The following is a 230,686-nucleotide window of genomic DNA, read 5'->3' as shown; positions in this document are numbered from 1 at the left end:
CGCTACACGTGCATCTCCACTTGTAGAAACATGCATCACTTTTAAAGTTCCTGTAAGTTTGCCTCCTGTTTCTGGAGTCCAATGCGCTTTCTGACCTAATTCGGTTCTTGTGTTACTTGAGGTTCTAGATGTTACACCAGAGTTAGGTGTTTTATAAACTACCCAATTTGCTTTTTCGTCATTTGCTACGTAAAAAAAATCTTTATGTTTAAAACGAACAAGTTCATCAGTATGCACACCATTACCTAAAAGAATTTTCCATTGATCCATGAAAGGGATAACATCATTAGGATAAATGATGGGAGTTCTTTTTTTAGAGGTTTCTTTACTTATTGTTTTATTAGTTGTATTTGCACAACCAATAAGTATAAATACTACAGTACCAAGTAACAGAGAAAAAGAAGAAAAAGTTTTAATTGCTGTTGTATTATAGTTTGATAGAAACTACGCGGAAACCAGTAAGGTTGTATCCGTGTCTGTATTTAGGTTCGTTGCTACTACGGTTAGCAACGTGACAATAAGAAGCATCGTTATACCAGCTTCCTCCACGTAATACTTTGTAGTCAGCACTTATTATGTTTAAAGGATCTATGGTTGTACTTTTTGCATAATATTCTTTTTTATACCAATCTAAGCACCATTCCCATACGTTTCCACTCATGTCATATATTCCTAATTCATTAGGCTTTTTTGTAGCTACAGGTTGTGTTTTATCGTTACTGTTTTCAATAAACCATCCTACGTTTTTCATTTTATTACCACCAGAGTAATTATATCCTTTGCTCTTATTACCACCACGAGCAGCATATTCCCATTGAGCTTCTGTAGGTAATGTTATTTTGCCTTTTAATTTTTCGCTAAGCCAATCACAGTAATTTACAGCTTCATCCCAAGATACATTTATTATTGGAGAATTATCGTTCCATCCCCAGTTTGGTTCTTTAGGCATTTCTACTCCTGTTTCATTACAATAGTAGCGGTATTGTGCTACAGTTATTTCTGTTTTTCCAATACTAAAATCAGATAAAGTTATTTTATGAGTTGGAACTTCATCACTTCCTTTAGCTCCGTCTTTATTCCCCATAGTAAATGTTCCTCCAGTAACTTCTATAAATTCTGGAATGTTTTGAGCTGTTGAATGTAAGAAAGTTATGGTTAAGATTAGAGTTGAAATTATTGTCTTCATTATGTTTGTTTTCAAATGATTTTTTAACAGTCTTTAGTAAATATCTTACATATAGCTATCTTAGAATTACCAAATATAATATTTAAATGTTAATAATTCCAAAATCTGTTTTTAATATTATATACGTTATGTAAGAATTTTAATTATTTTTTTCACTCCAATTGTAGCTTTTTCAGGTATTACAATCAAATTTTTATGATTTTTAACATGAGGCTTAGGGTCTATAAAATAGACAGGGGTGTTTTCAGGAATATAATCTTTTAGCCCTGCAGCAGGGTAAACTTGCATGGACGTACCAATAATCATTAAAATATCGGCGGTTTCACAAATGTCAATGGCTTTGTCCATCATAGGAACGGCTTCTCCGAACCACACGATATGCGGACGTAATTGATGGCCTTTTTTGCAAAGATCACCTAAAAGAATATCTTTTTCCCATGTCATGATATCGTTTTCATCAAAGCAGCTTTTTGCTTTTCGTAACTCGCCATGTAGGTGAATCACGTTGCTGCTGCCAGCACGTTCGTGTAAATCGTCTACATTCTGAGTGATAATGCTCACTTTGAAATCTTTCTCTAACTCAGCCAAATCAAAATGTGCTTGGTTGGGTTCAACCTCAAACAATTGTTTGCGTCGCTGATTGTAAAAATTGAGCACCAATTCAGGGTTGGCAGCAAAACCTTCTGGGGTGGCAACTTCCATAACATCATGGCCTTCCCATAAACCATTGGCATCCCTAAAAGTGTTTATACCGCTTTCGGCGCTAACGCCAGCTCCTGTAAGTACTACTAAATGTTTCATGTTATAAAGGTATTATTTTTTATGGCATCGTGAAAAAATGAGGCGGGCTTAATGTTAGAATTAAGAAAACATCAGTGTTGGATAGTTCCTTTAATTTTTAAGAAGTTTATTAATTTTGCATCATGATAGACTTAAAACTCTTAGAACACCTAGAAGCTTACCTCACCGAAAACCGAAAACAACGTTTTGATACCGTACTGCCACAGCGCACAAAACATTTCACTGTAGCCACAGAAGATGTGTATCAACTGCACAATACAAGTGCTGTGATACGAAGTTGCGATGTTTTTGGCATTCAAGAGGTGAATATTGTTGAAGAGCGCAATTCAAAACGCATTGATCGAGAAATCGCTATGGGTGCCCAAAAATGGGTGGATTTAAATCGGTATCACCATGTGAAAAGTTGTATTAGTGATTTGAAACAAAAAGGCTATCAAATTGTTGCCACAACACCACATACCAACGATTGTGAATTGCATGATTTCGATGTGACTAAAAAATCTTGTTTTTTCTTCGGAAGAGAAACAGAAGGCTTATCTCAAGAAGTTTTAGATGAAGCCGATTGTTTTCTAAAAATCCCTATGGTGGGCTTTACCGAAAGTTTGAATATTTCGGTGTCGGCAGCTATTATTTTACAGCATGTCACCACAAAATTAAGACGTAGTGATATCCATTGGCAACTCGCTGAAGATGAGATTAATGAGAAGCGTTTGGATTGGTGTAAGAAGACTTTGAAGAGTTATGATGATATTGTGGCTCGGTTTTATGAAAAGTTGTAAAGTTTCAAAGTAGCAAAGTTAAAAGGGAACAATGACACTTCGACGAGCTCAGTATGACAATGTTAGTTTTTAAGCTTATAATCGCTGAAAGTAACTTGCATAGAGCTTAAAGCCTTAGGCGAAAACGCACAAGCGCCTAGTATTTAACCGCTTACACAGTTAAACACATCAGCAATTAAACAATAAAAATCCTAGATTTTACGATTTCTACCACGGCTAAGCACCTTGTACTCTTCGTAGCATTCGCTAATGGCATCAAGAATTTGTAGGTCGTTTGCGGTTTGAATAAACCCTTTGGAGTAGTTACACTGACTCACAATTTCGTCTAAATCGACACGATCTACTTGTAGTAAAACAGTAAGCATTTCTCTGTCGAAACGTGAAGCTAAGAGGTTTCTAATTTCATCATCCTCTTTCATTTTCTTTAATTTCTTAAGCTCATTTGGTTTTTTACCAAACATACGGTGTAAGAAATCGGCAGGATTAAATAAGGATCCTACCATTTTGGTTAGACCAGATTCTTTACTGGCTTCGTAGCCTGTGCCTTCAAGTCCAGATATACTGTATCGGTAATTGTCGTTAACAGCAGGAACTTGAGCAATGTCAACTTCTAAATAACCAGTAAGTTTTAATTGGTTTACAACCACTTCCTCTAAAGCTAGGGCCAATTCGGTTAATTCGATATTTGAACTTCCAAATTTTAACCAGTCATTGGTAACACGTACTTTAATAGATTTAAAACCTAGATATGAAAAATGAAGCGTGTCATTTACTTTTGCAGAAATAGAGAATTCCCCTTTACTATTGGTTGTGGTTCCAATCACCTGATTAAGGTTAACAATATTTACGCTTTCTAAAGGCTTGTCGGTTGAAGCGTTTATAACCACACCCAAAACCCTGTCTGCTTCTTCTTGTGAGAAACCCACGGTAGAAATAAGTAATACAGTTAATAAGATGAGGTAACGTTTCATAAATCCTTTTAGTTGATTAGGGGATAAAAGTAATAAACAATAAGCATGAAAGATAAGTATCTTTTTTATTTTGACTAAAAATTAACAAAATAGTTTAATCACAATTTGGTTTTCTTGATGTCAAGCTGAGCTTGTCGAAGCTTAATTTAAAATGGTTGAAATAATACATTTCGACAAGCTCAATGTGACATGGTATGGTGTTTTGCCTACATCTTAAAGCCTATAGCCTACAGCATAATACTATCTTCTAGAACGTCTTGGTCTATCGAAGTTCCCTCCGCCAGAATCCGAGCGTCTTGGTTTTGAACTTCCTTCGCTACGACGTCTTTCACTTCGGTTACCAGAACCACCTTTACGATCGTCACGTCTTCCTCCAGCGCGTTTTCCGTCATCACGACGTCCGCCGCCACCACCACGTCTGTCATTACGTCTTCCACCACCACGGTTTTCAGACACTTCAACGTTTACAAATCGACCTTCATGTTTAAAATCGGTGAAAAAGGCTAATACCTTTTCTTTTGCTTCATTTTCAGTATTAAAGAAAGAAAAACTGTCTTTTACTTCAACTTTAAAAACATCATCTCTACCAAGTTCTAATTTCTCTTTTAAGAAGTCTTTCAACTGCATCCAATCGAAACCATCTTTACTACCTACGTTTATAAAGTAGCGTGTCGAATCAGATTTTCCACCTTTAAAATCTCTTCCGCCTTCACGACCACCATCTCTATCATAAGAACCTTCAGCAATATTTAGGTTTTTAGATTTGTTATAGTAATTGAAGAAACGTGTAAACTCAACCGAGAAGAATTTTTTAATTAATTCATCTTTAGAAGTATCAGCGAACTTTTCATTAATTTCCGTAAGGTACTTTTCAATTTCTGGGTTAACCTCAGTATTATGAATCTTATTGGCTAAGGACATCAACTGAACTTCGCAGATTTCCATACCATCTGGAATCTCTTTCTTATCAAACTGACGTTTAATAATACGCTCGATACTTTTAATTTTACGGACTTCACTTTTAGAAACAATAACCATAGAAACCCCTGTTTTACCAGCACGTCCGGTACGACCAGAACGGTGGGTGTAAGTTTCAATTTCGTCTGGTAATTGGTAGTTTATAACGTGGGTTACATCATCAACATCAATACCACGAGCCGCAACATCGGTTGCAACAAGCATTTGAATTTGATTTTTACGGAAGGCATTCATGACTAAATCACGTTGATTCTGACTCAAATCGCCGTGTAAAGCCCCTGCATTGTAGCCATCTTCAATAAGTTGTTCGGCTACTTTTTGCGTATCACGTTTTGTTCTACAGAACACCACAGAAAAAATATCTGGGTTAGCATCTGCTAAACGTTTTAAAGCTTGGTAACGGTCTCTAGCATTTACTAAATAGTATTCGTGAGAAACGTTACTGGTACTTTCATTTTTATTTCCAACGGTAATTTCTTGCGGGTTATGCATGAAGTTTTTTGCAATAGCAGCAACTTCTCTAGGCATGGTTGCAGAAAATAACCAAGTACTTTTGTCGGTTGGTGTGTGCGATAAAATATCAGTGATATCTTCCTTAAAGCCCATGTTTAACATCTCATCGGCTTCATCTAAAACGGCATATTGAATTTTAGAAATATCAACCATTCTTCGGCTAATCATATCTTTCATACGACCTGGAGTCGCTACAATAATTTGTGCGCCACGCTTAATATCTCTGGCTTGATCGGTAATACTAGATCCGCCGTAAACAGCAACTACATTTAGGCCTTTACAATATTTACCATACAATTTCATTTCGTTGGCAATTTGTAAACAAAGCTCACGTGTAGGTGATAAAATTAAACCTTGGGTGGTGCGGCTATCCACATCAATTTTTTCTAACATTGGGAAACCAAAAGCGGCTGTTTTTCCTGTTCCCGTTTGGGCTAGGGCCACTAAATCGCCTTCAGATCCTAATAAAATAGGGATGGCTTTGGCTTGAACCTCACTAGGTTCTGTAAATCCTAAATCTGTAATAGCTTGTAATAGGTCGTTATTAAGACCCAATTCTTGGAATGTGCTCATTCTATATGTAAGTATTCGATTGTTTTATGTGGTGTTACATAAGAAGCGAATCGACATACTTAACCTTAAACTTCTAGTAACACATCCTCACTCTGAGGAATTTAAACTCATTTTTCTGAGTTTCAAGCGGCAAAGATAGTCTTTTATTTTATAATGGCATTAATTTGTGATATCCTTATGAATTAAGGCTGACTAAGCAGGGCGTTTTCGTCAACCTCAACTTGTTTCAAGTTCTCAGAACAGCTGTAAATCAGTAGCCTGAAATTCTGAAACAAGTTCAGAATGACGTGATAAGGCCATTTAGGGACAGTTGCTATGAATTAAGTTGATTACTTTCGATAAAATCGGATTGTTATTATCTTTTTTCCAAACCGCTGAAAGTGAGGTGCGCTGCGGAATCATATCCAGATCAATAAACTTAAGGTTACTGTTTTCTGAAGATTTTAAAGATTTAGGCACGATGGAAATTCCGAAGCCGTTTTCTACTAATTTATATATAGAATCGGCATGTATGGTATTGTGCGAAGTAATGGGTGTGAAGCCGCTATCGTCAAAAATACCCATGACTTTCTCATAATAGGCAGCACTGTATTCAGGATCAAATAAAATAAAGGATTCGTTTTTTAACTGACTCACACTTTTGAAGGTGTCGTGAGAAATGCTGTGGTTTTTTGGAAGCACCAAACAAAAGGGTTCTTTTAATACCAGTTGACTGGATAAACCTCGCGGAATACGTTCCAAACGTACAAAACCTATATCTATATCTTGAGCCAACAAACCATCTATTTGTTTGATATTATCCATTTCCTTTAAACTGAATAAAACGTTTGGGTGGTTTTTTGTAAACTTGATAAGCAATTCGGGGATAATTCGTTGCATGGCCGAACCCACATAGCCGAAATTCAGTTCGCCATCTTTACCGTCTTCCAAAAGTTTCGCGTGATGTAAAATGTTATCTAGTTGCTTCAGATTTTTGGAGAGTTCGTCCTTTAAATATTGCCCAGCAAGAGTGAGTTGCACATTTCGGTTGTGTCGGTGAAAAAGCGTTATGCCTAAGGCGTCTTCCATTTCCTTAATCTGTCGGCTTAACCCAGGCTGCGATATGTAAAGCCTTTCGGCAGCTTTTCGGAAGTGTAATTCTTCGGCAACAGCCAAAAAATATTTGATATGTCTTAGTTCTATTTGATAACTCATAGTTATTAATTGGTTAAAATAATGATCTTATTTGGTATCAAAATTATCAATAATTTTGTAATTGTACCACTATTAATGCTTGAATACCCATGAAAAAGATATTTAAATACGGAATTAACACCTTAACGGTGAAAAAAGTACTAGCCATTGCTAACGGCAGCTTGGAAGCGGTCTTGTGTGAAGAAGCCATTGAACAAATTCAAATTTGTCGTGCTAAAGTTGAAAAAATGGCAAGCTCAAACAAAGCGGTTTATGGTATAAATACAGGATTCGGCCCGCTTTGCGATTTGCAAATTACACCAGAGGAAACCAATAAACTTCAGGAAAATTTACTCATCACACACGCGGTTGGCGTAGGGAACCCTATAGATAAAAACCTGTCTAAAATCATGATGATTTGTAAGGTTCATGCTTTAAGTCAGGGGTACTCGGGGGTACGTTTAGAGCTGGTAGAACGTATTTTATATTTCATTGAAAACGATTTGCTACCAACGGTTCCAGAGCAAGGTTCGGTAGGTGCTTCAGGTGATTTAGCGCCCTTGTCGCATTTGTTTTTACCGCTTCTGGGTGAAGGCGAATTTTGGATTGGAGATTCTATTAAATCCGCGAAAGCGATATTAAAAGAGCATAATTTAGAGCCTATAGAGCTCCAAGCCAAAGAAGGTTTGGGTTTAATAAATGGTACACAATTCATTCTGGCTCATGCGATTGTTGGGTTGAATAAAATGGAATACTTATTAGATTTGGCTGATGTTTGTGGTGCCATGAGTATTGAAGGCTATCAAGGCAGTTCGTCGCCTTTTAGAGATGAGTTGCATAGAATTCGTCCGTTTAAAGGCTGTATCGAAGTGGCCGAGCGCATGACAATGTTGTTGTATTCTTCACAAAATGTAAACTCTCATGAAAACTGCGAGCGTGTTCAAGATCCTTACTCTATGCGTTGTATTCCTCAGGTTCATGGGGCGTCGCGAAATGCTTACTACCACTTGTTAGAATTGGCAGAAATAGAAATGAATTCGGTAACCGATAATCCCATTGTTTTAAGTGATACCGAGGCGATTTCTGGTGGGAATTTCCACGGACAACCCTTAGCGATGGCTTTAGATTATGGATCTATCGCTGCCGCGGAATTGGGTAATATTTCAGATAGGCGTTGTTACCTTTTAATTGAAGGTAAATTTGGATTGCCACGTTTATTAACGACTGGTGGGGGACTGAATTCTGGGTTTATGATTCCGCAATACACTACGGCTGCCTTGGTTACCGAAAATAAATCGCTGTGTTTTCCGCCTTCAGCAGACAGTATTCCAACCTCATTAGGGCAGGAAGACCACGTATCTATGGGGAGTATTTCGGGGCGTAAATTCAATCAGATTTTAGGCAATTTAGAAAAAATATTGGCCATCGAATTAATGTACGGTGCTCAGGCCCTAGAGTTTAGGCGTCCGAACACGTTTTCAGATATTATTGAAGAAAACCACAGAATAATTAGAGAAAAAGTTCCGAAATTAGAGGATGATAGACTTTTAAAAGATGATATCAATAATATGATTGCCTTGGTGAGAACTCAAGCGTTTAATTTAAAATAGATGGCTTGTTGTCATTCCGACAGAAGGAGGTACGACTGACGAGGAATCTCTTAGCAAAAAGATTCTACCTCATGCTTCGTCAGAATGACATCCAAAAATGGAATGACCGAAGAATATTTCAAAAGGAAGAGATGCTTCACTGCGTTCTGCATGACAAAGCGTTTAGAGTGACAGGGGAGTATAAGCCTAATATTAATGGTCTTCGAGCGGAGTCGAGAAGCTAAGAGAAAAGTTGAGGGAATTATGTTCTCGACTCCGCTCGAACACCGTGATAAGGATGCATCACATTGTATTGTATGATAACGTGTGATGTTGCTGAAATGGAGGAGGAATAAAGAAGCTTTTAAAAGCCTAATATTAAGGTCTTCGAGCGGAGTCGAGAAGTGAAAAGTTAAGAGCATTATGTTCTCGACTCCGCTCGAACACCGTGATAAGGATGCATCACATTGTATTGTATGATAACGTGTGATGTTGCTGAAATGGAGGAGGAATAAAGAAGCTTTTAAAAGTCTAATATTAAGGTCTTCGAGCGGAGTCGAGAAGTGAAAAGTTAAGAGCATTATGTTCTCGACTCCGCTCGAACACCGTGATAAGGATGCATCACATTGTATTGTATGATAACGTGTGATGTTGCTGAAATGGAGGAGGAATAAAGAAGCTTTTAAAAGTCTAATATTAAGGTCTTCGAGCGGAGTCGAGAAGTGAAAAGTTAAGAGCATTATGTTCTCGACTCCGCTCGAACACCGTGATAAGGATGCATCACATTGTATTGTATGATAACGTGTGATGTTGCTGAAATGGAGGAGGAATAAAGAAGCTTTTAAAAGTCTAATATTAAGGTCTTCGAGCGGAGTCGAGAAGTGAAAAGTTAAGAGCATTATGTTCTCGACTCCGCTCGAACACCGTGATAAGGATGCATCATATCGTTTTGTATGATAACGTGTGATGTTGCTGAAATGGAGGAGGAATAAAGAAGCTTTTAAAAGTCTAATATTAAGGTCTTCGAGCGGAGTCGAGAAGTGAAAAGTTAAGAGCATTATGTTCTCGACTCCGCTCGAACACCGTGATAAGGATGCATCATATCGTTTTGTATGATAACGTGTGATGTTGCTGAAATGGAGGAGGAATAAAGAAGCTTTTAAAAGTCTAATATTAAGGTCTTCGAGCGGAGTCGAGAAGCTAAGAGAAAAGTTGAGGGAATTATGTTCTCGACTCCGCTCGAACACCGTGATAAGGATGCATCACATTGTATTGTATGATAACGTGTGATGTTGCTGAAATGGAGGAGGAATAAAGAAGCTTTTAAAAGCCTAATATTAAGGTCTTCGAGCGGAGTCGAGAAGCTCAAGTCGTCAACAGTCAAAAGTAAAAACAAAAAAAATGACATTCAAAGAACAAATTTTACAAGGCATTCCAACAAGAATGCCATCAAAATATAATTACCCTGAAGGGGCTAATCGTGCGCCAAAACGAAAAGACATTCTTTCTAAGGAAGAAAAACAATTAGCGATTCGAAATGCTTTGCGTTATTTTCCTAAAGATTGGCATGAGGAATTGGCTTCAGAGTTTGCTCAAGAACTTAGAGAATACGGTAGGATTTATATGTATAGATTCAAACCCGACTATAAAATATTTGCGCGAGGCATTTCCGAATATCCTGCAAAATCAACGCAGGCAGCGGCTATCATACTCATGATTCAGAATAATTTAGATCCTGCCGTGGCCCAGCATCCCGAAGAATTAATTACCTATGGTGGAAATGGTGCGGTGTTTCAAAATTGGGCGCAGTACCTGTTAACCATGCAATACTTGGCTCAAATGACCGACGAGCAAACCTTGCACCTGTATTCTGGTCATCCTATGGGATTGTTTCCATCGTCAAAAAATGCACCACGTGTGATAGTCACTAACGGTATGATGATTCCTAATTATTCTAAACCCGACGATTGGGAAAAATTTAATGCCTTGGGCGTGACTCAATACGGACAAATGACAGCAGGGTCGTTCATGTATATTGGTCCGCAAGGCATCGTGCACGGTACCACCATTACGGTTATGAATGCCTTTAGAAAAGTGTTAGAAAAAGGCGATACTTCCGAAGGGAAAATATTTTTAACAGCAGGATTAGGCGGTATGAGTGGGGCGCAACCTAAAGCAGGAAATATAGCAGGTTGCATTACTATTTGTGCTGAGTTGAATGCCAAAGCAGCTACAAAACGCCACGAACAAGGTTGGGTAGATGTGTTAATTGATAACATAGACGATTTAGTTACTAGAGTTAAACAAGCAAAAACATCAAAAGAAGTGGTTTCCATCGCGTTTATTGGTAATGTAGTTGAAGTTTGGGAGCGTTTCGATGAAGAAGATATTTTTATTCACGTGGGGTCCGATCAAACTTCATTGCATATTCCATGGACAGGCGGTTATTATCCTGCAGGATTAACTTATGAAGAATCGAATCGTTTAATCCGTGAAGAACCAGAAGTTTTTAAAGAAAAAGTACAAGAATCGTTACGCCGTCATGCCCATGCTATTAATAATCATGTGGCCAAAGGCACGTATTTCTTCGATTATGGAAATGCCTTTTTATTAGAAGCTTCTCGTGCGGGTGCCGATGTGATGGCCGAAAATAATATCGATTTTAAATACCCGTCTTACGTTCAAGATATTTTAGGTCCGATGTGTTTCGATTATGGATTCGGACCCTTCCGTTGGGTTTGTACTTCAGGAAAACCTGAAGATCTTTATAAAACTGATGATATTGCTGCTTCTGTTCTAGAAGAAATCATGAAGACGGCTCCAGAGGAAATTCAGCTGCAAATGCAAGATAATATCACATGGATTAAGGATGCCAAGAAAAATAAAATGGTTGTTGGTTCACAGGCGCGAATCTTGTATGCCGATGCCGAAGGTCGTGCTAAAATAGCCGAAGCTTTTAATAATGCTGTTGCTAGTGGCGAGATTGGACCTGTAGTTTTAGGGCGCGATCATCATGATGTGAGTGGTACCGATTCGCCTTATCGTGAAACTTCTAATATCTATGATGGTAGTAAATTCACTGCTGATATGGCCATTCATAACGTGATTGGTGATAGTTTTAGAGGCGCTACTTGGGTGTCCATTCATAATGGGGGCGGCGTAGGCTGGGGTGAAGTGATGAATGGCGGATTTGGTATGGTACTCGACGGTTCGGCAGAAGCTGAAGAACGCCTAAGAAGCATGTTGTTTTTTGATGTGAATAATGGTATCGCTCGTAGAAGTTGGGCCAGAAATGATGAAGCGCTTTTTGCGATTAGACGTGAAATGAATCGTACTCCAAACTTAAAAGTAACTTTGCCTAACTTAGTCGATAATCAATTACTAGAAAACCTGTTTTAATGAAATACCCATTATTAAGCTTACCCGCACAGCGAAATGATAATTTAGGTGTTCCATGTGACCACTAAAAAACAATAAATATTAACACATGAAAGTCCTATTTAAAAATATCAAGGAATTACTTCAAATTAGAGATGAAAATACCCGTTTTGTCTCTGGAAAGGCCATGAATGAGTTGCCAACGATTAAAGATGCTTTTCTTCTCGTAAAAAATGATGTGATTTATGATTTTGGTCCGATGAAAGACTGTCCCGATGAAGCGGTAGACCATGTGGTTGATGCTACAGGGAAAATGGTTTTACCAACTTGGTGCGATTCGCATACCCATTTGGTTTATGCTGGTCAGCGTGAAGGTGAGTTTGTAGATAAAATTAATGGTTTAAGCTATCAAGAGATTGCCGAAAAAGGTGGCGGAATTCTTAATTCGGCGAAGCAAGTACAAAATATCTCAGAAAGTGAATTGTATAAGCAAACTAAAACGCGATTGGATGAAGTTATCGCTTTAGGTACCGGAGCTGTTGAAATAAAATCTGGTTATGGCTTAACTTTAGAATCTGAGTTAAAAATGCTTAGTGTGATTAAGCGCTTAAAGGAAAATCATCAAATTCCTATTAAGGCTACTTTTTTAGGCGCACATGCTGTTCCTGAAGAATATAAGAATAATAAAGCCGGTTACGTCGACCATATTATTAAAGAAATGATTCCTTTAGTTGCCGAAGCTAAGCTTGCCGATTTTGTTGATGTATTTTGTGAAAAAGGCTACTTTACGGTTGAAGATACCAATCGTATTTTAGAAGCCGGAAAGTTACATGGTTTACAAGCCAAAATTCATGTGAATCAGTTTAATTCTATTGGAGGCGTACAAGCAGGAGTGAAACAAAAAGCATTATCTGTAGATCATTTGGAGGTGATGAAATATGAAGATATTGTCGTTTTAGAAAAATCTAAAACCATGCCTGTAGCCTTGCCAGGTTGTTCCTTCTTTTTAAGCATTCCATTTGCCCCAGGCAGAAAAATGATTGATGCCGGATTGCCACTAGCTCTAGCAACCGATTATAACCCAGGATCATCGCCTTCAGGAAACATGAATTTTGTGGTGTCTGCGGCCTGTGTAAAAATGAAATTAACGCCCGAAGAAGCCATTAATGCAGCAACAATAAACGGTGCCTACGCCATGGGCTTAGAGCATAAAGTAGGGTCAATTACCAAAGGAAAACAAGCCAACTTGATCTTAACAAAAGCTATTAGTTCTTATCATTTTATACCATATTCATTCGGAAATCATCAAATTGAACGTGTTTATTTGAATGGTGTTGAGGTGGTTTAGTTTGGTTGTTTAATGAAGACGCACATATGTTAAAATAAAAACACACTTCTCGACTCCGCTCGAAGACCGTTGAAAACATCAATCAAGCTGGTGTTCGAGCGGAGTTGAGAACATTTGACCAGCCTATAGGATTCTCAAATTTTTCAATTAATTGGTGTCATTTGTTTAATGAAAAAGCGCATACATTTAAAATAAAAACACACTTCTCGACTCCGCTCGAAGACCGTTGAAAACATCAATCAAGCTGGTGTTCGAGCGGAGTTGAGAACATTTGACCAGCCTATAGGATTCTCAAATTTTTCAATTAATTGGTGTCATTTGTTTAATGAAAAAGCGCATACATTTAAAATAAAAACACACTTCTCGACTCCGCTCGAAGACCGTTGAAAACATCAATCAGGCTGGTGTTCGAGCGGAGTTGAGAACATTTGACCAGCCTATAGGATTCTCAAATTTTTCAATTAATTGGTGTCATTTGTTTAATGAAAAAGCGCATACATTTAAAATAAAAACACACTTCTCGACTCCGCTCGAAGACCGTTGAAAACATCAATCAAGCTGGTGTTCGAGCGGAGTCGAGAACATTTGACCAGCCTATAGGATTCTCAAATTTTTCAATTAATTGGTGTCATTTGTTAAACGAAAAAGCGCATACATTTAAAATAAAAACACACTTCTCGACTCCGCTCGAAGACCGTTGAAAACATCAATCAAGCTGGTGTTCGAGCGGAGTCGAGAACATTTGACCAGCCTATAGGATTCTCAAATTTTTCAATTAATTGGTGTCATTTGTTAAACGAAAAAGCGCATACATTTAAAATAAAAACACACTTCTCGACTCCGCTCGAAGACCGTTGAAAACATCAATCAAGCTGGTGTTCGAGCGGAGTCGAGAACATTTGACCAGCCTATAGGATTCTCAAATTTTTCAATTAATTGGTGTCATTTGTTAAACGAAAAAGCGCATACATTTAAAATAAAATCACACTTCTCGACTCCGCTCGAAGACCATTGAAAACATCAATCTAACTGGTGTTCGAGCGGAGTCGAGAACATTTCATTGGTCAATATAGATTTCAAATTATAGAAATAAAAACATATATTAGTTATAGGGAAATGATTGCAAATGCTCAAATGGGTAAGGGAGTGATTAAGCAGTGTTGAGGTGGTCTAGTGTTGGAAATGTTTAATGAAAAAATACAAGTATCTAAAATAAAAACACACTTCTCGACTCCGCTCGAAGACCGTTGAAAACATCAATCAAGCTGGTGTTCGAGCGGAGTCGAGAACATTTCATTGGTCAATATAGATTTCAAATTATAGAAATAAAAACATATATTAGTTATAGGGAAATGATTGCAAATGCTCAAATGGGTAAGGGAGTGATTAAGCAGTGTTGAGGTGGTCTAGTGTTGGAAATGTTTAATGAAAAAATACAAGTATCTAAAATAAAAACACACTTCTCGACTCCGCTCGAAGACCGTTGAAAACATCAATCAAACTGGTGTTCGAGCGGAGTCGAGAACATTTCTCAACAAAAATACTATAACAAATGGCAGGATATTTATATATAGTTAGAATGCTCAGATGGTACTTTTTATACTGGAAGTACTAAAAACTTAGAAATTAGATTAGGGCAGCACCAGTTTGGAGTTGGGGCTAATTATACAAAAACTAGATTGCCTGTAAAATTGGTTTTTCATCAGTTCTTTATGAATATAGCTGATGCTTTTCTGTATGAAAAGAAGATTCAAAAATGGTCTCAAGCAAAGAAAAAAGCTATTGTTGAAAATCAATGGGAATTATTACCTGCGTTATCAGAGTGCAAGAATGATACTAATTTTAGGAATAAAGAGTAAGAATTCTCGACTTCGCTCGAACATCGGTTAAAAAAAATACACTTTATAGCGTGTGCTTTGTTGGGTTTTTGTGAAACCTAAGTGTATAATAGGGCACAGTAAGTCTCTAAAAATCAGAGGCAAAAAACGCATTAAAATAATTACACTACACTAACAACGTATCACAAAATCCTCCTTAAGCTGTTCCTTTCTAAAAAACACAAATCCCCAGAAAAAAGTATCGATACTCACGGTAACTTTAGGATGTTTTTTTATGATTTCCCAGGCTTCAGTCATGCCTTCAGACCAATAAATATCATCAAAAATAAAGGCAGAATCATTTGTAGCGGTGGGTAATAAGGCCTCAAAGTAAGCTAAAGTGGCGTCCTTTTGATGATTGCCATCAAAGAAAATCAGATCGTAAGTATTTGAATGAAGTTTTTGTATTTCCGAAGAAAAATCTCCTGTAATAGCGGTAATATTATTAAGGTTTTCATCTTTAAATGCTGCTTTCGAGAACGCTGAGATATTCGGGCACCCTTCAATGGTGGTAATGTTGGCATTCGGATTACCAAGACTTAAAGCTTGAGTAGCAATCCCTAGGGAAGTCCCTAATTCAAGAATGTTTTGTGGTTTGAAATAAGCGCTTAAGCGGAATAAAAGTTTGGCCCGTTTTGTGGTAGATCCAGCGTTTTTAGCCATGCTAGAAATCTTACGCTCTTGGTGACTCATCACCTGCGACCCCGCACCTAAATCGGTGACTTTAATAAGCTCACGATTATGAAGCAGTTTTTTTCTATAATCTGAAATACGATTATATGCCGCGTGCTGCTTACGGTCATAAAAACATTTCGTCACTAAATCATACACAAAAGGTGAGTGCACCCCATGTTGATTGGTAGATTTTAGTAGGAATTTAAAATATTGAATGATTTGGTAAGTCATTTTTTTAGTTATCAGTTATCAGTTATCAGTTATCAGTTATCAGTTATCAGTTGTCAGTCGCAGTATTCAGTCTTGAACGGTTCTACATTGTTGATACTATACCTAATAACTTTATAACTTCATATCTATATAACAATTTTATTTTTTTTTAATTACCAATTATCAATTAACTATTCCCCTTCCAACTTAGCAGATAACTCAAACCAACGCGCTTCTTTCTCATCCATGGTATCAATAATTTTCTGTAAATCTTCAGAGAGTTTGTTGATTTGATCCTGTGTGAGGTCTGGATTGTTGAATTTATTTTCCAGTTCTTTTTTATCGTAGGCTAGGGAATTTAGCTTGCTTTCAATGTTTTTTAACTCCTTTTCCTCGTTATACGAGAGTTTAGCAGCTTCGTTTTGTTGTTTTGATTTACTGTCTTTTTTGTCTTCTGTAGTGGTTGAAATTACAGGCTGGCTGTCTTCATAAACGCGGTAATCCGTATAGTTTCCTGGGAAATCTTCAATGACGCCTTCACCTCTAAAAACAAATAAATGATCGACAACCTTATCCATGAAATAACGGTCGTGCGACACTACAATAATACAGCCAGGGAAGTCTAGAAGAAAACTTTCAAGGACGTTTAGGGTGACAATATCAAGGTCGTTTGTAGGCTCATCAAGAATTAAAAAATTTGGATTCTGAATTAAAACCGTACATAAATATAGGCGTTTACGTTCGCCTCCACTAAGTTTTTCAACAAAATCATATTGCTTTTTTCTACTAAATAAAAAACGCTCTAGAAGTTGTTGGGCACTAATTTGACGTCCCTTTTTTAAGGGGATATAATCGCCAAATTCACGAATCACATCAATAACCTTTTGCTCTGGTTTAATGGTAATACCACTTTGTGTGTAGTATCCAAATTTCACCGTTTCGCCTTTAACCACTTTTCCGGCGTCTGGTTGCGCTGTTTGGGTAAGGATATTTAAAAAAGTGGTTTTTCCAGTGCCGTTTTTACCTATAATACCGACGCGTTCACCTTTCTTAAAGGTATAATCGAAACCGTTAAGAATCACTTTATCCTTAAAAGCTTTCCCCACTTTATGAAACTCCAGAATTTTACTTCCTAGACGTTCCATATTGAGTTCTAATTGTACTTGGTGGTCGTTTCTACGTTGGTGAGCACGGTGTTTAATATCGGCAAAATCGTCTATTCGAGATTTGGATTTGGTGGTTCTCGCTTTGGGTTGGCGACGCATCCAATCCAATTCCTTTTTAAACAGTTGTTTGGCTTTACCGGTTTCAACGGCTTCACGTTCAATGCGTGCTTCGCGTTTTTCCAGGTAATAGGAGTAGTTGCCTTTGTAGCTGTACATCTGGCCTTCATCCAACTCGATAATCTCGTTACACACACGTTCTAAAAAGTAACGGTCGTGCGTGACCATAAAAAGGGTGATGTTTTCCTTAGCAAAAAAAGCTTCAAGCCACTCAATCATCTCAAGATCCAAATGGTTGGTAGGCTCATCAAGAATTAATAAATCTGGTTTATTGATTAAAGCATTGGCAAGTGCTAGACGTTTTTTTTGTCCGCCCGAAAGTACACTAACCTTTTGATCTAAATTTTCAAGTTTAAGTTTGAAAAGAATTTGTTTATATAAGGTTTCAAAATCCCAGGCCTGATGGCGTTCCATAGCTTCAAAAGCCGCTTGGTAAGCATCGGTGTCATCGGGGTTTAAAAGTGATTTTTCATAATTAGAAATCACTTTTAAAATCGGATTGTCGCTGGCAAAAATGGTTTCTTCAACCGTAAGCGCCGAATCAAATTTAGGATCCTGAGATAAGAAGGACACTTTAATGTCTTTTCTGTAAATCACATTTCCCGAATCGGCTTGATCATCACCAGAAAGAATATTTAAAATGGAGGTTTTTCCTGTGCCATTTTTAGCTACAAAAGCTATTTTTTGATCTTTATGAACACTAAAAGAAATGTCTTCAAAAAGCACATGCTCCCCGTATGATTTTGATATGTTTTCAACCGTTAAATAATTCAAAGTCTATCTATTTTTTTGCAAATAACGGACAAAAAACTAAAAAGGCCTTATAAGGGTAGGTGGTTTTTGTTGAATCGTTTATTTGTTGAATCGTTTAACTGCATCAAACCATAATACTTAAAAGTTTCAATTTGCCATTCAGAAGGAGGTGTATCACTGTCATTCAGAAGGAGGGACGACAGAAGAATCTCCAGTTTCAGTTGAAGAAGATGCATCACTAAGATCTGAATGACAGTCCCGTCCAATATGGTACATTAGTTCAGTGTTGTCATTCAGAAGGAGGCACGACTGAAGAATCTCTGCAGGTCTGATGGGGAGGAGAGATGCTTCACTACGTTCTGCATGACAGTCCCGTTCAAAATGGTATATTAGTTCAGTGTTATCATTCAGAAGGAGGCACGACTGAAGAATCTAAATCTCCAGATAGAATAGAGATGCATCACTACAATCTGCATAACAAATCCTAATAGGTAACGCACGGTAAAATTTCACCCAAATCCCTCAACAATACAAAAATAACAGCATAAGTTTCATGGTTCATATCGAAAAGTTATATTTGTGATGAACAAAACGAGCCCTATATGAAGAAATGGTTTCTTGTGATTTTGGTCATAATAAACACTGTTTTCGTGTCCTGTATTACAAACAAAGATGTCGTGTATTTACAAGATCACGGCGATGGTACCGATGGTATCCCTGTATTACGAGAGTTGCCAAAACCTTATAAAGTTCAAGTTAACGACCTTTTAAGTATTAATGTTAAGGCTTTAGACGAAGAACTTACTAGAATTTTTAACCCCGTGCAAACCACTTCCACAGCAGGAGGGAATAATGGTCAAAGTCAGGCTTCCTTGTATTTTAATGGTTTTACGGTAGATGATCACGGTAAAATAAAGTTTCCTATTTTAGGAGAAATTACGGTTTTGGGGTATACCACCACCGAAATTGAAGAAATAGTTAAAAAGGAATTACTAAAGCAGTACTTTAAGGAAACCGCCGAATTATTTGTAACCGTGAGGCTACCTGGTGTTACCTATACCGTAACAGGAGAGGTTAACGGAACCGGTATTTATACCATTTTTGAAGACCGTGTAAATATTATTGATGCCCTTGCCAATGCAGGAGATATCAGTTTAACGGGTAACCGCAAAGATATACTTATTGTAAGGCAATATCCCGACGGGCAGCGCATTCATCATATCGATTTAACCGATATTAAAGCCATGAATTCCCCTTACTATTACATTCAGCCAAACGATATTATTTTAGTAAAACCTTTAAAGCGTAAAGTAATAGGTGCCGGACAAACAGTGATGCAAAATTTTGCAACAATTATGTCTATTTTAGCGGGGATGACATCCATTTACGTATTAACCAAAAGTTTATAAAAGCCAGACTATGACGGAAGAATTTGAAACTTCAGAATCATCAGCAGCGAGCTTTGATATAAAGAAATTTTTATTTAGAGCCCTAAGCTACTGGAAGTTATTTGTGTTGCTTCTGGCTATTGGGGTTTTCTTCGTATATCAAAAAAACATACGTGAAGAGTTTTCATACCGCTTAGGTACCAAAGTTTCTATTGAAGACGATAGTAACCCTTTGTTTACCTCTAACGCTAGTTTAACCTTTAATTGGGGTGGTGTTACGGCAAAGGTGCAAACCATGATTGTAACGCTAAAATCTAGGTCGCATCATGAAAAAGTGGTAGAGCGCCTGGAGTTTTATAAAACCTATTTAAAGGAAGGCCGTTTTAGAAAACAAGATATTTATAAGGCTGCACCGTTTCGTTTTTATCAAGATAACAGTTTTCCGCAGCTTATTAATAACCCTATAAAAATCACCTTTTTAGAACAGGATGCATTTGAGCTTGAAGTGGCCTTTACCGGTTCTACGGCTAGCGTTCAGAATTATATTACCAAAGAAATTACTCATGTAGATGTGCCTTTGGGGGTGTTTAAGCGGCAATTTAAGTTAGGCGAACCCATTCAGCTACCCTTTTTAAAAGGTGTTGTAAGGTTGGCTGAAAACCGCAATGCAGCCTTAGGAACCACGTTTTTTATTCAGTTTAATAATTTCGATGGGGTTGTTGCGAGTTATAATGCGCGCATGGCAATTTCAAACGAACGTACGTCTCCTATTCTAGATATCACGCTAATCGATAAAAATAAGGAAAAAATTGTTGACTATTTAAATACGGTTGTCGATGTTTTAAGTGAAGATGAGCTGAGTCGAAAAAATCAATATGTAACTAATGCCATTAAGTTTATAGATGAACAAATTGCACGAGTTAAGGTTGAAATGACCGATAATGTTGAAGAGCTGAACGATTACCGTAAAGAAAATAAAATCTACCAGTTAGATAGCGATGGTACGCTATTAAATGAAAAGTTGTCTAAATACGAGGAAGAAAAAGACGCTATTAACAAGCAATTGGATTATTATGCGAACCTTAAAAATTACTTGCTTACTAGCAACAGCTTTACCGACGTCCCAGCGCCTTCTATTGCTGGAGTAACTGATGCTAATATCTTATCTAACGTCTCTAAAATTAACGAACTTTCGGTTCAAAAATCGAAATTACAATACTCAGTAAAGGAAGATGCTTCTATTTTTAGTGATTTAAACCGACAAATAGAAGGTTTGAAAAATGTGCTTTTAGAAAATATCAGTTCGGTATCCAGTGTGTTACGTCGTGATTTGGAAAGTGTTTATGGAAACTTACATAAATTGGAATCCGAATTTAACAAACTACCCGAGGATCAGCAAAAATTACTAACCATGAAGCGCCAATACTCACTTAGCGAGCAAACATATAACGTATTTTTAGCCAAGCGCGGGGAAGCCGAAATTATTAAAGCTTCTAACGTTTCTGATATTTTGGTGGTCGATAAAGCAAAAAATACGGGAGCTACGGTTTTAGGTAGAAATTTAAATGTGCGTTATGTTTTTGCATTTTTTGCAGCCTTATTAGTGCCAATCGTTATAGCCTTTGTGCTCACGTTTTTAGATCGCAACATCCACAGTCCTGTAGATATCGAAAAACTATCTTCCATTCCCTTGTTGGGCGTAGTCGGGAAGAATCCTTTAGACGATAATTTAGTGGTACACAGAAAACCAAAATCGGCCGTAGCAGAATCCTTCCGTGCCATACGAAGCAATTTGCAATATTATTATCGCACGAAAGATTTTGATGGTACCAAAACCCTAATGATTACCTCGTCGGTTAGTGGTGAAGGAAAAACATTTTGCTCCATTAATATGGCTACGGTTTTCGCTTTAAGCGGAAAGAAAACGGTACTGTTAGGTTTAGACCTTAGGAAACCTAAAATATTTGGTGATTTTAGGATTAAAAATGATTTGGGCGTCGTAAATTATCTGATTGGGCAATCCTCTTTGGAAGAAGTCATTCAAAAAACAGCCGTCGAGAATTTAGATTTGATTGTTTCCGGACCTATACCACCTAATCCTTCGGAATTGTTACTGGGGGAACGTATGAAAACATTAATTTCTGATTTAAAAGCCAAATACGATTACATCGTTTTAGACACACCGCCTATTGGATTGGTTGCTGATGCCTTAGAGCTTCTCGATTTTGTGGATGCTTCTATTTATGTGGTACGTCAGGATTATACTAAAAAGGACATGCTTAATTTTGTTAATGAAAAGTATAGAAGCAAGCAAATTAAAAACATCAGCCTAGTGTATAACGGTTACGATCAAAAAGCTAAATACGGTTATGGCTACGGTTACGGTTATGGTTATGGCTATGGTTATGGAAATTATGCCAATGGGTATCATGAAGAGGGGAAAGCTAAGCGAGGAGTTTGGCATAAACTAAAATCGATGTTTAGCAAGAGGTGAAAAAATGTTCATTAAGTTAGTTTAATAAGATGATGAGAAGTAAATTAAAAAGAGCATAATTTTGAGTCAATATAAGGACAAGTGGCTTTATACCATATCACCCAAAAGGAAATTAATAGAGTTAAATTTTGAAGAAATTTGGCGCTATAAGGATTTGTTGTTTCTTTTTGTTAAACGTGATATTATTACCGTTTACAAGCAAACCATTTTGGGGCCTTTATGGTACATCATACAACCTTTGTTTACAACCCTTACTTTCACCCTAATATTTAACAATTTAGCCAATATTCCAACCGGAAATGGTATTCCTGCATTTTTATTTAATTTGGCAGGTTTAAGCTGCTGGGATTATTTTAGTACCTGTTTAACCAGTACGAGTAATACTTTCAAGTCTAACCAAGGTATTTTTGGTAAAGTATACTTTCCAAGAGTAATAACACCATTGTCAGCTGTGATTTCCAATTTGGTCCGTTTCGGAATTCGATTATTGGTGTTCACTGGGTTTTATGTTTATTTCGTGTTTTTTACAGATGCCGCGTCTAAGGCTTCACCAACATATGCCTTATTATTGCTGCCCGTATTAATAGCGCTCATGGCTTTATTAGGCTTAGGTATTGGGATGATCATATCTTCGTTAACCACAAAGTATAGGGATTTAACCTATTTGGTAGGTTTTGGAATGCAATTACTCATGTATGGCTCGGCAGTTATGTATCCTTTATCATACTTTAAAGAAAAATTACCAAAATACTCGTGGGTTATTGAGTATAATCCTGTTACCACATTTATCGAGTTGTTTAGATATATGACTTTGGGGGTAGGGCAATTTTCTATTTCTACTTTTTTATATGCCATAGGCGTGAGTGTATTTTGTTTTTTACTAGGGTTAATCGTGTTTAATAGAACAGAAAAAAGCTTTATAGATACGGTTTAGAAGGCGTGTGAAAAGGTTTAAAGTGAGAAGTGAACAAGTAGTGAGTAGTAAGTAGTGAGAAGTGAGAAGTGAAACTAAGAAATTAATTATGAATCATAAAGATTTAGATGTTTGGAAAAAGAGCATGGACGTGGTTGAGTTAACCTACCATCTAACTGCCACTTTTCCTAAGGAAGAAAAATATGGTTGGTTAGCCAGATGAGGCGAGCTGCAGTTTCAGTGCCATGAAATATTGCAGAAGGAGCTGCCAGAAAAGGAGACAAAGAATTAATTCAGTTTTTAATGATTGCTTTAGCTTCGCTTGCAGAGTTAGAAACACAGTATTTAATAACGGTAAGACTTAAGTTTATAGAAAGTAGAGAAGATATGGAAAAGATGATGCTAGAAGTAAAAAAAATGCTTCTAGGGTTTAGAAACTATGTGGCAAGTAAGAGCGGGTGAGTGAGAATTTAGGAGTGAGAAGTAATAAGTTGATAGTGAAAAAATGAACTATATTGGGTAAAACTATTCACTATTCACTATTCACTCCTCACTATTCACTAAAAATAAGCAATGAAAAAGAAAGACATAATTTTAAAAGCAGATAAAATTTCTAAGCAATATAAATTAGGCTTAGTTGGTACGGGTTCTATTAACGACGACTTAAAACGGTGGTGGTACAAAATTAGAGGTAAGGAAAATCCGTTTTTAAAAATAGGCGAGAGTAACGACCGAAGCACCAAAGGGAGTTCCGATTATGTTTGGGCACTTCAAGATATTAATTTTGAAGTAGAACGCGGTGAAGTCGTTGGTATTATTGGTAAAAACGGTGCCGGAAAATCAACCTTACTTAAAATCTTATCCAAAGTAACGAGTCCCACAACGGGAGAAATTAAAACAAAAGGGCGTATCGCATCGCTTTTAGAAGTGGGTACAGGTTTTCACGGCGAAATGACCGGGCGTGAAAATATTTACCTAAACGGTGCCATTTTAGGCATGACCAAAAAGGAGATTGCCTCTAAAATAGATGAAATTATAGAGTTTTCTGGTTGCGAGCGTTATATTGATACGCCTGTTAAACGTTATTCCTCAGGAATGACGGTTAGACTAGCTTTTGCTGTAGCAGCCTTTTTAGAACCTGAAATTTTAGTAATTGATGAGGTGCTTGCCGTTGGTGATGCTGAGTTTCAGAAGAAGGCTATTGGGAAAATGCAGGATATTGCGGAAGGAGAGGGTCGAACTGTATTGTTTGTGAGTCATAATATGGCAGCGGTGAAACAATTGTGTACTCGTGGAATTGTGTTAGAGCATGGCAAAACTGTTTTTGAAGGTGAGACAAATAAAGCTATTGATTTTTATTTAAATGATTCTGATGATAAATCAAACAACTTTTTTAGTACTAAAGTTGATACTGAATCAGCTTATATAAAATCTGTAAAAGTACTTACTAGTAAAAGTGGATTTCATGAGTTTAATAAAGAATTAATTATTGAGATCACTGTCTATTCTCCTATACAGATTCAATCACCAGCTGTATCTTATCAAATAATTAATACTGATAACATCCCATTAATTCATGAACTTATTTTAAATTCAGAACAAGAGTTTTGTCAAAATCAAGGGGTTTTTAAGTTGACTTCCACAATTCAAAATTTGAAATTATATGAAGGTGAATATAAATTGAATGTCTTTTTTGCAGATTATTTTACCAAAGTGACCTTTGAGCGTTTGTTAGAAATATGTCACTTTGAAATAATTAATGATGATAAAAGACCGTATTATTGGCAAAAAGGTTCGGCAATTTTTAAGGAAGATAATACACAATGGAATATTTTGAGGTTAAATGAATAAATTAAATAAGAATCCTTTAATAAGTAATGGTTCAATAAGATTAGTTGGAACTTTCGATACGAATAAAATTATTTCAAGTTATAAAGAATTAGGGATTGATGTAATTCGCTTTTTTAAAGGAGAACAAAATATAAGCCTATATAAATGTGAAAAAACGGGGTATAGGTTTTACTATCCTTTTGACTCTATTGGGGATGCGGAATTTTATAAAGATTTGTCCTTAAACAGAGAAAATTATTACTCAACACGATGGGAGCACCTTGAGATAATTGATACCTTTAAATCAGATGAAAAAGTTTTAGAGATTGGTTCTGGTTTTGGGGCGTTTTTAAATCTTTTAAAATCTAAAAACATTGAAGCCGAAGGATTAGAATTGAATCCGGAAGCAATAAAACAATGTAAGGATTTGGGTTTAAAAATTCATAATGAACTCATTGATACATTCTCGAAAAAAAATACAGAACAGTTCGATGTTGTTTGTTATTTTCAAGTTTTAGAACATGTTACGAATGTACATGAATTTATAAAGGCTTCTTTAAAAACATTAAAGGTTGGAGGTAAACTAGTTATAGGTGTGCCAAATAGTAATCCATATTTGTTTGTAAACGATAAATATCATACGCTTAATTTACCTCCACATCATGCAGGTTTATGGAATTCAAGTTCATTGAGGGCGTTAGAGGAAATTTTTGATGTAAAACTAGAATCTATTAATTATGAACCTTTATATAAAACTTATACAGAATTCTTAAATGCATATTGCCGAAATTCAAATATTATTATATCTACCAGTTTAAGTATTTTTAATAAAATAGTTCCAAAAATTTTAAAAAAGGTACTTTGTCGTTTTATTAAAGGAAGAAATATATTGGTAGTATTTAGAAAAGGTGCTATATGAAAGACTTCATAAATATAAAACTCAATTCTAAAAACTTAGACCGTTATTTTATTCGGACATCTATTTTTAAATCATTAAAAGAATGTTCTATTCATTTTAAAGGAGATTTATTAGACATTGGCTGCGGTAAAATGCCATATAAAAAATTTCTTTTAGAAAACTCTGAGATTAAACAATATATTGGTTTAGATATAGAAACAGCTCTAAATTACGATATCCAAGTAAAACCAGATTATTCATGGGATGGTAGGATCATGCCTTTTGGTGATGAAAGTTTTGATTGCGCTTTCGGAACCGAGGTTTTAGAACATTGCCCCGAACCAGAAGTTGTTTTAAAGGAGGTGTTTAGAGTGCTTAAGCCAGGAGGTGTTTTCTTTTTTACGGTGCCTTTTTTATGGAATTTACATGAGGTGCCTAATGATGAATATAGATATACACCATTTTCTTTGAAACGTCATATTAAAAATAGTGGTTTTCATAATATAGAAATAAAAGCTACAGGTGGCTGGCATGCATCTATGGCACAAATGTTAGGACTTTGGGTGCGTAGAAGTGCTATGTCAAATTTTAAACGAAACCTCCTTTCCAAGTTTTTAAAACCAGTTATAAAATATTTAATCAATATGGATAACTCTAAAAATGTAATTTTTAAAGAAGGTCAAATGATTACTGGATTATATGGTCTCGCTAAAAAATAAATAATATGAACATTGCTATATTTTCTCCTAACCAAAACCGATATTCCGAAACTTTTATTCAAGCCCATAAAAAGGGACTAAGTGGCCGTGTTTTTTACTATTACGGTCGGGGTTTACAAATTCATTTAGAAGATTCTAAAAGTCTAATGCCTGCAAGTTTGTTTAAATTACTTCTTGTGTTTACTAAGGTATTTAGAAAGGGAACAAAGTATTTATGGACTCAAAACGTATTATATAGCTTAAAAAGAAATAAAATTGACTCTGTTCTGGTTGAATATGGAACACATGCCTACCATTTATTACCTGTTTTACAAGCTTCTAAAATTCCTTTTGTTGTCCATTTTCATGGTTATGATGCAAGTGTAAATTCTGTAATTAAAAGTTGCGATTCCTATAAAAAAGTATTTGAATTGTCAAGAAACGTTGTAGCTGTTTCGACAGTTATGTGTAATAGGCTATTAGAATTAGGGTGTCCTAAAGAAAAGCTTATTTATAACGTTTATGGACCTCAAATTATGTTTGAAAATGTAACGCCTAACTTTAATAAAAAGCAATTTTTAGCAGTTGGTCGTTTTACAGATAAAAAAGCACCTTATTATACCATTTTAGCCTTTAAAGGAGTCTTAGGAGCACACCCAGATGCTAAGCTTGTAATAGGAGGGAATGGTGAGTTGTTTAATGCATGTGCAAACCTTATTAAGCATTTTAAACTTGAAAAAAATATAAGGCTTTTAGGTGTGATAAAACCAGAAGAATATATTTCATTATTAGAAGAGTCCTTGGGTTTTGTACAACATTCAATAACAACTTTGCGAGGAGATATGGAAGGGACTCCTTTAGCTGTTTTAGAGGCGAGTGTGGCTGGTTTACCTGTAATTTCTACTTTTCACGCAGGTATACCTGATGTTATTATTCATGAGAAGACAGGTTTATTAAGTGAAGAACATGATGTAGATGCGATGCGGTTAAATATGTTGGCACTGTTAAATGACGTGAGTCTAGCGAATCGATTAGGAGCGGCTGGTAAAATTAATATTTTAGAAAATTTTAATTTAAAAAAACATTTGTCGAAATTGGATGGAATTTTGAAAACACATTAGAGGAGGGTATTATAATAGTCAATAGTTTTTTATTAACACTCCTGATTCCAGGTCATTTTTGTTAGGTTTTAAAATGGTTAAGTACTCCTCTAAAATAATTTATATTTGTTGTTAGATTTTTATTTATGAATAGCCCCCTAGTATCCATTATAATTCCCACATTTAACCGTGCGCATTTAATAGGAGAAACCTTAGACTCGGTTTTGGCACAAACATATACTAATTGGGAATGTATTGTGGTTGATGATGGGAGTACGGATGATACCTATAAGGTATTAAATTCTTATTGTTTAAAGGATTCTAGATTTAAATACTTTAAGTGTCCAAAAAACAGATTAAAAGGAGCTAATTCAGCAAGAAACTATGGTTTGGAACAGAGTAAAGGGAAATATGTCAATTGGTTTGATAGTGATGATGTTATGGGGCAAGACTTTATTCTACGTAAAGTAACCGTTGTTGAAAAGGAAGCTTTAGATTTTGCTATTTCCTACTCACTCGATTTTGATTCTAAAGGTCAAAAAAAACCTATGTTTGAATTTGATAATATAGGAAAATCATTAACCTTAAAAAATTATATAAGCAGTCAAATTAATTGGGTTACCATGGATGTTATTGTTTTAAAGTCTTCTTTAAAAAACTTGCGCTTTAATGAGGTCTTAAAATCGAGTCAAGAGTATAATTTTTTCTCGAGGTATTTGATTCAATATCCGAAAGGAAAATTTATTAATGAGTGTTTAGCTTATAGAAGAGTTCATCCAAATTCCATCCAGGAAAAATTGAAAATAACCCCCCTTAACAGGAAAAGAGAATTGCTAATTAATGATTTGGTTTTATTGGATGATATCAAAGAAAAAGCACCAAAGAATATTATTAAAATTGTTTTAAAGCGTATTATTAAACTAAATTATGGATTTCAAGAAAAAGGTGTCATTAATAAATTGCAAATTCAAGTTTTTTTAACATTATTAAAATTTGGCTATTTTAGAAAAGCATTGAATTACTCATTTTGGGTGACTAGTAATTTTTTGTTGGGTAAAGGTTATTGTTTTATCCGTTCAAATTTCAGTTAATCATGTTAGAAAATTTTTCAATTTCGGTAGTTATTCCGGTGTATAATTGTGAACAGTTTATAGAAAAGGCGGTAAATTCCGCATTAAAGGAGGAGGAGGTTGTTGAAGTTTTAATTGTAAATGATGGAAGCACTGATTCGACAAATGAAATTTTAGAAAGACTCAAATTAGACAATAATAGAGTTAAAGTATTTTATCATAAAAATAAATCTAACCAAGGCAGATCAGCAAGTAGGAACTTAGGTTTACAAAATGCTAAAGGAAATTATATAGCATTTTTAGACGCCGATGATTATTTTCTACCAAACAGATTTAAAGCAGACAAAACCTTATTTGATAAGCAAAAGGATGCTGATGGTGTGTATAACGCAGTAGGTTTTCATTTTTACAGGGAAGCTACCGCTTATGAGTTAAAAACACACACCATTTACACGGTTACAAGAGAGGTATTACCGGAACAATTGTTTAAATTATTATTATACGGAAAATGTGGGCATTTTCATATTAATGGTTTAACTGTAAAACGCTCAATTTTTGATAAAACAGGCTTGTTTAATGAGGCTTTGGTTGTAGCAGAAGATACAGAACTATTCTGGAAAATGGCTATTACTAGTAAGTTGTATACCGGTATTATCACGAAACCACTAGCTATACGAGGAGTACATGATGCTAATGTTTTTGATCAAAATGCTATTTACAAAATTTATACTTTAAAAATGTATGAAGCTTTGGTTCTTTGGTGCTCAAAAAATAAAGTAGATTTTTGGGTTCTTGATGATTTGTATAAATGGATTTGGATTCTAAAGGAAAAGGAAGACAATTCATTATGGAAAGATATTGTGTATTGGATGCATTTGTTTATTCCACTTCCTAAAGTATTTTTTTCTAAATTGAGTATTAAATATTTTCCTGTTATTAGGTTTAGGCAAAAGCTTTTCCCATTTTTGTACAGAAGTTAATCATTTTAAATCCTTACAATACACAAGCTGTTTTTTTGGGAGTATTCATAATTTTGAAGCAAGTAATGTCTTATTATATATCAGTAATCATTCCGGCATATAATGTTGAGCACTTTATAGAGAAAGCAATTAGATCTGTATTGATACAGCCAGAAGTTAAAGAGGTTGTTGTTGTAAATGATGGAAGTACTGATAAAACATTGCAGGTTTTAGAAACATTACAGTCTTCAAACTCTAAAATTAAGATTTATCATCATCTCAATAAAGTAAATAGGGGGCGTTCTGCGAGTAGGAATTTAGGTATAATACATGCTAGAGAAAATTATATAGCATTTTTAGATGCCGATGATTTTTACTTAGAGAAGAGGTTTGAGAATGACCAGATTATTTTTGAAAATAATACTACCGTAGATGGTGTTTATAATGCTGTTGGATTTCATTATTATCGAGAAGCTACAGAAACAGAAAAAGGAATTCAGAAATTAAATTCTTTATCGCAAATAGTTCAACCCCAAGATCTGTTTGAAGCCTTAATTTCTAGTAAATATGGATACTTGCACCTTAATGGAATTACGGTTAAGAAATCAGTTTTTGATACGATCGGTTATTTTAATGAATCTCTTGTAGTTGCTGAAGATTCTGATATTATTTTTAAAATGGCTTTAAAATGCTCTTTGAAAGCTTGTATTATTAAAACACCTTTGGCCTTAAGAGGTGTTCACGAAGATAATATATTTAATAATGAGACTTTATATAAAAAATATAATATAAAACTTTATGAATCCCTTATTTCATGGAGTTTAAAAAATCATATTTCAAAGAAAAATATTGACTTGATATTTAACTGGTTATGGGTTGTAAGGTTTAGGTCTAACTACTTGTTACTCAATGATATATTGTATTGGGGTGTGTTGTTTTTAAAATTTCCAAAACTCTTGTTTTCTTATCTCAGTATAAAATACTTTCCTGTCATTAGGCTTAGAAAAAAACTTTTCTCATTTTTATATAAATAATTATTAGTCATCAAATCACTTGAAATTTAAAATATCAATCATAACAGTTAATTACAATAATCTTGAGGGTTTAAAAAAAACAATCAAAAGCATTATAACTCAAACTTGGCAAGCCTTTGAGTTAATTGTTATTGATGGCGGGTCTACAGATGGTAGTTTAGCATTTATTGAGGAAAATCATGCTTCAATAGATTATTGGGTAAGTGAAATAGATAAGGGTGTTTATCATGCTATGAATAAAGGTATTGCAAAGGCTAACGGAGAATATCTTTTGTTTTTAAATAGTGGAGATCATTTCTATAACGAAACAGTATTAGAGGATAACCATACTCAACTAAACGGAAAAGATATTATTTATTTTAATCTTAATGTTATAGAGGGTAATACCTCCTTTATAAAGTTATACCCTAATATACTTTCATTTTCATATTTTGTAGAAGATACCTTGCCGCATCCAGCTACATTTATAAAAAGAGAAGCCTTCTCAAAAACCAATCTGTATAATGAAGATTTTAGAATTTTATCAGATTGGAAATTTTTTATTGATGCTATTTGTCAGTTTAATTTATCCTACATGAAAATCGAAGAGACCTTATCGACATTTTACATAGGAGGAATGAGTTCAAACCCTGAAAATAGATCTTTAAAATATCAAGAAAGGCAACAAGTTTTAACAACAAGTTATCCTGCTTATTTGCAAGATATGGACGATGTTTTAAAATTAAAAAAAATAGTTGCAACTTTTAGAAAATCAAGAATCATTAAACTATTGGTGAAACTGAGATTTTTAAACAGGTTTTAAATATGAATACACTTGTTTCTATAATTGTACCCTGCTATAATCAAGCTCATTATTTAGAGGAGTCGCTTCAATCCGTATTAAATCAAACATATACAAATTGGGAATGCATTATTGTAAACGATGGTAGTCCCGATAATACAGATGAGGTTGTTTTGAAGTGGTTAGCTCTGGATAAAAGATTTAAATATTTAGAACAGAAAAATGGTGGATTGTCTAATGCCAGAAATGAAGGCATTAAAAAAGCACATGGCATTTATATTTTACCACTTGATGCCGATGATGTGATCGATGCCTCTTTTTTGTCTAATCTAGCCCCAGAACTAGAAACAAATGAATCGTTAGGAATTGTTTCCTGCTATAGTAAATTTTTCTACGGGAATTTAAATAATATCGTTAATGAGTTAAAGCCTATAGGTAGTACAAGTATTAATTTACTTTATGTTAATCAATTAATTGCAACATCGTTGTTTAGAAAAAAATGCTGGGAAGAAGTAGGAGGGTATGATGAAAACATGAAAACTGGTTTTGAGGACTGGGAGTTTTGGATAGCTATAACTAAACAAGGGTGGCATTATAAAATTATACCCGATTTTCTGTTTTATTATAGAAAATCAAAAAAATCAATGTTAGTTGATACCATTAATAATCATTTTGAAACTAATAAACATTATATAATAAATAAGCATAGAGAACTTTATATTAAAGATTTTGATAACTGTATGAAAGTTATGTTTTATCAATTAAAAACGTATCGTACTAGTGAGGTTGAAATAAAAAACTCTATGGCGTATAAAGTAGGTAAACTGGTTACGAAGCCTTTTAATTATTTTCAAAACATATTATCTAAATCGTAATGATGATTTCAGTTATAATTAGAAATAAAAACCAGGATCAAGCACTTACCTTTCTGCTAAAAAATTTAACAGAACGCTATTTAGAAGATCTTGGAGAAATTATTGTTATCGATAACTTATCTACAGATAAAAGTGAAGAAGTTGCGACACAGTATGGAGCTAAATTTGTAACTATTGAAAAATTCAGTTATGGTGGGAGTGCTAATTTTGCGGCTAAACAAGCTAACTTCCCTATTGTGGTTATGTTTAGCGCCCACTCTTACCCTGTAAGTCATGATTTTTTTAAACTTATAAAAAACAAGTTTAACGAAAATTCTAACCTAGCAGGAGTACGATGTTTACATAATCCTAACGATTATATAAATTATATAAATAAGGTTTCTGCAAATGAAGACCCTAATAAGTCGGGACTTATTTTTTCAGGGTCGGCATTTCGAAAATCTGTTTGGGAAAAGCACTCTTTTCGAGAAGATGTTGCTACTTTCGAGGATAAAGAATGGACCGTACGGATATTAAAATTAGGCTATGAGATTGATCTTGTGCCTTCCATTTTTTGCTATCAGATTACAAGAACTAAAAAACAACTCTTTTTTAGGTTTAAAAATGATATGGTCGGTAATTATCAATTATGGCATGATGAAGTTCGTTTTTTAAGTGTCACCAAGGGGTTTGTTATGTCAATTTTAAGACTGCTAAAAGGGCTTTTCGTAGATTTATGGTATACGGTTTTAAGGTATTTTTATGCTTTAAAGTTTATGTTTAATAGGCCTAAAAAATTTTAACGGTTAAAAAATTGTTCATCGACTGGAAGCATAATTATGACTAAGTATAACAATTTTGATTTTCTACGATTTTTATTTGCCGTATTTGTGGTCATAACCCATGCGTTTGCGATATCAGGTTATGGTGAAAATAAAGAGTGGGGTATGCAGCTTTCAAATAATCAAGTCGCACTGTCTCAAATAGGTTTAAGTGGCTTTTTTTTAATAAGTGGCTACTTTATGATTCAGAGTCTGCAACGTAGTAAAAGTATTTTAGATTATTTTAAGAAACGTTTTTTACGACTTTTCCCAGCTTTAATGGTACTCCTGATAATTACCGTGTTGTTATTGCCCATTGTTTATGAAGGAAAAATACCGTTTTATGAGAATAAACAAGTCTTTACATATATTCCTAATAATTTATCACTTTATTGTTTTCAACCCGTTATAAAGGGCGTATTTGATAATAATCCTTACCATTCCATTAATGGTTCCTTATGGACGCTCAGGTATGAATTCTCTATGTATATTGCCATTGGTTTGCTTTATTTTATTAAAAACAATTTAAAACTAGTGAGAGTCGTAATAGGTGCTGTTTTTATAGTAATGCTAATATGCTACAATTTTTTCTTGCAAAGGTTTGGTGGGGCTTCGGTTTTAGGAATGCAAGGAAGTCATATATTAAATTTAGGGCTGTTTTTTGTTTGCGGAAGTTTTTTAGCAACACTTAGACTTGAGCATATAAAAAATAAAAAGGCTGTGCTACTTATAGGAGCTATGGTTTTGCTAATTTCAGTTTACTTTAATTTTTACATGCATATAAAGCATATTATGCTACCTATAGTTGTTTTACTAATAGGTTTTATTCCGCTGCCTTTTTTTAGTTCATTTGGCAAGTTTGGAGATGCTTCATACGGAGTTTATATTTACAGTTTTCCTGTGCAACAAGGGTTGATGTATTTTTTTGAATTAAAACTATATCCACTAATGTTTTTGTCGGTTTTTATTTCTATTATTCTAGGTTATCTGTCTTGGTGGTTGGTAGAAAAGCAGGCGCTATGGTTGAAAACAGAGTTGATTTTGAATAAAAAATATCTAAATATTAATGAGTTTTAGATTTAAAAATAAAAAAATAATTTTTTTGCTAAATTCTCCTGATTTAGGAGGTGCAGAAAGGCAAGCATTAGCCTTAGCGGGTTACCTTCAAAATAGCCTTGGATGTGATATTTTTATATATACCTGTATAAAGAGAGAGCCTTCTTTTCCGTTTGAAGATTTTTTAAAAGAACAAAAACTAATGCGGATAGAATTGGTGAAAAATCCATTAGTAGCCAGTAAGTATTTTAAGTATTTTAAAATACGTTTTAAGTTACTTTGTTTTGCTTTGAAATTAAAAAAGCATAATCCAGATTTAATTATTCCTTATTTAAATAAACCGTCTTTGATAACAGGGTATTGTAAAAAAATTATAGGTACTAAATTATCATTTTGGAATAATAGAGGGCACGAAATATATAGAAATGATATTTTGGAAAAGAAAGCAGTTTTACATTCAGATTTTTTCTTGGTTAACTCTTTAGATTCGATAAGTGATGTATTAACCAATTTTAAAATATCAAAGGAAAATGTTTATTTTTTGCCAAATTTCTTGACTGTTTCTAATAAAATAGTGGATTTTCCAAGAAATAAAAATGACTTAGTCGTTGGTATGTTAGCTCATTTTAGAAAAGGAAAGTTACAAGAGTTATTATTAGAAACTTTTGTGGAATTATCTAAGAAATATAAGTTCATTAAATTGCATTTGGTAGGTAATGATTTTGATGAAAAAAAAACTGCATCATTAAAATTAAGTGTTCAAATTAACGGATTGATTGAAAAAGTTAGTTTTATTCATGGTGCTTCAGGAGAAAATGAGATACCAAAATTTGATATAGCTATTTTGGTTTCTGAGAAAGAAGGGATGTCAAATAGTGTTATGGAGTATATGTATTTTGAAAAACCAATAATAGCATCAAATCATTATGGTAACGAATTCCTTTTGGGTGAGCATAATCAGTTCCTAATTAACAACTCCAAAGCAGAGTTGTTTGAGAAAATAGAGTGTTTGATACTAGATGAGCAATTGAGAAAGTCTGCTGGTCAAAAAAACAAGAAAAGGATTTTAGAAAATTTCAGCGTAGTTAAATATGTTTCAGAATTAGAAAATATTATCAATAAATATATATGATATAAATGAATGAATAAGAAAGGTATAAATAATTTTGTGAAGCTATTGATTAAAAAAAGTATTGCATATGTTTATTTTTTAAGATTTATTTTTTTTGAAAATATAAAAATAAAACAATCAGATATTGTTTTTTTCTTTCCTTATTATCATACTGGAGGTGCAGAGCGTGTGCATTTAAATATTATTCAGGCATTAAAAGCACATAAATGTTGTGTTATTTTTACTCATTTGTCTGCAACCAATAATTTTTATAATGAATTTAAACAACATGCCAGTATTATAGAATTGAATGATATAAGAAACAAGAAAAATAATTTTATAAATAATTTATTAAAGAATAGTATTGTGGCTGCAATAAATAAAAGTGTCACAGTAAAAGGTGTTTTTGGGTGTAATACTAATTATTTTTATGAGATTCTTCCAGGAATAAACAGTTCTAAAAAACGTGTAGACTTAATTCATGCATTAGCACCTAGGGATGATCGTAAAATTATGCTTGTAAATAGTGCTAAATTTTTAGATTCGAGAATTGTTATTAATGAGAAATCTAAAAAGGACATAATTTCTTCTTACAAAACAGAGAAAATAGATACACAATTTGCTGATAGAATCCTATTAATAGAAAATGGAGTTGAGATTATGTCAAATGATTTTGATGTGCTGAAATCAAAGTGTTTTGACCAAATAAATATTGGTTTTTTAGGAAGATGGTCTGAAGAAAAACGACCACAAATATTTTTAAAAGTAGCAATAAAAATAAAAAAACGATTTCCAAATGTTTCATTTTTTATGGCGGGAACAGGGATGAAGTCTAATCTTAATCAAATTAATGATGCTGGAGTTGTTTTTTTAGGAGAAATAAAAGATCAAGAAAATTTAAGAATGTTATATAAAAAACTAAATTTTATTATGATAACATCAGTTTATGAAGGGTTTCCTATGGTTATCATGGAATCTATGCCTTATGGTGTTATACCTATTTGTACAAATGTGGGAGGTATACATGAGCATATTGAGGATATGAAAAACGGTGTTTTAATTAATAAAGAGTATGATGAAGATATTATAGAAGCATTTATAGAAAAATTAATTTATTTAATAGAAAATAAAGATATTACTTCTGAATTGTTAAATAATGCATTTTATTATTCGATTAATAATTTTAAAATTGAAAAATTTAATAAATCCTATCAAGATTTGTTTGTGAGTAACTTATGAAAATCCTAATGGTAGCCATTCCAAACCATCATTTTTTTCAGTGGGTAAACCAATTGAAAGACTCCGGTTTCGAAGTATGTTGGTTTGACATTACAGATGGTGGACCGCCTTCAAATAAAATATCTTGGGTTAAACAGATTAAGGGATGGAAATTACGTTGGGATTATCCTTTTCGAACACGAATAAAAAAAAACTACCCAAATTTATACCGTTTTTTGCAACGATTTAATGAAGAATCTGTATCTAAGTCTTTTGAGGCTACTTTAAAATCCTTTAAACCAGACGTAATACATTGTTTTGAAATGCAATTATCGGGCTTACCTATATTATCTGTTTTGCAGCGTTATAAGGTGCCTTTAATTTACTCGTCATGGGGAAGTGATATGTATCATTATTGTTATTTAGGAATGACTAATTTAGAGGTGTCATCTTTTTTAGAGCGTGTTAATTATTTAATTACCGACTGTAATCGTGATGTCTCCATTGCAAAAAATAATGGTTTTAAAGGGGAGTTTTTAGGTGTATACCCTGGAAATGGCGGACTTTCTATCCAACCGCAAGCCATTAAACCTCTGGACCAGCGTAAGATAATTATGGTAAAAGGTTATAACAATGGTGTAGGCCAAGCTATTGTAGTTCTAAAAGCTATGGCGTTATTGCCGCAATCTTATTTTAAGGATTATACCTTAACCATTTATAGTGCTGATAAAATAGTAGAAGACTTTATTGCCAAAACCCCATATTTTCACAAATTAAAAATAAAAATATATTCCCGATTTTCGTTTGTGGATAATCAAGTGCTATTAAATATCATGGGGGAAAGTGTTTTACATATTGCTAGTAGTATTTCCGACGGTATGCCTAATGCCTTATTAGAGGCTATGGCTATGGGAAGTTTTCCTATTCAGTCTAATCCAGGTCGAGTTACTGAAGAGGTTATTACTCATGGGAAAAATGGTTTTCTAATTTCAGACCCTTTGAATGCACAGGCACTTAGTTTACTGATTGAAATAGCTTTAAATGATGTGAAGCTTCGACAGAACGCTCAGGAATACAATGTGAAATATATGAAGGCATACTATAATCGCAGTGTATTGAAACCACAAATTGTAGAATTGTATCAATCTATTTTAGCTTAAGTTATGGAGTTGTCATTTTTAATTGTTACCAAAAACAGACCTGCCGAGTTAAGTAAAACCCTTGATAGATTGTACAAGATAATAGACATATCGCGACATGAAGTTTTGGTTTTTATTGATGGATGCTCAGATACGGAGTTGCTATTAAAAAAATATAATTGGGTAAATTGGACCATTTCAAAGCATAGTTTAAGCGCTTCACCAGCAAGGGCTGTATTGTATAAAAGGGCTAAAGGGGCTGTTTTTATTGGTTTAGATGATGATGCACACCCTATAGGGGATCGTTTTATTGATTCGATAAAAACAGAATTTGAGTCAAATAGAAATTTAGGAATTATTGCTTTTCAGGAAGTTCGAGGGATTTTTAAATCTGATGCAGAAGCGTTGTTAAAGGCAAAGCAAGTAGAATCTTATTTTACGAATGATTTTGTTGGCTGTGGTTTTGCTATAAAAAAGAAAGTTTATGATGCCACTAATGGATTTCCTGTTTGGATAGATATTTATGGTGAAGAACCAGCATTGGCATTAGAAGTTCTGAATTTGGGGTGTCAAATTTTATATCAACCAAATATTAAAGTTAACCACCGTATTGATGTTGAAAAACGGAAATTGCAAGGGCGGAATTATTTTAGATTTGAACATCAATTGAAAAATAGTTTGAGGTATTATTTGGTTTATTTTCCAAATCCCATTTATAAAATTGCAAAATTGCTTTTTCATAATTTTAAAAAATATGCGATCACCGATATTCGTTATTTTAAGTCTTTTGTTTCTGTATGTTTTAAAACGCTTTTTAGTTTACCTCAAATATTAAAATACAGAAAACCTGTAAAAACAAAGACACTTACCTTGAAATCAAAATTAAAACTTTTAAACTATTCCGGATAAATGCTTTTTAATTCATTAGATTTTGCTGTCTTTTTACCAATCGTATTTGTGCTATATTGGTTTGTTGTAAATAAAAATTTGAAGAGGCAAAATGCTTTGTTAGTTATTGCTAGTTATGTGTTTTATGGTTGGTGGGATTGGCGTTTTTTATTCTTAATACTTTGTAGCTCTTTAGTAGATTACACTATTGGACTCATGCTTGAAAAGGAACATGGTTTAATTAAACGTAAGGTTTTGTTATGGGTTAGCATAGGGGTAAACTTAGGTGTATTAGTTTTTTTTAAATATTATAATTTTTTTGTAGATAGTTTTACCGAAGTTTTTTCATTGTTTGGGTCTAAAATACAGCCCAATACCTTAGATGTTATTCTTCCAGTTGGCATTAGTTTTTATACTTTTCAAACACTAAGTTATACTATTGATGTTTATAAAAGAAAACTGAAGCCAACATCCAATCTTGTTGCTTTTTTAGCTTTTGTTAGTTTTTTTCCTCAATTAGTGGCCGGACCTATAGAGCGAGCTTCCAATTTATTGCCACAGTTTTACCGTATGCGTAAATTTCATTATTCAAAGGCTGTAGATGGTTGTCGGCAAATATTATGGGGACTTTTTAAGAAGATTGTTATTGCTGATCAGTGTGCTGAATACGCCAATGAGATTTTTAACCACTCTGATGATTATTCAGGAAGTACATTATTGATGGGTGCGCTCTTTTTTACATTTCAGATTTATGGAGATTTTTCAGGATATTCAGATATAGCCATTGGAACTTCAAGGCTATTTGGTTTTAATTTAAAACAAAATTTTGCCTTTCCTTATTTCTCTAGAGATATAGCTGAGTTTTGGAGACGGTGGCATATAAGCTTGTCTACTTGGTTTCGAGACTATTTATATATTCCTTTGGGTGGCAGCCATGGAGGTACTTGGATGAAGATAAGGAACACTTTTATTATTTTTTTAGTGAGTGGATTATGGCATGGAGCTAATTGGACTTTTATTATTTGGGGTTTTTTAAATGCACTTTATTTTCTGCCGTTATTACTTACAAATAGGAATAGGGTTAATTTAGATCAAGTGGCACTAGGTAGGAATTTTCCAGCGTTAAAAGAATTCGTTTCCATAGGTGCGACTTTTTGTTTAACGGTTTTTGCTTGGATTTTTTTTAGAGCAGAATCCTTATCCCATGCGATAAATTATATTATTGATATTTTTTCAATAACCTTATTCAAATTGCCTACGGTTAGACCAACTTATCTGTTACTATTTTTAATGGTGTTTGTTTTAATCGAATGGTTTGGGAGATCTAAAAAATACGCCATTGAAAGTTTGTTTTTAAATAGGAATAGATGGCTACGATGGATGTTTTATATGCTTTTAATAGCTTGTGTTTTTATTCTAGAAGGAGGTGAACAAGAATTTATTTATTTTCAGTTTTAAAATGAAGCAATTTTTAAAAAATGGTTTATTGTTTTTGATACTCTTTTTTATTTTGGAAAAAGGGACTTATTGTTTTCTGGAAAAAGCTCCTAAACGGGAATATGATAAGCGCTTGGAGCTTATAATTAATGGAAAAATGAATAAGGAGGTAGTCGTTTTGGGATCTTCTCGTGGAGGAGGAAATATTTTAGCAGAACAAATTGAAAAAGAAACAGGCTTTACTTCCTATAATCTATCCTACCAAGGTGCAAATATTACATTTCAAGAGTTTATATTAAGAACTTTACTAACATTTAATAAGGTTCCAAAAAAAGTTGTTTTGGCAATTGATAATCCTCACGAATTTACTATTGTGCCTAGTTTAAATTTTAGATTGGATCGTTTATATCCCCTTTCTAAATATAATTATATAAATAATGAACTTATAAGTCAAAAAGATAGGAGTATTCTATCAAAATTCTTCTATTTGGATAGGATTAATACTTCTAATTTTAAAATAGAAATTATCAATGCACCAAGTTTAAACCCTATGGAATCTCGTGGATCGAGACCTGTAATAAAAAGAAAGAAGACAAAGGATTTGATTTTTTCAAATAAATCTTCAGATTATTCCACTAAAGACGAATCCCCTAAATATGTAAATGCTTTTAAAAATATTCAGATTTTGTGTAAAGAAAATAACATTCAATTGATTTTTGTTTTTTCACCCAATTTTCATGTTTTTAATTATCAATTTAAGAACCGATTTGAGACTCTAATGCTTGAAGGTAATAAGGTAGTCGTTTATGATTCATTAAATCCTATTTATGAAAACAAGTCATATTTCTATGATGAATCCCATTTACTAAAAGAAGGTGCTGAGGTTTTTACTTCTGAAATAAGTGCATTTATAAATAATAATAAGTAAAACGCAAAGCCACTTCTTTTATATGAAAAACCGTATTTTAGTCGTTTAAAATTAAATAACTTCATGAAAAAAATTGGATTCATTCCGCTTAGAAAAAATTCCAAAGGCATACCAAATAAAAATAAACGTAAAATGGTGGGACGACCATTGTTTACCTGGGTATTGGGGGAAGCTATTTTTTCCAATTTAGACGAAGTTTATGTGTTTACAGATGACGAATGGGTGATCAACTTTATTAAAAAAGAATACCACTGGACATCCAAAGTAAAAGCGGTTTTAAGAAGTGACGAAAGTGCTACCGATACGGCGTCGACCGAGTACGCTATGCTGGAGTTTTGTGAGTCTATCAACTATCAATTCGATATCTTTTGTTTACTTCAAGCCACATCACCTTTTACAACACGAACCGATATAAATGCCTGCTTAGAATCATTAAATAAGGACTACGATTCGGCTTTAACCGTGGTTAATACCCATCGTTTTTTATGGAATGAAAACGGCACACCAATAAACTACGATCCGTTAAACAGACCACGAAGACAAGATTTTAACGGACTTTTAGTAGAGAATGGTGCGGTTTACACAGCTACAAAAGCGGTGTTGCAAAAGCACAAAAATAGATTGGGTGAACATACAGCGGTTGTAAGGATGCCTGAAGATTCTCTATTGGAAATTGATAGTGAATCCGATTGGATTGCTGTAGAGAGTTTGCTCATCGAGCGTCAGAAACGATCTAAAACATCAGCAAAAATCACTCATGTGGTTTTAGATGTCGATGGCGTTTTTACCGATGGAACCATTACATACACCAAAGATGGCGAGCATACCAAAAGTTTCGACATGCGTGACGGTATGGGACTTGAAATTTTAAGGCAGTTTGATATTCAGGTGATGATCATGACTTCAGAAAATTCCCAGCTTGTGGCAAAACGCATGGAAAAATTAAACATAGATCACGTGTTTTTAGGTGTGAAAGATAAATATACCCTGCTTCATAAATTGGTGTTAGAGCACGGGATAAGCATGAATAATGTGGCTTATGTTGGCGATGATGTAAACGATTTAACCAATATTTGTAGTGTGGGTTGGTCCTTAGCGCCTAATAATGCTACCGATATTGTTAAAAGTCATGCCGATGTGGTGCTTTCCAAACCTTCAGGTGCTGGCGCTATTCGAGAAGCTTGTCAGTTTATCATGAATTATAATAAAAGATTTTAAAGAAACATGTTAACCATCGACTCCTGACCAAAAACCATTAACAAATAATGATTAAAGCTGACTTAACTGAACCTGAATTTAATACCGAAGGCATTTTTACTGTAACAATTAGACGTTCTTTTGATTTTAATAAGTGGGTAGAAAGGTGGGGGGAAAATAGTTTGGTCTTAAATGCGCAAAGTTTACACTTAATATTTATGCATTTAAATAATCATCATCCAGAACATGTTCTGAATCCCAATAGTAATAAGCTGATTAACTATTGACCATTGACCAAAAACCATCAACTAATAACCAAAACAATGACCTCATATAAAAAACCATACATTATTGCAGAAATAGGCTGTAATCATAAAGGCGATATAACTATTGCCAAAGAACTTATTAAAGTAGCAAAAATATTTTGTGATGCCGATGCCGTAAAGTTTCAAAAACGAAATAATAGAGAGCTACTAACGGAAGACCAATACAATCAACCCCATCCAAATCCTGCAAATTCATATGGAGATACTTATGGGGCGCATCGTGAGTTTTTAGAGTTTGATGTTGCACAACATCAAGAATTAAAAAACTATTGTGAGGAAATTGGGATTACCTATTCTACATCGGTTTGGGATGTAACTTCAGCTAAAGAAATTACATCTTTAAATCCAGAATTTATTAAAATTCCGTCGGCTTGTAATAACAATGAAGCCATGTTGATATGGTTGTGTGAAAACTATAAGGGTGAACTGCATATTTCAACAGGAATGACGACTAAAGATGAGATAGAAAATTTAGTCACGCTTTTTAAAAAACACAAAAGAAATAAAGATTTAGTACTTTATAATTGTACCTCAGGCTACCCCGTACCATTTGAAGATGTTTGTCTGTTGGATATCAATTTACTAATTGAAAAATATAAAGATGAGGTTAAACATATTGGGTTTTCGGGGCATCATTTAGGTATCGCAGTAGATGTTGCTGCTTATACCTTAGGAGCGAATATTGTTGAACGCCATTATACCATAGACAGAACCTGGAAAGGCACCGATCATGCAGCCTCACTAGAACCCATGGGATTACGAAAATTAACGAGGGATTTAAAGGCTGTACATAATGCCTTAAGTTTTAAAAAACAAGATATACTGCCCATAGAACAAGTACAACGCGACAAGTTGAAAAATCAAAAAGGCTAGAAAATTAATGAATAAAAAGGTTTTTATATTTTTTCCCGATGGTGTTGGTTTAAGAAACTTTGCCTTTACCGATTTTAAGAAAATTGGAGAACAGATGGGGTTTGATATAACGTATTGGAATAACACCGTTTTTTCTTTAAAAGACAATTTAGGATTCAAGGAAGTAAAAATAGAAGACCATATAGCACACCCTTTACTACCTTTTTATTCTAGAGCACGAAAAAGAGTAGAGTTAAATATTTCTCGTGATAAATTTAACGATGAAGTTTATCCCACTTATAAATTCCCTTTTAATTACTCAGGTATTAAAAACAGTTTAAAAAGTTTGTATACTCAAGTGTTAATTGGTCTTTATAATTCGGAGAAAGGACTCGTTAAATTACGACATAAAATAAACAGGTTAGAACGCTCAACCTCAAAATACAGCTATTGCAAAGCGCAATTGGAAAAGCATAAACCCGATGTTGTATTTTGTACCACACAACGAGCTACCCAATCTATAAGTGCTTTATTGGCAGCCAAGGATTTAGGGATTCCAACAGTAGCTTTTGTGTACTCTTGGGATAACGTGCCTAAAGCCATGCAAGTCGTTGAAACCGATTATTACTGCGTGTGGAGTAATTTAATGAAGGAAGAGCTTTTAAAATATTATCCTTTTGTTAAAGAAAAGCAGGTGTTTGTTACCGGAACGCCACAGTTTGAACCGCATTTTGATACGCGTTTAAAACAAACTAAAGCAGAATTTTTTGATAAGTACGGCTTAGATCCTAACAAAAAATACATTTGTTACTCTGGCGATGATGAAACCACATCACCTTTAGATCAATATTATTTGGAAGATTTAGCGTATGCGGTAAGACGTTTAAATGATAAAGGATACAACTTGGGGATTATTTACAGAAAGTGTCCGGTCGATTTTACTACAAGATACGATGCCGTAATTAAAGCTAATAAAGATATTATAAACGTTCTAGACCCTTTATGGAAACAAGTGGGCGAACAATGGAACCAAATCCTGCCAACTCCTGAAGATTTTAAAATGTTGTATAACGTTTGTGAGCATAGTGAATTGGTAACCAATGTATGTTCTTCTACAGTATTCGATTTTGTGGCGCATAACAAACCGTGTATTTATTATAACTACGAGCAACCACAATTAAAAAAAGGCATTCGAGACATTGGTCAGAATTATAAATATGTGCACTTTAGAAGCATGCCAAGTGATCGTGCCGCTGTTTTCTGTAGAGATAAAACGGAACTGGAAGGGTTGCTAAAACAAATATTAGATGGGAAGCTTTCTAATGTTGAGGAAGGAAAGCAATGGTTTAATATAGTGGCGGGAGAGCGTCCTAATGGAGCTTCAAGATGCATTTGGGAAGTTATAAACACTATTTTAGAATAAAGTTAATGCTAAGATTTGCTAAAGTCATAATAAGTCTATTTGTAGCATGTATTTTGTTCGCTTTCGTCCTAGACGAAATTTATAATAGGATGTATCACAATGGAAAAAGAGTAAATAGAGTTAAATTTCTATTAGATCAAAAAGACAAGCACTACGATATAATTTTTATAGGTTCGTCAAGAGTTGTAAATACAATTATTCCTGAAGTTTTTGATGATGAATTGGGTTTAAATACCATAAACTTGGGGATTATGGATGCTCAACCTAAAGATGTTCTTTGTATAGCTAAGCTTTTAAAGGAGAATCGAATAACCTATAATACTTTATTTGTGCAGTTAGATTATTATTATAATTCATTAAATAAATCTCGTTTTTTAACTTACCAGCTATTGCCATATATTAAGAATTATAATGCTGTAAATGATTATTTTAAAGATGAAGCGGATTATTACCTCTTGAGATATTTACCTTTTTATAACTATGCTAACAATGATAGTAAGCTAGGGTTAAGGTCTCAATTATCTATGTTATTTAAAAAAGACAATTCTTTATTAAAAAATAAAGGGTTTGAGCCTTTGCATGGTTATGGTAATACATGGCAACGGGTTTTACCGGATAAAATTATTGATTCCAATGATTATATAAATAGACTAGAAGCCTTTAAACGAGCCAATAATTTAAATATTAAGTATTTTGTTACGCCTTTTAGAAGTGATACTAAAAAATTAAGTTTTATAGATTCTTTAGAAATTAAGGTTCCTGGGATAATAGATTTTTCAAAAGCAATACAAGACGATTTGAGTTTTAAAAATGGATACCATTTAAATGAAACTGGAGCCTTAAAATTCTCAAAAATATTTTCGAACTATTTAAAAAAAAATCAACCAAATAATGCTATTTAATTCATTTACATTTCTCTTATTTTTTGTGGTTGTATTTAGTGTCTATTGGACCTTAAATACAAATTTAAAAATTCAGAATGCTTTTATTCTAATTACAAGTTATGTGTTTTATGGATGTTGGGACTATAGATTTTTATCACTAATAATTTTTAGTACCTATGTTGATTTTTATGTAACAAAAAGAATTCAAGCTTCAAACTTGAAAAAACAAAAAAAAGATGGCTCATGTTAAGTCTTTTTTCAAATTTAGGAATGTTAATGATATTTAAATATTATAATTTTTTTGTTGATAATTGGGTGTTACTATGGGAGTCTTTAGGTGTTCAAACGTCTGTACACACTATGAATATTATTTTACCTGTAGGAATTTCATTTTACACTTTTCAAACTTTGAGTTATACCATTGATGTATATAGAGGAAAATTGAAACCAAGTAAAAACATAATTAATTTTGGGGCTTATGTTGCTTTTTTTCCTCAATTAGTAGCAGGACCTATCGAACGAGCCACTCATTTATTACCCCAGTTTAGTATAAAACGAAATTTTAACTATAATCAGGCTGTTTCAGGAGTAAACCTATTTATTTGGGGATTGTTTAAAAAAGTGGTAATAGCAGATTCTTGTGCGGTATATACAAATACTATTTTTGAGAATTATGAAAGTTTAAATTCATCTACTTTAGTTTTAGGTAGTATTTATTTTGCTTTTCAGATTTATGGAGATTTTTCAGGCTATTCAGATATGGCTATCGGTTTGGCTAGGATGTTAGGCTTCAATTTGAGAACAAATTTTAAATACCCATATTTTAGTAGGGATATAGCTGAATTCTGGAGGCGATGGCATATTTCACTGTCAACTTGGTTTAGAGACTATTTGTATATTCCCTTAGGGGGATCGAAGGGGCGTATTAGTAATCAAATTCGAAATGTGTTTATTATTTTTATTGTAAGTGGCTTTTGGCATGGGGCTAACTGGACTTTTATCGTATGGGGACTCTTAAATGCATGCTATTTTTTACCTTTACTTCTGTTAAAAAGAAATCGTAACAACCTAGATGAAATCGGAGAGGATAAAACTAAAAGTTTGTTTAGAGAATTACCAAAGATTTTAATCACCTTCAGTTTAACTTGTTTTGCTTGGATTTTTTTTAGAGCTTCAAATATAGCAGAGGCTTTTAGCTATATCAACAAACTTTTTGAATTTAAGTTTGGTATAGAATACTTATCTGTAGAACGTTATTCTGTAGAACTTTTACTTTTAATAGGAGGGTTTGTTATTATTGAGTGGTTTAGTCGATTAAGGGAAGAACCTATTTCGGGGAAATGGTCATTATTAAAGTTATGTATGGTATTAATTGGAATTATGGTATTTGGAAGTTATTCTAACCCTCAGGATTTTATTTATTTTCAATTTTAAATGGGTAAATTTTTAAAATACATACTTTTAATAGTTTTTATAAGCATAGTTTCTTTGTATTTGTTAGATACGCTATATACTAAAGTGTATTCGAATGCTGTACCACGAAATAAAACACAATTTATATTAAGCCTTGAAGAAGGAGAAACTATAGACTATGTGTTTTTAGGAAGCTCAAGAGTTGAGAATTTTATAATGAGTTCAGAAATTGAACGGATAACGGGAAAACGAGTATTAAACCTGGGAACTCAAGGAGCAAGACTAGATGATATAAATATTTTTTTAAGACTTTTGGTTTCTAAAAAGGTTAAAATAAAAAGGATGTTTGTTCAAGTTGATTATATATATAATTTTGACTGGAACTCAGAAATTGTTCGAACTCAAGTTTTACCTTTTATAACAGGTAATTCAGTCATTCAGGATTATTTTCATAAGGTAGATGAAGATTTTAACATTAACTATTACATTCCATTTTATAGGTATGCTACGAGTGATTTTCGGTTAGGGTTTAGGGAGCTAGTGGCAAGTGCCGTTGGTAAAAAACCTAAGATAAATTTGTATGACGGTTTTTCACCGCTTAGTGGACAAATGAATGCTGATGATATAAACGGTTTTGATTTACCTAAAACCATTCTTGAACGCAATAGAAACATTGAAGAAATGGTTGCGATTTGTAAGGATAGCGGTGTGGAATTAACTTTCTTTTGCGCACCATTTTGTTCTAATCTAAATTCAAATAATTATTTAGAAAAATTAAAAATGAAATTACCAAATTTTACAGATTTATCGAGGGTATTAACGAAGCCTTCAATGTTTAAGAATTGTGGACATGTAAATGAGAAAGGCGCTAAAGTTTTTACGGATACTATTATATCACGTTTTAATTTATGAAAATAGCCTTCCTAACCCCAGAATACCCACACCCTAAAGTAAATCATGCTGCAGGGTTAGGAACAAGTATAGGTAATTTAACAAAGGCCTTAGTCAGGCATGGGCATGCTGTTTATGTATTTGTATATGGTCAAAAACAAACTGAAGACTTTGTCGAAGAAGGGATTCATTTTTATTTAATAACTGATAAGGACTTTGCTTTTGCAAAATGGTATAACTATCGTAAATACATTCAAAATGAAGTTCAGAACATAATATCCCAGGAGCAAATCCAACTTTTAGAGGTTCCCGATTGGACAGGTATTTCTGCTTTTATGAAGTTTTCGGTACCTGTGGTGATGCGTTTTCATGGTAGTGATACCTATTTTTGCCATTTAGAACAACGCTCTCAAAAACTTAAAAATAAGTGGTTTGAAACTTTAGCTGTTCGCGGGGCTCAAGCCTACATAGCACCCACTAATTTTGCAGGAGAACTGTCTAAAATGCTGTTTAATATTAAAAACAAGCCCATTAAAACCATTCACTACGGCTTACAGTTAGAGGGGTTCACGAATACTCATCCAGAAATGTATACACCATACAGTATTTTGTATTTAGGGACACTTATACGCAAAAAAGGGGTTCTTGAACTGCCTGAAATTTTTAAAAAAGTTAGGCAGGAATACCCTCAAGCAACGCTAAAACTTATTGGTAGTGATGCATCCGATATTCAAACAGGGAACCATTCAACATGGAGCTTGCTAAAGGAAGGTTTTTCTGAAGAAGATTTAAATGATGTGCATTATTTAGGAAAATTACCCTATGATGCCATTCAAAACCATATTCAAGACGCTCAAGCTTGTGTGTTTCCTACCTATGCCGAAACTTTAGGCATGGTAACTATCGAGGCTATGGCCATGCAAAAACCTGTGGTAAACAGCAATATTGGCTGGGCGAAAGAACTTATGGAAGATGGACAAAGTGGTTATTTAGTCCATCCCAAAGATCATGGGGTGTATGCTGAAAAAATCAAAGCACTTTTCAATAGTAAATCGAAATGCTTGGAAATGGGAAAGGCAGCAAGAGCGTATGTTGAAGATCATTTTGATATGGAGAAACAGGTGACTAAGAATGTAGAATTTTATAAGAAACTTATAAAACCATGATAGTACTTACCCACAACAACCATCATGTGCTTCGTGTAGAAGATATTAGTACGAACACCGACATTGTTTTTCAAGCAACTGATACCATTTTAAATGTAATGTATAATTTGGCCGAGCAATTCCCGAACCACATTTTGGTATGGCAGCATGCATCAGCAGTTTCATATGTCGATTTCGATTATATTGCAAAGATCCCAGCTTTAGATAGAAAATGTCTATCCTACTGCTCACAATCTTTTTTTCCAGATGCTATTGGTTATGTAGAACAATCACCCTTTCTTAATATCAAGAAAGAGGTATGTTATCCAACATGGCAAATGTCTGGACTGGTTGGTGTCATCAAAACTAGTAATTTGTTACAGTTTAAAAATGAAGTGAATTCAACGAATTTTTCTTATGCCTTAAATGCAATAGCTAAGTTAGGAATGCCTCAGGGTTTGTGGTGCTATTCCGAACCTAGCTTACTAAAACAGGATCTGCCATCTCATGAGAAACAAGCAAGTACTAATTTACTTTTTAAGTTTGTTAAACAACATTATAAATGGGTTTGGGTGTGGTTACTATTTTTAAATAAATGGATATATGAAAGAACAATTTCTTTATATGCCTTGTGTCATACGTTTACAGCCAAACGGACTCAAGTGTCATTCAAACCACAATCAATTTCCATAAAAAAGAGGAATCAAGAAGGTGATGGTCCTTCGACCATAGACGTTATCATTCCAACCATAGGTCGTCCCGATTATTTATATGATGTGCTTTCTGATTTAAGGAATCAAAGCCATCTGCCAAAGCGGATTATTATTGTTGAACAGAATCCGGAACCTGAGAGTGTTTCCGATTTACATTATCTACGTTCTGAAATCTGGCCATTTGAAATAGATCATACCTTTACGCACCAAACTGGGGCGTGTTTTGCAAGAAATTTAGCTTTAAGTAAAGTACAAAGTGAATGGGTGTTTTTAAATGATGACGACAATAGGTTTGCTCCGAATCTTTTAGCTGAAGTTTTGCAATGTGCCAATCAGTACGGTGTAGAAGCTATTTTAACCAGCTATCTACAACCTAATGAAGAATTATTTTATAAAAAAGTTCATCAAACTTCTATATTTGGCTCCGGTAATAGCTTTGTTAAATCTAAATATTTACACAAAGTGGCTTTCGATATGAGTTTAGAATTTGGTTATGGTGAAGATACCGATTTCGGCATGCAACTACGTAATATTGGTGTTGACGTTATTTATTTTCCAAACTTGTGTATAACGCATTTAAAAGCACCTAGAGGCGGATTTCGATCAACATTTGTTCAACCTTGGGAACATGAAAAAATTCAACCTAAACCTTCACCAACCATCATGTATTTAAAACAGAAGTATTACACTATACATCAAATTCAAGGCTATCAGTTACTTCTATTTTTTAAAATGCATAAATTGAACATTTTTAAGGTAAGGTCTTTCTTAAAACGTTGGAAACAAAGTGAAAAATGGGCGGAATTACTATCAGAAAAAAGTCAAAATGGCCATGCTTAAAATCTACACCAACAAAACATTTTTAACGGAAGCTTATCGTAAAAAAGTGTTTCCCTTACTTTTTGATTTGTGTTATTTAAAACATAAGGGCTTATTAGAATATTTCAGTTTGGTTGATGAAGCAAAGGATTGTGATGTCATGATTATACCTATAGATTATGCTGAGTTTATTAAGCATCAAAAAGCATTTGATACTTTACATAAGATGTCTAAAACATATCATAAGCCCTTATGGGTTTATACAGCCGGGGATTACGGTTTTACCAATTCAATTGAAAACGCTTATACGTTCAGGTTAGGCGGATTTAAAAGTCAATTGCCAGAGCACACTTTTGTGATGCCTTCATTTATAAGCGATCCTTATGAAAAGGTGTTAGAATACAGCGGGTTTGTTTCAGTGAAAAAAGCTGATAAACCCTCGATTGGTTTTGTTGGTCATGCACAAGCTGGCCTTTTGAAATACACAAAAGAAGTCGTGAATCATTTAAAATTTCATGCTAAAAGACAAACCAACAGGCTAACAGCAGACGCTCAAACTTTTTACCCATCTAGTATAAGACGCGCCGAAGTGCTTCGAAAGCTAGAGCGGTGTGAAAATCTAAAAACAAATTTTATTTTAAGAAATAAGTATCGCGGTGATTTAAGCACTGAAGAAGGAAAAAATCAAACGGAAAAGGAGTTTTTTCAAAATATTTATGTGAACGCGTATACGTTTTGCATTCGAGGCCGGGGCAATTTTTCTGTGCGTTTATATGAAACTTTGGCCGTAGGACGTATTCCCATATTATTAGATACCGATTGTAAGTTACCTTTAGAAGATAGCATCGATTGGAATAAACACGTTGTAATTTTAAATAGTCAGAGCTCAGATAGTTTGGAAAATCAAATATTGAATTTTCATAATAGTTTAACTGCAGAAGAATTTGAAGCCTTACAAGCCTCAAACCGACAACTGTGGCTTAAATTTCTAAGAAGAGAGCGTTATTTTATGGAAATTTATAAGAAATTTGTTGACATGAAAGAGGATGATGTTTAATTGTGCAACTGTGAATATGTTTGTCACGCTGAGCTTGTCGAAGTGCCGTGTTAAATTGTTAATTTGTGTAAGCGTGTAATTGATAATATCGAATGTCACGCTGAGCTTGTCGAAGCGTAAGCTAAAATAATCGTTTAAATGTTGAATCGTGTAATGGAGAGGAAGAACTGTAAATTAAGGCCTTCTCGGAGTACACTAAAAGCGTGGGTTAAGATTGCCCTTCTACAGACTCAGGGTGACAACTCAGAAAAAGATAAAATTGATAAACTATGTCGCGCTTAACTTGTCGAAGCGTAAGTTGAATAGCATTAGATGTTTAATTGAAATAGAAGACTAGCTAATTGCTTAAAAAATATAGCATAAAGCGTACAGCCCAAAACCTACGGCATAAAATATAAACCAAATGAATTTCACTTTAATCGTTTGTACCTACATGCGCCCAGATGCATTACTAAATCTGTTGAGGTCGGTAGCTGTACAAACTCTATACCCAAATGAAATTTTAATTATAGATGGTTCTACTGATTCGCGTACCGAAAAGGTTTTACTCGAAAATCATTTTAACCATTTAAAATATTTTAAAGTAAAAGCACACCAAAGAGGCTTAACCAAACAACGTAATTTTGGAATTGATCATGTTGATGCGACTAGTGAAGTGGTTTGCTTTTTAGATGATGATGTGGTTTTAGATAAAAAATACTTTGAAGCTTTAATATCAACATATAAAATGCATCCTGAAGCTTTAGCAGTAGGGGGTTATATCACTAATGAGGTGCTTTGGAGTGTAGCAAGTTCTCCAATAAAGAGTGATTTTTATTATTATGATGGTTTCATGCGCAGTGAACCTTCGCGTTTTAAAATACGTCACACTTTTGGATTAACCCCAGATGCGCCTCCAGGCTGGATGCCAAGTTTTTCACACGGACGTTCTATTAGTTTTTTACCTCCGAGTGGTAAAGTTTATCCTGTTGAAATGCTCATGGGAGGCGTGGCTTCTTACCGTTTTAATATTTTCAAAACCCTAAAATTTTCAACCTATTTTGATGGTTACGGCCTTTATGAAGATGCCGATTTTTCATTGCGTGTGGCAAAACGAGGGAAGTTATATGTAAATACTGCAGCCCAACTGGAACATTTTCATGATGTTGCTGGCCGCCCTAATCAGTATAAATATGGTAAAATGGTGATTCGTAATGGTTGGTATGTATGGCGAGTAAAATATCCGAATCCTGAATTTAAAGCAGTGGTTAAATGGCATGCAACTTCGTTTTTACTCACTTTAGTCCGCTTTTCTAATGTGATAAATACGAATAATAAACCAGAAGCGTTTACCGAAAGTTTGGGTAGAGTGGTAGGTTGGTTATCTTTACTTTTTAATGCACCTAAAATCGAACGATGACTTTCGGAATCATTACTCATGCTATTCATAATGAACAGAAAGGCGAAATATTTGCCTACGAACCATTTGTTAGGGAAATGAATTTGTGGGCTAAATATGTCGAACACATTATAATTTTAGCCCCATCATCTAGTAAAAGGCCATCAAAAATCGAAATAGCATATAAGCACCCTCATATTAAAGTAATTGAGATTCCTAATTTCGATATCACTTCATTTAAAAATGCATTAAAAGCGATATTCGTGATACCTAAAATTGTGTTTTCAATTTTTAAGGTTATGAATCGAGTAGACCACATTCATTTAAGATGCCCAGGAAATATAGGTTTACTAGCCTGTTTCGTTCAAATGTTTTTTCCGGCTAAACCCAAAACAGCTAAATATGCGGGGAATTGGGATCCTAAGGCTAAACAACCCATAACTTATAAATTACAAAGGTGGTTGTTGAGTAATACCTTTTTAACAAAGAACATGCAGGTGTTAGTGTATGGCGATTGGCCGAATCAAAGTGAAAATATCAAACCTTTTTTTACGGCATCTTTTTCAGAAAGCGAAGTTAAAAATGTAAAACCTAAAGAGTTTTCAGGTCCCTTAAATATGGTGTTTTTGGGAAGTTTGGTAGAAGGAAAACAACCTTTAGAAGCTGTTAAAATTGCTGAAGCGCTTTCTCAAAAAGGTTTGGAGATACATTTAGACCTTTATGGTGATGGGCCACAAAGAGCACTATTACAACAGTATATTATTGAGCACAAACTAGAATCGATAGTAAGTTTAAAAGGAAATCAGCCAAAAGAAGTCATTAAGCAAGCCTTAAATGAAGCACACTTTTCGATTTTGCCATCGAAATCAGAAGGATGGCCAAAAGCCATAGCCGAAGCCATGTTTTTTGGAGTTATTCCAATCGCCACACCAGTATCTTGTGTGCCTCATATGTTAGATGCAGGAAAACGAGGTTTTTTGTTGACTAATGATTTTACAGCCGATTTTAATAAACTTTACGCTTTGCTTCACGATAAAACTACTTTAAATAAAATGTCCAAAGCCGCCGCAACCTGGTCTCAGCAATATACTTTAGAGCGTTTTGAGGCTGAAATTACTAAGCTTTTGCAGTAATTTTGTAAAAGAGCTGAACAGGAAACGTTACTCATTCCCCCTCGAGGGGGCAGGGGGGTGTTATTCCAACAGAAGCTCCACTACATTTTGCATGACAAGTGTACTCAACATTTACACAATGCATCACAAAGCAACACACACAGACACACAAGGGCTTTAGTTTAATCAGCACAATCGAGCTGAACTGGAAACGAAGCTCATTTCCCCGTTGAGGGGGCTGGGGGTGTTCCTAGGCAAAGCTGTACCGAATAGATATGTTTTTATTACTTGAGGGGTTATAGAGAAAGTTACCTTCCTACCTTCTGCATGACATTCCCATTCAACAAGGCATCCCCGACTGAAGAACCTAAACCCTAAGAAAAAACTTAATTTTAATAAATATTTTCCTACATTTGGTAAAATTTTTAAAATATGCCTGGACCAATAGCCACTATAGGAAGTATGCACGTGTGCCCCATGTGCTCTGGAACGGTACCTCATGTAGGAGGGCCAATATCACAAGGTACACCCAACGTACTAGCCAACGGAAAACCCATCGCTACAGTAGGCAGTACCTGTGTTTGTACTGGTCCGCCTGATACTATTATTAGTGGGGAATCGAATGTTTTTATTAACGGTATGCCAGTGGCTACAATGGGTAGTAATACAATTCATGGCGGATCAATTAGCCTTGGAGAAGCGAATATCATTATCAATTCGGGAGGAAGTCCTTCAAAGCGTCTGGCTCCAGTTGATCGCATGGAACTTCCTGATATTAAACTTTCAGAACGCACTTTGTCGGTATTAACAGGCCACGGAAAACAGGTAAAAGTAGCAACAAAAGAACAGCAGAAAAATCAAAATGAAGCCAAAGAACATGGGTTTTTAGGTGATTTTGGTTTTAGTGTGTAATCCTTACAAATTTACTCTTGACATTTTTTTACCCCGAAAAAGACAGTAATTTAGATCAGCGTAAAACTTCTAGTGCTTTTGGTCATTATCCGCTAAGTTCTTATAATACGTGGCATGGTGGCGTTCATGTTGAAACACCATTGACTGCTTTAGTGGCTATTAGTGATGCTCGAATTATTGCTTTCAGGCTGCCTTCTGAATATTTGCAAAGCGGACATGAACGTCCGGAGACCTATTCCAATGGGTTTATTTTAATGCAACATGAGTATAAGAGTCCGAAAGGTCATGAACTCACCTTCTACAGTCTATATCATCACACGGCCTGTCAGTTTGATATTGAAACTCATAATCTGGAGATTCCCGATTTCATAAGTAAAAAAGTAACAAAAATTAAATCGGCTAACACGCCAAAAGGCGTGCGAGGGCGTTCGGCTATATCTGAAAAGGTTGAGAAACGCGGACCAGAAACAGTTCTGATTCCCAAAAACCATGTAGTTACCCGAAACAGTGATGAATTATTAGCCGGTTGGGCAGTTAACTATAACGCTAAACATCCTGAAAAAGAACGAAAATATTACAGTTTTAGCTATACTGATCCGTTTTCTAATACCACTTATAACGATCTTCATATTTATTTTAAGTGCTTAGAATTAGTACCTGGTGAAACAGACAAATATAAAGTGACCAGTGGAGTAGATACGAATACCACTACGGGCAGGAGAAGAACTAAAACAGCACCTTTAAATTCAGATTTAAAAAATGGAGCTTTATGTTATGATAGGTCTTCTATAGATATTAAGGACCTTGATGAATTAGCTTGTATCGATGTCATACCAACAGGAACCGAAGTTGTTATTATTGAAGGATCAGCATCTGAGGACAAAAAATGGGTAAAAGTAAAGAGCTCAGAAAGGGCATACCGCGGTTACGTTCAAGTTCGTGACCTTGAAAAACTGAAACGAGTTGATAACGACCTTGTCGATAAAATAATAGCTTGTGATATTCCGGTAAAAGCAGGAGAAATAGTGGCTTATGTGGGAGCTTTTGGTTTCCACAAGCATGAAAAAAAATATGCCACGCATGTCGAATTATTTACTGATGCTCCCGATACCGATGTGTCTTCTTTATTGGATAATTGTGCTGGTGATGGGGAGGACCATTTTCTGCGATATAAGGTCTTGTCAGGTGCCCATTTAGAACCCTATGTGAAGCGTAAAACGAAAATCAAAGCAGGAACTCCTGTTCGTGTCACTCAATCCAAAGGCGATTATGTACGAGTAAAGGTTGAAAGTCTAATTCGAGTTATTGACAAGGAAAAACACCTAACTACCCAACATCGAGGCAAAAACTCTAAAGAAGAAATTATTTACATTAAGGATAGGGTATGTGACAAAAATAGAACGCGATATAAAATTAAAGAAAAGAGTTTTGACTATGTTAACAAACAGTTTAATGGCCTATTAAACAAAGGGGATTTCGTTTATTATTATGATACTAAAGATGGGAACCTGAGGGAAATTATTATCGAACCACCATTTTGGAATCAAGAATTTTGGATGGATATCGCCTGTTTAAAATTAGACGCTGATCAATGTGTAACAAACGGACTGGAAACCACGCTAAAGTGCGACACAAGCCACACTTATTTCAATGAACCCTATACCCCAGAGGCATGTGGAAAAACATTTAAAAAAGACATAGAACTTAAAGGTAAGCCCGAAAGAACGATTACCGATGAGGAAGGTACCCTTTGGTACTTTTTAAAAGAAAGCTATAATTTTGAGAAGGAACATTATCTGCATACCGGTTGGGTCAAGGCTGGCGATATCCATGAGGAAGATGTCAATCCGTTTATATGGCGAAACTTTGGTTTTGAAACATACGATGCAGGAAGTGAGTATGTCTACGCCATGAAAGACTATCATAAATCCCCAAAAACCGATGCTTTTGTAGATGCGGTTTGGAAAATGGTAGATCAGGATGGTAATGGTGTGCTCACTCCTATGGAGTTTTTATGCGCCCAACACGACCCTGACGCATCTGAGCGTATGGGGAAAATGGTCGTGAAACACAAAAGCGAGTGGAGCTACGACCCAGAAGTGATTAAATCTGAAGCCCATGAGTTTTACAAACTGGGTATCGATTTGGAAAAGGATCCTGAAAGAAAAAAGCTCCTTGAGCAAAAACGTGATACTGAGTTAGAGCATTTATTAGAGAAAACCAATAACCTCATGTTTTGGAATGAACTGCAAAACACGCCATACACCCCCAAAAAGACCAATCGAGATACAGAATACGAAAATAAAAAAAGAGCCTTAGAAAAAAAATATAACCGCTTTTCTAAAACAAGTGATGAATTTGAAGAACAATCCTGTCCTAAATAAATTTTAGATAGGATAAATCCAACCATTTTACTAGTTTAATAGTTTATATTTTTGAATTTTCAAAAAAGAACCCCTTGTATGTGCTTATTGGGTGGTGGTTGTTCTTTTGCAAACGGATTATCTAGCCATTTATGTAAATTTACTTTCACAAAAAGATTTAATCTAATAAAGGCTACTAAATTAGATAAATACCAAGGATGCTTTGCTTGTGTTTTTAGCGCTTTTAAAATGAGAATGGTAATTAATGCCGTCCAGATCTGTATCATAACCGCATTTTGACTAGTTCCAATGAAAGACTTGATGTGTAATTGCTGTTTGATGTCTCTAAAAAATATTTCCACTTCCCATCTAGCCTTATAAAGCTCCGTAATAGTGTTTGCTGTCCAAGACTTCTGATTGGTAATAACCTCAATAGTTTGTCCATTTTTATCATCCCACAAGGCAACCCTGCGAAGTCTTTTGGGATATTTCTCTTTTGTCTTAGCGCCTGTTAATTCAATGATTTCATCTTTTAGAACGTGTTGATGCCTGTTTTCTGGCAATTCTAACTCTTTGACTGATTTAAATTGAATATTGTCTTTATGTCTGACTACAAAATTGACTCCGTTGCTGTCCCAAATCTTTAGTAAATCAAAATCGTTGTAAAACCGATCAGCAACAATAACACTTCCTTTTAAAAGCGGGATGTCGTAAGCCCCTTTATTATCCGCTGTTTTGCCATCTGTAATATTTACATAAGCTGGTAAATGACCATCATAATCAAGCAAGGTGTGCATTTTTACAGCTCCTTTTTTAGTCTTGTATTTTGCCCAATCAAACAAACTTAAACAAAGACTTATCACGGTTGCATCTAATAAAAATATTTTGGACTTTATTTTGAAATTAGTACGCTTCATTCCTGCTTGCTGTCCTAAACTCTCTAATAATACATAATAGTAGTCTCTGAAAAGCTCCCAGCTTCGATGTTTATTTTGGTAGCTTATAGTAGATTTTGAAGGCGCTGCTAACATGCCTAAATGATTCAGGTTTCCTGTTGCTGAACGCAATCCGTTGCTGATATCTCTAACAGATTGACTGTTCGCAAATTGACAAAACAACATCGATACTAAGTGAGACCAACTGTCAAATCCTTTTTGATGTTTATCTGTGTTATGAAACCTGACTAATTTATTGAACCTTGACTTTTCTAATTTTGTGATTATTTGAGAAAACAGCGTTATATTTATCATCTGAGAAAGGTTTTTTTGTGGTGCACCACAAAGGTAACTTTGCGGAACAAAATTTCCTTTCTCTTTTTTAATCGTTTAGGACGCTATTGTTTGAAGAATGTAATTCTTTTCTAGTTGCGAATATGGATGTACTAGACCAGGAATATAAAAAGGGTAAATATCAAGAAGAAAAAGCCGAAACCCGCCGCTTACCAAGTTCAGATATGTTATGGCATTTTAATGTGAATAGTTTTGTTCGGCAGATGCGGGGGATGTATGGAAAAATAGGTGTTTTAAGAAAAGGAGATAAAGGAGAAATAGTTAGAGAACTTAATATTCGTTTATCTGGTTTTGGAGGAAATATTCCTACTGATGAGTTTACAGACCGCACGGTAGCTATAGTAAAACAGTTTCAGCGTGATTATATGAAAATTGCTCCTACAGGAGAAGTAGGTAGGGATGAATTGAAAGCTATTGACGATTTTTCTGAAAAATATGATATTTCTGATGAATTTTGGGGGCAAATAAAATGTAGTTGTGTTTCTAAGGGTGAAACAAAATGGAATAAATTAAGAAATAAGACAGAATTAAATAATTGTGACGGATTTGGGGATCACACAGGTATAGGTGCTTATAGGGAGAATAAGCCTAAATCAGAAGGCTTCCATATGTACGAATATCCAGGAATTCACAGAAGTTTATTATTTGCTGTTAAAGCTTTACAGTTTTACCTTAGTAAGCAGACGACTTATAAACTAGATCACGTAAGTTCAGGTTATAGGTGTCGTTTTAAAAATTACAAAACTACAAACCATCAAGGTAAAGCAATTGATTTACAGTTTAGTAAAGGTGATTGGAAAATAAGAAATGCGAAAAAGAAAAACGTAATACCTTTGAGGAGTATAAGAGATGATTTTTATGTCAAATATTTAGGTGCTCAGGAGGAATGGACTGATACTAATAAGTTCTCTATAGAACCAATAGGTTTAGAATACCATAGTGGTGGAGAATTAAGATATGATCGTACTTTTAGTTGGATTCATATGGATGTTAGAAGATTTGAATCAATATATCTGGTAGATGATTATTTTTGTAAAAATTCAAATTCTCTAAATAAAAAAAGTATGTTGTCAGGAGAATATGAAAAAAGTTCTTCAGAGTCATCAACAAATTCGGAAGAGAGAATAGATCCAGCTATTCTCAGTCCAAGTGATTCAATTATTGAATTTATTAAAGATTGGGAAAAATTTAAGCCTAATGTTTATAATGATTCTAACGGGTATGCAACTATTGGTTATGGTCATTTGATTAAAAGGGATAACCTAGAAGATATTATAATTCCTCAAGAATTTAGCAATGGTCTAACAGAAATTGAAGCTACCAAGTTATTAACAAAGGATATTAAAAAATTTGAGTTAGCACTTAAAAGAGATGTGAAAGTGAAATTACATCAAAGGGAGTTTGATGCCTTAATAGACTTACTTTATAATTGTGGGGAATACTTTTTAGCAAGAGGAAAAGCTCCTCGCCTATATTCCGCCTTAAAGGAAAAAAGATACAACGATGCAGCTACTGAATTTTTAGACATTGAAAATAAAACTAGAAGAAAACAAAATTATGAAATTTTCACAAAAGGGAATTATGACTCAACGCATTAAGATTGTAACAGTTTTATTTATTGTAATAATATGTTTTTCTTGTAAAAACAATCATGTAGTTAATATACAAGATAATTCTAATTTACCAATTTCATATCATGCTTCAAATGTTAGAAAGTATTATGAGAAAATTAAGATTGTAATAAACAAGGACTCTATTAAAGTTATTGATACAGATGATGGGAACACAATTTGTTTTGGGAAAATTATTGAACAAAAGACTACTTTTACTAAATATTTTCACAGTGCTAAAACAGGTGAAGAGAAAAAAAACAAGTTTAATGATGAGTATAGTTTATCAATAAAAGATTCATCATTATTAATTATTAAGAATGAATATCCTAATAATTCTGTGAAGCCTTGCGAGTTTCCTCTTGATGAATTCGTTCTAATAGATAATGCTTTACTTTTTTATGATGATGGTTATCAGTTGTTTTTAAGTGAAAAAGAAGCTAAAAGTAAAGGTTTATCAACTAAAATTGGATCATCGGAATCTCATGGTGGCCTTGTTATTTTGCCTTTTGATAACGAAGAACTTCATTTGCAGAATTCAACAAAGAATTTTCCTCGACCGAATAAGAAAAAATACAGTGAAATCTCTGCTTTAATAAAATTGAAATACAACGAACATGAAATTGATGATATAATTCAGTTAAAAAATGAATTAGAATTTGAAACCTATGTCTTTTATGTGGTTGGGGACTCTTCTTATTCCTCGTTAATAAATGTAAAAGAAGGTGAAATCATTTCTGAAATTGAAATTAGTTATAATGTCCCATCACGAAATATAGAGGAAACATTTTATATAAATAAAAATTTAGAAATTACAATCTTTGAATTAAATAATAACACAAAAGAGAGTAGAGAAATAGAAAAATTTCAGATAAAAAGTAATGGTGTAATAGAAGAAATATACAGTAAAAGTAAGAATGTGGATGCGACAGATGCTCAAGCGCCAAATTAGTACGTATGGTTTTAAAATTCAAAATATAAATTATGATCTTGAAGAAGTGTCAACAAGCTACGGAAGTGATAGTTTTAGCAGTAGTCATTAGTTTTTATTCTTGTGTAAATAAGAAAAATAATTCTTCTGAATATCAAAGAGAAAAGGCAAAACCAATAAATGAAAAAAGTTTCTGTTCTAGTTTTTTTCCAAAAGAGGGGGACTTGGTTTTTTGTGAAGGTTGGATGGAAAATAATTCTGAAAAGGCAGTTGTTATTTCTCAAAAGAGAACATTTAATACAAAGGATGAGTTGTTTATTGAAGTTTATGAGAAAATGAATACGATAGAACCTTATCTGAGTATACATGAAGTTTTAAGGGATTGCCCTGTTGATTTCAGTATTAATTTTATAAAAGATTCTTTTTCTATAACAGATTTAGATGAGGATGGAATAAAAGAGATCTCTTTTATTTATGAATTGGCATGTCAGGGCGGGATAGGTCCCATAAAAATGAAATCGATTTTGATTGAAGGGGAAAATAAAAATGTTATTTCAGGGTATCGATTTGATGATGTTTCGATTAGAATGAATCAAAAACCTAATTATCCTAAATCTAAAATTGATAATGGTTTTAAAAATTCCGATTCTAAAATATTTATAGACTTTTCTGTAAAAAAATGGAAAGTTCACCACGGAACACAATTAATAAATTTTGAATAGGTTTATTTTTTTAAAAGAATACATGCCATTTCTAGATATAAAATGCTTCTTGAAAAAGAAAATAAAATAAGAAAATGAAAAAATGTTTCAGATTAAGTATGGTGCTTATCAGCCTTATCTTTTTTTGCTGTAAAAATGAGCAAAATAAAGAAAGCGAAAAAAAGAAACAATTAGCCCCAGAAGTAATTGATAATAGTCCAATAGTTTCAAATCAATCGGTCCCAAAAAACTTTGTAAAAAAAAATCTAGATGGTTCTGTGGATGGGTACTGGAATCGAGATACCTATTATAAATCTGTTATAGAGAAGGAATATTACTACCATCCAAGAGTACACCTCACTTCTAAGGGTAAGGTGTTTTGTTTTTTTGGGATAAAACATGATTATAAAAAAAAATATGATTTAAAAGATAACAACGCTTATTTGTATGTTTTAGACGAAAGTCGAAATTTAAGTGTCATTGATACTTTACCTATGATTAATAGTTTCACAGAAAACTTTATTTCTAGACAATACACGAATTTAATAGTAAAGAACGGGACACTTTATTATTATAAAGAAGTCCCATATGAATCATATGAATATGAGGATGACGCTAGTCTACTGCCTGAAAGGGAATATTTTTCTTATAATTTAGAGCAAAATGAGGTGCCTATAAAGATACCGAAACCAGAGTTTATTGATGAGGTAAGTCGAATTACTTATAACGCAAACGCTCATGTAAACTTAATGGAAAATACAGATGAGGTAGCTCTTCTTAATGACTACGACATAAGAATTCTTAAAGCTGATTTATGGCATAAAATTCAAGATTCTTTGTATACATACCCTGTATATAAGGTGGTGGAAAATTTAGAAGATCAAGTTGTGGTAAGTGTTAATAAATTCCCTTCTTTTTCTCATGAATTTTGGACAGAACCGTGTGAAGCTAATTTCGGTGGAATGGATTGGGACGCCGTAGATGAAATACTGTATTTTGATAATAGTGGACTATGTTATGCCTGTATTTGGAAGTTAGATATGAACAAAAAGCAGGTAACAAAAATAGTTCCCGAGCATGAGGCCATTCATCCATTTCATTTCAGAGAAAATAATAATTTATATGTAGCCTATGTGTATAAAGGCCAATTACAAATAGCAGAACCTAATTCTCAAACGGTCGATATTCCTTTAAACATAAAAACGTTAGATCCCTACGATAATCAATTAGTTTATCATTTAGAAAACTTATTAGAACCTGTTTATTTCTACGATACGTTAAACGATTCTGTTGTGGAATTAGCAAAAGGGGATTATTTTATGGGGTCTGAAAGTTCTGGAATAGAAATGATGTTTAGTGTAGATGAAGAAAATAAAATTACAGGCAGTTATCGTTATGAAACCGTAGACGTTTATGATGAGTCTGAATATAGTTATGAGAATGAGTCTGGCGTAAAATTTACAAGATTGCAAATTGAAAACTCTAAAGTTATATCAGTATATTTAATATATGAGGATAATTATACCTTTTTAGAGTATAACTATCTTGAAGGAAAAGCAAAAAAAGAAACTTTTACACTAAATAATAAACTAAAAAACACATCAAATTATTTAATAGTCAATGAAGAATATAATGGTGATTATTTAACCCCATTAACCACCAATTATTACAATGATAAAGGTGTAATTGTAAAATCAGAGGATCATGTAAACGATAAAACTAGATTTTATGATGAAACAGGAGCACTTTTAAAACAGACGAAAAACGGCAGTGGGATAACCTATGTTTATAATGAAAACCAAGAGCCTGTTGAGATTGTTGTAAACGATAATTATTGCTCTTTTCCTCCTTATGATGAAACAATGAAGTGGCATATTTTAGACAAAGATAATTTAGAAAACCACCTGCCTTTGCAGCCAAATATGGAGTATAACTTATACTATGAAGAGGATATTAACGTGAATTTCAAGACTAACCAAAACGCTTTAATTGAAGGCGAAATCATTAGAAAAAATAAAGGTGAACTTGAAGAATTTGTAGAGGTAGTAAACTCTGTAGTTAAAACATGGAAGCGGTACAAGGATAATAAATTGATTTTTGAAGGCACATATCATGATAAAGACAGTGTGTTTAAGTCGAAATCTTACGAGAAAAATGACAGTTTAGTAGAAACTCATATGTCTACTTTTTTACATAAAAAAAATAGATTTAAAAAGGTAACCAAGACTTTTTATAAATCTGGTCGTTATGATGTGGTTGATGAAATTTCAGGAATGAATGGTTCGTATCAACTGCAGTCTAGTAATTAGTTTTTTAGAAAATTAAATTCTTGTTTAACCGCGAGTCGTCAATCGTGAAATAACCAACGTAGCATGAATTGAAAACGTGGCTCCTACCCACCCTTGAGGACTATCGAGATGAAAATATTGTTTTTATCGAAGATGCCTAGCGTGTCTAATATGGTGTTTCTGAGTCAGGTAGTGGCTAATTGATGTGTTTGATTACTCTTGGGATTTAAAGAAGATACATTACTGCGAACTGAATGACTGCTCGGTTCAACATGATTACATAGATCTGTTTAATTCGGCAGAAGGAGGTAGGACAGAAGAATCTCCAGTTCCAGTTGAAGAAGATGCTTCACTGCGTTCTGCATGATAGATACATTCAGTATGACAGACATTCTCATAATGGCAACATACTATATTTTCATAAAAGTTAGTGACTATTAAAAAATCACACGTCAAAATCCAAAAATACTATTGGAAATCATGCCCTTTTCAAGAATACAAGTATATTTATTCCCTAAAAGACAAGCGTGAGAGTATTACAACTCATAGATACATTAAACACAGGTGGCGCCGAACGCATGGCGGTAAATTTTGCCAATATGCTTTCAACTCAAATTGAAGGTTCGTATTTGTGTACGACGCGATCTGAAGGACTTTTAAAAGAAAATGTTTTAAATGAAGTTTCCTATTTGTTTTTGAATAAAAAGTCTACGCTTGATTTTAGAGCCATAAAAAAACTGAATCGCTATGTAATCCAAAATAAAATTGATGTGATTCATGCTCATGCGACATCCTATTTTTTAGCTACTGTAATGAAGTTGTTAAACCCTAAACTCATCGTCATATGGCATGATCATTACGGGAATAGTGAGTTTTTAGAGCAACGACCTCAATTTGTTTTAAAAAAATGCTCAAAGTTTTTTAATCATGTGTTTACGGTGAATAAAAATTTAGAGGCTTGGGATAGTCAACATCTTTTGGCTAAAAAAGTTACGTTTTTGTCGAATTTTGTGTCACCAGACACCAACTTGGCGATCACTAAACTACTGGGTATGTCAGAGAAGCGTATGGTTTGTTTGGCGAATTTAAGACCTCAAAAAGATCATATCAATTTATTAAAGGCTTTTGAAATAGTTATAGAAAAACATCAAGATTGGACTTTGCATTTGGTAGGTAAGGATTTTGAAGATGATTATGCTACGGAGGTTAAAAATCATATTTTTGAGCATCAATTAGAACAAAAAGTTTTCATTTATGGGAGTTGTAAGGATGTGAGTCAAATTTTACAGTCTTGCGATCTGGGGGTTTTGTCTTCAAAGTCGGAAGGCTTACCTTTGGCATTATTAGAATATGGCATGGCTGGCTTACCGGTAGTTGTTACAAATGTGGGCGATTGTGATAAGGTAATTGCTTCAACCGAAGAAGGTGTTTTAGTCGCACCAGAAAATCATGAAGCCTTAGCTTCTGCTATGTTAATACTGCTTGAAAATAACAGTTTACGTCAACAATTAGCTGAAAATTTGAAGTATAAAGTACAAAACGATTTTTCCGCAAGAAAAGCAATCAAATCGGTAATCGAGGTTTATAAAAGCTACAAAAAATGAAGTTAACTCTATACTACAAACTTATCATATTTCATGTAGTTCTGGCTGTTATGGTGTTTGCTTTTAAGCCATTGGCCTTGATGTACTTTTTATTCACCACAGTTTTTTTTAGTTATAAAATTGTAAATGCCTCTAAAAAATATAAGTCATTTTATGTTTTAGTGGCCTGTGCATATGTGGTGGGTGTTGAGGTTTTTTTACGAATGAATGGTGGGACGGTATTTTATGAAGCTAGTAAATACCTCGTGATTCTTTTTTCTTTAATCGGAATCTTTAGCAATGGTTTTTCTAATCAGGCGCTCATCTATATGCTATACATCTTACTCCTAATTCCTGGAATCTTTGTAGCCGTTACCGAAATGAGCTTTGAAACCAATATTCGTAAAGCCATTGCCTTTAACCTAAGTGGTCCTGTATGTTTGGGTATTGCCGCTGTATTTTGTTATCGGCGTACGGTAACCATCAATCAAATGAAAATTATTCTATGGGCTTTTTTACTGCCTTTAGTGAGTATTACAACCTATTTGTTTTTATATACCCCGGATTTGAAAGAAGTGATTACAGGAACAGGATCAAATTTTGCCACATCGGGCGGTTTTGGTCCAAATCAGGTGGCCACCGTATTGGGCATTGGCATTTTTGTTTTAGCGGTTCGCTTTTTTATTTCTAAAGAAGGGCTATGGCATAGAGCTTTCGACTTAGCGCTTTTAGGCTTGCTGGCCTTTAGAGCCTTAGCGACCTTTAGTAGGGGAGGCGTTATTACTGCTGTAATTATGATTTTGGCCTTTTTAGGTATGTACTATTTAAAGGGCAACTTAAAAACAAAGTTTAAAATTAAATTTTTAGGACTCATTTTTGGGGGTGCTATTACCTTTATTTGGTTAGTGAGTTCCATTCAAACCAGTGGTTATTTAGATAAACGCTATGCCAATCAAGATGCTGCTGGTCGTGAAAAGGAAGATGTCTCAACGGGACGTTTCGATTTATTTGCTCAGGAATTTAATGAATTTTTAGACCATCCTTTTTTTGGTGTGGGTGTTGGTAAAATAAAGGAAATTCGATTTAATGAAACAGGGGTTGTAGCTGCTTCTCATAACGAAATGAGTCGCATAATCTCAGAACATGGCCTCATGGGTATTTTAGCTTTTTCAATTTTACTTTTTGCACCATTACTTTATAGGATTAAAAACCGAAATAACCTGTTTTTCTTTTCGTTTTATTTCTTCTGGTTGCTAACCATTAATCATTCAGCCATGCGTATTGCCGCTCCTGGTTTTTTATACGCTTTGTGTTTACTGAATATCAGCTATAAAACTCCAGAAAAACCTAAAAAAATAGAAATAGAGGCTGCTTAAATCCTTATGAAGAAAATACTGTACATAGGAAATCAGTTAGCGCAGAGCCATAAAACGGTTACAACTATCGATACGCTTAGTCGCTTGTTAAGAGATTCTGGTATTGATGTCATGACAGCTTCTAGTAAGGTAAATAGAGGGTTACGATTATTAGACATGCTTAATCATATTTTTAGGTACAGGAAAAGCTTAGACTATGTGCTTATTGATACTTACAGTACACAAAATTTCTATTTTGCTTTTAGCTGCGGAAGGCTATGCCAATGGTTGAATCTTAAATATATACCTATTTTGCACGGCGGAAACTTACCTAAGCGCTTAAAGCAATCCCCGAAGCTTTCAAAAGTGTTGTTTGATCATGCGTATGTTAATGTGGCACCTTCACAGTACACGAAATTTAATTTTGAAGCGTATGGATTTCAAAATGTGATATGCATTCCAAATACCATTACTTTAGAAAACTATCCCTATGCTTTAAAAGATTATAAGTGTATCAAACTGCTTTGGGTGCGTTCCTTTTCTGAAATTTATAATCCGAAATTAGCTGTAGATATTTTAAAATCACTCTTAGATCAAGGTTTGCAAGCCGAATTATGTATGGTTGGTCCCGAAGGTGATGGTAGTCTTCAAGAAACGAAAGAATATGCGAAAGGTTTAAATGTTGACGTGCGTTTTACAGGTAAACTGTCGAAGGGCGAGTGGATAGAATTATCAAAGGCATATAACTTTTTTATAAATACCACTCATATTGATAATATGCCTGTTAGTGTGTTGGAAGCGATGGCTTTAGGCTTGATTGTGGTGTCGACAAATGTGGGAGGGATGCCTTACCTTATTCACAACGGTGTGAATGGTGTTTTGGTCGAGCCTAATTCAGCGCCGTCTTTTGTTGAGATGTTATTAGAACTGATAGGTAACCCCAAAAAAGCTCAGCAAATCAGTCAAACCGCTAGGAATTTTGTTACCCAATTTGACTGGCAACATGTTAAAAACAAATGGATCAAACTATTTAACGAAAATAAGGTGTAGTAGATTATACTTAGTATCTTTAACCTCTCTCAAAAGTTTGATTATGGTGAAAAGCAATCTACATTTTAATGTTTCCGAACGTAAGATCTTGTTACGATGTTTTGATCTGCTTTCAGTGCTTTTAGTGTTATATTTTGTAGGACGTATATTTCATTTTGATTATTTTACTATTAGCAACCAAAACTGGACCTGGGTGTTTGTTTTGGTTTTATATCTTTCGGTATTCGGTTCTATTTTTGAACTTTATGATTTGCAAAAATCCAGTAAAATGGAACGCATTTCATTTGGGATTATCATGACGGGATCGGTTACGGTCTTGTTTTATTTGTTAACCCCTTTTTATACACCCGTTTTACCAGGCAACCGACTACAAATTATTTACTTTTATTTTGCGATACTTTTAGCGCTTTTTATTTGGCGCTTTGCCTATATCACTTTTATTGCATCACCAAGATTTCATAAAAAAGTATTAATCATAGGAGAGGGCAGCATGATTGAAAATATAGTAGATGCCTTCAATGAAACCGATCCAAATTATAAAATAGTGGCTTTTGTAAATTGTGAAGCTTCTCAAGAGATGTCTCATGTAAAGTTAGATGGTATTACTGAATACCAGCCCAAGGACATTGAAGACATTATAAGTAAGGAAGGGATTTCCGAAGTGGTTGTGGCAAGTTATAATTCGGAGACTATCACATCAGAAACCTATGTGACCCTTATTAAATTGCTAGAAGCCGGATTTCCTATTAATGAATATACCAATGTGTATGAGGAAATGACCGAACGCGTTCCGGTGCAGTTTGTGGGTAAAGATTTTTACAAGTACTTCCCTTTTAGTAGGAATAATAAAAATAAATTGTATCTGTTTTTTAGACGGGTTTTCGATTTAATTTTAGCCAGTTGCGGATTACTAATAGGAATATGTTTGTTGCCCATTGTTTTAATTGGAAACCTTTTGGCTAATAGAGGACCTTTATTTTACACCCAAGAACGTGTTGGTAAAAATGGTAAGTTATTTAAGATTATCAAATACCGTACGATGATTAAAAATGCAGAAACAACAAAGGCGATTTGGGCAACTAAAAATGATCGTAGAATAACACCGTTTGGAAAGTTTATGCGGCATACGAGGTTGGATGAATTTCCTCAGTTTCTTAATGTTTTAAAAGGCGAAATGAGTTTTATAGGCCCAAGACCCGAACGTGAAGTCTTTGTTAAAGAACTCTCTAAGGAGTTACCCTTTTACGAAACGAGACATATTGTAAAACCAGGCTTAACCGGATGGGCTCAGGTTAAAACACGTTATGCTTCATCTGTAGATGACAGTTTGTTAAAACTTCAGTATGACTTATACTATATAAAACATCGTGGCTTCTTTCTAGATATCATTATTCTAGTCAAAAGCATGAGTACGGTCATATTTCTAAGAGGACAATAGCCTTTTCAGCTTAAAAATTGATGAAATTTAGCGGTTGTAATTCCAAACCAGGAATACATACCTAAGCATTAGTGCTATTAATATTGGAATTAATCCAATTGCAAAAACCTGAACACCTATAATCCAATGCAGTGTCATTAAGCACATAAGAATAAGGAGTAGTTTAATGTACTTCACAAACCATGGAGTTGGTTTATCCTTAAACCATTGCCCGATAACAAAGAGGTTTAAAACAAATGCCCACAGTAAATTGTAATTTTGATGTGTACCTCTATGGTCGGTAGCAAACCAAAGTAAAAGAATAAGCAGGCCTATGATTCCAGTAATGCAAAATATCATGATATCTAACCATTTGCTTTGTTTTTGGTTTTTATAATCTTTAAAGGTGATAAAAATGATAAAACATGCTATGATGCCTAAAATAAATAAGGGGCTGGTTAAAAAGTTATTTTTCGCAGGAGGTTGCTGCTGACTATATAAAGTACGGCTACTGCTAACAAGAGGTTTATTCTTGCCAATAGTGGCGTTTTCAAAGAATTTGTAAATATTTTTAGGTAAAAACATATGATCCTCGGCAGGTGCCTGTCTGTCAATAACCGACCCTAAGCAAATATCGATACCTAAACTTCCCCAGCTATTTCTGTGTAATTCGTTTTGGATTAACGTACGAAAACTAGCGTTTTCAAAATCCTTAGGTTCGTGAAATTCAATCGTGTTATTTACGGCAATATTGGTAACATCTTTAATTTTAGTAGCACAATTATCAAAAAAGAAATCGTAGAGATAGCCACGGTTTTCAGGTTTGTAATTGTTTGTTAAATAATCGTAGAGTTTTTGTTTTTCGGCCTGGGTTAAGTTTAAAACCTGCTCTCGAATGGATCGGTCGTAATAGCGATATACCTGAAAAAACCTGTTGTACTCGGTTTTACTAATGAGATAGTTTAATTTACCTTGAGCAAATTTCAAATAGAAATTTGGTGTATTAAAATCGTATTCTCCATAACCGTAAACCACATCAAGACCAGATAAACGGTCTTTTATTCTAAAGCCACTATGACCAAAAGCATCGTTTAAATGGTTGCCAGGTTCAACGGTAAGCACGCTTACGGTAGCGGTTTCCGATAACTGGTGCTGTTGCGCAATGGAAAAGTGAATCGTAAAAAAAAGGAGAATAAAAAAGCTATGTTTTTGCATCATCTAAAAATACTAAAATCTAGTTTTAAGGAAAATACGTTGGAGTAAAGCGCTATACTTTGATCGCCAATGTCGGTAAAAGCATAATCCACTTGAATACCGCGATAATTAAATCCGACACCAAAAGTAGGCTGAAAACTTAATTGCTGGGAGTTATCGATTTGTAATTCATTTTGAAAATTACCCATACCACCGCGTAAATAGACCATGTCTATATAGCCAAATTCAAAACCTAAAGCAGGATTGATGCTCGCCGCCGAGGTTGAAATAATGTCATTGTTTTCTTCAAAACGCACGTTTAAATTAACCGAAGTGAGTAAGCTGTAGTCGTAATGGAAATCCACTTTTTTAGAAACTCCAATTTGTAATTTCGGAATGGTAATTTCAGTAGTTTCAGGAAGTTCTTGGTTTTGCCCAGGAATGGCATCCTGAATGGTTTTAAATTCATCTTCATCAATAGCCCAAGCATTATAAGTGGTGGTGATGTCCCGAGCCATGATTCCAAATTTCCAGTTATTCTGGGTTTGAAATTGCATGCCAAAGTCGAGTCCGAATCCCCACGACGACGCAAAATCGCCAATAATTCTTCTAATCACTTTAGCATTAACACCATAATTTAATCCTTGAACAGGCATGTGTCTGGCATATGAAAACGTTAAGCCATAATCGGCGGTAGAAAATAAACTAATACGGTCGTAATTGATATTGCCTTGCGCGTCAATAAGTTGGGTGGTATTTAGGATGTCGTCCACACCAAAACGAATTAAAGAGAAACCTACGGCACTTCTTTCGTCAATAGGCATTGCAAAAGCGGCATAATCGTAATTTGCAATATTCGCAAAGTAACTGGAGTGCATCAGTGAGGCTTGGTTGTCCTTTAGTTTTAAAAGTCCAGCAGGATTCCAATACCCCGAATTAACATCGGCGGTATGGGCTGTAACAGCATTACTCATGCCTAAAGCAGCAGCATCTACACCAATATTCATAAACTCATTAGAATATTTTCTAACAGCTTGTCCGAAAGCAGAAAACGATAGGAATAAAATGAATACGGTAACTTTGGTTTTCAAAGGTAATTTTTTTACAAATATGCACATAAATTATAAACCTATAAACTGTAATTTACCTTAGATATTGTTTATTCGCTATTTCAGACTAAATTTGTTTGTTATTTTTACTAAAATTTTAAGAAGCTGTTTTAAAAAAGCGTTGTTTTGATTCTTGAAATTATATGGTGAGAGGAGGCGTGTTTTGTCAAGAACGAGAGGTCAGCATGAGCCAGTCAAAGACTATCATCAACATGGTGTAAGTTGCGCTTCGACAAGCTCAGCGTGACAGCGGATCAAAGCATGAAAATGGATTTGAAGATTAAAGGGTATTTATGACAAGGCTTTGTTTGAGGTTGTCAACATCTGCTTATTATTGTCAGCCTAAGCCTGTCGAAAGCCACAAACAGCAGGGCATAAATAGCGCTTCGACAAGCTCAGCGTGACAGAAGATCAAAGCATGAATGACGCTTAAAACAGTATATAACTAATTTTATTTCATTTAAATTATGAAGAAACATATTCCTAATATATTAACACTTTTAAATTTATTTTGCGGAAGTATAGCGGTGATTTTTGCTGTAAATAATCAATTTGTGTACGCAGCCTTTTTTGTGTTTCTTGGCATATTTTTCGATTTCTTTGATGGATTTGCAGCTAGAAAGCTAAAGGTATCTAGTGAATTAGGTTTGCAGTTAGATTCCTTAGCAGATATGGTAACTAGCGGATTGGTGCCTGGAATAGTGATGTATAAACTTCTAGAAATGTCCTTGCCTGCTTGGGGAGATTTGGAAACAACATCCCTTATGCCTACTGAAATGTCACAATTAGAATTTAATGCGATTTTTCCGTTTTTCGGATTCCTTATTACTTTAGGGTCGGCTTATCGTTTGGCGAAATTTAATATTGACGATGAGCAGCAATCTTTTTTTAAAGGATTGCCAACGCCTGCAAATACCATTTTAATATTAGGGCTTCCTCTAATTTTAGAGTTTCAAAACAGTGCTTTTGTGCAATCTATAATTCTAAACACGTGGTTTTTAGTGGGTATGACTCTTTTAAGTTGTTATATTTTAAATGCTAATATTAAATTGTTTGCATTAAAATTTAAAGATTTTAGTTTTAAGGGAAATGTGATTCGTTATATATTCTTAATTGTAAGTGTGGTATTTGTGGTGGTTTTAAAGTTTATAGCCATTCCTGTTATCATCTTATTTTATATCATGCTTTCTGTAATAGATAATTCAACTTCAAAATAAAATAAATGGCTTCAGGTTTTTTTGCTCTTTTAGATGATATTGCCAGTTTAATGGACGATGTTGTGGTTATGAGTAAAGTGTCTGCTAAAAAAACAGCAGGGATTCTAGGGGATGATTTGGCAGTTAATGCCGAAAAAGCTACCGGTTTTTTAGCTTCACGAGAGTTGCCTGTTTTATGGGATATTGCAAAAGGATCTTTACTAAACAAAGTGATTATTTTACCCATAGCCTTTTTATTGAGTGCCTTTGCACCTTGGGGAGTGACGCTAGCTTTAATTTTAGGAGGTGTTTATTTGGCTTTTGAAGGTGTTGAAAAAATAATACATTATATTTTTCCGGATAAAGAAGATCAACACCCTGAAGTTCATGTGGAAAAACAAAAACTTACCGCAGCAGAAAGGGTAGAAGCTGAAAAAAAGAAAATTAAAGCAGCTATTGTAACCGATTTTATCCTTTCGGTTGAAATTGTGATAATCTCATTAGGGTCTGTAGTTGGAGAACCTTTATTAACTCAAATTTTAGTGGTTTCAGTGGTAGCGCTAATTGCAACCATTGGGGTGTATGGTATTGTGGCTTTAATTGTTAGAATGGATGATTTCGGATTTAAACTCATAAATCTTAATAGTAATAAAAAAAGCCTTACTTATGTTATCGGTGGTGTATTAGTAAAAACTTTGCCTTGGGTGATAAAAATCTTAGCTGTAGTTGGTACTATCGCCTTACTTCTTGTCTCAGGTGGTATATTTGTACATCACATTGATTATTTTCATCACTTTCTAGAAGATTTCCCTTTTGTTGTTAGAGAATTTATCTTAGGCCTTCTCATAGGTGGATTAGCCTTTTTGATTTTTAAAGGTGTAGTAGGTATTAAGAAGTTGGTTACAAATAGATAATAACCAATATGCTATATGCTGAAGGCTATATGCTAAGGCTTAAGTTCAATTTTAAGGTATTCTATATGAAGTAGGCGTTATGTTGTCATACAATAGGAGGTAGGACTGAAGAATCCGTTTAAAAGTAATTGTTGTGACAATAGGATTTTTTATTTCTAATATCTACTATTTAACTTTTAATATTTATAGCCTTTCATCTAGCTCAGCTCGAAAAAACTAGCTCTCAGTTACACGAATAAACAAGCTGCATTCAAGGTTCTAACGCAACAAACGTTGCTTTTTTTTGTATGAGTCTAAGCTACAATTTTTAGTTCTTTTATCATAACTTCATTAGGGGTTTTAAATCCAATAATTTTACGAGGTCTATTGTTTAATTTTTCTTGAATTTCGATGAATGTATTTAAGTCAATTTTGTTAAAATCTGTTCCTTTTGGGAGGTACCTTCTGATGAGTCCGTTAGTGTTTTCATTGGTACCTCTTTCCCAAGAAGAATAGGGGTGTGCAAAGTAAATTTTCATACCTGTTTTCTTGGTAATTGTTTCGTGTCTTGCCATTTCAATTCCATTATCGTAGGTCATAGATTTTTTGAATATGGGATCTAGTTTGTTAAGTTCTTTAGAAAACATTTTAGCAATTTCCTTAGAGTTCCTGGCTTTTAGTTTGATAATTAATGTATATCTAGATTTGCGTTCTACGATAGTTCCAATAGCCGATTTTTGATCCTTCCCAATCATTAAATCTCCTTCCCAGTGTCCGATTTCATTTCTTAGGTTAATATGCTCGGGCCTTAGGTCTATACTGACTTGGTTTAATATTTTAGATCCTGTTCTGCGTCTTTTTTTAGAGGGTCTACGTCTTGTTTTTTTGCGTACGAGGAGTTTAATTAGTTTTTTATTTAAACTAGCTTGAGGCTTTGCATATATGTACCTATAAATTGATTCGTGAGAAATAGACATTATAGGATCATTTGGGAATTCTTCTTTTAGTCTTCCAGCAATTTGTTCAGGAGTCCATTGTGATAATAAGCCCCTATAGACATAAATTCGAAGTCTAGGGTACTTAGATATTTTATCAATATTTCTTTTGTTTAGGTAATCATCTTTGGCGCACCAATGAGCTAGTTCTGCTGAGTATTTATCTCTATCTGTTTGCACCCATTTATTAACTTCTCTTGTAACCGTAGATCGAGCTCTGTTAATGGTTATAGCGATGTATGATTTATTCTTTTTTTCAGTTAAAAGAGTCTCAATCTGTATTCTTTCTTTAAGGGTAAGTCTACCTGTTTTTTTTCGTACCATAATTACAAATCTATTAATTTAGATTTGTTGCGTTAAGTTCTTGAATACGGACAATTAAACGCTTCAACATTGGTAACGCCTAAACAATCGAAATATGGAGCTTTTATGTTTAGAGATTAAAAATGGTTATATTAGCATTATGGATTTGAAGGAATCAATAAAATATAAAATGACAGAGTTTTTATCATTGTGCAAATCTCATAATGTAAAAACTTTGTATGCTTTTGGGTCTTCTATAACCGATCAATTTAATGACGATTCTAGTGATATCGATTTATTGATAGAAATTGATAATCAAGATCTCATTGAACGAGGAGAGTCGCTAATTAGTATTTGGGATAAATTTGAACTCTTTTTTCAAAGAAAAGTAGACTTGTTAACTGATTCATCTATTAGAAATCCTATTTTAAAAAAAAATATTGATGCTACTAAAATTTTAATCTATGACGGACAAAAGCAAGAAATATCTATCTGATATTTTAATCGCTATTGAATTAATAGAAAAGTTTACATTAGATATTTTGGATTTTAGGGCTTATCAAGAAGATTTTAAAAAACAAAGTGCGGTAGAACGACAACTATCAATTATTGGGGAAGCGCTAAATCAATTCAGAAAAACAGAACCAGATATTTCAATTGAAAATGCTGCACAGATCATTGGTTTTAGAAACAGATTGGTTCATGCTTATGGTAGTATAGATGACGCAATTGTCTGGGCCATTATTAACATACATATCCGTAAATTAAAAACAGAAGTGGAAAATAAATTTGGTGTTCGTTAGTCTGACTACGCTCCGAAAAATCCCTTCCACGACATTTTGATAAATGTTGCCTTTGGAACACGATTAAACCATTAAACGTATCAACATCATTTCAAAAACTTAAATAGGGTTTTCTTAGTTTGTTTTGAATTTTCATTTCTAATATCTACTATTTAACTTTTAATATTGATAGCCTTTCAACAAGCTCAGCGTGACAAACGTTGTTCACGATTACACAAATACACAATTAAACGTATCAACAATATTTAACTCCCAATAATCAATAGTATATAATAAATAAACAATTAAAAAGAAGAAGACGTTTCGCCGTCATTCAGTATGAGGTACGACTGAAGAATCTGTTTAAACTTAGTTTGTTGTGACAATAGGTTTTTTCATTTCTAATATCTACTATTTAACTTTTAATATTGATAGCCTTTCAACAAGCTCAGCGTGACAAACGTTGTTCACGATTACACAAATACACAATTAAACGTATCAACAATATTTAACTCCCAATAATCAATAATCAATAATCAATAAAAAATAATCAATCATCAATCCATCACTCACGAATCTTCTTCTTTCTTAGTTCGAAATTCTGACCTAGGTACACCTTTCTAACCATTTCGTCGTTGGCTAATTCTTCGGGTTCCCCGGCTTTTAATATGCTGCCTTCAAACATTAAGTAGGTTCTATCTGTAATGGCTAAAGTTTCTTGTACGTTATGATCGGTAATTAAAATACCAATATTTTTTTTGGTGAGTTGCGCTACGATGCGTTGGATGTCTTCAACGGCCACGGGGTCTACACCAGCAAAAGGTTCATCTAATAAAATAAAGTTAGGGTCGGTGGCTAAAGCACGTGCAATTTCGGTACGTCTACGCTCACCACCAGACAATAAATCGCCACGACTTTTTCTAATATGCCCTAAACTAAATTCATCAATAAGGGCTTCCATTTTGTAGTTTTGCTCTTTTTTTGAGAGTTTGGTAAGTTGAAGCACACTTAAAATATTATCTTCAATACTCAGTTTTCTAAAAACTGAAGCTTCTTGTGCCAGATAACCAATACCGTTTTGGGCACGTTTATACATGGGATAATTTGTGATTTCAGTATCTTCCAAGAAAATATGCCCGCCATTAGGTTTTATCAAGCCAACAATCATGTAAAAAGATGTTGTTTTTCCAGCACCATTAGGGCCTAGAAGTCCAACAATTTCACCTTGTTTTACTTCAAGAGAAACGTCTTTTACAACTTTTCGTCCGCTATAGGACTTCATTAAATTCTGAGCTTTTAAAATCATAATGTTATCATCTGAAGGCTAAAATTAGTAAAATGATACTAATGGAATAGGAAAATTTAAGATTTATATTTTCTTTAACTTTGAGATTCTAGGTTGTCCCAAAACTCATAGGCTCGGCGTAAATGCGGAATAACAATAGTGCCGCCTACCAAGGTTGCGATGCCTAAAGCTTCAACCACTTCTTCTTTTTTCAACCCTAAGTTATAGGACGTTTCTAAGTGATACTTAACGCAATCATCGCATCGTAGCACTGTAGAAGCTACCAATCCTAGAAGTTCCTTTGTTTTTACATCTAGGGCGCCTTCCGCGAAAGCGTTAGTATCTAAATTAAAGATACGCTTTATAATTTTGTTGTTATCGGCTAAAATCTTGTCGTTCATTTTAGCTCGGTAGTCGTTGAATTCCTGAACGCTATTTGACATGGTGTTTTTCTTTTCGTTTTTGATTTCTAACCACGATTTTTGAGATTAGAATACTTACTTGATATAAAATTAAAATAGGAATGGCTACAATTACCTGACTGGCAATATCAGGCGGGGTAATGATGGCCGATAAAATAAGCACGATTACCAAGGCATATTTTCTGTATTTCTTTAAAATTTCTGGCGTTACTATGCCTATTTTGGTAAAGAAATAAATAATGATAGGAAGCTCAAAAATGAGTCCGGAAGCCAATGCCGACGAGCGCACCAAAGCAATGTATGAGCTAATGTCGATTTGGTTATCTACCATATCGGAAATGCTATAATTAGCCAAAAAGTTGATTGAAAGTGGTGTTACAATATAATACCCAAAAAGGACGCCAATAAAAAACAAGAGTGATGATATAATGATAAAACCTCTTGAATGTTTACGCTCGTTGCTGTGTAAACCCGGACTAACAAATTTCCATAATTGGTAAATGTTATAAGGAAATGAAATGATAAAACCTCCTAGAATAGCGGTCCAAATATCGGCAGAAAATTGCCCGGCCATGGTTCGATTCTGTAAAATTAGGGGTATTTTTTCATTACAAAACGTGGTGCTCAAATCCATTAAAGTGGCCATTTTACACAAGAAGTCATAAGTTGGGAAACTCATGTGTAATGGGGCGAAAATGATGGAATTGAAAATAAATCGGCTAAAAATAAAAGCCAGAGTTCCCACCAAAATAACGGCGCCACAAATGCGGATAAGATGCCAGCGTAAATCTTCGAGATGGTCTAAAAAAGACATCTCATCAATGTTCTTTTTAGCCATTATATAATGCCTTCTTTAATTAAATCATGTAAGTGTACGACGCCAGCGTAAAGGCCTTCATCTTCAACGAGAAGTTGAGAAATTTCATACCCTTCCATAACTTCTAAAGCTTCAATAGCCATGGCTTTGGCTTCAATACGCTTAGGATTTGCACTCATGATATCTTTAGCCGTTAGATTTGAGAAATCGTCAACTTTAGATAACATGCGACGTAAATCACCATCGGTAATAATACCTATAATTTTATTGTTTTCAACCACAGCGGTAACCCCGAGCATTTTTTCCGTAATTTCAATAATAACGTTTTTAATGCTTGTAGTAGGTTCTACTTTTGGTTTTTCGTTTACCGAAGAAATATCATTAACGGTTAAATACAATTTCTTTCCTAAAGCGCCTCCAGGGTGGTATTTTGCAAAGTCGTTGCTTGTAAATCCGCGTAACTCCAACAAACAAATGGCTAGGGCATCACCTACAACCAATTGCGCTGTTGTGCTTGTGGTTGGCGCTAAATTATTAGGGCAAGCTTCTTTTTCAACATAGGCGTTTAAGACAAAATCGGCATGCTGACCAAGAAAAGAATCTTTGTTGCCAGTAATAGCGATAAGCTTGTTTTTAACGCGTTTAATAAGTGGGACAATCACCTTTATTTCTGGAGTATTCCCACTTTTTGAAAGGCAGATTACGACATCATCTTCCAAAATAAGTCCTAAATCACCATGAATCGCGTCGGCTGCATGCATAAAAACAGCAGGAGTACCTGTAGAATTTAAAGTAGCCACTATTTTATTTCCAATAATAGCACTTTTACCAATTCCTGTAATAATAACGCGCCCTTTTGAATTGTAAATTAAATCAACGGCGCTAGCAAACTCATCGGTTACGAGACTAGACAAATTTGAAATAGCCTGACTCTGCATGTCAATGGTCTGCTTTGCAATGTTAATAATAGACTGTTTGTCTTTCAAAATTTTGTATTTTTGATTTGATTTTTAAAGATTTTAGTATCTTTAAATAATAATCAGAATTGAATATTAATTGTAATTTGAGTTTTCGTTACAAAACTAACGAAAAAATAAATGAGGGATCTTGAAATTACACGAATTAATTAATGCTTTAGTTTTGATTGTTTTTTAAAAAGAAGAAGCAAGTAAATTAATTATTTTAAACTGATGTTAATAGCAAAACAAGACATTCAGGCAGCTTTGAAAAAGTATTTTGGATTTAATCAATTTAAAGGACTTCAAGAAGCTGTTGTTGAAAGTATATTATCAGGGCAACACACTTTTGTGATAATGCCCACCGGAGGTGGTAAATCACTTTGTTACCAATTACCAGCTCTAATGCAAGAAGGTACGGCCATTGTGGTTTCGCCGTTAATTGCATTAATGAAAAATCAAGTAGATGCCATTCGTGGCGTTTCAAAAGAGGAAGGTATTGCCCACGTATTAAATTCATCCTTAAATAAAACAGAGATAAAACAGGTTAAATCGGATATCACCAATGGTATTACGAAACTCCTGTATGTTGCCCCCGAATCTCTAACTAAAGAAGAAAACGTCGAGTTTTTAAGGTCGGTTAAAATTTCTTTTTTAGCCATCGATGAGGCCCATTGTATTAGTGAATGGGGACATGATTTTAGACCCGAGTATCGAAACCTTAGACATATTATTAAACGTATTGGCGACAATATTCCAATTATTGGTTTAACGGCAACAGCCACGCCTAAAGTACAGGAAGACATTATTAAAAACTTAGGGATTGGTGATGCCAAAACCTTTAAAGCGTCCTTTAATAGACCAAATTTGTATTACGAGGTAAGACCAAAAACCAAGCAGGTTGATGCCGATATTATTCGTTTTATAAAACAAAATGAAGGCAAATCGGGTATTGTATACTGCCTAAGCCGAAAACGTGTTGAAGAATTGGCTCAAGTTTTACAGGTTAATGGTATTAATGCCGTGCCTTATCATGCTGGTTTAGATGCTAAAACCCGTTCCAGTCATCAGGATAAATTTTTAATGGAAGATGTCGATGTTGTGGTTGCCACTATTGCCTTCGGAATGGGGATTGATAAGCCCGATGTGCGCTTTGTAATCCATCATGATATTCCAAAAAGTATAGAAAGTTATTATCAAGAAACAGGTCGTGCCGGTCGTGACGGAGGTGAAGGTCATTGTTTGGCGTTTTATAACTACAAAGACATTGAAAAATTAGAAAAATTCATGTCTGGAAAACCTGTTGCCGAGCAAGAAATCGGACAAGCCTTACTTCAAGAGGTTGTCGCTTTCGCGGAAACATCCATTTCTAGAAGAAAATTTATTCTTCACTATTTTGGCGAAGAATTTGACAATAAAACTGGTGAAGGTGGCGATATGGATGATAACGTACGTTATCCTAAAAAGAAAACGGAAGCCCAAACTGAAGTCAAGCTTATTCTTGAAGTGATTCGTGATAGTAATGAAAAATACAAGTCTAAAGATTTAGTAAATGTGCTTGTTGGCCAAGAAAATGCCATGATTAATTCTCACAAAACCAATGAACAACCGTTTTTTGGTTCAGGGAAAAATCACGATAAGAAATATTGGATGGCTTTATTAAGACAAGCTTTAGTAGCAGGATTTCTTAAAAAAGACATTGAAACGTACGGCGTTATTAAATTAACTCCAGAAGGACACGATTTTATTAAAAATCCGAGTTCATTTCTTATGACCGAAGATCATGTTTTTGAAGGCGAGCAGGAGGATGGTAGCATTGTAACTTCACAAAAAGTAAGCAATGCCGTTGCTGATGCGGTTTTAATGGGTATGCTTAAAGATTTACGAAAAAAGAACGCGAAGAAATTAGGAGTGCCTCCTTTTGTTATTTTTCAAGACCCGTCTCTAGAAGATATGGCCTTAAAATATCCGGTTACTTTAGCCGAATTAGCTAATGTTCATGGTGTTGGCGATGGAAAAGCTAAAAAATATGGGAAAAGCTTCGTCGATTTAATCGCGAAATATGTTGAAGAAAATGATATAACGCGTCCCGATGATCTGGTGGTGAAATCTACTGGAACAAACTCGGCTAATAAATTGTATATCATTCAGAATATCGATAGAAAATTACCTCTCGATGATATTGCTTCTTCTAAAGGCATGACCATGGAAGAGTTTATCAAAGAAATGGAAGCTATTGTGTATTCCGGAACCAAATTGAATATCGATTATTGGATTCATGATATTTTAGATGAAGACCAACAAGAAGAAATTCATGATTATTTTATGGAATCGGAATCAGATAATATCTCGGCAGCAATTGATGAGTTTGATGGCGATTACGACGATGAAGAATTGCGTTTGTATCGTATCAAGTTTATTAGTGAAGTAGCTAATTAGAATTTAGAAATATAAGTTTAAAAGGCTGTGAGGTGTGTCAATCATCTCATGGCTTTTTTTGTACAATGCTTTTGGCTATAGGCTGAATGCTTTATGCCAAACTTAGTTGAACCGTTTAATTGTGTAACTGAGAACAACGCCTGTCACCTTAGCTTGCCTGAATAAGGTTTCATGTTTGGTTTCTCCCACAAAGTTTCATAGTTCTAACAAATAATTTCACAAAGGATCTGTTTTAATTTGTCCAAACCAGCCGAACTGGAAACGCAATTCATTTCCCACTTGAGGGGGACGGGGGTGTTTTTAGAGTCAAAGGTCAAAGGTTAACAGTCAAGAGTCAAAAATCATTCTAGCAAAATCCGCTAATCAGAAATCATTCGTTATCTTTGCACTTTCTTAAAAAATAGAACAATGCAAGACGGATTATACGCAAAATTTAATACGACAAAAGGAGAAATTCTTGTGGCTTTAGAATTTCAAAAAACACCAGGAACGGTGGGTAACTTTGTTGCTTTAGCTGAAGGAAATTTAGAAAATTCGGCGAAACCTCAAGGAAAACCTTATTATGATGGATTAAAATTCCACAGAGTTATTCCAGATTTTATGATTCAAGGTGGTTGTCCTCAAGGTACAGGTTCTGGAAACCCAGGATATCAGTTTGATGATGAGTTTCATCCAGATTTAAAGCATGATGGGCCAGGAGTTTTATCGATGGCTAATGCAGGACCAGGAACAAACGGGAGTCAGTTTTTTATAACACACGTAGAAACAGCTTGGTTAGATAATAAACACACTGTTTTTGGAAAAGTGATTGAAGGCCAAGATGTTGTTGATGTGATTGCTCAAGGCGATGTTATTGAGTCTCTAGAGATTGTTCGTGTTGGAGCCGAAGCAGAGGCATTTAATGCTATTGAAGCTTTTAGAACTTTTGAAGGATCTAGAGAAAAACGCTTAGCAGAAGCCAAAGCACAAGCTGAAGCTGAATTAGATAAATTGGCTACAGGTTTTAATAAAACGGATAGCGGTTTACGTTACCAAATCATCCAAAAAGGTGATGGCGCAAAAGCTGAAAAAGGTAAAACGGTTTCTGTACATTATAAAGGTCAATTGTCTGATGGTACCGTATTCGATTCGTCATACAAACGTAATTCACCAATCGATTTTCCAGTTGGCGTAGGACAAGTTATTTCAGGATGGGATGAAGGTATTCAGTTATTACAAGTAGGTGATAAGGCACGTTTCGTAATTCCTAGCCACTTAGGTTACGGAAGTAGAGGTGCTGGAGGAGTTATTCCACCAGATGCTACTTTAATTTTTGATGTTGAGTTAATGAGAGTGAAATAAATCGTTTTTAAAATAAGTATTAGAGGCTGTCTGAAAAGTTAAAATTATTTGATTTGTCAGGTTGAGCTTGTCGAAACCCTTTTTCGAGGGAACATTGAGATATTTCGACAAGCTCAATATGACATCAAGTAAATTTTTCACACAGTCTCTTTTTTTTGTTGTAACTATTTATTGTTTAATTTCATAATCCATTTAATTGCCATTAAAAATGACGAATACAGAGCTTGAAAAATTACGTTACCCTATAGGGAAATTTGAATGCCCAAAATCGATTTCTAACTCAGATTTAAACGCATGGATTTCTGTTTTGGAGCAGTTTCCAAAGCGCTTAGAGTCACTGGTAGAAAATTTGAATGACGCCCAATTAGATACCGAATACCGTCCTGGGGGATGGACCATCAGGCAGGTTATTCATCATGTTGCTGATAGCCACCATCATAGTTATACGCGGTTTAAATGGGCTTTAACGGAAGATAAGCCTCTAATTAAAGCGTATTATGAAGACCGCTGGGCAGAACTTTCAGATTCTAAATTCGCACCTATTGATATGTCTCTGCATCACATTAAGGCCATTCATTTTAAGTTGGTCTACTTATTAAAAACTCTAACGGAAGCTGATTTAGAGCGCCGTTTTATTCATCCTGAAACGAACAGTGAAGTGAAACTGAATTTCCAAATAGGCAATTACGCTTGGCATAGTAATCATCATTATGCGCATATTGAAAATGTCTTGAAACAAAAAGGTTGGTTGTAAGATGATTAGACAAATAAAACCCGAGGACACTCAAGCCTTATTAGATATATATAATTACTACGTACTAAATTCGGTAGCGACCTTCGATATTGATGCACTAACTTTGGATGATTTTCAATATAAAATAGATGGCATCAATAAGGATTATCCTTTTCTAGTTTACGAAGAAAATAATGAAATTTTAGGCTATGCTTATGGCAGTCGATTTCGTCCTAAACCTGCATACAACCATGTTGTGGAATCTACGGTTTATGTAAAGCATGGTGCTCATGGCAAGCAAATTGGCACAAAACTTTATGCTGATTTACTCAAAAGACTAAAACAAAACAATTTTCATACAGTATTAGGAGTGCTTACCATTCCTAACGACGCCAGTGTTAAACTTCATGAGCATTTTGGTTTTGAAAAGGTAGCGCATCTTAATGAGGTCGGATTCAAATTTGATACCTGGCAGCATGTAGGAATCTGGCAATTAAAACTGAAGTAAAAGTTGTAATTAGTATTATTAAGACTTCCACTTAATATTACACCCTATACTAGGTTTCTGTATGGTGGTATTGTCTTTCCCTGCTAACAAGCAATCCAAAGCGTGTTTTAAATCCTTGCCAGTAACGGGTTTACCATTTCCAGGGCGCGAATCATCTAATTGTCCGCGGTAAACAAGCGATAAATTTTTATCGAAAACATACAAGTCTGGGGTGCAGGCCGCATCATAGGCTTTAGCTACGGCTTGATTTTCATCGTAAAGATATGGAAAAGGGTAGCCTTCGTTTTCAGCATGAATACGCATTTTTTCTGGGCCATCCTGCGGGTAGTTCGCTGCATCGTTACTTGAAATGGCAATAAAAGTAATACCTCTTTCCGCGTAAGCGTTTGCAATGTCAACTAATGTATTATTGATATGAATTACAAAAGGACAGTGGTTGCAGATAAATAGGATAACCGTGCCGTTTTTGCCTTTTAAATTATTCAAATTTAAAGTATTGCCACTCACGGTATCTGGAAGCTCGAAAAAAGGAGCTTTTGTGCCTAAGGGCAACATATTTGAAGGGGTATTTGCCATGATAAAAAGTTTAACCAAAGTTCGGCAATATTTGTATTTTTAAAAAATGAAAGCGCTAATTACTTTTGAAGAATTTACTAAAGTTGATCTTCGGGTAGGTACTATTTTGGAGGTGAAAGACTTCCCGGAAGCTAGGAACCCAGCGTATCAACTGTTTATCGATTTTGGGGATCTTGGGATTAAAAAAACTTCGGCGCGAATTACAACACTTTACAAAAAAGAAGACTTGATTAACAGGCAAATCGTTGCTGTTATTAACTTTTCGAAAAAGCAAATTGCTAGTTTTATGAGCGAATGTTTGGTAGTTGGCGCTGTAAACGGGAAAGATGTAGTACTTTTGAATCCTGAAAATCCAGTAAAAAACGGAACTACCGTAAGCTAGATTTAAATCACATTTCGGAAACATCTGAGATGGACCATACATTAACCAGAAAGTTATAATCTTATTTAGTTTGAAATATATTTTTTTAAGAGCTATTAGGGGGTATATGAAGATTGGTATGTTTTTCTATTTTAAGAAAATAACAGTCTTTAATAAGGAGCGCCTACCTAAAAACAAGCCAACACTCATTTTATGTAATCACCAAAATGGATTAATTGATCCTCTGCTGATAGCCGTGACAATCGATCGCTTTTTACATTATTTAACCCGTGCAGGAGTATTTACCAAACCTTTACTAGCAAAGCTGTTTCATCGGTTTCAAATGCTACCTGTTTACCGTATTCGCGATGGTTGGGGAAGTCTAACAAATAATAATGCCATTTTTGAAACCTGTACCAAGTTGCTTAGTCAAGGGGAAACCGTGGTTATTTTTCCTGAAGGCGGCCATGATTTAAGGCGAACCGTAAGGCCGTTAAGCAAAGGGTTTACTCGAATTGTATGGGATACGCTTGAAAAATATCCCGAAACAGACTTACAGTTGCTACCTCTAGGCTTAAATTATGAGGGTATTTTAAATTTTCCTGATAAAGCTACTATCCATTTCGGTGAGCCTATACCAGCCAAAAGTTTGTATACGGGACAGAGAAACCAAGATGTTGTAACTCTTAAAACCAGAATTCAAGCTGAAATGTCTCAACTTACCACCGTTGTACCAATAGAGAACTATAAGGAAACACTAGATAAACTAGAGTCTTTGAAGGTAGATTTTTTAAAACCACATACCGTAAATGCTTGTATTAAAAATAATTTTGAAGCCCCTGTTGAGCGTCCTAAAGCGCGATTTGTTTGGTTAAAACAGCTCTTTCGTTTCTTATTAATTGTGAACTACATCATGCCTTATGTGGTATGGAAATATTATGCCCAGCCAAAAATTAAAGAACTTGAGTTTGTAGCGACTTTTCGTTTCGCGGTAACTATTGTGTTGGGACCGCTTTGGTTACTATTAACAGTGTTTGCAGTAGGGAGCTTGTTTGGTTTTGCAGCGGCCTTGTATTACTTGATAATGAGTTTAGTGCTGGCGTTAGTTGCAGTGAAATTATAGTATAAAAAAACCGCTAAATTCGTTTAGCGGTTCTTGATTTGTTATTTAACTATTTTAAATATCGTCAAAATTAATATCAGTAAAACTTTCAGGGGTTTTTAATTCATCTTCAGTAACTCTACTTGTAGGGTCGTATTCTTTTTTGAAGTCCTTTTGGTGACGCTCGCTAATCACTTCATCACCTTTTTCGTTAATGATATAATCGGTCATTTCTGCTAAAATCTCTTTAAACTCAGCAAAATCTTCCTTATAAATATAAATTTTATGTTTTTTATAATGAAATGATCCGTCGTCATTAGTGAATTTTTTACTTTCTGTAATAGTTAAGTAATAATCATCTGCTTTCGTAGCTCTTACATCAAAAAAATAAGTGCGTCGTCCTGCTCTCAAAACTTTTGAAAAAATTTCCTCTTTCTCCATCATACCGTTATTATTCATAGTCGATTTAAAATTTATATATAATCATTGTGTATCAAAAATCTAAAAAAAACCGATACTAAGCAACAAATTTTGAGGTTTCTTTTTGAAATCTAAGGTTTTGTTGCATTTAATTAAAATTGACTAGTTGTGGTTTTGTTTTACTGTCAAGATTTACAGTGGGTTAGCTGTGTTTTCGCTCAGTTGTTTCAAATAGAGTTCTTTGTAATATCCGTCTGTATTTATCAAAGTATCGTGCGTGCCTTCTTGTACAATTTTACCATGGTCTAAGACAATAATTTTATCGGCATTTTTAGCTGCCGATATACGGTGACTTACAATAATACCCGTTTTTCCTTTTGAAATCTTATTTATGTTATTTAATATTTTCTCTTCAGTTTCGGTGTCTACAGCCGATAAGCAATCGTCAAACAGCAATATTTTAGGTGATTTTATAATGGCTCTCGCAATGGAAACCCTTTGCTTTTGTCCGCCCGAAAGTGTAATACCGCGTTCACCCAAAATGGTATCATAACCTTTATTAAATTTTATGATGTTTTTATGTACCTGAGCATTTTTAGCGGCTTCGATAACATCCTCATCGGTAGCATCATGTTTACCGAATTTTATATTGGTTTTAATGCTGTCTGAAAATAGAAATGCATCTTGAGGCACATAGCCTATATTATTTCTTAAATCGACTAAGTTTAAGTCGGCTATTTCGGTGTCATTAATAAGGATGGAACCTTGATCGATATCATAAAGACGTCCAACTAAATCTAAAACCGTTGATTTACCCGATCCTGTTTTTCCTAAAATGGCAAGGGTGTCGCCAGGTTTTATATGAAAACTAATGCCTTTTAAGGCTTGAATATTAGTATCGTCGTATGTGAAATTAACATCTTTAAATTGAACATCGCCTGTAATTTCGGAATGATTGGCGTTGTTGTTTTTTATTTCTGGTACGATTTTTAAAAACTCGTTAATTCGTTTTTGAGACGCTTCGGCCTGCTGCACGATGGACGTTACCCATCCTACGGTAGCCACTGGCCAGGTAAGCATGTTCACGTAAATAATAAACTCTGCAATGGTACCGATGCTTTTTATTTCACCATTAATATACTGCATGCCACCAACATAAATAACAAGAAGGTTGCTTGTTCCAATGAGAAGAATCATCATGGGGAAAAACCAAGCTTGTACTTTATTTAAATCTATTTGTTTGTCTTTACTTTCTTTGGCAAGGGTGTTAAAATTTAAGGCTGTTTGGGGTTCAATGCCGTAGGCTTTTATAACCGATATACCGCTAAACGACTCTTGTGTGAAAGTAGAAAGCTTCGATAAGTATTCTTGTACAATGGTACTCCGTTTGTGTATTTCTTTACTTAGTTTATAAATGATTATTGATAAAATTGGTAAAGGTAAAATGGTGTAAAGAGTTAATTTAGGCGATGCATTAACCATATAAATAATAACAATAACGAAAAGTGCTACGGTATTGATGCTGTACATAATGGCCGGACCAGCATACATACGTACTCGTCCCACATCTTCTGTAATACGATTCATTAAATCGCCTGTTCTATTTTTCTTATAAAAATTTAAAGACAGTTTTTGGTACTGCTCATAAATTTCATTTTTTAAATCGTACTCAATATAGCGAGACACATTTATAATGGTTTGTCTCATAAAAAAGGTAAGAATACCGCCTACTACAGCGGCACCAATAATATATAAAATCGCCTCCGTTAAATCGGCTTTAACCGCCGCCTCTGTAGCATTGTTTTTAAAAGCATTTTCTATGATTACAAAAATCTTTTTAACATATCGCGGGGTGAATAATAGAAATATTCTAGCAACTATAGTAATAACAATACCTATAACTAGATGCGTTTTATATTTGTAGAAGTATTTGTTAAGGTGCTGTAATTCTTTCATTCAAAAATTAAAATATTAGGGCAAATATAGGGGATAATTGATAATAACCACCTTTAAGCTATGGGTGTAATTGTTAAATATCGTTAAAGCCTAATTTAATTCATTCGCACTATTTTTTTATTGTACTATAGGCTAAGTTCTTGATTTATAAAAGTTTTGTTTTAAAATAAAAAGGAACGATATACTTTATATGTTGAAATTGAAAATGACCATAATGCAACAAGATCTCAAGTGTCTTTAAAATGAATTATGCCTATAATAAATACGTTAATAGTATATTTCTTTTTAAATATAGTGTTATTTTTGCGGCGTGAAAACAATGGAAACCTTCATCTATTTAAATTAAAGTTCTTTGTAATGATGTTAAGCAGAAGACATATTCGTGTGAAAGTAATGCAAACCATGTATGCTTTCAAAGGCAGTGAAAGTGATGATTTTAGTAAAGATCAAAAATTTCTAGTCTATAGTATTGAAAACATGTACAATTTGTATCTATTAATCATTTCTTTATTGATTGAAGTGCAAAAAAGAGCAGAAGATGATTTGCAAAAAAAGCAAAACAAACACCTTGCTACTAAAGAAGATAAGGATCCGAATAGAAAGTTTGTAAACAATGAACTTTTAAAACTCCTAAAGGATAACATCCAACTCGAAGATGAAATAAAAGGCAATGCTCATATTAACTGGGGGCTTGATAATGAGTATGTCGATGTGATTTTCAAAGCCATCACATCAAGTGATTTATATGCCGAATATATGAAAACGCGTGTTTCCGACTTTAAAGAAGACCGCGCTTTTATTGTTGATGTGTTTAAAGACATTATTGCACCTAATGATAAGTTATACGATTATATCGAGGATAAAAATCTAACCTGGTTAGACGATCTTCCAACGGTAAATACCACCATTTTAAAGCTGCTTAGAAAAGCTAAAGCGACATCGCCAGAAAAGTATTTTACACCTAAACTTTATAAGGATATTGAAGATAAACAGTTTGCAATAACTTTGTTTAAAAAGACTTTACTAAATAGGACAGCCATTAATAAGGAAATAGAACAAAAAACTAAAAACTGGGATGCCGAGCGTATTGCGAGTGTCGATTATGTGCTATTGCAAATGGCCATTTCTGAAATTAAAAATTTCCCATCAATACCTGTAAAAGTAACCATGAATGAATATTTAGAAATTTCTAAAGAATATTCAACACCTAAAAGCAGCATTTTTATTAATGGGATTTTGGATAAATTGGTTAAGGAGTATGAAGCTGACGGGACTTTGAAAAAAGTAGGTCGCGGACTTATGTAGCCTGCTACATGTTAATATCTGTTAAGAAAATAGCAAAAATTTTTAATAGTTTAAATAATTGCTATTTTTGCCCACCAAACCTAATAAAAAGAACGCATTATGAAAAAAGTAATTTTAGGATTAACCGCACTTTGTTTAATGGCAATGACATCATGTAAGGATAATGCCGCTGCTAAGATTGATGAAACCAATGTTACTGCTGCAGCAGAGCGTGATGCTAATGCTTCAGATTTTCCAGTATTAGAATTTGATAAGACAGAACATGATTTTGGAGAAGTCATTGCAAAAACACCAGTCGAAACGGTTTTTAAATATAAAAATACAGGTAATGCTCCTTTAGTTATTACCGATATTAAAAGTTCTTGCGGTTGCACGGTGCCTCAAGATTGGAGTAGAGAGCCTTTAGCACCAGGAGAAAGCGGAGAGTTTACAGTGAAGTTTAATGGAAGTGGCGCTAATAAAGTTTCAAAATCTATTACCGTAACAGCAAATACTGAAAAAGGAACAGAAGTTGTTAAAATTTCAGCATTTGTAAAAGCAGATCCAACAAAAAGTTAATTAACAGCTAAAAAGCTAAATCTATTATAAATTATGGGAGAAGGTATAGGTAGTTTACTACCATTTGTATTAATGTTTGTGGTTGTGTATTTCTTTATGATTGCACCACAAATGAAACGTGCTAAGAAAGAAAAGAAATTTGCAGCTAATTTAAAACGAGGCGATAAAGTGATTACTAGAAGTGGTTTACACGCCAAAGTTTTAGAATTAAACGAGAAAGACGGAAGTTGTATTTTAGAAACGTTGTCTGGAAAATTAAAATTCGATAAGTCGGCAATTTCTATGGAAATGAGTGAAAAACTTAATGCTCCCGAAAAGAAATAAAACCTATAAGTTCGGTTTAAAAAGCTCCCTATTTAGGGGGCTTTTTTTTGCTTTATACATTTCGTGTTTGTAATAATAGTTGCTCATGAGATCTGGTGTAAAAATTATCTTATCGTTTCAAATTTGCTATTGGGGCCTTGTTTACGTAAATTTGCGATATGAGACAAGGAATACGTGAAAATAAAAATTTCAGAATATTTAACTTCAATTTTTTAGTTTTTAGAATCCAATCCGACAAATTTATTCCTCCTTCTATCTAGCGAAATCGCTTTATCAATCTCATTTTAAATAGTTTACCTTTTAAAAAAAATGTATAGTACAAGATATTATTTAATTGGTGTATTTTTTATACAAAACATTGCTTGTTGTATCTTGTAATTTAGATGTAACCAAAACTTATGCCCGAAACCAAATCAATCACCATAAAAACTTTTGATGCCTTTACAAGGTTATCAATGAATGATATTAACCGTACCGCCAAATTCATTCATGAGCATTCTGGAGATTTTAAGGATCCTATAAGTGCTATTAGAAAATCCTTGCTGTACGCCGCAAAAGAAATAGCAGGTTTAGGAGGTTACGTGTTTATTATAGAGCTTAAAGATGAAATTATTGGCGCTGTAGTTGTCAATAAAACCGGTATGAATGAATATTTATCTGAAAATATTTTGGTTTACATTGCGGTAAATGAAGCGTATCGCGCACAAGGTATTGCCAGTCAGTTGATAAAACATACCAAGCGCTATTGTAGAGGTGCTATAGCTACGCACATTAATAAGGATAACCCTATTATTAATTTGTTTGAAGAAGAAGGGTTTGAAGCTAGAAATATTGAAATGCGATTAACTCGGAAACAATAATTAATTGTAATAAATTTAAAACCAAACACATGAAAATTTTATATATTAAACGTCAAACGCAATACGAAAAGCGTTACAGCATAAAAATGGGTGATTTAATAACAAAAGTAACATCAATTAAAAAGTGTCTTTTTGGTTTGCCTATTAAAATACGTCACTTAAATAAAGAAACATATTATAAAGAAACAAAGCATTCTAACGAAGGAATGCTCTTTGTTTAAAAAATACTTACCAATAAAAAACGAATAATTAACCAAAACATACACATGAAAGTACTAGTAATCGGAGCAGGGAATATGGGGTTAACCTATGCCGAAGGGATGTCTACATCTAAACTTCTTAATAATAATATCATGGTTCTTGATAATAGCGAGGACAAGCTAAAAGAACTTGATGAAATTCCATATTTTGATGCTTGTCGAGATTTAAAAGACTGCGCACCACAAGCCGATATCATTTTTATAGCCGTAAAACCTTTTCATGCCGAAAGTGTTTTTGAAAACCTAAAACCTTTAACAAACAAGAATCAAATTATTGTTTCTGTGATGGCTGGGGTAACCATTGCTGCTATGAAAAAAATGTCTGGTTTAGATAAAATTGTACGAGCCATGCCTAATCTGCCAGCTCAAATCGGGAAAGGTTTAACGTCATTTGTAGCTTCAAGCGACGTTTCAGAACAAGAAACTAATGATATTGAATCGCTGTTAAGCACCACAGGGAAATCCTTAAAAGTAGCTTCTGAAAATGATATCGATGCGTCAACAGGAATTTCTGGTAGCGGACCAGCTTATGTGTTTTTCTTTATGGAGAGTATGATGAAGGCTGCGCTAGAAATGGGCTTTTCAAACGAAGATTCAAGAACTTTAGTTACACAAACCTTTGCGGGAGCTGTAGAACTTTTTAATCAGTCCGATCTTACTCCAAAAGAATGGATGGATCGTGTAGCTTCAAAAGGAGGTACAACACGTGCTGCACTAAATTCTATGGAAGCCAACAAAGTAGATGTTTTAATTAGAGATGCCGCTTATGCCGCATTTAATCGTGCAATTGAATTAGGTCAAGAACATTAATAAGATGTATAAAGAAAGAGTAGTAATAAAAGTTGGTACGAATGTTATGACCAACAAAGACAATAGAATTGTAAGACCTGTTTTAAGAAATTTAGTAAGACAAATATCTGAACTTTACGAAAGAGATATTATGGCAGTATTAGTATCTTCTGGTTCTGTAATAGCAGGTAAAGAGGTGTTAGGGAAATCTAAAATTAAAAACAAAGCGCAACGACGACAGGTGTATTCATCCATCGGGCAACCAAGAATGATGCGTCTATACTATACCATTTTTTACGACTATGGTATGAAATGTGCCCAGGTTTTACCTACCAAACGGGATTTTACACCAGGTGTTCATCGTGAAAATATGATTAACTGTGTGGAAGGTTTAATGCAAGAAGGTGTTGTGCCTATTGCTAATGAAGATGATGCGGTATCGGTTAAAACTTCTATGTTTTCCGATAATGACGAGTTAGCGTGTTTGATCGCACAATTAATAAATGCCGATAAATTAATTATTTTAACAGATATCGACGGACTTTACTCTGGGCATCCAGAAGCTAAAAACAGTAGCTTAATTTCTAACGTAGATCCAGAAGATGATTTACAAAAGTATATTAAGGAAAGTGGTAAGGCCGAAGGCGAAGGCCGTGGTGGCATGGGATCGAAATTGGATTATGCTCAAGAAGCGGCATCTAGAAATATTCCAACATATATCGCTAACGGTACCAACCCAAATACCATTATTGATATTATTGATGGTAAAGATGTTGGTACTAAAGTATCCTTATAAGCGTAGCGTTATAATTTTAAAGTAAATAAGAGGCTTTCTAAAAAGTTAAAACAATCGTCATTCTGTGCTTGATACAGAATCTCATCACATTGAAATCCAATAATTATGAGAATCTGAAATAAATTCAGATTGACGAAAAAACAACTTTTTAGATAGCCTCTTTTTATATAACAATAACAAAAACGTATTATGGATTCAACAGCCCCTCAATAGAAAGATAGCGTTCACCGGTATCGTAATTCATGGTTAAAATAACAGCACCTTCTTCAATATTTGAAAGTTGTTTTCTTACCGCAGCTAATGAGGCACCAGAGGAGATTCCAACTAAAATACCTTCAGTTGTTGCAATGTTTTTAACTTCAGCGAAAGCTTCTTCTTTAGTTATTCTAACGGCGCCATCAATAAGGTCTTTATTAAAAACTTCAGGGAAAAATCCTGGGCCAATACCTTGTAATGGGTGAGGTCCTGGTTCGCCGCCAGAAATAATAGGAGAGTCATCAGGCTCGACAGCAAGGACTTTTAAATTGGAGAATTTTTTCTTCAACACTTCGGCAACACCGGTAATATGTCCGCCAGTACCAACACCGGTAATGTAGTAATCAATACCATCGGGGAAATCTTTTTCTATTTCTAAAGCCGTTGTTTTTTTATGAATTTCAGGATTTGAAGGGTTGGTAAATTGTGAAGGCATCCACGCATTTTTGTTGTTAGCCACCATCTCATTCGCTTTAGCAATGGTTCCGACTAAACCTTCTTCTTTCGGTGTTAAAACTAAATTTGCACCATAAGCAGCCATTAGGGCACGCCTTTCCACCGACATCGATTCTGGCATGACCAATGTTAACTTATAGCCTTTTATAGCGCAAACCATGGCTAAACCAACTCCCGTATTTCCAGAAGTAGGCTCTATAATATCAGTATCTTTAGTGATGAGGTTGTTTTTTTCGGCATCCTCAATCATAGAAAGAGCAATACGATCTTTGATGCTTCCGCCTGGATTCGCTTTTTCAAGCTTCATCCAGACGTTATTATTTGGAAATAATTTACTTAAACGAACCACAGGGGTGTTGCCTATGTTTTCTAAAATATTATTAATTTTCATGGTCTTATTTATTTGTTAATATTTGTTTTAGCAGTTCTTATATTTATCATTTAATCCCAATAGCGTCCAAAACGCTTAAAAAGAGAAAGGGATTTTGTATCTCAAAATATTATTTTTGAGTTGCACAACAAAAAACAACCTTTCTCCATGACAAATATAACATTGTTCTCTCAGATAATCTCCAAATTAGACCGTTCTAGTTTTTCTAAACTTGTAAAAGCCAAGGGAACAGATAAACATCAAAAAGGATTTAATAGTTGGACACATTTAGTCTCCATGTTGTTTTGTCAATTTGCAAAAAGTCAATCCGTCCGAGATATAAGTAATGGACTTCGCTCTGCCACAGGAAACCTTAATCATTTAGGCATACAGAAAGCACCTTCTAAATCAACGATAAGCTATCAAAACAAACATCGAGACTGGACGCTTTATCGAGATTACTACTATGTTCTTTTAAAAAGTTTTGGACAGCACCCTCACTTAAAACGTGTTAAATTCAAAATTAAATCCAAGATATTTCTATTAGATTCTACAACGATAAGTCTATGTTTAAGTCTCTTTGATTGGGCAAAATACAAAACCCACAAAGGAGCTGTAAAAATGCACACCTTGCTTGATTATGATGGTAATTTACCGCACTATGTAAATATTAGCGATGGTAAAACAGCAGATAATAAAGGAGCTTACGATATTCCTTTGATTAGCCGTTCGGTTATTGTCGCAGATCGATTTTATAATGATTTTTCGTTACTTAACGTTTGGGACAGCAACCAAGTGTTTTTTGTAATTAGGCACAAAGAAAACATCCAATTTAAGAGTATTAAAGAAAAAGAATTGCCAGAAAATAGACATCATCATGTTTTAAAAGATGAAATCATTGAGCTAACAGGGGCTAAATCAAAAACAAAATACCCAAAGAAGCTACGTAGAATAGCTGTATGGGACGATAAAAATAACCAGGAAATAGAACTTATTACCAACCAAATGTCTTGGACAGCAAACACAATTAGCCAACTCTACAAAGCTAGATGGGATATTGAGATATTCTTTAGAGACATCAAACAACAGCTACATATTAAATCGTTTATAGGAACTTCTGAAAATGCCGTAATGATACAAATATGGACGGCTCTTATTACTATACTCATCCTAAAAGCCTTAAAAGCAAATGCAAAATATAATTGGTACTTGTCCAATTTAGGGACTGTAAACTATTTTGTGTTTTTGCTGTTAGTTAGTTTAAAAATGATTTTGAAATTCATAGGCAAAAAATTTACTTTTAAATTTTTATTTTATGAACTCAGACTTAGAAAAACAATTAGACGCCTTGATCGGCAAAATCAGCAACAAGGAGGACTTTGACCAGGTCAAGGAACAGTTGCTTAAACGTGGTATTGAATCACTTTTAAAAGCAGAAATGACTGCCCACTTAGGGTTTCAAAAAGGAGGTTCTGTAATTGAGAACAACCAGCGCAATGGTTTCTCAGAGAAAACTATCAAGACTCATAACGGCGAACAACGCATCAAAATCCCCAGAGATCGTCAAGCGAGCTTTGAGCCTGTTATTGTCCCCAAACATCAATCGATTAGTCAAGAATTAGAAGATTGTATTCAACTGCTTTACGCCAAAGGTATGAGCAATAGCGATATTATTGATTTTATTGAAAGTACCTATGGAGTGCAGTATTCCACATCACAGGTATCCATTATCACCAATCAATTATTGGAAGACATCAAACAATGGCAGAATAGACCTTTAGAAGACGTATATCCCATTGTCTGGATAGATGCTATTCATTATAAAATACGTCAAGAAGGCAAGGTAATATCTAAAGCCTGTATGATAGTTTTAGGGGTGAATACCGAAGGGCAACAAGATATTTTGAGCATGAGTATTGTGGAGACAGAAAAGGCAGCTGCTTGGATGTCCATTTTAGACGATCTGCGCTCTAGAGGCGTAAAAGATATCTTCTTTCTGTGTTCGGATAACCTCTCTGGATTAGATAAAGCTGTAGAAGCTATTTTTCCAGGTAGTATACGTCAAATATGTATCGTACATCAAATTAGAAACTCTTTAAAATATGTGAGCTATAAGGACCGTAAATCAATAATGGTCGATATTAAAGCTATTTATCAAGCCGATAATGAGAAATTCGCTTTAGAGGCTTTCGAAGTCTTTAAACAAAATTGGGAAGATAAATACCTCTCTGCCGTACAGTCTTGGGAAAACAATTGGGATAATTTGACCGCGTTTTTAAACTACCCAAAAGAGATTAGAAAACTTATATATACTACCAATATCATTGAGAGTTTTAATGCCAGTTTAAGAAAATATACACGCAACAAAAAAGTCTTTCCTCATGATGATGCAGCACTGAAATCCATATATTTAGCAGCTCAAAGCATCAGCAAAAAATGGAAGAAAACACGATTTAAATGGGGCCAAATTTACAATCAATTGTATATTTGTTTTCCAAACAGGTTATAATCTATATTATTTTAACCTATGAATTTTGAAATTATTTTTCAAAAACACAAAATTTTGGATAAACTCCCAATTTAGTAGCTTTTATAAGACTTAACCTTTTTGTCAAAGTGGATTTGCAAAAATGGATTGATAGCCCTTTTAACGAGCAGCCTCCCCCCAAACAAAATTATACACAAGGGGTTCTTTTTTGAAAAAGATAAAAAACATGGCTAATTACCAGTAAAATCGTTGACTTTTGATTAGATCAAAAATGTTTAGGACAGGATTGATTTAATCCCATACGTTTTAAAATCATAGCTTGTATTTTTTCTAAGCGTGCTTGCTTTGTGGTGTCTCGTTTTGCCGATTGGATGTGTTCAGCATATTCACGCTGTTTATACGGTGCTAGCTGCTTAAAATGAGACTGTAATTCTGGTTTTTTTTGTAAAACAGCTTTTAATGCTTTGGGAATGATAAGTTCTTTGGTGTTTTTTTGAGGTTTCACTATGTGCCCTAGCTATTGGTTTTCTATAGCTTCCTTAATATAAGAAAGTATTAAAGGCTTATTAATTGTATCCGGAGCTTCAAAACGTATTTGCCGCAGGGTTTTATGAGCATTTTTTTCTTCAGAAAAAAGCTGGTGTTCATCCCTCAAGCTTAAACCATTATAAAACCAAATACAGCAGTGGTTGTTAAAAGCCGCTATCGATAATACATTCTTATTATTTATGGTATAGGTAGGTGCACCCCATTTAATGGTTTCTTCAAGCGTTGTAGTAAGTATAAGTGTTCGTGAGGTTATTAAAACATCACGAAACGCTTCATGGTTTTCTAGGTATGCTTCAACCGCATTAACTTTTTTCACAACAAACTATTTTATAATGGCTGTTTGTTCAACATTATTTCTTGCCCAAATTTTATAACGTACTTCGTAGCCCTTAGGCGTGTATACAACAATGGGGAGTTTGCTGTTATAACGCATTAATTCACCTTTGGTACTTACAAATGCTTTGTATTTTGTTTCATCAGGACACAGTCGGCCAGTACTAAAAATGGCACCATTAGTTATAAAGTTGTAATACGGATACCCCCAACCAGAAACCGTTTCTTCTTGAAATTCGCCCGATAAAAAGGCTTGGTTACAATCGACTTCCCCAATTTTACCGGCATAAAGTTCTACTTTAAAAGCATTATCATCTTCCGTTGCGGGTAAATTTATAATATGCCTCAATTGATCATTTGAAGCTTCAGGATACATACTAATATCGTGCGTTTTAGTGGTAGCAGTCATTTCTGTTTTACTGTTTTTGGTGGTAGTCGTATTATTTTGAGCTTTACAACTGAAAAGCACGATTAACGCTAACATGATTAAAAAATTAAATTTCATAATTATTATTTTAAATGTTATTGTGTTTCTCTATTAATACGACTACGACTAAAACTATAATTTAGGCTTTAATAGCGGTGATTTCAGCAATTTTACAAATCACTTCGGTAGCTTTTATCATGCTTTCCACTGGCACGTATTCAAAGCGTCCGTGAAAATTATGTCCGCCCGCAAAAATATTCGGACAGGGTAAACCCATATAACTCAGTTGAGCCCCATCAGTTCCGCCACGAATGGCTTTAATTATAGGTTTTATACCGGTTTGTTTCATAGCCTCTTCAGCAATGTCTACAATATGCATTACGGGCTCTATTTTTTCAAGCATATTAAAGTATTGATCTTTAATTTCTGTAACGATCACCTCATAACCATATTGATCATTTAACTCATTAGTTAATTTGGTCATCACTTCTTTTCGCGCCTCAAAATGCCCTTTATCATGATCGCGAATAATGTACTCTAATACCGTTTCTTCAACATCACCTTTTATATTATGCAGGTGAAAAAAGCCTTGGTATCCTTCAGTATGTTCTGGTGTTTCCATGCGGGGAAGGGAATTGATAAACTCGGTAGCGATATACATGGAGTTGATTAATTTTCCTTTAGCATACCCTGGGTGTACAATTTTTCCTTTTACTTTAACCACAGCACCTGCAGCATTAAAGTTTTCATATTCTAGTTCTCCAATTTGACTTCCATCCATGGTATAAGCCCAATCGGCACCAAATTTTTCAACATCAAATTTATGAGCGCCACGACCTATTTCTTCATCAGGAGTAAAACCTACTTTTATAGGGCCGTGTTTAATTTCGGGGTGCTTAATAAGGTATTCCATGGCCGAAATAATTTCACAAATTCCAGCTTTGTCATCGGCCCCCAAAAGCGTGGTACCATCGGTTGTAATTAACGTTTGGCCAACGTATTGTTTTAAATCTTCAAAATAATCGGGTGATAAAATGATGTTTTTAGCTTCATTTAGTACAATATCTTTACCATCGTAAGATTCGATGATTTGTGGATTAACATGCGCACCAGTAAAATCTGGAGACGTATCAAAATGTGAGATAAATCCAATGGTTGGCACATCGTGATCCACATTACTAGGTAAAGTTGCCATAATGTAGGCATGCTTATCAATACTCACGTCCTGCATCCCAATGGCCCTAAGTTCGTCAACCAACTTATTGGCTAAATCCCATTGTTTTTCGGTGCTGGGTGTGGTGTTAGAGTTCGGATCAGATTCGGTATCTACGGTTACGTAACTTACAAAACGTTTTATAATGTGTTCTTTTGATATCATGCTAAAATTTTTTTAAGGAAATTTAGTTGTAAACACCTTGGTTTACAGGCTTGTAATTGTTTTAAAAATGAACATCTAAATTACAAATATTAATTTTTTTTGGCTTAAGAATTAGTTGATTTTTTATTTAGATGAATTAGCAGTATTTTTGCACAAATAATAAAGATGTACAAACTTTTACTTCGCCCGTTATTTTTCTTGTTCGATCCAGAAAAAATTCATCATTTTACCTTTTCATTAATAAAAACAGTGTCTAAAATACCTGGAGTTTCAGCTGTTTTTAGAGGGTTGTATGTTGTAGAAAACAAGCGTTTAGAGCGTCAGCTTTTTGGTCTTACTTTTAAAAACCCCGTTGGATTAGCCGCCGGATTCGATAAAAATGCCGTATTGTATAATGAATTGGCTAACTTCGGATTTGGTTTTATTGAAATTGGAACGGTGACTCCAAAAGGTCAGGCTGGAAATCCGAAGAAAAGATTATTCCGCTTAAAAGAAGACCAAGGTATTATTAACCGCATGGGTTTTAATAATGAAGGTTTGGAAGCAGCGATTACTCAACTGAAAAAAAACAAAGGAAAATTGATTATAGGTGGAAATATTGGTAAAAATACCAGTACAAAGCCGGAAGATTATACCAAAGATTATTTAGAGTGTTTTAACGCCCTACATCCTTATGTCGATTATTTTGTACTAAATGTAAGCTGCCCAAATGTTGGAAGTCATGCCAAATTAAATGATAAAGATTATTTATTAGAGTTAATAGGTGCGGTACAAAAAGCGAACAAAACTTTTGAAAAGCAAAAACCTATTGTTTTAAAAATTGCTCCAGATTTGAATAACGTGCAACTGGATGAGATTATTGAAATTGTAAATCAAACCCAGTTAGACGGCGTAATTGCTAGTAATACGTCTACTGATAGAAGCGGATTAAAAGCCACACCAGAACAGTTAGAAGCTATTGGTAATGGTGGTTTAAGCGGCCAACCGGTTAAAGATAAAAGTACAGCCGTTATTAAATATTTGGCTGAAAAAAGTAATAAGGCCTTTCCTATTATTGGTGTTGGTGGTATTCATTCGGGAGCCGATGCCGTAGAAAAGCTTAAGGCTGGTGCCGATTTGGTTCAAATTTATACCGGTTTTATTTATGAAGGTCCTAGCTTAATCAAACAAATTAACAAAGCCATTCTAAAGAAGTAAATCTTTTTTCTTCATCATTTAGTATTCTGAATACTTAAAAATTAATACTATTTTTAACTTCTATTTGGAAATCTATGTCTGCACCCATTAAAATTATTGAATGTCCTAGAGATGCCATGCAAGGCATAAAGCAGTTTATTCCAACAGCTAAAAAGGTACAGTACATTCAGTCGCTTTTACGTGTGGGGTATGATACTATAGACTTTGGTAGTTTTGTTTCTCCAAAGGCTATTCCGCAAATGGTAGATACTGCTGAGGTTTTATCGCAGCTTGACTTAAGTAGTACAAGTAGCAAACTTTTAACTATTATAGCGAATACTCGTGGCGCAATAGATGCTTGTCAGTATAAAGAAATCGATTATTTGGGGTATCCGTTTTCAATCTCCGAGAATTTTCAAATGCGTAATACGCATAAAACGATTGCAGAATCGGTCGTTACGCTTTCTGAAATTTTAAATATCGCCGATAAGGCAAATAAAGCATTAGTGGTATACATTTCTATGGGCTTTGGCAATCCGTATGGCGATCCTTGGAATGTTGATATTGTAGGGGAGTGGACTGAGAAATTAGCCCAAATGGGTGTTAAAATTTTATCCTTGAGTGATACTGTGGGATCATCTACTCCTGAAACGATAGACTATCTATTTTCAAATTTAATACCCAGCTATACTCAAGTAGAGTTTGGTGCGCACCTCCATACCACACCAAATTCTTGGTTCGAAAAAGTGGATGCGGCTTATAAGGCAGGATGCAGCCGTTTTGATGGCGCCATTCAAGGCTTTGGAGGTTGTCCTATGGCCAAAGATGAGCTTGTAGGTAATATGCCAACCGAAAAATTATTATCCTATTTTACTACTAAAAAACGTAACAACCTCAATGCCTTAAGTTTTGAGAGTGCTTATAACGAAGCTTCAAAAATTTTCAAGTTTTATTATTAATCTTATTTTTATTTAAATTTAATCTAAATTAAATTTGATATTCAACAGTTGTGTGTTATATTCGCACTCTGAAATTAAGGCTTATCTACAATAAGTCTAAATAAGAATAAGCCAAACAATAAGAAATCAAATTACAAAATGAAAAAACTCGTTTTAAGTCTGTTTACCTTGTCTGTCATTTTTCAATCGTGTTCAAATGATGATGATGGTGGTAGTGCCAATAACAATGTTACTGCACCAGAAACTTATGTGTTTACAAGAAATGGAAATTCAACAGTAAGCTTTAGTGGGCAAACAACAAGAATTCAAATGGCTGAAGAGATCGTTTCAGCATTAAAAGATCCGTTATCTACAGAACCTCAAATCGATGCCATGTTCGCTCATGAACAAGGTGGTGATAATTTCTTAGAAGCAGGATTAAACGCTTCAGATAAAAATGTAAGAAGTAAAGTGGCGGCTTCAACTGATTATTTTTCAGCAAATTCAACCGATGCTACTGCTATAAAAGCCGATTTTGATACCTGGATTGAAGAACAAGTTAATATTGTTTTCCCAGCTTGGAATCTTAACGCTTCAAGTGGTGTTGCTGGAGCCCTATTACAAAGTAGTGGTACGGTACGTTATTTAAATGGTAAGGGTTTAGAGTACAACCAAGCTTTTGCCAAAGGTTTAATAGGAGGTTTAATGTTAGATCAAATTTTGAACAATTATTTAAGTGATGCAGTTTTAGATGCCGGAACTAATAAAGAGGATAACGATAATGAAGTTTTAGAATCTGGAAAGAATTACACAACCATGGAGCACAAATGGGATGAGGCTTATGGTTACTTATTTGGTAACGAAGATAACCCTGAAACTCCAGAATTAGGTGCCGATCAATTTTTAAATGAATATTTAGATCGAGTAGCTCAAGATCCTGATTTTAAAAATTTAGATGTTGAAATTTATGAGGCTTTCAAATTAGGAAGAGCTGCCATTACCGAAGGTGTATACACATTACGTGATGATCAAGTTGATATCATTAGAGAAAAATTATCTTTAGTGCCTGCCGTGCGTGCTGTGTACTACTTACAAGCAGCAAAACCTATTTTAGAATCAGATAGAGCAGCCGCTTTTCACGCCTTGTCTGAAGCTTATGGGTTTATTTATAGCCTACAGTTTACTAGAAACAACGCCACAGGTGGTGCATATTTTTCTAAAAAAGAAGTTGACTTAATGTTAGAGGAGTTAATGGTAGGTGATGGTTTTTGGGATTTAAATGAAGAAAAATTAGATATTCTGTCTCAGAATATTTCGGCAAAATTTGATTTTACTGTTGAAGCAGCTGCCGATGCTTCAAACTAAATAATTAAATTTTATTAACAGCAATGGTTTCAATTAAGTACCTTTGCTGTTTTCTATTTTTGAAAATATTTTTAAGTTATGTTTATCTTACGAAAAGTTGTTTTAGCCCTAGTTATTGTTTCATTATTTACGGCTTGTAATTCGTCATCATCAGATGATGGGCCTACAGAAAATAAAGATTCTTATGAACGCGGAGCTTTATTGGTTAATCTAGCCGATAACTTTATAATTCCTGCTTTTCAAGATTTAAACGCCAATCTTATAAATTTAAAAGCAGCTAAAGAAGCCTTTATAAAATCTCCAGACCAGGTGCATTTAGATGCTTTAAGAGCATCTTGGTTGGCCTCTTATAAAGTATGGCAATCGGTGGAAATGTTTAACATTGGAAAAGCCGAGGCTTTACTATACGGTTTACAAATGAATGTGTATCCTACATCTGTACAAGAAGTAAAGGCTAATATTTTAAGTGGAAATTACGATTTATCACACCCAAACAATATTGATGCGGTTGGATTTCCTGCGCTAGATTATATGCTTTATGGTGTAGCTGCCAATGATGCTGCTATTATAAACGTTTATAGCGATGCCCAATACACAAAATATTTATCTGATGTCATCAATCAAATGCAGGCCTTAACCGAAACTGTTTTAAATGATTGGACGTCATCTTATAGAGATGTTTTTGTAAGTGAAACTGGAAATACGGCTACAAGTGCTTTAAATAAATTGACCAACGATTATGTATTTTATTTTGAAAAAGGCCTACGTGCCAATAAGTTTGGTATTCCTGCTGGTAATTTTTCATCAACGCCGTTGCCAGAAACTGTAGAAGGTCGTTATAGCGGTATCTATTCTAAAGATTTGGCTTTAGAAAGTTTATCGGCTGCATTACATGTTTTCAATGGTAAATCTTATGCATCTAACGCTACCGGTGAAAGTTTTAAAACCTACCTTGAATATTTAGATCGCGATGATTTAGTTAATACGATAATCACAAAATTTGGCGATGCGCAATTAAAGCTAAATGCTTTAGATGTTAATTTTTATAACCAGATAAATACCGATAATACTAAAATGCTACAAGCTTATGATGCCTTACAATTAATTGTAGTGTCTCTTAAGGTTGACATGCTACAAGCTTTCAATATTAATGTGGATTATGTAGATGCAGATGGTGATTAGTAATCCTATAAAAATATAAATTTAAGGTTGTCTTTTACAGGCAGCCTTTTTTTCATTTATGCCCATTAATTTTAAAACATATATTAACCGATATTCAAATGCTGCGCCTTTAGCAGTTTTTCGTATGTTATTTGGTTTTATGATGTGTTATGGTATGATACGCTTTTGGTACCATGGATGGATTGAAACCTTATATATTCAGCCTAAATTTCATTTCTCATATTTTGGTTTCGAATGGGTAAAACCATTGGGCCCGTATACCTATTTATTATTTGTTATTTGTGGCCTCTCTGCTTTTTTTGTGGCTATAGGTTTAAAATATAGGTGGGCTATAATAACCTTTTTCTTGAGTTTTACTTACATAGAACTCATGGATAAAACCACCTATCTTAACCATTATTACTTTATAAGTTTAATGGCTTTTTTAATGATTTTCCTTCCTGCAAACGCCCAGTTTTCATTGGATAATCTCATACAAAAAAAAAGGTATCAAAACATTCCGCAATGGACCATTGATAGTGTTAAACTACTTTTAGGGATCGTTTATTTTTATGCCGGATTAGCCAAACTTAATAGCGATTGGTTGTTCCGGGCTATGCCTTTAAAAATATGGTTGCCTTCCAAATACGATTTGCCAATAGTTGGAGATACGCTCATGCATCAAACCTGGTTTCAATATGCCATGAGTTGGAGCGGTATGCTTTACGATTTGGCTATTCCATTTTTATTGCTTTACAAACGCACACGTATTTTCGCCTTTGCATTGGTGCTTATTTTTCATGTGTTTACGCGTGTTTTATTCCCTATTGGCATGTTTCCGTTTGTAATGATTGTATCGACACTTATTTTCTTCGATGCCAGCTTTCATGAAAATATCATCGGTTTTATAAAAAGGCGTTTTCGAAATATCACTTCAAAAGTTACAGTTGAAACAGCATCGAATTATAGTTATGCCTTTAAGAAGCCTACGGTTGTTCTTATAGCCCTGTTTTTTGTTTTTCAGTTGGCATTCCCGTTTCGTTATTTGTTATATCCTAATGAACTGTTTTGGACCGAAGAGGGCTTTCGTTTTTCATGGCGCGTCATGCTTCTAGAAAAAATGGGCATGTCTACATTTAAGATTGTAAATGCTAACACGGGCGACTATTTTTATGTGGATAACGCCGATTTTTTAACACCGTTTCAGGAAAAACAAATGAGTTTTCAACCCGATTTTATTTTAGAATACGCGCATTATCTAGGCGATCACTTTACTGCTCAAGGCCATAAAAACGTGCAAGTTTTTGTGGAAAGTTATGTGGCATTAAATGGACGACTTAGTCAGCCATATATAGATAAAACCGTAGATTTGTACCAAGAAAAAGAATCTTTTAAACCCAAACACTGGATCTTACCTTTTAACGATGACATTAAAGGCTTATAACTTCATTTTTGCACTTATTTTTAGTGTCTCGATGTATGCGCAAAACACTGTAAGTGGTGTTGTTGTATTTTCAGAATCAAATAAAACCGTTGAAAATGTTGATGTTTACGATAAGGATTCAGGCTTAGTCGCCAAAACCAATGCAGCTGGGTATTTTGAATTTGAAACGTCTAAATCGGAAATGACTTTGGTGTTTTTTTCTTTTGAATATGAAGCTAAAGAGATATCAATTTACACTGCTGAGGCTAAGGATTTAAAAATTGCATTGGAAGATTTAACCACGCAGTTGTCTGAAGTTGAGGTCACCGCAAGGAAACAACGTATTTTTGAGTTGAAGCGGTTAAAAGATGTAGAGGGTACAGCTATTTACGCCGGAAAAAAGACAGAAGTTATTTTGGTCGATCAGTCTATGGCCAACTTAGCATCTAACAATGCGCGTCAGATTTTTAGTCAGGTGGCAGGCTTGAACATTTACCAAAATGATGATGCTGGTTTGCAATTAAATATTGGGGGTCGCGGTTTAGATCCTAATAGAACGGCCAATTTTAATACGCGTCAAAATGGCTACGATATCAGTGCCGATGTTTTAGGGTATCCAGAAAGTTATTACACACCAGCTTCCGAAGCCTTGTCTGAAATTCAAGTGATACGTGGCGCGGCATCTTTGCAATACGGAACGCAATTTGGAGGTTTGATTAACTTCAAAATGAAATCGCCTAATCCTAATAAACCTATAGAACTGATTACTAGAAATACCTTAGGTAGTTTTGGCTTATATACCAATTTTACAAGTTTAAGTGGTACCAAAGATAAGTTTAGTTATTATACTTTTTTAAATTACAAAAAAGGGGAGGGCTTTAGGCCGAATTCAGCGTTTGAATCTAAAAACGTTTTTACACATTTAGGGTATGCTTTTAGTGATAATACCAGGTTGGAAGGTGAATTCACTTATATGAATTATTTAGCAAAACAATCGGGAGGGTTAACAGATACGATGTTTGATGAGGACCCTATGCAAAGTAATCGAACACGAAATTGGTTTGAGGTTAATTGGTTACTCTATAACATAAAATTAGATCATAAATTTTCAGAAAAAACGAACTTTACCTTTAGCTTCTTTGGGCTAGATGCTTCTAGAAACGCCGTTGGTTTTAGAGGAGACCCCTATCCTACAGGATTAAATAAAAATCCTATAACAATCCCAGATATTCAAAATAGTGATGGTACTTTTTTCTATAATAGAGACGTTATACGAGGTGATTTTAATAACTGGGGCGCAGAAGCGAGATTGTTAAGCAAGTATACCTTTTTAGGTGAAGAGTCTGCTTTTTTAATTGGTTCTAAATATTATCATGCGAACAATTCGAGTGTTCAAGGTGCTGGAAGTAAGTTTTCTGATGCCGATTTTACAATTTATAGTTCCGATTTTCCAGATTATCCAAACGAGTCTAGTTTTAATTACCCGAATAGAAATTTGGCTATTTTTGGTGAAAATATTTTCAGGTTGTCTGATAAGTTTACGATAACTCCAGGCTTTAGGTTTGAATACATTAAAACTGAAAGTGATGGTGTTTATTATCAGAAAAATTATGATAATGCTAATAATATAATTGCCTCCGAAGCTTTTGATGATGATAGAGTTTTTGATCGTGCTTTTATTTTATTAGGTGTTGGAACAAGCTATAAACCTACCAATGCCCTAGAACTTTATGGCAACCTTTCACAGAATTATAGGTCGGTTACCTTTAGTGATATTAGAAGCGTAAGTCCTACTTTTATTATAGATCCTGATATTACAGATGAAGAAGGTTTAACCTTAGATATTGGTTTAAGAGGAAAGTATAATAATGCTTTTTCTTATGATATAGGCGTTTTTACCGTAAATTATAATGGTAGAATAGGGAATATTCTAGACGATAGAGCCAATTGGGTACGCACCAATGCTGGGGATGCTTTAATTTATGGTGTTGAAAGTTTTATTGATTGGAATGTATTGGATTTATGGGAAGCGAATGCTGATTATAGGTTTAATTTGGGACTCAATTTGGCTTATATCGATTCGGAATATACCCAATCTAAAACAAATGGGGTTAAAGGAAATAAGGTAGAATTTATTCCAGAGATCAATTTAAAAACAACCTTGCGTTTTGGGTATAAAAACCTACTTGGAAGCATTCAGTACACTTATTTATCTGAGCAATACACCGATGCATTTAATTCTAAAGCAGATACCCCTGGAGGTTTAAGAGAAGGGGTTATAGGTGAAATTCCGGCCTATGATATTTTGGATGTATCGTTATCTTATAGTTATAAACGTTTTAAGTTTGAAACGGGTATTAATAACTTACTCGATAATAGTTATTTTACACGCCGTGCTACAGGATATCCTGGACCTGGCATTATCCCTTCGGCTCCAAGAAATTGGTACGCAACCTTAGAGATAAAAATTTAATAGCTACTAATTTTTTAGGAGCTTAACCTATTACATATGCGACAGCTTCTTTTTGTAGGTATCATTTCTATTTGTACGCATGTACAGGCTAAAGAGTGGGCGTCTTTAAGAGCTCTGGAAAAAGAAACAGGTAGTCGCGAACTTAAGGCGTCCGACTGGTTAAAATCCGATCGAAAACAAAACACGGTCGTGTGGCAAAGTGCCAATGCTTATAATTTAAACCACAATCAGCCTTCGGAATATAAAACCATAATGGAACGTCGCGATTTTTATGCTTGGTATAATACCATAATGAAAAAGAGAGGCAATGATGTAATTTGGCCGAAAATGGCTCATTTTATTTCTGTTAAATTGCGTTTAATTTATGCTTTCCCCTTTTGTTTATTTACCAATAAGGCTGTTAAAAACTTTGCTTTCCAAGGGAGTGAAACTGTTTTTATGTATGCGTTTGAACCTTTAAAAGCCTTGTTAGAAAATCATACCACTTTAAATGCAGAAGCGGCTTTAAAATGGGATGATGCCATGGTGTACAAAGAACAATACCATTGGTTGGAAAATGTGTATCAAAGCATTGACCAAGAAAGTCTTATGGCTATTGAGCATATGGCTAAAGGCCAAGGCTTTTATAAATTTTTAGTGCCCAAAGATATCCGATTTAAAAGCGATATCACCGTAACCAAAAATAGATACTATTATGCGCGCTATGTGCTTCGCGATTATTGTAAAAAGCATTATCAATAATTTAACGCTTCTAAAAAGTTAAATGTTATTAAATATCGTATATTTGCACGCAATTAAACCGTAATTGCAACATGACTGCACATCAAAACAAAATACTAGGAGAAGGTCTAACTTATGACGATGTTCTTTTAGTTCCAGCTTTTTCCGAAGTGCTTCCTAGAGAAGTTAATATTCAAACAAAATTTACCAGAAACATTACTATTAATGTACCGATTATATCTGCGGCTATGGATACGGTTACAGAGAGTAAAATGGCTATTGCCATGGCGCAAGAAGGTGGTATTGGTGTTTTACATAAAAACATGACTATCGAGGCTCAAGCCATGAAAGTACGCAAGGTAAAACGTGCTGAAAGCGGTATGATTATAGACCCTGTAACGTTACCACTTATTGCTACTGTTTTAGATGCGAAGCAATACATGTCGGAATACGGTATTGGAGGTATTCCTATTGTAGATACCGATGGTACTTTAAAAGGTATCGTTACGAATCGTGATTTACGTTTCGAACATGACAATAAAAGACCAATTACCGAAGTGATGACCAGCGAAAACTTGGTTACTGCTGGTGTTGGAACGTCATTACAGGATGCCGAGCAAATTCTTCAGAAGCATAAAATTGAAAAGTTATTAATTGTTGATGATCAATATAAATTATCGGGATTAATCACTTTTAGAGATATTACAAAATTAAGTCAGAAACCCAATGCAAATAAAGATCAGTATGGTCGTTTACGTGTCGCTGCAGCTATTGGCGTTACTGGTGATGCTGTAGATCGCGCAGAAGCTTTAGTAAATGCTGGTGTAGATGCTGTTGTGATTGATACGGCTCATGGTCATACAAAAGGTGTGGTTGGTGTTTTAAAAGAAATTAAAGGGAAATTTCCAGAACTAGATGTTATTGTTGGTAATATAGCTACCGGAGCAGCAGCTAAATATTTAGTTGAAGCTGGCGCAGATGCTGTTAAAGTTGGTATTGGTCCAGGTTCTATATGTACGACACGTGTGGTTGCAGGAGTTGGTTTTCCGCAGTTTTCTGCTGTATTAGAGGTTGCTGCAGCTATTAAAGGCACTGGGGTTCCTGTAATTGCTGATGGTGGTATTCGTTATACAGGTGATATTCCTAAAGCCATTGCGGCAGGAGCCGATACCGTAATGTTAGGATCGCTTTTAGCAGGAACTAAAGAGTCGCCAGGAGAAACCATTATTTATGAAGGACGTAAGTTCAAATCGTATAGAGGTATGGGGTCTGTTGAAGCCATGAAAGAAGGAAGTAAAGATCGCTATTTCCAAGATGTTGAAGACGATATTAAAAAATTGGTGCCAGAGGGTATTGTAGGGCGCGTGCCTTATAAAGGTGATTTGTTTGAAAGCATTCATCAGTTTATAGGTGGCCTACGTGCAGGTATGGGCTATTGTGGGGCCAAAGACATTGAGACTTTAAAAGAAACAGGACAGTTTGTAAAAATTACTTCTAGTGGTATAAATGAAAGTCACCCGCATGATGTTACCATTACTAAAGAATCTCCTAATTATTCAAGATAATTAAGGAAATAGAAATCTTATTATAAAAAGGAAAAGCTATACATTTTGTATAGCTTTTCCTTTTTTATTAAAGTGTTTCATGGGGTTATAAGAAATATCTAAACCCAAGGCTAATGTTTCTACCCATATTATAAATATTATCAGATTTTAAGCGTGATAAGTGACTTATGTATTTTTTGTTGGTTAAGTTATTTCCAGAAATAGTGATAGCAAGTTCTTTTTTGAATACTGTTAAGCTTCCGCCTAAGCCTGCACTTAATAAGCTGTATCCACCGGTTCTTGTTTCAAAAAGACTGACATTATTTTGATTAAATGTAGACTTCAATTTGATAAAAGTATAGCCTTTTTCTAACCATGGCTTTTCAAATTCAGCACGAATAACATTGGTTAACGCGTTTGCTGGTATTAACGGGAGGTAGTCATCATTTTTTTGTTTTCCTGTAACCATTTCAAAACTACTTTCAAAGTGTAACCAATCTAAAGGGTGGGGGTGAATATGTAAACCGACTTCGCCACCGTATAAATAGGCATCATCTTGATTATAAGTAAAAACAGGAGTTTCATTTATTTCAGTGCCTGTAGGTGATAGGAAGATATAGTTATTCACCATATTGTAAAATCCGTTAGCAAACACTTCAATATGTTCTGCTTTGTATTCTAAAGCTATATCAGTTTGAAAGTTTTGCTCGCTTTTTAGGTTGGCATTTCCAATTTCATAACGATTGGTGCCATGATGAACACCATCGGAAGTTAATTCGGATAAATTAGGAGCTCTAAATCCTGTGGCAAAATTAATTCTAGTTGTCAGGTTTTCCGTTACATTAGTTTTAATACCTGCAGCTCCATTGAAACTATTATAACTTTTGTTAAGATCTTCATAAACGTCAACGTTTCGGTGGTCATAACGTATACCTATTTGAACATCAGCTTTATTAAAATGAATATGAGATAGCGCTAACACGCCAAAATCGTTAGTTGTAGCATCAGGAATTAGTATTTCCTCTCCATAATTGGTATTCACTTGGTGCATGCCTTGAACACCTACTATGGTTTCAAACTTACCTAGGGTAGGTAAAGTATATTTAATATCGTAGTTAGCGGTTTTTAATTTCATATGCAAAGCGGCTTCATCATGATGATGCTCGTCGTGATCTTCGTGATACTCATCATCATGCTCATCATCATGCTCGTCGTGATCGGCATCATGGTCATCATGGTCATCATGTTCGTCATGATCATCGTGATCGTCATGATCATCGTGGTCATGCTCATCTTCAAACTCTTTTCTGTCGTTGTAGATAAATCCTAAGTTGATATCTAATTTAGAATTGTTGAAAAAAATGGTAGATTTTGAGCTAAATACGTGATTCGTAATGTCTTGGTAAGGTAAAAGCGGTGTTTTGTTTGTCGATTGTACGCCAATATCTTCAGGTATACCCAAAAGACTATTATTCACATTATAGCGGAATTCCGTTTTAAAAGTTTGTATTTGGTAACCTATGCCTGCTTTAAAATCCTTTTCTTTAAACCTGGTATTGGTTACTCTGTAGTCTTCGGTTTCGTAATCTGAATGCTCTGCAGTACTACCTCTAAAAATAAATTTAAAATTGTTTACCGAAGATTTATAGCCCAGATTCGTACTATATCCTTGTGTATTGCTAAAATATTTAGCTCCTAGATCCCCTTCTATAGTGTTTTGAGCAGCAAAATGTTCTGGGTTTAAATAAAGCACGCCACCTAAAGCATCACTTCCATAAAGTAAGGAAGCAGGCCCTTTTATAACCTCTACACTTTCAATACCTGCATCGCTAACTCCTAAACCATGTTCGCCACCAAACTGTTGGTTTTCAAGGCGAACCCCTTGGGTATAAACTAAAACACGATTAGAACTTAGACCTCTAATTACTGGTTTTCCTATGCCTAATCCAGTTGTTAGACTTTCAACACCTGCAATATTAGAAAGTCCTTCAGATAATGTTACGGCGCCACTAGCTTTTAAGTTTTCAACCGATTCGTGTTCTACTTTCATAACATTATCACGCTGCAACTTATGAAATGGCGTTGAAATGATAACACTTTCCATCTCTATAATAGAAGGCTTTAGGTTTATTTCTAGACTGGTTTGTGAAGGGAGTGCTATTTTTATAGATTGCTTCTCATAGCCAATCATTGAAAACAAAATGGTGTAGTTACCAGAAGGGAGGTTTTCTAACGTAAAAAGACCCTCGCTATTGGTGGTGCTCCCTCTTTCAAGCTCTGGCATATAAATATTTACGAGTTCTAAACCCTCGCCAGTGCTAAGATCCTTAATAACTCCGTTTATTGAATTTTGAGCAAAACTGCTCGTCATTGCTAAAAATAGCAATGTTTTTAATACTAATTTCATGTAATTTCTCTTAAATTAATCTTGTTTTTGAGCTGAATTACTCAGCGACTAAATAATATTAAGTGAAATAAGGAGGTCCTCGAAGCGAAAAATGAAGACTTTGAAATTTACTTAAAAAGTCATAACCAGAAGACACGATGGGACCGTGCTTCTCCTTTGGCCCTTTAAGGCAGAAAGATAGATTAAGGGGAGTGAAATTTGTGAAAATTTGAAACTTCTGGAAATCACAGTCTAAATCGACTTGATGAATGTGAGTCGTGTCTTCGTTTTCACAAACTATATGGTTGTGATGTTCAAAAATGTGAATACACTTTGTTAGCGCAGGCAATGTTAACATTGCCACGATATAAAGTGTAAATATTCTAAAAATAATATGTTGTCTATTAGGAGTCAATTAATCTACAAAACGTTTTAAACCAATTCTGCGCAGCATTTTCTTTTCGAAGTTCCAGAAAAATTTATGTTGACCAAATAGCCATCCAAAAAAGACAAGCAAAAATTGATACATCACAAATAATAAAAGAATTCGTATAGTCCAATACCCAAAACCACCAAGGTTTTCGGTGGTAATATTTAAGTAGTTTAGAATGGGTTTTCCTATATAGGATGCTGTAGAGCCCGTAACAGAAAATACTATAAGTATGACAATAACTTCCCAGTTATGTTCAATTTCCCAACGTTCTTTTAGTTTATTCACAAATTTCATTTGCCTGCAAAAGTAATTAAATCTAATTTAAATTCTAGGAACATATGGCCCTAATCTTTGTTTGTATTTAAATTGAAAATATACAAAATAATTATAAAGCAGATAGTTTACTTCATATCCATAATCTGTACCTTGGTTGTAATTAATTTGTAACTCGTATAAATTGGGAGCATACCGTTGCGGTTGTATTACCCGTTGATTCCACTCCATGACATATTGAGCGTTTCTGTTTTCTGAAAAACTTTGAGAATAATACCCTCTGGGTTTAGCTGTGCTAGCCACCCAATAATTAAAGCCTGGTTCTATAATAATAATTTCATAATCCGATTCCTCGTTGGCGATCGTGACAGTGTCATTTTCCTTTAACGATTCTAGACGCTCATCTTTTAGAGGGGTACCCGATTTTGTTGTATGACAACAAAAAAAACAAAAGTGTTAATAAGACATAGACGTATGTTTTCATATATAAACCTTCATTAGTTATTTTAAACGGTTAAGACGTTTGGTTTTATTACCATGCATAATCAAAAGGGAATGTATAATAGTAGCTTGTAATGCGTTTTTTATGGCATCATGCTCTTGTGATAATTCATTTCAAAGTACAAAAAAAAAGGTAACCAATTAGTGAATAATCTATATGTTCTAATTTGTTGTTGTACATTTTCAAAACCCCGTCAGGAAATTGTTAAAAAACGCATGGATAATAGTATCCAAAGCAGTGAATGTATATCTTGTAATACTTAAAAATAATACGATATGAAAAATTTGGTTTCCTTTATTAAAACAACACTCATTGGAGGTTTGTTCTTTATCATCCCTATTTCTTTAGTCATATTTATGGCCGGAAAGGTTATAAAAGTTTTAGGTAAAGTTGTTGGGCCTATAGCGAAACACATAGAGTTTTCTTTTTTCGACGGAGAAATGACTCCCAGAATTCTTGCAATACTCTTATTGTTTTTAGTTTGTTTTATTGCTGGCGTATTTGCTAAAACAAAATTGGCAAACCGCTTAAGAGAATGGATTGAAAATAATATTCTTTCTAATGTTCCTGGTTATACTTTATTAAAAGGAATGACAGAAACTGCGGCAGGAATAGATACTAATAATTTAAAAGAGGTTGTTTTGGTTGACGTCGAGGAGGTATGGCAAATTGGTTTTTTAATGGAGCGTATCGATGATGATATTAATGCCGTTTTTATACCTGGATCGCCAAACCCAATGGCAGGCGATGTTGTTTTTGTAAAATGGGATCGATTAAAACTACTAGACATCGATGTGCTAAAAGTGATGAAGATATATCGTAAATTAGGAGTACATGCTCATAAAATAATTGATGGTAAAATTAACAAGGCGATGTTTGATAAAAAGGAATAAGCCCTACTAAAGTTAAAGCTGTATGTATTTTATAATGGTATACATAGCTTTTAGAATAAATAGATTATTTCCTTCCAAATAAACCACCAAGAACACCTCCAAGGCCGCCGTTATTTTTATGCCCACCAAGTAACATACCGGCTACATCGTCAATAACACTGCCATCCCCATCGGCATCTAAAATTGATTCTAACAAATTTTGTTCATGACCTGAAGCATTACCTCCCAAAAGTCCTCCTAAAAGACTTCCTAAATCACTTGGATTATTCACATTATTTTGTCGGCTTTTTTTTCCTAATAATCCTAACAAGAGTGGTGCTGCTATTTTTAAAATTTGACTCACCGAATTGGCATCCATTCCAGATTTAGCACTTAAAGTATTTTCAACGTGTTGTTGTTTAGGTCCTAAAACATGGTTTAAAATGTTTCCGCCATCATTTATAACATCAGTATTTACACCACCTTTAAATAAGCCCTCTAAATCATCTAGTATGCTCCCATCGTGTTTAGTGTTTATAGCGTTGTATAAGCCATCTGCGCCTTGTGTTGTTTTGGTATTTTGTTTCATTGCAGCAGTTAAAAGAGGTAGGGCCATAGTTAAAACGTCTTTTGTTTTCCTTTGCGGTTGGTTGGTTTGTTCTGCAACACCATTTATGAGGGTTTTACCTTGGTCGCTGTTTAATAAATCGATAATTTCAGACATGATTTAGATGTGTTAAATGGTTAATTAAATTGTTGTAAATGAGTCTTTAATATACAAAAAAAGTCCCAACCATTTAAGGTTAGGACTTTTTTAATTTTCTTAGTTTTCTTTATTATTCGTATTATAGAATATAGAAAAACATATTATCCAAGAATATTAATAATTTGCTCAGCTAATTCCGTACCAATACGGTCTTGGGCTTCGTTAGTTGCAGCACCTGTATGTGGTGTTAATGATAAAGCTGGGTTCATTAAAAGTTGAATTTCTGGCTTAGGTTCTTTTTCAAAAACATCTAAAGCTGCTCTAGAAACTTTTCCGCTTTCAAGCGCTTTTACAAGGGCTACTTCGTTAACCACACCACCACGAGCTGCGTTAGCGATAATAACACCATCTTTCATGATGTTAAATTCTGCTTCGTCAATTACGTAGTTGTCCTGAGCAGGAACGTGTAAAGAGATGAAATCGGCTTGTTTTAAAACTTCTTCTTTTACAATTGTTTCAATTTCGAAGTTTACGGTTTGCCCGTCAAAAAATTCTAACTCTAAATTTGCTTTGTCTAAGAAAGGGTCGAAAGCAACAACTTTCATTCCAGCACCTAAAGCCACTTTAGCCGTTGCTTGACCAATACGACCAAAGCCTAAAACACCTAAAGTTTTTCCTTTTAACTCGGTTCCTTTAGCGTAAGCTTTCTTTAAGCCTTTAAAGTTTTGATCACCTTCTAGTGGCATATCTCTATTAGAGTTATGTAAGAAACGTGCTAATCCGTAAAAGTGTCCGAATACTAACTCGGCAACAGAGTGCGAAGAGGCAGCAGGGGTGTTAATAACACTAAGTCCTTTTTCTCTAGCGTATTCAACATCGATGTTGTCCATACCAACACCACCACGACCAATAATTTTTAATCCTGGACAAGCGTCTATTAAGTCTTTACGTACTGTTGTAGCACTTCTAACCAATAAAACAGTGATGTCTTTTTCGTTAATATAATTAATTAATTGTTCTTGGGCTACGGTTGTTGTAATCACTTCGTGACCTGCTTTTTCTAAAGCATCGATACCACTTTGTGAAATCCCGTCGTTTGCTAATACTTTCATTTTTCTAAGTTAAAAGTTAAAAGTTAAAAGTTAAAAGTCCTTTGAACGAACGATAAACCATTCAACTTAAAATTAAATTTTATTTTGTTCATTCCCACGAAGGAGGGAATCTTAATATATTTATTTTTTTGTTAGCTTGAAGCGTTTTTCACTTTCGTGGAAATGAAAAAGCAAACTATTTACGCTTTAGCTTCTAATTCGCTCATAACCTCTACAAGTGCTTTTACGCTATCTAAAGGAAGTGCGTTGTACATGGAAGCTCTATAACCACCAACACTTCTGTGTCCGTTTACACCGCTAATTCCAGCTTCTTTAAGCATGGTTTCAAAAGTATCTTTTAAGCTTTCGTCGGTTAAGTTGAAAGTCGCATTCATTGGCGAACGATCTTCTTTAGCAGCAAATCCTTTAAATAATGGATTCAAGTCAATTTCAGAATACATAACCGTCGATTTCTTTTCGTTTTCTGCTTCAATACCAGCAATGCCACCTAAACCTTTTAGCCACTCTAATGTTAACATAGAGGTGTAAACCGGAAATACAGGAGGTGTGTTGTACATGCTACCTGCTTTAATGTGTAATTGGTAATCTAAAATAGAAGGAATATCGCGCGATACCTTACCTAAAATGTCATCTTTAACAACAACAAGCGTTGTTCCAGCAGGTCCCATATTTTTTTGAGCTCCAGCATAAATTAAAGAGAATTTGGAATAGTCTAAAACACGAGAAAAGATATCACTACTCATATCACAAACTAAAGGTACATTGGTTTGCGGAATGTCTTTAAACTGTGTTCCAAAAATGGTGTTATTGGTTGTATAGTGTAAGTAATCTAAATCTGAAGGGATTTCAAACCCCTTAGGAATATAGTTAAAGTTGGCATCGGCAGATGAACCTACTTCGATAATTTCGCCTACTTTTTTGGCTTCTTTTATTGCTTTACCACTCCATGCACCAGTATTTATATAACCTGCTTTTTTATTTAACAGGTTTAAAGCGGTCATTATAAACTGTGTGCTAGCACCACCTTGTAAAAATAATGCGGTATAACCTTTTCCTTCTAACCCTAAAAGCTCTAAAGCTAAAGCTCTAGCGTTTTCCATAATTTCAACGAAGTCTTTGCTTCGGTGAGAGATTTCAATTAAGGATAAGCCACTATTATTATAATCTACAATTGCTTCTGAAGCTTTTAATAAAACTTCTTGTGGTAAAATACTAGGTCCTGCACTAAAGTTATGTTTTTTCATTTTTCTTGGTAAAAATTAAGATGTAAAGGTCTAAATTAATTCCTTATTTTTAATTAAAAATTCTTTAAAAGTTTAGTCAAATCGCTAATAAAAATTCAACGGAATCTACATCATCCGCATAATCCCAAAGTTGGGGTGTTTGAGTGGCTCCAAAAGGGATTTCATTTTTTGTAAATCCATTAGAAACAATGCATTGAATTTGCTGTTTATTTGCTTTTAGTTTTTCTTCTAACAGCGTTTTATTTTCATAATATTCGTAGAAAAGAGTTGCTATAGGTGATGCTAAACTTTCGTCTTCTTTAATCATAAAAAAACCATTTTCTAGCATGTCAAACTCACTCATTAAATACACGGCTTTATTGTAGTCGTAATTGTTGGCGTATTTGGCTTTTTCAATAATGGGGTGCCAGTGATAAATGCCTTCAAAAAAAGCATCAAATGTATAGCCTTTTGGGACGTATAATTTAGATACATTACGACAGCCCAAACCATAATATCTAAAAATGTCTTCAGCAAGATTTTTTAAATCATCTTCGGTTTCTTCACCAGTAAGTATGGCAACCGAATTTCTGTTATTTCGTATTATAGAAGGTTTGTTTTTAAAATAGTACTCAAAATACCGCGCTGTATTATTGCTGCCTGTTGCAATAACAGCATCGAAATTTTCTACCTTACCTTCAGTAAAAGTGATGCAACCTTTAAATTGAGGTTCTACATATTCTAGGTATTTCGCTAGGTAAGGGAGCAGGTGTTTATCGTTTGATGACTGTTTAACTAAAACATGATGTCCTGTAATAAGTACTGCTAAAAAATCATGAAACCCTACCAAAGGAATATTTCCGGCCATGATAATGGCTACTTGTTTTGGTGTGATATTTTTAATGGTATAAGGTTTTAACCAAGTATTAATATTTTCAAGAGTTAAAGCATCGGCCCAAGATTTTAAGGCAAAGCGTATGTTTTCTTGAGTAAACCAACCATTGTGTTCTTCTGCTAATTTTAATTGATGTTTAAAGCCGTCGAAGAAAATATCGTTATGTTCAACAATATCATTCTTTTGGATAACTTCGTTAGAAAATTGCCTTAAAAAATCTCCTAATTTTATAAAAGCATTAATTCTTTCTTGTAATTGCATTCTGAATTTGGTTATGAAAGGTTTAGGCGTTATTTTTGCTGTTGCAAATTTAGAAAGAAAAAACGCTATGGCAATTATAATAACAGACGAATGTATAAATTGTGGTGCATGTGAACCGGAATGCCCGAATACGGCAATTTACGAAGGGGCAGATGATTGGCGCTATAAAGATGGTACAAGTTTGGATGGAAAAGTAGTATTAACAAATGGAACCGAAGTTGATGCCGACGAAGCTCAAGAGCCGATAAGTGATGAGGTTTACTACATCGTTCCAGATAAATGTACAGAATGTAAAGGATTCCATGATGAACCGCAATGTGCTGCAGTATGTCCTGTAGATTGTTGTGTTCCTGATGATGATCACGTGGAAACAGAAGACGAATTACTAGCGAAACAACGCTTTATGCACCCTGATGGGTAGGATGATGTGTCGTAACAACATAAAAAAGGTCTCAAACATCGTTTGAGACCTTTTTTTATGTGTTAAGTTGAAAGTTAAAAGTTAAGGATTAATATTAAAGTTTTTCATCTCATTAAGCGGTTCTAGAATTTCCTCATTTCCCCAAAAATTTTTATCAAACGCCTCCAGTTGGGTGTAGATAACGGCTTTATTTTGTTTTATATTTTTAAAGTCTTCGGAAGTCAATTTAGTATGAGAGGTGAAAAGGATTTCTTGTTTAAAGCGATTATCTCCTTCCAGCGTAAAACTAAATCTTACTTTGTTTTTATCGTTACTATTTTCAATAAATTTTACATCTCTATTAGCATAAAAATAACTGCCATAAATATGTTTTATATATTTTGGTTGGTAAATATTAGTGCTGTTTTTTTCAAATATTATAGTGCCTCTGCTGGTGGAATGGATGTACTTTAGACCTAAAAAGAATTTGAAATTTATTTTTTTACCGTGTCGATCTTCAAAAAAATCGTAATCAACTTGGGTTATAGCAAACGAGTCGCCATTTATATAAATTAAGCCCGTGTATTTAGCTCCTTCCTTACTTGGCTTAAATTGAATAACATAGGTAAGGGCATCGTTAAATGTGGTTGTTTGAAGCGTGTAATCGTATAATTTTGGGTTTATTAATTTGTCCAGAAAAGCGTTTTTATAAAATAGGGCGCGCCGTAACGTTTTTCTGGTAAAGCTATTTAAAGTGTTTAACTGAAATTCTTTTTTTTGAAGATCTTTAATCTTGTCGTCATTTAAATCTAAAGAATCATCAAGTTTGAATAAGCCCGTTTTTATTTTGTAGGTTTTAGAGCTGTCTAAGTATTTCAATACAATACGTTGCGATTTTTCTTGAATGTCATCTAGAGAAAAATTATTCTTAGAATCTAAAATTTTGGTGGCTTTACTAGCTTCTATTTTGGTGCTATCCTTGTTCAAAACAAAAATATTCCCTTTAAAATCTTCAAATTGAATGATATTGCCTTCCTTTACTTCTTTAGCCATGGCTTCCAATTCACGATTTGCCGATTGTAAATTTCGTTTTTTAATATGTGAGGCTTTTTCAATTTCAAAGTCTAACTTTTTAAATTCGGCATAATTGGTTGTTCGACTGAAAATACCATGATTCATGAGATTATTTTCATAGTTGACGCTAATGTTTTCTCGAACCTTAGCCATAATACTCTCGACGTTTAGGGTTTTGTTGCTAATAAAAACTTCATCTAATTGGTTTATAGAAATAGCTAATTCAATAATAGTATGTTCCGTTTTTATCAGATCTACCGGTATTGTTTTTTGCTGAAAACCCAAACATGAAATGGTGAGTGATTTTATAGAATCATTTATATTAATGGTAAAAAAACCTTCTTCATTGGAAATAACGCCTGTATTCATATTGGTTTTTACGTTGGCATAAGGAATGGCTTTTTTATTGTCTTCCGCTATAATTTGAGCACTAAAATTTTGAGAATAGCCCAAGAAATTAGTCAGGTGAAGTAGCATAAGAAGCAATAAATATTTCATTGAAACTAGTTTATAGGCATTCAGCAATTAAAGCTTAAAATTGTTACAAAAAATAATAAAGGAATTAACTACATTTGCACTCGCAAAACAAGTTGCCATTTAGGTAGTAACTTCTTATGCTAAAATATTATTTATAAAGAAGATTTCCGATGTCTCGGAAATAAAAATACATTTTTCAAATGAAAGCAGGTATAGTAGGATTGCCAAACGTAGGAAAATCAACATTATTTAATTGTTTATCTAATGCCAAAGCGCAGAGTGCTAACTTTCCGTTTTGTACTATAGAGCCTAATATAGGTGTTGTAAACGTGCCAGATCCTCGTTTAGAGAAGTTGGAAAGCTTGGTTAACCCCGAGCGTGTGCTTCCTGCTACCGTAGAGATTGTAGATATTGCAGGTTTAGTAAAAGGTGCAAGTAAAGGTGAAGGTTTAGGAAACCAGTTCTTAGCTAATATTCGTGAAACCGATGCTATTTTACACGTTTTACGTTGTTTCGATAACGATAATATTGTGCATGTTGATGGTAATGTGAACCCTATTCGTGATAAAGAAACGATCGATATGGAGCTTCAATTGAAAGATTTAGAAACTGCAGAAAAGAAGTTAGATAAAGTGAAGCGTGCTGCTAAAACAGGAAATAAAGAGGCTCAAAAGGAAGAAGCTGTTTTATTAAAAATTAAAGCAGGTTTAGAGGCCGGAACATCGGTGAGAGCTTTAGAATTTTCTGATGAAGATTACGAGGATTTTGTAAAACCATCGCAGTTTATTACCGATAAGCCCGTAATGTATGTATGTAATGTCGATGAAGGTGCTGCTGTTACAGGTAACGCTTATGTAGAGCAAGTTAAAGAAGCTGTTAAAGATGAAAATGCCGAAGTACTTGTTTTGGCCGTTGGAACTGAAGCAGATATTAATGAGTTAGAAGACTACGAAGAGCGCCAAATGTTCTTGCAAGACATCGGTTTAGATGAAGCTGGATCGGCAAAATTGATACGTGGGGCTTATAAATTACTAAACCAACAAACGTATTTTACAGCTGGTGTGAAAGAGGTTCGTGCTTGGACGGTTGATATAGGAGCTACAGCACCTCAAGCTGCTGGAGTGATCCATACTGATTTTGAAAAAGGTTTTATTCGTGCCGAAGTGATTGCATATAACGATTATGTAGCGTACGGGAGTGAAGCAAAAGTTAAAGAAGCTGGAAAAATGCGCGTTGAAGGAAAGAATTATATCGTTAAAGATGGCGATGTTATGCACTTCTTATTTAATGTGTAAACCACAGTTAGTTTAACCGAAAACCTTCCTAAAGTTTATAGGTTTTAATATGGTCTTTTCTATGTAATAGAATTTGACTATGTTTGCTTACCAAATTTTTTGAACCAACCTATTAAATGCCAACCATCGTTCTTGAGTCGGAGATACATTCCGATATTAAAACTTGCTTTGATTTAGCCAGAAGCATTGATATGCTTAAAGAATCTTTAAAGCAGACTAAAGAAATTCCTATTGCCGGAAAAACCACAGGACTCATCTCTAAAGGAGAATGGGTAAGTTGGGAAGCCAATCATTTAGGTATTGTTCAGCATCTAACTTCAAAAATTGTAGAATTTGAAAGTCCGTATTATTTTGTTGATGAAATGGTTTTAGGTGTTTTCAAATCTTATCGTCACGAGCATCACTTCAAAGAAAAGGGAGAGGTTACCATTATGACGAATACTTTTCACTTTGAATCGCCATTGGGTGTTTTTGGGAAATTTATTAATTGGCTATTTCTAAAGCGTTATATAACTAACCTTTTGAAGATGAGAAATAACATGCTAAAGTTTGTTGCCGAAAGTGAAAATACTTTAGATTTTCTTCAAATGATTGACAAGGCGTAGGTTTTATTTTCAAAACACCTTGCTCATGTTGGTATATAATATGGGCGTTAAGCATTTCATTTCCTAGAAAAATATTTAGCCCCCAATAGCCGTCATACTTCTATTATTTGTATGCAATTCAGGTTCTTGAAGTTTTTTAAGGGTATCCATACCACCACGTATTTTTAATTTCGCCCACACTGCTTTTTGAATCACAGGTTCAATAGGTTTGCCAGCACGAAGCGTGGTTAATAAATCGGATTCGGTTGAAGAAAATAAACAGTTTTTAAGTTGGCCGTTTGCTGTTAAACGCAGTCTGTTACATGAATCGCAAAACGGATTGGTTACCGAGCTTATAATCGCAAAAGAACCTTGGTAACCTTTAATTCTATAGTTTTTAGAAGTATCGTTAGGCGCATCTTGTAAGCGTTCTACTTCGTCTTCCGCGAAAGCGTCGTGAACATAACGCATCACTTCAGCATAAGACACCATTTTGCTCATATCCCATTTATTACCATCAAAAGGCATGAATTCTATAAAGCGCACCGAAACAGGTAAATCTTTGGTGAAGTTGATAAAATCGATGATTTCATTTTCATTAAAACCTTTCATTAAAACGGCATTAACCTTTACGGTAAAACCTTCTTTAACTAAAAGTAAAATATTGTTGTACACCTTTTTAAACTCCTGGCGACGTGTAATGTGTTTAAATTTACCTTCATCTAAAGAATCTAAACTTACATTGATTTTATTCACGCCGTTTGCTTTTAATACATCAATATATTTATCAATTATTACCGCATTAGAAGTGATCGATAATTCTACTGGAAGTGTGGCCAGTTTTTCTAAAATAACAGGAATATCTTTTCTAATTAAAGGTTCGCCACCAGTTAATCTAATTTTGGTAACACCATTATCTACAAAAGTTTTGGCGATTTCGTAAATTTCCTCATAAGTCATTAAACTACTTTTCGGTGACAATTTTACACCTTCTTCAGGCATGCAATAGGTGCACCTTAAATTACAGCGCTCGATAAGTGAAATACGCAAATACGCGTGATCTCTACCGTGTGAATCTTGTAATATGTTTTTGTTCTCGCTCATTACTTTGTGATATGGTTTATTCGTTTAATTGTGTAAACGTTTAACTGTTGTATTCAGTTTTTCATTGTTAAATCGTTGAATTGTTAAATCGGTTAAACGATTTCACGCATCAACGGTTAAACCTTTTTAATCGTGTCTAGCCCCCTTCAATATTCTAAAACTATGCAAAACCCCAGGGAAAATAGCATCCATAGATTCTTTAGCACCATTAGTCGATCCTGGTAACGCCAAAACTAGCGTGTCTGAAATCGTGCCAGCAACACTTCTTGAAAGCATGGAAAACGGCGTACGTTCTTGTCCGTAACCACGAATAGCCTCTTCAATACCTGGAATACGTCTGTCTAAAATTGGAAGTAAAGCTTCAGGAGTGACATCTCTACCCGAAAGCCCTGTGCCTCCGGTGTAAATTACCATATCGATACCTTGTTCCTGATAGTTTTTTGCTTTTTGCTGAATGATGTCTTTTTCGTCTGGGATAATCACGTATTCTGAAATTTTAACCCCAGATTCTTCAAGCTTTTTAATAATGGCTTTACCTGCTTTATCCTCTTTATGTCCTGCTGAAATAGTATCACTACAAACCACAACAGCTGCGGTTAAATCTTTACGGAAGCGGTCTTTGAAATCAGATTTTCCACCTTTTTTATTGAGTAGTTTAATAGCGTGAATTTCAATGCCTTTATCAATAGGTTTCAGCATGTCATACATGTTAAGCGCTACAACACTTGCACCATGCATAGCTTCCACTTCAACGCCTGTTTTATAGATGGTTTTTACAGTAAAAATTACCGAAATCTCTAAACCATTAATTTCATATTCAACGCCTGTAAATTCAATAGGCAAGGGGTGGCAGTCAGGTAAAATATCTGGCGTGCGTTTTACGCCCAAAAGCCCTGCAGCCTTACTCATAGCAAATACATGCCCCTTAGGAACCGTATCGTTTTTTATTGCTTCTATAGTTTCGGGTTTACTAACTTTTACCACAGCTTGTGCTACTGCTGTACGTAATGTGGTGTTTTTATGTGTGATGTCGACCATTTTGGGATTGATTATTTATTATTTTTAATTGATTATTTGTGTTTGCTGGTATTCTAGAGACCTCAATGTTAGTTTTTAATTTTCGTGACTTTATTTAGAAGAGTTCTCTGTTTAATTTTAGAATTAAGTTCTGACTTAAACGAGTTCTATTTAAAGAGTCAACGAGATGATATTTTTTTAATTTATTTTTTATTGATTATTTGTGCTTGCCGTTTTTCTAGAAACCTTAAAGTTTGTTATTAATTTTCGTGATTTTATCAAGATCAGTTCTTTGTTTTATTTTTGACTTAAGTTTTGATCTAAAGCGCATTTTATTTAAAAATTATACATGTTGACCCTTTTCAGATTTATTATTTTTATTGCCTATTTATGCTTGCTGTTTTCCTAGAAGCCATAAAGATTGCTGTTAATTCACTTGATGCTTTCAAGATGCATTCTACGCTTTCTCTCTGAATTAAATTTTCATCTAAAGCAAATTCGATCCAAAAATTCGATTCATCAACTTCTTCAATAACAATACTTATTTTGGATATAAAACTAGCTTTTGATTGTGCAATACAAGTCGCTCTATAATTTGCTGCAACAGAAGTAGAACATCTAATTAATTGCCCTTTTATATGATTTGCTAAATAATTGTTAGGGAATTGCCCTGTGATTTTAATGCAATTATGTGCAAAAATTTTAGTTCTATTTTTTAAGGCTTCCTTCATAAATAATCATTTTTTTCAAGGTTTCAGTGAAATAATCAATAATAAATAACCAATTCCTTAAGGGTTTCAGTGAAATAATCAATAATCAATAAAAAATAATCAATTATTAACCTTCCATTGATGCGAGTCATCCTCAAAAATTTCTTTTCCAAAAACAGGAACATCGGCTTTAATGGCTTCAACGATGTATTCTAGGGCTTGGAAAACTACTTTTCGTCTTGGTGAAGACACGAATACGAATAAGCATATTTCACCTGCTTTTACGGTGCCTAAACTGTGGTAAATGTGCATGCAGGTTAAGTCGAATTTCTCGAAAGCAGCTTCACGAATATCATGGAATTTCTGATTCGCCATATCTTCATATGCCGTGTATTCTATGGCAGAAACGGTTTTTCCGTCAATCTCATCGGCTCTAACTTGTCCGAGGAAAATATTGTGCGCACCAATATTTATTTTTGTTTGGTGTTTGTAAATAGAATTCCCAATAAAATCGGAAGTTATTGCGCCTTCATGAAATACGTTTTTAGGTTTTTTTGTTTCCATAATGTATGTTTTTCAGACCTTCTAGGTTTTAAAAACTGAAGGGTCTTGTTATTATAAATTTTATGATTTCACTGATTTAGTTTCCAATTGCTCATTCAAATAATCATTAATTTCCGCAGCGCCTTCCATCAGACTAAAACAATTAGTAATGCCCAATTCTTGAAGTCGTTCTACAGCATGTTCGCTACGTATTCCTGCTTGACAAAAAACATATGCCTTTTTGGAAGGGTCTATGTTGATGTAGTCTTCTTCTAATTCTGATAACGGCACATAAGTTACAGAGACAGCTTCAATTTTTGGTTGTTCGTGATCTTCTCGTACATCGATAAATTGTATGTCATCTCCTAATGAAACATCGTAAATGGATATGTTCTCCGTTGGAACTTTACAGCCCATGTTAATGTGTTGCTTTTGAAAATTGGTCTTGTCTTTTAAAACCGATTCAATAGTGCTTTCCGAACGGTTGATTTTTAAAATCGTGTTTTGAAGTGTTAATGCATTGTAGCATAAAAGTTGTCCTGAAAGCACGTTGCCAATCCCTAAAATAATTTTTAAGACTTCGTTGGCTTGCATGGTGCCTATAATCCCAGGAAGGACACCTATAACGCCAATTTCAGAACAGTTGGGAACAGCACCTTTTTCTGGTGGATTCGGGAAAAGACAGCGGTAAGAGGGGCCATTTTGATAATTAAATACCGAAACCTGACCTTCAAACTTAAAAATAGAACCAAAAACCAGGGGTTTGTTGGTGATTACGCAGGCATCGTTTACCAAATAGCGTGTTTCAAAATTATCGGAACCATCTACAATAATATCGTACTGCTCGAAAAGCTCTAAAGCATTTTGATGTCTTAAGCGTTCGGGGTAGGTATTTATGGTAATATCTGCGTTTAAATCGGATAAACGTTCTTTAGCGGCAAGGGCCTTATTTTTTCCTATTGAAGCGTTGCCAAATAAAATTTGACGTTGTAAGTTTGATAAGTCTACCGTATCAAAATCGATGATGCCAATGGTGCCAACACCAGCCGCTGCGAGGTATTGTAAGATTGGACAACCTAAACCACCAGCACCAATAGCTAACACTTTGGCTTTTGAAATTTTATCTTGTCCTTCTTGTCCAATTTCTGATAGTATGATGTGTCTGTTGTATCTCATATATATGTTTATTTGTTTAACTGTTTAATCGTGTAATCGTTCAAATCGGTTAAACGATTAAACAAATAAACAGTTAAACCGTTATAAATTACCCGCCCGCAAAAGGAGGTAACAATGCAATTTCTTGTCCGCTTACTAAAGCATCTGTAGCAACCAATTCTTGATTTTGGGCCACTTGAAAATCTTTGGTTTTCAAAGCTTCATATTTGGCATACAAAAGCGTTAAAAGCTCCGAAATATGTTTCCCTGAAAACTCTAAAGTTTCTTCGCTTTTCTGCGTTACTTCAGCAATAAGTCCGAAATATTTAATGGTCAATAGCATCTTTCAATTGTTTTAGTTCTTCTTGTGTGTTTACATTCATGGTGCTTTGTTGTTCTTCTTCCGTGTTTAAAACCACATTTTTAACCTTACAGTTATTCACGGCAATTCGTAAGCGTCTTTCATCATTTTCAACTAAATTTTTAAAAATAGGCGCACAGCGTTTGTGGTACAAAGCAATGAGTGGCATGGATTTATTGTTGCTTTCAATTTGAATGATATCGAAATCGGTATCCATATTATGTATTAATTTTTCTAAAATGGATGTCTTAATCAACGGAATATCGCAACTTAAAATCAAGTTGTAATCGGTTTTTGAAGCTTCTAATCCAGCGGCAATGCCTGCTACGGGGCCTGCATTTTTAATATTATCACGAATCCTTTTATAGTTTAAAGAATCGTGAGACGCATGGTCTGAAACGATGATAATTTCAGAAACCAAAGGCTTTAAGGCATCAATACTGTATTGAATGAAGGGTTTTCCGTTAAGGCTTAAAAAACCTTTATCGGTACCCATCCGACTACTTTTTCCGCCAGATAAAACAAGGCCTGTTATGTGTTTTTTGTCAATCATTTTATGTGAAAAATAATTTAGCACAAGCTATAATGAGTACAAAGGCTAAAATGTATCGTAGTTTGGTGTTATTAATTTTTTGACTGCCGTAATAACCGCCTAAAACACCACCAATTAAGGCGATGGCAACTAATAAAAACGATTCTTTTTCAATAGTTACGCCGCTGCTTATTTGTCCGATTAGTCCCGCTGCAGAATTCACCCAAATAAAAAGGGCAGAAACGGCTGCGGCTTCCTTCATTTTGCCCCAATGCAAGAGTAAAATAACAGGTGTTAATATGATGCCGCCACCAATACCTATTAGTCCTGAAAAGAAACCGATAATACCACCAACAATTAAACCTTGCCAAAGCTTAACATCATTAATTTTGTTGCTTTCTTTCCCGAAAACATTCAGCATTTTTAGAATGGCAAAGACTAACAATACGGCTAGAATTTTTTTATAAATAGAGGCATCAACTTCAATAGTGCCTCCTAAAAAAGCCATAGGAATGGAAGCAACGGCGAAAGTTATAAACAGTTTTTTATTGAAAAAACCAGCTTTATAATAATAGTAGAATGAAATACCAGCCACAAAAAGGTTTAGCAATAAAGCGGTTGGTTTCATAGTTTCTGGAGCAAATGAAAACAAAGCCATAAGCGCCAAATAGCCACTCGCACCACCGTGCCCCACACTTGAGTACAGGAAAGACACAATGGGTAAGATTGCTAGGAATATGTATATGTTTTGGGTTTGGAGCATGTTTTTTGAGTTAAAAGTGCCTAGAGTGCCTAAAGTATTTAAAGTTACTATTGTTTGAAGTTTGTTTGCTATGGACTACCTAATAAATTTGGTACTATTTTATACTAAGCAGCTTTGTTAATAAATCCTTTTAATTGTAATTCTTTTTCAAGAGGCGTCATGTATCCTAAACTAGAATGTAATCTTTGAGTGTTATACCAGTTTAAATATTGATCAATAGATTTGTATAATTGATTATAAGACGTATACTTAAATCTGTTAATCCACTCATATTTAATGGTTTTAAAAAAACTTTCAGCTACAGCATTATCCCAGCAATTTCCCTTTCTACTCATGCTTTGTATCACTTTTTGATTAAAAAAGAACATATTTGTGATTCTGTTGGATGCATATTGCACACCCCTGTCGGAATGAAAAATACACTGCTGGTTTATCACTCTGTTTCTTCTAGCATCAACCCAGGCCTTTAAAACCGTATTCTCAGTAGTCATATCTTCACTTAAAGACCAGCCTATTATTTTTCTATCAGCCAAATCCATTATCGTGGTTAAATAGTTCCATTGTTGATTAACTCTTATATACGTAATGTCAGAGACTAATTTGTAGCCTAAAGAAAAACTGGTAAAATCCCTGTCTAATTCATTTTTAGCTGTTTTTAGAGAATGATTTGAATCCGTAGTTACCACAAATTTCTTATTCAATACACTTCTTAGTCCCATTTCTTTCATAAGTAACCCCACATATGAACGGGAATAAAAAAGCTTTTCTCGTTCAAGTTGTTTTTGAATTCGATAGCTACCATAAATCTGTTTACTATTGTCAAATATAGCTTCGATTCTGTCTTTTAAAAATGATTTAGAGGAATTAACCTTTAAGGTGTCTTTGGTTTTAAGCCAATGGTAATAAGCATTTTTACTAACCTTCATGCATTTGCACATCTTTTCGACAGGATAAGTATTTTTGTTTGATAAAATGAAGTTATACCTTATCTGTCGCTCTTGGAAAAGATGCTCACCGCCTTTTTTAAGATGTCACGTTCCATTTTAACATCTCTTAATTCCTTTTTTAATGCTATAAGTTCTTGATGTTCTTTGGATTTAGGTTCATTTTTAGAAAAATCTCCTCCTTTTAAATCATACTCTTGTTTCCATCTATTAATAACACTTGTATGAACTCCATATTCTTCACTCAGTTGTTTTGTTGGTATACCAGATTTGGATAAATCTAATATCATCGATTTAAACTCGTTGTCATATTTTTTTCCCATAATTCAAATATAGTTTATACTCTATATAAAACCGTCACAACAAAGGTAGACACTTCACTATTACAGTAAACAATGCTAGGAGTTCTTACGTTTCTTTTATTACGGGGTTTAACTTTTCATTTTCTATCCAATTCAAATCTTTTATTATTTCTAACCAATATTCGGTTTCGCTGGCTTCACTTTCTGAGATCTTAATTTTGTTTTTAAAGTCCCGCTGACTCCGAGATCTATTCGCTTCACGATAATTAGCACCAATACTAGTACCTGATTTTGTTATTTGATTTTTAATAACTTTTGCCTCTAAAGTTTGTGGTAATAAAGAGGATGTTTTAATGATGGATATTCCAAATTGTCGTGTTCTAAACTCTAGTTTTTTAGCAAATTCTTTATTATCCATTATTTTTAATGTATCACTTTTATATCTCTGTTTCCCATCCCTCAAGTACTTATAACTTTAGCACACTTTAGGCACTTTTTTAGCACGTCCCTCTCAAATTTAAATACTTATACTTTAGCGCACTTTAGGCACTTTTTTAGCACGTCCCTCTCAACTTTAAATACTTATAACTTTAGCACACTTTAGGCACTAATTATAAAAGGCACTTCTACAACAACTCCAACTTCCCCAACTGCTCATCCAAAAAATCCCAACAATTCTGATTGATTTCATCAAAGGTTTTAATGAGTGCTTGTCCGTAGGGAGTGAGGGCTACACCGCCACCGCCTTTACCGCCAATGCTATTTATGGTTACTGGTTTTTTAGCCGATTTATTTACCGAATCCAATAAGTTCCATGCTTTTTTATAAGAAAGGTTTAAAACCTTAGCGCCTTTAGAAAGCGATCCTGTTTCATGAATCGCTTTTAATAAATGAACGCGGCCTTCACCCAAAAGCACATTGTTATCAGACTCAATCCATATGCGACTTTTTATTTTATAACTCATGTAAAAAGGGTTTAGTTTGGTAATAGAATCACGTTCACTTTATCGTTTTCTGAAATTACATTCAGTTCCCCAGGCATAAACACTAAGGCGTTGGAAAGCGCAAAGGTGTGGAGCATGGATGAATTCTGACCTTCTAATATATCAACCTGACCGTCATTATAAATCGCCTTTAAAAATTGAGGTCTGTCGCCACGTTTTTTAAACGTAGATCTTGAAATCCCTTCTGTGCGAGGTAATTCCAATGCTTCGCGATTCATAAACTGTTGTAAAGCGATATACACATATACATAGAAACAGGTTAGGGCAGCGGCAGGATTTCCTGGTAAGGCAAAAATTTGAGTGTCTTCTTTTTTTCCGTAGAAAAGTGGTTTTCCAGGTTTTTGAGCCACCTTATAAAAGTGTTCTTTAACTTCTAGTATCTTTAAAGCTTTGCCAACGAAGTCGTACTCGCCTACTGAAATGCCTCCGGTTATAAGCACCAAATCATTTTCATCAACCGCTGCTTTTAGCGTTGATACCGTTTGCTTATAATCGTCTTCCACTTTATAAGTAGTGATGTCGTAAAACTTTAAGTTGTAAAGAGCGCTTAAAAGCATTTTAGAATTGCTTTCGTAAATTTTGCCGTAAGTCAAGTCTTGACCAGGTTCTACAAGTTCGTTGCCCGTAGTAACCAGTGCTATTTTAGGTTTTCTATAAACATTAACATGGGTAATCCCTAGAGATAATAGATAGCCTATGGCTGCCGGTGTTAATTTAGTACCTTTTTTAAGGGCGATATCTCCGGTTTTAACCTGTTCGCCAAGCGGACGAATATTCAGTTCTAAATCAATTTGATGCACTATATTGATGGTTTTTCCTTGGTTTTCTACTTTTTCCTGCATCATTACGGCATTGGCCGCATCGGGAACCGCAGCTCCTGTAAAAATGCGAACTGCTTCGCCAGGTTTTAAGGGCGGATTTAAAGCATCACCAGCTTTAACTTCACCAATCAATTGGTAAGTTAAATCATCATGAAGATTTAACGCATAACCATCCATGGCCGATTGTCTAAAGGGCGGCATGTTTATAGGCGATTTTACGTCTTCAGAAAGAATGTATCCACCAGCTTTTTCTACCAACTTATAGCAACTTTCAAGTAGTGTAGTGCTGTTACTTTTAACGATTGAAATGGCTTCAGAAATAGAAATCATAATGATTGGTTTCGTTATATCTTCACAAATATAGCGAATCGTTTTAAATTCAAAACATGATAAATGTCAGTTTTTTTTATTTTTAATTAGGATAAATTTATCCTATATTTATAAAACCAATTACCTAAACTAAGAATATGCCAATCAAGAGCTATTTAGCACATCCGCATGACGGCAAAAAAGCCGATCTTCTAAGCGCATTATCACAAATTGAAAATTGTGATGTCATTCCTGCCGAAAACAACGATGTTCTTATTTTAGTTACAGAAACTCATACTCTAAAAGAAGATGAACAATTAAAAGAAACCATTGAAGGCTTAGATAGTTTAAAACTTTTGGCTATGGTTTCTGGGTTCAATACACCAAAAAACTAATTGTATTATGCATGATACTTTATTAAACCGACGAAAATTTATTAAAAAAATGGCCATCATGTCGGCCATGACTGCTGCAGCTACGATGTTCCCTGGAATTATTTTTGCCGATGAACAGGAAAAGAATTTGCCAGAAGGTGGCGATTTGGAATGGAAAAAGGGACCTTGTCGCTTTTGTGGTGTAGGTTGTGGTGTCTTGGTTGGTGTTGATAAGGGTAAAGCTGTTGCTGTAAAAGGCGACCCCAATTCGGCTGTGAATAAGGGTTTGTTATGTGTAAAGGGGTATCATCAAATTATGTGTATTCAGGCCGAAGATCGGTTAACGCACGCCTTGGTAAAGAAAAATGGAAAATATGTTCAAACACCTTTAGATGAAGCTTTGGATATCGTGGCTAATAAAATGAAAGAAACCATGGATAAACATGGTAAAGATGCTGTGGCTATGTATACCTCTGGACAATCTACCATTCCCGAAGGTTATGTGGCTTCAAAACTCATGAAAGGTGCAATAGGGACTAATAACCTAGACTGCAATGCGCGATTATGCATGGCAAGTGCTGTTACGGGGTTTTTAACCTCTTTTGGTGCCGATGAGCCTATGGGCTGCTATGAAGATATCGATCACGCCGATTATTTTATCACTTGGGGTAATAATATGGCAGAAATGCACCCTGTATTGTTCTCAAGAATGTTAGAAGAGAAAAATAGAAGAGGTGCTAAGATTATCGATTTTGCCACCAGAACAACACGTTCTAGTATGGCCTCCGATAGATCTATATTGTTTGAGCCTCAAACCGATTTAGCTGTTGCTAACGCAATTTGTTATGAGATTATTAATAACGGTTGGGTTAATAGAGCTTTTGTAGATAATCATGTGAATTTCAGCAAGGGCTTAACCAATATGGGGTATGGGTTAGAAGATAACTACGCTTTTTCCGATAAGCCAACTAAAATCGATTTTGAAGATTATAAAACGTTTTTAGAGGATTATACACCAGAAAAAGTTGCGAAATACTCCAAAGTATCAGTGAAAGATATTAAGTATTTGGCACATATTTATGGCAACCCAAATACTAAAATCGTGTCGTATTGGTGTATGGGTATGAATCAACACACGCGTGGGACATGGATGAATAATTTAGTGTATAATATTCATTTACTTACGGGGAAAATTTCTCAGCCTGGCAATGGTCCGTTTTCCTTAACAGGGCAACCGTCGGCCTGTGGTACCGCTAGAGAGGTTGGTACATTTACCCATAAATTACCGCATGGCGTAGTAACCAACGCTAAAGATAGAGCTTTAGCAGCGAAAATATGGAAGGTGCCGGTTGAAAGAATTCCGTCCAAACCAACATACCATGCCACCGAAATGTTTAGAGCGGTAGACCGCGGCGATATTAAGTTCATTTGGACTCAGGCTACCAATCCTTTAGTGTCCTTGCCAAAAACCAGTCGTTACCGTCCAGGCATGGAGCAAAAATCTTGTTTTGTGGTGGTCTCCGACGTGTTTCCTACACCAACTTCTGATGTGGCCGATGTAATTCTGCCTGCTTGTTGGCATATCGAAAAAAGCGGTCTTTATGGAAATTCGGAACGCAGAACACAACATTGGGATAAAATGGTTGATGGTCCTGGTGAAACAACTCCTGATGCTTGGATGTTTATTGAAGTTGCCAAACGCATGGGTTATGGGGATTTATTTCCATATAGCCGGGAGAATCATGTTGAAGAGATTTTTAACGAATATAGACAGTTTCACGAAGGTGCAAAACACGGTATGGCACCTTTAGAGGTTCTTAAAAGAGAATCGGGAGTTATTTGGCCATACGTAGAAGGTAAATCGACACAATGGCGCTTTAATTCTAAGTACGACCCGGCTTGCGACCCTAAAAAAGATTTCGATTTTTACGGAAAACCAGATGGTCGAGCCGTTATTTGGCAACGCCCTTATGAGCCCGCTCCAGAAGTTCCAGATAACGAATATCCTTTCTGGTTAAATACAGGACGTGTTATAGAGCATTGGCATACAGGCTCCATGACCCGCCGAATACCCGTATTGCATAAAGCTATGCCACATGCTTATGTGGAACTGCATCCCGATGATGCTGCCCGTTTAGGGATTGTTAATGGTGAAAAATTAAAAGTCACATCACGACGTGGCTCTTGTGTTTTACCAGCTTCTATTAACGAAAGAGGTTTGCCAACAAAAGGGCAGGTTTTTGTGCCGTTTTTTGATGAAAATATGCTGATTAACGATGTGACTTTAGATGCTTTTTGTCCGATTTCTAAAGAACCCGATTATAAAAAATGTGCTGTTAAAGTTGAAAAAGCTTAGTCATGAGAAAAAGGTTAGGTATCATATCGTTTTTCGTTCTGCTCTTTGTAGCCTTTATAGCTATTTGGGGGCATAGTTATAGAGCTGGTCTTGAAGAGGCTTACATTCCTCTTGAAACCAATGAGCATATAACGGCTATTCCTTCGGAAACAGGTGTTTTTAAACGCGCCGAGTTTGCTTTAGATTATGCCAATATGCCTATAGATGAAACCCACCAAAGGTCTATAGAAGATTATTATGATAATAGAGCTTTTCACGGGGCGCCTCCAAGTATTCCGCACCCTGTTGCTATCGAGCGTAGTATGGGAGAGGATGTGTGTTTAAAATGTCACCAAAACGGTGGTTATGTCGATAAATTTTCAGCTTATGCTCCGGTGACGCCGCATCCAGAAATGGTGAATTGTAGACAATGTCATGTAGCTCAAAAAACAGAAAAGGTATTCAAACCTAATCATTTTGAAAAGGTGAAAGCACCTGCTGTTGGTGTTAACAATGCCCTAACTGGGAGTCCGCCAATTATTCCACATCAAATTCAAATGCATGAAAATTGTTTGTCCTGTCATGCTGGACCTGGTGCACCTAAGGAAATAAGAGTTACGCATCCCGAGCGGATTAATTGTAGACAATGTCACGTACCTAACAACAAAGAAATGACCGATATAGGAACTTTTAAAAGAGCGAATACTCATGACATGCAATAAATATATTATGAATAGAATCCTTTTAAGCTTTGTTTTTTTAATCTGCTTTTTTTCCTGTAAACATGGAGAAGGAGAGTATCATGGGGTTATCGAAAAGATAAATGCGGAAGGTGAACATTATAAGGGGACTTCCATTTCATCTGAAAAATATTTGGAAGATATGGATATGATAGAAATTACAGAAGGTGAACATACCTTTTTAATACCCGAACGTAAGGGGCAAATTCGATCTTATGCTTGTACCGAATGTCATTCGAAACCTTTAGAGGACATGCATAGTGAAGGCATGAAAAAAGCACACTGGGATATTAAAATAGTTCATGCCAATGAAAATACTATGAATTGTGTGACTTGTCATAATCCCGATAACATGAATGAGTTAAAAAGTTTAACAGGGAGAGACGTCGATTTTAATAAAAGTTATCAATTGTGTAGCCAATGTCACACCAAGCAATTTGAAGATTGGAAAGGTGGTGCGCATGGTAAACGCCTTGGAGGTTGGGCACCGCCAAGAGCCGCAATGACCTGTGTAAATTGTCATAACCCACACAAACCACACTTCGATTCTAGGTGGCCAGCGCGTTTTAATACCACCGTAGACGAAGAACGTAAATAATAAACGAACCAAACAAGGATTACAAAAAACATTTAAATTATGAGCACTAACAAAAAATGGTATTCTTTAAATTTCGGTAGAAATAACGAAAAATCGTCTGGCGCTTGTGGTTGCGGTAAAACGTCAGGGGGGTGCGGTTCTCATGAGGCTAAAGGGCGTCAGGAGCCGGATGTTAATCAAATGACAGACCAAGAGTTTGCCGAAGCTGCCATAAACGCGTCCATTGGTGAAGAAACTAAAAAAGATGGGTTCGATCAGGTTTTTGATGTGAAAATGGATAGACGTACAGCCTTTAAAAAGTTAACGGCGAGTTTGTTAATTGGTGCAGGAGCCGTAAGTACATCGTGTAGTGTTATTAGTGGTGATGAAAATAAGGAAAAGGCGCAAATAGACTGGGAAGAGCAGTTTAAAGGGAATTATAAGTTAATGTCGGATGATGAAAAAAGTGCTACGGTCGATCGTTTGATGCGTTCTTATGAACTTCGTACTGGTAAAAACTTAAGCATGTCTTCAAAAAATGCCGAAGAAGATGTTTTGTTTGGCTATGCTTTTAATATTTCAAAGTGCCAAGGGTATATGGATTGTGTGAATGCTTGTGTTGAAGAAAACAATCAAGACCGTAACTCGGAAATGCAATACATTCGAATTCATGAAATGAAAGATGGTCAAGGGTTTAATTTTAATGAAGCCGACGATAATTATTATCATGAAGTACCTGCCGAAGGGCACTTTTATATGGGAACCCAGTGTTTTCATTGCGATAATCCACCTTGTGTTGAGGTATGCCCTGTACAAGCCACTTGGCGCGAAGATGATGGTTTAGTGGTTATTGATTACGACTGGTGTGTTGGGTGTCGCTACTGTATGGCTGCTTGTCCTTACGATGGCCGCCGATTTAATTGGAGTAAACCAGAAGTGCCAGAGGAAGAGGTTAATCACAATCAGCACTATTTAGGGAATCGTATGCGTAAAAAAGGTGTTATGGAAAAATGTACGTTTTGTGTGCAACGTTCGCGTGCAGGTAAAAATCCAGCTTGTGTTGAAGCTTGTCCAACAGGAGCGCGTGTCTTTGGAAATTTATTAGATCCTAAAAGTACCATTCGATGGGTTTTAGAAAATAAAAAAGTATTTCGATTAAAAGAAGATTTAGGAACAGAACCGAAGTTCTGGTATTTCATGGATTAGAGTGTTGTGGAATCGTTTAATTGTTGAACTGTTTAATCGAATACGTCGGTTTAAGCAATAAACATTCACTAAAAAAATAATAGAGCAGAGTCGATTAAACAAATAAACGATTAAACGAATAAACATTTAATAAAGTATAATTAAAAACATGAGTGCATTTAAAGTTTTTAGAAGTTTAGTTAAGGATAGTCTAGCGACCATCACGCGGGGTTCTTTACGATATCATATTTGGATGGGGGCATTAACCTTTGTGATGTTGCTAGGGATGTATTGTTACTCTATTCAGTTGTCCGAGGGCTTAAGTGTTACTGGGATGAGCGATCGGGTAAGTTGGGGCTTGTATATTTCTAATTTTACCTTTTTAGTAGGGGTTGCCGCGGCCGCAGTCATGCTTGTTATGCCCACTTATGTTTTACATGATGTAGATTTTAAACAAGCCGTTTTAATTGGAGAGGGGCTTGCGGTGGCAGCATTAATTATGTGTTTGGCCTTTGTGGTGGCCGATATGGGAGGACCATCAGTATTATGGCATATGATTCCCGGAATAGGTGTGTTTAATTTTCCCAATTCCATGCTCACATGGGACGTTATCGTGCTTAATGGTTACCTGTTTTTAAATATTACCATTCCGCTTTATATTTTATTTAGACATTATCAAGGTAAGGAAGCAAAGTCTAGTGTTTACGTACCTGGGGCCATTTTATCGGTATTTTGGGCAGTTGGAATTCACTTAGTTACCGCCTTTTTATATCAAGGTTTGCAAGCGCGTCCCTTTTGGAATAATGCGCTTTTAGGACCGCGATTCTTAGCATCGGCTTTTGCTGCAGGGCCAGCACTCATTATTTTAGTTTTGGCTATTATTAGAAGTTTCACCGCATTTAAAGTGCAAGATAAAACCCTTCGAAAAATAGCTATGGTGGTTACTGTAGCTGCTCAAATCAATTTAATTATGTTAGTTTCCGAGCTGTTTAAAGAGTTTTATGCACCTACGCACCACAGTGAAAGTGCTTATTATTTATTCTTCGGATTGCATGGGAAAGATGCCCTGTTACCTTGGATTTGGACGGCCATTCCGCTTAATGTTCTAGCCACGGTATTATTAACTTTCCATAAACTCAGAAATAACTTTAAAGTGTTATTCTTTTGTTGTTTTATTCTTTTTATTGCCATTTGGATTGAAAAAGGCTTTGGTTTAATTGTGCCAGGGTTTATTCCTGGGCCTTATGGAAAAATAGTGGAATACACCCCAACCGGTATTGAAATAGGTGTGACTTTAGGAATTTGGGCTATGGGAGCTTTTGTATTTACTATTCTTGCAAAAACAGCTATTGGTATTGAATTAGGCGAGTTGAGGTACAAAGGAAAAAGTAAAAACGTTTGATATTTCTGAAAATAAAGCATCTAAAACATCAATTGAATAATTTCGATTGGTGTTTTTTGTTATACTCTTAAAAATAAAGACACGGTTGATAATACTAAGTATTATTACTTATTTTTGAATAGAATATTAGATTTCTATGTCATTAACATCTTCACATGCACATTCAAAAAATAAATCACTTAGTGATGTTTCGTGCGTTTCATGTGAAAACACGAACTGTATTATTCATAGAAGTTTACGAGCCAATAAAGCTGCTGAATATATTAAAAGCAAAAGTACCTTAAGATGTAAAAAGGGGCAGCAATTTGTTATGGAAGGCGCTCCTGTAAATGGTCTGTTTTTTATTTTGAAAGGTGTTGTTAAAGTGTTTAGAACGGGTATAAACGGAAGGGAACAAATCGTACGTTTTGCAAAGGAAGGCGAGATTGTTGGTCATCGTGGTTTTGGTACCGAAGAGTATTATTCTATTGGAGCTATTGCTTTAAAAGATACGGTTTTGTGCTATTTTTCAAAGGATGTACTTCAGGAAGCCTTGCTTGAAAATCCTTCGTTTGCCTATGATATGATGCTGTTTTATGCCAATGAATTAAACCGTAGTGAGAACAAGGTAAAGTCTATTTCTCAAATGACCGTTCGTGAGCGTGTTATTGACACCTTGTTATATATTCATAGAAAATTTGGTGATCTCCGTGGTTTTATAAACTTACCACTAAGCAGAAAGGAGTATGCCGATTATGCAGGCACTACCGAAGAACAAGTTATTCGTGTACTTTCAGCTCTGAAAAAAGAAAAGCTAATCAGCACGCAAGGTAAGAAAGTAGGTATCAATGATGCTCAATTACTTAAAAAAGAGATTAGTGAGCACAATTTCTTCTTAGATACTTAGATTTTTGAATTTTACTTCTAATAAACTCATAAATAGGTGTTTTCTGTTAAAAACTGTGATTTCGTAGTTTTTATACTGTGATAAAAGATGGTTTTCTACTGTTATATCACATAATAATTTAGGGTTTCAACTTATACATTTGTCTCAAATAAGTATTAATACTTAATTAATTTAACCTAACAAACGATATAATATGGAACCAAAAACAATTACACTAGTTCAAGATTCTTTTGCTAAAGTGAAGCCAATTGCATCAACTGCAGCCGAAATATTTTATAAGAAACTTTTTGAATTGGATCCCCAATTAAAACCACTATTCCCAAGCGATAAAGAAGCTATGAGTACTCAGGGAAATAAGCTCATGACCATGCTTGGTGCTGCTGTAGCTGGATTAAATAATTTAGACGCCTTAATCCCTGTTTTAAAGGATTTAGGTAAACGTCATGTCGGGTATAACGTAAAACCAAGTCATTATAATACGGTTGGCGAAGCGCTTCTTGATACGCTAGCTGTTGGTTTGGGTGATGATTTTACACCCGAAGTTAAAACGGCCTGGGCAACGGTATATGGTACCATGTCTGGAGTTATGATTGAAGCCGCTTATTAATCATCAAATCTTAGAGCTTATGAAAGTAGTAACTACCTATATTATTTTATTTTTTTCAGTATTAATCGTTTCTTGTGGTGGTGTTCCAGAGGAAAAATCGGAGTCCGCTGGCGAAGAAAAAGTCTTTGCTGTAGATGAGGTTTTAGAAATGGTATCCAAAGAAAACGATGTTACCCGTACCTTATACACCAAAGCCATTGTTGGTAAAGGAAAACTTCAAGGTATGAAGTTTGACGAAGATTGGCGTAAGGATGATGTGGAAGCAGGGCCACTGCCAGCCCTGTTTTTAAGAGGTGTGGCCTCAAGTATTAGAAAAGGTCCTGTGCCACTAGGCTTGTATTTGGGGTCGGATTTCCCCGTAAATGCCGCTAATAAATTTGAAGGTAAACAAGCCGATTTATTTCAGAAGATAAAAAAAGATCAGAAACCAGAATTTTTTTATGATGAGGAACAAAAGCTACATACCGCTATGTTTGCCGATTTAGCAAGTGCCGATGCTTGTGTAACCTGTCACAATAAACATCCACAAACCACAAAAACCGATTGGAAGTTAGGCGATGTTATGGGAGCGACCACCTGGCAATACCCAAAAGATTCCTTAACCTATAAAGAAACAGTCGCTGTTTTAAATGCTTATGCCAAGGGCACTGTAGATATTTATATGGCCTACTTAGATGAGGTTGAAGACTTTAAAACAAGTGAAAAGCCCGAAATTGGTAACAAATGGCCTGAAGAAGGTAAATATCTGCCTACGGCCGAGGTGTTTCTCGATAGTGTGAAAAAGCTGTCTTCTTACGAAACCATGAAGCATTTAATGGTATCTAAATGAAGGCTTAACACCTAAATTAAGAGCGCTTTATTATGCGGGTTAAAGAGCGAATCCTGTCATTTTCTATTTAATAAAAAAATCATCTAATAATTTATGGTCGTCATTAATAAATCCACATTAGTGGGGTTACTCTGCTTGTTTGCCTATCTCTTACAATATTTTTTGGATTTGCAGTGGACTTGGTTGTTTGAGTTGCAGCAGGATGAGCTATTTAAACGTTGGTCGGGACTAGTATTAGCTCTATTTATTGCATTTCAATGGCTTTTAACTTTTACGCGCGTGATTAAAAAGTTTAGGAAACACGCCATGACCATTCTAGACATGCATAAATGGATTGGAGCCCTGAGTCCCTTATTGTTTTATATACATAGTATGACTTTTGGTTATGGGTATTTGCTCATGTTATCGTACATATTTTTTACAAATACGCTCCTTGGGTATTTTAATTTAGATGTTATAAAAAATAATAGCGATTTATTGTTTAAAAGTTGGATGATTACCCATGTGGCGTTATCCATAGTTGTAACCATTATTATGGTATTTCATATCACGATGGTATTCTATTATAAATAAACGATGTTATGAAATTACTTATAAAAGATATTGTTAAAGAAACCAATGATGCAGTAAGTCTGTGTTTTAAAAATGGAAATTTCTTTAAAAAGTTAAAGTATAAACCAGGGCAATTTCTAACCATTCATGTGCCTATAGATAATGTGGTTCATAAACGTGCATACTCTTTTAGCAGCAATCCTTATACCGATAAAGATTTAAAAATAACCATTAAAAGAGTTGAAAAAGGATTGGTTTCCAATTTCGTACACGATCATTTAAAGGTTGGTGATAAGTTGGTGGTTGATGATCCTGCGGGGTCATTCTTGGTAGAGCCTCAGGTGCATGATAGAAATCAATATGTGCTGTTTGCTGGAGGAAGTGGCATTACGCCTATGTTTTCAATAGTTAAATCTATTTTGTCTGAAGAAAAGCAGTCTAAGGTATTATTGGTTTATGCTAACCAAAATGAGGCATCCATTATTTTTCATGAAGAAATTAAAGCTTTAGAAATTAGTCATCCCGATCATTTTGCTGTTGAGCATATTGTATCGTCGATTAAAGCTTCTCAAAACAATTACCATTCAGGATTAATAAACGCAGGCTTACTAATTAAAATTTTTGCCAAACACCAATTAAATTTTAGCGATCATGTTTATATGATTTGTGGCCCTTCAGGGTATATGGAGCAGACCAAAACGCTTTTAAAAAATCAAGGCATCACAAGAGAACAAATAAAAATTGAAGTTTTTAAGGCTGCGCCTGTTAAAGTTACTGGTAAGAACCTGGTTTGTACCGTGACATTAAAAATTAATGGCGATGTAAAACAATTTAAGGCTAGAGGGGATCAATCGATATTACAACAAGCCATGTCTGAAAATATTGTGATTCCCTATTCCTGCCGCTCCGGTATGTGTTCTACTTGCAAAGCCCAATGTGTTTCGGGAGAAATAACCATGACCGAGGGGCATTTGTTGTCAGAGGATGACGTTGCGAAAGGGCAAATTTTAACCTGTGTGAGTTATCCAGCAAGTGAAGAAATTACAATTGAAATTTAATTAGAAAAAAACAAGTAACATGTTTAAAGTAAGTCCGTTGCGAAAAAGACAAGTTATAGGAAGTGTTATAGGTGTGGTTTTGGGCGCTGTGATTTTTTATGTTTTAACCCTAGATTCAGCCGAGCAATATGTATCTGTTGGACCGATGAATACAGGTCATCAGGAACTGTCTTGTTTTGCCTGTCATGCCGATGCTAAGGGGAATTTACTTCAGCAAATACAATCTAATATATCACATGCTGTTGGTGCTCGAGAACATGGTGTCGATTTTGGTACTCAAGATGTGACTGTAGATAACTGTATGCAATGTCATGATCGCGCAAACGATAGGCATCCTACACATCGCTTTAAGGAGCCTCGCTTTAAAGATGCGGTTAAAGAAATTGATGCAACTACTTGTATTACCTGTCATACCGAACATCAAGAAGAACGTGTTTCGGTTGTTTCTGCCGATTATTGTAAAAATTGTCATCAAGATTTGGAAGTAGAAAACGATCCTTTAGATATCTCCCACAAAGCTATTATTGCTAAAAAACAATGGTCTACTTGTATTCAATGTCATGATTTTCATGGGAATCACCGTTATGAGGTTCCAGAGAAAATGTCGGACACCATTCCTTTAAAACAAATTCAACAGTATTTTGATGGGGGAGCAGATCCTTATGGTGATAATAAAAAGTACCAAGCACTCTCTCAGGAAGCTTGGCTAGAATCCTTAGAAAAATAAAATCATCTACGTATTTTGAATCTCATTTTATTTCAAAAATTCTAGAATAGAATACTTTTTATCAAAAACTACGTATATTTTTTAGAAAAATTAGAAGCGTTACTTAGAGTTTTAAGTAACGCTTTTTTGTTTACGGATGTTTTTAATGGCTTGTTAAATAGTGTTTTATGGATTTTTTATGGTTTTTAGCAGGTTAATAACTGTTAAAAAAGAGGATTGTACATGTGTATTGACATGATCTGTCACGTAGACTACTTATATATTTGCCTTGTATAAGTATTAATACTTAGTTTAATCAAAATCAAACACAGATGAAATCATTATTTAAAAAATCAACTTTAATCCTACCAGTAGCAGCTTTACTGTTCTCTTGTGGTAGTAAAGAAAAGAAGCAAACCATTGCCGAAAACGTTGTTACTGAAACTTCAAAAACAAAAACTTTAGATATTGAAAAACCACAATTAACATTTGGTTTTATCAAATTAACAGATATGGCGCCTTTAGCAATTGCTAAGGAAAAAGGATTTTTTGAAGATGAAGGTTTATTTGTATCTGTTGAAGCACAATCAAACTGGAAAAATGTTTTAGATCGTGTGATCGACGGACAGTTAGATGGTTCGCACATGCTAGCAGGGCAGCCAATTGCTGCTGGTGCAGGTTTTGGAAGACAAGCTAAATTAGTAACGACGTTTTCTATGGATTTAAATGGAAACGGGATTACAGTGTCAAACGATGTTTGGTCTAAAATGAAGCCTAATGTTCCAATGGATTCAGAAGGAAAACCAGTTCATCCTATTAAAGCAGATGCTTTAAAACCTGTTATTAATGAGTATAAAAACTCTGGAAAACCTTTTAAAATGGGTATGGTATTCCCAGTATCAACTCATAACTACGAAATTAGATATTGGTTAGCAGCTGCAGGGATTAACCCTGGAATGTACACTGCCGATAACGTACAAGGGCAAATCGATGCTGAAGTTTTACTTTCTGTAACGCCTCCGCCACAAATGCCAGCAACCTTAGAAGCAGGAACTATTTACGGATACTGTGTAGGTGAGCCATGGAATCAACAAGCGGTTTTTAAAGGAATTGGAGTGCCAGTAGTAACGAACTACGATATCTGGAAAAACAATCCTGAAAAAGTATTTGTAATGACCGAGAAGTTTATTGAAGAAAACCCTAATACAGCTATAGCCGTGACTAAAGCCTTAATTAGAGCAGGAAAATGGTTAGATGAGCCAAGTAATAGAGCTGAAGCTGTAAAAATCTTATCAATGTCTCAATACGTAGGAGCAGATGAAGCTGTTATCGCAAACTCTATGACAGGTACTTTCGAATTTGAAAAAGGTGATAAGCGTGACATGCCAGACTTTAATGTATTCTACAAGTATAACGCAACGTATCCTTTCTACTCAGATGGTGTATGGTTCTTAACTCAAATGCGTCGTTGGGGACAAATTCCTGAAGCAAAACCAGCAGATTGGTATGCGGAAACGATTAAAGATATTTATAGACCAGATGTTTGGAATAAAGCAGCAAAACTTTTAGTAGAAGAAGGTCATATTCCAGCAAGCGATATTCCAGCAACCGACGGTTATAAACCAGCAACAACAGATTTTATAGACGGAAAAGTATATGATGGTAAAGATCCAATTTCATATATCAATAGTTTCTCAATAGGAAATAAAGATAAAGCAGTACAGTAATTAGTTAGATAATAAAATTTTAGAATTATGAAGCAAAGTATAACATTAGAAAAAGTATCCAAATTCATGGGATTCGGTTTTTTAACAACCTTAAAAGATTTATTTACAGGAAAACTAGAGAAGGAAGATTTTATTAATTTCTTACGTAAAGTTGTCGTACCTATTGCTTCTATTCTATTATTTTTAGGTTTGTGGCAACTTGGAGCCGAGTCGCTTTACAACCGTGAAGCTAATTATAAAATTGAAACTGCTTTAGCCGATCAAGGTCCAGAGGCGGCCGAAGCGATGAAAGCTTGTATTGCTTCTGGTGATGTTAGTTGTCAGCCAAATACCTTACCATCACCTGGCCAGGTTTGGGATTCTTACCAATCGTTGTTAAGAGACCATAAAATTATTAGAGCCGATAAAGAGGCATTTATTGAAAAAACAGCGGCTTTAAACGAAAAGCGTATCGCTGCAGGAAAAGACCCCATTACATATACGGGTAGACCATCGTTTATCGATCAAATTGTAATGAGTTTAAAAACGGTATTCGCCGGATTCTTATTGGCGTTATTTATCGCGATTCCAATCGGAATTCTAATCGGATTAAGTCCAACATTAAAAAGTGCGTTCAACTGGTTTATTCAAATTTTCAAACCAGTGTCTCCAGTAGTGTGGTACTTATTAGTGTTTATGATTGTAAAAACGATTTTAATCGATTCAACCGAAGATAGTTCATTCATCATCTCATTCATAAGTGTAGGGTTCTGCTCCATGTGGGCCACTTTAGTAAACACGGCCATGGGTGTGGCATCGGTAGATAAAGATTATATCAATGTGGCCAAAGTATTGAAATTAGGACCAGTACAAAAAGTGTTTAAGGTGATTTTACCATCGTCTTTACCATTAATCTTCACCGGACTTAAAATTACTTTATCTGTAGCTTGGATGGTTTTAATTGCTATCGAATTATTAGCACAGAGTCCAGGTTTAGGCTTATTTGTTTGGGAAGAATTTCAAAATGGAGCAAACGATTCAAATTCAAAAATTATTGTAGCCATGTTTGTTATCGGGATCATCGGATTCTTATTAGATCGCATCATGTTAACCATTCAAAACTGGGTGTCGTTCAATAAATCGGAAGCTATTTAGAGGGATGTGGAATCGTTGAATTGTTTAATCGTATAACTGTTAAATAATTCAACAAATAAACGAATCAACAAATTAACACGTAAAGAAAATGGCATACTTAGAATTAAATAATATATACAAATCTTACGGTCAAGGCGACGCAGAATCTGAAGTGCTTTCAAACATCAATTTAACTATTGAAGAAGGCGAGTTTGTAGCCATCGTAGGGTTTACAGGAAGTGGAAAAACAACTTTAGTAAATTTAATAAACGGACTTATTCAGCCTACAAGTGGTGAGGTTTTATTTAAAGGCGTGCCTGTTGTAGGAACCAGTCATGAGCGTGGTGTTATTTTTCAAAATTATTCGCTATTGCCATGGTTAACCGTAGGTCAAAATATTTACATGGCGGTTAAGGAAGCTTTTCCAAAGAAAACAAAAGTAGAGCTAAACGAAATCGTTAAAGATTATGTTGATATGGTGGGTTTATCACATGCGATTAATAAACGTCCTGGTGAGTTGTCTGGTGGTATGCGTCAGCGTGTTGCTGTAGCCAGAGCCTTATCGATGAAGCCAGAAATGATTATTATGGACGAACCTCTAGGTGCTTTAGATGCCTTAACACGTGGGAATCTTCAAGATGAAATTTTAAACATCTGGGGAAAAGATAAACGTACGGCCTTACTTATTACCAACGATGTGGATGAAGGTATTTACATGGCCGATCGTATTATTCCGCTTAAACCAGGTCCAAAAGCAACTCTAGGTCCAGAATTTAAAATTGATATCGAGCGTCCTCGTGATAAAACCGAGATGAATGATAATGCCAATTTTAAGGAAACTAGAAATGCGATTATCGAGTACTTGATGGAGATAGGAAACGATCGTAAAGCAGAAGCTCAAGAAGCTATTGTATTACCAGAATTAGAACCAAAAAGTTTTGTTGGACGCTTTAATTAATGAGAGATATGACTACAAATATTATAGAAAATACGCCAAAACGAGTGATTACAGAAGCTGAAGTTTTTCCTTCATCGGAAGTGATGTTAGATTTAAAAAACTTAAAGAAAGTTTACCCAACACCTAAAGGAGATTATGTGGTGCTTGAGGATTTAAATCTTCAAATTAAAAAGGAGGAGTTTGTGACCATTATTGGGCATTCAGGTTGCGGAAAAACAACCATGTTGTCAATGATTGCAGGATTGAATCCTATTTCTGGCGGCCATATTTCAGTTTTAGGAAAACACATTACAGGGCCAGGACCAGATCGCGGTGTTATTTTCCAAGCGCCTAGTTTAATGCCTTGGATGACGGCCCTTCAAAATGTACTTTTGGGAGTCGATCAAGTTTTTCCTCATGCTACCAAAGCGCAACGTCACGATATTGCTAAATACTATTTACAAAAGGTAGGTTTAGAAGATGCTTTTCATAAAAAAGCAAGCGATTTATCGCAAGGGATGCAACAACGTGTTGGTATTGCTAGAGCCTTCGCTATTAAACCTAAAGTGCTTTTACTAGATGAGCCTTTCGGGATGTTAGATTCTTTAACACGTGGTGAGCTTCAAGATATTCTCATTGAAATCTGGAATAAAGAAAAAATTACAGCAGTAATGATTACCCACGATGTGGATGAGGCTATTTTTCTTGCCGATCGTGTTGTGATGATGACTAGTGGTCCTAAAGCTAAAATTGGGGATGTTTTAAATATTGACTTCGAAAGACCTCGTACTAGAAAATCGGTGCTCGAACACGACGATTATTACACATATCGAAAGCATTTAATCGACTTTTTGGAGCATTAATAAAATGTCCTTCAAAATTTTATAAAAATTATCAAATATTTAATATGGCGATTGTGTTAATCGCCGTGTTTTAGTATCTTTAAACGCTATAAGTTTAAGTTAAATAACTAATAAAAACCAAAAATAAAAATCAAACTTAAAAACAAACACATGAGAAAACAATACTTAATTTTGGCGCTATTTTTAGCATCTATACAGTGGGCACAAGCACAATTTTCATTAGATGGCGAATTGAGACCCCGTACAGAATACCGTCATGGATTCGGATCCTTAATTCCAGAAAATGTAGAGCCAGGTTACGGAATTTCTACCAGAGTAAGGTTAAAAGCTGGTTATAAAACAGATAGCTATAAGGTGTTTATTAGCCTGCAAGATGTTTTTGTTTGGGGAGAAAACAGACAAATTCTGCCTTATGATATGAATAATTCCTTTGGTATTTTTCAAGCCTGGGCAGAAATTAAACTTGGAGAAGGCTGGTCTACCAAACTAGGACGTCAAGTTTTATCTTACGATGACCAACGTATTCTTGGAGGATTAGATTGGGCGCAACAAGGACGTAACCATGATGCGGGAATGATAAAATACAAGAAAAATGATTTTGCTTTAGATGTGGCTTTAGCCTTTAACCAAGATTATTCTAATCCAACAGGTTTTATCTCTCAAGGTAATGAGTATAATACTTCAGGATTCTTTTCGTATAAAACCATGTATATGGCGCATTTAAGTCAGAAATGGGGTGCTTTTTCAGGAAGTTTATTATTAATGAATAATGGTTTCCAAAATGATGCAGCTGGGTTAAATGATGTGGCTAATTTACAAACCATGGGTGTGCATTTAAAATATGGTAAAAATGCTTTTTCTCTTGCTGCTAATTTATACTTACAAACTGGAGAAGCTATTTATGGAACCTCATACAAAAATGTAAAAGGTGGTTTCTTGTCTAGTTTAGATTTCGGATTTAAAGCTTCAGATAAAATTGGCTTAGGAATAGGTGCCGAAATTATTAGTGGTAACGGTGAAAGTAATGCCGATAACACAGGAGCCTTTTTCCCTCTATATGGAACCAACCACAAATTTAACGGTTTTATGGATTACTTCTACGTAGGAAACCATGCAAACTCTATTGGCTTGGTTGATATTCATGCGAGTGCAAATTTTAAATTTAGCGATTCATCAAGTCTTTTAGTTAAAGCTTTAAACTTTAGAGGTGAAGAAGCGTTAGCAAGCGGAGAAAAAGCCTTAGGAACTGAAGTTGATTTAGTATTTTCTAAAGCGTTTAAAGGTTATGCTTTAAAAGTTGGATACTCGCACATGTTTGCGGCCGATGGTATGTACGAACTTAAAAATGTTCCTGAAGCTGATGCCGATGGTGTTCAAAACTGGGCTTGGGCCATGTTAGTGTTTAAACCTAAGTTTTTAAACTAAACCACGAATAAGATATTTATTATTGAAATCCCGCTTTGGCGGGATTTCTTGTATTTATAGGAATACTTTTCTTACATTTGAGCTGTTAATTTTTAATTATGCTTAAAAAAGTATTTGCTAGCGCCGTGTTTGGCGTTGAGGCTTCAACTATAACTGTAGAGGTGAATGTTGATGGTGGTATTGGTTACCATTTGGTAGGATTGCCCGACAACGCTATAAAAGAAAGTAACTTCCGTATTGCTGCAGCGCTTCAAAATAATGGTTACAAAATCCCTGGTAAAAAAATAACCATAAATATGGCTCCTGCCGATTTGCGGAAAGAGGGCAGTGCTTACGATTTAACTTTAGCCATAGGCATTTTAAGCGCATCCAATCAAATTAAAGCCGAAAACTTAGAGCAGTATTTGATTATGGGTGAATTGTCTTTAGATGGCAGTATACACCCCATTAAAGGCGCACTTCCTATTGCGGTTAAGGCGCGGGAAGAAGGCTTTAAAGGCTTTATTTTGCCAAGTTCTAATGCTAAGGAAGCTGCTATAGTAGATAATTTAGAGGTTTATGGCGTAGATAATATCAAACAAGTTATCAATTTCTTTGATAAAGGTGAACTGCTAGAACAAACCATTATTAATACGCGTGAAGAGTTTAATAAAAGGTTAGAGTTTCCGGAATTCGATTTTAGTGATGTGAAAGGTCAGGAGAGCATCAAGCGTTGTATGGAAATTGCAGCTGCTGGAGGTCACAACATTATTTTAATCGGTCCTCCGGGTGCAGGAAAAACGATGTTAGCTAAACGCTTACCAAGTATATTGCCGCCAATGACGCTTCATGAAGCTTTGGAAACCACTAAAATTCATTCGGTGGTTGGTCGGGTGAAAGATACAGGGTTAATGGCGCAACGGCCCTTTAGGAGTCCCCATCACACGATATCAAATGTTGCCTTGGTTGGTGGGGGAAGTTACCCACAACCTGGAGAAATTTCATTATCACATAACGGGGTTTTATTTTTAGACGAACTCCCAGAATTTAAACGCGAAGTTTTAGAAGTGATGCGCCAACCGTTGGAAGATCGCGAGGTTACCATTTCAAGAGCAAAATTTACGGTTACTTATCCCTCCTCGTTTATGTTAGTAGCCAGTATGAATCCCAGTCCGGGCGGTTATTTTAACGATCCTAATGCGCCAGTAACTTCCAGCCCCGCCGAAATGCAGCGGTATTTAAGTAAAGTTTCAGGACCCTTGTTAGATCGTATTGATATACATATCGAAGTCACACCAGTCCCTTTTGAAAAACTTTCTGATGAACGCAAAAGTGAAACGTCGGTAGAGATTAGAAAACGCGTAACAGAGGCTAGGGCGATTCAAACCATGCGTTTTTCCGAATCTGAAACTGTGCATTATAATGCCCAAATGAATAGCAAACAAATTAGGAAATACTGTGGGTTAGACGGGGCTTCAAAGGAATTACTAAAAACGGCCATGGACCGATTAAATCTTTCGGCAAGAGCCTATGATCGTATTTTAAAAGTATCCAGAACTATAGCCGATTTAGACGGTTCTGAAAGTATTAATGGCACCCATATTAGTGAAGCCATTCAATATAGAAGTTTGGATCGTGAAGGGTGGTTGGGGTAATAAAAAAACGACTGCCTAACATAAATTATTCTCCAGTTGTTAATCAGTCGCTTTAATAATGGATTTTATGATATTTACCCTATTTTTTTTTAAATGTTTTAGTGATATTTAAATATACTTTATTGCCATTAATATCGACTAAGGTTTGGTTGAATTCATTAGAGAATTCAGTATCGCTATTTTCTAAAGTAATATCTAAAGACTCCCTTGAACAGAAGGTTACTGTAGTTAATAAGCTGCCGTCACTAAGCGCCCATGTTCCTATGTTTTCAAAGCGATCATCACAATCGGTTAAAGTGCTACCTTGAAGAAATTTGTATTCTCGATCTTTGCTAAATATATAAATATTATCTCGGTAGCATGATGGGTATTGAGCCATAAGATTTGTGCTTGGGTTATCTGTAGAATCATCGGTAATATCGATAGGAATATCACATGTTATAGCTGATAGTTTCCATTTACCCTTAAAATCTAATTCTTTAGCGGATAATTCTCCAGTAAGAGCCTCTTCGCAAGGGAAATCATCATTGCTTTCATGACACCCAAATGATAAAACACATAAAATTACTGCCGTAAAAAATATAACTGACTTTTTCATAATTCTTTCTAATTAATGGTTTTAAATAATCGATTACATTACGCTTCAAAAAAAAGCAAAATCTTAATTTAATTCTTTTGCAAATTTACAGATTTAAATAGGTTTAAAATACACTAAGCTGTCCTAATTTTATTAGAACAGCTTAGTGTATTAAATATTGGAGAAATAAAGTTGAACTACTCTGCTTCTTCTTCCTCTACATCTGCATTTGCAGTTTTTTCATAAGTAGTGGTAATAGTTAAAGTCATCTTCTCGTCGTTAACATCGGTGAAAATTACAGTACTTTCTACAGAAAATTCCGTGCTTTCTTCATCAATTTCAATAGAAGTACGTGATTCAACACAATTAGAGACTAAAATAAGCATATGGTCTTCATTTAATTTCCAAGTGCCATCAAATTCTTGTTGTTCTTTACAATCTGCAGCATTTTTACCTAACTCATAAGTAAAAGCTCTATCAGATTCGAAATTGTATACCGAGTCTTGTAGGCATTCATCATATTGAGAAAAAATGTCTTTACTAGCGTTATCTTCATCATCGTCGGTTAAATCAATTTCCTCGTCTGAAATAATACTTTTTAGAGTCCATTCACCAACCAATGCTGTTTCATGTTCTGTTAACTCTCCTGTTAAGGCCTCTTGGCAAACAATGTCATCGTCGTTATTATCACAACTAAAAATTAAGCTACCGATTAAACATAGAGATAAGATACTTTTTACTGATAAAATTGATTTGTTCATGATTTTGGGTTTTAAATTGTTTGATTAAGAGATGTGAGATTTTGTATTTAGTTGCGTGATAAAATCAAAGAAAAGAAATAAAAAATGTAACTATTTTGTTTTTAGATATTTAAAATTGAAATTTTTTATGTTTTAATCATGAAAAACTCTCGTTGTTTATTTATAAATGTGTTTTAATTTAATAGTTTCGGCTTTTAAATCTTTTAATGCTTATGAAATATTTATACACACTACTAGCTCTAAATATAATTTGGGGCTGTCAGTCTTCAAAAAAGAAAGAAGAAGTATATGGTTTAACCACACAACAACCGGTTCCAATTGCAGAAGTTCCAAAATTAGACCTTGCTCATGCAAATAAATTGGCCGAGTTGCCATTACACTGTATTAATATTGAATATCCTAACCGATTATCGCAAACCCTTGGAGATGATAAGGATTTAAAAGCGCCTCATGTTTTACATCCTGCATTTTATGGATGCTTCGATTGGCATTCGGCGGTTCATGGTCATTGGAGTTTGGTAAGTTTATTAAAAAACTTTCCTAATCTAGAAGGTACCAATCAAATTAAAAAGCGTTTGTTAATCAACATGTCTAAGGAAAATATTGAAGCTGAAGTGGCTTACTTTTATGGAAAGCATAATAAAAGTTACGAGCGTACTTATGGCTGGGCTTGGTTGTTAAAATTAGCCGAAACGCTACATAATTGGGATGATGATACCGCAAGAACACTGGAAGCTAACTTGCACCCTTTAACCGATTTAATAGCTGAAAAATACATCGAGTTTTTACCAAAATTAAACTATCCATTACGCGTAGGAACGCATCCTAATACAGCATTTGGTTTGTCTTTTGCTTACGATTATGCCGAAGCCGTAAACCACGAAGCGCTTAAATCAGCTATTGCCGAGCGTGCTAAATCGTTTTATATGAATGATGAAGATTGCCCGATGAGCTGGGAGCCTAGCGGAAGTGATTTTTTATCACCATGTCTTGAAGAGGCCGCTTTGATGAAGCGCTTACTGTCTAAAGACGAATTTTTAGTGTGGTTAGATAAATTTCTGCCAGAACTTAAAAATAAAAACTACAATTTAGAACCCGGAAAAGTGTCTGATAGAACCGATGGGCATTTGGTACATCTAGATGGCGTGAATTTTTCTAGAGCATGGAATTTTTATAAAATAGCAGAAGACTTACCAGAGTTTAATCATCTTAAAAATATAGCCAACCAAAGTATCAATTATTCTTTACCTAGTATTTTTGAAGATAGTTATGAGGGCGGACATTGGTTAGGAAGTTTTGCTATTTATTCCCTAAATGCTGTTTCTAAAAATTAAACCAATAAAATAGGTAACACCCAAACACCCATTTGAAAAACTGGTTAAAAAATATTGGCCCAGGCCCTTTGGTAGCAGCTGCCTTTATTGGCCCTGGAACCGTGACGGTATGCACTTTAGCTGGTGTAGGATTTGGTTTTTCCTTATTGTGGGCTATGGTTTTGTCTATTTTGGCAACTATTGTTTTACAGGAAATGTCGGCTAGATTAGGTATTATTTCTCAAAAAGGCTTGTCGGAAATTATTCGCGATGAAATAAAACATCCTGTAATAAAAGTATTGGCTTTACTTTTAATACTCTCGGCCATCGTTATTGGGAATGCCGCTTACGAAGCCGGAAATATAAGTGGTGGTGTTTTGGGTTTAGAGGCTATTATCGGTAAAAAAATTTTGGCTATAGGTGGTTTCTCTTTAAATGGTTTAAGTGTTTTAATTGGAGTTATTGCTTTTTCGTTATTGTACATGGGCAATTATAAAATTCTGGAACGGGTTTTAGTGGCTTTAGTAACTTTAATGAGTTTGGCTTTTCTGCCAACAGCCATTATTACAAAACCCAATCTAGGCGATTTTTTTAAAGGTGCCTTCATTCCAAATATTTCAAAAGAAAATTTACTCACCGTTATCGCTTTAATAGGGACTACCGTGGTGCCATATAACTTATTTTTACACGCCTCATTGGTTAAGGAGAAGTGGCAAAAACCTACCGATTTAAAATATGCCAGAAAAGATACGATTGTAGCTGTAGTTTTAGGCGGTATGGTATCTATGTGTATTATGATTTCGGCAGCATCCATTCAAACGTCTGAGGTACACAGTACTGTAGATTTAGCAAAAGGATTATAGCCTTTGTTTGGGAGTTTTGCTAAGTATTTTTTGGACATAGGCTTGTTTGCTGCTGGTATTACAAGTGCCATTACGGCGCCATTAGCCGCTGCCTTTGTGATGAGTGGTTGTTTGGGATGGAAAAGCGATATGCGTAGCATAAAATTTAAAAGTATTTGGGGGAGCATTATTATTTTAGGCGTTCTTTTTTCTTCTTTAGGAATTAAATCCATTGAGATTATAAAATTTGCTCAGGTTACTAATGGTGTTTTATTACCTATAATTGCAGGGTTTTTAATTTGGGTAATGAATAAATCTGCCGTATTGGGCGAACATAAAAACAGTTTTAAACAAAATGTATTAGGTGCTATTGTTTTAATTATTAGTATCTTGTTGTCTGTTGCTACCTTAAATAAGGTGTTCGATTTAAATATTTTTTAATCATGCAAACCCGTATAGATCTTAATGCCGATGTAGGCGAAGGCCTTGGTAACGAAGCCGAGCTCATGCCGTTCATTTCTTCTTGTAATATCGCTTGTGGTGGTCATGCTGGTGATATTGAAACCATGACAACCGTGTCGCGATTAGCAAAAAAACACGGTGTTAAAATAGGGGCACACCCCAGTTTTCCTGATAAAGAGCATTTTGGAAGAAAAGCTATAGATATGCCTAGTGTAGCCCTGTACACCTCCATTAAAAATCAAATAAAAGATTTAATAAGAGTTTTAGAGGCCGAACATCTAAATCTTCACCATGTGAAGCCTCATGGGGCTTTGTATAATTTAGCTGCTGTAGATGAAAAAATTGCTCAAGTAATCATTGAAGTTATGAAATGTTTGATGTTACGAGTGCATTTGTATGTGCCTTATAATTCGGTAATCGCTAAATTGGCTATTGAAAATCGAATTCCTATTATGTACGAAGCCTTTGCAGATCGTAATTATAATGCTGATTTAACATTGGTTTCTAGAAGCGACTCAAAGGCCTTGATAATCGATTCTGATACTATGGTTGAACATGTTTTTAATATGATTTCAACAGAAAAAGTGAAAACTATTACTGGTGATTTTCAATCTATTAAAGCAGATACTTTTTGCGTGCATGGCGATAACCCTGAATCGTATCATTTAATTTCTTATCTAACAAAGCAGTTAAACGCTAAAGGCATTCAAATTATTTAAAAATGAGTTTTAAGCTTTCGTACAAACCCTTTGGTGAACAAGGGATTTTGGTGGAATGGCCAAATCAAATTTCAGAGTCTATTCTGGAAAATGTGTTAGGTTTTAAATCAAAAATTAGAATTGCCGAAGATGCCGATATTGCTGAGGTACGTACAGCTTATCAATCCGTGTTAATTCTTTTTCATACACCCATTAATTTTCAGCAAAAAATAGAAGGATTAAAACGTGTTTATGCTTCAGCTGAAAAGGAAGAAAAAAGAACGTCACAACTTTGGCGAATCCCTGTTTGTTACGATGATTGCTTCGCTTTAGATTTAGAGCACCTATCAGCAGTAAAAAATATTTCAAAATCAGAGATTATAAAACGCCATATTCAAGCTACATATACCGTTTATTTTATTGGGTTTTTACCCGGGTTTTTATATTTGGGCGGTTTGGATGATACTTTAAGTATGCCAAGAAAATCGACGCCTAGATTAGTTATAGAAAAAGGTGCTGTTGCCATTGGCGGAAACCAAATAGGGGTGTATCCATCCGAAAGTCCTGGTGGTTGGAACATCATTGGGAAATCGCCCATTCCTTTTTTTAATGAAAATTTGAATCCGCCTTGTTTTGCAGTACCTGGTGATCGCATTGAGTTTTATGCTGTGAACTTAAAAGAATTTAATGATATAAAAGTATTGGTTGATGCTGGCGTGTATCAAATAGAAAGTGAGGTGACGAGTGATTAAGGTTTTAAATAGCGGATTGTATTCTAGTATTCAAGATCTGGGGCGTTATGGGGTTCATGAATATGGTGTGCCGTATTCTGGGGCTATGGATAAACAAGCCATGCTTATGGCTAATACGATTCTCGCCAATGCCGAAGACTCTGCAGTTTTGGAAATGACCATGCTTGGTGCTAAACTAGAATTTCAATGCGACACCTTTATTTGTATTTCCGGAGCCGATATGCGTGCTAAATTAAATGGTACTCGTATTGCTAACTATAAAATGATACCAATAAAAGCTTCCAATGTTTTAAGTTTTTCTTCAGCAAACGGTGGAATCAGAACGTATTTGGCGGTTACAGGAGGCTTTCAATCCGAGATAGTTATGCGTAGCCGAAGTATGTATCAGGGGATTACGCAAAGTCATGTGATTCGGAATAATGATCTTCTCTCTATTGAGCCTCATTCAGGTCAATGCCATCCTAAAAATGCCCGTTTAAAAATAAATAAAGATGATTTTCTTCATGGTCAATTGGGTGTTTTCAAAGGTCCAGAATTTAATTTATTGTCTGAAGCACAACAGAAACTACTTATAGGAAAACCATTTACTATATCTAAAAATAATAACCGAATGGCCTACCAGTTGGAGGAGCCTTTCGCAAACAAATTAGATTCTATAATAACTTCACCCGTTTTACCAGGTACCGTGCAACTAACGCCTTCAGGGGAAATGATAATTTTAATGCGTGATTGCCAAACTACAGGAGGCTATCCTAGAGTACTTCAGTTAAAACCAACAAGCTTAAACAGTCTCGCGCAAAAATATGCGGGGCAGGAGGTAATTTTCTGCTTTTGAGTAGGGTAGTAGCGTTTTTGTAATGGCTTCTTTTTTATGGTAGTATTATTAAATCATGCTTAAGGTTTAGTGTATTAAAATCTAATGACATTGCTACTGCTATGGTAGCTGTTTTCATGATTTTTCCTTTGTTTAACGGTTCTTAGCAAAAAACATGATTATTTAAATTTTAACTTATTTTTTTATAAAGTTTAAAAATCTATTTTTATTTGATTCAGACAGTGAGGGACTCTCTAGGCATGAATGGCTTAACCTTACTATGATGATGGGAAAAAAGCCTCCTGTTTATTGTTATATCAGGATTTTTTAGAGTTGATTTTCAGATTTCTTTAAATTTCATTGTGATTTTAACATTATAATAACATATATTAGCATCGCCAAATTGGTGCACCAGTTTAAATAACCAGATTGGTTTACCATAGCTAAGTAATTTATTAACAAAAAAAATTAACAAATGAATTTAAAAACTAAACTAGCTTTAATGTTAATGATGATATTTAATATATCATTGTTCGCACAGGACGGATATCAGGTGTCCGGTACTGTAACAGATGAGAACAACACGCCCATTCCTGGTATCAATGTTATCATTGCTAAAACAACAACAGGAACAGCAACAGATTTTGATGGAGGGTTTCAATTAGAGGTGAAGCCAGGAGATGTACTTCAATTTTCTTATATTGGATATGTTTCACAAAGTGTTAAAATTACAGGTCAAAAAACAATTAGTGTTGTAATGGCTGAAGACACGAGTCAACTTGATGAAGTTGTCGTTGTTGGGTATGGTGCTCGTAAAAAGAGTGATGTAACAGGATCTGTTTCTTCGGTAAAATCTGAAGAATTAACAGCATTCCCTGTATTAGATGCTTCGCAAGCCTTACAAGGTCGTGCAGCGGGTGTTGACGTACAAACAAACAATGGTGGTGAGCCAGGTGCGCCTATCAGTATTAAAATTAGAGGTAACACTTCTATCAATGCTAGTAGTAACCCACTTATTGTTGTTGATGGTTTCGTAGGTGCAAACATGCCTCAAGCTGGAGATATCGAGTCTATGCAAGTATTAAAAGATGCTTCTGCAACAGCAATCTACGGTTCTCAAGGTGCGAACGGTGTTATCATGATTACGACTAAAAAAGGTAAGAGTGGAAGATTAACTGTAGAATTAAACTCGACGTACTCAGTTCAAAATACATCTAACCGTTTAGATTTATTAAATGCTGATGATTTTGCAGATTACCAAAATCAAATTAGAGTAAATCAAGGAAACTCTAACGCGTATGTACAAGATGCTTATGATACCGATTGGCAAGATATGATTTACAGAACAGGTGGAACAGCTAACCATCAGTTATCTTTTTCAGGTGGTACAGATAAAGCTCAGTTTTACGCTTCTGGTACTTACTATAACCAAGATGGTATTTTAGTAAACTCTGGTTACGAAAGAGTTACTTTCTTAACGAATGTTGATGCTCAGGTAACAGACAAGCTTAAGTTAGGTGTGAACTTAACAGGAGGTTTAAGTCAAAAAAGTGGTGTAACAACACAATCTAACGGATCGGTTACTGTAGGTGGTGACGACGTTGTAACTTTAGCCATGCGTTTTGCTCCAGATAAAGGCGTATATAATAGTGATGGATCTTTTTCAACCAACGATAAAATTGGTGATGAAGTAGATAATCCATATGCTGTAGCTACTCAAAGAGATGATGATACAGAAATTGAAAACTTTAGAGCCAATATTTTTGCTGAATACCAAATTATCGATGGTTTAACTTTTAAAACAACCTTTGGTTTAAGCTCTAGAAATCAATTTAGAGGAATTTATATGCCTAGAACTTTAACCGTAACTGCTGGTAACGGATTAGACGGTAGAGCGATTATCGATCAAACTAAAATGAGATCGGTTTTAAGTGAAAGTTACTTAACTTATAATAAAGAAATTGGAAAAGGAACTTTAACATTATTAGGAGGTTTTTCTTATCAAAATACTCAAAATAATGCGACCTATAATGAAGGTACAGGTACACTTTCTGATTCTTTTTCTTACTATGGTTTATATTCTGCTAGAAACTTAATTCAACCAACTGTTGGTGATATTTATGAGAATGAAAGAGAAATTCAATCGGTATTTGGTAGAATTAACTACGATTTAAACGATAAGTATTTATTTACAGCTACAGTAAGACGCGATGGTGCTTCAAACTTTGCTAAAAATGAAAAGTATGCAACATTCCCTTCAGGAGCTATTGGTTGGAAAGTTTCTAACGAAAACTTCTTAAAAGATAGTAATACCATTTCTAACTTAAAACTTAGAGCAAGTTATGGTGCTACAGGTAACCCATCAATTGCGCCTTACCAGTCTTTAGCGCTTTCTGAAATTATTTACGCATCAAGTGGAGGAAGTACTGTTTCTGCAATTACACCTTTCCAACCTGCTAACCCAGACTTAAAATGGGAAACGTCTATTCAATCAAACTTTGGTCTTGATTTAGGATTGTTGAATAACAGAATAACACTTTCTTTAGATTACTATAATATTGATACTAAAGATCTTATTATGGCTGATAGTGGAATGCCTCAATACTTAGGTTTTGGTAACGATCAAATCTTAAAGAATGTTGGAGAAATTAACAACACTGGTGTTGAAGTGTTCTTAACTACTAGGAATATTGTGAAAGATGATTTTTCTTGGACTTCAGATTTTGTATTCTCTAAAAACAAAAATACAGTAACAAAATTGAATAAAGGTCTTGATATTTTTGGTAATGGAGCGCCAAGTTATTTTAGTGTAAATAACACTTATATTTTACGTGAAGGTGAAGAAGTAGGTCTTTTCTGGGGTTACGAATATGCAGGAGTTTACCAAGGTGGAGCTTTACCAGATGGTACAGTAGCTGTACCAGGAGCTGTAGCAGGAGATCCTTTATTTGTTGATTATGACGAAAGTGGTGATTTCTCAACTGGAGATAGAAAAGTTATTGGTAATCCAAACCCAGATTTCACATGGGGATTCACAAACAACTTTACATTTAAAAACTGGGATTTAAACATTTTCTTCCAAGGGTCGCAAGGTGGTGAAATCTTTAATATGACTAAAGTTCAACTTAATAATGGTGATTCTAACACAACTTACGATTATTATAACAACGCTTGGTCATCTACAAACACAGGTTCTAATCAACCACGTGTAGGTAACAACAGTTCTAGAGAAATGTCATCTCGTTTTGTTGAAGATGGAAGCTATATCAGATTGAAAAACTTAGCCCTTGGTTATAACCTTCCTGCTAAAGTTTTAGATAATATCGGTATTGAGCGATTAAGACTATCTGTAAGTGGTCAAAATTTATTAACATTTACTGATTACTCAGGTTTAGATCCAGAAGTAAGTTATTTTGGTGCACAAGGTGGTGCTAACGGTAACAACTTAGCAAGTAACACGACTAGAGGTTTCGATTTTGGATCTTATCCAACCGTGAGATCGTTTACTTTCGGTCTTAACTTAACATTTTAAGAATAAAAAAAACAGACAACATGAAAAAAAATAAATATATATTAATATTGTTATTGTTGGTAGTAGGTCTACCAATGGTAGGATGCTCTGATTTAGAAGAAGAGCCAGTAGGATTGTTATCTCCAGATGGATTCTTTTCTACGACTCAAGATATCCAAACGGCTGTTAACGGAGCGTTAACCCATGCGATTAATGAGGAAATTTGGGGAAGAAAGCTTTCTATCTCTTTATTATTGCGTTCAGATATGGTTAATTTACAATCTTCTCAACAGCATAGGGTAGAGATGGACATGCACTCTATTACTGGAGATAATGAAATGGTTTACGATCCATGGTATAGAATCTATAAAGGAATCGCGGCAGCTAATAATGCAATTGCTGGTGCTGATGATGTAAATGAGCCAGCTGATATTAAAAATCCAGTTGTAGCGCAAGCTTATTTTGCACGTGCATTTTACTACTTTCATTTAGTACGTTTATTTGGATCTGTTCCATATATTGATGCTCCTATCGAAGATGTGGAAGTTGCTAGTACAATTTCTTGTTCTTCAGTATCTGATATTTATGCTCATATTATTTCTGATTTAGAATATGCTGAAAAATGGTTACCTGTAAGTCACAGTGTTCCTCAAGGTGCAGCTGCTATACCTACTAAAGGTGCAGCGAGTTCTTACTTAGCTTTGGTATATTTAACAAGAGCAACGACTGATTTAGCTGGTGGTAGTTCAGCCGATTTTACTACAGCTTACAACTATGCTAAAAAAGTTATAAACAGTGGTGTTTATAGATTAGATGATAATTTCCAAACCTTGTTTAATGCAAATGATATCGATACTTCTCCAGAGCCTATTTTCGCATTGGATTATAATAATGTAGAAGCTGATGATAATGCTTACGATCAAACATCGCCAATGACTGGTATTAGAAGTGATGACGATGATCAAGGTTGGTCGGTTGCTGTTCCTGTAATGGCTGTATATGATTCTTTTGATCCTGAAGATTATAGAAGACGAGTAAGTTTCCAAACCGAAGTTACTATTAGAGGTACTACAGTTGATTATACTCAATTTGATATTAGTGGTCATGAGCATGCTGGTAACATGCCTTATATTGCAAAATATTCGCGTTTCCCTGGGCCTTACGCTCGTGGTAATAAAAGAGCAACTAGTCATAACTATTCTATGATTCGTTATGCTGAAGTGTTACTAATCGCGGCTGAATGTGCTGTTGAAACTGGTGATAGTGCTGCTGCTTTAATGTATATAAACCAAGTGAGAGCAAGAGCTCGTAAAGGTGGTGCTTCTACCAATGGTGGATATGTTGCTGAAACGGTACCTGCAAGTGCTGTACCTGCAGATTTAACAGGAACAGTTACTATTGCTGATGTATTAGAAGAGCGTAGAATCGAACTTGCTTTTGAAGGCAAAAGATGGTACGACATCAAAAGAAGAAAGTTAGGTGATGCTGTTTTCGGACCATCAGGTTACGAAGGTTCTAAGCCAGATTGGAATGCTGCAGTAGATTATGATACTCCAATTCCACAAGATGAAATTCAAAGAAATTCAAACTTAAAGAATGCTGATTTCTAAGTTTTAGTTTTTATAATATCTCTTTGTAAAAAAGACCGATCTAACATCTAGATCGGTCTTTTTTTATACCCTTATTTTAAATCAAACATTTTGGTTTATGCAAGTTCTAAAGCAATATCAATCATATCTTTAAAGGTTGTTTCTCTTTCTAAACTTGTGGTGCGCTCTCCTGTAACTAAGGAATCAGAAATGGTTAAAATAGAAAGTGCCTTAACATGGTGTTTTGCGGCTACAGTATACAATCCAGCGGTTTCCATCTCTACACAAAGCACACCAAATTTGGACCATTTTTTAAACGATTTAAAATCGTCGGCATAAAACTCATCTGAACTAAAAATATTACCTGCTTTTATTGGTATGTTCTTTGTTTCAGCAGCTTTTAGTGCCTTTTTAAATAAATCAAAATCTGCAGTAGGTGCGTAATCAGCCCCGTTAAATCGGATTTCGTTTAAACCTGAGTTGGATGATGCAGCCATGGCTAAAACAATATCTCTAATTTTTACATCCTCCTGATAGGACCCAGCACTGCCCACACGAATCAAATTTTTTACATCATATTCGGTAATAAGTTCGTGGGCGTAAATGGAAATGGAAGGGATACCCATACCAGTTCCCATAACAGAAACCCTCTTACCGTTATAGGTTCCAGTATAACCAAACATGTTTCTTACTTTATTAAAACAAACAGGATTTTCTAAAAAAGTTTCCGCAATCCATTTGGCGCGTAAAGGATCGCCCGGGAGCAATATGGTTTCTGCGATATCTCCTTTTTGGGCTTCAATATGAACACTCATACATTTATTATTTAATAATTAGAATTTGATGTGGTGCCGTTTACAATGGCGATTCCAGACGAGGTACCTAAGCGTTTTACACCTAGATTAATGTAATGTAAGGCGGTTTCTGCGTCTCGAATACCTCCTGAAGCTTTAATTTTAGTATCCTTAGTACAAGCACTTTTCATAATTTTAATATCATTGGTGCTGGCGCCACGTGTGCCAAAACCTGTAGAAGTTTTAATAAAATCGGCTCCTGCTTTTATAGCAATTTCACTAGCTTTTAAAATTTCCGAGTCTTCTAAATAACAGGTTTCTAGAATTACCTTTAAAACCTGGTGGGGCATGATATGTTTTATAGCGGCAATGTCGTGTTCTACGGCTTGGTAATCTTTACTTTTTAAGAGTCCGATATTGATAACCATATCAATTTCGTCGGCCCCGTCTTTTAAAGCGCTCTGTGTTTCGGCAACTTTAGCTTCTGTACTCATGGCTCCTAGAGGAAATCCTACCACCGAACATACTTTAACCTTGGAGTTGTTTAAAGCTTTTTTAGCGGTTGAAACAAAAGAACTGTTTACACAAACTGAGAAAAAATCATATTTTTCGGCTTCTTTGCAGAGAGTAATGATATCTTCTTTTGTAGCGGTTGCCTTTAATAAAGTGTGATCAATATATGGGCTAAATGGATTCATATGTTAATAAATTTATAACTATTTGTTCTACATAGGGTTATAAAACCCCTTTAACAGTTATAAAGGTATTAACATTTTTCTATTTAACCTCATTAGGCGGTTAAATAGAACAGATTTGTTTAAATAGTCTGGTTTAAAATTTGCTGTAAGCGTTTGCTTCCTTGGTGGTGTCAGAATTAATGGATTCCGATTTTTTAGCGGCAGACTCTAAGTATTGTTTGTAGATTTTGCTATTCCTTTGTTGGCGACTGTTTTTGTTTAAGCCCTTAAAAGCGGGAGTAATCCCTAGGCGATCGGCACCAACTTCAAGGTATTTTACAGCCGACTCATAATCAAGTATATCACCAGAAGCTTTAATTTGAGCTGCGTCTTTAATGGTTTTTTTAATGATTTTTATTGCTGTTAGTGTAGCACCGCTTTTTGAAAACCCAGTAGATGTTTCTATAAAATCGGCCTTAGCATCGATGCAGATTTCACTAATCTTAACAATTTCATTTTTGTTTAATTCTGAAATCTCTATTATGACTTTAAGTGGAATATTACCAATAGCCATTTTTACGTCGCTAATATCTTTTAATACCGAAACATAATTTTTACTCTTCACATAACCTAAGTTTACAACCATGCCTATTTCTTCAGCACCATCTAAAATGGCTTGTTTTGCCTCGTAGATTTTAGATTTAGTCGTAGCACAACCCATCGGAAAACCAACAACAGTAGTTACTTTAATTTCTGTATCCTGTAGAAATTGTTTCGCCAATGATACGTACGAACCGTTTACACAAATGCTAAAACAATTATTTTCTCTTGCTTTATTGCATAAGTCGATAATTTCACGTTCTGTACTTGTCGATTCTAGGAGGGTGTAATCCAGGTAAGGTGAAATGTTCATGAAGCTGATAATTAGGTTTTTACTGTGAGTTTTTCATTAAAACAATAAAGTTTTTGTAGAAAAAAGCCCATTTATAGAGTTAATTATTAAGGCTAAACTAGAAATAAAAGGGGGTTTTTACTTAAAATACTTAGTTTTTTAGATTAACGGTAGGGTATTTGTGTAAATTGTAGAAAACATAGTGTAAAATTTTATTTTTCAACTTTTTTTTACTAAATAATTATTAAATTATTTACAAAACGTTAAAAGCAACGAGAATATTATAATTATTCTCGTTGCTTTTTTATGTTTAATTAATTGTCTTTAAGGCTTTTGAGAGTGTATTTTGTTCTAAAAACTTATTTCTACCTTAAACTTCTTCATGTATTAAATCGCCTTGATTTCTAAAAACCAATTGCTCATCAAAGGCATCTAGTAGAATAATACTATCTGTAGTTACTTTTCCTGCTAGAATTTCTTTACTTAACGCATTTAAAACTTCTTTTTGAATGACGCGTTTCACGGGCCTAGCACCGTATTCTGGGTTGTATCCTTTTTCAGCTAAATAGTTAATGGCTTCAGCTGTTGCATCAAATGTTATGCCTTGTGATGCAATCATTTTGGTAACACTTTTAAGTTGTAATCCTACGATTTCTATAATATTTTCTTTACTCAAAGGCGTGAACATAATGGTGTCGTCAATACGGTTTAAAAACTCGGGTCTTACAGTTTGTTTTAATAAAGCCAGCACGTCAACCTTGGCACCTTCAATGGCGGTTTGAATGTCCTTGACGGCTTCAAATCGTTCTTGAATAATCTGACTTCCCATATTTGAAGTCATTATAATAATGGTGTTTTTAAAATCTGCAATGCGTCCCTTATTATCTGTTAAATGACCTTCATCTAATACTTGTAAAAGAATATTGAAGGTATCTGGGTGCGCTTTTTCAATTTCATCCAAAAGTACCACAGAATAAGGTTTACGTCTAACGGCTTCGGTTAATTGTCCGCCTTCATCATAACCAACATATCCTGGAGGTGCACCAACTAAGCGGCTTACAGCATGACGCTCTTGGTATTCACTCATATCAATTCTGGTCATCGCGTTTTCATCATCAAATAAATATTCCGCCAACGCTTTGGCCAATTCGGTTTTACCAACCCCTGTGGTTCCTAAAAATAGGAAGGTACCAATAGGTTTTTGCGGATTTTGTAAACCAGCACGACTTCTTCTTACGGCATCACTAACGGCTTCAATGGCTTCTTCTTGACCGACCACACGTTTGTGTAACTCTTGTTCAAGTTTAAGTAGCTTTTCACGTTCGCTTTGTAGCATTTTAGTAACAGGAATACCAGTCCATTTAGCAACCACTTCAGCAATGTCATCATAAGTTACTTCCTCTTTTATTAATGAGTTTTCTGCGTGCTCTTGTAATTTTTGCTGATACGTTTCAAGCTGCTCTTGGGCTTCTTTAATTTTACCGTAACGCAATTCGGCTACTTTACCGTAATCGCCTTCACGCTCGGCTTTTTCAGCTTCAAGCTTAAAATTTTCAATATTTTGTTTTGTGTTTTGGATGTTATCTACAACTTCCTTTTCACTTTTCCATTTGGCATTAATTTCATTTCTAGACTCCTTAAGATTTGCTAAATCGGCACGAAGTGATTTGAGTTTAACTTCGTCCTTTTCTCGCTTAATGGCTTCAATTTCAATTTCTAACTGCATGATTTTTCGATCTAAAACATCTAATTCTTCAGGTTTAGAGTTGATTTCCATGCGTAGTTTCGATGCCGCTTCATCCATTAAATCAATGGCTTTATCTGGAAGAAAACGGTTGGTGATGTATCTTGAAGACAACTCCACAGCACCAATAATAGCTTTGTCTTTTATACGAACCTTATGGTGTGTTTCATATTTTTCTTTAATACCTCTTAATATAGAAATAGCGCTTTCAGTGTCTGGCTCGTCCACCATTACTTTTTGAAAACGACGCTCTAAAGCCTTGTCTTTTTCAAAGTATTTTTGGTACTCATCCAAGGTGGTAGCACCAATAGCACGGAGTTCGCCACGGGCTAGTGCAGGCTTTAAAATGTTAGCTGCATCCATAGCGCCTTGTCCGCCACCGGCACCCACAAGGGTGTGTATTTCGTCAATAAATAATACGATATCACCATCACTAGTTGTTACCTCTTTAATTACGGCTTTTAGTCGTTCTTCAAATTCACCTTTATATTTAGCTCCAGCAATTAATGCGCCCATGTCTAAGGCGAAAATTTGTTTGTCTTTAAGGTTTTCTGGGATGTCGCCATCAATAATCCTATGCGCTAATCCTTCGGCAATAGCTGTTTTTCCTGTTCCAGGTTCACCTACTAGAATGGGGTTGTTTTTAGTTCTTCGCGATAAAATTTGAAGAATACGTCTAATTTCCTCATCACGACCAATAACAGGATCTAATTTGCCATCTTTAGCTAACTGATTTAAGTTTTTAGCATATTTGTTTAACGAATTATAAGTGTCTTCCTGACTTTGAGAAGTAACATTTTCGCCCTGACGTAATTCGTTAATGGCTGCTGTGAGACCTTTTTCGGTAACCCCTTGGTCTTTCAGCATTTGTGCGATTTTACTGTTGGATTTTAAAACAGCTAAGATTAAATGTTCTATAGAAACATAATCATCCTTCATTTTTTTAGCAATGATAGCTGCTTCATTTAAGGTTTTTCCAGCTTCGCGAGACAACATGAGTTCGCCGCCTGATACTTTTGAAAAACTTTCAATTTGTTTGTCTAAAGCTTGTTCAAGAATGGAAACATTTACATTTAATTTTTTTAATAAAAACGGAAGTACGTTTTCATCGACTTCAAAAATACCTTTAAATAGGTGTTCGTTTTCAATTTGTTGATGCCCGTAGCCTTGCGCGATTTGTTGCGCTTGCTGGATGGCTTCTTGCGATTTTATAGTATAATTATTCAAGTTCATGATATATTTTTTTTATTTCTTTCAATTCCGTGAAAACGGAAATCTTAATTATTTTACATTTACAAGCACATGAAGTCAATAATCTTACCAATAGGATATATCTGACAAAACGTCGGTTTTTACTTAGTTTCAACTGACTTTTTGTCTTTTGTAAGGATATGTAAAGATACCGACTTACTAGGCAACTAAAAATTAATCAAACGGTTTTCGCTTTTGCGGAATACTATAAAGTTATTGAAAATGAGTATATTAAACAAAATATTTGGTGCTTCTGATAGTAAGGTGAAAAATGAAGAAAAAGTTTTAGCATGGATTCCTTTAACAGATGTGTCGCAATTAGAAAGTATTAAAGAGAAGTCGAAAACCAAAACTCAGGTGATTTTTAAGCATTCTACCCGTTGCGGTATAAGTAAAATGGTGATGAAACAGTTTGTGAGTGCTTTCCAGCTTTCTGAAAATGATTTGGATTTGTATTACTTAGATTTGTTAAATTACCGAGAGGTCTCTAACGAAGTAGGATACCGGTTTCAGGTTTTGCACGAGTCTCCTCAATTATTAATTATTAAGAATGGTAACGTTGTTGCGCATGAATCGCATGGTGCTATTAATGGACTAGATCTATCGGCTTTCATTTAATTCTTTTTCATGCCAAAGTCCGAATACTTATTGGTTTACGGTACCTTGCAAAAGGAATCACAAAATAGTATGTCGAAGTATTTAGCGGCGCATGGGCAGTTTGTTGCAAGGGGGTGTTTTCAAGGAAAACTCTATCAAGTCTCTTGGTTTCCAGGGGCCGTTGTTAGTTCTAATATTTTAGAAAAAGTCTATGGCTCCATTTTTAAAATAGATACTTCTGAAAATGTTTTTAAAGTTTTAGATGCCTATGAAGGCATTGGTCGTGTTCCAAAGGCATCCGATTTGTTTAAAAGAGAAAGCGTTCATGCTATGCTAGATGATGGTACTACAATTGAAACTTGGGTGTATCTTTATAATCGTTCTGTAAACCATTTAAAACGTATTTCTTCTGGCGATTTTTTAAAGTTTTCTGATGAAGGGTTTTAGGGTGTTTCAAAATGAAATAGCCATGATTTTCTATGCAGTTTTAATTTTAATATGACATTTTTATGTAATATTATATCATAAAAAGATATTAAATGAGAAAAAAATTACGTGCACTGGTTGAAGATAATACTTCTAAGTACGGAAAAATATTTGATTATTTTATTCAGATTTTAATCCTTTTGTCGCTTATTTTGTTTGCTATAGAAACCTTGCCTGATAACTCCAGAAGCACCATTGTATTTATTGAAAGTTTCGAGATATTTTGTGTTCTTGTTTTTACTATAGAATATATATTACGCATTTATGTGGCTGAGCATAAATTGAAATATATTTTTAGTTTCTATGGAATTATTGATTTTCTCGCTATTTTTCCTTTTTACATTAGTAGAGTATGCGATTTACGGGCTTTGAGAGCGTTTCGTTTGTTTAGAATTTTTAGAGCATTAAAGTTAATTCGTTATAACAAAGCGCTTAACCGATTTCATATAGCGGCCAGAATTGTAAAGGAAGAAGTGATACTCTTTTTAATTGTAACTGGAATTTTTGTTTTTCTAGCTTCTGCGGGCATTTATTATTTTGAAAATGAAGCGCAACCCGAAGTGTTTTCTTCGGTGTTTCATAGTGCTTGGTGGGCTATTGTAACTTTAACAACTGTAGGGTATGGTGATGTTTATCCCATAACGGATGGTGGTAAAATATTCACCTTTTTTATACTTATTATTGGTGTTGGTATTGTAACGATTCCTGCAGGTTTGGTTGCCAGTGCTTTGTCTAAAGCGAGAGAGATTGAAGATGAAGAAAACCTTGAAAATTCAAAGCATAACTAAAAAGTTTCATAAAAATACCATCATAAAAAAAAGGTTATTTAAGCGCCTAACTGAATAGAAAACCTAAATAACCTCGAATTATATCCTAAAGAATGAATCTTTAGTGTGTTATTTTTTTCTTTTTGTAAATAGGAAGTAGTTTTGTTGAAACTTCGCCAAAACCAATACGTGTACCATCTTTTTCGCAAAAACCACGCATGATTACGGTGTCATTATCATTGATATATTTTCGGGTGCTACCATCCTTCATTTTTATTGGATTTTCTCCATTTTTGGTGAGTTCAAGCATCGATCCGAAACTGTCTTCTGTTGGGCCAGAAATCGTGCCACTACCCATGAGGTCCCCAGAATTTATCGGGCAGCCGTTTATGGTATGATGGGCCAATTGCTGTACCATATTCCAGTACATGTATTTGAAATTGGATTTACTAACCACGGTTTCTTTAGCGCCTTTTGGTTGAATAGCAACTTCCAAATTAATATCATAACTCTTTTTACCTTCGTATTTTAGGTATTCTAATTGTGGCTTAATGGGTTTCGGACTCTCAACACGGTAGGGTTCTAAAGCATCTAGAGTGACAATCCATGGCGATATGGAGGAAGCGAAATTTTTAGCTAAGAAAGGCCCTAATGGAATGTATTCCCATTTTTGAATGTCTCTGGCGCTCCAGTCGTTAAATAAAACCAATCCGAAAATGTATTCTTCAGCTTCTTTTATAGGTATTGGTTCTCCTAAATCATTAGCATCGGTCGTGATAAAGGCCATTTCTAATTCGAAATCTACCGCCTGACTCGGACCTAAAACAGGTTCTGTGGCGCCTTCTGGTAAGGTTTGTCCTTTTGGCCGGTGTACAGGAATTCCTGATGGGATAATAGAAGAACTTCTACCGTGATAGCCAATAGGAATGTGCAACCAATTAGGTAATAAAGCATGATCATGATCTCTAAACATTAACCCGACATTGGTAGCGTGTTCCATGCTGGAGTAAAAATCGGTATAATCGCCAATTTGAACTGGCAGTTGCATTTCAATTTCATCCAGCCTAAACAGGATGGTTTCCTTGTGTTTTGTATTGTTTTTTAGGGTATCGTTGTCTGCATCAAAAATTTGAGAAATTCGGTTTCTAACAGCACGCCATGTTTTTCTGCCATCGGCAATAAAATCATTTAATGAGTCTTGAAGAAAAATATCATCGGTTAAAGGAATATCTTCAAAATATCCTAATTGATGAAGCGCACCTAGATCTATAGCGGTATCGCCAATTCGAGTACCTATAGTTATAATGTCGTCTCGTGTTAAGAATACACCAAACGGAATATTTTGAATAGGGAAATCTGAATTTTTATCGACGTGTAACCACGATTTTCTATCTGGATTGTTAGCTGATAGTGGCATAACTTATGTTTTAAGAGTTATTGTATTCTTATCAAACCTACACATTTTTTTTATTTTAAAAGGAAAAATTGTATAAAATATATCTAAGCTTTAACAGTTAACAAAATGGTTGAAAATTTACAAGTTAATATTCTTTTTTTAATGTTTTTAACTAATCTATTTCCTATTTTTGCGCCATATTTAATCAGAATTTAATTTTATGCAACGCGACGAACAAATTTTTGAACTCATTGAAGCTGAAAAAGAACGCCAATTACATGGTATTGAACTTATTGCATCAGAAAACTTTGTAAGCCCACAAGTTATGGAAGCTGCAGGGTCTGTGCTTACTAATAAATACGCCGAAGGTTATCCTGGAAAGCGTTACTATGGTGGCTGTGAGGTTGTTGATGAAGTAGAGCAAATAGCGATTGATAGAGCAAAAGCATTATTTGGAGCCGAATACGTAAACGTACAACCGCACTCTGGAAGCCAGGCAAATACAGCGGTTTATCATGCTTGTTTAACGCCAGGTGATAAAATTTTAGGTTTTGATTTATCTCATGGTGGACACCTAACTCATGGTTCGCCAGTAAACTTTTCTGGAAAACTTTATAACCCTGTATTCTACGGTGTAGAACAAGAAACTGGGGTTTTAAACTATGATAAAATTCAAGAAATCGCGACTAAAGAGCAACCAAAATTAATTATTGCTGGTGCCTCTGCTTATTCTCGTGATATCGATTTTAAACGTTTTAGAGTCATTGCCGATAGTGTTGGAGCGATTTTAATGGCTGATATTTCACACCCAGCTGGTCTTATTGCTAAAGGTATTTTAAACGATCCGTTGCCACACTGTCATGTTGTAACGACGACTACACACAAGACCTTAAGAGGACCTAGAGGTGGTATGATTATGATGGGGCAAGATTTTGATAACCCATTTGGTATCAAACTTAAAAATGGAAGCTTACGTAAAATGTCTTCTTTATTGGATTCTGCGGTTTTCCCAGGAAACCAAGGTGGTCCATTAGAGCATATTATTGCTGCTAAAGCCATTGCTTTTGGTGAAGCTTTAACCGACGACTTTTTACATTACCAATTACAAGTGAAGCAAAATGCAGCGACTATGGCCGATGCCTTGGTTGCTAAAGGATACAACATCATATCTAATGGTACTGATAACCACTGTATGTTAATTGACTTACGTAACAAAAATTTATCGGGGAAAGATGCTGAACAAGCTCTTGTAAAAGCTGATATTACTGTGAATAAAAACATGGTGCCTTTTGATGATAAATCACCATTTGTTACTTCTGGAATCCGTTTGGGTGTTGCTGCGGTAACAACGCGTGGGTTAAAAGAGGATGATATGTTGGCTATAGTAGAATTGCTTGATGAAGTTATAACAAACTTTGAAGATGAAACCGTATTAGAAGCGGTTAAAGTAAAAGTAAACGACATGATGAAAGGGAAGCCTTTGTTCGTGTAATTTAATTTTTAATAAATCCTGAAAAATCCTGTTCAATTACTTTGAGCAGGATTTTTTGTTTTATGTAAGGTCCAGTTGATTTAATTTGAAAATGTTTTTTCTAGTAAAATCATTGGTAGCCATTTTATTTGCCTACAGTTTTAATGAAATTTTTAAGAATTAAATCGTTGGACGCCGTCGAAATCGTGTGCGCATGCCCAAGATAATTCATGCCTAAATATGTTGCTGTAGATTGAAATGGAAGCCAAAAATGCTCACCAAGGTTTTCGCCATACGAACTACTTATAATCGCCATGTTTTTTCCACGTAGCTTTTTGCCAAGTTCTTTCTCTATGGTTAATAAATCGGTTAGCCGATCGAAAAATACTTTCATGATGCCACTCATCGCATACCAATAAACGGGTGTGGCAAAAACGAGCGTGTCGTATTTTTCTAGGAGATCTCGAATTAAATATAGATAATCATCGCTTTGGTTGGTATGTGTGTAATCGAAGTAACCAATATTAAAATCATTAAGATCAACAAGATCTTAAGTGTCTACCTTTGTTGTGACGGTTTTATATAGAGTATAAACTATATTTGAATTATGGGAAAAAAATATGACAACGAGTTTAAATCGATGATATTAGATTTATCCAAATCTGGTATACGAACAAAACAACTGAGTGAAGAATATGGAGTTCATACAAGTGTTATTAATAGATGGAAACAAGAGTATGATTTAAAAGGAGGAGATTTTTCTAAAAATGAACCTAAATCCAAAGAACATCAAGAACTTATAGCATTAAAAAAGGAATTAAGAGATGTTAAAATGGAACGTGACATCTTAAAAAAGGCGGTGAGCATCTTTTCCAAGAGCGACAGATAAGGTATAACTTCATTTTATCAAACAAAAATACTTATCCTGTCGAAAAGATGTGCAAATGCATGAAGGTTAGTAAAAATGCTTATTACCATTGGCTTAAAACCAAAGACACCTTAAAGGTTAATTCCTCTAAATCATTTTTAAAAGACAGAATCGAAGCTATATTTGACAATAGTAAACAGATTTATGGTAGCTATCGAATTCAAAAACAACTTGAACGAGAAAAGCTTTTTTATTCCCGTTCATATGTGGGGTTACTTATGAAAGAAATGGGACTAAGAAGTGTATTGAATAAAAAATTTGTGGTAACTACGGATTCAAATCATTCTCTAAAAACAGCTAAAAATGAATTAGACAGGGATTTTACCAGTTTTTCTTTAGGCTACAAATTAGTCTCTGACATTACGTATATAAGAGTTAATCAACAATGGAACTATTTAACCACGATAATGGATTTGGCTGATAGAAAAATAATAGGCTGGTCTTTAAGTGAAGATATGACTACTGAGAATACGGTTTTAAAGGCCTGGGTTGATGCTAGAAGAAACAGAGTGATAAACCAGCAGTGTATTTTTCATTCGGACAGGGGTGTGCAATATGCATCCAACAGAATCACAAATATGTTCTTTTTTAATCAAAAAGAGATACAAAGCATGAGTAGAAAGGGAAATTGCTGGGATAATGCTGTAGCTGAAAGTTTTTTTAAAACCATTAAATATGAGTGGATTAATAGATTTAAGTATACGTCTTATAATCAATTATACAAATCTATTGATCAATATTTAAACTGGTATAACACTCAAAGATTACATTCTAGTTTAGGATACATGACGCCTCTTGAAAAAGAATTACAATTAAAAGGATTTATTAACAAAGCTGCTTAGTATAAAATAGTACCAAATTTATTAGGTAGTCCAATCCCAATTGGTGTTGTTTACGAGTTTATTTGTTAGCGTATTGGTATCGCCATCGTTTCTAGAGCTTCCTGAAATAATTACAGTTTTCATGCTGTTCAAAACAAACGATTTTGATTTTTAATGCTTATACTAAATGGTACTTGTTGCGCGTAATTATTATTTGATAGGTCTGAAAGGTTAGTTCTCATCAAAGGTAACATGCTGATAAGCACCTAAATCGGGAGTCATGGTTCTGTTCGTATTTAAAATATCGGTTGGCACTCTTAGTGCATAGCCAATGTCACCTTCATCAATAGCTGCCGATTCATCACCAATAATGAGCTCATTTAAAAACGGATCTTTAAAGTCTGGATCATTGTTTAAAATCACATTAACGTAGTGGTCGGTATTGGTGAAATCGTAATTCGGGCCATCAAAGGAATCGTTGTAATCATCAAAACGAATTAAACAGTTTGTAAATTTAAAGTTGAATGCTACTTGATCAGCTTCGACTTCATCTGTTAAAATTTCTATGTTTTCATCGCCGTAAATGATACAATTACTGAAATTAGCTTCGGTTAAATCGGTAACAATCACATTATCGTCTTCATCTACAGTGTAATTATTTAATAGTAAAGATGGAAATTGCCTGAAGCTGCTGTCCCAATAGTTAGCAATGGTACAATGAATAAAATTATATTTTCCACCAATAACTCCTGCAAAAGAAGAGAGTCCGGAGTTGTTTATAACCACATTTTCAGCTTTTATAGAACTGTTTCTTCCTAGTATGCCGTAGCTGCTAGAGTTGTAAATTTGGCTGTTTGTAATGGTGAGTTTGTCTGGTGCTCCTAAAGGATTTCCATCACAAATAATTCCTGCCGTTGCATTTTTTATGGTCGCGTAATTTATAATATTATTGGTGCTTCCATCGAAAAGCCAAATGGCACTCCATTGCCCTGGTACATCAGAAAACCCGTGCTCAAGGCGATCACCTTCAAAAATAACCTCGTTTTCCAGGTTGTCTTGATCAGCACTATAAGCGCCATTAACATGAATGGAAGCACCGTTAAGCACTAAAATCCCCGAATTTTGATGAAAGTGAATGCGCGATCCAGCTTCAACTGTTAGAGTTTCTTGTTCAGGAACTGCCGCAAAACCATAAATTACATAAGGTTTTTCGTTTGTAAAAGTGAGCTCAGAAGCTAAAAGTTCACGACCTTCAATATCGGTTTCAACCACTTCGCCATCAATGTTTATTTTTAAAGTTTCTATTACCTTAGTAGTTTCATCTCGATTGGGATATATAAAAATAGCGTCTTGAACAAGGGTTACTAATTCTACTTTTTGGAGGTTGGCATCGGTGTCAAATTCAATTTGATCGGTGTATAAAAAAGTGCCGTCTAAACTTGGTAAGGTATTGATGTCTATGGTCGATTCTACAAAAATAAAGACACTGTCCTTGGCTTGAATTTCTACATTTTCGAAAGTTTTTCCAGAAATGCCATCCACACTTAAACGGTAATTAGAGGCTTCGCCTAAAGCCAAGCGTACAGATGGAATAGAAATATCCTGATCACTTCTGTTATAAACTTTTAAATTATAGGTGCTCGATCCTATATTGGTGAAAACGGTATCTAAATAAACGGTATCTTTTGAAAATTGAAGGTTGCCAGTGCTTGGTGAAAATTCAAAATCTTTACGGCAAGAGCTCCAAAGCATTAAAAAAGTTAGGGTAAGAAAAAAATATAAATAGCGTTTCATGAAAGGCTTGTGTTTTTGGATGGCTAAAAATATAACTTTTGAAGCTAGAATTTAGTATTTAGTGCTGTAAAATAACCGAGGCTGTCTTAAAAAGCTAATGAATTCCCTGTTTGTCAGGTTGAGCTTGTCGAAACCTATTATGATCATATGAGTGTTGGGATATTTCGAAAGGCTCAATATGACAAAGTCTTCGCTTTTTAGACAGCCTCTTTAGAATTTATAACGTAACTTAATTAGATTATTAAAGTAAATCACGTAGCATTTTCACAGCCGATTCAGCAGTAATATCGCGTTGTGGCGAACCGAACATTTCGTAACCTACCATAAACTTTTTAACGGTAGCACTTCTTAAAAGTGGCGGATAAAAACTCATGTGCCAATGCCAATGTTTGTTTTCATTTCCATCGGTTGGCGCTTGGTGGATTCCGCTGGAGTAAGGGAACGAGGTGTTAAATAATTTATCGTAAGCTTTGGTAATTACCGAAATGGCTTCAGCATATTGTAGCGCTTGTTCAGCACTCATATCCAAAATATTTGCTTGATGTTTTTTAGGAACAATCATAGTTTCAAACGGCCAAACGGCCCAAAACGGTACTAAAACTATAAATTCATCATTTTCAAAAATGATACGTTCTTGTTTTTCTAATTCTTGTGCTAAATAATCGCCTAATAAACTGCTGTTATTTTTGTAGAAGTAATTAAGTTGCTGGGTGTTTTTTTTGTCAACTTCGTTTGGAAGTGTAGATTGACTCCATATTTGTCCGTGAGGATGCGGATTACTACATCCCATTACAGCGCCTTTGTTTTCAAAAATCTGTACATAATTAATGTCTGGATTTTCGGCAAGATCTTTAAATTCCTTTTGCCAAGTGAAAACAACTTTTTCTATCTCTTTAGGCGTCATGTCGGCCAAACTTTTTGAATGGTCCGGACTAAAACATACCACTTTGCAAATGCCTGTTTCACTCTGCGCAACTAAAAGCCCGTCGTTTACAGCAAAAGTTTTGGAATCCTTTTGTAACGCTGCAAAGTCGTTTGTAAACACAAAGGCATCGGTGTAGTTGGGGTTAACTTCACCATTAATTCGCGTGTTTCCAGCGCATAAATAACAGGTTTCATCGTAGCTAGGCCGTTTTTCATTGGATATTGCTTCATTTTGTCCTTGCCATGGGCGTTTAGCACGATGCGGAGAAACTAAAACCCATTCTCCTGTTAGGATATTGTATCGTTTGTGTGAGTAGTCTTGTAAGTTAGTGTTTGTCATTGTTATGGAATTTTTTAGTTAACCAAATGTGTACCTTCTGCGAGTTCAATAAAATAAACAGAGCAGTCTTTGTTAAACGCTTTTTTGTAGGCATTGGAAGCGTGTGCTGCAAAGGCTTTTGCTTCAGATTTTGCAATTAAATTAATGGTACAGCCACCAAATCCGCCGCCCATCATTCGAGCTCCTAAAACATTTGGGTTAAATTTAGCTTGGTTCACAAGGAAATCTAATTCCTCACAGCTTACTTTGTATTGGTGTTGAAGCCCTTGGTGAGAGTCGTAAATTAAGGCACCTAAAGTTTCTAAATCGTTATCCTTAATAGCTTCAGCAGCTTTTTGTGTACGTTCATTTTCTTGAATTACAAATAAGGCTTTTTGGAAGTTCTCTGGCGTTACTTGATCTTTTATAGTTTCTAAATCTTGTTCGGTAGCATCTCGAAGAGCCTTGATATTTAATAATTTTGAAATGCTTTCACAAGCAGAACGGCGGTCGTTGTATGCGCTATCAGATAAACTATGCTTCACATTAGTATTAATAAGCATAAGCTGATGATCTTTAAAATCAATTTTATAAGGTTTCGCTTCAATGCTTCGGCAATCTAAATGAAGGGCGTGATCTTTAACTCCAAACATGCTCGCGTATTGATCCATGATTCCGCAGTTAACCCCCGCATAATTGTGTTCGGCTTTCTGAGAAATATAAATCATGTCTTCCTTAGAAAGGCCTAATTTGAAAAGTTCATTAAGTCCGAAAACCACCGAATTTTCCAAAGCTGCCGAAGAAGACATTCCTGCGCCTCCAGGTATATCACCCTTAAAAACAATATTAAAGTTACCTACCGTTTTATTTCTGTTTTGAATTTCGGCAACGACACCTAGCACGTAATTTTGCCAATGTCCTTCTGAAGAGGGTTTTATTTTATCGAGTTCAAATTCTACTTTACTTTTTTTATCCAGCGCATAGGCTGTAGATAGGTTTGCGTCACTTTTTTCAATAGCTGCCGCAATACCTTTATTTACCGCTGCTGGAAAAACAAAACCATCATTATAATCGGTGTGCTCACCAATAATATTGATACGTCCTGGAGAAAAAATAAGAAGAGGTTCTTTGTTAAACGTGTCGATGTAAACCTTTTTAACATCATTAATTAGTGCTGTGCTCATTTTAGTAGACTTTTATTTAAGATTTAGTTGTAAACTCCAGCTGATGCTGAATTGGTTGTTGGGCTCTAGAACCTGAAGTCCTATTTTATTGTTAAAGCTATCGGATACGCCAGTTGTAGGTTCGATAGCAATGATGTTTTCAAATGGGGGCGTGTAGACCTGCATAAAGTTATTGTCGCCATCCGAGGCTATTTTTAACTCGTAACCAGGTGTTTTAAAATACACATCTCCAGAGTTTAAAACCCAACAATCATCGAGCTGTTGGTGTTTTAATTTGAAATTTTTAACGGGTTTAATGGTTTCAATTCCGGTACCGATATTGCGTTCGCCGATTATAATTTTCTTGGTGCTATCAAATTGTAGAATACTTTGATCTAAATCTTCGCAAACAAAATATGGATGCCAGCCTACGGTAAACGGAAAGATTTTTGAACTTGTGTTTTTTACAGAAAAATCTAGGTTTAAGCCTTGGTGGCTAATCGTGTACTTTAGTTGGATTTGGTAGGTGTAAGGGAAACCATTTGACTCATTATCTTCTTTAAACTTTAAGACCACCGAAGCTTTATGTTTTGAAACTTCAGTATCGCTAATATCAAAGCGTTTGTTATAAATCAATCCGTGAAGTGCGTTATTTTCTTGCTTTTGATTGATGTCAAATTGATAGTCTTGGTCGTTAAATGTGTATTGCCCATCTTTTATTCTGTTCGCAAAAGGAAAAAGAATCGCCGAGGCGAAAGTGTTTTCATAAATTAGTGGTCTCAAATTCTGAATGATTTGTTGACCGTTTAATGTTAATTCTTGTAAAGATGCGCCTTGATTTAGGTGAATTTTAGCATACGTTTTAGAAGTTGAATCTTCAATTTCTAAAATCTGTTCTTCTGGATGATGATTTATGTTATACACAATAATGTGGTTTTATAATGAATGTCTAATGAATATGTTATGTGGGTTTTTAACTTGAGTATGTTCGTTGTTTAGAATCATTTCGGCCAAACGTTTCCCCATGTATTTAAAATCTGTTGAAATTGTGGTAATACCACCTTCAACAACCTCTTTTAAGAGGGTTTCGTTATATGAAATCACGCCAATGTCTTTAGAGATAATGAGGTTGTCCTTTTTCAAAACTTTGATGATGTTTAATAAACTCCTGTCGTCTGGTGTGATGTATAAATCGCCTTTTTTTAGCGTTTCAGGCTCAAAAAAGGCCGTAATTTGGTAAGGTATCGCGTTTTGCTTACAAAACTTCACGAAGCCTTTTTTCATACCAGAAGGTTGTTTTTTGGGGTCGAAAACCAAAACGAATTGTTTGTATTTTTTTATGAGATCTTTTACTTTACTTAAACTAGAGAAAACATCTGTTTCAAAATCCTGATAAATCGCAGCGTAACCTTTGAGGTCGCTATGAAGCTGATCTAATATGAAAACCTTGTCCTTAGGCAACACGTTAATAACTTTTGATGTGTTTTTTAGTAGCCCAGGCATGATAATGTAGTAATGGTAATCGTCTAAATGATCGTTAATCAATTTACTAAAGGTGTTTTCATTAAAATGATGGAAGAAAATATCAACTTGAATGTTTGGGCCTAATTCATTGAGAAAAGTATTGTACAAATCTTCTTTAAAACTGTTTAATTCATCAAAAAGTAAAAATATTTTTTGTTGAATATGAACGTGCTCACTAGCAACAAAATAGCCCTTACCAACAACCGACTGAATAATGCCACGGTTTTTTAAATCGTTATAGGCCATTAAAACCGTATCTCGAGAAAGTTTGTGGGTTTCTTTAATGCTATTAATGGAAGGTAGCTGCATGCCTATGGTTAGGTGCCCCTTAGAAATAGCCTGTTCTACAGCTAAAATGATTTGCTTATACTTAGGTGTTCCTGTATTTATGTTTATTTCTATCATAATGTGAAACAAAGATATAAAAAAATATTTTATACCTACCAGACCCTACCAGTCGGTTATTTGAAGATTGTTCTAATTTAGTTATAAATAAATTTTATATTTGCTTTTCAACTTAACTAAAAAACTAACTTATTATGACAGCAGGTTTCGATTTCTGGGATTATGTAGTATTTGTAGCTTACGCCATTTTGATACTAGGCGTAGGTTTATGGGTATCCCGAGATAAAAAAGGCCACCAAAAGAACGCCGAAGATTATTTTCTAGCAAGTAAATCATTACCATGGTGGGCTATTGGAACATCATTAATTGCAGCTAATATTTCTGCAGAACAATTTATTGGGATGTCAGGCTCCGGGTTTGCCCTTGGTATTGCCATTGCATCTTATGAGTGGATGGCAGCATTAACATTAATTATTGTCGGTAAGTATTTCTTGCCTATTTTTATTGAAAAAGGATTGTATACCATTCCTGAATTTGTTGAGAAACGTTTTTCTACAAACCTAAAAACCATCTTAGCCGTTTTTTGGTTAGGACTTTACATTTTCGTGAACTTGGCTTCGGTACTCTACTTAGGGGGATTAGCTATTGAAACGATTATGGGTGTAGATATGATGTACGCCATAATTGGATTGGCTTTGTTTTCTGCAGCATACTCTTTGTATGGTGGTTTATCGGCTGTAGCTTGGACCGATGTTATTCAAGTGGTATTTTTAGTATTGGGTGGTTTAATTACAACTTACCTGGCTTTAAATACAGTTTCTGGAGGTGAAGGAGTTATACAAGGTTTTTCTAAAGTATGGGAAGCCGCACCAGAGAAATTTCATATGATTCTTGATGAAACAAATGATAATTACAACAATTTACCTGGAATTTGGGTATTAGTTGGCGGACTATGGGTCGCGAATTTGTACTACTGGGGATTCAATCAATACATTATACAACGTACCTTGGCGGCAAAATCATTACGAGAGTCTCAAAAGGGTATTTTATTAGCAGCCTTTTTAAAGCTAGTTATTCCTTTAATTGTAGTTATACCAGGTATTGCTGCGTACGTGATGGTTAACGATCCATCTATTATGGCTAATTTAGGTGAAGTAGGGCAGTTGAATGTGCCTTCTGCAGCTCAAGCCGATAAAGCATACCCGTGGTTACTTCAGTTCTTGCCAGTTGGATTAAAAGGTGTGGCCTTTGCTGCTTTAGCCGCTGCGGTAGTGTCTTCGTTGGCATCGATGCTAAATTCGACGTCTACTATTTTTACCATGGATATCTATAAACAATATATCAATAAAAATGCGACCGATAAAGCGACCGTTAATGTTGGTCGTATCTCTGGAGCAGTAGCTTTACTAATCGCTGTTATCGTTGCTCCACTATTAGGGGGGATTGATCAAGCTTTTCAATTCATTCAAGAATATACAGGAATTGTGAGTCCAGGAATATTAGCGGTATTCTTACTAGGTTTATTCTGGAAGAAAACAACTAATAATGCTGCGATCTGGGGTGCTGTAGCATCCATTCCAATTGCATTAGCTTTAAAGTTTTTACCAATTCCAGTATTTGAGCCTTGGATGCACCAAATGGGAATCACGGCCTTACTTACCATGGCAATAATTATGATATTAAGTCATCTTCAAAATAAAGGTGCTGATGATCTAAAAGGAATTGAATTGTCTAAGGAGTTGTTTAAAACATCGCCAACATTCAATATTGGATCTTTCGTAGTATGTATTTTACTTACTGTGCTTTATGCCTTATTTTGGTAGAAATACATAAATGAAAAACAACAAAAGCATCATAATTATGATGCTTTTGTTGTTTAAGGCACTTTCTAAAGTTCAGTAAATCAAGGTGTTTTTTATATTTTAGAATTTTAGTGAAAATTAAGAAGATTTCTTTTGGTTACATTTAAAGTTAATTTATATATTTGCACACCGGAAATCAAAAATGATTTTCTTGAGGGCTCTTAGCTCAGCTGGATAGAGCACCTCCCTTCTAAGGAGGCGGTCGCAGGTTCGAATCCTGCAGGGCTCACAAAAAGCTTCACTAGTCATAGTGGAGCTTTTTTGTTTTAAATACTCCCCAACTTTTGTGCTTGATCCCAAGAAACTGCAACGCCAGTACAAAGATCACTTAAGTGATTTTAAATCTTGGGATCAAAAAGCCCATGCAAAAGATTGGCTATTGTACCCTGAGAATCTAGGAAGCTACCTATCGCTTGACGAAACCGCTTTTTGTAATGGCGAACTCTACACCATCTTAACCAATAAAGATGCCAAAGGAAAGAAAGGCTCTATAGTAGCTATAGTTAAAGGAACTAAAGCTGAAACAGTGATAAAAATACTTCATGAAATTCCTTTAAAACAAAGAAATAAAGTTAAAGAAGTGACTCTGGATATGGCAGGAAACATGGGACTCATTGTCAAAAAATCATTCCCCAATGCCTGCTTAGTTATAGACCGTTTTCATGTGCAGAAATTAGCATTGGACGCTTTGCAAGAAATAAGAATAAAACACAGGTGGGAAGCCATCGATTTTGAAAATGATGCCATAGAAGACGCTAGAAGTAAATCTTTAAAATACACACCTGAAATACTTCCAAACGGAGATACATTAAAACAACTACTGGCAAGAGGAAGATATTTACTCTATAAGCCAAGCAATAAGTGGACTGAAAACCAAGCTAAAAGATCAGTGATACTATTTAAACACTATCCTGATATAGAAAAAGCATACAAACTATGCCAGAACTGATCTTGGATTTTTAACAATACTCAGGATAAAACTTCCGCACTAACACGATTAGCTAAATGGGATGAAAAAGTTAGACAAGCAGCCTTTAAAAGCTTTAATACTATATCCAGAACCATGTCTGTTCACTATCAAAACATTCTAAACTATTTTGATAATAGAAGTACCAACGCTTCAGCAGAAGCTTTCAATGCTAAAATTAAGGCTTTTAGAGCACAGTTCAGAGGCGTGAGAAACGTAAAATTCTTCCTCTATAGATTAACTACTATTTTTGCTTAATTCTAAAATCCCCCAACTTTTGCTCTTGATCCCTTTTGCTCTTGACCCAGAATTACTTGAAAAATAAACAACCTTACACCATCAAAAAAAAGCCTAAAACGACTGTTTTAGGCTTTTACTGTGACCGGGCTGGGGCTCGAACCCAGGACCCTCTCCTTAAAAGGGAGATGCTCTACCAACTGAGCTACCAGGTCATTATTTCAATGCAAACTAATTCATGTTTGCGGGTGCAAATATAGTAGCTTTATTTAAAAAAACAAGGCTTTTTTTGAATAAATTTTTGTTTTTTTGTCAGGCATGATTCTATGCTTTTAAAAATCAATTTATAACAGAAAAATGATTATTGTATTAATTGGATATATGGCTTCTGGAAAGACGTCAATTGGAAAAAGATTAGCAGCCCAACTGGATTATACCTTTGTTGATCTAGATGATCTTATTGAAAAAAGGGAAAACGCTTCAGTAACCGAAGTTTTTAAAAAAAGCGGAGAGATTTATTTTAGAAAACAGGAAACCTTATATTTAAATGAGGTTTTATCTAGAAAAGAAAATATGATACTTTCACTTGGTGGAGGCGCTCCTTGTTACAGCAATAACATGAGTGATATCTTAAATGCCAAAAACGTAAAAAGTATCTATTTAAAAGCTTCTATTGCCACATTAACCGAAAAATTAATGCGAAAAAAAGCGAAGCGCCCTTTAATCGCTCATATTGAAACCGAAGAAGCGATGGCCGAGTTTATTGGAAAACATTTATTTGAACGTGCTCCTTATTATAGCCAAGCAGAAATTACCGTTTCTATTGATAACAAAACAAAAGATGAAATTGTTCAAGAGGTCATTGCCGAATTATTCTAAAATGGCTTCATAGTTTTTTCCCTCTAAGCTTACTTGAACATGTTCTTTCAAAGAAGTCGATAAAGAAATACCCTTAAAATCTGCTTTTATAGGGTATTTTTTGTGGTTTCTGTTAACAAGTACTGCCGTTTTAAATTGTTTTAAAGGCACGTTTAAAAAATGCTTAACACCATAAATTAACGTGGTACCCGAATTCAAAACATCATCAACTAAAACTAAAGATTTGTTTTTATAGTCTTCCGGTTTTAACGATGTAGAAATCTCCAACCAAGGCTGCTTTTTATCCATAGTAACTTTACAAAGTACAGGAGAAATGTCTGATATTTTTTGAAGAACTGTTCTTAATTTTTCAGCAAAAATATAACCGTTAGTTCCAATGCCTGCAAGAATAACTTCTTTCTCATCAACATTGCTTTCATAAATTTGGAAAGCAATACGTCGTATTTTATGGGTAATTTCGTTGTGATTAAGGATTACATTACTCTTAACTGTCATAAAATTTAATTTTAAGCCATAAAATTACTCATTTTTATTTAAGATTCTGTGTCCTCAATAAAATTTTCATCGGTATAACTGTCAATATCTCGGCGGTCTTTTTTGGTAGGACGACCAGTGCCTTTTTTCCTGTAATAGTCTTTGGAATATTTTAAAAGTTCTTTAGCCTCAAATTGCTCTTTTGGTGTAATATCGGTACGATAAAGATCAACAATTTTTGCGCCCACACGATTTGGAGGAAGATCGTTAACCTTAATCTTATAATTAATTTGCTCCTTTCTAAATTCAACAATGTCTAATGGGTATACATCCCGACTAGGTTTAACGATATCATCATTAATACGTACCTGACCTTTTTTGCATGCGGTGGTCGCTAAAGTTCTGGTTTTATAATACCTAACACTCCATAAGTACTTATCAATTCGCATATAATTATTACTAAAACTACGTTAATGTTATTGGGCAAGATTATATTAAAATTGTATCTTGCGCCTTCAAAAATAAGGAATATTGCCCTTTGTTTAATACAATTCCATGAGTTATGTGGTTAGAACGTGTATTAAGCTATTTTCCTTCTATATAATATAATGATATCGACAATGAAATTAATGAAACTAAGTTTGTTTGTTCTAGGTTTAGCAACCTGTTTCTTATCTTGTAAGAAAGATGATGATGATGATGGAACGACTATAGAGGTTCGTGATAGAGCAGAGCAACAAATAGAAGACAAAGCCTTATTATTGGATTATCTAGAAACGCATTATTATAACGCGTCTGATTTTGATGGATCTAATCCAGATCCTAAATCTATAGATATCGAAATTACCGAGCTTAAGGAAAATGAAACGGTACCTACGGGACACCGTTTGTTAATTCAAGATACCATCATGAAGTATGTGACTTACTACGATGTTAAATATGAAATTTATTACTTGGATTTGAATAAAAACGTTGATAAAACGGCGCCTTCACCTCATTTTTGTGATAATGTGGTAACCAATTATAAAGGTTTTACATTAGATAATGAAGTTTTCGATAGATCTGAAACTGGGGCTTTTAATTCTGATTTATTGAATAATATTGATGCTTGGCAAATTGTAATACCAGAATTCTATACCGCTGAAGCTTTTATGGAAAATAATGATGGTACCTCAAACTATATTAACCATGGCGTGGGGGTAATGTTTGCGCCTTCTGGCTTAGGTTATTTTAGTTCTGTTAGACCAGGAATTCCTTCCTATTCATGTTTGGTTTTTAATTTCGATGTGCTACAAATGTTTGAAAACGATCATGATGGTGACGGTGTGCCTTCTTATAAAGAGGATCTTAATGGTGATGGAAAATTTACTTATAATTCTGCCGAAGGGGTATTTGACGGTGATGATACGGACGCCAATGGAATTTTAGATTTTGTTGATACTGATGATGATGGTGATGGTGTTTTAACCATTTATGAGGATATTGATGGCGATGGCGATCCAACAAATGATATAGGTAAAAATGGGATTCCTAAATATTTAGATCCTGAAGAGACAGAAGCTAATTACGATATTTAAATTATAAAAAAACCTCGATTATCGAGGTTTTTTTATGGCTTATTCAAAAGCTTTGATTTTAAGATTAAAAAATTCATTTTATCAAATAGGAAGGAAAGGCATTAGTCCGAATATCATAATGTAATAGCTGTTACTATTAATTTAAAAGAATCTAACAGGAAATTACAGAACCAAAAGATTCTATATCCAACCTCGAATTTGACAGAATTAAAAATCTCTATGACAAGTGCGTAGGAGTTTTAAATGCATTATAAAGAACCCTATTGGTAAAGTGTTCTTAAGGTATCAACCAACAAGGTACACTTTATAAGACGACTATAAAATTATAATTAAGCAGATAAATTACTTATTAGGTTTTGGAGTGTCTCCTTTTTTAGGCATCGGTCCACGCATATGAATGACCAAACCATTTAAAAAATTTCGTAGAATTTGGTCACCACACTCCATATATTTGGGGTGGTCTTCTTTTCTGAAAAAAGCACCCAGTTCACTTTTAGAAATTCTAAAATCTACAAGCTCTAAAATTTTTACAATGTCATCATCTCGAAGTTTTAAGGCTACACGTAATTTTTTAAAGATATCATTATTCGTCATAGTTGTTTTTTTTACTCATTTCATCTATTTGAAATCAAAAAAGATGAAGATTTAGCGTTTTGACGCATTGGTAAAGATACTTTTTTTATTGCTGAATAAGAAGTCTTGGTTTTTTAACGGTAAGAAACTGGTAATCAGTCTTTTGCGGTTAGTGTTTTGTGGTTATTGATCTAAAGCGTTTTAGATAAAATGCAATTATTTTGGATGTAGTAATCAAGAGGACTGATAAACGCAATAAAATTAACGATAAAATACCTGCATTTTTTCGATAAGAGGCTATAATTCTACGATATATAATAGGTTTTTCTATTTAAATTTATGATGTAATTCTATAACTCCCTCAAAACATGATAAATAAGCTCGAGAAATTAAGTCTTTTATCTGAAATGATTGCTTTTGCAAAATATGATAATGAGATTAACCGTATAGAATATAATTTTTTACTAGGTGTTGCTAAACAGTTAGATATATCTCGTCAGGATTTCGATTATCTTCTTGATAATCCCATTGACTACACGCATTTAAAATCGCATAGCGAACGCATAGTCCAATTTCATAGATTAGTATTGTTATTAAACATTGAACAAAATTTTGTAGATAACAATAATTCTAAAGGCGCCATAAAATTATATAATTTCGGATTGCGTATGGGTTTAAGTCATGAGTCCATAAACAAAGTGCTTTATCTTATGGAGAGCTTTCCTAATAAAATTGTACCACCCGATGTGTTAATCGATATTTTTAAAACACAATATAATTAATTCGTTCTCTCGTTTCATTTTATAGGCTATCATAGCCCATTAAAAAGCTAAAGGTTTATACTTTTAGCTTTTCTAATTTATCTTGGTAGCTTTTTATGTCATCACGTAATTTTGCGGCTACTAAAAAATCTAATGCTTTAGCAGCCTCTTCCATATGCTTTCGTTTTTCACGAATTTTTTTTTCAAGTTCTACTTTGCTTAGGTATTCACTTTCTGGCTCTGCAGCGCGCGCAGCTTCTAATTCGTAGCTGTAAGTGCTTACCGAGTTTTTTGCAAGAACATTATTTAGGCTTTTATTTAAAGCCTTTGGTTTTATATGATGTTTGGTGTTGTAGGCTATTTGTTTCTCACGACGGTAATAGGTTTCATCGATGGTTTTTTGCATGCTTTTTGTAATCTTATCGGCATACATAATGGCTTTTCCGTTTAAGTTTCTTGCGGCACGTCCAACGGTTTGCGTTAAAGATCTCGCCGAACGTAAAAAACCTTCTTTGTCGGCATCAATAATTGCAACTAAAGACACTTCAGGCAAATCTAAACCTTCACGAAGTAAATTAACACCCACTAGGACATCAAAAAGGCCTTTACGTAAATCTTGCATGATTTCAACACGTTCTAAAGTGTCCACATCACTATGGATATAACGACAACGAATTTGAATACGCTCTAAGTATTTAGTGAGCTCTTCCGCCATACGCTTGGTTAAAGTAGTCACAAGAGTACGTTCATCTTTTTCAACCCGTTGCTGAATTTCTTCAATTAAATCATCTATTTGATTTAAACTTGGGCGTACTTCAATAATAGGGTCTAATAAACCAGTAGGACGAATGACTTGTTCGACATAAACGCCATCGGTTTTTTCCAATTCATAATCGGCTGGTGTCGCACTCACATAAATCACTTGATTTTGTAAGGACTCGAATTCTTCAAATTTTAAAGGACGGTTGTCCATGGCAGCAGGTAGTCTGAAACCATATTCTACTAAGTTTTCTTTTCGGCTTTTATCACCACCGTACATGGCGTGAACCTGCGATACGGTTACATGACTTTCATCAATAACCATCAAATAATCATCAGGAAAATAATCCAGTAAACAGAAAGGTCTTGTGCCTGGTAATCGTCCGTCTAAATAACGTGAATAGTTTTCAATACCAGAACAATAGCCTAATTCGCGAATCATTTCAAGATCAAATTCGGTACGTTCTTTAAGGCGTTTGGCTTCTAAATGTTTGCCTATTTCTTTGAAATAATCATGTTGAATTACTAAATCATCCTGGATATTCTTTATAGCCCCTTGTAAAACATCTTGCGATGTCACAAACATATTGGCAGGGTAAATGGTTAGTCGCTCGTATTTTTCAACAACTTGGTTGGTTTGAATGTCGAAAGATTCGATCTCTTCAATTTCATCACCAAAAAAGTGTATTCTGAAGGCGTCATCGGCGTAGCTTGGAAAAATATCTACAGTATCGCCTTTAATTCTAAAATTACCATGTTTAAATTCAGATTCGGTTCTGGAATATAAACTTTGAACCAACTGGTGCAATAGTTTGGTTCTAGAGATAACTTGATCACGCTCTAAGGTAATCACGTTTTTTTGAAACTCTACGGGATTTCCAATACCATATAAGCAAGAAACTGAAGCAATAACAATAACATCACGCCTTCCAGATAACAAGGAAGAAGTGGTGCTTAATCGCATTTTTTCTATTTCTTCATTAATAGAGAGGTCTTTTTCTATATAAACGCCAGATACGGGAATGTAAGCTTCAGGCTGGTAATAGTCGTAGTAGGACACAAAATATTCTACCGCATTGTTTGGGAAAAACTGTTTAAACTCGGAATACAACTGTGCTGCCAGCGTTTTATTATGTGCTAAAACTAGGGTAGGACGTTGTACCTCTTGTATCACATTGGCTACAGTGAAGGTTTTCCCCGAACCGGTTACACCAAGTAGGGTTTGATATTTTTCGTTTTCATGGATACCATTCACAAGCTGTTTTATGGCTTGCGGCTGATCTCCAGTAGGACTAAACTCTGATTCGACTTTAAACTGCATGTTGCAAAATTAAGCAAAATTTACAAGCTATCGTTTTAAAGTAAAGTGGCCTTTTATTTCCATTTCATTGCCATTTTGGATAATTTTTGCCACATACCAATAATCATCAGTTGGCATGTTTTCACCATTAAAAGTGCCATTCCATCCTGGTGATGAATGTCTTAATGTTTTTAAAAGTTGCCCAAAACGGTTATAAATATAAACGATAGAGCCGGCGAGTTGTTCGGCCCCAATAATATGCCAAGTATCATAATAACTATCGTTATTCGGTGTGAAAAATTTAGGGATATCAAAAACAAAAACTTCTTGATAAGCATCCATGCAACCATTTAAATCGCGAACGGTAATGCTATGATTTCCAAAGCTTATATTTTCGAATGTGTTTGAAGTTTGTGGTTCGCCTCCATCAAGAATAAAAACATAATTGCCAATACGTTCTGTATTAATATTTACAGTAATATTATTTGGGTCTGAAAAATCGATTTTTGAAGTAAATTCAATTTCAGCTTGTTCAGACTCGATAACTGTAAATGTTTTATTAAACTGGCAGTTATTAGGCGTAGTTACTGTTACGGAATAGGTGCCTAATTGTTCTGGATTTACAGCTATTTGTGATGATGTAGAATTGTCTACGGTTGCATTTATGGGTGTAGACCAATAATAGGTGTCATTAGTATCACCCGTAGAAGCATCGATGTATAACGGTAGGTTTTCACGACAAAGTAGTACAATATCATCAATAGGAATTACAGGTAACGGATGTACAACGGCGTTAAATTGAGTTGTACTATAGCAGCCAGTGTTATTATTTTCTGTTCTTGCATAAAAAGTTTCACCATCGTATGCAGCATAAATAGGCGACAATGAATTTATTTTTTCTTCAGCATCACTAAGCATTTTATAATAAGTTACTGTATATAAATTTGGAGATTGTGCCCTTAAAATTGATGGAGTGTTCAATGAAAGATCAAAAGTATATAAACCATCAAAATCATCATCACAACTTATTAAATCGGGAGGTGTATTAGCAATTGGATTAGGATTAATTACTAAATTAAAAGCATGTGTCGTGTAGCAACCTGTAGATAGATTTGAAACCCTCGTAAATAATGTATGTCTGTTTGAAGTATAATTGAATATATTACTAAGTGCGGCGCTATTTGTATCGGCATCATTTTGTGTGTTGTGAAAAGAAATATTTACTTCAGAAGTATTGTTAACAAGAACATTATTTAGTGTAGTTAAATCGAATGTATCCGTATCATTGTCGCAAATTTCGTAGGTAGTTATACTATTAATGGCTGGAGGTATATTAACAATAAGTTCTAATGTATTAATAATAAAACAGCCTGTTGATGTATTGGCCACCCTAATATAAACGGTTTTAGTACCGGAAATATAATTTGTTGGATCTGTAATTTCGTTAGAATTGTCTAAAACATCACTTTGATTAATTTTCGATAATTCGTCAAAATAGTTTACAGAGAGATTGCTTTTAATACGATCTAACAATTGGAAATTTGCCGATGTTAAATCGAAAGTAGAAATTCCATCGTAATCCGTGTCACAATGAATTAAAGGAGTTGTATCAGTAATATTTGGAGCTGCAATAATATTGATGCCTAATTCTTCAACTATATGGCAAAGGGTGTTTTCACTCTCTATTCTAACATAAATACTTTGTGGGTTGGTTTTATTTGTATATAAAGAAGGTAATGGGTTGGAATTAGTGTCAGCATCATTTCTAGATTCATGAAATGAGATGTTTAAGTTGTCGGATACTATACCTTGTCTAATTTCATTGGCTTTCTCATCAAAATTAAATTCATATTTTCCATCGTTAGATTTATCATCACAAACCAAATATGGAATTACAGGATTGTATATTGGTTTTGGAGACACTTCTAATAGAAATGAAGCTTCGCTAAAACAAGTTGGATCTGTTAAATTTTCTACACGAACGTATATGGTTTGTGGATTTGACGTATTTTGATATGGAGCACTTTTATCGAGTAAAATTCTGCGTTCGGCATCTTCAAAATAAAATACTTCTTTTCCATTTTGTCCGTTTAAGATTTCAGAATCTTTTTCATTGAGGTAAAAGTTTGAAACGTAAACACCTGTAGATTCACAAATTTGATAATTACTTATTTCGGGAGTATTTGGTAAGGTATTTACAATGACTTCAAAAGTTTCAATAGAAAAGCAACTGGTTCCACCTAAGACATCTTCTACGCGTGCATAAATGGTTTGAGTGTTTGTATTGAAAGCTTCTCTGTCTGATTCTGAAATTTCGTTGGTCTTGTTTTGCGCATCGTTTAACGATGTAAAAAAATCGATTTCTAAACCTGTGGTGCTTGGAACAATTTCTGAAATTTTACTATTTAAATTTATAATTGAAAAACCATCTTGATCGTTATCGCATATAACTTCATTTGAAGCTTTCGTGGTGCTTGGAGCTGTTAAAACTTCTATTTTAAATTTGTTTACCGTATAGCATATTGAGTCTCCAATGATATTAACACGGGCATATAATGTTGTTAAGGGAGACGTATTGGTAATGTATCTGGGTAATTGATTAATTATATTGTTAGTTTCGGCATCTGTTTCGTTGTTAAAATAACTGACGGTAAAATTCTCGTTGCTTCCAGTTATGGTATAATCTATAGATTCTAAATCGATGCTAGTAATGCCGTCATCATCGGTGTCGCAATAGGTAATTGGTGGGCTGTTAAATAATAAAATAGGATTTATTAATAAGATGATTTTTGTATCCTGTTTTCTATCGTCGTAGCTCATGGTTACAAAAATTGTTTGCTGATTGTATGCTGTGAATGTTTCATTTTTATCAAGACTATTACCATTGGTTCGGTCTTCTTCAGTTTCATAAAAGGTTACCGTTATAGGATATGGTAAATCATTTATTATTTCGGTTTCGATATTTAATAAATTAAAATCGGCAGCATCTGTAGTGTCGGTGTTTGTATCGCAAATAGTGTAATAATCAACTCTTGTACCTGTTAAAAGTAAATTGGTGTGTATTTCAAAAGGTACCACTGTTGCACAACCTGTAGTATGGTCTTGAACTCTTAAAAATATAATGTTATGTCCAGGTTCGCTACTTCCATTAGTGTAAGCGTAGTTGGTTACATTGGTAATGGGGTTTGTGGCACTCATGGCATCGTCATAATCTTCATAAAAGGATGTGCTAACCCCTGTTAAGCCATTTAATATTTTATCTATTACTTCGGTTAAATTAAAAAAAGAATGCCCATCTAAATCAAAATCGAAGGCATCGATATATTGGGTTTCGGTGACTACTTTTGGGCCTACTTGTACATGAATATTTAGTGTGGTTGTGTTTATACATTTTGTATTTGCATTAACAACACGTACATATACCAAATCGTTTGGTGTATTTGTATTAATATAACGGTTTTCAATAGGGTTATTTCCCGTTGTTGCGTCTGAAGAACTGTAATGATAAGATACTTCTAAATCACTGTTTCCACCTGTTATTTCGTCATTTTTTTGCGTTAAGTCTATAAAGGTAAACCCATCAGGAATATCGTCGCTTTCGCAAACTTCTAAAAGAGTAGGCGTTGTAATTTCTTGGGGTTCATTTACAATAAGTTCGAAGTTGGAATAAGTAAGACAATTGTTATCCAAATCGTTAACTCTAACATAAATAGTTTGAGGATTGGTGGTATTAGAAATAGGCGATGTTATTGCATTTGTATTGCTTCTAGCTTCCGATTCGGTATAGTGATAGCTATAAGTGAAATTAGTAAACGGACTATTAGCAGAAACTTCTGAGTTTTTTATTGAAAGGTCGAAAACCTCAATTTGATCACGGCTAGGATCATCGCATAATTCAGAATTAGGAATTGGTTCCATGGGTTCTTCGGTATTCAAAACAATGGTGATCTCATCATGTTCAACACAACTTGAGTCATCAACAGGAATAGAAACTTCCACACGGTAGGTTCCGTTTTGTGTTGCAGTATAGGTAGGGTTGGTAGCTCCTGGGATTAGACTGTTGTTTAAATACCAAGCATAAGAGGCTAGTGGGTTTTGTATGTCGGCGTTAACTTCGGCACTTGCTGTGCAGGTTGAAATATCTGCGCCTAATTCTAAAACACTAAAATGATCACCTTCAATAAAAACCGCCGAATCATAACCACTATTATCTTGGTCTGCAATAATTAATTTAATGTGGTATTTCACATAAGGCTTTATATCTCCCGAGGCTGTAAGTACAGTCGTTCTACCATTATAATTGGTGTCTCCAATATTATAACCATCAAAATACACTTCGTTTTGAGCAGGACAAACACCAAAAATTTCATCTCTAATTGTTTTTGTGCTTACTGGTGTTGTGGTGCCAGGGATTACAGCAATATTTTGATAAGGCTCTGATGTTTCTGCTTCTTTAATTAGGAAGACAAAACCATCGGAAAAATGACATGGGTAAATATTGAAATATTCTTCGGAAGCTAATATATAATTGAATTCAAATTTATTAGAAATGGAAATAAAATCAAATTCTATAGCCGTTGCATTTAAAAAGGAGTTTGTTGTTCCTAGAGCAGCTTCTAAATCAGGGTCTGTACCCCATGTACTTGAACCTTCACTAAGTGTTGAGGTTATTAAATTGTTTCCTCCAGTAGCAGCACCTCCAGTAGATAACATGATACCATTTTTAAAAGGGAAGTTAGAATTGCCTCGTTCAAAATATGCATAACTAGAAATTCCGCTTACGGTTCCATTTACCGGCGAATTTATATTACTAATATCAACACAGCCATCAACGAAATTATCTTGTATTAAAGAGGTTAAATCAACCGAATCATTAACAGATATACGCTGTGAAAACGCGTAATTAAAGCAAAACAAAAAAGAGAATATGATGATATTACCGAATCTCATAGTGATTGGATGTTTCAATTATACTTTTTACTTATCGCTAAAATTTGGGGAATGTCATTCTAGGTTTAATGGGAAGGTAGCTTTTAGCTAATCATTAAACTAATAGGACTTGCAATCCTAGGCTCAGTATTAAGATGATAAATATTTCTATGAATTAGAAAAATATTAGTTAAACTGCAGATAATCAGGTTTAAATATTAAATTTTCAAAGTGAAGTGATTTTTAAAAATTCTGCCATCTTTTAGTTGTACAGAAAACCAATAATCGCCGCGAGGCATATACTCGCCATTTACTTGACCGTTCCAACCTTCTCCTAATGGGTTTAATTCTTTTAGAAGTTTTCCAAACCTATTAAAAATTAAAATTTTAGAATTTGCTTTAAAAATTTCAGACATGCCATAGACTTGCCAAGTATCATTAAATCCATCGTTATTTGGTGTGAAGAATTTTGGAAATCCTAAAACAGAAATAGGATTGGTTACTACACCACAATTATTTTTTACATCGCTTACAGATACGATATAATGACCAGGATAAACGTTTTTAAAAACGTTATTATCTTGATACGGAAATAGAACATTATTACTAGAATCGCTTAATTGGTATTGATAAAGACCCTCGCCAGATACAAAAACGGTGATGCTATTATTTTGAGAAACATCAACCACCTTAATATTAGAAAAGGATGCAGGGGCTGAAGCTTCAACAGTTATCGTTCTAGTTTTAGAGCATCCATTGGAATCAATAACATCGACAGTATAAATTCCTGTTTTATTTATTTGAATAGCATAAGTAGTTTCGCCTGTAGACCAATTATAAGTATAATCGGTTTGCGATATGCTGTTAACGCCGGCATTAATTGTTATAGTTTCTGGAAAGGAGTTTAAACAATAATAGCTTAAATCTGTTTCGGGAATTTCGGGTAACCTATTTACGCTAAGCAAAACCTCGCTTATACCATAGCAACTATTTGCATTTTCAACACGAGCGAAAATAGTTTGTGTATAAGGTGTTGTGTTTGTGTATTTTTCGCCTAAAGGATTTTGTTCAAGAAGTGCCTCTTGGTATGTTTCATAATAAGCAATATCTAAGGGTGATGTAGAAATTTTTGTGTTTATGTTTGTTAGGTTAAAACTGGAAAAACCATCTTCTATACCATCATCATCACAAATACTAAGTTCTACATCATTTGTTTGGCTAGTGCTTATTTCTAGGGTTAATTCGGCAAAAGAATAACATGTGGTTTTTTCGTCAATTACAGTAACGTATAATATTTGTGGATTTGATGTGTTTTGAAATGCATCTGGGTTTACCTCATGCTGTCTAGCTTTATCTGTATAGAATTTAAGTGTTTTATCGGCTCTATTCCCAATTATATTTGCAGAAGCTTCGTTGAGGTTAAAGACAGTTTTTCCATCTATTACAGTGTCTTCTTCACATTGTATTAAGGTATAATTATAGGCATTAGGTTTTTTATTGAAACGAACATAAGCTTCTCCTTCAATTTCACAAGTGCCGTTATTTGGGTTTATTAGAAGCTCGTAATGACCAGAATCGGTTACGGTAAGACTATTGCCAGTTTCAAGTAAAACAATCCCGTTTTTTTTCCATGTAAAAGTAGCACCGGGTATTGGTTCTGTTTTTAAGATATAGTTATCGCCTTCACAAAGGTTTAAATTCGTTGAGTTTTTACCGTTATTTATGATATCAATTTGTTTGTTAAAAAACGAGGCAATAAAGGGAGGTAAACCTTGTGACGAATATCCAGGTGACAGATTGATGGCTTGATGGGTGTAACTACACGCTAGACCAATTTGGTTTGGGGCATCGATAACACCTAAATATGGAATTCCGATATCGTATGTGGCGCTTAGGGCTCTATAAATTTTACCATTCGGACCTAGTTGTAGTGCACCCCGGTAAAGTTGTCTGTCGTCAATTATTATTGCCGAAGCTTTAATATTTGGCGCATATAGGTTATACTGAATTAATTTTGATTGATGAGTTTCTGGAAGTTCTGGATCGTCATTCTCATAAAGTACATTAGAGGTTTGAGCATAAAGGAGTTGGCTATCTGGAGAAAACTCTATACCATAGGGCACACTAGCTTCTATAGCAATAAGCGAAACGGGATTTGAAACTTTTCCTGTGTTAACATCAAAATCATATAGATCTAGTCCATCGTAAGAATTGGCACAAGCTAGTTTTAATCCGTCAGGTGATAGTTTTAAATAACCTCTTGGATCGATAACTTGCTTAGGAAAAGTTGATTTTACAGATGTCGAGTTGACACCTGTATTTGAAACTTCAAATGCATGAAAAGTATCAAAAGTGTCGTCATATCCATTAAATGAAGCAAAAGTAAGTACCCAAATAGATTTAGTAACACAGTCTTTTAATACTGCTGTAATTTTTTCAGAAGAATCACGTAATAAATTAACATTTTTAGTGGTAATATCGCCTAATCCGCCATGTAAAGTTAAGTCGACAATAGAATAATTAAAACCGAATTTTATTCCAGAAATATTACGACTATCATCTACTGTAAAAACATAATATATGTTTTGGTTGTTAGGTTTTGGAATTATTATTGCAGACTGTGCACTTGAGGGATCGCCAAATAATCCATATCCATTAGGCATCACCTCATGATTTTTGTTCCAAACGGAAATCCCATTGGTGTAAAATAATAAATTACCAAACTCATCGGAGATTGAGGTACAGCCTTCAATAGTGTTTAATTTACCGTCGTGAAGCGCATTTACTGTATTGTTTGCAGAGTCAAACCGAATTCCACTGTTATAGCCAAAATACCAGTTTGCAGCTTCATTTTGCGAAAAAGCTGTAAAATAAACTAAGCAAAGTAGTAGTAGAAGTTTTTTTCCCATCTTTTATAAGCAACGCTTCCAAAGATATTATAAATCACGGTTTTTAAGCAAGCTATATGATGAAAATATAAATATGGCTGTCCAGCACAAAACAATAAGTATTTCGCCAGTATGAACGCCATAATCGTAAACTAAATTAGTTTTATCAGGAAATTTCGCCATGGTAATACGTTGGAAAGGCTGATTAATTAAGTTATACATGGCTCTTAAAGGAAAGAAACCTTGGATACTTTCGGCTGTTTTATTATTAAAACTCCAAGCTAATATGCCGTAAAAAATCCATTCTAGAATATAAAGAATAAAAAGAAAGGCTAAGGCAAATGCAGACCGCTTAATTAACATACCAAAAAACAAGCATAAACTAAAAAAAGCAACCAACTTCACCAAATATGCGACTAAAAAGTTAACGTCTCTAAAAACAATTGAAGCTTCAGTATAGCTTGAGTAATATAACCCAATACTTAATGTTAAAAAAAATATTAGTGCTGTTGAAATTAGCGAAATGAATACAATGGCATAAAATTTAGAAAGTATAAATTCCTTTTTACTTAAGCCATCAATTAGGTTTTGTTTAATGGTTTTATTACTGTATTCGTTACCAATCATGCTAACCACAACTATAGCAAAAAAGAATTTAAATTGCGATGCAAAAAAGGTGGTTAAGTGCCAAATAACAGGGAAGTTAAAAACACCAAGCTCGCCAAGTTCTAATGTGAAAAGCCCAAAAACATTAATTTTTAATGAAGACAGAAGTATAATGAAAAACGGTAAAATAAAGGATACAAAAATAAGAATTTTACTCGTTCTGTTTAACAGGAGTTTTTGTAATTCTATATTTAAAAGTCGACGCATTGGTATTTGTTTTTAGTAGGTTATTAATGATCGGTTAGTTGTAAAAATTGTTCTTCTAAACTTTCTTTGCGTTGTACCAAATGGGTTAAAATGATACCGTTATTAAACATGAATTGATTAAAATTTTCAGATTTCATCGGTTCGTTTAAAAAGGCAGTTATCAAATTATCTTCAACTTTAATTTTTTCAAAAGATTTATGGTTTTCTAATAATTGGAGTAGTTTAGTTTGATTGTTACATTTCACCTCAAAAAAACCATGGCTAGAAATCATAGCATCAACACGTCCTGAATAAAGTTTTAGACCTTTTCTTAAAACGACAACGTGCGAACATACTTTTTCAACCTCATCCAATAAATGCGAAGCCAATAGAATAGTGGTGCCTTGGGCAGAAATTTTTTTTATAATTTCTCTTATTTGATGAATGCCTTGAGGGTCTAAACCATTCGTGGGTTCGTCAAGAATTAATATTTCTGGATCATTTAAAAGGGCAGAAGCTATAGCTAATCGTTGCTTCATTCCTAAAGAATAGTTTGTGAATTTGCTGTGTTTTCGGTTTAAAAGCCCAACAATTTCAAGTTTTTCATTTATTTTCGAAAAAGCAACACCTTTAATTTTGCAAACTAGTTTTAAGTTTTGCTCCGCTGTCATATATGGGTAAAAATTAGGACGCTCAATTAAGGCACCAACTTTTTTTAAGGCATCATGTGTTGAAGTATTTCCATCAAACCATTTAAAATCTCCAGAGCTTTTATTTACCACATTTAATACAATACCCAATGTGGTAGATTTTCCGCTTCCATTTGGTCCTAAAATCCCGTAAACATCGCCTTTTTTTATGGTAAACGATAAGTTATTTACAGCTGTTAGAGCCCCAAATTTTTTGGTAAGATTTTTAATAGTTAGTATATGTTCCAAAAGAAAAATGATTTAAGATTAACTTTTACGTGTATTAGGATGGGTTTTAAATAGGACGATTAGTTTTAAATATTGTTACAACATTATTTCAAAAAAGCCTTAAATTTGAATTCAGAATGATATTATGCAAGATTTAAAAATTTCCAAAAGAAAACCATCTTATCCCATAACGGAAGAATTAGAACAATATTTGTCGCGTTATAATCGCGGTGTGAAAATACCTATTTTTTACGATGATTTATTACGATTTCAAGGATCGATTGTCGTGTATGATAGGGATGATAATGACACCCTTTGGATTCGTGTGTATTATAATGAATTTGAGCGCGAAGAAATTGAATCATCTTTAAAGAAGGTATATACCATTTTTCATTCGGATGGAAATGAAAATATTTTACCATTTTTAAGTGTTGATGCTATTGATTTTTGCACTTTTGGAAATTCGAAGCCATTCAGAATAAAAATCAGGAATGTTTTAAACGACAATACGACATATTTCTATATCAAAACAGCCGATGCTTCCCGTATTTATGGTTTAGAATTAGAGCATATGCTTTCGCCATATAATCTTAATTTTTTAGTTTATAAAAATACTTTAATAGAGGAGCATATTGCAGGTATACCAGGTGACGAGTTTATTAAAAATATGTTACCTAACTGTAGTAAATCTGAAAAAGCACAAATAGCCAAAGAATTTGTTAAGTTTAACGAGCGGTGTATGATTAGATTACTGGGCGATATGCGCTCATATAATTATGTGATTGTGCCTACTCACGATTTTGATAAAGTGGTTTATAAAATTAGAGCTATAGATTTTGATCAACAATCTTACGAAGGGAAATTTAATATTTATAGACCTCAGTTTTTTAAAGAAAATTATGAGATGGTCCAATTGGTATCCAATACCATTCAGAAATTATCGATAGATCAATATAAAACAGAGGAGCGTTCTATTTTAGTAAAAAGATTTAAAAGTTCGCATATTCGTATTGAAAAACTTATTGAATGCATGGAGCATGATGAAATTTCAATACCAGAATATATTGATACTTTAAAAACGACTATTTTTGATTATACCCATGATGTGAACTTTAAGAAAAGTAAAAATATGGGTGAAATTTTAAGACATTCGTTAGGGTTTTTAACCCGTAATTATGAGAATGTAAATATTGCTGTTTTAAATAAGTTAAGAACTTAGTTCCAGTTCTCGTCAAAATCTAATTGGTCGTAGTCGTCCATATCAAGGCCGTCTTCAAATTCATCAAAATCGTCTAAAGGATCAGCTTCAAATGATTTTTCTGGAGCAGCTTCTGGAACTTGACCTTGAAAAAACATTAAGTTTGGGTAATCGAAACCTTCGGTTTCGTCAACGATTTCGGCTAATTCAACGTAAAACGTCCACATGCTTAAAAAGTCATAAACATAAATTAGTTTCGTTTGATCATGATTAACAACATCCTCTAACGATGTTTCATTCATTAAACGAGCTGTAGCTTCTTCACTCAAGTCGAATAAAGAAATTTCTTCACCTTGTTCCCAAACATCGTTACTTATATAAAATGACGCCATTTCGGTACCATCAAAGCCAAACGACTGGGTGATGATATTGTGTAAATCTTCTAGCGTATCGCTATCACGAATTTCTAAATCTCGAAAAACGTCCTCGTCGGAGGTATCATTGTCTAAAATGACTCTAAATCTGTAAATCATTGGTGAAAAAATTAAAGCACAAAGGTATGTTATTTAAACTATTTAGTAAAACGATGTAAGGTAAAAGTCATACTAGTTAATAAGAAAAAAGCACCAACTTGATGCGCAACGCCTAGCCACAAGGGTACCTGATAAATAAGGGCTAAAACACCTAGAGCAAACTGTAATAACACTAGAAAAAGCAGAGAGTTTACACCTTGTTTTTGAAGTGCTGTTAAGGTGTGTTTTTCAGATTTTTTCCAAATTAAAAATATGAAAAGCACCACCACAAAAGCTAAAATACGATGTATAAACTGAATTCCGCTCGGGTTCTCAATCAGGTTTTTATAAAAAGGATCTAATACATAAACGGTATAATGAATAAATTTGCCTTCATTCATTAACGGCCAATGGTTATGCACTAATCCGGCCTTTAAACCAGCTATAAATGCGCCATAAATAATTTGAATAATTAAAACGATGTAGCCCCAAACAATAAGTCTTTTCATGGGTTTATTGGCTGGTTTGCGTTTTGGGTACATCAAGTCTAAAGCCACCCAGAGCGTTGCAGCAAAAGTTAGAAAGGCGGTTACGAGATGTGCTGCTAATCTATAATGACTTACATCTGGCATGTCTACCAAGCCACTTTTAACCATGTACCATCCTAAAAAACCCTGAAAGGCTCCAAGAACTAATAACACCATGCATTTTTTTATGGTGCTTTTACTAAGCTGTTTTCTAATTAAGAAATATATAAACGGAATGATAAATACTAACCCTATAGAACGTCCAATAACGCGGTGTAACCATTCCCAGAAGTAAATATTTTTAAAATCTTCAAGATTAAAATGATTATTATACGCATGATACTCTGGGTGTTGCTTATAGAGGTCAAATGCTTCTTGCCATTCTTGATCGCCTATCGGCGGAATGGTTCCTGTAATTAATCGGTAGTTTGAAATGGATAAACCAGAATCGGTTAATCTGGTGATACCTCCAACTACAACCATTATGAAAATCAGGAAACAGCCTGTTAGTAGCCAGTATATTACGTTTTTATTGTCTTTTTTCATGATATTTTATCCCTGATGAAACAAGGATTTTAAAATTGAACTTTTATTTTTTCGATGTTTCAAAATTAATTATTTACTCATGTTATGTCGAGTCAAGCACAGTAGAATCATAGTTATGTAAATTGTTACTTAAATATTTCTCGACTCCGCTCGAAGACCAGTATATAATTTAAAATATCAAAGGAAACGGTGTTCGAGCGGAGTCGAGAACATTTTCTCAGTGATACTTTTTCGTATATCAAAATCTAACCTCCAACAGTAAGCCCCAATTTTCGTCCCTTCTCCAGCATAAAAGCATGTGCTGCTTCATATTCATTTGGAATTACGCCTTCTAAAATAGCTTCTTTAATAGCTTCTTTAATAATACCAATTTCCCTTGACGGCTTTAAATTGAAAGCTGCAATAATTTCTTCTCCCGAAATAGGAGGTTGGAAATTACGAACATGGTCACGTGCCTCCACTTCAATAATTTTTTCTCGAACAATTTTAAAGTTGTTGTGGTATTTATTGAACTTCTTGGGGTTTTTGGTAGTGATGTCTGCTTCGCAAAGCGTCATTAAATCTTCAACATATTCACCGGCATCAAAAACTAAACGACGTACTGCCGAATCGGTTACTATGTCTTGAGCTAAAACAATAGGACGCGAACTCATAAATACCATTTTCTGAACAAACTTCATCTTATCATTCAAAGGCATTTTTAAACGCTTGAACAGATGATACACCATTTTAGAGCCCTCAAATTCATGCGCATGAAACGTCCAGCCAACTTTTTTACTAAACCTTTTGGTAGGAGCTTTGCCAATATCGTGAAGTAATGCCGCCCAACGCAACCATAGGTTGTCGGTGTTTTTAGCAATGTTATCAACGACTTCAAGGGTGTGATAAAAATTGTCTTTATGTCGTTGTCCTTCAATTTCATCTATGCCTTTTAAAGCTGTGAGTTCAGGAAGAATATGTTTTAAAAGGCCTGTTTGTTCTAGCAATAAAAAGCCAATGGAAGGTACTTTGCTTTCTAAAATCTTATTGATTTCGGTAACAATACGTTCATTGGTGATAATTTTTATACGATCACTATTTTTGGTTATGGCTTTTAAAGACTTGGTTTCAATGGTGAAATTTAATTGCGTTGCAAATCGAATGGCTCGAAGCATGCGCAAAGGGTCGTCACTATAAGTGATATCTGGATCTAATGGCGTCCTGATAATTTTATCATTTAAATCTTGAACACCATTAAAGGGGTCTAATAAGTCACCAAAGTTTTCGGCATTCAAGTTTAAAGCCAAGGCGTTTATAGTAAAATCTCTACGGTTTTGGTCGTCGGTAAGTGTGCCGTTTTCAACTGCAGGATTTCTACTGTCTTCGGTGTATGATTCTTTTCTAGCGCCAACAAATTCAACTTCAATATCATCATACCTAAGCATGGCAGTGCCGTAAGTTTTAAAAACTTGCACTTTAGGTTTATTAGGCAAGTTTTTCGCCACTTGTTTGGCTAGTTTTATGCCATCACCTATGGCGACGACATCAATATCTTTGGCTGTACCTCTTTTAAGTATAAAATCCCGTACAAAACCGCCAATAACATAAGAATCTAACTGTAGTTCTTTTGCCGATTGCGAAATGATTTTAAATATTGGATGTTGCAATGCTTCTTTGTAATTCATGTGTGTTTACCGCAAATTCGCAAATTATTTTTTCTTTGAATCAATGATGCGTTTATATTCCAAAGAAATTGAGTTAAAATTGGCCAAAAGGGCTAGTTTATAACTAGATACCTTTAAATAATTAATACACTGATTATGATGATCTGCATTAAAGGATTCCACCGTTTTTATTTCTAATATTATTTTATTAAATACAACAAAATCTGCGTAAAATTTATGCTTTAGAAAACTATCTTTGTATTTAACTTTAAATTCTTTCTCTCATTCAAATGGAATATTGTTTTTATTAAACTCATATTCTAATGCATTCTTGTACAATTTCAGAGAACCCTTTACCTAGATTTTTATGAACTTCAAAAAGAAAACCAACTATTTGATAGGTTTCTTCTTTAAAAATATAACCATTTTCCATTTTTTTTAAACAATTTGCGAATTTGCGGTTTTTTACTTTCGGATAATTTTAACCACCCCGCTATTACTTAATTTAATAATGGACGACGGTTTTTCGCAAATTTTTTCGTGATGCAAATTTACAACATAGTCTACACCTTTTAAAATAGCAGGTGCTATTTCTTTGTATGAGCTTGGTGTTGGTTGTCCGCTAATATTGGCCGAAGTAGATACTATGGCACCGTTTAGCTTTCTGGAAAGCTGATAACAAAATTCATCGTCAGGTATTCTAATAGCAATAGACCCGTCATCAGCAATTAAATTTTCAGCTAGATTTTGAGCATCATCGTATATTATCGTTGTGGGTTTGCCGGTAACCTCAATAATATTTAAAGCCGCCGGAGGCACTTGTTTAACGTATTTGGTAAGCATTCTATCGTCTGCCACTAAGCAAATAAGTGCTTTGCTATCAATACGCTCTTTTAAATCGTAAATTTTTTTTACGGCTTCAGGGTTTGTTGCATCACAGCCAATACCCCAAACAGTATCGGTAGGGTAAAGTATGATTCCGCCTTGCTTTAAAACTTCTATGGTGTTTTTTATTTCTTGATGCATTGTAAAATAAAAATTATTTCATGCAAAATTACAATTTCTACTTATATGTTCTACGTTTAGTGGTATAAACAATGTATTTGTAAAATGAAAAACCCTTTATTATGAGAGTGCCATTTATTGAAAAATTTTTTTGTTATACCTTTGAAAAATTATATATAAACTAATGAAATTAGTATACTATAAATCAGAAATTGGAAATTTTGGCGATGACTTAAACCTATGGTTGTGGCCACAAATTTTTGGTCCTGATTTTTTTCAAAATAATCAAGATGTTGCTTTTTTTGGTATTGGTTCGATTTTAATCGAAAACTCTAATTTTATTGATCAAGCAAATTCATGTCATAAAAAAGTAGTTTTTGGTACAGGAATTAGATCCATAAACGAAAATATAAGAATTGACCATTCCTGGGATATTTTTTTTTTAAGAGGACCTTACAGTTCCTTAAAATTAAAAGGCGATTTAGATCATTATATCGCAGACGCAGCATATCTTATTACTTTATTACCACAATATATAACCTATTTAGAAACACCCAAAAAGTATAAAACCAGTTTTGTGCCTTATTTTAAATCTTTAGATAAAGTAGATTGGGAAGTAGTTTGTGAAAATTTAGGGTGGCATTTAATTTCACCCACCAATTTAACCGTTGAAGAATTTATTATTGAGGTAGCAGCAAGCGAAATGGTTATAAGTGAAGCAATGCACGGTACCATTTTGGCAGATGTTTTAAGAGTGCCTTGGAAACGTTGTCGCTTTTTTGCTCATATTTATGAAGGTGAAAAGGTCTCAGAATGGAAGTGGAATGACTGGCTTTTATCGATTGGCTTTTCCGAAAACACTTCCGTAGATGCCACCCTTAAGCCTAAAAAAGGTTTAAAAAATCGCTTACAAACTTTCTTTAAATCCAAAGATTTAAAGAAAGTTTGTAAGCGATTAAAAGCTCATGATAAAATAGATTTTAAATTATCTTCTCAGGATACCTTAAATAGAATTATTTCTCAATTAGAAGAAAAAACAACTCTATTAAAAACAAAATTTTGATTTCAAAACAAGCAACGTGTTAAAAAAAATAAAACATCAATTAAGATTAAAAAAACTTAAAAACAAACTTAAGTCTAAGGCTCTTTTTTTTAATTATAATAAATTACCTAAAACTGGTTCTAGCATACTAATTATTGATGGAAATATTCCTGAGTACAACAAAGATTCTGGTTCTAGAAGACTTTTAGAATTAATGAAAATGTTACTTGATGATGGCTATAAGGTTTTTTTAATGGCCGATCTTAAGGAATATAAATACACTTCAGAATACATTTCTTATTATCAAGATTTAGGCGTTCATGTTTACGAGCCAAGATTGGATAATCAAGGTGATTTGATAACTAAAACAATGTTTGTTCATTTATTGGCACCTCATTTAGATGTTGTTTGGTTGCATCGCCCCGAAACGTTTAATAAATATTTTAAACTTGTAAAGCAGGTTAATAATAAGGTGAAATTGATTTATGATATGGTCGATTTTCATTATTTACGAAACATGCGAGAATACGAATTAAATAGTGATACTAAACTAAAAGTTAAAGCCGAAAAATATTTAAATATAGAACTTGAAAACTGTGAAAACGCCGATAAAATAGTGGTTATTTCAGATAACGATAAAGTTGTTTTGTCAGAATATTTTCAAGACGTTTCTAAAATGGTAATATTGGGTAATGTTCATGATTTTTTAAAACATGAGGAAGAGGGTATTCCATTTAACAAACGTAGCGACCTGCTTTTTGTTGGAGGTTTTGCTCATAAGCCAAATACCGATGCCGTTTTATGGTTAAAGAAGGAAATAATGCCTTTAGTTTGGAGCGAAATACCTGATTTAAAAATTAATATCATTGGTGGGCGTCCGCCTCAAGACATATTAGATTTAAATGATGAATATTTTAAAGTACTAGGTTTTGTTGAAGATGTTTCAAAATACTTTAATTCTGCTAAATTGTTTGTTGCTCCCTTACGATTTGGAGCAGGAGTAAAAGGGAAAATAGGACAGAGTTTTGAGTTTGGGTTACCTGTGGTAACTACCGAAATAGGTGCCGAAGGATTTGATTTTTCACCCTTTGAATCCAAAATGGTTGGTAATTCTGCCGAAAACATCGCTTCATGCATTATAAATATGGTAAGCAATGAAGAATTGTGGACTAATGTTAAGCAACAATCCGAACATTTTATAGCGCCCTATTCGCTAAAAACCATACATAAACAACTAGTAAAAGTCTTATCTTAATGAAACTCGTTAAAAAAATTACTATTATTTCAACAAGTCCACTGGGTTATGTGGATTATTTGATAGAAAATTTAAGAACAAATTCGAATGTAGATGTTACTTATATTGATTACTTGTCATTTAAATATAAATACAAATCGATTTTCGATAAATTGAAAAATTTCGTTAATAAAATTGTTTTTAAAACAAATATTAAGAAAGATTATAAGTCTAATTGTTTAATGGCTAAACTAAATAGTATTCCAAAACAAGATGTCATATTAATTATTCGTCCCGATCGTTTGAGTGTAAAAGATATTATTAAAATGCGGGCATATACAAAAGAACTCAATGCCTTTTATTACGATAGTACAACCAAAGTACCAGTGCAAATAGATTTAATTTCGCTTTTTGATAAAGTGTTTAGTTATGAGAAACAGGATGTTAAGGTTTATGATTTAAACTTTATAACCAATTATATTTATGATTTCCAGGAATACGTTCCTATTGTTGAAAGACCAAAGGTGTTTAATGTAACTTCTTTTGATGAGCGTTTTCAAGATTTAGTTCATGTTGCCGATTATTTTAAATCTGAAGACATAGATTATTCTATTCTGATTAGTAAGAAAAACGCAAAACCACATCCTTTAGTAACCATATTTTCGGGGTTTATGTCGTTAAATGATGTTAAGACAAATATTTTACAAGCAACTATTGTTTTAGACATTCAAAAAAATGACCAAAAAGGTTTAAGTTTTAGAGTGTTTGAAGCTTTAGGTTATCATAAAAAATTAATTACTACTAATGCCGATATTGTAAATTATGATTTTTATAATCCCAACAACATTTTTGTTTTAGACCTTAAAAATATTGAGATTCCTCGTAGTTTTTTTGAGACCCCTTATCAAGAAATTCCAACACAAATTTTATATAAATACACCCTAAATGGTTGGATTGAAACCGTGCTAGGTATTCAGGCTAAACGTTTAAATAATTAAAAACACGTTCGGAAAAATTTAAATTTAAAGTTCTACACTCTTCAAGAACTCCAGTATAAACTTGTGTTTTTTTGAGCTGCGATTCAAAATCGCTAAATGTTGAAAACCCAGGTTGGTATTTAAAATCAAAAAATTTTGTAGAATTAGGAATGGCAATGACCTTTTTTTCCAGAAGCATAGCCCAATACATAGCGTGGTAGCTATCGGTTACTACGGTTTCAGACTTTCCAATGAAAGACACTAAGCTTTCTAAATCTTTGGTATTGGAGGTGTAAGGGTAGTGCGATAATTGCTTTACAAGCGATTTGTCTTTCAGGGTTTTTTTATGAAATATTAATCCAACCTCCTGGGTGTTTGTGTATTTTTTATCAAAAATAGGATGTAAACAACTAACACAGGGCACGTAAGATTCGATTCTATTATAATCCCTAACGCCAACCACCCCAAAGGCCGCTGTGTCTATATTATAGAATATATTCTTTCCAAAATTAGACTTGTTATTGCTGTTATGCCCCACACCCCATAACACTGTTTTTTTTCCAGATTTGGCTAGTTTTTCAAAAGTTTTTAATTGCATACTAAAGCTGTTACGATTTAGTAATCCGCCACCTCCTATAATTAAAGCATTGTTGGAGACTGATTGTACAAAATTTTCTCGAATTTCGGGATGGTTACTTTTGTAATCAAAAATATCTAGCGATTTACCCTTTAACTCATCGAAATATAAATGAGGAGCACAATAATAATCTCCAATGTTATTGGGGTCAATTCTATGAATATTGATCCAGTTTTCATGGCGTGTTTCAGCTTTTATGATAGTCTTTAAAGTTTGCCTTTTATTTTTCGCACGGCTAATGGAAGTGAGGTTTCTAATGATGAAGTTTTTAATACTCATGGAACGATTTGGGTCTTGGTTAGTGAGCTGTTAAAGGTACGAATGTAACACTATGTAACGGATTTAGAATGGTAAAATAGTCATAAATTCCAAGGCAGTTATAAGATTTCATGTACCTTTGCAGCTTCTAAAAGTGATAGTAATGAAAGGTCGTATTATTGTTTATACAGCAATATTTGGTAATTATAGCGGACTGATTCCTCAGCAAAATATAGAAGGCGTGGATCTAGTTTGTTTTACAGATCAGGATATTTCTTCTAGATATTGGACCATAAAAAAGGTTAAAGCACTCGTGCCAAACGATAATACAAGAAGTAATAGATATTATAAACTTTTACCCCACAAGTGTCTTTCTAAAACATACGATGTTAGTATTTATATTGATGCTAATATTTGGATTTTAAAGGATATTAGGCCTTTAGTTGAAGCCCAATTAAAAACCGCTAAAATGGCTTTTTTTGATCACAATCAGAATTATGCCGATAAGCGCGATTGCATTTATCAAGAATATCAAGCTATTTTAAAAAAAGGAAAAAATACAGGTGAATTTAAAGACGACCCTGAAGTCATGAAATTTCAAATTGAAAAATTGAAAAATGAAGGCTATCCCGAAAACTTTGGTTTAATTTCGGGATGTGTTTTGGTTAGAAAACATTTTGATTCCGAAATAATTAAACTCATGGAAGCTTGGTGGGATATAGTTTTAAATGGCAGTAAACGCGATCAATTAAGTTTTAATTATGTGGCATGGAAACTAAACTTTACTAACTTTAATTATATTTCAGGCGATGTACGCACTGGTAATCCTTGGTTTTATTTGATTTCACATAGAAAAAACTACCGGTTTAAAATGTTTAAAATTAAATTAAAAAAACACCTTAAAGTTGGTAAATAGCGGTTATGAAAGTTACTATTATAAGTTTAGATAATTGGGGATTTAATAGCTTTATTGAAGAAGAATTAAGGCGACAAGGCGTTGAAGTTTATCATATAAATTTCGATGCTTTTAAGTATAAATACCCTAGCAAATTTCATAAATCATTAAACTTTATAATGAAAACCTTTTTTGATTATAATTTTAAAAGGGTTCATTTAAACAATCATTTATTAAAGCGTTTTGAGTTATTAGGAAAGCAAGATCAAATTTTAGTTATAAAAGGCGATAATTTATCTATTAAAACCATAGGTATTATACGGGAAAAGTATTGCGATAAACTTATTGGTTTTTTTAATGACAGTTTTTCTAGGTACCCTAGAATGGAAAAAGTACAGCACGCCTTTGATGAGGTTTTCTCGTTTGAACCTGTAGATGCTAAGCGCTTCGGTTTTAAATTCATTTCTAATTACATTTATTTCCCTATAGCATCCCAGAAAGATCATAAACCTTATGTATACGACATTTTTAATATCAGTTCAATAGGTAAGCGATTTGATGCTTTACCTAAGTTAAGATCCTATTTTGAAAATCTAAATTTAAAAGCGAAACTTATTGCGTTTTCTGGGAAGCCTATTAAAAATAAGATTAATGGCGTAGAGTATATAAATAAAAAAATCTCAATTAAAGAGATGCTGGAACTTGTTGATGTTTCCAAAATGATTTTAGATTTGCAGCGTCCAAAACAAGATGGTCTATCATTTAGAGTTTTTGAAGCCTTAGGTAAACAAAAAAAGTTAGTTACCACAAATGCATCCATTGTAAATTACGATTTTTATCACCCGAATAACATCTTGGTTATTGAGATCGATAAAATTCAGATTCCCTCTACATTTTTAAATGCGCCTTACCATGAAATAGATGAAGCTATTTTAAATAAATACCACATTTCTAATTGGGTTAAAACAGTTTTTAATTTAAATTAAAAAGTCTTCCTTAATTAAATAAATGCAGTTTATCGAGTTGTTTTGCATATGCTCGAATTGTTAGGGTTTTTGAAGGTTTAATGCATGACATCTGCTCTAAAATTAACATTATTTTAAAAAAAAGTTGTAAATTCAATTGATTACTCAAAAAAATCAATTAATTAATTTATTAATGTTAAAACAACAATTATGAGAAAAATTAGTAAAAGCATATTGTTTGCTGCAGCCCTTTTTTTTATTTCCCTTGGTCTACTAGCGCAAAGTAACTCGAAACATTTGAGCAGTTTAGTAAATATGAAAGCTAGATATTTAGATAACGAAATGCGCAACCATGGCTATAAATTACACAATACAAGTAAAAGCGGTAGCGACAGTTACCAAACTTGGTGGAGTAGTAATCGCAGTAAATGTGTTACTACACACGTAAGCGGAGGTCTTGTTAAGTCGGTTTTAAATACACCAGAGTCTGATTGTGGTAAATCTTCAAACAGAAATTATTCAGAAAACAATCATTATTCGCACAACAATCACGGTGGTAATTTAAATAACCTAGTAGGTTTAAACGTTAACCACTTAAATAGCGAAATGAGAAGACGTGGTTACACGATGCATAAATCAGATAAAAATGGAAATGATTACTATGAAAGCTGGTGGAATAATAATCGTAAAAAATGTGTATCGGTACGTGTAAGAAATCGTGAGGTGAAATCTGTTACCTCTACAATGCCAGCAGATTGTGGTAATAATTCGAAATACAACCATAGTTATAAGTCAAATAAACACTATTATTCAGGAAACAAACAATACAATGATTTACAAGGTTGGGATGCACTTCGTGCATACGCTGAGTTAGAAAACCGTGGTTTTCGTCAAGTTAAAGAACATAGTTCTAATGGGAAAACATACAGACTTTGGAAAGATTACGATACAGATCAATGTATTAAAACACTTAGTATAAATAAAAAAATTAGTCAAATTTTTGCGTCAGAACATTGTGATTAATATATGATTAGTTTGCTTCTTTTTTTAGAAAATTTATAAATCAAAAAAATAAAATTATCAACATTAAAATCCCGGTTTTTATAATCGGGATTTTTAGTTTTATTAATAATAATCGGTAGTCCATTTAAAAATAATGTTTATAATCGTGGTTTATTAAATGGTAAGTCCGTTGAAAAAAAGGATCGATTTAATATATTACAATAAAAACAAATAGTAATTTTGCAATATGAATTACATGATTAATAAGCTGTTTCAGCCCTTTGAAACAAAATTAACCAACTACATAATTAATTTTGATAACTTAGGTGAAGACTATGGGAATCAAGATAGAAATTCATTAAAATTATTTCAATTAGAGGGCCAAACCTTAAATGTAAAATCGTTTAGAATTCCTAATATTATTAACCAAATTGCATACCGTTTTTTTCGAAAAAGTAAGGCACAACGGTCTTTTGAATATGCAATAAAACTTAAGGAATTAGGCGTTGGAACACCAATGCCAATAGCTTATTACGAATTTAAAACACCATTTTTATTTAAAAAAAGCTTTTATATAAGCGAGCAATTAGATTATGACTTTACCTATAGAGCATTAACTACCAATTATAATATTCCCAATTACGAAGCTATTTTAAGAGCATTTACTAGATTTACGTTTCAGTTACATGAAAAGGGTATTCATTTTTTAGATCACTCTCCCGGTAATACCTTAATTCAATTAAATAGCGACGATTATAAATTTTATATAGTCGATTTAAATCGTATGGATTTTAAGGAATTAGATTTTGAAACGCGTATTAAAAATTTTTCACGTTTATCGACCCAGAAATATATGGTCGAAATCATGAGCGATGAATATGCGAAATGTTTAGGTGAAAATTACGATAAAGTCTTTAAATTAATGTGGCGTGATACTGAAGCCTTTCAGGAAAAATACCACAAGCGAAGACGTTTAAAAAACAAACTAAAATTTTGGAAATAGTTAGTCGATTAATTTTTTTAGTTCTTGATACCTGTAATAAACGCCATAAGCGCTTAGGTAACATATGTTTAAACCTTCTTTTCCGTCTAAAAAACCAAGTCTTAACACATAATTCATAATAAATTTAAAGCAAGGTCTTATGTAAAAGTGGTAGAAGTTTGGCTTGTTACCTTTATTATAAAGTTCAAGAGCCTTAAGATTGGCATAGTGTTGCATTTTTGATTTGTAATGGGCCGTACTATCAAAACAGTAATGGAGCATCGTATTTTTTAAAAGACCACTTTTGCCAACAATATGCGGCATTTCATGTACAATTTTATCTTCTATGTATTTTACTTTATCTTTTTTAAACAGACGATAAGTGGTATCTGTTTGAAAACCACTAAAACGTATGCGTTTGTTTTTAAAGAAAAATAGACGTTTTACCATAAATGCAGCTACATCGTTAGGATGGTTTATGGTTTGTAATATTTCGGTTTTTAATTTTTTTGGAATGCGCTCATCGGCATCAATAAATAATACCCAATCATTAGTGGCTTGCTGAAGCGCAAAATTTCTTTGATCGGCAAAATTTTTAAATTTTCGTTGTATGGTGGTTACATTGGGTAAAGCTGATAGTTTTTTAAATGTACCGTCGGTACTAAAGGAATCTACAACAATAATTTCATCTGCAAAACTGATGTTTTTAACAACGTCATTAATATGCTTAACCTCGTTGTAAGTAATAAGTAGTGCTGAAAGTTTAATCATTTTATGATCTAAAAATAAAGCGGTAAAAATAGTGTTTTTTAAGTTTAAAAAGCTGTAAAGTTTAACAAGGATTTTAGTTTAAATTCATAGTTTAAATTGGGTAAACATTGTATTTTTATTTGAATAAATTAAAAGCTTTACTAATAATGTTGTGGTTTTTTAAATACTTTTACACCTTTGAAATGAGTGATAAACCTAAGCCTTTTTTAATGTTAATAAAATAGATTATTTGGGCATATTGTCAATTTAGATTTAAATATTAATCCTATATCGATAAGAAAAGAGGTTAATGCCATATATCGGTTTTAAAAAACGTTTAGTAAATAAGTTATAAAAAAGTAAACCCATGAAAAAACCTAATATATCAATCATTATAAGTACTTATAATTCTGAATCATGGTTAGAAAAGATTTTATGGAGTTATGAAGCCCAGAATTATAAAGATTTTGAAATTGTAATTGCCGATGATGGCTCAAAACAACCAACATTCGATTTGTTGGAACGTATAAAAGCTGAAGTGTCATTTCCAATTATTCATGTTTGGCATGAAGACGAAGGTTTTCAAAAATCTAGAATTTTAAATAAAGCCATTTTAGCTTGTACAACAGACTATATTTTAATGAGTGATGGCGATTGTATGGCTCGCGCAGATTTTGTTCAAGTACATATGGATTATCGGGAAGACGGGTTTTTCTTGTCTGGAGGTTATTTTATGCTTCCCATGACTATTTCTGAAGTTATTACCAAAGAAAATATTTTATCTCAAGATTGTTTTAAAGTTGAATGGTTAAAATCTAAAGGACTGAAAGGGTCCTTTAAAAACAATAAACTAACAGCATCCGGTTTTCGAAGTAAATTACTTAATGCCATGACTCCTACTAACGCGAGTTGGAATGGGCATAATGCTTCGGGGTGGAAAAAAGATATTATGGCTGTTAATGGTTTTGATGAGCGTATGCAGTATGGAGGGCAGGACAGAGAGCTAGGCGAGCGTTTATTTAATTTAGGTGTAAAATCTAAACAAATACGGTATAGTGCTATTTGTTTACATTTGGACCACCCTAGAGGTTATAAAAATCAGGAATCTATTGATAAAAATTTAGCTATTAGAGCAACAACGAAAAAGGAAAATAAGACTTGGACAGATTTTGGAATTAAAAAAACGAACTAAAATTGTTCTAAGTAGTTATTTAGTTCAGGAATAATTAAATCGGGACTAAAATTTTCATATAAATTTAACGCATCTGCCTTCAAAGTTTTAGTTGATTTTTCTTCGAATAATTCAGGTTTTACATCCTTTAAATGGATGGATACATTGGTGCTGTTATTTTCAAACATGCTCCAAGACTCTTTTTTTATCCAAGGTGAAAATATGGTAAAAGTTGGTATTTCCAATGCTTTTGCCATATTAACTGCGCCTCCTTCATTACCAATTAAAGCGGTACAATGTTTAGTGATGGCTAAAAATTCTCGTAAACTTTTCCCAAAGACATTAAAATAAATATAAGGTTTTGTTTCAGCTTTACAAAAGTTGAAAATGGCTTTTGCTGCGGTGTGTTGTTTCGGAATGTAATTAAATAAAATTTGGCCTTGGGTTTTTAACATGATGGCATCAATTAACTTTGCCATATGTAGTAGAGGGTATGTTTTAGTCATGTCACTTCCTAAAACACTAATCATAAAAAGCGGTTTCTCTAAATTAATATTAGCTTTTAAAAGGTTTTGTTTGGAGGTTTCAATCTCAATAGGGGTTAAGTAAATTTTAGGTTTTATCAGGGTTTTCGAAAGTTCTTTTGAAATAGGTTCTAATAATTGTAACCGGTTTTCAATAGCTAAACCAGCGTTAGTATTTGCTGTTTTTTTATTTTTAAATGGATGGGTGTACAGGTAAGCGGAATAGGATTTGTATTGGGATATTTTAATTTTAGATCTTGAAAATAAGGTGATTAGGTTGCTTGAAAATTTAGAGTATACATCAATTACAATGTCGTAATGCTGAGATTGAATGTTTTTCACAAATTTAAATAAGGCCTTTTTACTGTTCTCTTCGGTTTTAGTGAAGAAAATGCAGCGATCTATAAAAGGATTGTTTTCTACAACAGGGTAGGTATGCTCGTTAATTATATAATGTAATTGAGCTTGAGGATATTTTTGACGAAGTGCTTCAAACAGAATACTGCTTGCAAGCACATCGCCAATCATTTTTTGTTGTATAACAAGAATTTTCATTTAAACAGCTACATCGTTTTCACGAAGGGCATCGTTTAGTGAGGTTTTCTTATCGGTACTTTCTTTACGCTTTCCAATAATTAAAGCGCATGGTACTTGATATTCACCTGCAGCGAATTTTTTAGTATAACTTCCAGGAATGACTACCGAACGAGCAGGCACACGACCTTTCATTTCAATAGGTTCATCGCCGGTAACATCAATAATTTTTGTACTCATGGTAAGCACCACGTTTGCCCCTAAAACAGCTTCTTTTTCAACACGAACCCCTTCAACCACGATACAACGTGATCCTACAAAAACGTTATCTTCAATAATAACTGGAGCAGCTTGTAATGGTTCTAAAACACCACCAATACCAACACCTCCAGAAAGATGAACGTTTTTACCAATTTGAGCACAACTACCAACAGTAGCCCAAGTATCAACCATAGTACCTTCATCTACATAAGCACCAATGTTTACATAACTAGGCATTAAAATAGTTCCTGAAGAAATATAAGCGCCATGACGTGCTACAGCGTGAGGTACGACACGAATACCTTTTTCTTTGTAACCTGTTTTTAAAGGAATTTTATCATGAAATTCTAATGGACCACACTCTATAGTTTCCATTTTTTGGATTGGGAAATATAAAACTACGGCTTTTTTAACCCATTCGTTTACTTGCCAACCGTTTTCAACTGGTTCAGCAACACGTAGCTCACCTTGGTCTATTAAATCTACTACTTTTCTTATTGAAGTAATGGTGTTTTCTTCACTTAATAACGCTCTGTCATTCCAAGCATTTTCTATGATTTGTTGTAATTCTGTCATTGTAAAATTATTTTGAGCAAATATACTAGCTATGATTTAAATACGGTAAAGGAATTATCAAATTAATATAAAAAGCCAACGTATACGGATGTTTTTTAAAAATTCATAATCTTTATTAAAAATTATGAATTTCTTAACATGTATTTAGTATAATTAAAAAAAAATTATTAGATTTACTTCGTTTATCGTTAAAATGTGTCTTTTAGCGATGTTTATAACGAGGGTAATTTTTGTCTCATTACATTTAAAATTTTATGGTTTGCTCTATCTAAAAATTAGTTACGGGCAAATATTACCTTAGTCATTTTAATCATAAGTAATCATTTAATTAAAACGCAGATGAAAATCAATTTTTACTTCATTTTAATATTTTTATTTTTTGGTTCAGTTGCCAGTGCTCAAATTTCAGATTCAACTTTGAAAACGGAAAAGAAGCAGCAAATTTCTGTGGTTAGAAATATTACTGTTAACATGCTAACTCCAAATAAAGTTATATTATTAGACGAATTAAAAGTTAATTTAAGAATAACACGATTAGAAAGTGATATTAAACTTTATTATAAAAGGCAGAAAAAAATTAGTAATATCAGCTTAGTTTTTCCTAAAATGAATTTGGAAGCCTTAGCTTAAAAATAAATCATAAAAACGAACCAATAGTTATAATTGAATAGAAAAAGGTTGTCTAATTACGGTAACCTTTTTTTTATGTACTACTTTTGTAAAAAAAAATATGGCTCGCATTTTAGCATTAGATTACGGATCAAAAAGAACGGGGATTGCTATAACCGATGTTTTACAAATTATAGCATCAGGTTTAACTACCGTGCCCACTAAAGAACTGTTACCTTTTTTACAAGATTATTTAAAAAAAGAAGATGTGGAATTAATTTTAGTTGGTGAGCCCAAACAAATGGATAATACGGCATCTGAAAGTGAGGCTTATATTGTACCTTTTTTAAAAAAATTAGAAAAAGCTTTTCCTAATATGCCTATCAAACGCGTTGATGAGCGATTTACTTCTAAAATGGCCTTCCAAACGATGATCGATAGTGGCTTAAAAAAGAAACAGCGTCGAAATAAAGCTTTAATTGATGAAATTAGTGCCACTATTATTCTACAAGATTATTTGCATTCAAAGTAATCTTTTATTGATGAAATGTTTTTATAAGGACTATATTTCTTAATTTTTTCAGAATAATTTCTATTAAACATATAACATAATTAATAAGAGTTGTATTTTTGCAAGCCTTAATAAAGCACCTTATGATTTTACCTATTGTAGCCTATGGCGATCCTGTTTTAAAGAAGAAAGCTACCGATATAGCAAATGATTATCCTAATTTACAGGATTTGCTAGCGAACATGTTTGAAACCATGTACAATGCCTATGGGGTAGGTTTAGCGGCACCTCAAATAGGTTTGCCTATCCGATTATTTGTTATAGATACAACGCCTTTTTCGGAAGATGAAGATTTAACAGAGGCCGAGCAAAACGCATTAAACGGTTTTAAACGTGTTTTCATAAACGCTAAAATTGTTGAGGAATCGGGAGATGAATGGGCTTTTAATGAAGGGTGCTTAAGTATCCCAGATGTTAGAGAAGATGTTTTTAGAAAACCTAATATTATTATAGAGTATTTGGATGAAAACTTTCAGCCACAAAAGGAATCCTTCGATGGGTTAGTAGCTCGTGTTATTCAGCATGAGTATGATCATATTGAAGGTGTTTTATTTACGGATAAACTATCAAGTTTAAAGAAAAAACTAATTAAGGGAAGGCTTACTAATATCTCTAAAGGAAAGATAAATGTAGATTATAGAATGCGTTTTCCAGATCAAAAAAAGAAACGATAATGTTTGCAATACATCAATAATCAGTTGATATTTGTGACCCTTAAAAAATAAAATATGAGTTTAGAAAAAGTTATATCAATTTCAGGTAAACCAGGATTATATAAATTAGTAACACAAACCCGTGGTGGTTTTGTTGCAGAGTCTTTAATCGACAAAAAACGCATTTCTGTAAGCGTACAAAATAACGTAAGCGTATTAAGTGAAATTGCTATTTATACCTTAACGGAAGAAGTGCCTTTAGCTCAGGTTTTTGAAAATATAAAAGTGAAAGAAAACGGCGAGAAAGCGTCTGTAAATCCTAAAGATAGCAAAGATAAACTTGAAGAATATTTCTTTTCAATATTGCCAGAATACGATGAGGATCGTGTGTATGCTAGCGATATTAAAAAAGTTATCCAATGGTATAACTTACTACAAGAACATAAGATGCTTGATAATTTAGTTGAGGCTGAAGCTGAAGCGACCGAGTCTTCAGAAGAAGAAGCCTAAATGATTTAGCATTGTCTAATATTTAAAACCTCCTTTTTTGGGAGGTTTTTTTATGGGAATTTATTAACTTGTAACGTTGCCAGCCTAAATCCAATCGAACGAAACTCGTATGAAAACTAATTTTAGCACAAAAAATATTCTATTTATTGTTGTAATAGTTTTACTGTTAATCCCTCAAACAAGACACCCAATTCAAGTGTGGCTAAATAAGGGCCTAGCTTTATTTAGTCCAGCCGTAGTTGATGAAAATAAGCAAGCAGTTTTAACAGATTATAAATGGGCTTTACAAACAAAATCTGGGCAAATTGTTAGTTTTGAACAAAGTCAGGGCAAAGTAGTGCTTTTAAATTTTTGGGCAACCTGGTGTGCGCCTTGTATTGCCGAAATGCCTAGCTTACAATTGCTTTATGAGGATTATAAAGATAAAGTAGATTTTGTTTTTGTTTCAAGTGATCCACCGGAAAAAGTTGAAGACTTTTTAAAGAAGGAGGGCTATACGTTTGAAAACTATAGGATTAAAAGTCAGTTGCCAGATCTGTTAGATGTGACTAATATTCCACGGACTTTTTTAATCGATCAATCTGGACATATAATAATTGATAAAACAGGAGCTGCCAATTGGAATAGTGAAAGTGTAAGGACGACCATTGATGCATCGTTAAATCGTTAAGGTTGATTGATTTATAAGGGTTTGAGGTATAAAAAAAGGTTTTATTAAAATGATTAATAAAACCTTATAATAAGTGGTGCGCACGAGAAGATTCGAACTTCCACATCCTAAACGGATACTGGCCCCTCAAGCCAGCGCGTCTACCAATTCCGCCACGTGCGCTTAATTTGAGGCGCAAATATACAGAAGTTTTAAAAGTTTCCTCAACTTGTTCTTATGTTTTTTGAAGAATTACAGTTTATATCCCAGTACTTCAAATGAAAGAAGGCTAAACCTTTGGTGTTTAGCCTTCTTTTATAATTTAAATGAGTTATAAGGATAACTACTTATTCTTATTCAGTTCGTCTTGAAGTTGACGACGTACTTTTTGTTCACGCTCTAAGGCTGTTCTTCGGTGTTCTTCAAATTCCTCTTCCACTTCAGCCAAGTTGCGGTTAGCTTCTTTGGTAATGATATTACTGTTATTAAATTTGTAGATAAAGAATATCAAGCAGGCCAGAAGAACGCCTATAATAGACCACATTAATACGTTATAATTCGCTTTTCCTAATTGGATGCCAAATAATGACATGTTGTCTTTTTCAATGTTCGTTTGATCTAAGTCCGTTTGAGTGTTCGTGAGTTTTAATTTTAGGTCTGAAATCTCTTGCTCTTGAGTTTTAACAACACCTTGTGTTGCTACCAAATCTTTTCGTACGGCATTTAAAGAATCAATAGTATGCGATTTTAAAGTGTATAACCAATCTTTTTTTACAACCTTGTAATCCTGATATTTATTTGATTTTTGAATAACATATTCAAACTGACTATCAATAGTACCGCTGTTTAAGGATAATTTATCTTCATCGATATCCGTTTGGGCAGTTGAGTGTAGTGTAAAAAGGCAAGTAAAGGCAATGCATAGTGATGATTTGATGAATGTCATTTTTGGCATGGTGTTTCGTAATTTTTCTAATTTTCGCAATTTATAAAATAATGTTTAGTATATAATTCAAGATATACAAAAAGCCTCAACTAGTGAGGCTGGTATAGATACGATTTTAAACGTGATTTAGATTATATTATTTTAATAATATGTATAACGTCTCACTTTAGCGATATATTTTGCCAGTCTAATCACTTGGTGGCTATAACCATATTCGTTATCGTACCAAATGTAAAGAATGATATTTTTACCATCTTTTCTAACTATAGTAGATTTACTATCAAAGATTGAAGGCGCCGAACAGCCAACAATATCACTAGAAACTAGTTCGTCGCTAAGTTCATATTTTATTTGTTCTACCAAATCGCCTTCTAAAGCATATTTTTTTAAAACACTATTAATACCCTTAACGGTAGTTTCTTTTTCGATCTCTAAATTTAAAATAGCTAATGACCCATTCGGGACTGGTACGCGTATGGCGTTAGAGGTTAATTTACCTTCCAAACTAGGTAAGGCTTTAGCAACAGCGCTGCCTGCTCCAGTTTCGGTGATTACCATATTAAGTGCTGCTGCACGACCTCTACGGTATTTACTATGAAAATTATCCACTAAATTTTGATCGTTGGTATAAGCGTGAATGGTTTCTAAATGTCCACTTTTAACTTTACAAGAATCTTCAACAGCTTTTAAAATTGGTGTTATGGCATTGGTGGTACATGATGCTGCCGAAAAAATATCAATTTCGTCAGGGTTATAGGCTTTATGGTTAACACCATATACAATGTTTGGAATTTCTTTCCCTGGTGCAGTGATTAAAACTTTGTCAATACCTTTAGCTTTTAAATGTTTTGTCAATGTGACTTTATCTCTAAAAGCACCCGTATTATCAATGACAAGTGCATTATTAATATCATATTTTGTATAATCGATGTCTTCAGGGGTATTGGCAGAAATAATATTTACGGTGGTACCATTAATGATTAGGGCTTGGTTTGTTTCATCTATAGAAACGGTTCCAGGAAAATCGCCATGAACAGAATCGTTACGTAACAAGGCCGCTCGTTTTTCTAATATCTTAGCATCTATTTGGCTACGAGTTACAATGGCACGCAATCTCAATTGACTGCCTTTTCCTGTTCTAACCATGAGTTCGCGGGCCACGAGTCTCCCTATACGTCCAAAACCATATAAAACGACATCTTTAGGTGCGATAATTCCATTTTTATGTGCATCTCTTAATTTATGAGCAATAAAAGTAGTGGCATTATTTGCTTTGTTTTCTTCGATATGATATTCGTAAGTGAGTTTACCAATGTCTAGTTTGGCAGGTGGGAGATCTAAGGTTTTAATAGCTTCTGCAATTTTAACAGTATCAAAAATAGAAATAGGTTTTTGTACAAATTTGCCAGCATAGTCGTGTAAGTTTAAAATCTGACTCACATTTCTGTCGATAAGCTGGTTTCTAAAAAGCACCAATTCAATTGATTTGTCATACCAAAGGTCGCTTACAATTTTAATAAAGGCTACTGTCGCTTTTCTGCGGTCGGCCTGAAAGGCTAATTCCTTCTCGTAATTTTTGTTAGAGGTCATGTTTAGTTGGGGTTTTTTATGGTGTCTTTTCAAAAATACCATAATTCAAACGTTTTCGTAATTGGTTTTAACAAAAAAATAACCCTTCAAAACTGAAGGGTTATTTAAGACTATCAGGTGTGTTTTATCTAAAATTAAAACGCTCTCTTTGTCCGTTTGTATTAATGAGTTCAAGTCTTATAGGCTCATAAGTCGATCTTTCTTTCAGAATGTTTTGAACATCATCAACCGTATTTACTTTAACATCATTTATGGAGGTAATAATGCTACCTTCTAATATACCATTGTTTTTCCAGTATTGTTCATATTCACCATTCAACTGAACAATTTTCACACCATTACTTGCTTTGAGTTTTTTTAAATCGTTCTTCGTTGTGTTTTTAATACGTCCTACTAAAGGCATATTAAAGGTGTTATTTTTGGCAAGTGTAACATTTACAGATTTTAGAGCTCCGGCTCTAAGCAAGGTTAAGTTAACAACATCGCCAGGGCGTTTTGCACTTAAGTGTCCTGTTAAATCAGAAAATTTAGAAACTTTAATTTGGTCTATCTCTTTTATAATATCACCGTTTTTAAGTCCTGCTTTGTCTGCTCCAGAACCTTCAACAACACTATCGATATATACACCTTCGGTGTCATCGATTCCAATTTTTTCGGCAACAGAACTGTTTAATGCACCGCCTTGAATACCTAAAATACCGGTTTGTACATTGCCGTATTCTAAAATATCTTCAATTACTTTTCTGGCAATATTGCTAGGGACAGCAAAGGAATACCCGATATATGATCCTGTTTGAGAAGAGATGGCTGTGTTAATACCTACAAGCTCACCCTTTGTGTTTACCAGAGCACCTCCAGAATTCCCAGGGTTTACGGCTGCATCGGTTTGAAGAAAGGATTGCGAGCTGGTTCCAGACAAATCTCTTGACTTGGCACTAATAATTCCAGCAGTCACTGTCGATGTTAAATTAAAAGGGTTACCAACGGCCAAAACCCATTCGCCTACTTTAACGTTATCCGAATCGGCAAAAGTGACAAAAGGTAATGCTTCATCAGCATCTATTTTAAGTAATGCAATATCATTTTTTGAATCGGCACCTATAAGTTGGGCGGTGTAGGTTTTGTTATTGTTTAATGTTACCGATAGTTCTTGTGCATTTTTAATCACGTGATTGTTGGTGATAATGTAACCATCGGTATTAATAATCACCCCAGAACCAGTACCAACTTGTGCGCGTTGCGGACTTCTTCCGTAAAAGAAATCTTGAAAGGTCATTTGGCCAGAGCTTAGTGTCACATTTTTTACGTGCACCACGGCATTAACGGTATTTTCTGCAGCTACAGAAAAATCAGGGGCTTCATAAGCTTTGTAGTTACCCATGTTATTAACAGGGGTTGTTGGTATGCTTACGGCTTCAGTATCGGTAGTTGTAACCAATTCCGCATGGTTGTTTTCTATAAAAATTTTGTATGCGCTTAAGGTGAAAATACCACCTAAAGCTGAAACTAATAGCATGGAAAAAATCTTCTTCATAATTTCGTTTTAAGTATTATTTTAAATTTATTTTATTGAGTTCAAACCTCTGTTTCTCTAAGTAATTAACGATAATAATGATTAAAATTAAATATTTATTGAGTTTTGATTTCAACTTTAACTGCGATTTAACAACCCAAAAAACCGTATAAAATCTTATATTTGCCGCCTATTATGCAACAGACTTTTTACAAATACCAAGGAACAGGAAACGATTTTGTGATGATTGATAATCGTCTGCAAACATTCGACAAAAATAATACCAAACAAGTTGCTTTTTTATGTGACAGACGTTTTGGCGTAGGGGCAGATGGTTTAATTTTATTAGAAAATCACCCTGAATATGATTTTAAAATGGTCTATTATAATGCCGATGGAAACGAAAGTACCATGTGTGGTAATGGGGGGCGTTGTTTGGTGGCTTTTGCTCAGCAATTAGGTGTTATTACCAATAAAGCTGTTTTTGAAGCTATTGATGGCTTACATCATGCTACTATAGAAAATGGCATAGTTCATTTACAAATGTTAGATGTTGATGTTGTTGAAAAACATGATAATCATGTGTTTTTAAATACAGGCTCACCACATCACGTACAGTTCGAAACTGCTATTGAAGATTTTGATATTAAAAGTAAAGGCTCTGGTATTCGCTATGGTGCACCTTATAATCAAGAAGGTACTAATGTGAATTTCGTTCAGAAAATTTCAGATACCACTTTTAGAGTACGCACATATGAGCGTGGTGTTGAGGATGAAACTTTGTCATGTGGAACAGGAGTAACTGCCGTAGCCATCGCCATGCATGCTACAGGTGAAACCAATCAGAGTACTGTAAATTTAAATGTTGAAGGCGGTAAGCTTCAAGTACGTTTCGATGTAGAAAATGGCCATTACCACAATGTTTGGCTAATCGGTCCAGCAACTTACGTGTTTGAAGGAAACATATGATAACTTTAAAAGGTGATATCATTTATTTACGTGCCTTAGAACCTGAGGATTTAGACTTTGTTTACGAGGTAGAAAATGATGAATCCATATGGGAAATGAGCTGCACCCAAACGCCTTATTCTAGATTTTTAATAAAACAATATTTAGAGCATGCTCATAAGGATATATATGAAGCAAAGCAATTACGCTTGGTGATTTCCACTTATGAAGATGTTGCTGTTGGAATGATCGATTTGTTCGATTTCGATGTTAAAAATAAAAGGGCAGGAGTGGGAATTTTGGTTAAAACGCCAAGCGATCGATTAAAAGGCTATGGAAAGGAAGCTCTGGGCTTGCTTATAGATTACTGTTTTACACACTTAGATTTGCATCAGCTATATTGTAGTATCACCGAAGGTAATATGGCTAGTATAAAGCTTTTTTCTAATCATGGTTTTAAAGAAATTGGACTTAAAAAAGATTGGACCTGTGTTCGAGGCACATATAAAAACGAATATTTATTTCAACTTATTAATAATTAAATGTATATAAAAAAGATACTTCTTGCTATTGTTGGTTTAGGGCTTGTTGCCGCCGTGTTTTTTGCAAATTTTGTTTATAAGACGATGTTAAAGCCTAATACTGCTTTTAACAATGAATCTGCTTACATTTTTGTACCTACTCAAGCAACTTATCAAGATGTAAGAGCTCAATTAGAGCCTTTATTAATCGACATCGAGACTTTTGATGATCTAGCGAAACAGAAAAAATACATATCTAACATTAAAGCTGGTCGTTTTGAGATAAAAAAGGGCATGAATAATAATGATATTATTAATTCTATAAGAAGTAGAAATTTGCCTATTCGAGTGTCATTTAATAATCAAGAATCTCTTGAAAAGCTTGCAGGACGTGTTGCGGAACAAATAGAGGCTGATAGTTTGTCTTTATTAACAACAATGACTGATGAGGCTTTTTTAAAAAATAACGGATTTAGTTTAGCTACAGCTCTAGGTATGTACGTGCCTAATAGTTATGAGTTTTTCTGGAATACATCGGCTGAAGGTTTTAGAGACCGCATGTTAAAGGAATATAAAGCCTTTTGGAATGCTTCTAGGCTTAAAAAGGCGAAAGATATAGGTTTATCCCAAGATCAAGTCATTGCTTTAGCGTCTATAGTTCATGAAGAGTCAAAACAAGCCGCAGAATTACCTAGAATTGCAGGGGTTTACATGAATCGAATTAAAGTAGGCATGCCTTTACAGGCCGATCCCACACTTAAATACGCAGCCTATCAGTTACCAGAATATAAAGATACGGTGATTAAACGTGTTTTAAATGTGCATAAAGAAATTCCTTCTCCATATAATACTTACCTTAACCGAGGTTTACCTCCAGGACTTATAGCCATGCCCGATATTACAGCTATTGATGCTGTTTTAAATTATGAAAAACACAGTTATTACTATTTTGTTGCCGATGCCAAACGATTAGGGTTTCATAAGTTTGCAAAAACATTAGCTCAACATAATAGGAACGCTGCCGAATACTGGCGGTACCTTTCTTCGCAGGGTATCAGAAAATAAATCTACTATTCTGATTTTTTAAACATCCGTTTAGATCAACTTTACGTATAAACTCAAATCGATAATTTATATACGAGCTTGGACATGCCATGTCGTAAATTTTATGTGATTTTGGGTGTAACTTTAACCATGTTTTGAAGTTGAAATTCTGAAAAATGACTTTCAAAGGTGTTTTTATCCTCGTTTTGAGTTAAAAAAAATTGAAAGATCATATGTTCTGCATAATGATTGCTAACATAAAGACACGAAAATGAGTTATCAAATTTTGTGATTTATGTTAAAATTTAAATCCTATTTACGTGGCAACTTTCTGGGGTAATACTAAATGAAATGGCATATAAATGGTGATTAGTAAAGTATAGGTTTCTGTTTTTGTAAAATGTTATAGTTTGTTAATGTTTTTAGAATGGATGAAATAAAGACTTAGTTTTGGACGTTTGTAGTCGAATTTAAGACGTGTTAATAGTTAGAAATTAGATGTGTTTTCAAGAAAATATTGAATAGAAAACGGTGTATTTCGTCTATTGTTCAATAAAAAGAAACCGTTAAACGATTAATTTTGAAGTTATTGATAAAAGGCTTAATTTTGCCGGCTCAAATTTCAAAGGTAGTTTTAGTTAAAAAAAATACCGAAAAAATTTAAAATTATGGTTAAAAATATTGCAAGTTTTGGAATTATCGCACTTACAATATCAACACTATTGTATTTCTCATTTAAATCGAATGAGACTTTTGATTCTAGTAAATATTCAACAGAAGGTTTAGATTTAGATTATACCGTAAGTTTGGATGTTATAGATGAAAGTACAGCGCCTCAAAAATATAACGAGGAAATTTTCACCCCTTACTTAGGAAAATCATTTGTGGGTTTTAAAGAGGCCTTAGCTTTTAAGGAATCAAGAGGGAAATATTCTGTGGTGAATACTTATGGGTACTTAGGTAAGTATCAATTTGGAAAAGGGACTTTAAAACTGTTAGGGGTTACGAATCCAGATCACTTTTTAAACAGTCCTAGTTTACAGGAAAATGCCTTTATCGCCAATACAGCACGTAACAAATGGATTTTGAGACGTGATATTAAAAACTTTGTTGGTAAAAAAGTGAATGGCATATTGGTTACCGAATCTGGTATTCTAGCAGCTGCTCACTTGGCTGGTCCTGGAAGTGTGAAAAAATTCTTAAGAAGTTACGGTATCGATAATTTCGCCGATGGTTATGGTACAACTGTTGGTCACTATATGAAACGTTTTTCTGGTTACGATACGTCGTTTATAAAACCAGATAGAAAAGCTAAAGCGATTTAATTCATCGTCTTTAAGTTTTATGAATAATAAACAAGGTAGGTCTTTTATGAAGATCTACCTTATTTTTTTTCCAGGCATTTGCTGGTTGTGTTTTAATGAATTCTGTAGGTAATGTAATATCACAGGCTACACAAACTTGAGTGTTATTTTCTAAAAAATTAGCCAAGTCCTCAATCATTTTATTATTTCGGTAGGGTGTTTCAATAAATAATTGTGATTGGTCTTGCTCGTAAGATAAGCGCTCTAAACGTTTAATTTCAGCTTTACGTTCACCTTTATCTATAGGTAAATAACCGTTGAAAGCAAAACTCTGACCGTTCATGCCGGAGCTCATCATGGCCATAAGTATGGATGATGGCCCTACTAAAGGCACAACTTTTATATTTTTATCATGAGCGATCTTAACAACATCGGCTCCAGGATCCGCCACGCCAGGGCACCCCGCTTCCGATAAGAGTCCAATTGAGGTTCCTGATAAACAAGGCTCTAAAAAACTTGGTAAATCAGCTTCATTAGTAAATTTGTTTAAAAGAAAAAGTTTTAACGAAGGTTGAGGTTTATCCGGACAAATCTTTTTAATAAAGCGTCTTGCGGTTTTTTCGTTCTCAACAATAAAGATGTTGGTTTGTTCTATGATGTTTTTTACCGTAATTGGTAACACTTCCATAGGATTGTTATCACCTAAAGTTGTTGGAATTAAATAAAGTTTGCCGTGGTTTGTCATTTTATAAAGACCTTAAGTCATTTGCAATTTTTTCGCAGGCTTCCTCTAGCATGTTATACACATTTTGAAAGCCTTCATCACCACCATAATAGGGGTCTGGAACATCAAAATTTTGATTTGGATACACTTCGTTTAAGATGTATTTCGCTTTTTTACGGTCGTCTTCATTTCTAGCCAGTTTAAGTGCATTTTGATAATTGGAAGCATCCATAACATAAATGTAATCAAACTTATCAAAATCTGAAACTACCAGTTGTCTGCCCCGAAGCTTTGAAATGTCTAAACCATGTTTCTTGGCTACTTCAATCGAGCGTCTATCTGGTGAGGCACCAATATGATAACTGGCAGTGCCAGCAGAATCTACGTGAAATCCTCCTGATGGGAGTTTTGATTTTAGGATGCCTTCAGCTAGGGGAGAACGGCAAATGTTTCCCAGGCAAACCATCAGTATATTCATCATGATTTAAAAGTTTTAAACCGAAAGTTTTTTAGTAATGTCTTCAACATACTTTTTGAACTGTTTGTCTGTTGAAGATAGATTATCCACTGTTTTACAGGCGTGTAATACGGTGGCATGATCTCTTTTTCCTATTTGAGATCCAATACTAGCTAAAGAAGCTTTAGTGTGTTTTTTAGCAAAAAACATAGCCAATTGTCTGGCTTGAACAATATGACGTTTTCTGGTTTTAGACTGTAAAGTATCGATATCCATTTGGAAATAATCGGATACCACTTTTTGGATATAGTCTATAGAAACTTCGCGTTTTGTGTTTTTTACAAATTTCTCAACAATAACACGCGCTAAGTCAATCGTAATTTCCTTTTTATTGAAAGAAGACTGTGCTATCAATGAAATGATTGCACCTTCAAGCTCCCGAACATTCGATTTGATGTTTTTAGCCACATAATCGATAATTTCATCTGGCATTTCAACACCATCTCGGTATAGTTTGTTTTTCAGTATTGAAACTCGGGTTTCAAAATCTGGATTTTGTAACTCTGCCGACAAGCCCCATTTGAAACGAGACAATAAGCGTTGTTCAATATCTTGCATATCAACAGGAGCCTTGTCACTTGTTAAAATAACCTGTTTGCCGTTTTGGTGTAAATGGTTAAATATGTGAAAGAAAACGTCTTGAGTTCCTGTTTTTCCAGAAAGGAACTGAACATCATCAATAATTAATACATCAATAATTTGATAAAAATGGATAAAATCATTTCTGTTGTTCTTTTTAACGGCATCTATATATTGTTGTGTGAATTTTTCAGCTGAAATATATAAAACGGTTTTTTCTGGGTATTTATCTTTAATATCAACACCTATGGCATGAGCTAAGTGTGTTTTTCCTAAACCAACTCCTCCAAAAATTAATAAGGGGTTGAAAGAAGTTCCTCCAGGTTTGGCTGCTACAGCTAATCCAGCACTTCGTGCCAAACGATTAGAGTCGCCTTCTAAGAAATTCTCAAAACTGTAATTCGGGTTTAGTTGCGACTCAATCTTTACATTTCTAATGCCTGGAATGACAAACGGATTGCGTAATTCAGGACTTTTATTGTTTAAAGGAATGTCAACATTTTGCGATTTTACAGACGAACGGTTCGCACTTGGAATCTTTTCAGTGAAGGGTTGTTTGTTGCCATAAGTGTTTTCCATTTTAATAATGTAAACTAACTTGGCGGTTTCTCCTAACTCCTTGGTGAGTGAAACTTTTAGGATCTTTACATAGTGTTCTTCAAGCCATTCGTAGAAAAATTTACTCGGTACTTGAATGCTTAATGCTGTGCCTGTTAGTTTAACTGCTACAATAGGTTCAAACCAAGTTTTGTAGGCTTGCGGTTGGATATTATCCTTTATAAATTCAAGACAGTTATTCCATACCGATTGCGCAGTTACACTCAT

The 230,686-nt window shown here is 34.4% G+C and carries 207 protein-coding genes, 3 tRNA genes and 4 pseudogenes (1 of these 214 cut by a window edge); 132 read left to right on the top strand and 82 right to left on the bottom strand.

Annotated features, from left to right (window positions below):
* The 3 genes from C1A40_RS01080 to C1A40_RS01070 form a co-directional block, all read right to left on the bottom strand.
* Positions 1-270, bottom strand: partial view of a polysaccharide lyase family 7 protein gene (locus tag C1A40_RS01080; RefSeq protein WP_102994278.1) — the 5' portion only. The gene continues 645 nt to the left of window position 1, outside the view; only the first 270 of its 915 coding nucleotides appear in the window; its start codon is at positions 268-270; the stop codon falls past the left edge of the window.
* 157 nt (positions 271-427) lie between these two features.
* Positions 428-1,186 (bottom strand): formylglycine-generating enzyme family protein, encoded by a 759-nt coding sequence (locus tag C1A40_RS01075; protein ID WP_102994277.1) that lies wholly within the window; start codon positions 1,184-1,186, stop codon positions 428-430.
* A gap of 126 nt (positions 1,187-1,312) precedes the next feature.
* On the bottom strand, positions 1,313-1,987 hold the full coding sequence (locus C1A40_RS01070) for an SIR2 family NAD-dependent protein deacylase (protein ID WP_102994276.1): 675 nt from the start codon (positions 1,985-1,987) through the stop codon (positions 1,313-1,315).
* Between the two features lie 122 nt (positions 1,988-2,109).
* Here C1A40_RS01070 and C1A40_RS01065 point away from each other — a divergent pair, with 122 nt between their 5' ends.
* Entirely contained in the window at positions 2,110-2,766 is a 657-nt protein-coding gene (locus tag C1A40_RS01065; RefSeq protein ID WP_102994275.1) for a TrmH family RNA methyltransferase, read from the top strand.
* Between the two features lie 191 nt (positions 2,767-2,957).
* Here the strand turns inward: C1A40_RS01065 and C1A40_RS01060 are convergent, their stop codons facing one another.
* From C1A40_RS01060 to C1A40_RS01050, 3 genes are all read right to left on the bottom strand, one after another.
* Positions 2,958-3,737: a carboxypeptidase-like regulatory domain-containing protein gene (locus C1A40_RS01060; RefSeq protein ID WP_102994274.1), complete on the bottom strand. Its 780-nt coding sequence runs from the start codon at positions 3,735-3,737 to the stop codon at positions 2,958-2,960.
* Between the two features lie 240 nt (positions 3,738-3,977).
* Complete coding sequence (locus C1A40_RS01055) at positions 3,978-5,801, bottom strand: DEAD/DEAH box helicase (protein WP_102994273.1); 1,824 nt, start codon at positions 5,799-5,801, stop codon at positions 3,978-3,980.
* 300 nt (positions 5,802-6,101) lie between these two features.
* Positions 6,102-6,995: a LysR family transcriptional regulator gene (locus C1A40_RS01050; RefSeq protein ID WP_102994272.1), complete on the bottom strand. Its 894-nt coding sequence runs from the start codon at positions 6,993-6,995 to the stop codon at positions 6,102-6,104.
* Positions 6,996-7,084: 89 nt separating this feature from the next.
* Here C1A40_RS01050 and hutH point away from each other — a divergent pair, with 89 nt between their 5' ends.
* The 4 genes from hutH (at position 7,085) to C1A40_RS01030 (ending at position 15,148) form a co-directional block, all read left to right on the top strand.
* Positions 7,085-8,584: a histidine ammonia-lyase gene (gene hutH, locus C1A40_RS01045; RefSeq protein ID WP_102994271.1), complete on the top strand. Its 1,500-nt coding sequence runs from the start codon at positions 7,085-7,087 to the stop codon at positions 8,582-8,584.
* Positions 8,585-9,964: 1,380 nt separating this feature from the next.
* The gene (locus C1A40_RS01040) at positions 9,965-11,962 is read left to right on the top strand and encodes a urocanate hydratase (protein WP_102994270.1); all 1,998 of its coding nucleotides are present in this window, start codon (positions 9,965-9,967) and stop codon (positions 11,960-11,962) included.
* Positions 11,963-12,050: 88 nt separating this feature from the next.
* Positions 12,051-13,289 carry an imidazolonepropionase gene (gene hutI, locus C1A40_RS01035; protein ID WP_102994269.1) on the top strand — a complete coding sequence of 413 codons (1,239 nt, stop codon included), beginning with the start codon at positions 12,051-12,053 and terminating at the stop codon, positions 13,287-13,289.
* A gap of 1,625 nt (positions 13,290-14,914) precedes the next feature.
* Positions 14,915-15,148 (top strand): GIY-YIG nuclease family protein, encoded by a 234-nt coding sequence (locus C1A40_RS01030; RefSeq protein ID WP_199287756.1) that lies wholly within the window; start codon positions 14,915-14,917, stop codon positions 15,146-15,148.
* Positions 15,149-15,298: 150 nt separating this feature from the next.
* Here the strand turns inward: C1A40_RS01030 and C1A40_RS01025 are convergent, their stop codons facing one another.
* A complete protein-coding gene (locus C1A40_RS01025) occupies positions 15,299-16,072 on the bottom strand; it encodes an O-methyltransferase (protein WP_102994268.1) in 774 nt (257 codons plus the stop codon).
* Positions 16,073-16,242: 170 nt separating this feature from the next.
* Positions 16,243-18,108 carry an ABC-F family ATP-binding cassette domain-containing protein gene (locus C1A40_RS01020; protein WP_102994267.1) on the bottom strand — a complete coding sequence of 622 codons (1,866 nt, stop codon included), beginning with the start codon at positions 18,106-18,108 and terminating at the stop codon, positions 16,243-16,245.
* Positions 18,109-18,689: 581 nt separating this feature from the next.
* On the opposite strand from C1A40_RS01020, the gene C1A40_RS01015 reads away from it, so the two are divergent.
* The 34 genes from C1A40_RS01015 to C1A40_RS00845 all read left to right on the top strand — a co-directional run bounded on the left by C1A40_RS01015 (position 18,690) and on the right by C1A40_RS00845 (position 57,210).
* Positions 18,690-19,496 (top strand): polysaccharide biosynthesis/export family protein, encoded by an 807-nt coding sequence (locus tag C1A40_RS01015; protein WP_102994266.1) that lies wholly within the window; start codon positions 18,690-18,692, stop codon positions 19,494-19,496.
* Between the two features lie 10 nt (positions 19,497-19,506).
* Complete coding sequence (locus C1A40_RS01010; RefSeq protein WP_102994265.1) at positions 19,507-21,969, top strand: exopolysaccharide transport family protein; 2,463 nt, start codon at positions 19,507-19,509, stop codon at positions 21,967-21,969.
* A gap of 61 nt (positions 21,970-22,030) precedes the next feature.
* On the top strand, positions 22,031-22,903 hold the full coding sequence (locus tag C1A40_RS01005; protein WP_102994264.1) for an ABC transporter permease: 873 nt from the start codon (positions 22,031-22,033) through the stop codon (positions 22,901-22,903).
* Positions 22,904-23,185: 282 nt separating this feature from the next.
* Positions 23,186-23,344 carry a four helix bundle protein gene (locus C1A40_RS18620; RefSeq protein ID WP_277871383.1) on the top strand — a complete coding sequence of 53 codons (159 nt, stop codon included), beginning with the start codon at positions 23,186-23,188 and terminating at the stop codon, positions 23,342-23,344.
* A 111-nt stretch (positions 23,345-23,455) separates the two neighbouring features.
* Positions 23,456-24,733: an ABC transporter ATP-binding protein gene (locus tag C1A40_RS00995; RefSeq protein WP_102994263.1), complete on the top strand. Its 1,278-nt coding sequence runs from the start codon at positions 23,456-23,458 to the stop codon at positions 24,731-24,733.
* Positions 24,726-25,631: a class I SAM-dependent methyltransferase gene (locus C1A40_RS00990; RefSeq protein ID WP_102994262.1), complete on the top strand. Its 906-nt coding sequence runs from the start codon at positions 24,726-24,728 to the stop codon at positions 25,629-25,631. Before C1A40_RS00995 ends, C1A40_RS00990 begins: the two co-directional genes overlap by 8 nt.
* Positions 25,628-26,329: a class I SAM-dependent methyltransferase gene (locus tag C1A40_RS00985; protein ID WP_102994261.1), complete on the top strand. Its 702-nt coding sequence runs from the start codon at positions 25,628-25,630 to the stop codon at positions 26,327-26,329. Before C1A40_RS00990 ends, C1A40_RS00985 begins: the two co-directional genes overlap by 4 nt.
* A 176-nt stretch (positions 26,330-26,505) precedes the next feature.
* Entirely contained in the window at positions 26,506-27,429 is a 924-nt protein-coding gene (locus C1A40_RS00980; protein WP_158651235.1) for a glycosyltransferase, read from the top strand.
* A 125-nt stretch (positions 27,430-27,554) separates the two neighbouring features.
* On the top strand, positions 27,555-28,499 hold the full coding sequence (locus tag C1A40_RS00975) for a glycosyltransferase family 2 protein (RefSeq protein WP_102994259.1): 945 nt from the start codon (positions 27,555-27,557) through the stop codon (positions 28,497-28,499).
* Between the two features lie 2 nt (positions 28,500-28,501).
* The gene (locus C1A40_RS00970; RefSeq protein WP_102994258.1) at positions 28,502-29,458 is read left to right on the top strand and encodes a glycosyltransferase family 2 protein; all 957 of its coding nucleotides are present in this window, start codon (positions 28,502-28,504) and stop codon (positions 29,456-29,458) included.
* Between the two features lie 35 nt (positions 29,459-29,493).
* Positions 29,494-30,471 (top strand): glycosyltransferase family 2 protein, encoded by a 978-nt coding sequence (locus C1A40_RS00965; protein WP_206748203.1) that lies wholly within the window; start codon positions 29,494-29,496, stop codon positions 30,469-30,471.
* A 19-nt stretch (positions 30,472-30,490) separates the two neighbouring features.
* Complete coding sequence (locus tag C1A40_RS00960; RefSeq protein ID WP_241910464.1) at positions 30,491-31,273, top strand: glycosyltransferase family 2 protein; 783 nt, start codon at positions 30,491-30,493, stop codon at positions 31,271-31,273.
* A gap of 2 nt (positions 31,274-31,275) precedes the next feature.
* Positions 31,276-32,127, top strand: coding sequence for a glycosyltransferase family 2 protein (locus tag C1A40_RS00955; RefSeq protein ID WP_102994256.1), 852 nt, complete (start codon positions 31,276-31,278; stop codon positions 32,125-32,127).
* The gene (locus tag C1A40_RS00950; RefSeq protein ID WP_241910463.1) at positions 32,127-32,909 is read left to right on the top strand and encodes a glycosyltransferase family 2 protein; all 783 of its coding nucleotides are present in this window, start codon (positions 32,127-32,129) and stop codon (positions 32,907-32,909) included. Before C1A40_RS00955 ends, C1A40_RS00950 begins: the two co-directional genes overlap by 1 nt.
* A 36-nt stretch (positions 32,910-32,945) precedes the next feature.
* On the top strand, positions 32,946-34,004 hold the full coding sequence (locus C1A40_RS00945; RefSeq protein WP_102994255.1) for an acyltransferase family protein: 1,059 nt from the start codon (positions 32,946-32,948) through the stop codon (positions 34,002-34,004).
* A complete protein-coding gene (locus tag C1A40_RS00940; RefSeq protein WP_102994254.1) occupies positions 33,994-35,115 on the top strand; it encodes a glycosyltransferase family 4 protein in 1,122 nt (373 codons plus the stop codon). The genes C1A40_RS00945 and C1A40_RS00940 overlap by 11 nt, the downstream gene beginning before the upstream one ends.
* A 9-nt stretch (positions 35,116-35,124) precedes the next feature.
* Positions 35,125-36,333 carry a glycosyltransferase family 4 protein gene (locus C1A40_RS00935; RefSeq protein ID WP_102994253.1) on the top strand — a complete coding sequence of 403 codons (1,209 nt, stop codon included), beginning with the start codon at positions 35,125-35,127 and terminating at the stop codon, positions 36,331-36,333.
* Entirely contained in the window at positions 36,330-37,472 is a 1,143-nt protein-coding gene (locus tag C1A40_RS00930) for a glycosyltransferase (RefSeq protein WP_102994252.1), read from the top strand. The genes C1A40_RS00935 and C1A40_RS00930 overlap by 4 nt, the downstream gene beginning before the upstream one ends.
* 3 nt (positions 37,473-37,475) lie before the next feature.
* Complete coding sequence (locus tag C1A40_RS00925; RefSeq protein WP_102994251.1) at positions 37,476-38,360, top strand: glycosyltransferase family 2 protein; 885 nt, start codon at positions 37,476-37,478, stop codon at positions 38,358-38,360.
* Positions 38,361-39,797 (top strand): MBOAT family O-acyltransferase, encoded by a 1,437-nt coding sequence (locus C1A40_RS00920; RefSeq protein WP_102994250.1) that lies wholly within the window; start codon positions 38,361-38,363, stop codon positions 39,795-39,797. It begins immediately after the preceding gene.
* Position 39,798: 1 nt separating this feature from the next.
* Positions 39,799-40,704: a hypothetical protein gene (locus tag C1A40_RS00915; protein ID WP_158651233.1), complete on the top strand. Its 906-nt coding sequence runs from the start codon at positions 39,799-39,801 to the stop codon at positions 40,702-40,704.
* A gap of 63 nt (positions 40,705-40,767) precedes the next feature.
* The gene (locus C1A40_RS00910; protein ID WP_102994248.1) at positions 40,768-41,922 is read left to right on the top strand and encodes an acylneuraminate cytidylyltransferase; all 1,155 of its coding nucleotides are present in this window, start codon (positions 40,768-40,770) and stop codon (positions 41,920-41,922) included.
* A 302-nt stretch (positions 41,923-42,224) separates the two neighbouring features.
* On the top strand, positions 42,225-43,100 hold the full coding sequence (locus C1A40_RS00900) for an N-acetylneuraminate synthase family protein (RefSeq protein ID WP_102994246.1): 876 nt from the start codon (positions 42,225-42,227) through the stop codon (positions 43,098-43,100).
* A gap of 7 nt (positions 43,101-43,107) precedes the next feature.
* Entirely contained in the window at positions 43,108-44,502 is a 1,395-nt protein-coding gene (locus C1A40_RS00895; RefSeq protein ID WP_102994245.1) for a CDP-glycerol glycerophosphotransferase family protein, read from the top strand.
* A gap of 5 nt (positions 44,503-44,507) precedes the next feature.
* Positions 44,508-45,404 carry a hypothetical protein gene (locus tag C1A40_RS00890; RefSeq protein ID WP_158651232.1) on the top strand — a complete coding sequence of 299 codons (897 nt, stop codon included), beginning with the start codon at positions 44,508-44,510 and terminating at the stop codon, positions 45,402-45,404.
* A 258-nt stretch (positions 45,405-45,662) separates the two neighbouring features.
* Complete coding sequence (locus C1A40_RS00885; protein WP_338418064.1) at positions 45,663-46,820, top strand: MBOAT family O-acyltransferase; 1,158 nt, start codon at positions 45,663-45,665, stop codon at positions 46,818-46,820.
* A complete protein-coding gene (locus tag C1A40_RS00880; RefSeq protein ID WP_102994243.1) occupies positions 46,821-47,711 on the top strand; it encodes a hypothetical protein in 891 nt (296 codons plus the stop codon).
* The gene (locus C1A40_RS00875) at positions 47,708-48,856 is read left to right on the top strand and encodes a glycosyltransferase family 4 protein (protein ID WP_102994242.1); all 1,149 of its coding nucleotides are present in this window, start codon (positions 47,708-47,710) and stop codon (positions 48,854-48,856) included. The genes C1A40_RS00880 and C1A40_RS00875 overlap by 4 nt, the downstream gene beginning before the upstream one ends.
* The gene (locus C1A40_RS00870) at positions 48,853-50,388 is read left to right on the top strand and encodes a glycosyltransferase family 2 protein (RefSeq protein ID WP_102994241.1); all 1,536 of its coding nucleotides are present in this window, start codon (positions 48,853-48,855) and stop codon (positions 50,386-50,388) included. Before C1A40_RS00875 ends, C1A40_RS00870 begins: the two co-directional genes overlap by 4 nt.
* Complete coding sequence (locus C1A40_RS00865; protein ID WP_102994240.1) at positions 50,375-51,424, top strand: exostosin domain-containing protein; 1,050 nt, start codon at positions 50,375-50,377, stop codon at positions 51,422-51,424. The genes C1A40_RS00870 and C1A40_RS00865 overlap by 14 nt, the downstream gene beginning before the upstream one ends.
* A gap of 403 nt (positions 51,425-51,827) precedes the next feature.
* Complete coding sequence (locus tag C1A40_RS00860; protein WP_102994239.1) at positions 51,828-52,823, top strand: glycosyltransferase family 2 protein; 996 nt, start codon at positions 51,828-51,830, stop codon at positions 52,821-52,823.
* Positions 52,820-53,935, top strand: a complete 1,116-nt coding sequence (locus tag C1A40_RS00855; protein ID WP_102994238.1) for a glycosyltransferase family 4 protein — start codon at positions 52,820-52,822, stop codon at positions 53,933-53,935. Before C1A40_RS00860 ends, C1A40_RS00855 begins: the two co-directional genes overlap by 4 nt.
* Before the next feature lie 411 nt (positions 53,936-54,346).
* Positions 54,347-54,826 (top strand): PAAR domain-containing protein, encoded by a 480-nt coding sequence (locus tag C1A40_RS18700; RefSeq protein WP_102994237.1) that lies wholly within the window; start codon positions 54,347-54,349, stop codon positions 54,824-54,826.
* Positions 54,827-54,843: 17 nt separating this feature from the next.
* Entirely contained in the window at positions 54,844-57,210 is a 2,367-nt protein-coding gene (locus tag C1A40_RS00845; protein ID WP_102994236.1) for a hypothetical protein, read from the top strand.
* 59 nt (positions 57,211-57,269) lie between these two features.
* On the opposite strand, the gene C1A40_RS00840 is transcribed toward C1A40_RS00845, so the two are convergent.
* Complete coding sequence (locus C1A40_RS00840; RefSeq protein ID WP_102994235.1) at positions 57,270-58,439, bottom strand: IS4 family transposase; 1,170 nt, start codon at positions 58,437-58,439, stop codon at positions 57,270-57,272.
* A 122-nt stretch (positions 58,440-58,561) separates the two neighbouring features.
* On the opposite strand from C1A40_RS00840, the gene C1A40_RS00835 reads away from it, so the two are divergent.
* From C1A40_RS00835 to C1A40_RS00800, 8 genes are all read left to right on the top strand, one after another.
* On the top strand, positions 58,562-60,076 hold the full coding sequence (locus C1A40_RS00835; protein ID WP_102994234.1) for a glycoside hydrolase family protein: 1,515 nt from the start codon (positions 58,562-58,564) through the stop codon (positions 60,074-60,076).
* Entirely contained in the window at positions 60,036-61,040 is a 1,005-nt protein-coding gene (locus tag C1A40_RS00830; RefSeq protein WP_158651231.1) for a hypothetical protein, read from the top strand. The genes C1A40_RS00835 and C1A40_RS00830 overlap by 41 nt, the downstream gene beginning before the upstream one ends.
* Before the next feature lie 32 nt (positions 61,041-61,072).
* Complete coding sequence (locus tag C1A40_RS00825; protein ID WP_102994232.1) at positions 61,073-61,741, top strand: M949_RS01915 family surface polysaccharide biosynthesis protein; 669 nt, start codon at positions 61,073-61,075, stop codon at positions 61,739-61,741.
* 74 nt (positions 61,742-61,815) lie between these two features.
* The gene (locus C1A40_RS00820; protein WP_102994231.1) at positions 61,816-64,029 is read left to right on the top strand and encodes a hypothetical protein; all 2,214 of its coding nucleotides are present in this window, start codon (positions 61,816-61,818) and stop codon (positions 64,027-64,029) included.
* Positions 64,030-64,535: 506 nt separating this feature from the next.
* Positions 64,536-65,612, top strand: coding sequence for a glycosyltransferase family 4 protein (locus C1A40_RS00815; RefSeq protein WP_102994230.1), 1,077 nt, complete (start codon positions 64,536-64,538; stop codon positions 65,610-65,612).
* Entirely contained in the window at positions 65,609-66,967 is a 1,359-nt protein-coding gene (locus tag C1A40_RS00810; RefSeq protein WP_102994229.1) for an O-antigen ligase family protein, read from the top strand. Before C1A40_RS00815 ends, C1A40_RS00810 begins: the two co-directional genes overlap by 4 nt.
* A 6-nt stretch (positions 66,968-66,973) precedes the next feature.
* On the top strand, positions 66,974-67,996 hold the full coding sequence (locus C1A40_RS00805) for a glycosyltransferase family 4 protein (RefSeq protein ID WP_102994228.1): 1,023 nt from the start codon (positions 66,974-66,976) through the stop codon (positions 67,994-67,996).
* Positions 67,997-68,039: 43 nt separating this feature from the next.
* Complete coding sequence (locus C1A40_RS00800; protein WP_102997099.1) at positions 68,040-69,434, top strand: sugar transferase; 1,395 nt, start codon at positions 68,040-68,042, stop codon at positions 69,432-69,434.
* 27 nt (positions 69,435-69,461) lie between these two features.
* Here C1A40_RS00800 and C1A40_RS00795 read toward each other — a convergent pair whose 3' ends face one another.
* The gene (locus C1A40_RS00795) at positions 69,462-70,631 is read right to left on the bottom strand and encodes a lipoprotein N-acyltransferase Lnb domain-containing protein (RefSeq protein WP_102994227.1); all 1,170 of its coding nucleotides are present in this window, start codon (positions 70,629-70,631) and stop codon (positions 69,462-69,464) included.
* Entirely contained in the window at positions 70,628-71,725 is a 1,098-nt protein-coding gene (locus C1A40_RS00790; protein ID WP_158651230.1) for a putative type IX sorting system protein PorV2, read from the bottom strand. The genes C1A40_RS00795 and C1A40_RS00790 overlap by 4 nt, the downstream gene beginning before the upstream one ends.
* 458 nt (positions 71,726-72,183) lie before the next feature.
* Between C1A40_RS00790 and C1A40_RS00785 the strand changes: the two genes are divergently transcribed.
* Both C1A40_RS00785 and C1A40_RS00780 read left to right on the top strand, forming a co-directional pair.
* Complete coding sequence (locus C1A40_RS00785) at positions 72,184-72,933, top strand: CDP-alcohol phosphatidyltransferase family protein (protein WP_102994226.1); 750 nt, start codon at positions 72,184-72,186, stop codon at positions 72,931-72,933.
* 5 nt (positions 72,934-72,938) lie between these two features.
* Positions 72,939-73,826: a DUF808 domain-containing protein gene (locus C1A40_RS00780; RefSeq protein WP_102994225.1), complete on the top strand. Its 888-nt coding sequence runs from the start codon at positions 72,939-72,941 to the stop codon at positions 73,824-73,826.
* Between the two features lie 293 nt (positions 73,827-74,119).
* Here the strand turns inward: C1A40_RS00780 and C1A40_RS00775 are convergent, their stop codons facing one another.
* Positions 74,120-75,124 carry an IS30 family transposase gene (locus C1A40_RS00775; RefSeq protein WP_102994224.1) on the bottom strand — a complete coding sequence of 335 codons (1,005 nt, stop codon included), beginning with the start codon at positions 75,122-75,124 and terminating at the stop codon, positions 74,120-74,122.
* A 94-nt stretch (positions 75,125-75,218) separates the two neighbouring features.
* On the opposite strand from C1A40_RS00775, the gene C1A40_RS00770 reads away from it, so the two are divergent.
* Both C1A40_RS00770 and C1A40_RS00765 read left to right on the top strand, forming a co-directional pair.
* Positions 75,219-75,599, top strand: a complete 381-nt coding sequence (locus C1A40_RS00770; protein ID WP_241910462.1) for a nucleotidyltransferase family protein — start codon at positions 75,219-75,221, stop codon at positions 75,597-75,599.
* Entirely contained in the window at positions 75,568-75,906 is a 339-nt protein-coding gene (locus C1A40_RS00765; protein ID WP_102994223.1) for a HepT-like ribonuclease domain-containing protein, read from the top strand. The genes C1A40_RS00770 and C1A40_RS00765 overlap by 32 nt, the downstream gene beginning before the upstream one ends.
* Before the next feature lie 544 nt (positions 75,907-76,450).
* Here C1A40_RS00765 and lptB read toward each other — a convergent pair.
* From lptB to C1A40_RS00745, 4 genes are all read right to left on the bottom strand, one after another.
* Entirely contained in the window at positions 76,451-77,191 is a 741-nt protein-coding gene (lptB, locus tag C1A40_RS00760) for an LPS export ABC transporter ATP-binding protein (RefSeq protein ID WP_102994222.1), read from the bottom strand.
* A 74-nt stretch (positions 77,192-77,265) separates the two neighbouring features.
* A complete protein-coding gene (locus tag C1A40_RS00755) occupies positions 77,266-77,613 on the bottom strand; it encodes a carboxymuconolactone decarboxylase family protein (RefSeq protein WP_102994221.1) in 348 nt (115 codons plus the stop codon).
* Entirely contained in the window at positions 77,603-78,430 is an 828-nt protein-coding gene (gene tatC, locus C1A40_RS00750) for a twin-arginine translocase subunit TatC (protein WP_102994220.1), read from the bottom strand. Before tatC ends, C1A40_RS00755 begins: the two co-directional genes overlap by 11 nt.
* Entirely contained in the window at positions 78,430-79,347 is a 918-nt protein-coding gene (locus C1A40_RS00745) for a KpsF/GutQ family sugar-phosphate isomerase (protein WP_422395615.1), read from the bottom strand. Before C1A40_RS00745 ends, tatC begins: the two co-directional genes overlap by 1 nt.
* A gap of 252 nt (positions 79,348-79,599) precedes the next feature.
* On the opposite strand from C1A40_RS00745, the gene C1A40_RS00740 reads away from it, so the two are divergent.
* The 4 genes from C1A40_RS00740 (at position 79,600) to C1A40_RS00725 (ending at position 84,386) form a co-directional block, all read left to right on the top strand.
* Positions 79,600-81,804: an ATP-dependent DNA helicase RecQ gene (locus tag C1A40_RS00740; protein WP_102994218.1), complete on the top strand. Its 2,205-nt coding sequence runs from the start codon at positions 79,600-79,602 to the stop codon at positions 81,802-81,804.
* A gap of 408 nt (positions 81,805-82,212) precedes the next feature.
* Positions 82,213-83,145, top strand: coding sequence for a peptidylprolyl isomerase (locus C1A40_RS00735; protein WP_102994217.1), 933 nt, complete (start codon positions 82,213-82,215; stop codon positions 83,143-83,145).
* A gap of 208 nt (positions 83,146-83,353) precedes the next feature.
* Complete coding sequence (locus C1A40_RS00730) at positions 83,354-83,899, top strand: YfiT family bacillithiol transferase (protein WP_102994216.1); 546 nt, start codon at positions 83,354-83,356, stop codon at positions 83,897-83,899.
* A 1-nt stretch (position 83,900) separates the two neighbouring features.
* A complete protein-coding gene (locus C1A40_RS00725) occupies positions 83,901-84,386 on the top strand; it encodes a GNAT family N-acetyltransferase (protein WP_102994215.1) in 486 nt (161 codons plus the stop codon).
* A gap of 18 nt (positions 84,387-84,404) precedes the next feature.
* On the opposite strand, the gene C1A40_RS00720 is transcribed toward C1A40_RS00725, so the two are convergent.
* Entirely contained in the window at positions 84,405-84,962 is a 558-nt protein-coding gene (locus C1A40_RS00720) for a thioredoxin family protein (protein WP_102994214.1), read from the bottom strand.
* Positions 84,963-85,008: 46 nt separating this feature from the next.
* Here C1A40_RS00720 and C1A40_RS00715 point away from each other — a divergent pair, with 46 nt between their 5' ends.
* Positions 85,009-85,344 carry a tRNA-binding protein gene (locus tag C1A40_RS00715; protein WP_102994213.1) on the top strand — a complete coding sequence of 112 codons (336 nt, stop codon included), beginning with the start codon at positions 85,009-85,011 and terminating at the stop codon, positions 85,342-85,344.
* Between the two features lie 70 nt (positions 85,345-85,414).
* Positions 85,415-86,446 carry a lysophospholipid acyltransferase family protein gene (locus C1A40_RS00710; protein ID WP_241910461.1) on the top strand — a complete coding sequence of 344 codons (1,032 nt, stop codon included), beginning with the start codon at positions 85,415-85,417 and terminating at the stop codon, positions 86,444-86,446.
* A gap of 54 nt (positions 86,447-86,500) precedes the next feature.
* Here C1A40_RS00710 and C1A40_RS00705 read toward each other — a convergent pair whose 3' ends face one another.
* Complete coding sequence (locus tag C1A40_RS00705; RefSeq protein ID WP_102994212.1) at positions 86,501-86,884, bottom strand: PUR family DNA/RNA-binding protein; 384 nt, start codon at positions 86,882-86,884, stop codon at positions 86,501-86,503.
* A gap of 153 nt (positions 86,885-87,037) precedes the next feature.
* A complete protein-coding gene (locus C1A40_RS00700) occupies positions 87,038-88,801 on the bottom strand; it encodes an ABC transporter ATP-binding protein (protein ID WP_102994211.1) in 1,764 nt (587 codons plus the stop codon).
* A 357-nt stretch (positions 88,802-89,158) separates the two neighbouring features.
* Between C1A40_RS00700 and nusB the strand changes: the two genes are divergently transcribed.
* The 7 genes from nusB (at position 89,159) to proB (ending at position 93,693) form a co-directional block, all read left to right on the top strand.
* Positions 89,159-90,106 carry a transcription antitermination factor NusB gene (gene nusB, locus C1A40_RS00695; protein WP_102994210.1) on the top strand — a complete coding sequence of 316 codons (948 nt, stop codon included), beginning with the start codon at positions 89,159-89,161 and terminating at the stop codon, positions 90,104-90,106.
* Between the two features lie 99 nt (positions 90,107-90,205).
* Positions 90,206-90,664, top strand: a complete 459-nt coding sequence (locus tag C1A40_RS00690) for a DUF1573 domain-containing protein (RefSeq protein ID WP_102994209.1) — start codon at positions 90,206-90,208, stop codon at positions 90,662-90,664.
* Positions 90,665-90,697: 33 nt separating this feature from the next.
* Positions 90,698-90,988 (top strand): preprotein translocase subunit YajC, encoded by a 291-nt coding sequence (gene yajC, locus C1A40_RS00685; RefSeq protein WP_102994208.1) that lies wholly within the window; start codon positions 90,698-90,700, stop codon positions 90,986-90,988.
* Between the two features lie 398 nt (positions 90,989-91,386).
* Positions 91,387-91,848, top strand: a complete 462-nt coding sequence (locus C1A40_RS00680; RefSeq protein ID WP_102994207.1) for a GNAT family N-acetyltransferase — start codon at positions 91,387-91,389, stop codon at positions 91,846-91,848.
* 29 nt (positions 91,849-91,877) lie between these two features.
* Positions 91,878-92,069: a hypothetical protein gene (locus tag C1A40_RS00675; protein WP_102994206.1), complete on the top strand. Its 192-nt coding sequence runs from the start codon at positions 91,878-91,880 to the stop codon at positions 92,067-92,069.
* 27 nt (positions 92,070-92,096) lie between these two features.
* Complete coding sequence (proC, locus tag C1A40_RS00670) at positions 92,097-92,918, top strand: pyrroline-5-carboxylate reductase (protein WP_277871411.1); 822 nt, start codon at positions 92,097-92,099, stop codon at positions 92,916-92,918.
* Positions 92,919-92,922: 4 nt separating this feature from the next.
* Positions 92,923-93,693, top strand: a complete 771-nt coding sequence (proB, locus tag C1A40_RS00665; protein WP_102994204.1) for a glutamate 5-kinase — start codon at positions 92,923-92,925, stop codon at positions 93,691-93,693.
* 187 nt (positions 93,694-93,880) lie between these two features.
* Here proB and cysK read toward each other — a convergent pair whose 3' ends face one another.
* Entirely contained in the window at positions 93,881-94,795 is a 915-nt protein-coding gene (gene cysK / locus C1A40_RS00660; protein ID WP_102994203.1) for a cysteine synthase A, read from the bottom strand.
* Positions 94,796-94,942: 147 nt separating this feature from the next.
* Here cysK and C1A40_RS00655 point away from each other — a divergent pair, with 147 nt between their 5' ends.
* Complete coding sequence (locus C1A40_RS00655; protein WP_241910460.1) at positions 94,943-96,157, top strand: IS4 family transposase; 1,215 nt, start codon at positions 94,943-94,945, stop codon at positions 96,155-96,157.
* Complete coding sequence (locus C1A40_RS00650; protein ID WP_102994202.1) at positions 96,090-97,283, top strand: IS256 family transposase; 1,194 nt, start codon at positions 96,090-96,092, stop codon at positions 97,281-97,283. Before C1A40_RS00655 ends, C1A40_RS00650 begins: the two co-directional genes overlap by 68 nt.
* Positions 97,284-97,527: 244 nt before the next feature.
* Here C1A40_RS00650 and C1A40_RS18380 read toward each other — a convergent pair whose 3' ends face one another.
* The 4 genes from C1A40_RS18380 to pepT form a co-directional block, all read right to left on the bottom strand.
* Positions 97,528-97,767: a YdeI/OmpD-associated family protein gene (locus tag C1A40_RS18380; protein WP_241910459.1), complete on the bottom strand. Its 240-nt coding sequence runs from the start codon at positions 97,765-97,767 to the stop codon at positions 97,528-97,530.
* A 12-nt stretch (positions 97,768-97,779) separates the two neighbouring features.
* Positions 97,780-98,127, bottom strand: coding sequence for a DUF1801 domain-containing protein (locus C1A40_RS18375; protein ID WP_241910458.1), 348 nt, complete (start codon positions 98,125-98,127; stop codon positions 97,780-97,782).
* 6 nt (positions 98,128-98,133) lie between these two features.
* Positions 98,134-98,649, bottom strand: a complete 516-nt coding sequence (locus tag C1A40_RS00635; RefSeq protein WP_102994201.1) for an ecotin — start codon at positions 98,647-98,649, stop codon at positions 98,134-98,136.
* 61 nt (positions 98,650-98,710) lie between these two features.
* A complete protein-coding gene (pepT, locus tag C1A40_RS00630) occupies positions 98,711-99,949 on the bottom strand; it encodes a peptidase T (RefSeq protein ID WP_102994200.1) in 1,239 nt (412 codons plus the stop codon).
* A gap of 165 nt (positions 99,950-100,114) precedes the next feature.
* Here pepT and C1A40_RS00625 point away from each other — a divergent pair, with 165 nt between their 5' ends.
* The 8 genes from C1A40_RS00625 (at position 100,115) to guaB (ending at position 110,770) form a co-directional block, all read left to right on the top strand.
* Positions 100,115-101,146 carry a quinone-dependent dihydroorotate dehydrogenase gene (locus tag C1A40_RS00625; RefSeq protein WP_102994199.1) on the top strand — a complete coding sequence of 344 codons (1,032 nt, stop codon included), beginning with the start codon at positions 100,115-100,117 and terminating at the stop codon, positions 101,144-101,146.
* A gap of 74 nt (positions 101,147-101,220) precedes the next feature.
* The gene (locus tag C1A40_RS00620; protein ID WP_102994198.1) at positions 101,221-102,084 is read left to right on the top strand and encodes a hydroxymethylglutaryl-CoA lyase; all 864 of its coding nucleotides are present in this window, start codon (positions 101,221-101,223) and stop codon (positions 102,082-102,084) included.
* A 138-nt stretch (positions 102,085-102,222) separates the two neighbouring features.
* Complete coding sequence (locus C1A40_RS00615) at positions 102,223-103,428, top strand: DUF4856 domain-containing protein (RefSeq protein WP_102994197.1); 1,206 nt, start codon at positions 102,223-102,225, stop codon at positions 103,426-103,428.
* A 78-nt stretch (positions 103,429-103,506) separates the two neighbouring features.
* Positions 103,507-104,610, top strand: a complete 1,104-nt coding sequence (locus C1A40_RS00610) for an imelysin family protein (protein ID WP_102994196.1) — start codon at positions 103,507-103,509, stop codon at positions 104,608-104,610.
* 58 nt (positions 104,611-104,668) lie between these two features.
* Complete coding sequence (locus C1A40_RS00605; RefSeq protein ID WP_102994195.1) at positions 104,669-106,033, top strand: HTTM domain-containing protein; 1,365 nt, start codon at positions 104,669-104,671, stop codon at positions 106,031-106,033.
* A complete protein-coding gene (locus tag C1A40_RS00600; protein ID WP_102994194.1) occupies positions 106,014-108,485 on the top strand; it encodes a TonB-dependent receptor domain-containing protein in 2,472 nt (823 codons plus the stop codon). Before C1A40_RS00605 ends, C1A40_RS00600 begins: the two co-directional genes overlap by 20 nt.
* Positions 108,486-108,521: 36 nt before the next feature.
* Positions 108,522-109,226, top strand: a complete 705-nt coding sequence (locus C1A40_RS00595; protein ID WP_102994193.1) for an Insecticidal toxin complex protein — start codon at positions 108,522-108,524, stop codon at positions 109,224-109,226.
* A gap of 71 nt (positions 109,227-109,297) precedes the next feature.
* Positions 109,298-110,770 carry an IMP dehydrogenase gene (gene guaB / locus C1A40_RS00590; protein ID WP_102994192.1) on the top strand — a complete coding sequence of 491 codons (1,473 nt, stop codon included), beginning with the start codon at positions 109,298-109,300 and terminating at the stop codon, positions 110,768-110,770.
* 85 nt (positions 110,771-110,855) lie between these two features.
* Here the strand turns inward: guaB and C1A40_RS00585 are convergent, their stop codons facing one another.
* From C1A40_RS00585 to C1A40_RS00570, 3 genes are all read right to left on the bottom strand, one after another.
* Entirely contained in the window at positions 110,856-113,156 is a 2,301-nt protein-coding gene (locus C1A40_RS00585) for a TonB-dependent receptor (RefSeq protein ID WP_102994191.1), read from the bottom strand.
* 394 nt (positions 113,157-113,550) lie between these two features.
* Positions 113,551-113,862 carry a DUF6787 family protein gene (locus C1A40_RS00575; protein WP_338418063.1) on the bottom strand — a complete coding sequence of 104 codons (312 nt, stop codon included), beginning with the start codon at positions 113,860-113,862 and terminating at the stop codon, positions 113,551-113,553.
* Between the two features lie 27 nt (positions 113,863-113,889).
* Positions 113,890-114,144: a DUF6146 family protein gene (locus tag C1A40_RS00570; protein ID WP_338418062.1), complete on the bottom strand. Its 255-nt coding sequence runs from the start codon at positions 114,142-114,144 to the stop codon at positions 113,890-113,892.
* Positions 114,145-114,618: 474 nt separating this feature from the next.
* Here C1A40_RS00570 and C1A40_RS00565 point away from each other — a divergent pair, with 474 nt between their 5' ends.
* On the top strand, positions 114,619-115,236 hold the full coding sequence (locus tag C1A40_RS00565) for a DUF502 domain-containing protein (protein WP_102994188.1): 618 nt from the start codon (positions 114,619-114,621) through the stop codon (positions 115,234-115,236).
* A 64-nt stretch (positions 115,237-115,300) separates the two neighbouring features.
* Here C1A40_RS00565 and C1A40_RS00560 read toward each other — a convergent pair whose 3' ends face one another.
* The 4 genes from C1A40_RS00560 to C1A40_RS00545 form a co-directional block, all read right to left on the bottom strand.
* Positions 115,301-115,939: a DUF937 domain-containing protein gene (locus C1A40_RS00560; RefSeq protein ID WP_102994187.1), complete on the bottom strand. Its 639-nt coding sequence runs from the start codon at positions 115,937-115,939 to the stop codon at positions 115,301-115,303.
* A gap of 143 nt (positions 115,940-116,082) precedes the next feature.
* Entirely contained in the window at positions 116,083-117,033 is a 951-nt protein-coding gene (locus tag C1A40_RS00555) for a D-2-hydroxyacid dehydrogenase (RefSeq protein WP_102994186.1), read from the bottom strand.
* A gap of 179 nt (positions 117,034-117,212) precedes the next feature.
* Complete coding sequence (gene serC, locus C1A40_RS00550) at positions 117,213-118,277, bottom strand: 3-phosphoserine/phosphohydroxythreonine transaminase (RefSeq protein ID WP_102994185.1); 1,065 nt, start codon at positions 118,275-118,277, stop codon at positions 117,213-117,215.
* A 76-nt stretch (positions 118,278-118,353) separates the two neighbouring features.
* Positions 118,354-119,412 carry an acyl-CoA reductase gene (locus C1A40_RS00545; protein ID WP_102994184.1) on the bottom strand — a complete coding sequence of 353 codons (1,059 nt, stop codon included), beginning with the start codon at positions 119,410-119,412 and terminating at the stop codon, positions 118,354-118,356.
* 67 nt (positions 119,413-119,479) lie between these two features.
* Here C1A40_RS00545 and C1A40_RS00540 point away from each other — a divergent pair, with 67 nt between their 5' ends.
* Entirely contained in the window at positions 119,480-119,833 is a 354-nt protein-coding gene (locus tag C1A40_RS00540) for a 4Fe-4S dicluster domain-containing protein (protein ID WP_068603129.1), read from the top strand.
* Positions 119,834-119,914: 81 nt separating this feature from the next.
* Here the strand turns inward: C1A40_RS00540 and C1A40_RS00535 are convergent, their stop codons facing one another.
* Positions 119,915-121,384: a carboxypeptidase-like regulatory domain-containing protein gene (locus C1A40_RS00535; protein WP_102994183.1), complete on the bottom strand. Its 1,470-nt coding sequence runs from the start codon at positions 121,382-121,384 to the stop codon at positions 119,915-119,917.
* Between the two features lie 179 nt (positions 121,385-121,563).
* Here C1A40_RS00535 and ychF point away from each other — a divergent pair, with 179 nt between their 5' ends.
* The gene (ychF, locus tag C1A40_RS00530) at positions 121,564-122,658 is read left to right on the top strand and encodes a redox-regulated ATPase YchF (protein ID WP_102994182.1); all 1,095 of its coding nucleotides are present in this window, start codon (positions 121,564-121,566) and stop codon (positions 122,656-122,658) included.
* Between the two features lie 116 nt (positions 122,659-122,774).
* On the top strand, positions 122,775-123,263 hold the full coding sequence (locus C1A40_RS00525; RefSeq protein ID WP_102994181.1) for an SRPBCC family protein: 489 nt from the start codon (positions 122,775-122,777) through the stop codon (positions 123,261-123,263).
* Between the two features lie 75 nt (positions 123,264-123,338).
* Here the strand turns inward: C1A40_RS00525 and moaA are convergent, their stop codons facing one another.
* The 12 genes from moaA to C1A40_RS00465 all read right to left on the bottom strand — a co-directional run bounded on the left by moaA (position 123,339) and on the right by C1A40_RS00465 (position 132,828).
* Complete coding sequence (gene moaA, locus C1A40_RS00520; protein WP_102994180.1) at positions 123,339-124,346, bottom strand: GTP 3',8-cyclase MoaA; 1,008 nt, start codon at positions 124,344-124,346, stop codon at positions 123,339-123,341.
* A 126-nt stretch (positions 124,347-124,472) separates the two neighbouring features.
* The gene (moaCB, locus tag C1A40_RS00515) at positions 124,473-125,384 is read right to left on the bottom strand and encodes a bifunctional molybdenum cofactor biosynthesis protein MoaC/MoaB (protein WP_067150728.1); all 912 of its coding nucleotides are present in this window, start codon (positions 125,382-125,384) and stop codon (positions 124,473-124,475) included.
* 356 nt (positions 125,385-125,740) lie between these two features.
* Positions 125,741-126,094: a four helix bundle protein gene (locus tag C1A40_RS00510; RefSeq protein WP_102994179.1), complete on the bottom strand. Its 354-nt coding sequence runs from the start codon at positions 126,092-126,094 to the stop codon at positions 125,741-125,743.
* A 99-nt stretch (positions 126,095-126,193) separates the two neighbouring features.
* On the bottom strand, positions 126,194-126,637 hold the full coding sequence (locus C1A40_RS00505; protein ID WP_102994178.1) for a molybdenum cofactor biosynthesis protein MoaE: 444 nt from the start codon (positions 126,635-126,637) through the stop codon (positions 126,194-126,196).
* A 60-nt stretch (positions 126,638-126,697) separates the two neighbouring features.
* Positions 126,698-127,792: a HesA/MoeB/ThiF family protein gene (moeB, locus tag C1A40_RS00500; RefSeq protein WP_102994177.1), complete on the bottom strand. Its 1,095-nt coding sequence runs from the start codon at positions 127,790-127,792 to the stop codon at positions 126,698-126,700.
* A gap of 88 nt (positions 127,793-127,880) precedes the next feature.
* Complete coding sequence (locus C1A40_RS00495) at positions 127,881-128,114, bottom strand: MoaD/ThiS family protein (RefSeq protein WP_102994176.1); 234 nt, start codon at positions 128,112-128,114, stop codon at positions 127,881-127,883.
* The gene (gene mobA, locus C1A40_RS00490; RefSeq protein WP_102994175.1) at positions 128,098-128,685 is read right to left on the bottom strand and encodes a molybdenum cofactor guanylyltransferase; all 588 of its coding nucleotides are present in this window, start codon (positions 128,683-128,685) and stop codon (positions 128,098-128,100) included. Before mobA ends, C1A40_RS00495 begins: the two co-directional genes overlap by 17 nt.
* Position 128,686: 1 nt before the next feature.
* On the bottom strand, positions 128,687-129,427 hold the full coding sequence (locus C1A40_RS00485; RefSeq protein WP_102994174.1) for a sulfite exporter TauE/SafE family protein: 741 nt from the start codon (positions 129,425-129,427) through the stop codon (positions 128,687-128,689).
* A 104-nt stretch (positions 129,428-129,531) separates the two neighbouring features.
* Positions 129,532-130,694 (bottom strand): IS3 family transposase gene (locus tag C1A40_RS00480; RefSeq protein ID WP_102994173.1). Its coding sequence is split into 2 segments (ribosomal slippage): positions 129,532-130,457 and positions 130,457-130,694, totalling 1,164 coding nucleotides; the frame shifts between segments, so codons are not numbered across the junction.
* An 85-nt stretch (positions 130,695-130,779) separates the two neighbouring features.
* Positions 130,780-131,091, bottom strand: coding sequence for a four helix bundle protein (locus C1A40_RS00475; protein ID WP_102994172.1), 312 nt, complete (start codon positions 131,089-131,091; stop codon positions 130,780-130,782).
* A gap of 208 nt (positions 131,092-131,299) precedes the next feature.
* A complete protein-coding gene (locus C1A40_RS00470) occupies positions 131,300-131,638 on the bottom strand; it encodes a winged helix-turn-helix domain-containing protein (protein WP_102994171.1) in 339 nt (112 codons plus the stop codon).
* A gap of 11 nt (positions 131,639-131,649) precedes the next feature.
* Positions 131,650-132,828, bottom strand: a complete 1,179-nt coding sequence (locus C1A40_RS00465; protein ID WP_102994170.1) for a molybdopterin molybdotransferase MoeA — start codon at positions 132,826-132,828, stop codon at positions 131,650-131,652.
* A gap of 137 nt (positions 132,829-132,965) precedes the next feature.
* Between C1A40_RS00465 and C1A40_RS00460 the strand changes: the two genes are divergently transcribed.
* The 18 genes from C1A40_RS00460 (at position 132,966) to C1A40_RS00375 (ending at position 151,757) form a co-directional block, all read left to right on the top strand.
* Complete coding sequence (locus tag C1A40_RS00460) at positions 132,966-133,202, top strand: hypothetical protein (protein ID WP_102994169.1); 237 nt, start codon at positions 132,966-132,968, stop codon at positions 133,200-133,202.
* Positions 133,203-133,209: 7 nt separating this feature from the next.
* Complete coding sequence (locus C1A40_RS00455; protein WP_102994168.1) at positions 133,210-135,537, top strand: molybdopterin-dependent oxidoreductase; 2,328 nt, start codon at positions 133,210-133,212, stop codon at positions 135,535-135,537.
* Positions 135,538-135,539: 2 nt separating this feature from the next.
* Positions 135,540-136,238: a multiheme c-type cytochrome gene (locus C1A40_RS00450; protein WP_102994167.1), complete on the top strand. Its 699-nt coding sequence runs from the start codon at positions 135,540-135,542 to the stop codon at positions 136,236-136,238.
* Positions 136,239-136,245: 7 nt separating this feature from the next.
* Entirely contained in the window at positions 136,246-136,854 is a 609-nt protein-coding gene (locus C1A40_RS00445; RefSeq protein WP_241910456.1) for a cytochrome c3 family protein, read from the top strand.
* A 39-nt stretch (positions 136,855-136,893) separates the two neighbouring features.
* Entirely contained in the window at positions 136,894-138,039 is a 1,146-nt protein-coding gene (locus tag C1A40_RS00440) for a 4Fe-4S dicluster domain-containing protein (RefSeq protein ID WP_241910455.1), read from the top strand.
* Positions 138,040-138,187: 148 nt separating this feature from the next.
* Positions 138,188-139,420: a sulfate reduction electron transfer complex DsrMKJOP subunit DsrP gene (gene dsrP, locus C1A40_RS00435; protein ID WP_102994165.1), complete on the top strand. Its 1,233-nt coding sequence runs from the start codon at positions 138,188-138,190 to the stop codon at positions 139,418-139,420.
* Between the two features lie 136 nt (positions 139,421-139,556).
* A complete protein-coding gene (locus C1A40_RS00430; protein ID WP_102994164.1) occupies positions 139,557-140,306 on the top strand; it encodes a Crp/Fnr family transcriptional regulator in 750 nt (249 codons plus the stop codon).
* 193 nt (positions 140,307-140,499) lie between these two features.
* Complete coding sequence (locus C1A40_RS00425; protein WP_068602864.1) at positions 140,500-140,913, top strand: globin family protein; 414 nt, start codon at positions 140,500-140,502, stop codon at positions 140,911-140,913.
* Positions 140,914-140,932: 19 nt separating this feature from the next.
* A complete protein-coding gene (locus tag C1A40_RS00420; RefSeq protein WP_102994163.1) occupies positions 140,933-141,742 on the top strand; it encodes a c-type heme family protein in 810 nt (269 codons plus the stop codon).
* A 93-nt stretch (positions 141,743-141,835) separates the two neighbouring features.
* The gene (locus C1A40_RS00415; protein WP_102994162.1) at positions 141,836-142,315 is read left to right on the top strand and encodes a hypothetical protein; all 480 of its coding nucleotides are present in this window, start codon (positions 141,836-141,838) and stop codon (positions 142,313-142,315) included.
* Positions 142,316-142,323: 8 nt separating this feature from the next.
* The gene (locus C1A40_RS00410) at positions 142,324-143,352 is read left to right on the top strand and encodes a ferredoxin--NADP reductase (RefSeq protein WP_102994161.1); all 1,029 of its coding nucleotides are present in this window, start codon (positions 142,324-142,326) and stop codon (positions 143,350-143,352) included.
* A 19-nt stretch (positions 143,353-143,371) separates the two neighbouring features.
* Positions 143,372-144,079, top strand: a complete 708-nt coding sequence (locus C1A40_RS00405) for a cytochrome c3 family protein (protein ID WP_102994160.1) — start codon at positions 143,372-143,374, stop codon at positions 144,077-144,079.
* A gap of 311 nt (positions 144,080-144,390) precedes the next feature.
* Positions 144,391-145,785: a CmpA/NrtA family ABC transporter substrate-binding protein gene (locus C1A40_RS00400; protein ID WP_102994159.1), complete on the top strand. Its 1,395-nt coding sequence runs from the start codon at positions 144,391-144,393 to the stop codon at positions 145,783-145,785.
* Between the two features lie 27 nt (positions 145,786-145,812).
* Positions 145,813-146,919 (top strand): ABC transporter permease, encoded by a 1,107-nt coding sequence (locus tag C1A40_RS00395; protein WP_102994158.1) that lies wholly within the window; start codon positions 145,813-145,815, stop codon positions 146,917-146,919.
* Positions 146,920-147,007: 88 nt separating this feature from the next.
* Positions 147,008-147,856 carry an ABC transporter ATP-binding protein gene (locus C1A40_RS00390; protein ID WP_102994157.1) on the top strand — a complete coding sequence of 283 codons (849 nt, stop codon included), beginning with the start codon at positions 147,008-147,010 and terminating at the stop codon, positions 147,854-147,856.
* Positions 147,857-147,864: 8 nt separating this feature from the next.
* Positions 147,865-148,698, top strand: coding sequence for an ABC transporter ATP-binding protein (locus tag C1A40_RS00385; RefSeq protein ID WP_067150866.1), 834 nt, complete (start codon positions 147,865-147,867; stop codon positions 148,696-148,698).
* A gap of 150 nt (positions 148,699-148,848) precedes the next feature.
* Entirely contained in the window at positions 148,849-150,123 is a 1,275-nt protein-coding gene (locus tag C1A40_RS00380) for an alginate export family protein (RefSeq protein WP_102994156.1), read from the top strand.
* A gap of 98 nt (positions 150,124-150,221) precedes the next feature.
* The gene (locus C1A40_RS00375; RefSeq protein ID WP_102994155.1) at positions 150,222-151,757 is read left to right on the top strand and encodes a YifB family Mg chelatase-like AAA ATPase; all 1,536 of its coding nucleotides are present in this window, start codon (positions 150,222-150,224) and stop codon (positions 151,755-151,757) included.
* A gap of 79 nt (positions 151,758-151,836) precedes the next feature.
* On the opposite strand, the gene C1A40_RS00370 is transcribed toward C1A40_RS00375, so the two are convergent.
* Positions 151,837-152,355, bottom strand: coding sequence for a DUF5004 domain-containing protein (locus C1A40_RS00370; protein WP_102994154.1), 519 nt, complete (start codon positions 152,353-152,355; stop codon positions 151,837-151,839).
* Positions 152,356-152,531: 176 nt separating this feature from the next.
* A complete protein-coding gene (locus tag C1A40_RS00365; RefSeq protein WP_102994153.1) occupies positions 152,532-153,095 on the bottom strand; it encodes a DUF5004 domain-containing protein in 564 nt (187 codons plus the stop codon).
* A gap of 212 nt (positions 153,096-153,307) precedes the next feature.
* On the opposite strand from C1A40_RS00365, the gene C1A40_RS00360 reads away from it, so the two are divergent.
* The 7 genes and pseudogenes from C1A40_RS00360 to C1A40_RS00330 all read left to right on the top strand — a co-directional run bounded on the left by C1A40_RS00360 (position 153,308) and on the right by C1A40_RS00330 (position 163,097).
* Positions 153,308-154,429, top strand: a complete 1,122-nt coding sequence (locus tag C1A40_RS00360) for a DUF2891 domain-containing protein (protein ID WP_199287729.1) — start codon at positions 153,308-153,310, stop codon at positions 154,427-154,429.
* Between the two features lie 32 nt (positions 154,430-154,461).
* Positions 154,462-155,691: pseudogene (locus tag C1A40_RS00355) on the top strand (Nramp family divalent metal transporter).
* A 2-nt stretch (positions 155,692-155,693) separates the two neighbouring features.
* On the top strand, positions 155,694-156,431 hold the full coding sequence (gene pxpA / locus C1A40_RS00350) for a 5-oxoprolinase subunit PxpA (protein WP_102994151.1): 738 nt from the start codon (positions 155,694-155,696) through the stop codon (positions 156,429-156,431).
* Positions 156,432-156,433: 2 nt separating this feature from the next.
* A complete protein-coding gene (gene pxpB, locus C1A40_RS00345) occupies positions 156,434-157,162 on the top strand; it encodes a 5-oxoprolinase subunit PxpB (RefSeq protein ID WP_102994150.1) in 729 nt (242 codons plus the stop codon).
* Complete coding sequence (locus C1A40_RS00340; RefSeq protein ID WP_102994149.1) at positions 157,155-157,997, top strand: 5-oxoprolinase subunit C family protein; 843 nt, start codon at positions 157,155-157,157, stop codon at positions 157,995-157,997. Before pxpB ends, C1A40_RS00340 begins: the two co-directional genes overlap by 8 nt.
* A 454-nt stretch (positions 157,998-158,451) precedes the next feature.
* Positions 158,452-161,508, top strand: coding sequence for a SusC/RagA family TonB-linked outer membrane protein (locus C1A40_RS00335; RefSeq protein WP_102994148.1), 3,057 nt, complete (start codon positions 158,452-158,454; stop codon positions 161,506-161,508).
* Between the two features lie 20 nt (positions 161,509-161,528).
* Positions 161,529-163,097 carry a RagB/SusD family nutrient uptake outer membrane protein gene (locus C1A40_RS00330; protein ID WP_102994147.1) on the top strand — a complete coding sequence of 523 codons (1,569 nt, stop codon included), beginning with the start codon at positions 161,529-161,531 and terminating at the stop codon, positions 163,095-163,097.
* 95 nt (positions 163,098-163,192) lie between these two features.
* Here the strand turns inward: C1A40_RS00330 and deoD are convergent, their stop codons facing one another.
* The 4 genes from deoD to clpB form a co-directional block, all read right to left on the bottom strand.
* The gene (gene deoD, locus C1A40_RS00325) at positions 163,193-163,891 is read right to left on the bottom strand and encodes a purine-nucleoside phosphorylase (RefSeq protein ID WP_102994146.1); all 699 of its coding nucleotides are present in this window, start codon (positions 163,889-163,891) and stop codon (positions 163,193-163,195) included.
* Positions 163,892-163,902: 11 nt separating this feature from the next.
* Entirely contained in the window at positions 163,903-164,568 is a 666-nt protein-coding gene (gene deoC, locus C1A40_RS00320; RefSeq protein WP_102994145.1) for a deoxyribose-phosphate aldolase, read from the bottom strand.
* A 133-nt stretch (positions 164,569-164,701) separates the two neighbouring features.
* On the bottom strand, positions 164,702-165,460 hold the full coding sequence (gene deoC, locus C1A40_RS00315; RefSeq protein WP_102994144.1) for a deoxyribose-phosphate aldolase: 759 nt from the start codon (positions 165,458-165,460) through the stop codon (positions 164,702-164,704).
* 349 nt (positions 165,461-165,809) lie between these two features.
* A complete protein-coding gene (gene clpB / locus C1A40_RS00310) occupies positions 165,810-168,416 on the bottom strand; it encodes an ATP-dependent chaperone ClpB (RefSeq protein WP_102994143.1) in 2,607 nt (868 codons plus the stop codon).
* A gap of 240 nt (positions 168,417-168,656) precedes the next feature.
* Between clpB and ytxJ the strand changes: the two genes are divergently transcribed.
* The 3 genes from ytxJ to C1A40_RS00295 all read left to right on the top strand — a co-directional run bounded on the left by ytxJ (position 168,657) and on the right by C1A40_RS00295 (position 170,305).
* Complete coding sequence (gene ytxJ / locus C1A40_RS00305) at positions 168,657-169,052, top strand: bacillithiol system redox-active protein YtxJ (protein WP_102994142.1); 396 nt, start codon at positions 168,657-168,659, stop codon at positions 169,050-169,052.
* Positions 169,053-169,061: 9 nt separating this feature from the next.
* Complete coding sequence (locus C1A40_RS00300) at positions 169,062-169,478, top strand: gamma-glutamylcyclotransferase family protein (RefSeq protein ID WP_102994141.1); 417 nt, start codon at positions 169,062-169,064, stop codon at positions 169,476-169,478.
* A gap of 92 nt (positions 169,479-169,570) precedes the next feature.
* Positions 169,571-170,305 carry an ion transporter gene (locus C1A40_RS00295; RefSeq protein ID WP_102994140.1) on the top strand — a complete coding sequence of 245 codons (735 nt, stop codon included), beginning with the start codon at positions 169,571-169,573 and terminating at the stop codon, positions 170,303-170,305.
* 100 nt (positions 170,306-170,405) lie between these two features.
* On the opposite strand, the gene fahA is transcribed toward C1A40_RS00295, so the two are convergent.
* Positions 170,406-171,701: a fumarylacetoacetase gene (gene fahA / locus C1A40_RS00290; RefSeq protein WP_102994139.1), complete on the bottom strand. Its 1,296-nt coding sequence runs from the start codon at positions 171,699-171,701 to the stop codon at positions 170,406-170,408.
* A gap of 199 nt (positions 171,702-171,900) precedes the next feature.
* On the opposite strand from fahA, the gene glyA reads away from it, so the two are divergent.
* On the top strand, positions 171,901-173,172 hold the full coding sequence (glyA, locus tag C1A40_RS00285) for a serine hydroxymethyltransferase (protein ID WP_102994138.1): 1,272 nt from the start codon (positions 171,901-171,903) through the stop codon (positions 173,170-173,172).
* Positions 173,173-173,296: 124 nt separating this feature from the next.
* Here glyA and C1A40_RS00280 read toward each other — a convergent pair.
* Positions 173,297-173,689, bottom strand: a pseudogene (locus C1A40_RS00280) (flavodoxin family protein); the annotation flags it as partial.
* Between the two features lie 69 nt (positions 173,690-173,758).
* Here C1A40_RS00280 and C1A40_RS00275 point away from each other — a divergent pair.
* Positions 173,759-174,921, top strand: a protein-coding gene (locus C1A40_RS00275; protein WP_102994136.1) for an IS3 family transposase whose coding sequence is annotated in 2 segments (ribosomal slippage) — positions 173,759-173,996 and positions 173,996-174,921 — 1,164 coding nt in all. Because the reading frame shifts where the segments join, the coding sequence is not laid out codon by codon here.
* 210 nt (positions 174,922-175,131) lie between these two features.
* Here C1A40_RS00275 and C1A40_RS00270 read toward each other — a convergent pair.
* The 5 genes from C1A40_RS00270 to C1A40_RS00250 all read right to left on the bottom strand — a co-directional run bounded on the left by C1A40_RS00270 (position 175,132) and on the right by C1A40_RS00250 (position 181,029).
* Positions 175,132-176,694 carry a right-handed parallel beta-helix repeat-containing protein gene (locus tag C1A40_RS00270; RefSeq protein WP_102994135.1) on the bottom strand — a complete coding sequence of 521 codons (1,563 nt, stop codon included), beginning with the start codon at positions 176,692-176,694 and terminating at the stop codon, positions 175,132-175,134.
* A gap of 241 nt (positions 176,695-176,935) precedes the next feature.
* Positions 176,936-177,958, bottom strand: a complete 1,023-nt coding sequence (locus C1A40_RS00265) for a UDP-glucose--hexose-1-phosphate uridylyltransferase (RefSeq protein ID WP_102994134.1) — start codon at positions 177,956-177,958, stop codon at positions 176,936-176,938.
* Positions 177,959-177,972: 14 nt separating this feature from the next.
* A complete protein-coding gene (gene galK / locus C1A40_RS00260) occupies positions 177,973-179,121 on the bottom strand; it encodes a galactokinase (RefSeq protein WP_102994133.1) in 1,149 nt (382 codons plus the stop codon).
* Between the two features lie 12 nt (positions 179,122-179,133).
* Positions 179,134-180,024, bottom strand: a complete 891-nt coding sequence (locus tag C1A40_RS00255; protein ID WP_158651229.1) for an aldose 1-epimerase — start codon at positions 180,022-180,024, stop codon at positions 179,134-179,136.
* Between the two features lie 12 nt (positions 180,025-180,036).
* Positions 180,037-181,029 carry a GntR family transcriptional regulator gene (locus C1A40_RS00250; RefSeq protein ID WP_102994131.1) on the bottom strand — a complete coding sequence of 331 codons (993 nt, stop codon included), beginning with the start codon at positions 181,027-181,029 and terminating at the stop codon, positions 180,037-180,039.
* A gap of 134 nt (positions 181,030-181,163) precedes the next feature.
* Between C1A40_RS00250 and C1A40_RS00245 the strand changes: the two genes are divergently transcribed.
* The 3 genes and pseudogenes from C1A40_RS00245 to C1A40_RS00235 all read left to right on the top strand — a co-directional run bounded on the left by C1A40_RS00245 (position 181,164) and on the right by C1A40_RS00235 (position 184,056).
* On the top strand, positions 181,164-182,792 hold the full coding sequence (locus tag C1A40_RS00245) for a sodium/sugar symporter (RefSeq protein ID WP_102994130.1): 1,629 nt from the start codon (positions 181,164-181,166) through the stop codon (positions 182,790-182,792).
* A gap of 194 nt (positions 182,793-182,986) precedes the next feature.
* Positions 182,987-183,060 (top strand) — tRNA-Arg (locus C1A40_RS00240).
* 21 nt (positions 183,061-183,081) lie between these two features.
* Positions 183,082-184,056: pseudogene (locus C1A40_RS00235) on the top strand (ISAon1 family transposase).
* Between the two features lie 121 nt (positions 184,057-184,177).
* Here C1A40_RS00235 and C1A40_RS00230 read toward each other — a convergent pair.
* A tRNA-Lys gene (locus C1A40_RS00230) sits at positions 184,178-184,250 on the bottom strand.
* A gap of 142 nt (positions 184,251-184,392) precedes the next feature.
* Here C1A40_RS00230 and C1A40_RS00225 point away from each other — a divergent pair.
* Complete coding sequence (locus tag C1A40_RS00225; protein WP_102994129.1) at positions 184,393-184,914, top strand: shikimate kinase; 522 nt, start codon at positions 184,393-184,395, stop codon at positions 184,912-184,914.
* On the opposite strand, the gene C1A40_RS00220 is transcribed toward C1A40_RS00225, so the two are convergent.
* The gene (locus C1A40_RS00220; RefSeq protein WP_102994128.1) at positions 184,906-185,409 is read right to left on the bottom strand and encodes a phosphoribosyltransferase family protein; all 504 of its coding nucleotides are present in this window, start codon (positions 185,407-185,409) and stop codon (positions 184,906-184,908) included. The two genes, C1A40_RS00225 and C1A40_RS00220, sit on opposite strands and share 9 nt — an antisense overlap.
* A 38-nt stretch (positions 185,410-185,447) precedes the next feature.
* Positions 185,448-185,837 carry an RNA-binding S4 domain-containing protein gene (locus C1A40_RS00215; RefSeq protein WP_102994127.1) on the bottom strand — a complete coding sequence of 130 codons (390 nt, stop codon included), beginning with the start codon at positions 185,835-185,837 and terminating at the stop codon, positions 185,448-185,450.
* A 171-nt stretch (positions 185,838-186,008) separates the two neighbouring features.
* Between C1A40_RS00215 and C1A40_RS00210 the strand changes: the two genes are divergently transcribed.
* Positions 186,009-186,965: an FKBP-type peptidyl-prolyl cis-trans isomerase gene (locus C1A40_RS00210; protein ID WP_102994126.1), complete on the top strand. Its 957-nt coding sequence runs from the start codon at positions 186,009-186,011 to the stop codon at positions 186,963-186,965.
* A 342-nt stretch (positions 186,966-187,307) separates the two neighbouring features.
* Here C1A40_RS00210 and C1A40_RS00205 read toward each other — a convergent pair whose 3' ends face one another.
* On the bottom strand, positions 187,308-187,559 hold the full coding sequence (locus tag C1A40_RS00205) for a DUF1456 family protein (protein ID WP_102994125.1): 252 nt from the start codon (positions 187,557-187,559) through the stop codon (positions 187,308-187,310).
* Positions 187,560-187,906: 347 nt separating this feature from the next.
* On the opposite strand from C1A40_RS00205, the gene C1A40_RS00200 reads away from it, so the two are divergent.
* Complete coding sequence (locus tag C1A40_RS00200; RefSeq protein ID WP_102994124.1) at positions 187,907-188,320, top strand: hypothetical protein; 414 nt, start codon at positions 187,907-187,909, stop codon at positions 188,318-188,320.
* Positions 188,321-188,375: 55 nt separating this feature from the next.
* On the opposite strand, the gene uvrB is transcribed toward C1A40_RS00200, so the two are convergent.
* The 5 genes from uvrB to C1A40_RS00175 all read right to left on the bottom strand — a co-directional run bounded on the left by uvrB (position 188,376) and on the right by C1A40_RS00175 (position 199,965).
* On the bottom strand, positions 188,376-190,379 hold the full coding sequence (uvrB, locus tag C1A40_RS00195) for an excinuclease ABC subunit UvrB (RefSeq protein WP_102994123.1): 2,004 nt from the start codon (positions 190,377-190,379) through the stop codon (positions 188,376-188,378).
* A 27-nt stretch (positions 190,380-190,406) separates the two neighbouring features.
* Entirely contained in the window at positions 190,407-195,308 is a 4,902-nt protein-coding gene (locus C1A40_RS00190; RefSeq protein ID WP_102994122.1) for a T9SS type B sorting domain-containing protein, read from the bottom strand.
* 197 nt (positions 195,309-195,505) lie between these two features.
* The gene (locus C1A40_RS00185) at positions 195,506-198,196 is read right to left on the bottom strand and encodes a T9SS type B sorting domain-containing protein (protein WP_102994121.1); all 2,691 of its coding nucleotides are present in this window, start codon (positions 198,194-198,196) and stop codon (positions 195,506-195,508) included.
* A gap of 27 nt (positions 198,197-198,223) precedes the next feature.
* Entirely contained in the window at positions 198,224-199,048 is an 825-nt protein-coding gene (locus tag C1A40_RS00180) for an ABC transporter permease (RefSeq protein ID WP_102994120.1), read from the bottom strand.
* Positions 199,049-199,071: 23 nt separating this feature from the next.
* The gene (locus tag C1A40_RS00175; protein WP_102994119.1) at positions 199,072-199,965 is read right to left on the bottom strand and encodes an ABC transporter ATP-binding protein; all 894 of its coding nucleotides are present in this window, start codon (positions 199,963-199,965) and stop codon (positions 199,072-199,074) included.
* A gap of 124 nt (positions 199,966-200,089) precedes the next feature.
* Here C1A40_RS00175 and C1A40_RS00170 point away from each other — a divergent pair, with 124 nt between their 5' ends.
* Complete coding sequence (locus tag C1A40_RS00170; RefSeq protein WP_102994118.1) at positions 200,090-201,163, top strand: hypothetical protein; 1,074 nt, start codon at positions 200,090-200,092, stop codon at positions 201,161-201,163.
* On the opposite strand, the gene C1A40_RS00165 is transcribed toward C1A40_RS00170, so the two are convergent.
* The 5 genes and pseudogenes from C1A40_RS00165 to C1A40_RS00145 form a co-directional block, all read right to left on the bottom strand.
* Positions 201,160-201,675, bottom strand: coding sequence for an IS1096 element passenger TnpR family protein (locus tag C1A40_RS00165; RefSeq protein WP_102994117.1), 516 nt, complete (start codon positions 201,673-201,675; stop codon positions 201,160-201,162). The two genes, C1A40_RS00170 and C1A40_RS00165, sit on opposite strands and share 4 nt — an antisense overlap.
* A 38-nt stretch (positions 201,676-201,713) precedes the next feature.
* Positions 201,714-202,727, bottom strand: a complete 1,014-nt coding sequence (locus tag C1A40_RS00160; protein ID WP_102994116.1) for a COX15/CtaA family protein — start codon at positions 202,725-202,727, stop codon at positions 201,714-201,716.
* Positions 202,728-202,972: 245 nt separating this feature from the next.
* Positions 202,973-204,391 carry a CCA tRNA nucleotidyltransferase gene (locus C1A40_RS00155; protein WP_102994115.1) on the bottom strand — a complete coding sequence of 473 codons (1,419 nt, stop codon included), beginning with the start codon at positions 204,389-204,391 and terminating at the stop codon, positions 202,973-202,975.
* 24 nt (positions 204,392-204,415) lie between these two features.
* Positions 204,416-204,592, bottom strand: a pseudogene (locus C1A40_RS18695) (GxxExxY protein); the annotation flags it as partial.
* A gap of 243 nt (positions 204,593-204,835) precedes the next feature.
* Positions 204,836-205,396 (bottom strand): L-threonylcarbamoyladenylate synthase, encoded by a 561-nt coding sequence (locus C1A40_RS00145; protein ID WP_102994114.1) that lies wholly within the window; start codon positions 205,394-205,396, stop codon positions 204,836-204,838.
* Positions 205,397-205,559: 163 nt separating this feature from the next.
* On the opposite strand from C1A40_RS00145, the gene C1A40_RS00140 reads away from it, so the two are divergent.
* From C1A40_RS00140 to C1A40_RS00130, 3 genes are read left to right on the top strand one after another with little or no spacing between them, the layout of a single operon-like run.
* Positions 205,560-206,438 (top strand): polysaccharide pyruvyl transferase family protein, encoded by an 879-nt coding sequence (locus C1A40_RS00140; protein ID WP_102994113.1) that lies wholly within the window; start codon positions 205,560-205,562, stop codon positions 206,436-206,438.
* A gap of 16 nt (positions 206,439-206,454) precedes the next feature.
* Positions 206,455-207,672: a glycosyltransferase gene (locus tag C1A40_RS00135; protein WP_102994112.1), complete on the top strand. Its 1,218-nt coding sequence runs from the start codon at positions 206,455-206,457 to the stop codon at positions 207,670-207,672.
* Positions 207,672-208,649 (top strand): WaaS/CpsH family glycosyltransferase, encoded by a 978-nt coding sequence (locus C1A40_RS00130; RefSeq protein ID WP_102994111.1) that lies wholly within the window; start codon positions 207,672-207,674, stop codon positions 208,647-208,649. Before C1A40_RS00135 ends, C1A40_RS00130 begins: the two co-directional genes overlap by 1 nt.
* On the opposite strand, the gene C1A40_RS00125 is transcribed toward C1A40_RS00130, so the two are convergent.
* Positions 208,630-209,544, bottom strand: a complete 915-nt coding sequence (locus C1A40_RS00125; RefSeq protein WP_102994110.1) for a glycosyltransferase family protein — start codon at positions 209,542-209,544, stop codon at positions 208,630-208,632. The two genes, C1A40_RS00130 and C1A40_RS00125, sit on opposite strands and share 20 nt — an antisense overlap.
* 142 nt (positions 209,545-209,686) lie before the next feature.
* Here C1A40_RS00125 and C1A40_RS00120 point away from each other — a divergent pair, with 142 nt between their 5' ends.
* From C1A40_RS00120 to C1A40_RS00105, 4 genes are all read left to right on the top strand, one after another.
* A complete protein-coding gene (locus C1A40_RS00120) occupies positions 209,687-210,439 on the top strand; it encodes a glycosyltransferase domain-containing protein (RefSeq protein ID WP_102994109.1) in 753 nt (250 codons plus the stop codon).
* 5 nt (positions 210,440-210,444) lie between these two features.
* Positions 210,445-211,404, top strand: coding sequence for a WaaS/CpsH family glycosyltransferase (locus tag C1A40_RS00115; RefSeq protein ID WP_102994108.1), 960 nt, complete (start codon positions 210,445-210,447; stop codon positions 211,402-211,404).
* Positions 211,405-211,593: 189 nt separating this feature from the next.
* On the top strand, positions 211,594-212,406 hold the full coding sequence (locus C1A40_RS00110) for a hypothetical protein (protein WP_102994107.1): 813 nt from the start codon (positions 211,594-211,596) through the stop codon (positions 212,404-212,406).
* A gap of 226 nt (positions 212,407-212,632) precedes the next feature.
* The gene (locus C1A40_RS00105) at positions 212,633-213,388 is read left to right on the top strand and encodes a lipopolysaccharide kinase InaA family protein (RefSeq protein WP_102994106.1); all 756 of its coding nucleotides are present in this window, start codon (positions 212,633-212,635) and stop codon (positions 213,386-213,388) included.
* Here C1A40_RS00105 and C1A40_RS00100 read toward each other — a convergent pair whose 3' ends face one another.
* Positions 213,389-214,138 carry a glycosyltransferase family 2 protein gene (locus C1A40_RS00100; protein ID WP_102994105.1) on the bottom strand — a complete coding sequence of 250 codons (750 nt, stop codon included), beginning with the start codon at positions 214,136-214,138 and terminating at the stop codon, positions 213,389-213,391.
* A gap of 346 nt (positions 214,139-214,484) precedes the next feature.
* Here C1A40_RS00100 and C1A40_RS00095 point away from each other — a divergent pair, with 346 nt between their 5' ends.
* Positions 214,485-215,309, top strand: coding sequence for a glycosyltransferase family 2 protein (locus C1A40_RS00095; protein ID WP_102994104.1), 825 nt, complete (start codon positions 214,485-214,487; stop codon positions 215,307-215,309).
* On the opposite strand, the gene C1A40_RS00090 is transcribed toward C1A40_RS00095, so the two are convergent.
* Together C1A40_RS00090 and C1A40_RS00085 are read right to left on the bottom strand one after the other, a co-directional pair.
* Positions 215,306-216,367, bottom strand: coding sequence for a glycosyltransferase family 9 protein (locus C1A40_RS00090; protein ID WP_102994103.1), 1,062 nt, complete (start codon positions 216,365-216,367; stop codon positions 215,306-215,308). The two genes, C1A40_RS00095 and C1A40_RS00090, sit on opposite strands and share 4 nt — an antisense overlap.
* On the bottom strand, positions 216,368-217,183 hold the full coding sequence (locus C1A40_RS00085; protein ID WP_102994102.1) for a 2,3,4,5-tetrahydropyridine-2,6-dicarboxylate N-succinyltransferase: 816 nt from the start codon (positions 217,181-217,183) through the stop codon (positions 216,368-216,370).
* 339 nt (positions 217,184-217,522) lie between these two features.
* Between C1A40_RS00085 and C1A40_RS00080 the strand changes: the two genes are divergently transcribed.
* From C1A40_RS00080 to C1A40_RS00060, 5 genes are all read left to right on the top strand, one after another.
* Complete coding sequence (locus C1A40_RS00080) at positions 217,523-217,813, top strand: hypothetical protein (protein WP_102994101.1); 291 nt, start codon at positions 217,523-217,525, stop codon at positions 217,811-217,813.
* A gap of 100 nt (positions 217,814-217,913) precedes the next feature.
* Entirely contained in the window at positions 217,914-218,324 is a 411-nt protein-coding gene (gene ruvX, locus C1A40_RS00075; protein ID WP_102994100.1) for a Holliday junction resolvase RuvX, read from the top strand.
* A gap of 122 nt (positions 218,325-218,446) precedes the next feature.
* Entirely contained in the window at positions 218,447-219,037 is a 591-nt protein-coding gene (def, locus tag C1A40_RS00070) for a peptide deformylase (RefSeq protein WP_102994099.1), read from the top strand.
* A 54-nt stretch (positions 219,038-219,091) separates the two neighbouring features.
* A complete protein-coding gene (locus C1A40_RS00065) occupies positions 219,092-219,526 on the top strand; it encodes a DUF5606 family protein (protein ID WP_102994098.1) in 435 nt (144 codons plus the stop codon).
* Positions 219,527-219,635: 109 nt separating this feature from the next.
* Complete coding sequence (locus C1A40_RS00060; RefSeq protein WP_102994097.1) at positions 219,636-220,196, top strand: TlpA family protein disulfide reductase; 561 nt, start codon at positions 219,636-219,638, stop codon at positions 220,194-220,196.
* Positions 220,197-220,270: 74 nt separating this feature from the next.
* On the opposite strand, the gene C1A40_RS00055 is transcribed toward C1A40_RS00060, so the two are convergent.
* From C1A40_RS00055 to C1A40_RS00040, 4 genes are all read right to left on the bottom strand, one after another.
* A tRNA-Leu gene (locus C1A40_RS00055) sits at positions 220,271-220,358 on the bottom strand.
* A 160-nt stretch (positions 220,359-220,518) separates the two neighbouring features.
* Positions 220,519-221,160 (bottom strand): tRNA (guanine-N1)-methyltransferase, encoded by a 642-nt coding sequence (locus C1A40_RS00050; protein WP_241910454.1) that lies wholly within the window; start codon positions 221,158-221,160, stop codon positions 220,519-220,521.
* 102 nt (positions 221,161-221,262) lie between these two features.
* Positions 221,263-222,711, bottom strand: coding sequence for a glyceraldehyde-3-phosphate dehydrogenase (locus C1A40_RS00045; RefSeq protein ID WP_102997092.1), 1,449 nt, complete (start codon positions 222,709-222,711; stop codon positions 221,263-221,265).
* A gap of 124 nt (positions 222,712-222,835) precedes the next feature.
* Positions 222,836-224,245: a trypsin-like peptidase domain-containing protein gene (locus C1A40_RS00040; protein WP_102994096.1), complete on the bottom strand. Its 1,410-nt coding sequence runs from the start codon at positions 224,243-224,245 to the stop codon at positions 222,836-222,838.
* Between the two features lie 174 nt (positions 224,246-224,419).
* On the opposite strand from C1A40_RS00040, the gene dapF reads away from it, so the two are divergent.
* From dapF to C1A40_RS00020, 4 genes are all read left to right on the top strand, one after another.
* Complete coding sequence (gene dapF / locus C1A40_RS00035; RefSeq protein WP_102994095.1) at positions 224,420-225,193, top strand: diaminopimelate epimerase; 774 nt, start codon at positions 224,420-224,422, stop codon at positions 225,191-225,193.
* Entirely contained in the window at positions 225,190-225,714 is a 525-nt protein-coding gene (locus C1A40_RS00030) for a GNAT family N-acetyltransferase (protein ID WP_102994094.1), read from the top strand. The genes dapF and C1A40_RS00030 overlap by 4 nt, the downstream gene beginning before the upstream one ends.
* Positions 225,715-226,758 carry an endolytic transglycosylase MltG gene (gene mltG / locus C1A40_RS00025; RefSeq protein WP_102994093.1) on the top strand — a complete coding sequence of 348 codons (1,044 nt, stop codon included), beginning with the start codon at positions 225,715-225,717 and terminating at the stop codon, positions 226,756-226,758.
* Positions 226,759-227,405: 647 nt separating this feature from the next.
* Complete coding sequence (locus tag C1A40_RS00020) at positions 227,406-228,062, top strand: peptidoglycan-binding protein LysM (protein WP_102994092.1); 657 nt, start codon at positions 227,406-227,408, stop codon at positions 228,060-228,062.
* 10 nt (positions 228,063-228,072) lie between these two features.
* Here C1A40_RS00020 and C1A40_RS00015 read toward each other — a convergent pair whose 3' ends face one another.
* Genes C1A40_RS00015 through dnaA form a run of 3 tightly spaced genes read right to left on the bottom strand, consistent with a single transcriptional unit; the run spans position 228,073 to position 230,686 of the window.
* Entirely contained in the window at positions 228,073-228,786 is a 714-nt protein-coding gene (locus C1A40_RS00015) for an SAM-dependent methyltransferase (RefSeq protein WP_102994091.1), read from the bottom strand.
* 1 nt (position 228,787) lies between these two features.
* A complete protein-coding gene (locus C1A40_RS00010; protein WP_199287728.1) occupies positions 228,788-229,246 on the bottom strand; it encodes a low molecular weight protein-tyrosine-phosphatase in 459 nt (152 codons plus the stop codon).
* Positions 229,247-229,258: 12 nt separating this feature from the next.
* On the bottom strand, positions 229,259-230,686 hold the full coding sequence (gene dnaA / locus C1A40_RS00005) for a chromosomal replication initiator protein DnaA (RefSeq protein ID WP_102994089.1): 1,428 nt from the start codon (positions 230,684-230,686) through the stop codon (positions 229,259-229,261).

It is taken from the genome of Tamlana carrageenivorans (assembly GCF_002893765.1).
Lineage (GTDB): Bacteria > Bacteroidota > Bacteroidia > Flavobacteriales > Flavobacteriaceae > Pseudotamlana > Pseudotamlana carrageenivorans.
The sequence above is the reverse complement of the archived record's forward strand: the minus strand, read 5'-3'. Positions and strand labels throughout refer to the sequence as shown.

Coding starts and splice junctions, on each gene's coding strand:
- cysK (WP_102994203.1), bottom strand. CDS start 94,795: ATGAAAATTAATAATATTTTAGAAAACATAGGCAACACCCCTGTGGTT.
- C1A40_RS00040 (WP_102994096.1), bottom strand. CDS start 224,245: ATGAAGAAGATTTTTTCCATGCTATTAGTTTCAGCTTTAGGTGGTATT.
- C1A40_RS00755 (WP_102994221.1), bottom strand. CDS start 77,613: ATGTCAAATAGCGTTCAGGAATTCAACGACTACCGAGCTAAAATGAAC.
- C1A40_RS00935 (WP_102994253.1), top strand. CDS start 35,125: ATGAATAAGAAAGGTATAAATAATTTTGTGAAGCTATTGATTAAAAAA.
- pxpB (WP_102994150.1), top strand. CDS start 156,434: ATGAGTTTTAAGCTTTCGTACAAACCCTTTGGTGAACAAGGGATTTTG.
- C1A40_RS00015 (WP_102994091.1), bottom strand. CDS start 228,786: ATGACAAACCACGGCAAACTTTATTTAATTCCAACAACTTTAGGTGAT.
- C1A40_RS01065 (WP_102994275.1), top strand. CDS start 2,110: ATGATAGACTTAAAACTCTTAGAACACCTAGAAGCTTACCTCACCGAA.
- uvrB (WP_102994123.1), bottom strand. CDS start 190,379: ATGCAGTTTAAAGTCGAATCAGAGTTTAGTCCTACTGGAGATCAGCCG.
- C1A40_RS00460 (WP_102994169.1), top strand. CDS start 132,966: ATGCCAATCAAGAGCTATTTAGCACATCCGCATGACGGCAAAAAAGCC.
- C1A40_RS00090 (WP_102994103.1), bottom strand. CDS start 216,367: ATGAAAATTCTTGTTATACAACAAAAAATGATTGGCGATGTGCTTGCA.
- C1A40_RS00160 (WP_102994116.1), bottom strand. CDS start 202,727: ATGAAAAAAGACAATAAAAACGTAATATACTGGCTACTAACAGGCTGT.
- C1A40_RS00295 (WP_102994140.1), top strand. CDS start 169,571: ATGAGAAAAAAATTACGTGCACTGGTTGAAGATAATACTTCTAAGTAC.
- C1A40_RS00820 (WP_102994231.1), top strand. CDS start 61,816: ATGAAAAAATGTTTCAGATTAAGTATGGTGCTTATCAGCCTTATCTTT.
- hutH (WP_102994271.1), top strand. CDS start 7,085: ATGAAAAAGATATTTAAATACGGAATTAACACCTTAACGGTGAAAAAA.
- C1A40_RS00865 (WP_102994240.1), top strand. CDS start 50,375: ATGGCCATGCTTAAAATCTACACCAACAAAACATTTTTAACGGAAGCT.
- galK (WP_102994133.1), bottom strand. CDS start 179,121: ATGAGCACAGCACTAATTAATGATGTTAAAAAGGTTTACATCGACACG.
- mltG (WP_102994093.1), top strand. CDS start 225,715: ATGTATATAAAAAAGATACTTCTTGCTATTGTTGGTTTAGGGCTTGTT.
- C1A40_RS01010 (WP_102994265.1), top strand. CDS start 19,507: ATGACGGAAGAATTTGAAACTTCAGAATCATCAGCAGCGAGCTTTGAT.
- deoD (WP_102994146.1), bottom strand. CDS start 163,891: ATGAGTGTTCATATTGAAGCCCAAAAAGGAGATATCGCAGAAACCATA.
- C1A40_RS00245 (WP_102994130.1), top strand. CDS start 181,164: ATGACAGCAGGTTTCGATTTCTGGGATTATGTAGTATTTGTAGCTTAC.
- C1A40_RS00995 (WP_102994263.1), top strand. CDS start 23,456: ATGAAAAAGAAAGACATAATTTTAAAAGCAGATAAAATTTCTAAGCAA.
- C1A40_RS00985 (WP_102994261.1), top strand. CDS start 25,628: ATGAAAGACTTCATAAATATAAAACTCAATTCTAAAAACTTAGACCGT.
- nusB (WP_102994210.1), top strand. CDS start 89,159: ATGATGTTAAGCAGAAGACATATTCGTGTGAAAGTAATGCAAACCATG.
- C1A40_RS00105 (WP_102994106.1), top strand. CDS start 212,633: ATGAATTACATGATTAATAAGCTGTTTCAGCCCTTTGAAACAAAATTA.
- C1A40_RS00180 (WP_102994120.1), bottom strand. CDS start 199,048: ATGCGTCGACTTTTAAATATAGAATTACAAAAACTCCTGTTAAACAGA.
- C1A40_RS00220 (WP_102994128.1), bottom strand. CDS start 185,409: ATGACAGTTAAGAGTAATGTAATCCTTAATCACAACGAAATTACCCAT.
- C1A40_RS00575 (WP_338418063.1), bottom strand. CDS start 113,862: ATGAAATTTGTGAATAAACTAAAAGAACGTTGGGAAATTGAACATAAC.
- C1A40_RS00215 (WP_102994127.1), bottom strand. CDS start 185,837: ATGCGAATTGATAAGTACTTATGGAGTGTTAGGTATTATAAAACCAGA.
- C1A40_RS00825 (WP_102994232.1), top strand. CDS start 61,073: ATGATCTTGAAGAAGTGTCAACAAGCTACGGAAGTGATAGTTTTAGCA.
- C1A40_RS00400 (WP_102994159.1), top strand. CDS start 144,391: ATGAAATCATTATTTAAAAAATCAACTTTAATCCTACCAGTAGCAGCT.
- C1A40_RS18700 (WP_102994237.1), top strand. CDS start 54,347: ATGCCTGGACCAATAGCCACTATAGGAAGTATGCACGTGTGCCCCATG.
- C1A40_RS00185 (WP_102994121.1), bottom strand. CDS start 198,196: ATGGGAAAAAAACTTCTACTACTACTTTGCTTAGTTTATTTTACAGCT.
- C1A40_RS00855 (WP_102994238.1), top strand. CDS start 52,820: ATGACTTTCGGAATCATTACTCATGCTATTCATAATGAACAGAAAGGC.
- C1A40_RS00505 (WP_102994178.1), bottom strand. CDS start 126,637: ATGGAAACAAAAAAACCTAAAAACGTATTTCATGAAGGCGCAATAACT.
- C1A40_RS00595 (WP_102994193.1), top strand. CDS start 108,522: ATGCGACAGCTTCTTTTTGTAGGTATCATTTCTATTTGTACGCATGTA.
- C1A40_RS00895 (WP_102994245.1), top strand. CDS start 43,108: ATGAATAAAAAGGTTTTTATATTTTTTCCCGATGGTGTTGGTTTAAGA.
- C1A40_RS00300 (WP_102994141.1), top strand. CDS start 169,062: ATGCCAAAGTCCGAATACTTATTGGTTTACGGTACCTTGCAAAAGGAA.
- C1A40_RS00390 (WP_102994157.1), top strand. CDS start 147,008: ATGGCATACTTAGAATTAAATAATATATACAAATCTTACGGTCAAGGC.
- C1A40_RS00920 (WP_102994250.1), top strand. CDS start 38,361: ATGCTTTTTAATTCATTAGATTTTGCTGTCTTTTTACCAATCGTATTT.
- C1A40_RS00430 (WP_102994164.1), top strand. CDS start 139,557: ATGTCATTAACATCTTCACATGCACATTCAAAAAATAAATCACTTAGT.
- C1A40_RS00365 (WP_102994153.1), bottom strand. CDS start 153,095: ATGAACAAATCAATTTTATCAGTAAAAAGTATCTTATCTCTATGTTTA.
- C1A40_RS00440 (WP_241910455.1), top strand. CDS start 136,894: ATGAGCACTAACAAAAAATGGTATTCTTTAAATTTCGGTAGAAATAAC.
- C1A40_RS00975 (WP_102994259.1), top strand. CDS start 27,555: ATGAATAGCCCCCTAGTATCCATTATAATTCCCACATTTAACCGTGCG.
- C1A40_RS00360 (WP_199287729.1), top strand. CDS start 153,308: ATGAAATATTTATACACACTACTAGCTCTAAATATAATTTGGGGCTGT.
- C1A40_RS00395 (WP_102994158.1), top strand. CDS start 145,813: ATGAAGCAAAGTATAACATTAGAAAAAGTATCCAAATTCATGGGATTC.
- pepT (WP_102994200.1), bottom strand. CDS start 99,949: ATGATATCAAAAGAACACATTATAAAACGTTTTGTAAGTTACGTAACC.
- C1A40_RS00465 (WP_102994170.1), bottom strand. CDS start 132,828: ATGATTTCTATTTCTGAAGCCATTTCAATCGTTAAAAGTAACAGCACT.
- C1A40_RS00545 (WP_102994184.1), bottom strand. CDS start 119,412: ATGCAATTACAAGAAAGAATTAATGCTTTTATAAAATTAGGAGATTTT.
- C1A40_RS01025 (WP_102994268.1), bottom strand. CDS start 16,072: ATGACTTACCAAATCATTCAATATTTTAAATTCCTACTAAAATCTACC.
- C1A40_RS00170 (WP_102994118.1), top strand. CDS start 200,090: ATGCAAGATTTAAAAATTTCCAAAAGAAAACCATCTTATCCCATAACG.
- dapF (WP_102994095.1), top strand. CDS start 224,420: ATGCAACAGACTTTTTACAAATACCAAGGAACAGGAAACGATTTTGTG.
- tatC (WP_102994220.1), bottom strand. CDS start 78,430: ATGGCTAAAAAGAACATTGATGAGATGTCTTTTTTAGACCATCTCGAA.
- C1A40_RS00380 (WP_102994156.1), top strand. CDS start 148,849: ATGAGAAAACAATACTTAATTTTGGCGCTATTTTTAGCATCTATACAG.
- C1A40_RS00610 (WP_102994196.1), top strand. CDS start 103,507: ATGTTTATCTTACGAAAAGTTGTTTTAGCCCTAGTTATTGTTTCATTA.
- C1A40_RS00370 (WP_102994154.1), bottom strand. CDS start 152,355: ATGAAAAAGTCAGTTATATTTTTTACGGCAGTAATTTTATGTGTTTTA.
- C1A40_RS01060 (WP_102994274.1), bottom strand. CDS start 3,737: ATGAAACGTTACCTCATCTTATTAACTGTATTACTTATTTCTACCGTG.
- C1A40_RS00635 (WP_102994201.1), bottom strand. CDS start 98,649: ATGAAATTTAATTTTTTAATCATGTTAGCGTTAATCGTGCTTTTCAGT.
- C1A40_RS00720 (WP_102994214.1), bottom strand. CDS start 84,962: ATGGCAAATACCCCTTCAAATATGTTGCCCTTAGGCACAAAAGCTCCT.
- glyA (WP_102994138.1), top strand. CDS start 171,901: ATGCAACGCGACGAACAAATTTTTGAACTCATTGAAGCTGAAAAAGAA.
- C1A40_RS00930 (WP_102994252.1), top strand. CDS start 36,330: ATGAAAATCCTAATGGTAGCCATTCCAAACCATCATTTTTTTCAGTGG.
- C1A40_RS00875 (WP_102994242.1), top strand. CDS start 47,708: ATGAAAATAGCCTTCCTAACCCCAGAATACCCACACCCTAAAGTAAAT.
- C1A40_RS00270 (WP_102994135.1), bottom strand. CDS start 176,694: ATGAAACGCTATTTATATTTTTTTCTTACCCTAACTTTTTTAATGCTT.
- dsrP (WP_102994165.1), top strand. CDS start 138,188: ATGAGTGCATTTAAAGTTTTTAGAAGTTTAGTTAAGGATAGTCTAGCG.
- C1A40_RS00210 (WP_102994126.1), top strand. CDS start 186,009: ATGAAATTAATGAAACTAAGTTTGTTTGTTCTAGGTTTAGCAACCTGT.
- C1A40_RS00510 (WP_102994179.1), bottom strand. CDS start 126,094: ATGAAGGAAGCCTTAAAAAATAGAACTAAAATTTTTGCACATAATTGC.
- C1A40_RS00675 (WP_102994206.1), top strand. CDS start 91,878: ATGAAAATTTTATATATTAAACGTCAAACGCAATACGAAAAGCGTTAC.
- C1A40_RS00200 (WP_102994124.1), top strand. CDS start 187,907: ATGATAAATAAGCTCGAGAAATTAAGTCTTTTATCTGAAATGATTGCT.
- C1A40_RS00785 (WP_102994226.1), top strand. CDS start 72,184: ATGAAGAAACATATTCCTAATATATTAACACTTTTAAATTTATTTTGC.
- C1A40_RS00190 (WP_102994122.1), bottom strand. CDS start 195,308: ATGAGATTCGGTAATATCATCATATTCTCTTTTTTGTTTTGCTTTAAT.
- C1A40_RS00130 (WP_102994111.1), top strand. CDS start 207,672: ATGAAACTCGTTAAAAAAATTACTATTATTTCAACAAGTCCACTGGGT.
- C1A40_RS00010 (WP_199287728.1), bottom strand. CDS start 229,246: ATGATGAATATACTGATGGTTTGCCTGGGAAACATTTGCCGTTCTCCC.
- C1A40_RS00860 (WP_102994239.1), top strand. CDS start 51,828: ATGAATTTCACTTTAATCGTTTGTACCTACATGCGCCCAGATGCATTA.
- C1A40_RS00835 (WP_102994234.1), top strand. CDS start 58,562: ATGGATGTACTAGACCAGGAATATAAAAAGGGTAAATATCAAGAAGAA.
- C1A40_RS00420 (WP_102994163.1), top strand. CDS start 140,933: ATGAAAGTAGTAACTACCTATATTATTTTATTTTTTTCAGTATTAATC.
- C1A40_RS00715 (WP_102994213.1), top strand. CDS start 85,009: ATGAAAGCGCTAATTACTTTTGAAGAATTTACTAAAGTTGATCTTCGG.
- C1A40_RS00900 (WP_102994246.1), top strand. CDS start 42,225: ATGACCTCATATAAAAAACCATACATTATTGCAGAAATAGGCTGTAAT.
- C1A40_RS00065 (WP_102994098.1), top strand. CDS start 219,092: ATGAGTTTAGAAAAAGTTATATCAATTTCAGGTAAACCAGGATTATAT.
- C1A40_RS01015 (WP_102994266.1), top strand. CDS start 18,690: ATGAAGAAATGGTTTCTTGTGATTTTGGTCATAATAAACACTGTTTTC.
- C1A40_RS00615 (WP_102994197.1), top strand. CDS start 102,223: ATGAAAAAACTCGTTTTAAGTCTGTTTACCTTGTCTGTCATTTTTCAA.
- C1A40_RS00600 (WP_102994194.1), top strand. CDS start 106,014: ATGACATTAAAGGCTTATAACTTCATTTTTGCACTTATTTTTAGTGTC.
- C1A40_RS00455 (WP_102994168.1), top strand. CDS start 133,210: ATGCATGATACTTTATTAAACCGACGAAAATTTATTAAAAAAATGGCC.
- C1A40_RS00155 (WP_102994115.1), bottom strand. CDS start 204,391: ATGAATTACAAAGAAGCATTGCAACATCCAATATTTAAAATCATTTCG.
- C1A40_RS00540 (WP_068603129.1), top strand. CDS start 119,480: ATGGCAATTATAATAACAGACGAATGTATAAATTGTGGTGCATGTGAA.
- C1A40_RS01055 (WP_102994273.1), bottom strand. CDS start 5,801: ATGAGCACATTCCAAGAATTGGGTCTTAATAACGACCTATTACAAGCT.
- C1A40_RS00915 (WP_158651233.1), top strand. CDS start 39,799: ATGAAGCAATTTTTAAAAAATGGTTTATTGTTTTTGATACTCTTTTTT.
- C1A40_RS00115 (WP_102994108.1), top strand. CDS start 210,445: ATGAAAGTTACTATTATAAGTTTAGATAATTGGGGATTTAATAGCTTT.
- C1A40_RS00725 (WP_102994215.1), top strand. CDS start 83,901: ATGATTAGACAAATAAAACCCGAGGACACTCAAGCCTTATTAGATATA.
- C1A40_RS00795 (WP_102994227.1), bottom strand. CDS start 70,631: ATGATGCAAAAACATAGCTTTTTTATTCTCCTTTTTTTTACGATTCAC.
- C1A40_RS00085 (WP_102994102.1), bottom strand. CDS start 217,183: ATGACAGAATTACAACAAATCATAGAAAATGCTTGGAATGACAGAGCG.
- C1A40_RS00790 (WP_158651230.1), bottom strand. CDS start 71,725: ATGTGCATATTTGTAAAAAAATTACCTTTGAAAACCAAAGTTACCGTA.
- C1A40_RS00425 (WP_068602864.1), top strand. CDS start 140,500: ATGGAACCAAAAACAATTACACTAGTTCAAGATTCTTTTGCTAAAGTG.
- C1A40_RS00585 (WP_102994191.1), bottom strand. CDS start 113,156: ATGAAATTAGTATTAAAAACATTGCTATTTTTAGCAATGACGAGCAGT.
- def (WP_102994099.1), top strand. CDS start 218,447: ATGATTTTACCTATTGTAGCCTATGGCGATCCTGTTTTAAAGAAGAAA.
- C1A40_RS00810 (WP_102994229.1), top strand. CDS start 65,609: ATGAAGTTAACTCTATACTACAAACTTATCATATTTCATGTAGTTCTG.
- C1A40_RS00375 (WP_102994155.1), top strand. CDS start 150,222: ATGCTTAAAAAAGTATTTGCTAGCGCCGTGTTTGGCGTTGAGGCTTCA.
- C1A40_RS00700 (WP_102994211.1), bottom strand. CDS start 88,801: ATGAAAGAATTACAGCACCTTAACAAATACTTCTACAAATATAAAACG.
- C1A40_RS00990 (WP_102994262.1), top strand. CDS start 24,726: ATGAATAAATTAAATAAGAATCCTTTAATAAGTAATGGTTCAATAAGA.
- yajC (WP_102994208.1), top strand. CDS start 90,698: ATGGGAGAAGGTATAGGTAGTTTACTACCATTTGTATTAATGTTTGTG.
- C1A40_RS00745 (WP_422395615.1), bottom strand. CDS start 79,347: ATGCAGAGTCAGGCTATTTCAAATTTGTCTAGTCTCGTAACCGATGAG.
- C1A40_RS00940 (WP_102994254.1), top strand. CDS start 33,994: ATGAGTTTTAGATTTAAAAATAAAAAAATAATTTTTTTGCTAAATTCT.
- C1A40_RS01050 (WP_102994272.1), bottom strand. CDS start 6,995: ATGAGTTATCAAATAGAACTAAGACATATCAAATATTTTTTGGCTGTT.
- ychF (WP_102994182.1), top strand. CDS start 121,564: ATGAAAGCAGGTATAGTAGGATTGCCAAACGTAGGAAAATCAACATTA.
- guaB (WP_102994192.1), top strand. CDS start 109,298: ATGACTGCACATCAAAACAAAATACTAGGAGAAGGTCTAACTTATGAC.
- C1A40_RS00330 (WP_102994147.1), top strand. CDS start 161,529: ATGAAAAAAAATAAATATATATTAATATTGTTATTGTTGGTAGTAGGT.
- C1A40_RS00945 (WP_102994255.1), top strand. CDS start 32,946: ATGACTAAGTATAACAATTTTGATTTTCTACGATTTTTATTTGCCGTA.
- lptB (WP_102994222.1), bottom strand. CDS start 77,191: ATGATTTTAAAAGCTCAGAATTTAATGAAGTCCTATAGCGGACGAAAA.
- C1A40_RS00775 (WP_102994224.1), bottom strand. CDS start 75,124: ATGGTACGAAAAAAAACAGGTAGACTTACCCTTAAAGAAAGAATACAG.
- C1A40_RS00125 (WP_102994110.1), bottom strand. CDS start 209,544: ATGAGTATTAAAAACTTCATCATTAGAAACCTCACTTCCATTAGCCGT.
- deoC (WP_102994145.1), bottom strand. CDS start 164,568: ATGAATCCATTTAGCCCATATATTGATCACACTTTATTAAAGGCAACC.
- C1A40_RS00020 (WP_102994092.1), top strand. CDS start 227,406: ATGGTTAAAAATATTGCAAGTTTTGGAATTATCGCACTTACAATATCA.
- C1A40_RS00730 (WP_102994216.1), top strand. CDS start 83,354: ATGACGAATACAGAGCTTGAAAAATTACGTTACCCTATAGGGAAATTT.
- C1A40_RS00680 (WP_102994207.1), top strand. CDS start 91,387: ATGCCCGAAACCAAATCAATCACCATAAAAACTTTTGATGCCTTTACA.
- deoC (WP_102994144.1), bottom strand. CDS start 165,460: ATGAACATTTCACCTTACCTGGATTACACCCTCCTAGAATCGACAAGT.
- moeB (WP_102994177.1), bottom strand. CDS start 127,792: ATGAGATACAACAGACACATCATACTATCAGAAATTGGACAAGAAGGA.
- proB (WP_102994204.1), top strand. CDS start 92,923: ATGTATAAAGAAAGAGTAGTAATAAAAGTTGGTACGAATGTTATGACC.
- C1A40_RS01075 (WP_102994277.1), bottom strand. CDS start 1,186: ATGAAGACAATAATTTCAACTCTAATCTTAACCATAACTTTCTTACAT.
- C1A40_RS00110 (WP_102994107.1), top strand. CDS start 211,594: ATGAGAAAAATTAGTAAAAGCATATTGTTTGCTGCAGCCCTTTTTTTT.
- C1A40_RS00100 (WP_102994105.1), bottom strand. CDS start 214,138: ATGATTAAACTTTCAGCACTACTTATTACTTACAACGAGGTTAAGCAT.
- dnaA (WP_102994089.1), bottom strand. CDS start 230,686: ATGAGTGTAACTGCGCAATCGGTATGGAATAACTGTCTTGAATTTATA.
- C1A40_RS00080 (WP_102994101.1), top strand. CDS start 217,523: ATGAAAATCAATTTTTACTTCATTTTAATATTTTTATTTTTTGGTTCA.
- C1A40_RS00525 (WP_102994181.1), top strand. CDS start 122,775: ATGCCAACCATCGTTCTTGAGTCGGAGATACATTCCGATATTAAAACT.
- hutI (WP_102994269.1), top strand. CDS start 12,051: ATGAAAGTCCTATTTAAAAATATCAAGGAATTACTTCAAATTAGAGAT.
- C1A40_RS00225 (WP_102994129.1), top strand. CDS start 184,393: ATGATTATTGTATTAATTGGATATATGGCTTCTGGAAAGACGTCAATT.
- C1A40_RS00335 (WP_102994148.1), top strand. CDS start 158,452: ATGAATTTAAAAACTAAACTAGCTTTAATGTTAATGATGATATTTAAT.
- C1A40_RS00250 (WP_102994131.1), bottom strand. CDS start 181,029: ATGATAGAAATAAACATAAATACAGGAACACCTAAGTATAAGCAAATC.
- C1A40_RS18620 (WP_277871383.1), top strand. CDS start 23,186: ATGATTGCTTTAGCTTCGCTTGCAGAGTTAGAAACACAGTATTTAATA.
- C1A40_RS01070 (WP_102994276.1), bottom strand. CDS start 1,987: ATGAAACATTTAGTAGTACTTACAGGAGCTGGCGTTAGCGCCGAAAGC.
- C1A40_RS00030 (WP_102994094.1), top strand. CDS start 225,190: ATGATAACTTTAAAAGGTGATATCATTTATTTACGTGCCTTAGAACCT.
- C1A40_RS00800 (WP_102997099.1), top strand. CDS start 68,040: ATGGTGAAAAGCAATCTACATTTTAATGTTTCCGAACGTAAGATCTTG.
- C1A40_RS00560 (WP_102994187.1), bottom strand. CDS start 115,939: ATGTCTGAAATTATCGATTTATTAAACAGCGACCAAGGTAAAACCCTC.
- C1A40_RS00565 (WP_102994188.1), top strand. CDS start 114,619: ATGAAAAATTTGGTTTCCTTTATTAAAACAACACTCATTGGAGGTTTG.
- clpB (WP_102994143.1), bottom strand. CDS start 168,416: ATGAACTTGAATAATTATACTATAAAATCGCAAGAAGCCATCCAGCAA.
- C1A40_RS00060 (WP_102994097.1), top strand. CDS start 219,636: ATGAAAACTAATTTTAGCACAAAAAATATTCTATTTATTGTTGTAATA.
- C1A40_RS00805 (WP_102994228.1), top strand. CDS start 66,974: ATGAAGAAAATACTGTACATAGGAAATCAGTTAGCGCAGAGCCATAAA.
- C1A40_RS00605 (WP_102994195.1), top strand. CDS start 104,669: ATGCCCATTAATTTTAAAACATATATTAACCGATATTCAAATGCTGCG.
- C1A40_RS00955 (WP_102994256.1), top strand. CDS start 31,276: ATGAATACACTTGTTTCTATAATTGTACCCTGCTATAATCAAGCTCAT.
- C1A40_RS00485 (WP_102994174.1), bottom strand. CDS start 129,427: ATGCTCCAAACCCAAAACATATACATATTCCTAGCAATCTTACCCATT.
- C1A40_RS00780 (WP_102994225.1), top strand. CDS start 72,939: ATGGCTTCAGGTTTTTTTGCTCTTTTAGATGATATTGCCAGTTTAATG.
- C1A40_RS00970 (WP_102994258.1), top strand. CDS start 28,502: ATGTTAGAAAATTTTTCAATTTCGGTAGTTATTCCGGTGTATAATTGT.
- C1A40_RS00650 (WP_102994202.1), top strand. CDS start 96,090: ATGAACTCAGACTTAGAAAAACAATTAGACGCCTTGATCGGCAAAATC.
- C1A40_RS00555 (WP_102994186.1), bottom strand. CDS start 117,033: ATGAAAGTATTAGCAAACGACGGGATTTCACAAAGTGGTATCGATGCT.
- C1A40_RS00950 (WP_241910463.1), top strand. CDS start 32,127: ATGATGATTTCAGTTATAATTAGAAATAAAAACCAGGATCAAGCACTT.
- C1A40_RS00045 (WP_102997092.1), bottom strand. CDS start 222,711: ATGACCTCTAACAAAAATTACGAGAAGGAATTAGCCTTTCAGGCCGAC.
- C1A40_RS00840 (WP_102994235.1), bottom strand. CDS start 58,439: ATGATAAATATAACGCTGTTTTCTCAAATAATCACAAAATTAGAAAAG.
- C1A40_RS00765 (WP_102994223.1), top strand. CDS start 75,568: ATGACGGACAAAAGCAAGAAATATCTATCTGATATTTTAATCGCTATT.
- C1A40_RS00830 (WP_158651231.1), top strand. CDS start 60,036: ATGAAATTTTCACAAAAGGGAATTATGACTCAACGCATTAAGATTGTA.
- mobA (WP_102994175.1), bottom strand. CDS start 128,685: ATGATTGACAAAAAACACATAACAGGCCTTGTTTTATCTGGCGGAAAA.
- C1A40_RS00405 (WP_102994160.1), top strand. CDS start 143,372: ATGTTTAAAGTAAGTCCGTTGCGAAAAAGACAAGTTATAGGAAGTGTT.
- C1A40_RS00165 (WP_102994117.1), bottom strand. CDS start 201,675: ATGATTTACAGATTTAGAGTCATTTTAGACAATGATACCTCCGACGAG.
- C1A40_RS00415 (WP_102994162.1), top strand. CDS start 141,836: ATGGTCGTCATTAATAAATCCACATTAGTGGGGTTACTCTGCTTGTTT.
- C1A40_RS00910 (WP_102994248.1), top strand. CDS start 40,768: ATGAAAAAAATTGGATTCATTCCGCTTAGAAAAAATTCCAAAGGCATA.
- C1A40_RS00470 (WP_102994171.1), bottom strand. CDS start 131,638: ATGAGTTATAAAATAAAAAGTCGCATATGGATTGAGTCTGATAACAAT.
- C1A40_RS00475 (WP_102994172.1), bottom strand. CDS start 131,091: ATGGATAATAAAGAATTTGCTAAAAAACTAGAGTTTAGAACACGACAA.
- C1A40_RS01040 (WP_102994270.1), top strand. CDS start 9,965: ATGACATTCAAAGAACAAATTTTACAAGGCATTCCAACAAGAATGCCA.
- C1A40_RS00870 (WP_102994241.1), top strand. CDS start 48,853: ATGATAGTACTTACCCACAACAACCATCATGTGCTTCGTGTAGAAGAT.
- C1A40_RS00140 (WP_102994113.1), top strand. CDS start 205,560: ATGAAATTAGTATACTATAAATCAGAAATTGGAAATTTTGGCGATGAC.
- C1A40_RS00705 (WP_102994212.1), bottom strand. CDS start 86,884: ATGAATAATAACGGTATGATGGAGAAAGAGGAAATTTTTTCAAAAGTT.
- C1A40_RS00735 (WP_102994217.1), top strand. CDS start 82,213: ATGCAAGACGGATTATACGCAAAATTTAATACGACAAAAGGAGAAATT.
- C1A40_RS00445 (WP_241910456.1), top strand. CDS start 136,246: ATGAATAGAATCCTTTTAAGCTTTGTTTTTTTAATCTGCTTTTTTTCC.
- C1A40_RS00410 (WP_102994161.1), top strand. CDS start 142,324: ATGAAATTACTTATAAAAGATATTGTTAAAGAAACCAATGATGCAGTA.
- C1A40_RS00535 (WP_102994183.1), bottom strand. CDS start 121,384: ATGAAATATTTATTGCTTCTTATGCTACTTCACCTGACTAATTTCTTG.
- C1A40_RS00770 (WP_241910462.1), top strand. CDS start 75,219: ATGGAGCTTTTATGTTTAGAGATTAAAAATGGTTATATTAGCATTATG.
- C1A40_RS00740 (WP_102994218.1), top strand. CDS start 79,600: ATGTTAATAGCAAAACAAGACATTCAGGCAGCTTTGAAAAAGTATTTT.
- C1A40_RS00145 (WP_102994114.1), bottom strand. CDS start 205,396: ATGCATCAAGAAATAAAAAACACCATAGAAGTTTTAAAGCAAGGCGGA.
- C1A40_RS00885 (WP_338418064.1), top strand. CDS start 45,663: ATGATATTTAAATATTATAATTTTTTTGTTGATAATTGGGTGTTACTA.
- C1A40_RS00095 (WP_102994104.1), top strand. CDS start 214,485: ATGAAAAAACCTAATATATCAATCATTATAAGTACTTATAATTCTGAA.
- C1A40_RS00655 (WP_241910460.1), top strand. CDS start 94,943: ATGACAAATATAACATTGTTCTCTCAGATAATCTCCAAATTAGACCGT.
- moaA (WP_102994180.1), bottom strand. CDS start 124,346: ATGAGCGAGAACAAAAACATATTACAAGATTCACACGGTAGAGATCAC.
- C1A40_RS00120 (WP_102994109.1), top strand. CDS start 209,687: ATGAAAGGTCGTATTATTGTTTATACAGCAATATTTGGTAATTATAGC.
- C1A40_RS00880 (WP_102994243.1), top strand. CDS start 46,821: ATGGGTAAATTTTTAAAATACATACTTTTAATAGTTTTTATAAGCATA.
- C1A40_RS00625 (WP_102994199.1), top strand. CDS start 100,115: ATGTACAAACTTTTACTTCGCCCGTTATTTTTCTTGTTCGATCCAGAA.
- moaCB (WP_067150728.1), bottom strand. CDS start 125,384: ATGGTCGACATCACACATAAAAACACCACATTACGTACAGCAGTAGCA.
- C1A40_RS00450 (WP_102994167.1), top strand. CDS start 135,540: ATGAGAAAAAGGTTAGGTATCATATCGTTTTTCGTTCTGCTCTTTGTA.
- C1A40_RS00495 (WP_102994176.1), bottom strand. CDS start 128,114: ATGCTATTGACCATTAAATATTTCGGACTTATTGCTGAAGTAACGCAG.
- C1A40_RS00690 (WP_102994209.1), top strand. CDS start 90,206: ATGAAAAAAGTAATTTTAGGATTAACCGCACTTTGTTTAATGGCAATG.
- pxpA (WP_102994151.1), top strand. CDS start 155,694: ATGCAAACCCGTATAGATCTTAATGCCGATGTAGGCGAAGGCCTTGGT.
- C1A40_RS00890 (WP_158651232.1), top strand. CDS start 44,508: ATGCTAAGATTTGCTAAAGTCATAATAAGTCTATTTGTAGCATGTATT.
- ytxJ (WP_102994142.1), top strand. CDS start 168,657: ATGAGTATATTAAACAAAATATTTGGTGCTTCTGATAGTAAGGTGAAA.
- C1A40_RS00385 (WP_067150866.1), top strand. CDS start 147,865: ATGACTACAAATATTATAGAAAATACGCCAAAACGAGTGATTACAGAA.
- C1A40_RS00205 (WP_102994125.1), bottom strand. CDS start 187,559: ATGACGAATAATGATATCTTTAAAAAATTACGTGTAGCCTTAAAACTT.
- serC (WP_102994185.1), bottom strand. CDS start 118,277: ATGAAAAAACATAACTTTAGTGCAGGACCTAGTATTTTACCACAAGAA.
- ruvX (WP_102994100.1), top strand. CDS start 217,914: ATGGCTCGCATTTTAGCATTAGATTACGGATCAAAAAGAACGGGGATT.
- C1A40_RS00265 (WP_102994134.1), bottom strand. CDS start 177,958: ATGACAAACACTAACTTACAAGACTACTCACACAAACGATACAATATC.
- C1A40_RS00620 (WP_102994198.1), top strand. CDS start 101,221: ATGTCTGCACCCATTAAAATTATTGAATGTCCTAGAGATGCCATGCAA.
- C1A40_RS00925 (WP_102994251.1), top strand. CDS start 37,476: ATGGAGTTGTCATTTTTAATTGTTACCAAAAACAGACCTGCCGAGTTA.
- fahA (WP_102994139.1), bottom strand. CDS start 171,701: ATGCCACTATCAGCTAACAATCCAGATAGAAAATCGTGGTTACACGTC.